The sequence below is a fragment of the Falsochrobactrum shanghaiense genome (assembly GCF_003149535.1).
In the GTDB taxonomy this organism is placed as follows: Bacteria; Pseudomonadota; Alphaproteobacteria; order Rhizobiales; family Rhizobiaceae; genus Brucella; species Brucella shanghaiense.
This window is the reverse complement of record NZ_QGDB01000003.1, coordinates 170,733-401,418: the sequence shown is the minus strand read 5'-3', so window position 1 is coordinate 401,418 and position 230,686 is coordinate 170,733. Positions and strand designations below refer to the sequence as shown.

Below are 230,686 nucleotides of genomic sequence, written 5' to 3'. Positions count from 1 at the left end.
TCTTTATCATATCTGTCCGTGATCGATAACGGGCCTGTCATGAATTTCAACTGTACTTCGCATTCCATATAGAGGGCCGGAACGCAAGTCGAAACCCTCTAATTCAATGCTTGTATTCTCTTGTGGCGTTTTTCCCGCTATTCTTTGTGAAATTGGCGGTAAAAGCCGACATTCATCAATTGGTTTTCGCGGCAGCCCGTGCGGCAGCGATTCTCTCGATAAGTCCCTCGGCACCGATCGCGCCCGGTACAAGCTCATCGCCGACAATATAGGATGGCGTTCCGGTGATGTTGAGCTCGCTCGCAAGCTGATAGGTGTCCTGAAATGCACCGCGGACTTCAGCTCTTTGCATCTTCTCGCGAAGCTGCGTTTCATCGGCACCGAGCCTGACGGCATCTGCAATCGCGGATTCTTCCGTCGCGCGATCTGGTGCACTCATAAGAAGCTCGTGATATTGCGGGTATTTTTCGGGCATCAGGGCTTTGAATGCCTGCGCAACGATATGTGCGCGCATGGAGTCCGGACCAAGGATCGGAAATTCCTTCATGACGAAGCGAACATTCGGATCGTTCCTCAAAATGGCCTGCATATCCGGCAGGGCCCGTTTGCAGTAACCGCAATTATAATCGAAAAACTCAACGATCGTCACATCGCCATCCGGGTTGCCGAAGACGGCATCATGCGAAGAATTGTAAATATCGGCCTTGTTCGATGCGATAATGTCCTTGACGTGCTGACGTGCGGCTTCGGCCTGCTTTTTCTCCAGCGAGTTCTGGACTTCGAGGATAAGTTCCGGGTTTTCCAGCAAGTAATTGCGAACCACCGCCTCGACATCCTGACGCGGCATGGAAGCGGTCGGTGCTGAGGCCGCCATCTGCGCGCTCGCTGCGGGTTGCTGCATCGTGCCTGCGTAATAACCTGCGCCAAGGGCGGCGGCGCCAATTGCCGCGCTTGTGATGGATGCCAAAACTACTCTCTTCATAATGCTCGCTTTCGTGCGTTCTCAAATCCGCCTGGAATAAAGTCGCGGTATATTATTTTCTTGGTTTGGTATTGATGATGTCCTGCGCGCGCAGCCAGTCGGGGGAGCCGGATTTTATTTGCTTCTGGGCACGGATTGCAAAAATCTGCGCCTGTTGCAATCGTCCTGAATAGAAATGCATATCGGCCGTGGCAAGGTCCGCGCGCGCCATGTCGCCCGACTGCCCATAGGCCTGTGCAAGAAAACTGTAACCGCCCGGAAATTCGGGATCGGCGGCGATGCCTGCTCTGATTTCCTTGATGGCTGCCGGCATGTTGGCTTTCACTCCCGTCAGCATGAGTGCGCGTCCGTAGCTCATCCTTAAAAGCGGTGACTTACGCGGGTCAAGAGAGACCGCTCTCTGGAAGGCTTTTGCTGCGCCTGCCGCATCATTGGCCTTGAGAAGCACTTCTCCACGCATTTCCTGAAAATAGGGATTTTTGGATTGCTCTTTTATCAGTGCATCGAATTTGGGCATGGCGGCGCGGGCGCTGCCGTTCAGATAGGTGGTGATGGCGCTGCCATAGCGGGCGGGAAGCCCTCCCGGATTGCTGCGGAACATGCGCTGCAATGCGCCCATATTATTGGAATAGGCCGCGATCTTGGCCCGCACCATATCGTGCCGCAACTGCAGGGCGGCAGAGTCCGCCTTGCCGAAATGCGGGCTTTTTTTGGCCAGTTCTTCGAGATTGGCGATACGTTCACGCGGGAGAGGGTGGCTGATCCGGTATTGATCGACCTGCGTACCGGAAAGCGATAAGGCGGAAGCAAAACGCGCGAATGTATCGAGCATTCCCTTGGAGGATTGCCCGGTCGCATTGAGATAATTGACAGCCAGCCGATCGGCGGTCATTTCCTCGGTGCGCTGATAGTTGAGCAGGCTGCGCATGGCGAGTTCTGAACTGCCCATGGCAACACCGGTGCCTGCACCCGCGGCGGCACCGCTGCCCGCCGCAGCACCGGCGACGCCCGCACCCACGCCGACGAGCGCTCCGATAATGGCCATCGTGCGGGCACGACTTAACTGCTCACGCAGGCGGTGTTGATGTCCGCCTGCAAGATGGGCCGCTTCGTGAGCGAGGACGCCGATAATTTCATTAGGGGTTTCCGCCTGCATCAATGCGCCCGTATTGATGAAGATACGGCGGCCATCGACAAAGGCGTTGAAGCTTTGGGAATTGACGAGAATAATGCTAACGCCGCGGCTACTCAGCCCGGCGGCTTTCAGGATCGGGGTGGCGTAATCCGCGACGAGAGCTTCGATTTCCGCATCGCGAACGACAGGGACGCTGCGCGATTGCGCGGAAGCGGGCAGGACGCCGGTCAATGCCACGCAAAGGGCGGCGCACACGGCTATGGACCTGCCTATCAGGCTTGCGAAAGAAAACCTCTTTGTCGGGACAGCTGCACTCATCATCCCCATAATGCTCCTCATCCTTCTTCCAACGGGCACGATTCTTATAGCCTGTGCGCCGATTCACCGATAGGGCCGCATTTTTCTTGTGAACGCTGTTGCTTTACCAATCCGGCGATTATAGGGCGGGAGGCAATGTCGCTTGGAGCGCCTTTCGATCTGATTGGATCAGATCGGCGCACCACGCTTTTGTTTAACCACGCATCTTTGCCGAAAACCGTTTCACACTTTTCGGGATGCGCTCTAATCAGCTTTGGAGGCCATCTTGAACAGTCTGTCCAATCGTAGCGCCGTCGAGCCTTTTCACGCCATGGATGTGCTGGCTGAAGCCAATCGCCGCCGCGCGCAGGGCCATCCGATCATATCCATGGCAGTGGGCCAGCCAGCCGATCCGGCACCAAAAGCTGTGCTGGAAGCTGCGGAGCGCGCCCTCAAGGACGGGCGCATCGGCTATACAGATGCATTGGGCCTGATCGAACTGCGCGAAGCCATCGCCGCGCATTACGCTGAACATTATGGCGTGACGGTTTCACCCGAGCGCATTGCCGTGACGACCGGCTCATCGGCGGCTTTCAATCTGGCGTTTCTTGTTTATTTCGATCCCGGCGACCGGGTGGCGATCACACGCCCCGGCTATCCCGCCTATCGTAATATTCTGACAGCGCTTGGTCTGGAAGTGGTTGAAATACCAACAGGCGGTGACGTATCCGCCTCTTTGACCGCACAAGCGCTGGCCGAGGCTCATGCGCAAAAGCCGCTAAAGGGCGTCTTGTTCGCAAGTCCTGCCAATCCGACCGGAGCGGTCATCGAGAGGGCCGAATTGCAGGCGATCATCGAGACGGCACGCGATCTCGGTATCCGGGTGATTTCAGACGAAATCTATCACCGGCTTTCTTATGAGGCTGAGGATGTCACCGCACTGCAAATTGCCGACGATGTCACGATCATCAATTCATTTTCCAAATATTATTGCATGACGGGCTGGCGCATAGGCTGGATGGTTCTGCCGAAAGCCGATGTGCGCGCCATAGAGCGGCTTGGCCAGAGCCTTTATATTTCCGCGCCCGAACTTTCGCAGCGCGCGGCAATCGAGGCATTCCACGCAACGCAGGAACTGGAGCGGGTGAAAGACCGCTACCGCCAGAGCCGGACGATCCTGATGGAGCATCTGCCGAAGATGGGGCTGAAACTTGCCGCCCCGATGGACGGTGCTTTCTATGCCTATTGCGATGTTTCACGCTTCACCAATGACAGTATGGAATTCGCCCGCCGTATGATCGCCGAGATCAACATCGCCGCCACGCCGGGCCGGGACTTTGATCCGTTCGACGGTCACCGGACCATGCGCTTTTCCTATGCCGGCAAGGTGGAGGAAATGACGGAAGCAATCCGCAGGCTCGAAGAATGGTTGCCGCAGCAACAGGCTTGAACTGCCTATGCGAGCTTGAATTATAAAAAGAAAACCGGCGTTTATGCCGGTTTTCTTACAGGATTATGGAAGTGTCGGCTTAGAGCATTTCCAGCAAAAGTGTGAAACGGTTTTGCGTGGGATAATGCGATAAAACAAAGGCTTGAGACGCAGTTCCGATTCCGTGTTAACCGGAACCGCTCTAGAAAAAGCCTTTCTTCTGCCACCAGCCCGCCCGCTTGGGCTTTTGCTCTTCGCTCTCGCTTGAGGTTACGACTGGTTCAGAAGGCTGCTCTGGTTCCGGTTGCGGTTCTGACTCAGGAGCAGGAACTGGCTGAGTTGCCGCTTCAGTTTCTGCCGTCACCGTTTCAGCTTGCTGCTTGGCAGGCGCTTTGCGTGTGCGGCGTTTCGGCTTGGCCGCTTCCGCATCTTCCGCCGGGGCTGGAGCCTCTGTTGCGGCTTCTTCCTCAACGACCTTCTTGCGCGTGCGTGTGCGGCGCTCGGGCTTGACTGGCTCTTCCTGGCTTTCCACGGCAATATCGGCTGCGGCTTCCGCACTGACGGCCTCATTCAGAACGGCTTCTTCGCTCTTGGCGGGTCGGCGTATGCGCGGACGACGGGCAGGCTTGACGGGCTTTTCCTCGGCCTCGACGGGCTTTTCTGTCGTTTCGGCTGCAATCACTTCTTCGTGAACAGCAGGTTCCGGCGTTACGATGGTTTCAGCGACTGCCGTTTCGGCTGGCTGCTCTTCTGCCTTTGCGGGCCAGACCGGCGTGTAGCCGACAGGCTCGGCATCAGGGATGCTGCGTGCCTGAAGCTCGTCGTCACGGCGGTTCTTGCGCCCGCCTCGACGTCCCCGGCGACGCTTCTTGCGCCGGTCATCTTCGCTTTGTGAAGAAGTATCTTTTCCATTGGCTTCGTCGGCGTCTTCTTCCTCGGAAGAACTTGCCTCGGAGTCCTGTTGTGCTGCTTGCTCGCGCGTATCGCGGTCCCGACCGCCGCGACGGCGACGACGGCGGCGGCGCCTGCGGTCGGCTTCATCGCCATTCTCGTCTTGAGAGGAACTGTCGGAGGTGATTTCTTCTTCACCCTCATCCTCTTCAACGGGAATTTCCGGATCTTCGATGTCGTCTTCATAGATCATCGGCTGAACCGGCATCGGCGCTACAGGGCGCGTCGACGGGCCACCCTTGTCGATAACGAATTGCTGCTGCCCCACGCTTTCATCGGCATCAATGCTGATGGCAGCGCCGAAACGTCCTTCGAGTTCGGCAAGAAGCTCACGCTTGTGATTGAGCACGTAAAGGGCGGATGCCGCAGGCGTACGCACGACAATATCGTAGCCTGAATGGCGCAGAAGGTAATCCTCTATGCCGCGAATAATATGCAGAGCCATCGAGGAATTGGAGCGGATATGACCGGCGCCGCCGCAATGCGGGCAGACCTGCATCGTGCTTTCAAGCACGGATGCGCGAATGCGCTGCCGCGACATTTCAAGCAGGCCAAAATGCGAAATCCGGCCCACCTGGATGCGCGCACGGTCATCCTTGAGGCATTCCTTTATTTTCTTTTCGACGGCGCGATTGTTGCGCTTTTCTTCCATGTCGATGAAGTCGACCACGATCAGGCCGGCAAGGTCGCGCAGGCGCAGCTGGCGCGCAACCTCTTCCGCTGCTTCCAGATTGGTCTGGAGCGCGGTGTCCTCAATGGAATGTTCGCGGGTTGAGCGTCCCGAATTGACGTCGATCGCCACCAGCGCTTCGGTCTGGTTGATGATCAGATAGCCGCCTGATTTCAGCGTGACCTGCGGCTGGAGCATACGGTCAAGCTGGGCTTCCACGCCATAACGCGTGAAAACAGGCACCGTCTCGCGATAAGGCTGCACGACCTTCCCATGGCTGGGCATGAGCATGCGCATGAAGTCTTTGGCTTCGCGATAGCCATTCTCGCCCGAGACGAGAATTTCGGCAATGTCCTTGTTGTAGAGATCGCGAATGGACCGCTTGATGAGGCTTCCTTCCTCATAGACGAGGGCGGGGGCGGTCGATTGCAGGGTCAGCGAGCGCACATTTTCCCACAGGCGCATCAGGTACTCATAATCGCGCTTGATTTCCGCCTTGGTGCGGTTCGCGCCTGCCGTGCGCAGGATCACGCCCATGCCCTGCGGCACTTCGAGTTCCTTGACGATCTCCTTGAGGCGCTTGCGATCCTGCGGATTGGTGATTTTGCGTGAAATACCGCCGCCGCGCGCCGTATTCGGCATCAACACGGAATAGCGACCGGCAAGCGACAGATAGGTGGTGAGTGCCGCGCCCTTGTTCCCGCGCTCTTCCTTGACCACCTGCACCAGAATGATCTGGCGACGCTTGATGACTTCCTGAATATTATATTGGCGGCGATGGGTGCGGCTCGGCGTCGGAAGTTCTTCCATCGCGTCTTCGGAACCGACCGATTCAACGACATCATCTTCGCTGTCGCCATTATCCCCATCGGAATCATCGTCATCGTCGCCATTTTCAATGGCTTCGGAAACGACATCCCCATTTTGCAGCAGGCTGATAGCCGGTGTGCCGGGCACGTAATTTTCAAATGCCGGACCGACAGGCTCGGCAGCAGGCAGGCCATTGCCTGCCGCTTCGGCCGGGCTGTCGCCATTCTGCCCGTCACGGCGGCCGCGACGGCGATGCCTGCGAGAGCGGTCGGTCTTTGCGCGCGGCTCTTCATCTTCGTCTTCGTCGCGCGCAGCTTTTGCTTCCGCTTCCAGCAACGCCAGACGGTCCGCGACCGGAATCTGGTAATAATCGGGATGGATTTCAGAAAAAGCCAGGAAACCATGGCGATTGCCGCCATATTCGACAAAGGCAGCCTGAAGAGAAGGCTCCACGCGCGTCACCCGCGCGAGATAGATATTCCCCTTGAGCTGTTTCTTGTGTTCCGACTCGAAGTCAAATTCTTCAATCTTGTTCCCGCGCGTGACTATGACGCGGGTCTCCTCCGGGTGGGAGGCGTCGATAAGCATTTTGTTGGACATCAGTGTTTTTCCTGCCGGCTGATAGACGCAATCCGCGTGTGCCGGACGAAACCCTGAAGGTTGCCGTCCTGGCCGGGGTGCATCTGCCGGGTGATTTTGGGTTTGCCGGAACAAAAGCTGCTGTCTTCGCGCGCGATGGCCTCATGGCGATCACGGTCTTCAGGCTCGCAATGGTCAGTCTTGCTTGACCCATAGCTGTTCCGAACGAAACGACCTCATATATGACCCGAAAAAGCCGGGCCGACCTCTTTGCTCATTTCGAGCACTGGCGACAGCACGTATTCATGCGCCGTCGGCCGATTGATAACGGAAGCGGCAGAGAGCCGCGTTACCGTTGAATTCTGTGTGGTTATCGGGATGGCGAACAATATTTACGCCACTGTTTTCGCTGCTTTTCCCTGCGGTTCCCTGAATGAAACCGGCAAATGATTCTGGCAGCTACTCCATAACCTATTCTAGCTTTTATGGCGTCGTTTGAGCTATGACAAGGAGAATATTGTTTGAAGCCTTTATCGCATTCCATCCGTAAGCCGCTTTCAAACCCCGAAATTGCATCATAACCGGCGGGAAGCGGGCGAGAAAGCATTCATTAACTATAGTTTTATACGGATGATTTTATGGTATGTGCGTGAGCCGGGACGAGGCAATATGCCAGACCCTGAATAATCGTTGGTGGACATTTCGTGATGTTTTGCCCTGATGAATTGATTGTGACGGTGAATGCATTATCTCGGTCATAAATTCGGAAAACGGGTGCAGCCCGCTATTGCGATGCTGTTCATGCTGACAGCATTACTGTGCACGGTTTTCACGAGCATCGGCTTTGCCGTGGCTGCGGAGCGTACGGATACGCCCCTGACGGCTTTGACTTTTCGCATGGCTGGTGACGATTTGCGCATGCGCATTGTCGTCATGTTCGACCGCAAGCCGAAATTTTCGACTTTCTTTCTCGATAATCCGCATCGCCTGGTGTTGGACCTTCCCGAAACCCGCTTTGGTTTTGATGAAAAAAGCCTTGCGGCGAGGGGGCTTGTGTCGCGTGTGCGCTATGGCCTTGTCGGTCAGAACCGTTCGCGTCTCATCCTGACATTACGCGGGCCGTTCAATGTCGAAAATATACGCGTGATGCAAAATGAAAATGCGCCCGGCTATCGTCTGGTTGCCGATTTGGTTGCTTCATCGGATCGCGAATTCGCCGAAAAAATGCGCGCCCAGCGCGATGTAACCGGTTCGACGGAACGCCGGCAGGCGCCTGTTGCAGCCGTTTTGCCGGATCAGTCCGGTGGAGCGCGGCCTTTTATGGTGATGCTCGATCCCGGTCATGGCGGCATTGACAGCGGGGCTGAAAGCCTGAGCGGCAGCAAGGAAAAAGACCTGACGCTCGCTTTCGGGCTTGAGCTGCGCGACCGGCTGGCAAGGGAGGAAAATGTCCGGGTTCTGATGACGCGTGATGACGACACGTTCCTGCGACTTTCCGAACGCGTGCGGCTGGCGCGCCAGCATGAGGCCGATCTTTTCATTTCGATTCACGCCGATACCATCAATCAGCACGATATTCGCGGCGCGACAGTTTATACGATTTCCGACAAGGCATCGGACGCAGTGGCGCGCGCCATGGCCGAACGCGAAAACAAGTCAGACAGTGTGGCCGGGCTTGTTTCCGAGGAACAGCCCGAAGTGGCCGATATATTGCTCGACCTCACGCGTCGGGAAACCCATACATTTTCTCTAAGCTTTGCTGAAAAAGTGATTGCTCATCTTGAAGGACAGATCAATCTTATCAACAATCCGCATCGTTTTGCCGGTTTTCAGGTATTGCGCGCCCCCGATGTGCCGTCCGTGCTGATCGAAATCGGCTATTTGTCCAATCCTGCCGATGAAAAGCTCATCAGGGATCCGCAATGGCGCGGTAAACTGGCCGACAGGATCAGCCTCGCGATCAAATCCTACGAGGCAATGAAGCGACCGCAAGCCTTCACAAGAGGTTAGAGCATGTCGCCCGAAAGTGGGAACCGGTTTCGGGATAACGACTGCGTAAAAATAACAATTTAAAGCGCAAGGAGCGAATCTGAAAGATCGCGACGCGCTTTAGAAGGACAATTTTACCGGCGAGCAGGCGGCGGTTCTGCTATTAAGATGCAAGCTTGCAACAGTTTACCCTATTTTTGTCCCCGCACTGCACCTCAATAGGTTAAACTGGTAAAAACTGGGAAAGAACCTTGCCTTTGACGCATTTGATGGTCACTAAGCCTTAATTGCGTTCCGGGTGGGATGATGAAACGGGCAGTCGTATTGTCGCCCTTGGAGCGCATCCGAAAAGTGTGAAACGGTTTTCGGAAAAGATGCGCGCTTAAACAAAAGCTTGGAGCGACGATCTGATCCAATCAGGTCGGAACGTACTCTGATATGTGAATAATCTGACGGCAGGATTCCGGGTTTATGGTAAGGCTAATCGGATATTTCTTCGGAATTGGAACGGTGCTGGCGCTGCTGGTTGCAGGCGCCGCGGCTGTCTATGTGGGAAGTCTCACGCACGATCTGCCAGATTACGAGGTGCTTGCAAATTACGAGCCGCCCGTCATGACGCGCGTTCATGCCTCCGATGGTAGCCTGATGGCGGAATTTGCACGCGAGCGCCGACTGTATTTGCCGATTCAGGCCATTCCAAATCGTGTGAAAGCTGCCTTCATTTCCGCCGAGGACAAGACCTTCTATGAACATGGCGGTCTCGATTTTGGCGGCCTGGCGCGCGCTGTCGTCACCAATGTCAGGAACATGGGGTCGGGCCGCAGGCCAGTCGGTGCTTCCACCATCACACAGCAGGTTGCGAAGAATTTCCTTCTGACTTCCAATCAGACCTATGATCGCAAGATCAAGGAAGCAATTCTTGCGATGCGCATCGAGCAGGCCTATTCCAAGGATCGCATTCTTGAGCTTTACCTGAACGAAATTTTCTTCGGCCTTGGATCATATGGCATTGCCAGTGCGGCTCTTTCTTATTTCGACAAGTCGGTGGGCGAACTGACGATTGCTGAAGCCGCCTATCTGGCGGCATTGCCCAAGGGGCCGAACAATTATCATCCGTTCCGCCATCCCGATCGGGCGATCGAGCGCCGCAATTGGGTTATCGATCGTATGGCAGAGAATGGCTACATCACGGCTGAGGAAGCGGAAGAGACGAAGCGGGAGCCGCTTGGCGTAAACGCGCGCACGGCGACCCATTATCTTTTTGCTTCTGAATATTTTACCGAGGAAGTGCGCCGCCAGATCATCCAGAAATATGGTGTTGACGCGCTTTATGAAGGCGGATTGTCGGTTCGCACGACATTGAATCCATCCTTGCAGGTTTCGGCGCGCAAAACGCTGCAAAGCGCGCTGCTGCGCTATGACGAGGCCCGCGGCTGGCGTGGCGCGCTCAAGCATGTCGATCTCGGCAGCGATTGGGGGACCGCATTTGGCGATATGCGCGCCTTTTCCGATGTGCCTGAATGGCAATTGGCGATCGTGCTCAATGTTTCTGCGGCGGGTGCCGATATTGGCTTGCAGCCGCCGCTGGAAGCTTCCGGCTCGCGAAGCAATGAACGCAAGCGCGCCTTTATCGCGGCTGACGATATGAAATGGGCCATGCGCGTCACTAATATCGGCGGCAAGCGCAGCAGCGCCAAATCCCCCGAAGGCGTCCTGAAGAGCGGCGACATTATCTATGTCTCCAAAGCCGAAGGTGATTCCCGTTATCGTTTGCAGCAGCCGCCAAAGCTGGAAGGTGCGCTCGTCGCAATGGATCCGCATACCGGTCGCGTTCTGGCTCTGGCCGGCGGCTTTTCCTTTGCGGAATCTGAATTCAACCGTGCGACACAGGCTTATCGCCAGCCGGGCTCGTCATTTAAGCCTTTCGTTTACGCAGCAGCGCTCGATAACGGCTATACGCCTGCATCCGTGGTGCTGGATGGACCGCTGGAAGTCGATCAGGGCGGATCGCTGGGTGTCTGGGCGCCCAAGAACTATTCCGGCAAGTTCTCCGGCCCGTCGACCTTGCGATATGGTATCGAACAGTCGCGTAACGTGATGACGGTGCGTCTGGCGCAGGATATGGGCATGAAGACGGTTGCCGAATATGCGGAGCGCTTCGGCCTCTACGACAAGATGCTGCCGGTTCTGTCCATGTCGCTGGGCGCGGGCGAAACCACGGTTCTGCGTATGGTCACAGCCTATTCCGTCATCGCCAATGGCGGCCAGAGCATCACGCCCTCGATGATCGACCGCATTCAGGACCGGTACGGCAAGACGGTATTCAAACATGACATGCGCCAATGCGAAGGCTGCAATGCTCCCCGCTGGGCCAATCAGGAAGAGCCGACGCTGATCGATGATCGCGATCAGGTGCTCGATCCGATGACCGCCTATCAGATCACCTCCATGATGGAAGGTGTGGTGCAGCGCGGCACCGCGCAGCTTCTGAAGAGCCTCGAGCGTCCGATCGCGGGCAAGACCGGAACCACAAACGATGAAAAAGATGCATGGTTTGTAGGCTTTACCCCGGATCTGGTCGTCGGCGTTTTCATGGGCTACGATACGCCCACCCCGCTTGGGCGCGGCAATACTGGCGGCGCGCTGGCGGCCCCTGTTTTCAAGGCGTTCATGGAAGACGCGCTTGCAGGGACGCCCAAGACGGATTTCCGCGTGCCTGAAGGCATGACCCTCATTGCCATCAACCGCAAAACCGGAATGCACACCAACAAGGGCGATCCGAATCTCATCATGGAAGCCTTCAAGCCCGGCACGGGTCCGTCGGATACGTATTCGGTCATCGGCATGGATCAGTTTCGCGAGGGAGCGCCTGTAAACCCGCAATCGCCGCAGGCGACAAGGGCGATTAATTCAGGTTCCGGCGGACTTTACTGATCTGCCCCTTTACACCGCGCGGCGTGCTAATTATGGTCCGCCGCGTTTGGTCGGCTCTTGATGCAGCCTGCCAGGCTGGAACAACACGGAGCCTGCATGGCGCGGGCCGGTGTTTTCTTCACATTTGACAGACTTATTTGAGGAACGATTTGCCCATGCGCGCGGAAATCGAAACGCTGGTTGACGAAATCCAGCAGGCCATAAGCCTGCTGAGGAGGCATCTTTGACTGGGATCAAGCAGTCAAACGCCTAGGTTATCTCAACCAAAGAGCCGAAGATCCATCCCTCTGGAATGATGCGCAGGAAGCTCAGAAGCTGATGCGCGAACGCCAGCAACTGGATGACAGCATCAATGGCATCAACAATCTGACGCAAACGCTCGATGACAGCGTCGAACTGATCGCCATGGGTGAGGAAGAAGGCGACAAGTCGATCATCGAGGATGCGGAAAACACCATCCGCGACCTCAAGGAAGAGATCGACCGCCGCCAGATCGACATGCTGCTTTCGGGCGAAGCGGATGCCAATGACACCTATGTAGAAGTTCATGCGGGAGCGGGCGGCACGGAAAGCCAGGATTGGGCGTCCATGCTTCTGCGCATGTATACGCGCTGGGCTGACCGCGGCGGCCGCAAGGTCGAGGTGATGGAAGTGCATGAGGGGGAAGAAGCGGGGATCAAATCCGCGACCATTCTCGTCAAGGGGCACAATTCCTACGGCATGCTCAAGACCGAATCGGGCGTGCATCGTCTGGTCCGTATCTCGCCCTATGATTCGAACGCTCGTCGTCACACATCATTTGCCAGCATCTGGGTCTATCCCGTCATCGATGACAATATCGATGTGCAGGTTACGGAAGCAGATGTGCGCATCGATACCTATCGTGCATCGGGCGCGGGCGGGCAGCACGTCAATACGACCGACTCCGCCGTTCGCATCACCCACATTGCCACCGGCATCGTGGTGCAGTGTCAGGCTGAACGCTCTCAGCACAAGAACCGTGAAAAAGCGTGGTCGATGTTGCGTGCCCGCCTTTATGAGGAAGAGCTGAAAAAGCGCGAAGAAGCGACGGACGTGGCCAATTCCAGCAAAACCGATATTGGCTGGGGCCACCAGATTCGCTCTTATGTGCTTCAGCCCTACCAGCTTGTGAAGGATTTGCGCACAGGCGTTGAAAGCACCAACCCGCAGGAGGTGCTCGATGGTGAGGTGACGCCCTTTATGGAAGCAGCCCTCGCGCACCGCATCCATGGCGGAGCCGGAACCGTCGAAGACATCGATTGATACGATAAACCCGGCACAGGCCGGGTTTATTTTTGCATAATTGCTTTGAATACAACTTTATAATTTTGACCAGCTGCGGCGAGCCTTTGGCACCGGCCCGGTTATGATCGGATCAATGCCCAACTGCCCAAGCGCTTCTGCCGGAACGAACGATTCGTGCGGAACATTCTCATAAGGCGGCGCTTCGGACGGCTTTTCGGGAAGAGGCTGTATGAGAGCGAGTTTCTGCTCGCCAGCGCTTGCCGCAGCATAACTCATGGATAGCACGAGAAAGGCTGCGCATAAGCGGAGCAGGGAATGGCTGCGATATTGATCATTCATGAAGCCGATTCTCCGCAGCCAGAACATCTTGAGATTATATCAACTATCCCACAGAATATGGCTATAATTTAGCGCCGGTTTGACAATGATTTATAAGCCGCATCTTCATGCCGGGCTTATGATTGAAGGGCCCTTGCGGATTCGAGTACGGCCTGAGCGTGTCCTGCCACCTTGACCTTGTTCCAGACCTGCGCGATGCGCCCTTCGGCGTCGATCAGGAATGTGGTGCGTTCAACGCCCATATATTTGCGGCCATACATGCTTTTTTCGACCCAAACGCCAAAGCTTTCCAGAATAGCTTTGTCTTCATCAGCGGCAAGTTCAACGAGCAATCCGTGCTTTTTGCGAAATTTGGCATGTTTTTCGACGCTGTCAGGTGATACTCCGATCACCATCGTATCGATCCCGTCAAATTCTGGCTTCAATTGTGAGAAATCTAGCGCTTCTCTGGTGCAGCCTGAAGTGTCATCTTTTGGATAGAAATAAAGGACTACAGCTTTGCCCTTCATGGATGAAAGGGAGATGGTGGCATTATTATCGGAAGGCAATGTGAAGTCAGGTGCCATATCTCCGGGCTGGGGACGAGCCATATCAAAGCCTTTCTTGATGATTGCGCATTCCGGCGATTCTGCTTGAACGGGGCTTTGAGCTATCGCATTCGAGCCGGGCTTATGCAACTATTCCGCAGCTTGGGGCGCAGGGCTGTGGCAGCAATTCGAAAATAGAATACCAACTGGTTCTCACAAATGCGTCGTGAGGGTTATTATTTACGGAATCTGGTTACTCGGCTTGAATATTGAAAGATAAACCGCGCAAAATCCGCTTCACGAAGCGGGAGCTGAAGAGCATCGAACGCCTGACGGCAGACGGCGGTAGGGAGGGGCTGCCTTCTCCCTTGCGCCCGCGGCGTTCATTCATGGCATTTTGCTCGCATGCATTTCTTTCCCTTTGCATTATTCTGGTGCTGATTGGCGGCGCGGCTTTTGTCGTTTTGCGCGGAGGGGTCAACAGCGACCTTTTGCGTGACGAGGCACAGAAGGGCCTCACGGACATTCTGGGCGCAAAAGCATCGGCTGAGATCGGTAAAGCCACCCTTTCGCTTGATGGCAACAGCCTCATCGCCATGGAAGCGACGGACGTCTCCATATCGGATCCCGAACAGGGCCTGGAAATTCAACATATCAGATCGGTGCGCCTTGGACTTGCCCCGCTGCCGCTTCTGACAGGCAAGCTGCGTGTTGCGGCGCTCGAAATCGATGGCGCGGCTTTCGATGTTCCGGAGCAGCAAGGGGCCGGTTTCTGGAAGACCCTGCCATATGACAAACGTGGTCTGATTGATTTTGATGCCGTCTCCGAAGAGATTTTTGCAGCCATGCGCCACAATCTGCAATTGTTGCGCGACCAGAATACGCAGGCGCTCGAGCTGACCAACAGCACAATCCGCTTCAAGACCGGTGAGGCAATGCAAAACCTTCACGTCGAGAAACTGCGGTTTGTCGAGAATTCCGGCAGGATTGCAATCGAGGGCAGCTTCCAATGGAACGGCGAGACGGTTAGTCTCTCCGGCAATATCGACCGCAAGGACCAGAAAAACGAGCTTGAGGCTTTCCAGCTCGGCATCAGCAACATTCCCGTCAATCTGGGCTCGTCCGATGAAGTCGCGCCGGTCATCAATGGCAATCGCGTCAATCCCGCTCATTTCGAATTGCGGGGCAATGCCAATTTAAGGCTTTCCGGGCAAACCGCGACACATGATATGGCGGAACGTCTGACGGCGGAACTGGAAGTCAATGATATTGATATGCAACTGGGGAAGGTGGCGGGGATTCGCGGCCGTTCGCTGCTAAGCCTTGAGCATATTGTCGGTAGCGATAAAATCGAAATTCTGCCGTCGCAGCTTCAGCTTGGCGGATTGCAGGCAACGCTCAACGGTGCCTTCGGACCGATGCCGGAGGCAGAAAACCAGGAGAACAGCGGAGCAGACGCGGCCTATCGGTTCGAGATATTGACCAGTTCCGCAACCAGCATGCCCGCGGAATCGAGTGATCCGCCGCTCGCCTTCGGCGTCCGGATTGCCGGCAGCTATCAGTCGGATAAGCAGCGAATTCAGTTTTCCGATCTCAATGTACAGACCGCGCAAGGCGATCTTTATGGGCAGGGCAGCATGGGATTTGGCTTTGGATCGCCTGAGATGATCTTCATGCTGCGTATTCCACATATGCCGGTCGCGGATGCCAAGCATCTCTGGCCCATCGATGTGGCTGACGGCGCGCGGGAATGGGTGCTCAAGAACCTTTTTGGCGGCACTTTGACGGATAGCCGCATCGATATTTCTCTTGCTGGCGGACGCTTCAATGGTCCCGGCCTTCCGCCGCCGCTGACCCGCGACGAGATAAAGGCGGATTTCAATATCTCAAACACGCGTTTTGATATTGTTGGCGAATTACCGCCTGTTCGCGATGTCGATGGGACTGTTTCAGTTCGCGGCGCGCATGCCACGATAAAACTGCAAGAAGGCGTTGCTTATACGTCGGGCAATCATCAGGCGCTGGTATCGGATGGGACTCTGATTATCCCCTGGGGGCCGCAGCGGCCCGTCATAGCTGATCTGGACCTGACGGTTTCGGGGCAGGCGACGGCTATCGCTGAAATAGCCGGAAAAAAACCTATTAATGTTCTTCAAAGCATTCCATTTGGGCCGGAAGAAGTGACCGGCGATGTGAAATCGCGCGTAAAAGTGGCTTTCGCGGTCTCGAAGAACGCGCCACCCGGAACGCTCAAATGGAATGCGGACATAGACTTCTCGAATCTTGCCATTTCAAAACGCGTTGGCGGCTCCCTCATTACGGATGCAAGCGGGACCGTCAGGGTTGATCAGGCGGCGGCGGTCATCACGGCAGATGCGCGGCTTGACGGCGTGCCGGCACAAATTTCCATGACGGAGCCCATAGAACGCGCAGGGCCTGTAAAACGGGACCAAAAGATCAGGCTTGAACTGGATGACAAAAGCCGCAGCAAGATCCTTCCCGGCCTCGATGGATTGTTATCGGGACCGATAATTATCGATCTGGGGATGAAGGAAGGCGACAAGCGCCGTGTTTTGGCTGATCTGGGCAAGACGAAGATCGATCTGCCGTGGCTGGGCTGGCAAAAAGGGAGCGGTGTTCCGGCAAAGCTGGCATTCGACCTGATCGAGAATGGCGAACAAGGCGGCAATATCGATATTGAGAATTTCGTTTTGACGGGCGATACATTCGGCGCCAAAGGTGATCTGCTGATTGCAGGCGGCAATTTGCAATCGGCTGATTTTAGCGAGATACGCCTCAACCGTTCAGACAGGCTTTCTGTGAAGGCCGCGAGAAACTCCGGCAGCTATCGTATCACTGTCAAGGGAACGCAGTTTGATGCCCGCGCACTTATCAAGCAGGTAACGAAGCTCGACAAGAAGAGCAGCGGTTCGAAAGGCGATACTGCGCGTCTCGTGGTCAGCGCGCAGATTGACGAGGTGACGGGCTTTCATGGTGAAACGCTGCGCAATCTGGCTGTTTCCTATGAAAAGGCAGGAAGCAAGGTTTCAGGCGTTTCGATCAATGCCACAACCGCTTCCGGTCAGGCTTTCGCGGCCACGAATAATGATCAGGGCGATGCCCGCTCCATTTCCTTGCAGTCCAATGATGCCGGAGCAATCCTCCGCTTCCTCGATTTCTACGACAAGATGCGCGGCGGCAAGATCACTGTGGGTCTTGCAGGGCAGGGCGACGGGCCTTTGAGCGGCCAGATCGATGCGCGTAATTTTGCCATTATCAACGAGCCGCGCCTTGCCAAGATCGTTTCCAGTACGCCCGAAAGCGGCGGGGCAAGTCTCAATCAGGCGGTCAAGCGCGATATTGATGTTTCGCGTGTCGACGTTGAGCGCGGCTTTTCCTTGATCGAGAAGGGCGATAGCTATCTCAAGCTCTCCAGAGGCGTCGTGCGCGGCTCTTCTATCGGCACGACCTTTCAGGGCGTGCTCTACGATGCACAGGGCAATATGGCGATAACCGGCACATTCATGCCCGCTTATGGTGTGAACCGTATTTTTGGCGAGGTGCCGATTTTCGGTGCTCTGCTCGGCAATGGCCGTGATCGCGGCTTGCTGGGCATTACCTTCAAGCTGGTGGGAAGCGCCAAGCAGCCGCAGGTCATCGTCAATCCGATTTCCATCATCGCGCCCGGTATCTTCCGCTCGATCTTCGAATTCTGACTTTTCCGCAAACGATTAAAAATAAAGCCGGGCATATTCGCCCGGCTTATCTGATCAGTAATTTGAAACCGTCAGGCTGGACGGATCAGGACATGGCGTTTCTTGCCCAGAGATACCTTGATGACGCCCTGATCGTTGAGTGCGGATGAATTGATGACCATGCGCGGGTCGCTGACCGGCTCGTCATTGATTCGTACCGCGCCGCCTTCGATATGACGGCGGGCCTCGCCGTTGGTGGTGCATAGTTCCGCCAAAACCATCAGCGCCAGAACGCCGATTCCTTCGTTCAGGGTGGCCTTGTGAACGCCGACCGTGGGCAGATTGCTTGAAAGTTCGCCTTCCTCGAAGGTCTTTCTCGCCGTCTCGGCTGCTTCCTCGGCTGCGTCGCGTCCATGCAGGATAGCGGTCGTTTCTGTTGCCAGAATCTTTTTCGCCTCATTGATTTCAGCGCCGCCCAGCGCTGCCAGCCGGGCGATCTCGTCCAGCGGCAGGGTCGTGTAGAGTTTGAGAAAGCGTTCTACGTCGGCATCTTCCGTATTGCGCCAATATTGCCAGAAATCATAGGCGCTGAGCATATCGGCATTGAGCCAGATCGCTCCGCCCAGGGACTTGCCCATCTTCTGGCCCGATGCGGTGGTCAGAAGCGGCGAGGTGAGGGCATAAAGCTGCGGCGTACCCATGCGGTGGCCAAGATCAATGCCATTGACGATATTGCCCCACTGATCCGAGCCGCCCATCTGCAGGCGTATGTCATGGCGCTTATTAAGCTCGACAAAGTCATAGGCTTGCAGGATCATGTAGTTGAATTCGAGAAATGAGAGCGATTGCTCGCGCTCAAGACGTAATTTCACCGAATCGAAAGACAGCATCCGGTTAACCGAGAAATGACGGCCCACATCGCGCAGGAATTCGAGATAGTTGATGCCGCGCAGCCAGTCGGCATTATTGACCATCAAGGCGTCGGTCGCTCCGTCGCCGAAGGTCAGGTAATTTGCAAAAACACGCTGAATACCGGCAATGTTCTCGACAATCGTCTCTTCCGTCATCAGCTTGCGCGCTTCATCCTTGAAGGATGGATCGCCAACCATGCCCGTACCGCCGCCCATAAGGGCAACCGGCTTGTGACCGGTCTGCTGGAGCCAATGCAGCATCATGATCTGGATCAGGCCGCCAGCGTGCAGGCTTGGCGCCGTAGGATCAAAGCCGATATAGGCTGTCACGGTTTCCTTGGCCAACAATTCGTCGAGGCCGGTTTCATCGGAAATTTGATGAATGAAGCCGCGCTCGGAAAGCGTGCGAAGAAAATCGGATTTAAAACCGGACATGCCCTTTTCCTGACTGATGAGGCGAGATTGTAGATGGCGGTAAGGAAGTGCCTACTGCATTAAGAGATTTTGCCTTTAACATCATTCAACTGTGAATAACAAGGAAACTCCCGCATGAGCAATCTAAAACGCGCGATAGGATTGATGAGCGGCACATCCATGGATGGCATCGACATAGCGCTTCTGACCACCGATGGCGAAAACCGGATAGAACGCGGTCCCTCCGTGTCAATGCCCTATTCGGACGGCTTTCGCGCACGTTTGAAAGCGGCCTTGCTCGATGCACGCAGCATCAGCCAGCGCATTGATCGCCCCGGCGTGCTGAGGCGGCTGGAGCGTGATCTTACTTTGCTTCACGTTGTTGCCGTTAACGACTTTCTGCACGAATACGGGCTGAAGCCCGAAGAAATCGACATGATCGGCTTTCATGGCCAGACCGTCCTGCATCGACCCCATGAGGCGCTCACAATACAACTTGGGGACGGGGCATTGCTCGCTTCGGAAACAGGCATTCCGGTGATCTACGACATGCGCGCCGAAGACATGCGGCATGGTGGTCAGGGTGCGCCCTTGATTCCCGCCTATCATGCAGCCCTGGCAGAAAATCTGCCAGCGGGCCTCGATCGTCCGGTCGTATTCGTCAATATAGGAGGTATTTCCAACCTGACCTGTGTAGGGGAAGGCGGCGCACTGATTGCCTATGATAGTGGTCCCGGCAATATGCTGATCGACCAATGGATGGAAATGCATGGGCAGGGCAGCTTCGATTCGGGTGGAGCGATTGCAATGACCGGGCATGTGAATGCGAATATCGCCAATCGCTATCTGGACCATGAGTTCTTCACCAGCCCGCATCGCCGCTCTCTTGACCGGGCCGATTTCAGCGTGCCCGCCAAGGAAGAAATGTCGCTTGCCGATGGCGCGCGAACGCTGGCTTTCGTAAGCGCTGCTGCAATATTGCGCTCGGCCTCTCACTTGCCTTCTGCGCCGCGCAGCTATGTCATCAGCGGTGGCGGGCGCAAGAATCAGGCCATCATGAGTGAATTATCGGCACTGGCCGAACGTGAAGACGCGCGTGTGGTCGATGCCGATCATGCCGGATTTGACGGCGATGCAATGGAGGCGGAGGCATGGGCCTATCTGGCCGTTCGTTCGTTGCACGGTCTGCCCCTGACCTATCCCTCGACCACCGGCTGTAACATGCCGGTATCGGGCGGAATCATCGCACGCCCATAAAAAACCGGCGGGAAATCCCGCCGGATGAAATGAATATTAGCGGAGACGCTTGGGGCGAATCTCGACCAGTTCGCCAGCAAGGCGGCGGTCGAGATATTCCGAGCATTCCTCGATGAGTTGCTCTCCGAACCCGGTAAAGAAGTGATTGGCCCCTTCAATCGTATTCTGCGTGATGGTGATGCCCTTTTGGGATTTCAGCTTGTCGACGAGCGTTTGCACATCCTTGGGCGGGGCAACCTTGTCCTGATCGCCATGAATGATGAGACCGGACGAAGGGCAGGGCGCGAGGAACGAGAAATCATATGTGTTTGGCTGCGGTGCAATCGACATGAAGCCTTCGATTTCGGGTCGGCGCATGAGCAACTGCATGCCGATCCATGCGCCGAATGAATAACCGGCGACCCAGCAGGTTTTCGAATCAGGGTGCAGCGCCTGAACCCAGTCAAGCGCGCTCGCAGCGTCCGAAAGTTCACCCGCGCCATGATCGAATTCGCCCTGGCTGCGTCCGATGCCCCGGAAGTTGAAACGCAATGTGGTAAAACCACGTTGCTGGAACATATAAAACAGATCGTAGACGATCTTGTTGTTCATTGTCCCGCCAAATTGGGGGTGCGGATGCAGGATCAGCGCAATCGGCGCATTCTTTTCCCTGGAAGGCTGGTAGCGGCCTTCGAGACGCCCGGCAGGCCCGTTAAAGATGACTTCTGGCATATTTACTCCGCTCATAACCGGAAAAACCGGCCCCGATGCAGCATGCTTGACGTGAGTTTATGCTGCTTCTAGAACCGTTTGGAAATTACTATAGACTGAACCATGTTCAGTAGCTGAAATGGCTTAATAGGCTTTTCCTGATTGAAAATTCAAGAAAATTGCGTTCGAAGCCGTCTGCTGAGGAGATAGGATCGGTGATCGCAACCGGCAAGAGGCTCTATCTGGATTATAATGCCAGCGCGCCTTTGCTCGATGAGGCGCGCAAGGCAATCATCGAGGCATTGGACGTGATGGGCAATCCCTCGTCCGTACATCGGGAAGGGCGCGCGGCGCGCGCGCTGGTGGAGGCTGCGCGGCGGGATGTGGCTGCTCTGGTAAACGCAAAAGCAGAGCATGTCTTTTTTACATCCGGAGCGACGGAAGCGGCATCGACCTTGCTGACACCCCATTACATGATGGGGCGCGCGCTTCTTCGCATGTCGCATCTTTATGTCGGTGCGAGCGAGCATCCCTGCATGCTTGCGGGCGGGCAGTTTGCGCCTGAAAACGTGACTGTCCTGCCTGCGGATGAAAATGGCGTGCTGCGGCTGGATATATTGCGCGCCGCCTTGCAGACTCACGACAAGACAGCCGGATTGCCGTTGGTTGCCGTGCAGGCTGCGAATAATGAAACCGGCGTGATGCAGCCCATTGCTGAAATTGCGGCGCTGGTGAAAGCTTCCGGCGGCATCTATATCGTTGATGCGGTGCAGGCCGTGGGACGAATTAAATTAGATGTTACAAATAATTGCGGCGACTATCTGATAATATCATCGCATAAGATTGGCGGTCCGAAAGGGATTGGCGCCATCATCGCCATATCCGATCTGGTGATGCCGCGCGCGCTCATCAGGGGCGGAGGACAGGAAAAAGGCCACCGCGCGGGCACCGAGGCGCTGCCGCTTATTGCCGGTTTTGGCGCTGCGGCCCGACAGGCGCGCATGCGGATCGATGAAGGCGGCTGGTCATCCGCCATGCGGGACCGTCTGGAAACGGGGGTTGCGGAGATCGCGCCCGGAGCAACTATTCACGGCAAATCGGCCAATCGCTTGCCGAATACGACCTTCTTCTCGCTCGATGGCCAAAAGGCCGAAACTGTACAGATAGCGTTTGATCTGGCTGGCGTGGCGCTTTCCGCCGGTTCCGCATGCTCATCGGGCAAGGTCGGCCCAAGCCATGTGCTCGCTGCCATGGGGTATGAAAATGGCCCCGGAGCCATCCGCGTTTCGCTTTCGCCGGAAACGACGGCAGGGACCATCGATCGGTTTCTTGAGATTTTACGCGGCATTGTGGAGCGGCACGAGCGCTCGAAAGCGGGGTAAAAGCCCCGACCCGCAGGACTCCACAGGTTATTCTTGATTTTTTTAGGCAAATTTTGGCGTTGGCGCTTGAAATTTACTTTAGAGAGGTTTTAAAGAAGCTCCACGCGTACTATATGTGGTGACGATAGAGAGCTATCATTACCCTGACGTTTGCAACTGTCGGGCCTTGCCCCCGACGAGGATGGAGAACGCCAATGCCTGCAGTGCAGGAGACGATTGATCAGGTCCGCAGTCTCGATGTGGACCAGTATAAATACGGTTTCGAGACGGAGATTGAAGTCGACAAGGCTCCCAAGGGCCTGAATGAAGACATCATTCGTTTTATTTCAGCCAAGAAGAACGAGCCGGAATGGATGCTGGAATGGCGTCTGAAGGCTTATGAGCGCTGGCTGACCATGGAAGAGCCGAAATGGGCGCGGGTCGATTATCCGAAGATCGATTTCCAGGAAGCCTATTATTACGCTGCCCCGAAGAACCAGACCGGCCCGGCCTCGCTTGATGAAGTCGATCCCGAACTGCTTCGGACCTATGAAAAGCTGGGTATTCCGCTACGCGAGCAGGAAATCCTTGCTGGCGTGCGCAAGCAGGGCGAGCCGAGCGAAATCGACGGCAATCCTTCAGACAATGTCTACGCATCGGGCCGCGTCGCGGTTGATGCTGTCTTCGACAGTGTATCTGTGGTGACGACTTTCAAGGAAGAACTGGCCAAGGCCGGCGTGATCTTCTGCTCGATTTCCGAAGCGATTCGCGAACATCCCGAACTGGTGCAGAAATATCTCGCATCGGTGGTGCCGGTGTCGGACAACTATTATGCGACGCTGAATTCGGCGGTCTTCACCGATGGTTCGTTCGTTTATGTTCCCAAGGGCGTTCGCTGCCCGATGGAGCTTTCGACTTATTTCCGCATCAATGAGCGCAATACAGGTCAGTTCGAACGTACCCTCATTATCGTTGAGGAAGGCGGCTACGTTTCCTATCTGGAAGGCTGCACCGCGCCGCAGCGCGATGAAAACCAGCTTCATGCGGCCGTGGTCGAACTGATCGCGCTCGATGATGCCGAGATCAAATATTCGACGGTCCAGAACTGGTATCCGGGCGACAGCCAGGGCAAGGGCGGGATTTATAATTTCGTGACCAAGCGCGGTGATTGCCGGGGCAATAATTCCAAGATTTCGTGGACGCAGGTCGAAACCGGTTCCGCAGTGACCTGGAAATATCCGTCCTGCATTCTGCGTGGAGATAATTCGCGCGGCGAGTTCTACTCGATTGCCGTCTCCAACGGTTATCAGCAGATCGACAGCGGCACCAAGATGATCCATCTTGGCAAGAACACGTCGAGCCGCATCATCTCCAAGGGTATTTCGGCAGGCAATTCCTCCAATACCTATCGCGGACAGGTTTCGGCCCACCGCAAGGCGGAAAATGCACGGAATTTCACGCAGTGTGACTCCCTTTTGATCGGCAACGATTGCGGCGCGCATACGGTGCCCTATATCGAAGCCAAGAATGCCACGGCGCAGTTTGAGCATGAAGCGACGACCTCGAAGATTTCCGAGGATCAGCTGTTCTATGTAATGCAGCGCGGCATTCCCGAAGAAGAGGCGATCGCTCTGATCGTCAACGGCTTCGTGAAGGAAGTTATTCAGGAACTGCCGATGGAATTCGCCGTAGAGGCGCAAAAGCTGATCGGCATTTCGCTTGAGGGCAGCGTCGGTTAATCCGGCGCAGCCTGCCTTCCCCGATAGATTCTCCGGCCAGTCCTGAGCTGGCATGAGCGGTTGAGGAAAAAGTGGAACTGTTTTCCGCATAACCGCACAAAGAAACAAGGTTATACCCATGCTTGAGATCAAGAACCTTCATGCAAAGATCGCCGACACCGACACGGAAATCATCCGTGGCCTGAACCTGACTGTAAACAAGGGTGAAGTCGCAGCCATCATGGGCCCGAACGGTTCGGGCAAATCCACGCTGTCCTACATCCTTGCCGGTCGTCCCGATTATGAAGTCACCGAAGGCGACATTCTCTATAATGGCGAGTCGATCCTCGAACTCGATCCGGCTGAACGTGCTGCCAAGGGCATTTTTCTGGCATTCCAGTATCCGATGGAAATTCCCGGTGTCGCAACGATGGAATTCCTCAAGGTCGCCATGAACAGCCAGCGCAAGGCGCGTGGCGAGCCGGAACTGAAGATCCCGGAATTCATCAAGCACGTCAAGGAAGCCTCAGGCGAGCTTGGCATTGACATGAACATGCTCAAGCGCCCGCTGAATGTCGGCTTTTCGGGCGGCGAGAAGAAGCGCGCTGAAATTCTCCAGATGCAGCTTCTGGAGCCAAAGCTTTGCGTTCTCGATGAAACCGATTCCGGTCTTGATATTGACGCGTTGAAGATCGTGTCCGATGGCGTAAACGCCCTGCGTTCGCCTGACCGCGCCATCATCGTCATCACGCACTATCAGCGCCTGCTCGACTATATCGTGCCTGACGCGGTGCATGTGCTCTATAAGGGGCAGGTGATCAAGTCGGGCGACAAGAGCCTTGCGCTCCATCTTGAAGAAAATGGTTATGCCGATCTGATCGGCGAAGCAGCCTGAGGGGGGATGGATCATGAATATCCAGACCACACGGTCGCGGACACCGGCTGAAACGGTACTGATTGAAGGTTTTAGCGACAGGGTTGGCGAATTGCCGGGCACCAGCGATGTGGCTGTTGCGCGCGATACGGCGCTCGAAACGCTGAAAATTCACGGCCTTCCGTCGCGCCGTATCGAAAGCTGGCACTACACTGATTTTCGTACGCTGCTGAAGGGCGTTGCCGCTTTCGACAGCACCGCTGCCACCAAGGCGTTTCCTCCTCTGCTGGCTGGATCGTCGGTCGCAGTGGTCAGCAATGGCACGGCACTTGAAAGCAAGGCTCCGAAGGGAGTTACGCTGACGCCGGTGCGGGAAGCGCTTGCCGATGGCTCCCTGCTCGGACAACTCGATATGCGCGGCATCGATGATACGATCGGCCAGATCAACGCTGCCTATGTCAGCGATGGCTGGGCGATTTCCATCGCCGATGGCACAGAGCTTGAAGCGCCGCTGGAACTTCAGAATATCCAGAAGAGCGGGCAGGGGCATACGCGTTTTCCGGTGCATATCGGATCGAACGTCAAGGCCACCATTATCGAACGCCAGAGAGGCGGTGACGGTGATGCTTTCTCGACGTCGATCAACCATGTGACGGTCGGAGACGACGCGGAAATCATCTGGGTCATCCTGCGTGAATTCGGACAGGCAACCCAGCTTGCACAATTCAATGGCAAGCTCGGCAAGAATGCGAAACTGACGCTCTATATCATCAATGCCGGCGGCAAACTGGTGCGTCAGGAAGTGCATGTGGATGTCGAAGGCGAAGAATCGGATTTTGAGATGCGCGCGCTCAATCTTCTCGCCGATGACAGTCACACCGACATTACCATGACGGTCGGCCATCTGGTCGAAAACACCCAGTCGACGGAAATCGTGCGCAATGTCGTCAAGGACCGTGCTCGCGGCGTTTTCCAGGGCATGATCCGCGTGGCGCAGATCGCCCAGAAGACCGACGCCCGCATGGCGTGCAACACGTTGCTTCTGTCGGATGATGGCGAGTTCGACGCAAAGCCGGAACTGGAAATCTTCGCCGACGATGTGGCCTGCGGCCATGGTGCGACGGTAACGGAAATTCAGGACGAGCATCTTTTCTATCTGATGTCTCGCGGCATTTCCGAAAGCGAAGCCCGCGGCCTCCTGATCAAGGCATTTATTGCCGAAATCATCGAGGAGCTGGAAGACGAGCCATTGGTGGAAGCGCTGGAAGATATTTTGTCTGACTGGCTTACCACTCATGCCTGATTGAGCAAAACGGGGTGACGTGTTTGACGCCGCTCCGTTTTCCGGCCCAAGGGGCAAAGGAACGATCATGGACCAAAAGAATCCAATGGTCGCAGCTTATGACATTGAGGCCATACGCAGCGATTTTCCTATCCTGTCGCGGGAGATTCACGGCAAGCCATTGGTTTATCTGGACAATGGAGCTTCCGCACAAAAACCGCAAAGCGTTATCGATGCGGTTGCTCAGGCTTACGCCAATGAATATGCCAATGTGCATCGCGGCCTGCATTTTTTGTCGAATGCGGCAACGGATGCCTATGAGAAATCCCGCGAAACGGTGCGCCGTTTCCTGAACGCGGGATCGGTCGATGAAATCGTTTTCACCAAAAACGCCACCGAAGCGATCAATACGGTCGCTTATGGCTATGGTATGCCCAATATCGGTGAAGGCGATGAAATCCTCCTTTCCATCATGGAGCATCATTCCAATATCGTGCCATGGCATTTTATCCGCGAGCGGCAGGGCGCAAAGCTCGTCTTCGCTCCGGTGGATGACGAAGGCATTTTTCACATCGATGAATTTGAAAAATGCCTGACCGAGCGTACGAAGCTGGTTGCCATTACGCACATGTCGAATGCTCTGGGCACGGTGACGCCGATCAAGGAAATTGTTCGGCTCGCGCATGAACGCGGCATTCCGGTTCTGGTGGATGGCAGTCAGGGCGCTGTGCATCTGCCAGTGGATGTTCAGGAACTTGGTTGCGACTGGTATGTCTTTACCGGCCACAAGGTCTATGGCCCGTCGGGCATCGGCGTTCTTTATGGGCGACCTGAAATGCTGGAAAAAATGCGCCCCTTCCAGGGCGGCGGCGAAATGATCGAGGAGGTGACGGAAGAAAACGTGACCTATAATCATCCGCCGCATCGCTTCGAAGCAGGCACGCCACCTATCGTGCAGGCGATTGGTCTGGGCGCAGCACTTGAATATATGGAAAAAATCGGTCGCCATGCGATTCTGGCGCATGAGGAAGATTTGCGCGATTATGCCCATGAACAATTGGGCAAAATCAACTCCTTGCGTATTTTCGGCAATGCACCGGATAAAGGCGCGATCATTTCATTTGCGCTTGAAGGCATCCACGCCCATGACGTTTCAATGGTGATAGATCGGGCAGGCGTGGCCGTGCGGGCTGGCACACATTGCGCGCAACCGCTCTTGAAACGCTTTGGCGTCACCTCCACATGTCGTGCATCCTTCGCCCTATATAATACGCGCGCGGAAGTGGATGCGCTTGCGGAAGCTCTGGAGAAGGCAAAAAGATTTTTCGGATGACCATTATGGAACAAAAACAAGTGCAGCCGGCTGAAACCCATACTACGGACGCGCCAGATTCCACCGGTGAAAATGCGGCCTTTTCCGCATCCACCATACCGCAGGATGAATTGCTGCGGATGACGGACGACATAATCGCCGCGCTCAAAACAGTTTACGATCCGGAAATCCCTGCCGATATTTATGAACTCGGATTGATCTACAAGATCGACATTGAAGATGACCGTGTGGTCAAAATCGAGATGACGCTGACAGCACCCGGTTGTCCCGTCGCGGGTGAAATGCCCGGCTGGGTGGAAAATGCCGTCGGCGCGGTCGAAGGCGTTTCCTTTGTCGAAGTGACCATGACTTTCGATCCGCCATGGACGCCGGACCGCATGTCGGAGGAAGCACAGGTCGCAGTCGGCTGGTATTGATCAGCTGCCTGTCGCCAGTAAAATGCTCTAACGAACCCCGCCTGTCGGGGTTTTGTTATATCCGGGTCAGAAGCCTGTCGTATTGGCATAATGCCGCGAACTTTTTCCGAAGCAGGCTTGTATCAGGCCAACTGCTCCTCCCAAAGCCATCGCCGATGAGATGAGTGCGCATCCGCCTTTGAAGGGGATTGAGCACAAGACAATGATGAACTTGAGCAGCCGGCCTAGAATCTTGGCAGGAAGTTGCCGCAATGCGCGTTTGGGGTTTTCCCGGTATCGTGCGCCGAATTCCGTGATGTTGTGATCTCGATTGCGCCGGAAATGATAGGCTAGCGAAAGGCGTGCCGGGGGGACGATCTCATAGACGATAGCATCGCAGGCCCAGCCGGTTTTGGCGCCCTGCGCCTTGGCCTGCGCCCATAAATTCCAGTCTTCGCCTCCCGTCAGCCCAAGGCGGGAATCGAAACGCAACCCGGTCTTGCGGAAAAAATCGAGCCGCCCCATCCAACTTCCCGTCGCAAGCTTGATTGAACCGCCCTGACCCTGAGCGCATCGCCGACGGCACTTTTCTTCCGATTTGTAAGCGTGGCGTTCAATGCCCGACCATACGATCCTCTGCCAGAAATTCAGATTGGCATCGAAGGGCCTGGGACGCACCGGGGAGCCTGCAATGTCGAGATCGAGGCGATCGCGTTCTCTCAGCAGGCAGACAAGCCAATCGGGCTCGACAATTTCGTCATCGTCTACATAGACGAGCAAATCGAAGTTCTTCTCAATAGCGTGCTCAAGGCTCCGGTTTCTTGCGGCAGCTATGCTGATATTACTTTCAAGTAGATATTCAATATCCTTGTCCGGCATCGATGCCCGGAAACCTTCTATCGATGTACTGAGCGTACAGACAGGATTATTCTCCACCACCAGGAAAGATATACGAACATTCTCCGGCTCTGTCAGGTGAACGAATGAAGAAAAAAGCTCGCCCAGCATTTTTGGCCTGTTGCGAGTAGCCACAGAAATACAGATATGATGATTGCTCATTTATCAAATATGTCCAATAATATTGATTTATAATATTAAGATTAATATTTAAAATTAATAAGGTAATTAAATGCTGTATTAAATCATACGCATGTATTCAAAGGGGATTGCGCAATAAAAATGGATTGCGCAGAAGAACCACCAGTGTCGGCATATTTATAAGGTTCTTGTGGTGCCCCCAGAGAGACTCGAACTCCCGACCCCCTGATTACAAATCAGGTGCTCTACCAACTGAGCTATAAGGGCACTCGCGTCCGATTAGCATATATACCGCGCGTGTAAAGCAAAAATTCACACAGGCAGGGTCATGGTAAGCCAGTTCGCCATATGATAGCCAATATAACGCTCAAAACCAAACATGCCGTGGCCCAGCGAGACGGAAAATATGAAAGACAGACCCCAGGCGCTCCATTTTCTCTCATCGGGAACCGAAGAATCGCTGGATGCGCAAAAAGAGCTGGTAAAGCGCTACGGGCATGCTGCGGCGGAAGATGCGGATGTAATCGTGGCGCTGGGCGGCGACGGCACCATGTTGCAGGCGTTGCGCGATTTCATGAACAGCGGCAAGCCGGTTTATGGTATGAACCGCGGCTCTGTCGGGTTTCTGATGAACGAATTCAGCGTGGATGATTTGCCTGAACGCATTCATGCCGCCCAGAAAGAAACGATCCGTCCGCTCGAAATGATCGCCGAAACGGAAAATGCGCCGCCTTTTGTCGCTTTGGCGATCAATGAAGTATCGCTTTTCAGGCAGTCTTATCAGGCGGCGAAAATCCGTATCACCATCGATGGCAAGGTAAGGCTTGAAGAGCTGGTATGCGATGGCGTGATGGTTGCAACCCCCGCAGGGTCTACAGCCTATAATCTTTCGGCGCAGGGGCCGATCCTGCCACTCGAAGCCCAGCTTCTGGCGCTTACTCCGGTCAGTCCCTTTCGCCCGCGCCGATGGGGCGGCGCGCTCCTGCCCAAACATGTGACGGTTCGGATGGACCTTCTGGAAACGGAAAAGCGGCCCGTCAATGCAGTTGCAGACAATAGCGAAGTGAAATCGGTGCGTTCCGTTACTGTGCGCGAGGACCCCGATAGCGAAGCTGCAATTCTGTTTGACAAAAACCATTCCTGGGATGAGCGCATTCTGACAGAACAATTCAGGCATTGATTGCCTTCAACGCGAGTAGTTTCGGGGTCTCAAATGATAAGAAGCGCGACAAAATACCTGTAAAAAGCCATTTTTATATTTTGCGACGGTATTTTAGTTGACTTTTGCCCGCTTCGGACGTAGGCGATGCTGTGTGAAGACGCTTCTGGCGTCGCAGACGCCTTTTCTGCCTTGGTTCCTGCGCCCATGACGCGGCTGCGATGACAGGATGGGTGGACCTCATTTCCAAGAACAGAGAGCTACGCCTCCATTGACGACATTTGCCGAACTCGGTCTTTCTCCGAAAGTGCTCGCTGCGGTCGAAGCGGCAGGGTACACCGCCCCCACTCCTATTCAGGCTGGAGCCATCCCTCCTGCGCTCGAACGCAAGGACGTGCTTGGCATCGCCCAGACCGGAACGGGCAAGACGGCTTCTTTCGTTCTGCCGATGCTCAATCTGCTGGAGAAGGGCCGTGCACGCGCGCGCATGCCGCGCACGCTCATTCTGGAGCCGACGCGCGAACTCGCAGCGCAGGTCGAAGAGAATTTCGTGAAATACGGCGTCAATCAGCGCCTGAACGTTGCTCTTCTGATCGGCGGCGTTTCCTTCGATGAGCAGGAGCGCAAGCTTGAGCGCGGTGCCGATGTCCTCATTGCAACGCCAGGCCGGCTTCTGGATCATTTCGAGCGTGGCAAGCTGTTGCTGACCGGCGTTGAGATTCTCGTCATCGACGAAGCAGATCGCATGCTCGATATGGGCTTTATTCCCGACATCGAACGTATCTGCAAATTGATCCCCTTCACGCGCCAGACGCTTTTCTTTTCAGCCACCATGCCGCCGGAAATTACCAAGCTTTCGGAGCAGTTCCTGCATTCTCCGGTGCGGGTCGAGGTTGCCAAGGCATCATCCACTGCCAAGACCGTCACGCAGCGTCTGGTCAAATCGGGCAAAAAGGATTGGGACAAGCGAGCAGCCCTGCGCGATCTCATCCGCGCGGAAGGCGACACACTCAAGAATGCGATCATCTTCTGCAATCGCAAGAAAGATGTATCTGAACTGTTCCGCTCGCTGACCCGGCACGAATTTGATGCTGGTGCCTTGCATGGCGACATGGATCAGCGCGCCCGCATGACGATGCTGGCAAATTTCAAGGACGGAAAATTACGGTTGCTCGTGGCGTCCGATGTGGCGGCGCGCGGCCTCGATATTCCCGATGTGAGCCATGTTTTCAATTTTGATGTTCCCATCCATGCGGAAGATTATGTGCATCGTATTGGACGCACCGGTCGTGCCGGTCGTTCCGGCAAGGCATTTACCATCGTGACGCCTTCCGACACGAAATACCTGGCGGCCATTGAGGATATGATCGGCGAAAAGATTGAATGGCTCGACGGGGATCTCTCGACCCTGCCTGCCGCCGACGAAACTGCCGATAGCGCGCCCAGAGGCAGAAATGCCCGTGGCCGGAGCAGGGACGATAAGTCCCGGTCGGAAAACAACGCCAGATCAAAAGAGCAGCCGAGGAATGTGGGTGGTGCTGCTGGCGAAGCCGCACCGGTTGCAACTGCGCATAAAGAACAGCCTCGCGATACGGTCCGCCCTTCCAATGAAGAGCGCCGTGGCAAGCCGCATCATGAAACGCATAAGCGCCGCCGCGACCGTGACGATGATGATGGTCCGGTGCCGGTCGGTTTTGGCAATGATATTCCAGCCTTCATGCTGATCCCCACCGGAATCTGAAGTCTTCAGTAAATTAAAAAGGCGGAGAAAACAGATCGTTTTCTCCGCCTTTTCTTTATGTTTAAACGGTTGGAATAGTCAGTCCGCTTTTCGAAACATGCCTTAAGCGGCACCCTGTGCCTGTTGCAGGCTTTCGGGCGAGGCCGGCTTTAGCTCGACCGATTCACCGCAGCCGCATGCCGAGGTCTGGTTCGGGTTGTTGAAAACAAATCCGGTACGCAGGGTGGTTACCTCGAAGTCCATCTGGGTGCCGAGCAGAAACAGAACGGCTTCTGGCGCGATATAGACCCTGGCTCCATCCTTTTCCACAATATCATCGCCCGGCTTCGCGTCGGTAACGAGATCGATCGTATATTCCATGCCCGCGCAACCGCCTTTTTTCACGCCGACGCGAAGCCCTAGCGCATCCTCGCGTGAGGCCATGATTTCACTGGTGCGCGCCGCAGCTGCGTCGGTAAGCGTCAAGACTGAGAAACGGCCCATTTTCATCTTCCGGTATTATGCTGGCCAAAGCCGGGAAGTGTCCGGCGTTGCGCAGCATCACAAATTCAACTAGCGTTGCCACGTTTTCATTACAGTTAGTGTTGTAACATCATTACTGCAAGGCACCAAATCGTGATTGTCGTTTGGGGATTGCGCAAAAACTTTTGAAAGAGGAGAAGTCGATGTTGGCAGAGCGGATCAAACCTTTGATATGCGCCGGAATCCTCGGTCTTTTCAGCACCATGATCGTTCAGTCGGGAGCGTTGTCGGCGGAAACCAAAGAGCAGCAATCAAACAATGTCGAAGAGACGGCGCCGTCCGAGCAAACCCAGGATGCCGCTGACGGGATCATTGTGCCTGATTATCGTGATGATCGTTCCACGCCGCAGGCATTGATCGAATCCTATTACAATGCCATCAACCGGAAGGAATACGGTCGCGCCTATAGTTACTATCAGGAAGATGCCCGCGAACCGGATTTCGATAATTTCGTGAAGGGCTATGCGGACACCAAAAGCGTAAAAGTAGCGGTGCGCAAAACCGAGCCGGATCGCGGGGCAGGGCAAATCTACTGGAGTGTGCCGGTAGCAATCGAGTCGGAAAGCAATAGCGGCGAAAAGCAGGTTTTTAGCGGTTGCTATGCGGTGCATCTTTCAAATCCGGGCATTCAGGAGGCGCAGCCATATCGGCCTATGCAGATCACGACGGGCTCCCTGACCAAATCACCGCTGACGATTGAGGAAAGCGTCCCTGAAAGCTGTGAAGCGCCCTGATTTCGATTTCCAGCATGAAATGCCGCATCGCTGATGCATCAGGCGAGCATCAATGTCATAACTTTGGTGTTTGATTGACTGTGGCGGCGATTTTTGCCACACCAGCGGCAAATCTCGTTTATGGTTTCCTTATGGCGTGGTGTTGTTTATCCGCCATGAGGATGCCGCAGGCAAAATCATCGCATGAGGCGATAAAGAAGGATGTAAGGCATGGCTATGGCAGCCGATTTTCAGGATCTTCGCACGAAGATGGTCGATAACCAGATTCGCACCAGAGATGTGACCGATCTGGCGGTTCTTGATGCATTTTTGACCGTTCCGCGTGAGGTTTTTGTCCCGGCAGCCCGCCAGGTTCTTGCTTATCTTGATGAAGATCAGCTGCTGGAAAGCGAAGGCACCGCGCCGCGTTACATCATGGAACCGTCAGTTTTCGCCAAGCTCGTACAGCTTGCGCTTGTCGGCAAGAATGATGTGGTGCTCGATGTCGGTTGCGGCACCGGCTATTCGACTGCGATCCTTTCGCAGCTTGCAGGCTCCGTAATCGGCCTTGAAAGTGATTCCGCATTGTCAGCGGCTGCAACCGCCCGACTTCAGGAACTCGGCCATGACAATGTTGTGATCGTTTCGGGAGATTTGACCGCGGGTTACGCTTCGGAAGCGCCTTATGATGTTATTCTGATTGAGGGTGCAGTGGATTTTGTTCCGCAGCCCCTGTTTGATCAGCTCAAGGAAGGCGGACGTCTGGTTGTCGTAGAAGGGCGTGGAAACGCCGGAACTGCGCGCATTTACACCAAGGAAGACGGAGTTGTCTCAGGACGCGGCGCTTTCAATGCCGCCGTACAGCCGCTTCCCGGTTTCGAGCGGGCGCAGCAGTTCCAGTTTTAATGCCAATCGATGGGGTAATTCTGCAACGTCGGTTAAATTGTTTGTGAAACTGCCCCGCCGGGCAATGGAAATGGCGGGGTTTACAGGTTATTAAGGTCGTCGGAACCGCATGGTTTTGATCGTGCAATCTGTCTTTTCTAAAATGAGGTATACGGTGTTCAAGGCGTACAAAGGACGACTAGTAGCGGCAGCAATATTGTTGTCTGGCACCGTTTTATCGGGACAGGCCGCCTTGTCCGAAACGCTGAACGGCGCTCTTGCCAAGGCCTACCAAAACAATGCCACACTGAATTCATCACGCGCTGGCGTGCGCATTGAGGATGAAAACGTAGCCATAGCCAAGTCCGGCTTCAGGCCGCAGATTACCGGCAGCTATAATGTCGGTCGCAGCAAGGCCCCCACATCCGATGCGCGCACCACGGGTACGTTTGGTATTCAGTTGAACCAGACGCTGTTTGATGGTTTTCAGACAAAGAATAATGTTGCTGCGGCTGAAACTCAGGTCCATGCCCAGCGTGAAAATCTGCGCAATGACGAACAGAACACGCTTTTGCAGGCTGTTCAGGCCTATATGGACGTCTACCAGTTGCGCCAGATTGCTGCGCTGCGTGACAAGAACCTCGCTGCCATGAACGAACAGGTTCGTGCTTCGCGCGCCCGCCTTGAAGTGGGTGAGGGAACACGAACGGATGTCGCGCAGGCGGATGCTCAGCGCTCGACAGCGCTGGCAGAACTCAATGCGGCGCGTGCGAACGTCAAATCGGCTGAAGCAACTTATTTGCAGGTCATCGGAGCACAGCCGGGCAAGCTTTCCACCGCTTCTGCGGCGCGGAATTTGCCACGCTCGCCCGATGATGCTTATAGCAGTGCGCTTGCTTCCCATCCCGGCATCGTTGCAACAAAATATGCCGTCAACGCGCAAGGGTATAATGTCAAGGCAAGGGAAGGGGCTTTGCTGCCCAATGTCGGCCTGACTGCCAGCGCAAGTCATCTTGATACCTATGCCGGAACGAATGCTGGCGACGGCAACTCGGCTTCCGTGGGTGTGGCGGTCAATATTCCGATCTACACCGGTGGACGGACGTCGGCACAAATACGGCAGGCCAAGGAACAGCTCGGTCAGGCCCGCATTCAGGTCGATATTGTTCAGGACCAGGTGCGTCAGGCAATCAGTTCGGCATGGTCGCAGCTTGAATCGGCTCGGGCTTCCGTCAGCGCGAACCGTGACGCAGTTGCCGCCGCACGGCTTGCCCTTGATGGCGTCATTGAAGAGCGCAACGTCGGTCAGCGCACGACCCTTGATGTTTTGAATGCACAGAATGATCTGATCACGGTTCAGATTGCGCTTGTTATGGCGGAACACGACGTGGTTGTCGCCAGCTACGCTCTGTTGAATGCCACTGGCCGCATGACCGCACAGCATCTTAATCTTCAGGTCGCCGAGTATAAGCCTGAAGAGCATTATAACGCTGTAAAGGACAAGTGGTTCGGTCTGCGCACGCCGGACGGGCGCTGATCGATAAGCACCTTCCTTGACCATCAACGGCGCTCAGGCGCCGTTTTTGATTTGCAAGCGGATTCGCAAATCTTAACAATTTATAAAGCTGTGGGTTCGGATTGACACCCTCCGCGAAGGGATTCTCAAATCGATCAAGGTTCGTTACCCTTAACCCATTGATTCTCTGCCTTTGCAAGCAATGGGCAATCTGGGAAAGACGGACAGCTATGGCACAGACATCCAGCGCAGCACGGGAACCGTCAATGGAAGAGATTCTGGCTTCCATTCGTCGTATTATTGAAGAAAGCGATGTTTCCCACCATCCTGTGCCTCCACTTTCACCGCGCGGTGAGGTCGCTGAATTTCCCCGCCCGGTAGTGACGGAGAGTATGCAGAAAGCCGGCAATCTGGCTCAGGAGCTGTCCTCGCAACCGGCGGTGTCCAAAAGTGACGTTTTCCCGCAAGAGCCTGTATTGCGCGGTCCGATTGCTGAACCGGCGCAGCCGATGCCTCAAGATGTGACGCAGGAGCAGCCCGATGATGAGCCGCTTCTGGACGCCCAGAATGATGATCATTACCATGATGAGTGGGTGCCGCCGGTTTCCGAACAGGCGGATTTGGAAACGACACAGAGTGATACAACCGTTCCTCTTATGGAGTCGAAAACCGAAACCATGACGAATGATCCTTCCAAAGCTGCGACATCCCATGAAGCCGCTTCCAGACCGCGTGCTGCCGGACATATTTTGTCAGAGACGACGGAACGGCAGGTTGCCGCGGCATTTCAGGATCTCAATCATGCGGTCCATTCCGAGCCGCGCCGTTCCTTCGATGACATTGCCGCCGATATATTGCGGCCGATGCTGCAGGACTGGCTTGATGAGAAACTGCCCGATCTGGTCGAACGGCTCGTTCGCGAAGAAATTGAGCGGGTGGTCCGGGGCCAGAAATAGTTTCTGCTTCGACCGCTCTGGCGACATGCTTTAAAACAACAACTTAAAGCCTGAAGAGTTATCCCTGACCCGCCATAGCAGGCGGGTTTTAACTTTTAAGATGATTTATCAGCCTTTAGTTGCTATTGAGCCCATAATCCTTTCATTGCGCATAAAGACCGGACGTTTCCATGCTTGAGAAGACCTATGACGCCGCGGCTGTCGAGCCGAAAATCGCTGAACGCTGGGATGAGGCTGGCGCATTCAAGGCGGGTGCCGGGGCAAAACCGGGTGCTGATCCTTTTGCTGTCGTCATCCCGCCGCCCAATGTCACCGGATCGCTGCATATGGGCCACGCGCTCAACAACACGATTCAGGACATTATGGTCCGTTTTGAACGCATGCGCGGCAAGAATGTTTTGTGGCAGCCGGGCATGGACCATGCAGGCATTGCCACGCAGATGGTCGTTGAACGGCAACTCGCCGAACGTCAGGAGCCCAATCGCCACGCAATGGGGCGTGAAAAATTCATTGAACGCATCTGGCAGTGGAAATCCGAATCCGGCGGCATGATCTCCAATCAGCTACGGCGTCTGGGCGCATCATGCGACTGGTCGCGTGAGCGCTTCACGATGGATGAGGGCCTGTCGCGCGCCGTTCTCGAAGTCTTCGTAACGCTTCACAAGCAGGGCCTTATCTACCGTGACAAGCGTCTGGTGAACTGGGATCCCAAGCTGCTGACGGCTATTTCCGACATCGAGGTCGAATCTCGCGAGACGAAAGGCCATCTGTGGCACTTCCGTTATCCGCTGGAGAATGTGCCGTTCGATCCTGAAAACCCGCATACCTATATCGTGGTCGCCACCACCCGCCCTGAAACCATGCTGGGCGATAGCGGCGTCGCGGTCAATCCCAAGGACGGGCGCTATCATGCGCTTGTCGGAAATGATGTGGTGCTGCCGCTCGTTGGCCGACATATTCCCATCGTTGCTGACGATTATGCCGATCCCGAAGCAGGCTCCGGGGCGGTCAAGATCACGCCTGCGCATGATTTCAACGACTTTGAAGTCGGCAAACGCAATGATCTGCGCGCCATCAATATTCTCACCCCGAATGCGGCTATCACGCTCAAGGAGAATGTTGAATTTCTCGAAGGGTTGCAACTGACGCCGGAGCTGAAGGCGCTGATCATTGAACTGGATGGTCAGGACCGCTTTGCCGCACGCAAGCGCATCGTAGAATTGATGGATGAGCGCGGTTATCTCGAAAAGATCGAGGATCACACCCATGCCGTTCCCCATGGTGATCGCGGCGGCGTGCCGATCGAACCTTACCTGACCGACCAGTGGTATGTGAATGCTGCTGAACTGGCAAAGCCTGCCATGGCGGCGGTTCGCGATGGCCGCACGCAGATCGTACCGAAAAACTGGGAAAAGACCTATTTCGACTGGATGGAAAATATCCAGCCCTGGTGCGTTTCGCGTCAGCTTTGGTGGGGGCATCAGATTCCGGCATGGTATGGGCCTGATGGCACTTGCTTTGTCGAGAAAAGCGAAGAAGAAGCCAGCGCCGCCGCGCGTGCCCATTATGGAGAGGATGTCACGCTCGAACGCGATACGGACGTGCTCGACACATGGTTTTCATCGGCGCTCTGGCCGTTTTCAACGCTTGGCTGGCCGGATAAGACCCCGGAACTCGCAGCCTATTATCCAACCAGCGTTCTGGTCACGGGCTTTGACATCCTGTTTTTCTGGGTTGCCCGCATGATGATGATGGGCCTGCATTTCATGGAGGAAATTCCGTTCCATACGGTCTATCTTCACGCCCTCGTGCGCGACAAGCATGGCGCGAAAATGTCCAAGTCCAAGGGCAATGTCATCGACCCGCTGGAGCTGATGGATGAATATGGTGCCGATGCGCTGCGCTTCACGCTGGCTATCATGGCGGCGCAGGGCCGCGACGTGAAGCTCGATCCGGCACGTATCGCAGGCTACCGCAATTTTGGCACCAAACTCTGGAACGCGACGCGTTTCGCGCAAATGAATGGCGCAAGGCTCGACCCGGAATTTGTGCCGGAGAATGCCGGTCTTGCGGTCAATCGCTGGATTTTGACGGAACTGACCAAAGCCGCTCATGCCGTGACCGCAGGTATTGTCGATTACCGCTTCAACGAAGCGGCAGGTGCTGCTTATCGCTTTGTCTGGCATCAGTTCTGTGACTGGTATCTTGAGCTTCTCAAGCCGATCTTCATGGGTGACGATGAAGCTGCCAAAGCCGAGGCGCAGGCAACGGCGGCCTATTGTCTGGACCAGATTTACAAGCTTCTGCATCCTTTCATGCCCTTCATGACCGAGGAACTCTGGTCCTTGACGGCGGGTGAAGGGAAAAGCCGCGATAGTGTCCTTGCATTGGCGCATTGGCCGGAGCTTTCCTTTGAAGATGAAGACGCTGCAGCCGATATTAACTGGCTGGTGGATCTCGTCACCGGTATTCGCTCCGTGCGCGTTGAAATGAACGTTCCGGCAGGTGCGGTCGCACCCATTGTCGTTCTTGATGCTGGTTCCGCGACGGTTGACCGTTTCAATCGTCATGACGCCGCCATTAAGCGACTGGCCCGCGTGGAAAGCATTTCCTTTGAAACCCAGGCTCCCAAGGGGGCGGCGCAGATAGTGCTTGGCGAAGCGACGATATGTATTCCGCTGGGCAGCCTGATTGATCTTAAAGCCGAAGCCGCGCGTCTGGCCAAGGAAGCAGGCAAGATCGCCGCGGAAAAAGAGCGTATCGAGAAGAAGCTCGCAAACGAGAAATTTGTCGCCAATGCCCGCGAAGAAGTGGTCGAGGCCGAACGCGCGAGACTGGTTGAACTCAACGATGCAGCCGCACGGGTGGCCACCGCAGAAGCGCGCATTCGCGAGGCCGGTTAATATAAGCATCAGAACAGGTTTCGATCTGGGTGAATCCGGATCGAAACCACACTGGCGGCTCGAATCGGTTGACCGGCAAAAAATGCCGACCATTTTTGTCTGGCTTGAAACGATATGGGAGCCTGTTTCGTTTCAGGCCATCCAGCTTTGGCCAAGTGCGTTGTTTGATAGTTTTGGACGTCTGTTGCGCTTTGGCAACAAGGCGAAAAACAGGCGAAATATTGGCTGAAAATGGCGTTTCCGGATTGAAATATCCCTTAAATCTCCGGATTTTTTATAATTACCTCTGCATTTCAGCGATTTCTTCTATAGCGGATGCTTCTGTTTAAACGATCCCCAATATATGGAACTTGCAGGGTAAATCATTCTTGATTTACGTTCACGTCAACTAGCGGTTCTTGCGTTTGGAGCACATTTATGGATTTGCGGCATGTAAAATTGGTGGGCGCTGCTACCGTCTTGTTGGGAGGTGCCGTAAATGCGCAGGCCGGAGGCTTTGAGCGCAATTTGCAGGATTTCGACATTTTGTTCGAGCAGGGCAATGTCGTTGATACGACTGCTACCTACGTCATGCCGCAACGCAAGCTCAGAAATATCCACGGTTCGGGAATAGGTGCGGCAACGGGCGGTATCAATCCGCTGACCGGCAATCCCTACAGTACTTCCGTCAAGGAAGCGCAGAACTACTGGGTTCCGAAACTGTCGGCCAAGTTTGATTTGACGGATGATCTGGCCTGTGCGGCGCAATATCGCCAACCATGGGGCGTCCATACGGATGCGGGCATGGATACGGTCCGCATGTATGTCGCGATCGAACAGAAAATCGCCTCGCACGACTACGGCCTCAATTGTTCCTATCGTTTCGCGGCTGGTGAAAAAGGTTACTTTCGTATTCTCGGCGGTGTGAGCTATCAGGAAATCAGGGGCGAGCAGACGCGCCTTCTGCCTGCTTCGAATTCTCTTCCTTTCCGTGTCGGTACGCTTGATGTTGAAGACAACAGCATTGGCTGGCGTATTGGCGCGGCCTATGAGATTCCCGAATATGCCTTGCGTGCAAGTCTGGTCTATCATTCAAAGCTGAATTACGAGCTCGAAGGGAATGTTGGAAACATCATTCCCAATACATCTGTCGGGGTGGTGGGTGACGTCACGACCCCGCAAGCGGTCGAGTTCAAGTTCCAGACCGGCATTGCGCCCGATTGGCTGGCTTTCGGTTCGGTCAAATGGACGAACTGGTCGAGTGTGGAGCGGATCAGTTTCGTAAATAGTACCGGTATGGTTTATGCCGGAATTTTCGCGCCGGGTCAGGAAATCATGGCGCTTAATCTCTTTTTCCGCGATGGCTGGACGGTTTCTGGCGGTATCGGCCACAAGTTCGATGATCAGTGGTCGGCTGCTGCGACGCTGACCTGGGATCGGGGGACCAGTACAGGTCTGAGTGTGCAAACCGACACCTGGATGCTTGGTCTGGGCACAAATTATAAACCCGCAGAACAGTTTGAAATCCGTCTGGCGGGCGCGCTTGGCTGGCTGCAATCGGGCAAATTCGATGATCGCAGCGTCAACCTGTCGGGGACAGGCTCCGCTGGCGATTTCGGCGATGATATTGTCACGGCCTTATCATTGACGGGCAAGATCAAGTTTTGATCGCATAAAAAAGCCCGGATCAATCCGGGCTTTTTGCTTTATTGCTCCAGACGGGCGAGAAGCGAGGACGTATCCCATCGTCCGCCGCCGATCTTTTGGACTTCCTTATAGAACTGATCCACCAGAGCGGTAACGGGTAAAAGAGCGCCGTTGCGGTTGGCTTCATCGAGGCAAATGCCAAGATCCTTGCGCATCCAGTCCACGGCAAAACCGAAATCATATTTGCCCTGATCCATGGTGCCGGAGCGGTTTTCCATCTGCCAGGAGCCAGCCGCTCCCTTGGAGATGACCGAAATCAGTTTCTCAATATCAAGCCCTGCTTTCTTGCCGAAGTGAATGCCTTCCGCAAGGCCCTGCACCAGACCCGCAATGCAGATCTGGTTGACCATCTTGGCAAGCTGACCGGAACCACTTGGCCCCATAAGGCCAACCGAACGGGCATAGGCTTCGATGACCGGTTTTGAGCGCTCAAAAACATCGTCCGCTCCCCCGACCATCACCGTCAGCACGCCATTTTCAGCGCCTGCCTGACCACCGGAAACCGGGGCATCGAGAAAATGAAAGCCGCGCTTTTGCGCTTCCATATTCAACTCGCGCGCAACCTCCGCGGAAGCGGTCGTATTGTCGATGAAGACCGCATTCTTCTTCATCGCGATAAAAGCACCTTCGGGACCGGTGGTGACGGAGCGCAGATCGTCATCATTGCCGACGCAACTGAAAACGAAGTCCGCATCCTCTACGGCTTCCTTCGGCGTAGCGGCGGATTTGCCACTATATTCCTGCGCCCATTTTTGCGCTTTGGCCGTAGTGCGATTGTAGACGGTAACATCATGGCCGCCCTTGACCTTCAAGTGGCCCGCCATCGGATAGCCCATTACGCCAAGGCCCAGGAAGGCTACTTTTATTGCTGTCATTCCCTTATTCCTCCTCAAATGTCCTGAATAGACCCATTATCCGACACAAACCGTTTCACGCTTTAGCGAACAAGATGCCGTGTGAGCCGTCTTTCAAGGAAATCCCAGATGTGCCGCAGGCATTCGACAATGAGAAGATATATTACCGCTGCCCACAGATAGGTCTGGAAGTCGAAAGTACGCGAATAGGCTCGCCGTGTTTCACCCATGAGATCAAGCACGGTGATGATGGCTACAATTGCGGACCCCTTGATCATGAGAATGATCTCATTGCCATAAGGACGCAGGGCCACGATCAGAGCCTGCGGGAGAATGACTTTCCAGAACGCCACCCGCTTGGAAATGCCCAGTGCGGCGGCACCCTCCCATTGGCCGGCGGGAACGCTCTGAATGGCGCCCCGCAGAATTTCTGCCTGATAGGCGGCTGTATTCAGGGAAAAGGCCAGGATGGCGCAGCTCCATGCATCGCGGAAAAATGTCCACAGGCCAATATCTTCCAGAAACGGCCGGAAAGTCCCGAAACCGTAATAGATCAGGAAGGTCTGTGCCAGAAGAGGCGTTCCGCGAAAGAAATAGACATAGCCAAAGGCGATATTGCGAAGCCAGCGCTTCCTGGACATGCGCGCCGCTGTAATGGGCAGCGACAGGATGGCCCCGATCATGATCGAAACCGCAACCAGCTTCAGCGTGGTAAGCAGGCCGGACCAATAACGCGGCCCATAGGTTTCAAAGAGATCGATACGCCAGCTATTATAAAGATAGATCGCAAGCCCGGCGAAAAGCACAGCCCAGATGGCAATGGCCACATGACCGGCAATGCGCCCGCGTGTCCAGCTTTTGATGACCGGGGGCGGGGGCAGGGCGCTTGAGTTTCCGGAAGTAATATCGCTCATGATCATGCCCCCCGCGAAGAATTGTTGCCAGCATCAGCCCAGCGGGCGATGCGTCCAATGAAATAGGAGGAAATGATTGCAAGAGCGAGATAGAGCAGGCAGGCAACACCGAAGAAGAGGAAAGGTTCTTTTGTCACACGGGCTGCAATGGATGTCTGGCGCAGAATATCCGACAGGCTGATAACGGAGACGAGCGATGTGTCTTTCAACAGGACAAGCCAGAGATTTGCAAGGCCCGGCAGGGCGATGCGAATGAGTTGCGGCAGAACGACCATGCGCATTGTCTGCCAGTGCGACAGCCCGACCGCATAGCCGCCTTCATATTGCCCGCGAGGAATAGCGCGGAATGCCGAAAGAAAAACCTCGCTCGAATAGGAAGAAAACACGAAGCCCAGTGCGATCATGCCTGCCATGAAGGCATTGATCTCGATTCTGGCTTCGATATTGAAAAAGCTGAGTAATTGTTGCAATCCCAGCGAGGCGCCAAAATAAACGAGAAAGAGCGTGAGAAGCTCCGGCAAACCCCGGAATATCGTGGTGTAGATATTGCACGCAAGCCGTATTGACGGTTCTTCCGACTGTTTGCCCAGTGCCACAAAAAAACCAAGAGCCAAGCCCACCGGCAATGTTGCAAGAGCCAGGGAAATCGTGACCAGAAGCCCCCAGGCAATACTCGTTCCCCAGCCACTGGAGCTAAAACCTAACAAGGTGGCGTAATGTTCCATGCGCCTATTCCCTTCCCAGAGGCCGTATATAAGTCATTAAAACCTGCAATGAAAACTCCACTGAAATCGCCTTGCCGATCTCCCGCCTGACAAGTGCTAGTGTGGTTTACAGACTTGAAGTCCATGAACGCAAATCCCATGCAAGGATATGAACATCAAAACCATCACATGAGATCGGTTCCTGTTTAAACAGAATCGCTGGAACCGCGCCTCAAGTCTTTGTTTTGTAGCATTATCCGACGCAAAACCGGTTTACGGCTTTTGCTGGCAATGCTCCAATGATTACGCCGGTTTACGCGTGAGTAAACCGGCGTTGCACTGTCAGATTGAATTAATTTTCAGCGCCATAGGCATCGAAATCAAAGTACTTGTCATTGATTTCCTTGTATTTGCCGTTGGTGCGGATGGCCTTGATGGCCTCGTTGAACTTGTCAACCAGATCCTGACGGCCTTTCTTGATCGCCACGCCCGCGCCGGGTCCGTGAATCTCAATGACTGGTGGATAGGTGCCGATCATCTTGCAGCATGCGCCGTCTTCCGTCTTCAGCCATTCGGCAAGCGTCACGCTGTCGTCATTGACGGCATCCAGACGCCCATTGGCGAGATCGAGGCGGTATTCTTCCGCAGTTGGATAGGCTTTGATCGTACTGTCCGTGAAGGCTTTTTCGGCGTAATTGGCGTGGGTGGTAGAGACCTGAACCCCGATTGTCTTGCCCGCGAGATCTTCCTTGGTCACGCCCTTGATGTCGCTATCCTTGGGAGCGACGATTGCGGGCGGGGTGTTGTAATATTTGTTGGAAAAATCGACCTGCTTCTTGCGCTCGTCGGTGATGGACATCGACGCGATGAAAGCATCGAACTTGCCGGCCTGCAGGGCAGGGATCGCCCCGTCCCATTCCTGCGTCACGAACTCGCATTCCGCTTTCATTTCGACGCACAGCGCTTTGGCAATATCAATGTCGAAACCGGAAAGAGTGCCGTCCGGCTGGATGAAATTGAAGGGAGGATAGGCGCCCTCAGTGCCGATCCGCAATTTCATCGTTTCTTGTGCATTGGCAGTTCCGGCATTCATGCCGCCGATCACGATAGCAAGTGCTGCAACCGACGTTGCTGCAGCGATACGCTTTATAACGCGCATTTCTTATCCTCTCGTTTGTTGTGGCTGGTTCCCTGATTCTTCTTCTGGTACAGCCGCCTGATGGGATATTCGCGACCATTTGCCATGCATGGCAGATCTGATAGCGCCCCTGACTCCTATCAATAGATGCAATAGCGGATGCCACGCAATATTTTTTCGCATTTATGCTCAAGCATCTGCGCTTGCCCCAATGTTTTCACCATTGCCGGTGGCATGGCAAGTTGCCCCGCGCAATTTAATTTTATAACCCGACCACTGAAATCACACATAAATCCGCAGTAAAAGTGGAAATGACAGCATATAACACTAAGAACAGCCCAATATTTACGGATTATCGCCGAGCCGCATAAATCGTCCAATAAAATTGGCAATATCTTCCACTGCGTCCATGTCAAACACGGCAAGTTCCTCGTCAGGCTGTGGATGATCGCTCGCTACGGCAATGATGTTGGGATAGCTTGCCGACATGGGGGGGCCGCCATGGCTGCCTTCGCGTCTTAATTCGATCTTGGGGTGGGATTCGCTCTTGTAGCCTTCGACGAGAACAAGGTCGCAAGGAGCCAGCTTGCTGGCAATTTCCTGCAGGGATGGCTCTTCTTCACCCAGATTTTCATGCATAATCGCGTAACGCGCCGATGAGACGATAGCGACCTCTGCTGCACCGGCTTCGCGGTGGCGCCATGAATCGGTGCCATGATGGTCGATGTCGAAATTATGATGGGCATGTTTGATGGTAGAGATACGATAGCCGCGTTCGGTGAATATTTGCACAAGCCGTTCGGTCAGGGTCGTTTTGCCGGAGTTCTTCCAGCCGGTAATGCCAAATAGTTTTTGCGTCATTTGAGCGCCTCATGCAGCCGCCGGGCTTCAGCGAGATCGTCGGGCCGGTTGATATTGAAGAATGGGTCCAGGGTTTCATTTTGCCCTGCAAGCGGGATGAGCGGAAATTCCACGATCTCATAACCGGTATGGGTGGCAAAGGCCCGCACGCTTGCTTTCGGCGCATCCGCCAGCCAAGCTTCGAGTGGTTCCGCAAGGCTGGTATGCCACAGGCCGAAAACAGGATGGACATGACCCTGCGATGACGCAAGCACAATAGCTGCGCCGGTCTTTTCCTGGCGCTCGCTGAGGCGCTCGACAAGGTTTTGCGGCAAGAAAGGGCAGTCGGCGGTTGCACTGAGCATGAAAGGGGAGGTTTGGGCAAAACGCAGCGCCGCCAGCAGACCGACGAGTGGTCCGCCATGGCGGTTCTTTGTGTCGGGAATGACCGGGCACCCTAATGGCTCCAGCAGCAAGGGATCGCAATTTGCATTGATGAACAGCATATCGACCTGCGGTGATAGCCGGCTGGTGACATGTTCGATGATTGCGCGGGAATCGATTTCCTGAAAGAATTTGTCGCCGGAGATTCCGCCCGCCTGCATCCGACTGGAAAGCCCGCCTGCGATGATTGCCCCCGCAATGGGTGTTCGCCCGGATGTCATGACGGTTCTATGCCCGTTGGCTGGGCGGCAAGTGTGCTTCTGTGCTTGGCGCGCTTTTTGAGCGCTTTCTCCCGATAGACCATATAGACGCCGCTGCCCACGACCAGAATTGATCCTGCGATAGTATAGGCATCCGGCGCTTCGTTGAACACAATCGTACTCAACAGGATGGCCCACAGGAGACTGGAATAACGAAATGGCGACACGAAAGAGATTTCACCCTCGCGCATAGCCAGAATGATGAAATGATACCCCACCAGCAAAAGACCGGCGGCGACCGCCGCAAGCAGGAGAGGCGTCAGGCCGACAGGTTGCCAGCCGCCCATTGGCACAACAAGTGCACCGCCTGCCACCGCTATGGCGGCGGAAGTTATCATCGAAATATAAAGCGTGGAAACGTGCGCAGGAATCCGCCGCGTGGCAAGATCACGCGTGGCCGCGAAGCATATGCTGGCAAAAAGGACCGCAATAGCGCTCAGGCTTGCAGCGCTGTCGGCACCGGGGCGAATAATAATCAATACACCCACCAGACCGATCGAGATGCAAAGCCAGCGCCGCCAGCCAACCGTTTCATTGAAAAACAGGACGGCGCCCAATGTGACCACGAGCGGAGTTGCCTGAAAAACAGCGGAAACAAATGCCTGCGAAAGATGGCCGAGCGTATAAATATAGGTAATCGTGGCGAAGACCTCGGCCATGACCCGCAATATCATCATTTTATCCAGTGACAAATGACGTAAAGCACCGCTGCGCCACGACAGAAATCCGATTGCAATGGTAGCAAAACCGCCGCGCAGCATTATATATTGACCGCTATTCATCTCCGCGAGCAAATATTTGGAGATGGAATCGCCCATGGTGAAAATGCCCATGGCCAGAAGCATGAAAATACTTGCGCGAAGGTTGGCTGATTGCGGCACGATAGAGAATCCCGTTTAGGAATACATATCGTTCCAGCATAGTTTTCGCGAGCGATATTTATATTTCAAATAAAAATGCAGGTATTATTTCTTAACCGCCTGTAAGGCTCATGTGACGGGCCACTGCCGGACGCTTGTGATCGCGATCGATAATGAAGTCATGCCCCTTGGGCTTGCGCGAAATGGCTTCATCGATTGCCCGGTTCAAGAGGGCGTCACCTTCGCTGGCGCGGACGGCCTGCCGCAAATCCGCATCATCATTTTGCCCCAGACACATATAGAGCATTCCCGTGCAGGTGAGGCGTACACGATTGCAGCTTTCGCAGAAGTTATGGGTCAGCGGTGTAATGAAACCGAGGCGTCCGCCGGTCTCTTGAACCGTCACATAACGGGCAGGGCCGCCGGTCCGGTAGGGAATATCGTTGAGCGTGAATTGCTCTTCGAGATCGGCGCGCACTTGCGAAAGCGGCAGATACTGATCGGTTCTGTCGAATTCGATCTCACCCATGGGCATGGTTTCGATCAGCGTCAGGTCCATGTCGCGGCCATGCGCCCAGCGGATCATGTCGGCAATCTCGAATTCATTGAAATTCTTCAATGCGACCGCATTGATCTTGACGCGGATACCGGCCTTTTGCGCGGCCTCTATTCCTTCCAATACGCGAGACAGATCGCCCCAGCGCGTTATCTGGCGAAACCTGTCGGGATTGAGAGTGTCCATGGACACATTGATGCGGCGCACACCGCAATCGACCAGTTCATCCGCAAAACGCACAAGCTGCGAGCCATTGGTCGTCAGCGTGATCTCATCCAGTGCGCCAGATTGAATATGGCGGGAGAGGCTGCGGACCAGATGCATGACATTTTTGCGCATGAGCGGCTCGCCACCCGTCAGCCGCAGCTTGCGAACACCCTTTTCGATGAAGGCGCTGCAAATCCTGTCCAGTTCTTCGAGTGTGAGCAGGTCCTTCTTGGGCAGGAAGGTCATGTGCTCCGACATGCAGTAAGTGCAGCGGAAATCGCAGCGATCCGTCACCGACACGCGCAAATAAGTCACCGCGCGGCCAAATGGATCAATCATCTGCCCGTTTGATGAAACAGCAGGCTGTGCCTGAGATTGCTGTGCTGGATAAGCCATTGTTCCCAAATGCCGCAGAACCGTTTAACAACGAGACATAGGTTCTTGTCGCAGCTTTGTCCAGTTTACACCAAAACGGGACTGCTGCAGCATGTGAAAATGGAGATTTATGATGAGCGACGTCTGGCCCACCGAATTGCGCGTTTCTGCCGACCGGAAACAACTGACGGTCGCTTTCGATGATGGCAACCGCTTCGAGTTGAGCGCGGAACTTCTGCGGGTACTCTCCCCATCGGCGGAAGTGCAGGGCCATTCTCCCGAGCAGCGGGTGACCGTGGGTGGCAAGCGTGATGTCGAGATCATGAAAATGGACCCGATTGGCAATTATGCCGTGCGCATCACCTTTGACGATATGCACGATACCGGTCTGTTTTCATGGACCTATCTCCACACGCTCGGCATTGAAAGAGATGCGCTTTGGCAGGCCTATCTCGATGAGCTCTCGCAAAAGAACCTTTCGCGCGATCCCAGAAGATGAAGGCGGCGTTAGCCGCCTTCTTTATTTTTAGTCGAGATTGAGTTCCTTGAAGAAATCATTGCCCTTGTTGTCGATGACGATGAAGGCGGGGAAATCTTCCACTTCAATTCGCCAGATGGCTTCCATTCCCAGTTCCGGATATTCCACGACTTCGACCTTCTTGATGCAGTCCTGTGCGAGCCGTGCAGCGGGACCGCCGATGGAGCCTAAGTAAAAGCCGCCATGCCGGGCGCAGGCTTCGCGCACCTGCCGCGAGCGATTGCCTTTGGCCAGCATGACCATCGATCCGCCGAATGACTGGAACTGGTCGACATAGGAATCCATTCTGCCGGCAGTCGTCGGCCCGAAGGAGCCGGACGCATAACCGCTCGGTGTCTTGGCCGGTCCCGCATAATAGATCGGGTGATTCTTGAAATAATCCGGCATGGCCTCGCCATTTTCGAGGCGTTCGCGAATTTTGGAGTGCGCCAGATCACGCGCGACGATAATAGAACCGGTGAGGGAAAGCCGTGTCTTTACAGGATGTTTCGCCAGTTCCTTAAGTATCTGCTCCATCGGCTGGTTGAGGTCGATCCGGACCACATGCGATGTCAGCTTCTCCTCATCGATCTCTGGCATATATTTGGCTGGATTGGTTTCAAGCTGTTCCAGAAAAATGCCGTCTTTGGTGATCTTTCCCTTTGCCTGGCGGTCGGCGGAGCATGAAACGCCCAGCCCGATCGGCAGGGAAGCACCGTGGCGCGGCAGGCGGATGACGCGTACATCATGGCAGAAATACTTGCCGCCAAATTGTGCGCCGACGCCAAGCGATTGCGTCAGCTTATGTATTTCGGCTTCCATCTCAAGGTCGCGGAATGCGTGGCCAGTCTCCGAACCCTGTGTCGGCAGGCTGTCGAGATAGCGCGTGGATGCAAGCTTGACGGTCTTGAGGTTCATTTCCGCCGAAGTGCCGCCGATCACGATAGCCAGATGATAGGGCGGGCAGGCGGCAGTGCCCAGCGTCAGGATTTTCTCCCTGAGAAACTCCACCATCCGGTCATGGGTGAGCAGCGACGGAGTGCCCTGAAACAGGAAAGTCTTGTTGGCGGAGCCTCCGCCCTTGGCGACAAACAGGAATTTGTAGGCGTCTTCGCCTTCTTCATAAATATCGATCTGGGCGGGCAGGTTGTTCTTGGTGTTCTTTTCTTCGAACATCGAGAGCGGCGCAAGCTGCGAATAACGAAGGTTTTTCTTGTTATAGGCATCCAGAACGCCTGCGCCGAGCGCATCGGCATCGCCGCCCTCGCTCCAGACCCGGCGACCCTTCTTGCCCATGATCATTGCCGTACCGGTATCCTGACACATGGGCAGGACGCCTCCGGCTGCGATATTGGCGTTCTTGAGCAGATCATAGGCGACAAAGCGGTCGTTATCGGTCGCTTCAGGGTCTTCGAGAATATTTGCAAGCTGCTGCAAATGTCCCGGACGCAGCAAATGGTTGATGTCGGCAAAAGCTGCCTCCGACAGAACACGCAATCCTTGCGGGTCGACGCACAGGATTTCCTGCCCCTTGAAATTGTCTACCGACACATAATCGGAAGTCAGTTTACGATAGGGCGTATCGTCTTCACCAAGAGGGAAAAGATCGGCGGCGCTTGCTTCTGCCATTGTGGTACCTCGCTTGCTGGCCTGCAATATCGGCTGGAACATGGTTCCCGTTGCGTGACGGCTATGTGAAAACAGGAGTTGCTGAATTTTGGAGGACTTTTAGCGCGAGGAAGAGCCGATGCCACTGCGGCACATTGTTCATTCTGCGAGCGCAGTTTATGATGAAAGCCTCATGGGAAATGTCTGGGCGGGGTCCGCTGACAGGTTATAAAATTCTTGGGGAGAGTATCAGCGTTAAAACATTCTATACGAGATTAGTTAATCCTGACTTCGGTTGGCGAAATGGATTCGCGCGGCAATGATTGCATGGAATGGCGGTGGAAATGCAGTTCTCCAGACCTTTGTATCAGGATGTAAAAAATCGTCGCACAGGCGGGCCGTTTATTCGAAATAGTCTGGCAATCGCTCTGGCCTCGGCGGCATTTTTCTCCACAATCCCGGCGCATGCCGCAAATTCCTTGCTGGAATTGTTTCAACAGCGCCGCCAACAGCAGGCTGAAATCGCCCGCCCTCCTGCGCCAACCGCTCCAGCGCAGGGCGCGATAAAGCCGACTGCCGCTCCAGCCTTACCCCGACAGATTCCGCCCGCCCAACGTGTCGTCGTTAAGGGGCCGCAAATCTATAATTATAAGCCCGATAGCCTTGTGAAAGTGGATTTTAGTGCGCTGGATATGCAGGCCACAGCGGCAGTCAATCCGCCTCCATACGATCCGCTTACCGTGGGCATGTCGCCGATTTCTTCACGCAATCGCACTGCAACAGATGGCAAAGCCGCTTTCGCAGCGGCTGCGGCCTACCTTGAATTCAGCGATGTAATGGCTGAAAAGCGCATTGCCGAAACTCTGGTAGCGTTTTATTCGCAACAGCGCACCTTCCTCTGGTCGGCCGATAACAAGGCTCTCGACAAGGCACACGACGTCGCGGCTTTCTTCGCGCTTTCCGCAGAGGACGGGTTGAACCCTGATGAATATGCCGTCTCTATACCCGGAGATCATTTCGATCCGGATCGGCTGGCCGAGCGGCAACAGAAATTGGCTGATTTTGAAATCCGCCTCTCGGCGCGCGCCCTCCGCTATGCGATCGATGCGGGCGAGGGGCGCATCATTGCGGATCGGCTGAGCGGCTTTCATGATCTGCCGCGAGGCCGGATTGATCCGCGGGTCGTGCTCGAAAAGCTTGCCTCGGAGAGCGATCCTGTTGCCTATTTGAAAAGCCTGCATCCCGACAATGCCGCTTATGCAGCATTGAAGCGCGAACTAGCGGAAATGGGAGAGCCAGAACAGGAGCCCATACGTATTTCTCTGGAGAAGGCGATTCGTCCGGGGAATAAGAATGATGAGCTGGGCAAGGTTATTCAGCTGATCACGCGCCACGCGCCCCCCGCATATCTGGAAAAGCATCGTGAGGTGCTCGAAGCGCATGTGAACACAGGGCTGTACGATCCTGAACTTGTAACGGCGATCAAGGCCTATCAAACGCTTTCAGGCAATACAGCCGATGGCATTATTGGTAAAAATACGATCGCGGCATTGCAAGGCGAGCAGGCTTCGATCAAGCGTGATCGTATTCTTTATGCTATGGAACGGCTGCGCTGGCTCCCGCATGATTTCGGTTCGCGCTATGTAATGGTCAATCAGCCTTCTTATCGCGCTGCATATTTTGAAGAGGGACAAGAAAAGCTGGCCATGAATGTGGTGGTCGGCTCGCCCACGCATCAAACCTATTTCTTCTATAACAAGATACAGACCGTAGTTTTCAATCCATCCTGGGGCGTGCCGCGTTCAATCATTATCAATGAAATGCTGCCCAAAATCATGCGTGATCCGGGCTATCTGGACCGAAACGGCTATGAAGTCTACGCGCAGGGCAGAAAGATTTCGGCGGGCGCGGTGAACTGGAGCGCCGTTGCCGCCGGCAAGGCTCATGTCGGTATCCGCCAGAAACCGAGCCTTGATAATGCTTTGGGTGAATTGAAGATTCTGTTCCCCAATGCGCATGATATTTACATGCACGACACTCCAGCCAAATCCTATTTTAGCCGCGATATGCGCGCGTTAAGTCACGGCTGCATCCGCCTTGAACGACCTCGCGATATGGCGGCAGCCGTTCTTGATAGACCGGTCGAGGAACTGGAGAAATATTTCGGAAAGAATGAGCGCGGCCTGAAAGTCGCGGATCCGGTCCCCGTTTATATTGCCTATTTTACGGCCTGGCCTGATAAAAACGGAAATATCCGTTTTTACGATGATGTCTATGATCGCGATTCGGGTCTGCAAAAGGCGTTCGATACGACATCGCGATCGCGTCTTGCTGCAATGTGAATAAATTTGCAGAATCTGCTGGCTGTGCGCTCAAGGATGCAAATGGTGGAAAGGGGAATTTGGTTGCCAGGAAGGTTACTCTTGACTTTCCATATTGGCTCCTCGTATATCCCCGCCACCTTTGAATGAAGCTTGAAGATTCAAGTGGAAACTCTGGCTTGTATGGTCGCTTAGCTCAGCGGGAGAGCGTCCCCTTCACACGGGGAAGGTCATAGGTTCAATCCCTATAGCGACCACCATTTATGTTAACAAAATCAATTCATAAGCTATTTTCCGTCTTTCCGCCTGCAACATGCGTGAAAGGCTTGGCTCCCGTTGGGATATATCGTCATGCAAAACGGCTTTGCGCCTTTATCGGGCAAGACAGATTACCGCTGGAATTTCCAAATAAGCCATTGAACGCGTGGCGCGGTTCGGATAGAACCCGTCTGGCGAAATGGTTTTTCGTTTCAGTGCTGCACCCGTAGCTCAGCTGGATAGAGTGCTGCCCTCCGAAGGCGGTAGTCAAGTCCAGCGAAGGCTGAAGGTGTTTGGAAAACGTACTTATTTAACAATGGCTTGAGCGAATATCGGGTTTGCTCTTCAAGAAGCCAAAAAACTCGCGTAAGCATGACGTAAGCACCTCGCGAACGGTATGCACCCGTAGCTCAGCTGGATAGAGCGCCGCCCTCCGAAGGCGGAGGCCAGAGGTTCGAATCCTCTCGGGTGCGCCATTTTTCCCATGAAAATCAAGACATTAGAGACCCCATCTTTTTGAGGGATGTTGCTTACGCGGCGAATCCACGTAAGCAGCGATTCTCATTTATCGTTCTATAACAATGTCTTGGAGCTGATTCTGCTCCGCCGTGATCTCAAGCGAGCGTTTCGGGAACCATCATGTCCGCGATTACGGGCTGCACGCCTTTTGTAAGCCAGGCCAGTAGCCACCAGTGGGTCTTGCTGGACCGCCGCTTTTCCTCGCGGCGAGTTTTCGGCAGGCTTTCGCATTGTCCCCTACCAGATTGGGCGCGGTCGTCTGATGTTTTCCAAACGGCGCAAAGGGTGACCACCATTTCGGGAAGATGGGCAGAAGGACCCGAACGGTCAGCGACGCCTCCAACGCATCGTGTGAGCTTCGATTGAAAGCTGGAGAAAGACGTCAGCCATAGTCCGCGTTTATGAGACTCCGCGCTAATCCAGATGCCAGATATGGGGAAAGCCTTCCCCCTGGTCGGCACTGGCGTTGCCGACGCACCCCCATCAGCGGGGAGACCCCGCAACGCCCCCTTGAGAGTGAGAGTGCGGACGGGTTTTCCGTGACGGGTTGAGGGCTGGAAGAGAGGCTTCCGGCGCCCGTCGTGGAGATCATCCCGATGGCCAGACACGCTCACAGCCCCGCTGACGGTGGCGCGCGCAGCAACCTTTATGATGACATCACCAACAAGATTATCGCTGAGCTGGAGCAAGGCCGGCTCCCCTGGGTCCAGCCCTGGGGTGCGTCGCCTGATACCGCCCCGCTGGGCCTGCCGAGAAATGCTTCAACCGGCCGGTCCTATTCCGGCATCAATATTCTCATCCTCTGGGGCGCTGTCATCCAGCATGGTTTCCCCGCTCAGGCGTGGCTGACGTTCCGCCAGGCGCTTTCGCTTGGCGGCAATGTCAGGAAGGGCGAGCGTGGCACGACTGTCGTTTATGCCGACCGTTTCACCCCCGCGGACGAGAAGCGCCGTGCCCGCGAGACGGGTGAGGATGCGCATGCCATTCCGTTTCTGAAGCGGTTCACGGTCTTTAACGCCGCGCAATGCGATGGCCTACCCGATGAGATCACGGCAGTCGCGCCGCCACCGCCGCCGGGCCTTATCGAACCTCGGGTCGAGGCGCTGATCCGGGCCACCGGCATCGACTTCCGCATTGGCGGCAATCGCGCCTTCTACATGCCGTCGCTCGACTATGTGCAGGTGCCGCCTCCGCAAGCCTATTTCGAGCCTATCAACTGGCACCGCACAGCCCTGCACGAGCTGGGTCACGCCAGCGGCCATCACAGCCGCCTCAACCGCGATCTGACCGGCTCGTTCGGTTCGAAGAAATACGCCTTCGAGGAAATGATTGCCGAACAGACCGCGGCCTTCAGTTGCGCCGCGCTCGGGATCATGCCGACCGTCCGCCATGCCGACTACATCGGGTCGTGGCTGGAGGTCATGCGCGAGGATTCCCGCGCCATTGTCCGCGCGGCCTCGCAGGCCAGCAAGGCGGCGGACTGGTTGCTGTCGCATCTGCCGGTCGACGACGCCGGGGAGCCCGATACGAGCGTAACCGACCGGAGGGCTGCGGCATGATCCTCCTGACCAGCACACAGCGCGACCGCCTGCTGGCAAATGGCCGCCAGCGCGATCAGGATCACATCCCGGTCGTGAAGTTCTTCAACCCCCTCGGTGAAGGCGTCTGGCTCGCCACCGAACTGGACGAGGACGGCGACATCATGTTCGGCCTGGCTGATCTCGGCCATCCCGAACTGGGGTCGTGGAGCCTTGGCGAGATGCAGTCAGTCCGGCTGCCCTTCGGCATGGGCATCGAGCGCGATCTGCTGTTCACCGGCGATTTCCCGATCTCGGTCTGGGCCGAGGCCGCCCGTGAGACCGGCAGCATCCGCGCCGCCGAGCGTTTGCTCTACGGCGTCGGCGCGAGCTTTTCCCGTACATCCGCCGATACAGAAAACCGGAGTGCCTGATTTCCGGGTTTCAGGTTCTGCGGCTGGCGTCGCTCTCTTCAGAGGAAGAGGGCGGCGCTTCGATCCGTGACGGGCTGATAGCCGGAGAGAGAGGCTCACCGGCGTCCGTCTTGGAGTCACTGACATGGCCACTGCCGTTCAAAAGATCACCCTGTCGTCCTCGCGCGACATTCCTTTCAACAAGCTGGTCCTCAGCCAGTTCAACGTCCGGCGCGTCAAGGCCGGGATCTCGGTTGAGGAACTGGCCGAGTCCATCGCCCGTCGCGGCCTGATCCAGTCCCTGCATGTCCGCCCGGTGGTGGATGCCGATGGCAAGGAAACCGGCATGTTCGAGGTGCCTGCCGGCGGTCGCCGTTTCCGCGCGCTCGAACTGCTGGTCAAGCAGAAGCGCCTCGCCAAGGTCGCGCCGGTTCCGTGCGTGGTGTCGGAGGCCAGCGCCGACGTGCTGATCGACGAGGTTTCGCTCGCCGAGAATATCGAGCGCGCACCGCTGCATCCGCTCGACCAGTTCCGCGCCTTCCAAGCCATGCGCGACAAGGGCATGACCGAGGAAGCGATCGCTGCTGCCTTCTTCGTGGACGCCAAGGTGGTGAAGCAGCGCCTGCGTCTGGTTTCCGTCTCCCCGACCTTGCTCGACGTCTATGCCGAGGACGGCATGACGCTGGAGCAGCTCATGGCTTTCAGCGTCAGTTCTGACCACCCCCGGCAGGAGCATGTCTGGGAAGGGATCAAGGATGGCTGGCGGAAAGAACCCTACCACATCCGCCGCCTGCTGACCGAAACCACGGTCCGCGCCGCCGACAAGCGGGCAGTGTTTGTCGGTATTGCCGCCTATGAAGAGGCTGGCGGTTGCGTCCTGCGTGATCTTTTCCAGCAGGACGATGGTGGCTGGCTGCAAGATCCGGTGCTGCTCGACCGGCTGGTGGGCGAAAAACTGAAGGCCGAGGCCGAAGCCATCGCCGCCGAGGGCTGGAAATGGATCGAGGTCGCCATCACCTTTCCCTATGGTCACGATCATGGCCTTCGCCAGATTGTCGGCACCACGGTCGATCTGAGCGAAGAGGAACGCGCCACCCGCGAGGCATTGCGCGACGAATATGAGCGGCTTGAAGCGGAATATGGCGAGGCCGACGAACTGCCGGACGAGATCGACGCCCGCCTCGGTGAGATCGAGCAGGCGCTGGAAACCTTCGAGCGCCGTCCGATGACCTTCGAGCCGGACCAGATCTGCATGGCGGGTGTCTTCATCAGCATCGACGCCGATGGCGCATTGCTGATCGAGCGCGGCTATGTTCGCGCCGAGGATGAAACGCCTGCGGAACCGGAAGCTGAAATCGTTGACCAGGAAACCGGCGAGGTGATCCAGCGGGCAGAACCGGAGGTAAGCCGCATGGGTGCAGTTATCACGTTGGGCGGCCAGGCGGTCGAAACTGAGGAGGAAGACGAGGCCGACACCATCAAGCCGCTGCCCGATCGCCTGGTCAGCGAGCTGACCGCGCATCGGACGCTGGCGCTGCGGGATGCGGTGGCAGTAAGCCCGCATGTCGCTATGACGGCACTGCTGCACAGGCTGGTCATGGATTGCTTCATGCCGCATTCCAGCCGCGGTTGCCTCGAAGCACAGGTCCGCGAGGTGCATCTGCCCGCGCAGGCCGATGATCTGCGCGACAGCGCTTCGGCCAAGGCGATCCAGGACCGGCACGAACGCTGGGGCGATCATATCCCGGCAGATGATGCCGCACTCTGGGATTGGCTGACCGATCTGGACGATGGTTCGCGCATGGATCTGCTCGCCCATTGCGTCAGCTTCGGTGTCAACGCGCTCTATGAAAAGCCCAACCCTTACAGCGGCGCGGGCGTCAGCCAGCACGGGCTGGACATCCGCCTGTCACAGGCTGACCGGCTCGCCCGTTCGACCGGCCTCGACATGGTGGCCGTGGGTTGGCGACCGACTGTTGGCAACTATCTCGGCCGCGTGACCAAGCCGCGTATCCTTGAAGCCGTGCGCGAAGGGGCCGGTGACCGGGCCGCCGATCTGATCGGACATCTCAAGAAGGGCGACATGGCCAAGGAGGCCGAACGCCTGCTTGCCGATTCCGGTTGGTTGCCTGAGCCGCTGCGCATGGTGGACGATGGTATCGAAGTCGATCCGGCATCGGGCGCTGCGGCGGAAGCCGACGATCTGCCCAATTTCCTCTCCGGCGATGGCGAGGACGACCCGGCTGACGACGAGGAAGAACAGCATATGGTCGCTGCTGAATAGCACTCATGCGGGGCGGCTTCGGTCGCCCCGTTTATCACCCTCCGTTTCCGCAACTCGCCCGGTCCTCGTGATCGGGCTCTTTCTTTGGAGAGCCGCCATGCCGATCAGCATCGACATCGATCAGATTTTTCTGGAAGACCGCGAACATCCCCCGTCGGATCGAACCTTACCGTGGACCGAAATCCGCGATGGCATCACTGTTGTCGTGGAGCCAAAGCCCCATTGGGCCGAAGACATGCGGGTGTTCCGGCTCGATGCCCGTGAGTATTTTCGCTACGCCGAGTGGACCGCTCATGGTGCTCGTGCCCGTTTCTTCGGTCATATCGATACCTCGGGCGACGACCTTATAATGAAGGCGCGCGCGATGATCGCCCGAGAAATCGCCGATGGACTTTGGAGCTGAAGACCCGATCGCAGGGTGTCGGGCCGTGAGGATGCGAGGTCTGCACCGGACGGGTCCAATCCGGCTTCACCATGCAATCCGCCATCCCCATCAGGACAAGCGGCAGCCATCTCTGGCCTGAAGGGAACATGATCCTGATGCCAGCATGGTGGCAAGGCTGGCGCAGCAGAGCATCTGCGACGGGTATCCGGCATCCTGTCAGATGCGACAGGACCACCCCCGCTTCCATTCGCAAACCTTGGTCCGATCCGTCTCTTTGACATTCAACCCCAAAGGGGTCGGCTTACGCGCGCGTGCCGCCCTCGGGGATTCGGAAAAAGTCCGAACGCCCTCGGGTGATTGCAGATCCGGTCAGACACTTCGGGCGCCTGTCGCGCGGGGGATGGTCCCCCGCCTCCCAAGACAGGAGCCGGAACCCATGTCCTATGCAGATGCCACCGCCTTCGCCGCCAGCCTCGCCGCCACGCTGATGGTTTCGATCGTTGTGTTCCAGGCCGGAGACGGCACCCACGCCGCTTGCCCCGCCGCCGAGTTCGACGGCGACGACGACATGGTGAAGCTGGAGCTAGACCCGTGGGAATAAGGCGCGAAAGCGCCTCACCCCCGACGGACCCGAGCACGGCGGCCCGCGCTTCGGACCTTCAGCCCTGCGACGGTCGCCCATCGCCGGCAGCGGAACCGGGAACAAGCCCGGTCAGAGAGGAAGAGTGCGGGCCGTTCGGCCGTGACGGGTTGATGGCTGGAGAGAGAGGCTCACCGGCGCCCGTCATGGAGTAATCCCGATGACCTTTGCTCGTTCCGAAACCTTCCGCTCCATCGGTCAGATTCTGGCTGCCGATGTTCTACCCGCGCTTTATCGGGCGCAGAAGCTGCCGCTGCGCATCTCGTGCCTCGGCGTGGCCAGTTATGACGCCAGTGACGCAGCGAACAGTTTCGACTGCGTGATCCCGCTTGGCGAATGCCCGTCACCGGAAGAGGCCATTCAGGCTGCGGCCTTGCGCTTGTCGCGCGGTGATATTTGCTCGGGGCCGGACAGCTTCCCGTATTTTCAGCCGCGCATCATGCTCATTCAGGACCAAGATCAGCGCCTCGTCCTCGCCGGCGAAATCCGCGCCGGCATTATTCTCTGGCAACAGCCGGTCGCATGCGATGCCGAGGCACGCAGGATCGTAACCGAGGCCAGCCGCCTGCGCGGCATGGCGTTTCGGACATCAGATCCCGGTGATGCGAGACGGCTGCGTTACCGCGCCGCTGCACTGGAAGCCCGGCTGGTCGATGCCTTCTGGCGCGGTGCCGCTGCTGATCTGCTCCGCCTGCCACAGGCCGCGTGACCGCTACCCATTCCCGTCATTCCGCCCGGTGCCATGCCGGGCTTTCTTGTTTCAGGAGGCTGATATGGCCGATTACCACACCCATTTTTCCTGCCTGCTCGATGTCGGTGTTGATTGCCGCTGAGAACTGACCCGGGATTTCCACCGAGAATTGACCCGCCTTTTAATTATTGTTCGGGTTGTTAATCACGGTCAAGTTTCGTGTTTTCCTTTGCTCGCTTTTTTTCTTGTGCGGAACTATTTTTGAACCGGAAGCTATCATTTCCGGTTTCAAGGATGTGGCAGTGATGAGTGAGCCTGTCGAGCAATGCAGTCGTCATTTTGGCATCACCAAACACGCTTGCCCATTCACTGAAGCTGAGATTGGTGGTGATTATGACGCTCGTGCGCTCGTAAAGTTTGCTGAGCAGATGGAATAGAAGTGCACCACCTGATGCGCTGAATGGCAGATATCCGAGTTCATCAAGAATGACGAGATCAGAATAAATGAGTCGGTTGGCGATCTGTCCCGATTTGCCCTGGGCTTTTTCCTGCTCAAGTGCATTCACAAGTTCAACCGTTGAGAAGAACCGGACACGTTTGTGGTAGTGTTCAATCGCCTGGACACCAATAGCGGTGGCGATATGAGTTTTACCCGTGCCGGGTCCACCAACCAGAACGATGTTGTTTGCATCATTGAGAAAGTCACAGCGATGCAGCTGCTGGACCAATGCCTCGTTTATCTCACTGCTTGCGAAGTCAAAGCCGTTCAGATCACGGTAGGCTGGAAAGCGTGCAGTTTTGAGCTGATAAGCAACTGATCTGACTTCACGCTCCGCCGTTTCCGCCTTAAGCAGCTGTGACAGAACTGGAATAGCTGCCTCGAAAGCTGGCGACCCTTGTTCGGTGAGTTCACCAACTGCTTGTGCCATGCCATGCATCTTCAATTGCCGTAACATGATTACGATTGCACCACTCGCTGGATTATGACGCATGACGAGCCTCCGTCTTTCTCAAGGTGTCGTAGCGTTCGACATTGGCCTTGGGTTCATTGTTAAGGGTCAGTGCCTGCGGCGCATTAATCGGGGGTGGAATGAGAGATTTGCCGTCGACCAAACGGTGAAGCAAATTGAGGATATGGGTTTTTGTCGGCACTCCAGACTTCAGCGCCATGTCGACCGCCAAGAGAACAGCCTGTTCGTCATGCTGTAAGACGAGGGAAAGGATATCGACCATTTCCCTATCGCCGCCCGGCTTCTTCAACAGATGAAGCTGGAGTGTGCGAAACGCTTCAGGAAGCTCCGTGAAAGGAGCGCCATTGCGCAATGCACCGGGCTTTCGTTGAACGACCGACAAATAGTGCCGCCAGTCATAGACGGTGTGACCTGGTGCTTCGTGAGAGCGATTGAAGATGCGTGAATGCTCGCAAATGATCTGCCCTTCGGCAGCGACCACGACACGATCAGGATAGACACGTAGGCTTACTGGACGATTGGCAAAGGATGCTGGAACACTATAACGCGTACGATCAAAGTGAACGAGGCAGGTCGGTGATACGCGCTTGGTATATTCGACAAAGCCATCAAAAGATCGGGAAACGGGCATGAGAGCCTGAGCTTCCTCCATCCAAAGATCGGCTATGCTGCCGCGCATTTTGCCATGCTGTGTCGTTGCCCAAAAAAACCTGCAACGTTCCTCCAGCCAGTCGTTCAGTTCATCCAGCGAAGCAAATCGGGGAGCTGGTTGAAAGAAGCGATGCCGGGAATCCTGAACATTCTTCTCAATCTGTCCCTTCTCCCAACCCGATGCTGGGTTGCAGAAGTCTGGTTCAAACAGATAGTGGCTGGCCATCGCTTGAAAGCGAATATTGACGTCCCGTTCTTTGCCTCGACCGACCTTATCGATGGCTGTACGCATATTGTCATAAATGCCACGCCGTGGAACGCCACCAAGCACACGGAATGCATGGTTGTGAGCGTCAAACAGCATCTCATGGGACTGTGTGAGATAAGCACGAATGATAAAAGCTCTGGAATAACTTAGCTTCGTATGGGCGACTTGAAGCTTTGTCCGTTCATTGCTGATAATTGCCCAGTCTTCTGACCAGTCGAATTGAAATGCTTCGCCAGGCTCAAAGCTCAAAGGGACGAACGTACCCCGACCCGATGTCTGGTTGTGCATGTGAAAATCGGCCTTCCACTCGCGGGCAAAGGTAGCAACGCGACTGTATGATCCCTCATAGCCCAGAGCGACAAGGTCAGCGTGCATCTGCTTCACCGTGCGCTTTTGTTTGCGAGGTTTGCGATCTTCAGACTTTAACCACGTGGTCAGTCGGTCAGAAAATGGGTCGAGTTTGCTTGGCCTATCCGGAACCTGAAATTTTGGCTCAACGCCATTGAGACGCAGATACTTGCGGATGGTGTTCCGCGATAGGCCTGTTCGTCGGGCAATCTCGCGGATCGATAGTTCGTCCCGGTAATGCCACCGTCGGATAACGCTCAATAATGCCATGTCGATCACTCCATAGCCCTCGCTGAAAAACAAACGAGGGAAGGTTCAAACATGGGTCAATTCTAAATGGAAATATCCGCCCAAACTGGGTCAGTTCTCAGCGGCAATCAACACCATCGTTGGATAGCGACTGATATTTAACCTCGATCGCCTGGTTCTCACGGATTGCCGCAAGCATATCGCGCAACGTGTCATTATTGACAGCACGAGCTGGAACGGGCGGCCCAGCAAAGGGTGGCATGCGAGAAATCCACGCTTCATTAGGCGCCAAAATGCCATCAGCGACCGATTGTAGCTGATTGAGGTACAGCCCGGCGTCGGGCCTGAGGAAGCAGGGCTGAAAATGCTTGCTTGCGATATAGCGCTTGGCGCTCTTGTCGTAGATTGCGTTCTCAGGCGCTCGCTCTTGGTAAAGAGTTAAGTCTTTGGAGGCTTGCGGTACTGACACACCGAATGCTTCGATGATGTCGGAGCGATTTACCCCTCCCTCCCAGTAAAGACGGAACTCGATGAACTCGAGTCTCTGCTCCACTCCCCATTTTAGCGCCGTAGCGGCCCGTGACATTGCCTTCTCACCTTTGCCTAAAATGAAGATAATAACTGTATGGGATCACCGACGATATCCATCTAATTAATATACCCATATCAGGTAATGGTCAATGGTTGGAGCGCGCTGACCTGCAGTTTACAAAAAGCCCTCACGGAGCGCTCACTGCTTGGTTTTCAGTTCCGCATAGGTTGAAGCCCGTCATTGTGCTCATTCCGTTTCGTTCCTTTTACCTCACGGCAGAGCGCCAAAATCGCTTCTACGATGGTTTTCTACCAGCTTGCGTAGGCCCAAGGGCGCGATAACTTCGACTGCGTCACCCCATTGATAGAGATGCCACGCCATCTCGAGCCAGCCCGCCGCGTGAAAGCGCACGATGAGACCGCCATCCTCGTGCACCTCAACGATTTGCTTTGGGTGAAAACAGAACTCGGCTGCCCTTGCTGCGGCGTGCGGTGCGAACCGCCAGATGACCTCATCATATTGCGCCGGGTCCTGATAGACGCCGAAGGATTGCGCTGCATAATCTTCAAGAGAAAAGCCGGGCATCAGGCTGAAGCTCTCATCCAGGGGCTGGGCGCTCAGGATCTGGTCCATACGAAAGTTCAGCATGTCTTCGCCGCGGGCCGGCTGGCGCGCGACCAGATAGCTGCGATGCCCCAGCAGGAGGCCGTGCGGCTCAATGATCCGTTCAGGTGCGAGCTCGTCTCGGTAGCGCAGACGCAGACGAAACGGGCCGCGCAATCCCTCGATCACAGCATCGAGCACCGCCGGCACCAGATTGACGCGTGGCCCCGGTCGCGTCACCGATCCCATCGCTAGCAGGACCGCCTCGACGTCAGTTTCGGTGCGCAGCGCATCCTTTGGCGTCAAGCGCGCTAGCAATCCGTCACGCAGGTCTTCGAGTGCCGCCGCGTGCCGGAGTCGGCCATCGCCACGCGCCGTTCGGCCAGCAATCTCCAGCGCTTCCACTGCCGTTTCCTGGCGAGTCTGAAGCCGATCAAGCATGGGGTCTGCAATACGCCAGCGCCGCCGGCGATCGTCACCATCCACCGCTTCGACATTAGTAAACACGGTCTCAAGCGCATCGGTCATGCGCTGCGCTGTGCGATGCGAAACACCGAATTCTTCGCAGATATCGTCGAGACCGATCCCTGTCCGCCGTGCAGCCGCAAGACGCGCGAGCCGAATCAGATCCTGAGCCTTTGCGAACGACATGATCCAAATCCTAGCAATGAAGTATGTCAGATATTGACACCCACGTACGTTATGGCTGATCGTGCAATCTGTCGAGATGCAAGTCTTGTTACGAATTGCGTTCGATAAGGGGATAGTAATGCGAATTATTGGGGAGGATCGAATACTCTTGTCTGCATCGGACCTGATGCGGTTTATGGGGTGCGCTCATGCAACCGCGCTCGATGTGGCTTATATGCGTGGGGCGGGGCCAGCGCCCCGCGAAGATACCGAAGATGCAGCGCTGCTCCAGAGGCAGGGCGATGCACATGAAGCTGCCCATCTGGCCAAGCTCAAAGCTTCAAATGTATCGGTGATTGAGATTGCGCGGTCGAATCTCGCGGACAATGCGCAGACAACACGGGCGGCTTTGGCAAGCGGTCCGCAGATCGTCTTCCAAGGGGCGCTATTGGGCGACAGTTGGGGCGGTTGGTCGGACTTTCTCGAGCGCGTCGAGCGCCCGTCCGATCTCGGTCCTTTCAGCTACGAAGTCACCGACACCAAACTCAAGCGGCGCCCCCATCCTAAACATGTGCTGCAACTGGTGCTTTACTCGGATTTGCTGGCGCAGATTCAGGGCGTCGCCCCTGAATTTGCCCATGTCGAACTGGGTGATGGCAGCCGGGCGCAGCTACGGCTCGCGGACTATCAGGCCTATGCGCGCATGGCGCGTCAGCGGCTCGAGGCTTTCCTGGAAAACCCGGCGCCGACCCGGCCGATCCCCTGTGCCGATTGTGGGCTTTGCCGCTGGGGCGATCACTGCGAAAGCCAGTGGCAGGCCGAAGACAGCCTGTTCAACGTTGCCAATATTACGCGGACCCAGGTCAAGAAGCTCGAGGCGGCTGGTATCACCACCATGGAGCGGCTGGCCGGGCTCGATCATCCCATTCGCGGCATGGCAGAGACCACCCGGGCGCGGCTGGTGACACAGGCGCGCCTACAGCACGCCCGCAAGACCGGGGCGCCGGCCTTCGAGTTGCGCGAGGCCGAACCGGGCAAGGGCTTTGATCTTTTGCCCGCGCCGCAGCCGGGCGATCTTTTCTACGATATCGAGGGCGATCCGCATTACGAAGGCGGGCTCGAATATCTCCACGGCGTCTGGTTCGACGGCCAGTTCAAGGCTTTCTGGGCGCATGATCACGGCGCCGAAGCACGGGCCTTGGCAGACCTTCTGGAATTTTTCCGGCAAAGGCTCGCGGCCTATCCCGAAGCGCGCATCTATCACTATGCGCCCTATGAGATCACCGCCTTGCGGCGGCTGACCGCAAAATATGGAATCGGCGAGGCCTTTCTCGATCGTCTGCTGCGCGAGCGGCGCTTTGTCGATCTTTTCGCGGTGGTGCGCGGCGCGCTGATCGGCTCGGAAGCCAATTACTCGATCAAGTCGATGGAAGCCTTCTATGGCCGGGTGCGCGAAGGTGAGGTCAAAACCGCCGGCGGTTCGGTCGTTGCCTATGAGCGCTGGCGCGAAACCGGGGAACAATCGATTCTCGACGAGATCGAAGACTATAACCGCATCGACTGTATCTCGACCGAGGAGCTGCGCGACTGGTTGGTGAGCATCCGCCCCGCCGCGCCCTGGCCGGTGCTGGCGGTGGATGCCGGCGACAAGGAAGTCGAGGAGGACGCCGATACGCAGGCATTGCGCGCGAGGCTTGCCACATCCGGTCTGCCGCAGGAGCGGCAAGACATGTTGTTCAACCTTGGCCTGTTCCACAAGCGCGAGGCCAAGCCCGCGCAATGGGCGGTTTTCGACAGCGCCGGCAAGGACGAGGACGAGCTGATCGACGATCTCGACGCACTGGCCGGTCTGGAAGCCATTGATCGGGCAGAACCCGTCAAACGCTCGGTGCTGCGCCGCTATCGCTTTCCGCTCCAGGAGACCAAGCTGCGGGCCGGCCGCAAAGCGACGGTCCCGGCCATTGACGGCGCGCCGGCCACGGTCAGCATCGAAGAGCTCGACCGCAGTGAGCGGATCATCGCGGTCAAGGCGGGGGCGGCCAAGGCGCATCTCTTGACCGATCGCCTGACCCTCCACCCGGACTGGCCGCTCAACACGGACGTCATTGCAGCGGCCCTGCGCGATGTGATCGAAGATCAGTGCGGTGCGCGCCGCCTGACCGCGCTCGATGATCTGCTTGCGCGCACGGCCCCACGTCTGGTGACGGGACCGCGCGCCGATCTGCTCGATGGCGCCGATCACTTGACCGGTACGATCGCGGCGATCGCCGCAATGGATGGCACCGTGCTGCCAATCCAGGGGCCGCCGGGAACCGGCAAGACCTATGTGACCGCACGGGCAATCCTTGCGCTGGTACGCCAGGGGCACCGTGTTGGCGTGGCCTCGAACAGCCATGAGGCGATCCGCAATGTGCTGATGGGGTGTCTTGCCGCGCAAGATGATGGCGATCCTGTCCCGGGCCTGTGCATCGGGCACAAGGTCAGCAGCGGCGAAGACGGTTATCCGGACGACTGTACCGGCATCATCCGCTCGACGGCCAATGACGATTCCCTCTGGAGCCGTGCCCATGTGGTCGGCGGCACCGCCTTCTTCTTTGCCCGGCCGGAGCACGAGCAGGCGCTCGATTGGCTCTTCGTCGATGAAGCCGGGCAAGTGGGGCTGGCCAATATGGTCGCCATGGGGCGCTGCGCGCGCAACATCGTTTTGGTCGGCGATCCGCGGCAATTGCCGCAGGTCATCCAGGGCGCTCATCCCGATCCGGCCAACCTTTCCTGTCTCGAGTGGATGCTGGGCGAGCACGCCACCATCCCGCCCGATCGCGGCATCTTTCTGCCGGTCTCACGCCGCATGCATCCCGATGTCTGCGGGTTTATTTCGCGGCAGGTCTATGAAGGCAGGCTCGTTAGCGCGCCCGATACAGCCGTCCAGGCAGTCCGCGGGACGGGCTTTCCTGAAGCTGGTGCTTTCTGGGTGCCGGTCGTCCATGAGGGCAATGCCCAGATCGCAGCCGAGGAAGTCGCTGCCATTCAGGCTGCGATCGACGATCTGCTCTCGGGAAGCTGGACCGATAAGGATGGGACAACGCGCGCCCTTGAGCCCGCCGATATTATCGTCGTTGCGCCCTATAATGCACAGGTCAATGCCCTGCAGGACGCCTTGCCCGCTGGCATTCGTGTCGGCACGGTCGACAAATTCCAGGGGCAGGAAGCACCCGTTTGCTTGGTTTCCATGACCGCCTCCTCGGTCGAGGAAACCCCGCGCGGCATGGATTTCCTGTTCTCGCTCAATCGCATCAACGTCGCTGTCTCGCGCGCCAAAGGCCTGGCGCTCGTCTTCGGGGCGCCGCGGCTGCGCGAAGCAAAATGCAACACCGTTGAACAGATGCGCCTCGTCAACACGCTATGCGCATTGCCTGAATTTGGAGAGTTGTGAATGTGGACGGATATTGAGGCAAGCCTCGATAAGAACGAACAGAGTAAACCCTCACCGCTGCGGCGAGCGATTTTCCAGCTCATCCGCAGCTCGGACCTCCGCCCGGGCCATGGCACCCAATACATGGTGTCGTTTGAGTTCGGCGAGGGCGAACGGCTGCTATGGGAAATCCGGCAGCCAGAGAACTTTTACCTCCACACCAAGTTTAAGTCCCGTGTTGAAGCGAAGGGATTTACCGGAACCCCGAAGCCCTATCAGGAAGGCGGAGGCGGCCGGATTTCGGCTTTGGATAACAGATGGGCATTCGATAGAACGGACTGCATTCTCATACAGATCGAGAGCGCCGAGACCCTGCGCCGGCTGATCGCGGTGCTGTTGCAGTCCGGCGATGCGCTGATGCTCAATCCGGCTGCGATCACGCGCTGGATCGAGCGGCTGCGTCATTTTTTTCCCGCCTTCGACCGTTTCGATCCGCCCGATCCGCATTTCGATGAGGCGGAGCGGACCTACAAATTGGCGATTGCCGCCGAGCTCAGGACGGCGATCGAACAGGCCGGTTCCGACCAGGAACTGGCCGATGCCGTCAACACCGCGCTCGCCAAAAGCAATCTGCTGCAATGGCGCGCTTATTGGCCGATGTCGCCCAAAGGCGACGCCGATCGCGAGCAGCTCTGGCCGGCCTTGCGCGCGCTTGTCGACGCCGCGCTTGGCGCAGCCAGCGGCCACGCCTCGGCGCTGGAGGCCTTTGTTGACGCGTGGATTGCGGCCGTCCCCGACGGCAAGCCCGATCCGGCGCGCCAGATCGCCGAATTCCTGTTCCTTCATCTCGCTCCGGACGAAGGCATCTATATCCGCCATTCGGTGCGCCAGGACCTCTGGCTCGAAGCGGTTGGCAGCCGCTTTCCCGATCACGCGTCGATGGCCGACACCTATCGCGACGAATGGCGCTTCATGCAGGCCGTGCGCGCTGTTTTTGCGGACCGGGGTCTGGCACCGCGCGACATGATCGACGTGCAAAGCGCGCTGTGGATCGTCCACAATTACAAGGAAGAAGATGTGGCGACCTTTTCGCGCGAAGCGATCGAGGCGGCGATGGACGCCTATGATAGCTACCGCCAGTCGGGCGAGCACGCCGCCATCTTCGAGGCCTTTGGCGAGCCGCGTGACTATTGGGTGCGCTCGACACGCGCGCGGCCGGGTCGCGTCTATCCCTCAAAGCCGATCGCCGGCTTCCTGCGCGGCAAGACGCAGCTCAATGGCGGGTGGGGACAGAAGGCCGATGCCGCGGCCCAGCTCCACAATGCGGGTTACATCATCGTCGATGCCGATGACGCCCCGGTCACCCCGCCCGAGCGCTACGAGCATCTGATCCGCAACGCAGATCGCATCCGGCTCTGTGCGCGAAACTATTATGTCGAACCGGCCCGTGAGAACGGCGCGGCAGACATTGCAATCCGCGCCGGCGATCTTGGCCGCGACATGGGGCTGCGCGACGCGTTCCCGGCGATCTGCAGCGCGCTCGGCGGCGAGAAATTTCAGAAGCTCGCCAACGTTCCCGCGCCCTCGCACACGCTACCAAATCCCAGCAGTTCCACCGTCTTCACCTACCAGCTCGCCTCAGCCGAAGGGCACCAAACCATGACCTTTGAACCCATGACCGCGATGCCGGCGACCACCAATCTCATCCTTTACGGCCCGCCCGGAACCGGCAAGACTTATGCCACGGCCTGGGAGGCCGTGCGGCTTTGCCTGGGCGATGCCGCGGCCGAACCACTGCGCGATGACCGCGATGCCCTGATGGCCGAGTATCGCCGTCTGGCCGGCGAAGGACGGATCGAATTCGTCACCTTTCACCAGTCCTTCGCCTACGAGGATTTCGTCGAGGGGCTGCGGCCGACGACAGGCGTCGAACAGGAAGGTGACGATGAGGCTGCCAGCACGTCGGGTGGCTTTAGTCTCAAACCCCATGGCGGCGTGTTCAAGATCATCAGCGAGAGAGCGCGGCTCGACACCGGTGATGCGCCGGCCAAGCGACTCGATCGCTCGCGCCCGATCTACAAGATCGCGCTCGGTCAGCGCGGCAGCCAGGAAGACCGAATCCGCGAAGGGCTTGATGGCGGGCTGATCCATCTCGGCTGGGGCGGCGATATCGACTGGTCAGACGAGCGCTTCGATGATTTCGAAGAAATCCGGAAGACATGGAACGAGGAGAAAGATCCCGACGCATCCGGCAAGGACCCCAATATCGAGATGCTTTACGCCTTTCGCTCCGGCCTGCAGGTCGGCGACTATGTCGTCATCTCCGATGGCCGTGACAGCTACCGTGCCTTTGGCCGGGTGAGCGGCGAGTATTATTTCGATGCCGACGCCGATTTCCATCCACACCGGCGCAGTGTCGAATGGATCTGGCGCGATGATAATGGCGCCGAGCGCGCGCCATTCTACGCTCGTAATTTCCGTCGCCAGTCAGCCTATCGGCTTGATCCGGACCGGATCAACTGGGATGCGCTCGAAGCGGTGGTGATCGATCCCAATGCCGAGCGGCCAGTAGCCGGCGCGCGGCCGCATGTCCTGATTATCGACGAGATCAACAGGGCCAACATCTCAAAGGTGTTCGGCGAGCTGATCACGCTGCTCGAAACCGACAAGCGGCTCGGCTGTGAAAACGAGGTCCGGGTGCGGCTTCCCTATTCGGGGACGAGTTTCGGTGTGCCGGCCAACCTGCACATCATCGGCACCATGAACACCGCGGACCGGTCGATCGCGCTGCTCGACACCGCTCTGCGCCGCCGCTTCACCTTCCGCGAGCTGATGCCGGATGTCGAGGAACTGCGGCAGGCGCTGGCGGCCAGGGGGCTCGATGCCGCAAATCTCGAGGGAATCGATCTGTGCAAGCTGCTGCACACGATCAACGAGCGGATCGAATATCTCTTCGATCGCGAACACCAGATCGGCCACGCCTATTTCACCAGCTGCCGTGGTCGTGCCGATGTCGAGGATGTCATGCGCCACAAGGTCATCCCGCTCTTGACCGAATATTTCTACGAGGATTGGTCGAAAGTCGCCGCGGTGCTGGGCGATGGCGAGGCCGCAAATGGTTCCCATTTCCTCGAAGCACGGCGGCTGACTGCGCCGGCCGGCTTTGCCGACGATGAGCTGGGCGGCGACAAGCGGCGCTGGAGCGTCAAGGCGCGCTTCGATTTTTCGGAGTTTGCCGCCTGATGCCCGCCTATACGGTTCGGGAATGGGACAAGCTTGCCTATGGCGAAGGCGCGGGGCAGATTCCCGATGGCCATGCCGAGAAGCTGGCGGCGCTGGCAGCCCGCTCGGCCTTTGCCGGACGCGGTGGCAGCGGCGTACTCGAACATGGCCGGCATGCCCTGCGCGCGCGCGGCGTGGTCGGAATTCTGGCAGCGGGCGATGCCAGCCTGGAGATCCTGCCCAAGATCGATGTGGCGCCCGGTGAAACAACCGATCACCAGAATGCAGCGATCCGCAAGCGCCTGGTGCATATGCTGGCGGTTGCGCTGGATTTGAAAATTGACCTGGGCGTCATCACCGATCTCGCCTGGCAGCGCGAAACCCTGCTCGAAATCCTGATCCGCATCTTTTGCGACAAGCTCACCGAAGCGCTGCGCAAGGGCATGCCGCGCCGCTATATCGCCTGCGAAGACGATCTGCCCACCTTGCGCGGCCAGCTCGATATCACCCGCCAGTTCACCCGCCATGCGGTCAATCCCTCGCGCCTTGCCTGCCGCTTCGATCTTCTGTCCGAAGACACGCCGCTCAATCGGATCATGAAAGCGGCAGTGCAGCGCTTGGCGCGCCTCTCGCGCCGCGCCGCCAACCAGCAACGTCTGCGCGAGTTGGCTTTCGTCTATGCCGATATTACCGACGTGCCGGTGTCGGCGTTACGCTGGGATCAGGTGGTGATCGACCGCACCAACCGGTCCTGGCAGGAGCTCTTTGCGATGGCCCGGCTCTTTCTACAGGACCGCTACCAGACGACCACCGGCGGCGCCGGCCAGGGCACCGCCATGCTGTTCGAGATGAACGCGCTGTTCGAGGAATATGTCGGTCGCTTGATCGCCCGCGCCTTGGCGGGGACGGGGCTTACCGTTTCGTTGCAAGGCGGACGGCTGTTCTGTCTGAGCGCGCAGGACAGCGGGCGCGCATTGTTCCAGACACGGCCCGATATCCTGATCCGCCAAGGTGGTAGGGTCGTCCATGTCATCGACACCAAGTGGAAGCGGATATCAGCGCGGATCGACGATCCCAAGCAGGGCGTCTCGCAGGCCGATGTCTATCAGATGATGGCCTATGCCCAGCTCTATGACGCGCCGCGCCTGACGCTGCTCTATCCCCACCATCCCGGCCTCGGCGGTCAAGACACGGTTCATGGGCGTTATGCGATTACCGGACACGCCACGATCCTGGAAACCGCGAGTATCGACGTGACCAACAGCACTGGCATGCTAGGCCGGCTTCGCGACCTTATCCTAAGTGAAGGGCCGACGGCTCTGGGGCTGGGAGGATAAGATTAGGATGGGCGTGCCAAAAACCTAACCGAACCCTTAATGTTGTACCGGAGCTTGTGGTGTCCAGGATCCTACAATGCTTGTCTGCATTCGCGTTGTTCTCCTAGTCGATCCGGCGAACGCGGATGCCGCGGCTCATGCCCTCGACATGCATGATGTTGCCGGACAGAGTTACCGAGGGGCGGTAGGCGTAGCGATATTCATAATGATACTCCTCCTGGCGCCACACCGAACCGTCAGTCAGCCGGACGATGGTGTCACCGTCCCAGCCGGTCCATTCATCCTCAACCTGCTTTTTCATCTGGATCTCTCCTGGTGCATCGGGCGTTACGCTGCGTTTGGCAAGCGCACGACGTCCGCGATTTCCGCGGCAATCTCTTCAACGGTGTGGGTGGTGGTACTGCGCGCCAGTCGATCAGCAAGCGAAGACGAGTAACCGATCACCTCGCGTTTGGAGACGTTGTGCCAAATCGGCAGTAGTATCTGCTCGCCCGACACGGCGCGGGTGACGAGCCCATCGAGCTCGTATTCAGGCCACCCTTTGCCAAAGAACGCCTGCGACAACACCACCACGCCGAAACGGCTGCTTCCCAGACCTCGGTCGATTTTGCGGCGAAGACTGTCACCGATCCTCAATTCAAACTCGTCATACCAAACCGACAATCCGGCTTCGCGCAGTGCATTCGCCAATGGTCGGACGACCTCGTCTTTATCTTCGGACGCATGGGAGATGAAAACGTCGAACACTCGACCATCGGGTGCCTCGGGCGGCGGCGCGAGATCATCATCGACGTCGCGGACGAGTGTGGGGACACTGCGCAGCGGTGCCTCGTTGATCGTGGGCAAAGGGTTGAACGCCGCAGCCGGGACCACCTGAACCCCGGACCGCACCGATCCGCGAAGACCCTGCATGTCGACTGCAACATGCCAAGTGCCGGAATTAGGCACCGGCAGACGCACGGGAGAGCGTTTCGCGAGCCCTCCGACATAACTATGGCGACGACCAGCTTTGTAGCTATTGAAGTTTGAACTGTCCATGAGGCGGACGTTGGCCGCGCTGCCACTGAGCGTCACCACGACGACACTGCCCCGTTCGACGTGCCCCAGATTGTAATGCGTGAAATTCATCAAGCTCTCCCGATCCTGCGTTCCCAACTGAAGAGCACATGGTTCTGGAGCGCCGCAGGTGCTACGAATCGTCTACCCTTCAATAAGAACAGGTTCGCAGACGTGGGTGACAAAATACGTCACCCACGTCTGCCGGAGAGTTGTTTTCACTAATCTTCCGCCTGCAGACGGTATTACTTTTTAAGGATTGGAGAAAACGGCATCAGCTTCTGACAGGGGGGCAATCTAGCCTCGCCTAAGGCCTAGGAAAACTACCCTGTGACATCCTGAAGAAACTGCTCGAGAGATGCCTTTCTCGCGCATCTGTCAAAGGCATAGGCCGTTTGCTTGAATTCCTTGCCGTCCAGCAGACCTTGAATATACCCGGAGACGGTGTCGGCTGCCATGACGAGCGTGTTGTCCAGCGTATGGACATACTTACTGGTCACCGAACTGTTAGCATGACCAAGGAGCGCCGCAATTGTGATCTCGCTGAGGCCAAGATCATTGGCAATGCTCGCAAAACTGTGCCGAAGGACATGGGCGGTGATCGTCTCAAGTGCAGTCCCGGCGAAGATCTTCTTCCACTTGTTAGGAAAGGCACCATACGCCTTGCCGCCCCGCGATCCAGGAAACACATAATCTCCCGCAGTAACTTCGCGCTGCATCTCCAGAAATTCGACCACCGCAAGGCCAATCGGGCGGATTGATGCACCTTCCTTTGAATCCGACAGTCGTAGGCAACTGTTCGAGAGGTCCACGTCGCTCCACCGCAGACCAATGATTTCGCTGCGCCGACACCCGGTCAGAGCAATCTGACGCACTATGTCGGTCATCATAGCAAGATCAGGGTCACTTGCCGCTCGCCTCAGCGCCTCGCCCATCTCCCGATATTCGGCGGTGCTTAAACGCCGGTTTCGAACCTGATCTTTGGGTTTTTTGATGCCATGGGCAACATTTCGATCCACAATCCCGGCGTCATTCGCATAGGTAAGAATCCCGCCGAGTAAGCCGACAGTACGACTTGCTGCCCCTGGTCCGCCGCGAAGAATGGATTTACCACGAAGGTTCTTGGTCTTCCTGACTGCGCGCGTTTTCCCGATCAGGATGTCGTTCATCATCTTCGTCACATCAGCCTTACTCAGATCGCGCACGCGCTTTTTGCCGAGGATTGGGATGATGTGGCCATTGATTCTGCCAATATCGGTAGTGATTGTTGCTGGCTTCTTGGGCCGACCGCGTTTGCCCTGGATAAGACCCGCATGGAGATCGCCGATATAGCGTTCACAAAGCTCCTTGATCGTCATGGCATTTCGGTCCTCCAGCTTTTCTTCCGCCGGATCGTCGCCTTGAGCCACGCGCCCGAGTTGTGCCTTCGCCTCGCGTCGTGCAGTCTCGGGCGTCCAGATGCCGTGAAGGCCGATGGTGAAACGCCGGGAAGATCCGTTGCTTCGATATTGGATCACATAGCTGCGCTTGCCCGACGCGAAGACTCTCAATCCAAATCCGGGCAGGTCATCGTCCCAGATGACGTAGTCGATGGGCTTGGTTATGGCGCTCTCAACAAGCCGTTTCGATATCTTTGGCATGGAATCGATCCTTTCCAGTCGGGCTCTCGCGTAAGCACCACGTAAGCACATGGGGGAAAACCACAGCGTAGAGCCGGTTACGTTTTTCCGTCGTGATGCGCTGGAAAGTAAAGTTATTTCAGTGCCTTATCGCACTATAGCGTAGTCCATCGCACGTTTCGGATAGACTGCTATTAATTGCTCCGAAGGCAGAGGTCACAGGTTCGAATCCTGTCGGGTGCGCCATAAAATCAATAAAATCAAAGAATTAACTACATCGCGAAGATGGCTGTCGGGATTTAGCTATTTGTTGGCACAATTTTGGCACAGTGCCGAAACCCCGGCACACTAGCGATCTGTAGCGCGCAAGATCGAATGACAATCCGAAGCACAGGCATTCGACATCGGCTTAGGACGTGGGCAGAATTGGAGCGGGTAGCGGGAATCGAACCCGCGCGTTCAGCTTGGGAAGCTGACAGGCTACCATTACATCATACCCGCTTTGAAAAATCTGCGTGGCAGCCTCTCTTCTTCGCGTGCATGCCAGCGCTTGTCAATAAGCGTCCGACCGATTTTCCTCAGGGCAGGAAACCGGACGCAAACTTCAGGATCGGGACAGCGGGCACAAAGAATTTATCGCTCCCTCTCTCGATATTTATACAAAAAAGCCCATTTGAGTTGATCGGTATCTACTCGGATAACAGGTAATTCATGGCTCCACTTTCCAAGCGTAGCGCACTGCTTATCGTCAATCCCAATGCCCGAAATGGCAAAGGGTTTAATCCTCATATGCGATCAATCCTGGAGGAGGGCGGCATTTCCCTGATCGAAAAGTCACCTCAGGGCGATGCAGCCATTTCCGATATTATTGAGACAACTGAAGGGATCGATCTGGTTATTATTGGCGGAGGCGACGGAACCTTGAACGCTGCATCCAAGGGCCTTGTTAAAACGGGGCTTCCGCTTGCCATATTGCCGCTCGGAACAGCGAATGATTTTGCGCGCACCATTGGAATACCTGCAGATCCTGCTGAAGCTGCGCGGCGGTTGCCGACCTATGCATCGCATCCGGTTGATCTGGGTGAGGTGAATGGTCATCTTTATTTCAATGTCGCGAGTATCGGCTTTAGTTCAGATCTGGCCGGCCAATTGAGTGCCGATGCAAAAAAGAAATGGGGAAAGCTTGGTTATGCCATTACGGCGGCTCGTATCCTGATGCGTTCAGAACTTTTCACCGCTTATCTGGAGCATGATGGCATGACGGAGAAGATGAAGACATTTCAGGTGTCGGTGGGGAATGGAAAATTCTACGGTGGGGGCATGGCGGTCAAAAAAGATGCCGCCATCGATGACGGGCTGCTCGATTTTTATAGCCTTGAGATCGATCACTGGTGGAAACTGCTCAAACTGCTGCCCAGCCTGCGCGAGGGGACGCAGTCCAAATGGGATGATGTGCGGACCTTTTCCACGACTGAAGTTGTAATCAAGACGAAGAAACCGCGCCCCGTGAATACGGATGGCGAACTGTCGACGTGGACGCCCGCCCATTTTCGCCTGCGCCGGAATGCCATCAATGTGTACAGGCCGCAGCCCGCTCAATAGTCGGATTCAGCATATCGTTCTGAAAAAAATGGCCCGCTTGACAAAGAAGCGGGCCAAGATCATGACGTTAGGTGACTGGCTCGGAGGTCATAAGAGCCACTCATATAACGGATCAGTCAGATGAAGGTTCCGGGATTGACACAAGAATGTTCATTTAGGAGTTTGGCCGCTCGAAGGCGCATAGCGTAATTGCGCGCAGGGTCGATCCAATGATAGGTTCTGCGAATATATTAATGATCCGTCAATGATTCAGTGAGATCAATAATTTTAAAAGTTTGGGACAAGTCGGGTTCCTCTAATTGGGTTGCGGGCGTGTTGCGTATGAGTTCAAATCGTTGGCGGAGAAGTTGGGGAGCAACCACCACGCTGAGTCTGGCTGCTTTGGCTGTGGTTTTGGCGGGCTGCGCGGGTTCTCCAGATCAAAAGACGAAGAAAAAGCAGTCGAAAGAATATTTTCCCGAATCCAAATATGGCGTGAAGGCCAGTCCTCGTGTCACGAGTGCGCAGGGTAAGCCTCTGCCCCGCGGCGGTGGGCGCGACCAGATCGGTAAACCCTATCAGGTCAAAGGCCGCTGGTACTATCCCAAGGAAAACAAGAATTACGCCGCAACAGGAAGAGCCTCCTGGTATGGCAGCGCTTTTCATGGCCGTTTGACCGCCAATGGCGAAATTTATGACATGACGCACCTGACGGCCGCGCATCCAACCATGCCGCTGCCCAGCTATGCGCGCGTTACTAATGTCGCAAATGGCAGTTCGGTCATTGTTCGCGTCAATGATCGCGGACCTTTTGAACGCGACCGCGTTATCGATCTTTCAGAAAGAGCCGCCGAACTGCTCGATTATAAGCACCATGGTACAGCCAGTGTGAAAGTGGAATATGTAGGCCGTGCGCCGCTGGATGGAAATGATGATTCCTATCTGATGGCATCCTACCAGCCGGGCAATAGCGATATGATCGGCCGGCCTGCAACGGGCGTCATGATGGCGATGAACGGCCCGACGCCCATCTCTCCCGCAATGGCGGCTATGCCGGTATCAGCACCTGTGCCGCAGAACTCGCCTTTCGAGATTAATCCGGCCTATGGCGATACGTTTGGCGAAATACCCGTTCTGCCAGCAAATGTGCCGGTGCCATCGCAACGCCCGGCTCCGGGTTTCGGTATTGCCAGCGCCAATATCGCTCATGTGGCGGGCCTGGCAGGCTACGCCGCCGAGCGCTGGGATGCTGCAACATCTACGCAGGAGAAGGCCTATGGCCACATCCTGACCGCAAGCGCCGTATCCGATGCATGGAAGCGCAGGAATGCTGAAGAGCAGCGCGAATATGTCGAGCTTGGCTTATTCGCAACGCTCAACGATGCGCTACGGATCGAAAAGGCGCTGCCCGGATTCGCCAAGGTGACGCGGACGAAAATCCCCACCCAGAACGGCGAAGTCTATGAATTGGCGGCTTATGCAGAACAGGGCGGCAATGACGATCTGCTGCGGGCAGCATGGAAAGCCGGTGCAGTGGATGCATTTATCGTCCGTGCCGATTGATTTTCATCCGATATGCTGCGCAAGCTTGCCCGGCTTGCTGGCGACGTGGTGAATTATGGGGCTTTTGTCAAAAAATATAAACCTTGCAGCAATCGCCGCGGCTCTGCTGGCGGCGAGCATTTTTCCTGTCCAGGCTGAAACCGCTCAAGGTGACGGATTTCCCACCAAGGCACCGCAGGTTCTGCTGATCGATGATGGCAGTGACACCGTCCTTTTGTCCAAAAATCCGGATAAAAAAGTGCCTCCGGCTTCACTGGCGAAGCTTATGACGGCGGAAATTGTTTTCGATGCGCTTAAAGGCGGCCAGATCACTCTGGAAACAGCCTATCCGGTCAGTGAATATGCATGGCGAACAGGCGGTGCACCGTCACGAACATCGACGATGTTCGCGCGTATCAAATCGACTCCGACCGTCGCCGATCTCCTTCAGGGTATGATTGTGCAGGCAGCGAATGATGGGGCCATCGTTCTGGCAGAAGGGCTGGCTGGCAGCGAGCAGGCTTTTGCCGGCAAAATGAATGATCGCGCGGCCGAGCTGGGGTTGCGCGATTCCCGCTTTGTAAACGCGACGGGCTTGCCCGCTCAAGGACAGGCGGTAACGCTTTCGGACCTGACGAAGCTTGCCCGCCATATTCATTCTTCCTACCCCGAATATTACCCATATTACGCGCAGCCGGCCTTTACCTGGAACAATATCTTCCAGCGCAATCGCAATCCGCTCTTGCGGCTGGAAGTCGGTGCAGATGGAATGGGCACCGGCTTTGCGGAAGAATCCGGCTATGCACTGGTTGCTTCGGCGCAACAGCATGGCCGCAGGCTCTTTCTCGCCATGAGCGGCCTTGCAAGCGCCAGGGAGCGCGAGGAAGAGGCCAGAAAGCTCATAGAATGGGGAATGAACGCCTTCGACAAGGTTCATATTTATGCGGCTAACGAACGCGTAGGCGAAGCGCAGGTCTTCGGGGGCGCGCTCAACCATGTCGCGCTGAAAGTGGACGCTGACGTCGAGCTTCTTTTGCCAAAAGAAGGACGCAACAGGCTGAAAGCGCGCATTTTATATGATGGGCCGCTGCATGCGCCTTTGGAGGCAGATAAGCAGATAGGCTCGATGCAGTTTGAACTCGACGGCAATATCGTGCGGCAAATCCCACTCTTCACGGCACAGCCGGTTGTAATGGGGAGCCTGTCGCAGCGCGCGATGGGGGCTGCATTCGAGCTTGCGACGGGCTGGCTGAGGAAATATTTCTAAACGCTCGACCTTGCGTGCAAACGCCGATAAACAGGGCAAGCCTGTTCGGCGTGAGTTCATTGATGCGGAAACCAGCGTGAGCGGATTGTTCATTACATTTGAAGGCGGGGAAGGGGCGGGGAAATCCACCCAGATTGCTTTGCTCGCGGAGCACCTGCGCGCTCTTGGTCTTGATCCGCTGATCACGCGTGAGCCGGGCGGCTCGGCAGGCGCCGAAGCCATCCGCCATGTCATATTGAGCGGCAATGCCGAGCAATATGGACCTGCCATGGAAGCGCTGCTTTTTGCTGCTGCCCGTGCCGATCATGTCGATCAACTCATCCGACCGGCTTTGGCTGAAGGGCGCATTGTGCTTTGCGACCGCTTCATTGATTCGAGCCGCGCCTATCAGGGTGTAACCGGCAATCTCGATGACACCTATATGGCTGCAATCGAGCGTATCGCCATCGATGGCATGATGCCGGACTTGACGATCATTCTGGATATTCCGGCGGAAAAAGGACTTTCCCGTGCGGGAAAACGCCGTGGAAAGGATGCGGCAGACCGCTTCGAGAAGGAAGACATTGGGGTGCATGAAGCGCGGCGTCAGGCATTTCTGGCAATTGCCGAAGCCGAGCCTCACCGCTGCAAGGTGATCGATGCGGATCGAAGCGTGAGTGAAATTTCAAACGACATCATCATGGTCGCAGATGCAACTTTGAAGAAAAGGGGACTTCTGTGATCGAAGGACTGGAAATCCCCAAAGCACATGATTCCATCGAAGGCGTCGCTGGTCCCTCCGCAAGCGATTACATTACCGGACATGACGAGATCGCGGCATTTCTTGCGCAGGCCTATCGTGAAGGCCGAATGCATCACGCATTGCTTTTCGAAGGCCCGCAGGGGATAGGCAAGGCCACGCTGGCATTTCATCTGGCGGGGCATATGCTTGCGCATCCCGATCCAGCGCGCGCGCCGGAGAAAATTATCATTCCGGATTTCAGCAAGCCGTTATGGCGTCAGATCGCGGGTGGCATGCACCCGGCCATATTGCATATCAACCGCCCCTTCGATCAAAAGACAGCTAAATTCAAGACAGGCATTCCGGTCGAGGAAATTCGGCGGGTGACGCATTTTCTTACCCGTACGGCGTCGGATAATGCGTGGCGAATCGTCATTGTCGATCCGGCAGACGATATGAACCGCAACGCGGCCAATGCTTTGCTCAAGACATTGGAAGAACCGCCTGCACGCGCGCTTTTCATTCTGGTTTCGCATTCCTCGGGACGGCTTCTGCCCACGATTCGCTCCCGTTGCCAGAGTATGCAGTTCAAGCCGCTGGATGAGATCGCGCTGAGGGATGCAGTAACCCGTATCGGTTCTTCTATCGGACTGGATGCCGATACGATTACGCCCTCGCTGCTGGAGAGATCGGAAGGCAGTGTACGCAATGCTTTGCTTTTGTCCGCCTATGGCGGGATTGAAATTTCCGATACCGTGGATGCTATATTGGGCGGCCCGGTATTCGATCTTGCAAAGGCGCAAACGCTGGCAGGCGCGGTGAGCGGCCGCGAGGCGGAAGTGCAATACGGGTTGTTTCGCGACTATCTCATGGGGCGTGTGGCAGCGCAGGCGCTCGGCCTTGCGCAATCGGGTCAATTGCGGGATGCAGAAGCATGGTCGCGCCTTTGGGGCGATCTTGTCCGCGAAACTTCCGAGGCGGAGACCTATAATCTCGACCGCAGGCAGGCGGTTTTGATCCTCCTGCAAAAAACCTATCGTGCTTTTCAATCTGGAGCGCCTTCGCTGGCGTGACATGATCGCCGACATGCGTTATGTCACCGCTGACGAATTTTCTATTTGCGCGTCTGGCGATCCTTCGGATGCGTTTTCAATCATCGAAAGACCGGGTCCACAATGAGCCGTGAAAAATTCTATATCACCACCGCGATTGCTTACCCGAACGGCAAGCCTCATATCGGACATGCTTATGAGTTGATTGCGACTGACGCTCTGGCGCGGTTCCAGCGTCTTGACGGCAAGGACGTTTATTTCCTCACCGGCTCGGATGAGCACGGTATCAAGATGCTGCAAAGCGCCCGCAAGGAAGGCATCACGCCGCGCGAACTGGCCGACCGCAATACGGCGGCGTTCCAGCGCATGGGCAGCATGCTCAACAGTTCGCACGATGAATATATACGCACATCGGAAGAACGCCATTACAAGGCAAGCCAGGCTATCTGGCAAGCAATGGCCGCCAATGGCGACATTTATAAAGGCGGCTATGCCGGCTGGTATTCGGTACGCGATGAAGCCTATTACGGCGAGGACGAAACCGAACTCCGTGAGGATGGCGTGCGCTACGGTCCGCAGGGAACGCCGGTCGAATGGGTTGAGGAAGAAAGCTATTTCTTCCGCCTGTCGGACTATCAGGACAGGCTTCTCGACCTTTACGAGAAGAATCCGGGCTTCATCATGCCCGCCGAGCGCCGCAATGAAATCGTAAGCTTCGTAAAATCGGGCCTCAAAGACCTGTCGATCTCGCGCACGACTTTCGACTGGGGTATTCCGGTGCCGGGCGATGAAAAACACGTCATGTATGTGTGGGTCGATGCGCTGACCAATTACATCACCGCACTTGGTTATCCCGATACGGATAGCGATAAATGGGCCTATTGGCCCGCGAATGCGCATGTGATCGGCAAGGATATTTCGCGTTTTCACGCCGTCTATTGGCCGGCATTCCTGATGTCGGCGGGGATCGAACTGCCAAAGCGCGTTTTCGCGCATGGCTTCCTGTTCAATCGCGGCGAGAAGATGTCGAAGTCGGTCGGCAACGTCATCGATCCCTTCGATCTAGTCGAGCGTTATGGGCTGGATCAGTTGCGCTATTTCCTGATGCGCGAAGTGCCTTTCGGTCAGGATGGCAGCTATAGCCATGAGGCGATCGTCAACCGCACCAATGCCGATCTTGCCAATGATCTGGGCAACCTCGCGCAGCGTTCGCTTTCGATGATCGCCAAGAATTGCGAAGGCAAGGTTCCACAGCCCGGCGATTTTTCTGACGCCGACAAGGCAATTCTCGATCAGGCGGGTGCCGCGCTCGAAAGCGCGCGCAGGGCGATGGGCGATCAGGCGCTGCATCTGGCGCTCGGCACGATCTTCGCTGTCGTTGCGGAAGCAAACCGCTATTTCGCCGGGCAGGAGCCATGGGCGCTGCGCAAGACCGATCCCGCGCGCATGAATACCGTGCTTTATGTGACGGCTGAAGTGATCCGCCGCGTCGGTATTATGGTGCAGCCCTTTATCCCGCAATCGGCTGAAAAGCTTCTCGGTATTCTGGCGATCCCGGCCGACAAACGGCAATTTGTGGATATTGCGGCAAGCCCGCTTGCCGGAGGAACGGAACTGCCAGCGCCGCAGCCGGTCTTCCCGCGTTTCGTGGATGCTGACGAGCAGAACTGAGTGAAACATGCTGGTCGATAGTCATTGCCATCTGGATTTTGCCGATTTCGAACCGGAGCGCGATGCTGTGATACAGCGCGCGCTCGATGCGGGCATCGGGCGTATGGTTACGATTTGCACGCGGGTCAGGAAGTTCGATACGATCCGCGCGCTCGCAGAAGCCTACGACGCCGTTTATTGCTCCGTTGGCACCCATCCCAACAATGCGCATGAAGAACTCGACGTGACCGCCGATGATCTCGTGCGCTTGGCGGAACATCCCAAAGTGGTGGCAATAGGCGAGGCGGGGCTGGATTATCATTACGATTACGCACCGCCGGAAGCACAAAAACAGGGTTTTCTGGTGCATATCGAGGCCGCGCGGCGGACCCAATTGCCCTTGGTTATTCACGCGCGCAATGCCGATGCGGATATGGCCGCTATCCTTGAAAGCGAGATGGAAAAGGGAGCTTTCCCTTTCATTCTGCACTGCTTTTCATCGGGGCGTGCGCTCGCTGAAAAAGGCGTTGAATTGGGCGGTTACGTCTCGTTTTCGGGTATTCTGACATTTAAGAATTCTGCGGAAATCCGGGAAGTGGCAACAATTGTGCCACATGACCGCCTGCTGGTGGAAACCGACGCACCCTATCTTGCGCCCATGCCCCATCGCGGCAAGCGCAACGAGCCATCCTTCGTGCAGCACACAGCGGCAGTTCTGGCTGAAACCATCGGCGTGAGCCGCGAAGAAATCGCCCGCATCACCAGCGCCAATGTCTTCCGGCTTTTCTCCAAGATGCCCGCACCGGTTGAGGGGCGGTAATCGTGGTGTCGCCCCGCAATTGTCTGCGTTTCACGCTTCTGGGTTGCGGTTCGTCGCCCGGTGTGCCGCGCATCAACGGCGATTGGGGAAGCTGTGATCCCAAAAACCCGAAAAACCGCCGCCGCCGCGCGTCTCTTCTGGTCGAACGCTTCGATGAAAGCGGAAACAGCACCGTCGTCGTCATCGATACGGGGCCGGATTTTCGCGGCCAGATGATTGATGCCGATGTGCATTCGCTCGACGCGGCTGTCTATACCCATCCGCATGCAGACCATATTCATGGCATCGATGATCTGCGAACCTATGTCGTGGAAAACGGGCGGCTGATGGATGTCTATGCCAACAGGCTGACACGCAACCGGCTGTTCGAGGCTTTCGGCTATTGCTTTGAAACGCCGCCCGGCTCGAATTACCCGCCGATCCTGTGCATGCATGGCATTGCACCCGAAACCCCGTTCTCGATTGACGGGGCAGGCGGGCCGATACGTTTCGAACCGTTTTCGCAGGTGCATGGCGATATTGAATCGCTTGGTTTCCGCATCGGCGACGTTGCCTATTGCACCGATGTGAGTGCGTTTCCCGAAGAAAGCCTCAAATATATTCGCGGCGCGGAAGTGCTGATTATCGATGCCTTGCAATATCGCCCGCATCCGAGCCATTTTTCTCTGGCCGAAGCACTCGAATGGATCGAGGAACTCGCCCCGAAGCGTGCGATCCTGACCCATATGCATGTGCCGCTCGATTACGAGACGGTCATGCGTGAAACGCCGGATCATGTCGAGCCCGGCTATGACGGATTGCGTTTCGAGACAGGATTATAAAAAAAAGCGCCGGAAATTTCCGGCGCTTTTTGATTGGGAGGATCAGGCAGCCGAACCCTTGACGGGGAAAGGCATGATATTGCTGCCTTCTTCTTCTGCATGTTCCGGCTGGCCTTCGAGCTTGAGACCGCCTGCGCGCAACAGATCGGAGAAACGCCCGCCGCGTGCTGCCAGCTCGCCAAAACTGCCGTGCTCGACCAGATGGCCCTTATCCATGAACAGGACCATATCGGCGGATTGTACCGTCGAAAGGCGGTGGGCGATGATGAAGGTCGTCCGGTTCTGGCTCAGGTCTTCCACCGCCCGTTTAACCTTTTCCTCGGTTTCCACATCAAGCGCACTGGTGGCTTCGTCGAGAATGAGAATCGGTGAATCCTTCAGGATCGCACGGGCAATTGCCAGCCTCTGCCGCTCGCCGCCCGAAAGCTGCGAGCCGCGCTCGCCCACAATCGTGTCATAGCCATGGCTTTTAGCCAGAATGAAATCATGTGCGGCAGCGGCTTTTGCAGCCGCATGTACCTGTTCATTGGCGGCATTCTCATGGCCGATGCGGATATTGTCTTCCACCGAACGGTTGAAAAGCCCCGCATCCTGAAAAACCGTCGCTATGGCGTGGCGCAGCGAATGGCGGCTGATCGTGCGTGTATCCACGCCGTCGATCAACACGCGGCCTGCTGCCGGATCGAAGACCCGCTGAAGAATATTGATCAGCGTCGTCTTGCCCGCGCCCGTCGGGCCAACGATGGCAATTGTCTGGCCGGGCTTGGCCTGGAAAGAAATATCGTAGACGCCCTGGCCCGAATTCGGAAATTCGAAGGTGACGTTATCGAAGACAATATCGCCCTTGATGTCTTCCATTTCTATCGCGCCTTCCGGTTCCTTCCGTTCGGCGGTGGCATCTTCCATCTCGAAAAACTCTTCGAGCTTGGCGCGAGCGGTGACGGTCTGGTTGATGAAGGCGCTGATCTGGTCGAGACGACCGATCATAAGCTGTGCGAAGCCGATAAAGGCGATCACATCACCGACATTCATCTGTCCGCGGCTGACGAAATATGCGCCAAGCACAAGCACCACGACCATCGAGAAAGTCGAGGCCATACGGTTGAGGCCGCTTGCGAGCGCCCACCAGTTGAGAACGGGAAACTGCACATTCTCGAGCTTGCGGGCATAATCGCGCAACGCCTGGGTTTCAGAGGCAATACGGTTATAGCTCTGAACCACGGAAACATTGCTGATCGTGTCGCTGACATGCTCGAAAAGCTGGTGATGGTGCTTTTCAACTGCTGCCTGACCGTCCTTGGTCTTACGCATGACGAGCTGGCCGACCATGATGTAAATGACACCAAGCACGATCAGCACGAGTGACATGCGCATATCCATGTTCATCGCAACTGGTATAAGTGCTGCCAGTGCGACGATGGTCGTCAGATGCTGGCGCATGAATTCCAGCCAGAGCGTGAAAAGGGAATCCGTTGCGCGGATGAGCGTATGCAGGGCATTCGACGTGCCGCGGTTTTGATGCCATGCAAGCGGCATGGTAATGATGCGCTCGTAGGATTCAACCATCACACCAAGGCGGCGGCGATGCGCCAGCCGGTCTGCGCCGCGCGCCACGAAGACAGCCGCAATGATGTTGAACACACCAAGCGCAGCCCACATGGCCAATTGCGGGAGGAAACTTCCCTTGTCGGAAATCGCCTGGATGACACGGCCAAAAAGGATTGGTTCAGCCAGCATGACGAGCGCTACCAGCACACTTGCAATGCACATGGCCATTGTCGCAGCCTTTTCGGCTGCAAGATATTCCATGGCGCGCCAGTAGATTTTAAGCAATGACACTTCGAACTCCCGCTCGTTATTGTACCGGACTACATGGTATAGCCCTGTTGTTCTATCAACATGCAATGTGGACAAGAAGTGGCAGATTGGGGCTCGAACCGACCATAAATTAAGAATGCCTGTAACCGAGCGTGAAGATTGGAAGTGGTTTAAAACACCTCAATCGTCCTCTCTCATTGCGACAATGAGGCTATGTTCTTATTTTCCGCAATTATGCTGGCAATCTGCGGCAGGCGCGTCTATTGACGGGGTAAATACAGACATCAATCAGGATTTCCATGGCAGGCGTAGAACAAAAGATTGTGGATTCGGACGAGGCGGGCATGCGCCTCGATCGCTGGTTCAAGATCCATTATCCGGGTCTTGGCTTCGGCCATCTGCAAAAACTGCTTCGCTCGGGACAGGTCCGCATCGATGGCGGCCGCGCCAAAGCCGATACGCGTTTGCAGGCCGGACAGACGGTACGAATTCCGCCTCTGGGCGTCGATGAAAAGGCGTCAGGCCCGATGACGGCAAAGACCATCCGCAATCAGCAGGATGGCGATGTGCTGGCGCAGATGCTCCTTTATGAAGACCCGAAGGTTCTGGTTTTCAACAAACCCGCAGGTCTTGCGGTGCAGGGCGGATCGGGCGTCAGCCGTCATGTCGACGGCATGCTGGAAGCCTGGCGCAGCAAGAAGGGCGAGAAGCCCCGGCTGGTGCACCGTCTTGATCGTGATACGTCCGGGGTTCTGGTGGTCGCCCGCACGCGCGGCGCTGCTCAGGCATTGGCCACCGCTTTTCGCGAACGTGAGACGAAAAAGACCTATTGGGCCTTGGTCAAGGGCGTTCCGCGCAAGCGCGAAGACAAGGTTTCGACATGGCTTGTCAAGGAGCAGACGCCTGATGGCGACAAGATGCGCGTTTGCCAGCATGGTGAGCCGGATTCCGATCATGCCATCTCCTATTACCGCATCATCGAAAAGGCAGGCAACAATCTGACCTGGCTGGAAATGGAACCCTATACGGGCCGCACGCATCAGCTACGCGTCCATGCCGCCTATATTGGCCATCCCATTATCGGCGATCCGAAATATTTTGAAGCCGATCAGAACTGGGAATTCCCCGGCGGCATTCAAAAGCGCCTGCACCTTCATGCGCGTCGCATCCGCATACCCAATCCATCGGGCGGCTGGATCGATGTCACCGCTCCCTTGCCGCCGCATATGGTGCAGTCGTGGAATCTGCTCGGCTTTGATGAAGCGAATGCAGAAGAGAGTTAAGCTGCTCTGAGCAGAACTGAACTGGATAAGAAAATGCGCGATATTCTCTCCGATCTCGAAGCCGGAAAACAGCTTTCCGACGAAAACCCGATTGTTCGGGCGCAAAAACAGATGCAGGCGCAACTGCCGAAGCGTTTTTATGAAAAGGCCGAAGCTGCGGAAGCGGATGGCGGCTTTGCCGTGCATCTCGATGGGCGTCCGGTCAGAACGCCAGCACGCAGCCTGCTGCTCTTGCCCACAGAGCAGGCAGCGGAAATTATCGCTGAGGAGTTTCGTGCCCAGCAAAAGGTCATCGATCCCGGCACGATGCCCGCAACCCGTCTGGTGAACACCGCAATTGACGGGATTGCGCAAGACCCGCAGGCCGTCTTTGAAGATATTCTGCGCTTCGCGGGAACGGATATGATCTGCTATCGCGCAGATAGCCCCAAAGAACTTGTCGCGCGGCAAACCGAGCGCTGGGATCCGCTCATCGACTGGATGGAAGGACTGGGCGCGCGCTTTTCGCTTGCGGAAGGCGTCATGCATATCGAGCAACCGCGCGAGGCGCTCACGGCATTCGGTATTCACCTGTCGGCTTTTCAGCAGCCGATCGCGCTTGCATCGCTGCATACCATGACAACGCTGACCGGCTCGGCGATCATCGCATTGGCAATTGCCAAAAGCGAGATTACAGCCGAGGAAGGCTGGCTGCGTGCTCATATAGATGAAGACTGGACCATCGAGCAGTGGGGCGAAGATACAGAGGCTGCAGCACGGCGCAAAGTTCGTGAAAACGAAATGATGGTGGCGGCGCGTTTGCTTTACGCACTTTAATTGTTAGATCAAGAGTTTAATATAATTAAGTAAATTATTGAAAACATTAAAAAACCCTGCCTTTCGGCAGGGTTTTTCCTTTTATGGACAATCGGATCAGATTATGGACAATCGGATCAGACCGAATAATACATATCGAATTCGACCGGATGCGGCGTCGTTTCAAACCGCATCACTTCAGCCATCTTGAGTTCGATGAAGCTGTCGATCTGGTCGTCTTCGAATACGCCGCCAGCCTTGAGGAATTCGCGGTCCTTGTCGAGCGACTGGAGGGCTTCCCGCAGGGAACCGCAAACGGTTGGAATCTGTTTCAGCTCCTTGGCCGGAAGATCGTAGAGATCCTTGTCCATGGCCTGACCGGGATGGATCTTGTTCTTGATGCCATCGAGACCTGCCATCAGCAGGGCTGCAAAGCACAGATACGGATTTGCTGCCGGGTCGGGGAAACGAACTTCAAGACGCTTCGATTTGGGCGACGAGCCGAATGGAATGCGGCAGGAAGCCGAACGGTTGCGCGCCGAATAGGCCAGAAGGACCGGTGCTTCATAACCCGGAACCAGACGCTTGTAGGAGTTGGTCGACGGGTTGGTGAAGGCATTGACCGCCTTTGCGTGCTTGATGACGCCGCCGATGAAATAGAGGCAGTTTTCCGACAGGCCCGCATATTCATTGCCGGCAAAAGTCGGCTTGCCGTCTTTCCAGATTGAGAAATGAACATGCATGCCCGAACCGTTATCGCCGAAAATAGGCTTGGGCATGAAAGTCGCGGTCTTGCCATAGGCGTTGGCGACCTGATGCACGACATATTTGAAGATCTGCATCTTGTCGGCATTGCGTACGAGCGTGTCGAACTTGACGCCAAGCTCGTGCTGGGCCGCTGCCACTTCGTGGTGGTGCTTCTCGACCACAACGCCCATTTCGCTCAAGACCGTGAGCATTTCCGAGCGCATGTCCTGTGCGCTGTCGATCGGCGGAACGGGGAAATAGCCGCCTTTGACGCGCGGGCGATGGCCCAGATTGCCGGTTTCATAATCGGTGTCGTCGTTTGACGGCAGTTCGGAGCTGTCGAGCTTGAACCCGGTATTGTATGGGTCTGCCCGGTATTTCACATCGTCGAATACGAAGAATTCAGCCTCCGGTCCGACATAGACGGTGTCGCCGATGCCGAGCGATTTGAGATAGGCTTCCGCCTTCTTGGCGGTCGTGCGCGGATCGCGGCTATAGGCTTCGCCGGAAACCGGATCGAGAATATCGCAAAGCACCACCAGTGTGGACTGCGCGAAGAACGGATCGATATGCGCTGTTTCCGGATCGGGCATCAGCACCATGTCGGATTCATTGATGGCCTTCCAGCCGGCAATCGACGAACCGTCGAACATCACGCCGTCGATAAACATGTCTTCATCGACGAGACCCACATCCATGGTGACATGCTGCAGCTTGCCCTTGGGGTCGGTGAAGCGAAGATCGACGAACTTGATGTCGTTGTCTTTTATCTGTTTAAGAATATCGTTAGCGGTCGTCATTTTTGTTTCCTGTATCGGACGATGGGAGGCTGGTTTTATCAGATGGCGTCCACGCCGGTTTCACCGGTGCGGATGCGGATGACTTCTTCTATGTGAGAGACGAAAATCTTGCCGTCGCCGATACGCCCCGTCTGGGCGGCTTTGCGAATGGCTTCGATGGCGCTCTCGGCTGCTTCGTCGGCTACCACGACTTCGACCTTCACCTTGGGAAGAAAGTCAACGACATATTCGGCGCCGCGGTAGAGTTCGGTATGGCCTTTCTGACGGCCGAAACCCTTGGCTTCGATCACGGTTATCCCTTGCAGGCCGATTTCCTGAAGGGCTTCCTTCACTTCATCGAGCTTGAAGGGTTTGATGATGGCTTCGATTTTTTTCATCGCAGAATGAACTCCGCTTTTGTTCGCAAATGAGCATCATGCCCGTTTCAACGGTATAGAAGCATGAACTGTGCCAAACTGAAAAAAGGCAGATCATTTTTTCCATTTTGTTCGGCTTTATAGGATTTTGCCGTCTTATGTGGTGTGGTCCGACCGCTGCGGATATTAGAATGCCATTATTCCGCTCTTATGCACAAGTCATCCTCCATCCGGATTTGAGAACGGGGTTTCCAACTTATGAGCGCTGCTTAAAAAAGCATCACAATGCGGATAAATTAAGCGGATCGGAAAAATAGACCGGGCTTGCATAAATTTTTCCGGCGCGCCATGAATTGGTTCCAGTCGAGGGAAGGCAGCCATGTTTGAGTTACTGACACCCGAAGAAATGGCGCGCGCAGATCGTTTGACGATTGAAGCGGGGGCAAAAGACGGGTTTTCGCTGATGCTCGCCGCAGGCCGGGCCGTTGCCGATGCGGCTCAGAACATGTTTTCCAGCCAGGGTCCGATTGCCGTCCTTTGCGGGCCGGGAAACAATGGCGGCGATGGCTATGTCGCAGCGCAGTTTCTGCGTGAGGCGGGCAGGGACGTTATCTGTTTTAGCGCAGGCCAGCCGCGGCCCGGAACCGATGCGATGCGGGCGGCGGTTTTTTACAAAGGTGATGTCCGCAACCTCGGCGAATTCGCGCCAGCCGGCTTTGGCGGTGTCATTGACGCTCTTTACGGCGCAGGTCTTGCGCGTCCGGTCGGTGGGGCCGAAGCGGATGCGATCAGCGCGGTCAATGCTTCCGGCCTGTCGGTCATTGCCGTCGATCTGCCTAGCGGGGTGTCGGGCGAAAGCGGCGCTGTTCAGGGCGTAGCCATCAGGGCATGGGCAAGTGTCACTTTTTTTCGCAAGAAGCCGGGGCATTTGTTGCAGCCGGGAAGGGGATATTGCGGCATAGTCCATCTCGCCGATATTGGCATAGCCGATAGCGTTCTCGATGAAATCCGCCCGGATAGTTTTGAGAATATGCCGCAACTATGGCTTGAAAAACTGCCTTCGCCGGATGTGAATGCCCATAAATATAGCCGTGGTCATGCGGCGGTTTTCTCCGGCCCGGTTCACTCGACCGGCGCTGCACGGCTTGCTGCGATGGCTGCGGCGCGCGCAGGAGCAGGAGCGGTCACATTGCTTTCTCCCTCCGATGCGCTCGCGGTCAATGCGGCGCACGTCACCAGCATCATGCTGCGCGAAACACGCACCCCGAAAGATGCGGAAAGCTTCGTGAGGGATCGCAAGGTTTCGGCGGCTCTGCTCGGCCCCGGCTATGGCAGTCCATCCTTTGCGCGCGATAATATATTGACGCTTCTGGGGGCTGAAAACGGTTTGAGCGGCCTTGTACTCGATGCCGATGGCATTACCGCTTTTGAAAACAGGCCGGAACAGCTGTTTGGTGCAAAACGCAATCCAGCCGCAGTACTTGTGCTCACGCCCCATGAAGGTGAATTCAGGCGTCTTTTTCCCGACATTGCCTCAAGCGGCGATATGTCGAAAACCGCAAAAGCATGCAAGGCAGCAAGCCGCGCCAATGCCGTTCTTATCTATAAGGGGCCGGATACGGTGATCGCAGCATCCGATGGCCGCGCCGCAATCAATGCGAATGGCACCCCGGCTTTGGCGACGGCGGGATCGGGCGATGTGTTGGCGGGTATCGTCTGCGGGCTTCTGGCACAGGGAATGCCCGCATTCGAGGCGGCATGCGCAGCCGTGTGGGTACATGCTGACGCCGCGCGCCGTTTTGGTCGCGGCCTGATTGCAGACGATCTGCCGGATCAATTACCCGCCGTCTGGACGGCGCTGGCCCGCGCAGGCTAAAGCATGTCGCCCGAAAGCGGGAACCGGTTTCGGGATAACGAGATGCTTTACCCTGTTTTATACCCGGTCGGTCGCGGCTTCCATCAGTTCCTCGACCATTTCAAGGGTGAGCTCGTTATAATGCGAAATGACGCGGCTTGGTTCATAGTGGTGGACGGGTAAATCCGTATAGCCGAAATCCACCGCCACGACAGGAATACCCGCAGCCTTTGCCGTATCGATGTCGGTGCGGCTGTCGCCCACCATCAGGGCGCGGTTTCGGTTCCCCCCTGCCTGCGTGATGGTATCGGTCAGATGGCGCGGGTCCGGCTTGCGGTAGGAAAATGTGTCAGCGCCGCAAATTGCGGCAAAACGCTCCGCTTCTCCCATGGCCTTGAGAAGACGCAGCGAAAGAGCCTCGAATTTATTCGTGCATACGGCAAGTTCATAGCCATTGGTTGCGAAACGATCGAGTGCATCGAGAACACCGGGAAAGAAGACCGATTGCCCCGGTATATTTGCTGCATAATGGGTGCGGAACTCCTCGACGAGATGATCGAGCATGACGTCATCGACATGCTTTTGCTGCACTGCAAAGGCGCGTTCGATCATGACGCGTCCGCCTTGTCCCACGAAACGACGCAGCGATACGGGATCGGCAGTTTCCAGACCCGATATTGAAAGACAATGATTGAGACTGTCGAGAAGGTCCGGTGCGGTTTCGACCAGCGTTCCATCCAGATCGAAGACAATGATAGGTTTGGCGTTGACACGGGACATTCGGGCTTCCTTGGAGATGAGGGAACGACAGGCAGGTGCATTGCTAGCCGATACTGCGTTCGGGCTCAAGTTGAACGGTCTCTTCTTGACAGGGACGAAGTCCGCGCGATTGTAAAATTTACACTAAAACCGGAATAGAAGCTTTGTTGCATTGCTGGCACATGCTAGAGGCATCTGCGGAGTCGATAAGAATCCGTGGGAGAACCCGCGGGAAGACAGGAATTCACGCATGGATGAAGCACGCAAGCTGAAGATCGCAGCCGCCGCCGAGGCACTCACTCATGTCCGGGACGGAATGCGTCTTGGGATCGGGACCGGATCGACTGCTGCGGAATTTGTGCGTCTGCTCGCGGAAAAAGTGAAGAGCGGATTCAAGATCATTGGCGTGCCCACATCGGAGCGAACGGCAAAGCTTTGCCGTGAACTGGGTGTTCCGCTCACCACTCTGGAAGAAACGCCGCATCTCGATCTGACCGTGGATGGTGCGGACGAAGTCGATACCGACCTTTCGCTCATCAAGGGCGGCGGCGGGGCATTGCTGCGGGAAAAGATCGTGGCCGCCGCGTCCGATTCGATGATCGTGATCGCCGATAAATCGAAAGTCGTCGAAAAGCTGGGCCGTTTTCCCCTGCCCATCGAGGTCAATCGTTTCGGGCTGGGTGCCACAATGCGCGCCATCGAGCTGAACGCATCGCAATGCGGCCTTGCAGGCGAATTGACCCTGCGATTAAATGATGGAGAGCCTTTCACTACGGATGGTGGACATTATATCGTGGATGCATCTTTTGGCCGCATTCCCGATCCAAAGAATCTATCAAGCGCTCTCTTCGCCATTCCCGGCGTCGTGGAGCATGGACTTTTTATCGGACTGGCACGGGCAGCGATCATTGCTGGCGCTGACGGTATCCGAACTATGAACCGGCCTTGACCGCCACTATGAATTATTTGAACGGAGTACTGACCATATGATCCCGGCAACTGGCTTCCGCCGTCTGATTGCGCCGTTTTCCGCTCTCGTCCTGCTGGCGGGTATTCAGGCTGCTTCCGCACAGGAAATTTCCGCATCCCATCTGGACGCTGCCCGCGCGGCAATCTCTGCGATCAAGGCGACGGATCAATTCGACGAAATTCTGCCCAGCGCAGCCCACGCGCTTAAAGCTGAACTCATCCAGAAGGATCCCAACCTCGAAGCGCTCATTACCAAGACGGTTGACGACAAGGCTCTCGCGCTTGCTTCCCGCCGTGCGGACCTTGAGACCGAATCCGCCCGCGCCTATGCCAATGCTTTCAGCGAAGACGAGTTGAAGGCTATTGCCGCATTTTACACCTCGGATGCAGGCAAGAAGTTGCTGACTGAAGGCCCGATCGTTACGCGCGAAGTGCTTAAAGCTGCCAATATCTGGCAGAACGGCATTGCCCGTGATCTCGCACAGAGCGTTGGCGAAGTCCTGGCCGCGCAAGCTGGTGCTACAGCTGCCCCCGAACAGCCAGCCCAGCAGTGACTTTCGGCCGGTAACGCTGATTTTAGAAAGCCCGGCGCTTGGCCGGGCTTTTTCTTTTGTCTACATATAAGGCCTGTTTCTTTGAATGGAGATTTCCATGGCCGATTTTGACTATGATCTTTTTGTTATCGGCGGCGGGTCCGGCGGCGTGCGTGCGGGTCGGCTCGCCGGGGCCATGGGCAAGAAAGTCGGGCTGGCGGAAGAGTACCGCATGGGTGGCACCTGCGTCATTCGTGGCTGCGTTCCCAAGAAGCTCTTCGTTTATGCATCGCAGTTTCCCGAACATTTCGAGGATGCCGCCGGTTATGGCTGGACTGTCGGCCAACATAGTTTCGACTGGAAGAAACTGATCGAAGCCAAGGACAAGGAAATTTCCCGCCTCGAAGGTCTTTATCGCAAAGGTCTGGAAAACTCGAATGTCGAGATTTTTGCAAGCCGTGCCACGCTTGTCGACCAGCACACCATTGAGCTGAAGGCCGATGGGAAGCGGGTGACAGCCGAAAAAATCCTGATTGCAACCGGCGGACGCCCGGCAATGGGCGACAGCCTGCCCGGTATCGAACATTGCATCAGTTCCAATGACGCTTTCCATCTGGAAGAATTGCCCAAATCGATCGTGATTGCCGGCGGCGGCTATATCGCGGTGGAATTTGCCAATATTTTTCATGGCATGGGTGTCGATACGACCATCGTTTACCGCGGCAAGGAAATCCTTTCGCGCTTCGATCCCGATGTGAGGCACCTTCTCCATGAGACGATGGAGGCAAAAGGAATCCGCGTCATTTGTGGCGCCATGTTCAAGGAAGTCGAACTGAAACCTGACCGCAAGCGCGCGATTACGCTTTCCAATGGTGATGTGCTTGAAGCAGATCAGGCCATGCTCGCTATCGGGCGTCAGCCCAATACTGCCGATCTGGGGCTGGAAAAAGCCGGTGTCGAAACCGACGAGGCCCTTGGCGCCATCAAGGTGGATGAATATTCGCGCACCACAGCGTCGAATATCTGGGCGGTAGGCGACGTGACCAATCGTGTGCAGCTTACGCCGGTCGCCATCCATGAGGCGATGTGTTTTCTGGAAACGGCGTTCAAGGACAACCCGACCCGACCGGATCATGAACTTATCGCGACCGCCGTCTTCTCGCAGCCCGAAATCGGCACGGTTGGAATGCCGGAAGATGAGGCTGCGAAAAAATACTCCGAACTGGAAATATATCGCGCCCTGTTCCGGCCAATGAAGAATACATTGTCCGGTCGCAACGAAAAAATGCTCATGAAACTCGTAGTGGATGGTAAGAGCCGCAGGGTGGTTGGCGCCCATATTATGGGGCCGGATGCGGGCGAAATGGCGCAGATCATTGGCATTGCACTAAAAGCAGGGGCCACGAAGGATGATTTTGATCGCACCATGGCGGTGCATCCGACCGCAGCCGAAGAACTCGTCACCATGTATCAGCCCACTTATCGCATAAGAGATGGCGAAAAGGTCGCGGGCTGAGCCTGACGCGAGTTTCGGCTCAAGCTTTTGACATGCGGCGATGGCGCTTCATCCGCCCGATATGGTATATTGAAACCATTGCAATACTGTCATGGAATATAGCTGGAATAAAGTTCGCGTGTGCATTATATGAACGCGGTCACGCATGCCGGTTTGCCGGGCAGGGATATGATTATCTTCCTGCGTTGGAAGCCGGCTTTCGTGTAAGGAGGAAATAAATCCGACAGAAATTGCGCGGATAAGTGAACAGGTGTGAAATGACGCAGAACTGGACCCCGAATTCCTGGAGAAGCAAGCCGATCAAGCAGGTGCCATTCTATCCGGATGCGCAGGCTTTGAGCGATGTCGAGGCCCGTCTTCGCACCTATCCGCCGCTCGTTTTTGCAGGCGAGGCACGCAAGCTGAAAGAACAACTGGCGGCTGTGGCGGAAGGCAAGGCGTTTCTGCTTCAGGGTGGCGATTGCGCGGAAAGTTTTGCGGAACATGGCGCGGATAATATTCGCGACTTTTTCCGTGTCTTCCTGCAAATGGCAGTTGTCCTTACCTTCGGTGCATCCAAGCCTGTCGTGAAAGTCGGCCGTATCGCCGGACAGTTCGCCAAGCCGCGTTCATCCGATATTGAAACGCAGAACGGTGTTGAACTGCCATCCTATCGCGGTGACATCATCAACGGCATTGAATTTGACAATGCATCGCGTATTCCCGATCCGCATCGTCAGGACATGGCCTATCGCCAGTCGGCGGCAACGCTCAATCTGCTGCGCGCATTTGCGCAGGGCGGCTATGCCAATCTCGAAAACGTGCATCAGTGGATGCTCAGTTTCGTCGGCAAAAGCCCGCAGGCGGAGCGTTACGCTGCTCTGGCCCAGCGCATTTCTGAATCGATGAACTTCATGCGCGCCATCGGCATCACCGCCGACAGCAATCATGCCCTGCGGGAAACGGATTTCTACACCAGCCATGAAGCCCTGCTGCTTGGCTATGAAGAAGCCTTGACCCGCGTCGATTCGACTTCTGGCGACTGGTATGGCACGTCGGGCCATATGATCTGGATCGGCGACCGTACGCGGCAGGCGGATCATGCGCATATTGAATATTGCCGTGGCATCAAGAACCCGCTTGGCCTCAAATGCGGCCCGTCGCTCCAGCCGGATGATCTCATCCGTCTGATCGATCTTCTCAACCCGGAAAACGAAGCTGGGCGTCTGACGCTCATCGCCCGTTTTGGGTATGACAAGGTTGGCGATCACCTGCCGCAATTGATCCGTGCCGTGGAGCGCGAAGGCCGCAAGGTCGTCTGGTCCTGTGATCCTATGCACGGCAATACGATCACGGCTGGCGGCTATAAGACGCGTCCATTCGACTATATCCTCAAGGAAGTGGAATCCTTCTTTGCGATTCATCGCGCTGAAGGTACGCATCCGGGCGGTATCCATGTCGAAATGACCGGCAAGAACGTCACGGAATGCACAGGCGGCGCCCGCGCTATTTCCGCAGAGGATCTGCATGATCGCTATCATACCCATTGCGATCCGCGTCTGAATGCCGATCAGGCGCTTGAACTTGCGTTTCTTCTGGCGGAACTGCTCAAGAAAGAGCGTGATGCCGATAATGGAAAACAGGCTGCATCCGCATAAACGGCAAGAAAACAGCTGAATGAACTTCTTTCAGGGCGGGGACTGTCTCCGCCCTGTTGCTTTTCGCAGGAAGTCTTTTATTCATCGTCAGCACAACTCTTGGCTGAGGGGATCATGCGGCGAATTTTTTTGGCATTTATCAATTCCATGCGCGCGCTCCGACATCTCGCGCAGCACGAAAAAGCGGTTCAGCAGGAACTGGTGCTGTTTTTGCTTTCATTGCCGGTGGCTTTTTTTCTGGCTCCCGATTGGCTCACTTTCCTGCTGATGACAGGATCAATCCTGTTTCTCATATTGATCGAAGTGCTCAATACGGGCATCGAAGCTGCATGTGATGCGGTTTCACGTGACTTTCAGAAGGAAATACAAATTGCCAAGGATTGCGGATCGCTCGCAGTGCTGATTTCTATTGTGATTGTAGCGGCCACCTGGGGCTATATTCTGCTTTCAGCTTATTGGGTCTAGGTCGTGGTGCCACATAATTAGGAATGGCGTAATTGCATCGGTGCCTGCGCCGCGTTAAAGCTTGCGCATGACCAGCACCCGCGAGAATCTCGACATGCTTCGTATTGCCGTTGCGCAGCTTAATCCCGTTATGGGCGATATTGCCGGAAACCTTGCCAAAGCCCGCGCTGCCCGCGCGCAAGCGGCAGAGTTGAAGGCCGACCTCGTTATTTTTTCAGAGCTTTTCATAGCGGGCTACCCGCCCGAAGATCTGGTCCTGAAAACGGCCTTTATCGCGGCTTGCGAAAAAGCGATAGGCCAACTGGCTGTTGATACCGCCGATGGCGGACCCGGCGTCATTATCGGAACACCCATGCGGCGCGAGGGCGCGGCCTATAATGCCATTGCCGTTCTGGATGGCGGCAAGATCATTGCCGAACGCTTCAAGGTGGACCTCCCCAATTATGGAGAGTTTGACGAGAAGCGCGTTTTTCAACCCGGACCGATGCCGGGACCAGTTAATTTCCGCGATATACGCATTGGCATTCCGATATGCGAAGACATATGGGGCGATCTGGACGTTGCGGAAACGCTTGCCGAGAGCGGCGCGGAAATATTGCTTGTTCCAAACGGTTCACCATATCATCGCGCCAAGGTCGAGCGCCGCTATCAGGTCGTTCTTAAACAGGTCATCCAGACCGGCTTGCCGATCCTTTATGTCAATCAGGTCGGCGGGCAGGACGAACTGGTCTTTGACGGCGGATCATTTGCCTTCAACGCGGACAAGTCCCTCTGTTTGCAAATGCCGCAATTTACCGAGCAGCTCACGCTTACGGAATGGACGCGCGACAGCGATGGCTGGCGCTGCGGGGAGGGTGAGAAAGCAACCCTGCCGGAAGAACTGGAAGCGGATTATACTGCCTGCATGCTTGGCCTGCGCGATTACGTAAATAAAAATGGCTTTAATGATGTGGTGCTTGGCCTGTCGGGCGGCATAGATTCGGCCATTTGCGCGGCTCTGAGCGTTGATGCACTGGGCAAGGATCGCGTTCGCTGCGTCATGCTGCCATACCGCTATACGTCCGAGGAATCGCTCAAGGATGCCGCCGATTGCGCAAAGGCCCTTGGGGTGCGTTATGATATTGTGCCGATTGCAACGCCCGTCGAAGGGTTTTTATCGGCGCTTGAACCGATGTTTGCGGGCACCAATAGCGGCGTTACCGAAGAGAATTTGCAGAGCCGGACGCGCGGTACAATTCTCATGGCAATCTCCAACAAGTTCGGCTCGATGGTGGTGACGACCGGCAACAAGTCGGAAATGTCCGTGGGATATGCGACGCTCTACGGCGATATGAACGGGGGCTTCAACCCGATCAAGGACGTTTACAAGATGCATGTTTACGCCCTGTCGGAATGGAGAAACAGCCATGTTCCGCAAGGTGCGCTTGGTCCGGCAGGCGAAGTAATTCCCCATAACATCATCTCGAAAGTACCGTCCGCCGAACTGCGCGAGAACCAGACCGATCAGGATTCCTTGCCACCCTATCCGGTGCTCGATGATATTCTCGAATGTCTGGTTGAAAACGAGATGAGCAATGCGGAAATCATCGCGCGCGGCCATTCGCCGGAAACCGTCCAACGTATCGAGCATCTGCTCAATCTTGCCGAATATAAGCGCCGTCAATCCGCGCCCGGCGTCAAGATTACCAAGAAGAATTTCGGACGTGATCGTCGTTATCCGATAACGAACCGCTTCCGCGACCGCTGAAAGATTTTATAATGACCGTAACTGTCCGTTTTGCCCCGTCGCCTACCGGCTATATCCATATCGGCAATACGCGCACCGCGCTTTCCAACTGGCTCTATGCCAAAAAGAATGGCGGCAATTTCATTCTGCGCTATGACGATACCGACGTGGAGCGTTCGAAAGAGGAATATGCCCGTGCCATCGCAGTCGATCTTGATTGGCTCGGGATCAGGCCGGACCGCGTCGAATATCAGTCAAAGCGTTTCGACACCTATGCCAGAGCCGTCGAAAAGCTCCGGCAGGCAGGCCTTCTTTATCCCTGCTATGAAACAGCCGAAGAGCTGGAACGTCGCCGCAAGCTGCGTCTGGCGCGGCGGCTGCCGCCGATCTACGGTCGTGAAGCGCTCAAGCTGACGGATGCGGAAAAAGCGGCATTCGAAGCAGAAGGACGCAAGCCTCACTGGCGTTTTCTCCTGCCGAACTTCGAAAACGATCCCTTCGTTACCAGCCGGACGGAAGTTCATTGGGATGACTTGATCCGCGGCCCGCAAACCGTCGACCTAGCCTCTATGTCCGATCCTGTGCTGGTGCGTGAGGATGGCACCTATCTTTATACGCTGCCATCCGTGACTGACGATATTGATATGGGCGTAACCCATATTATCCGTGGCGATGATCATGTCACCAATACCGGCGCGCAGATTGCGCTCTTCAAGGCCTTGGGGGCGGAGCCTCCGGTCTTCGGACATCATAATCTTTTGACGACCATATCGGGCGAGGGGCTTTCCAAACGCTCCGGCGCCTTGTCCATAGGCTCCCTGCGCGAGGCTGGTTACGAGCCTATGGCCGTTGCTTCGCTTGCGGTTCTGATCGGCTCTTCCGAGGCTGTCACCGCCGTTCCCGATATGGCGCATCTGGCCGGACATTTTGATCTCACTGCGATTTCGAAATCCGCTGCGAAGTTCGACCCTGCCGAACTCGATACGCTCAATCGTGCTTTGCTTCATGAAATGCCGTTTGAAGAAGCCAGACCCCGACTGGAAAACCTGAATATAGCGGGTTTGCGCGCCGAAGCTTTCTGGTTGACCGTGCGCGGGAATCTCGATCGCTTTAACGATGCGGCCCATTGGTGGCAGATCGTCGATGGCGCTTTGCCTTGGGGGTTGAACCAAGCACCGTACCTTTCTGACGATGACCGGGCCTTCGTTCGTGACGCGCTCAGGCTGATTCCCGATGCGCCATGGGATCGTAATACATGGAAAGAGTGGACGGACCGGCTCAAAGCGGAAACCGGACGCAAGGGCAAGAACCTGTTCATGCCCTTGCGCATTGCTCTTACGGGACAGATTCACGGACCGGAACTGGCCGATCTCCTTGTCCTGATTGGTCCGGAAAGAACGAAGAGCCGATTATCCTGATTTGAGGACTTGCGGAGTAGTTGCGTTCCATCGCAGCTTTGCCCGCAACAGGATCGTGACTGTGCGTCGCAGGTGAAGCTATCGCGTTCTCCGGTCTGGCAGGAGCAACATGATAGGCCGGACGGGTCATTTCAGGGGCTTTCGGTGCGGCCATGGCCGCAGCCGGGATGACTTCATGCCTGATGGCCGCATTTTGCTCCGCATTCGCTTTCGGTTTGACGGACTGAGGCAACTTCACCGGCCTTGCCGCTTTTGCTGAAGGCCGTTTAGGCTTTGCTTTCCGTACTCTTTTCGTTGCCGAATGCAGCCAGCCCGCCGAACAGGCTTTGACATGTTCCGCCGCATGCGGCCTGCCTGCCATGGCTGCATGCATTTCTGACAGCCGGGCTTCCGACAGCCTGATTTGCTTTTGCAACCCGTCAATGCGCATAGTTAATTGCTCGCATTGGCGGGATCTGACGCCAGGTGAAAAAAGACTTCCTTTGCAGCCCTGTCTGGCTGACATCATCCGGGCCTGCGACAGATTCCGTCTTTCCTCGATGAGTTTTTTCTCAAAAGGAACGATGTTTTTGCTCAACCGCATTGCTTGTTGCGGAGTGCATTGGGGGGTCGGCTTCACAGTGCTGCATCCGGCGATGAATGTCACAATGATCAGCGTCACCGGCAAAGCATTGATCTGAGGAATATCGAAGCGTTTTATGGAAAATAAATGCTGAAATATTTTTTGAATAACCATCATAGAACAGCCTGTCTTGTTGTTCGTATGAAGTGATGGTTATTTTTTATAGTTAAAAAAACATTAACGCCAAGCATAGATGAAATATACTTGGCGTTAATGAAGTACTTTAAATATATCTAAATTATAACAATACTGTCTATGCTTTTCTTTTTGCCTCTCCGGCTCGCTGCAATGCCTCGACCACGGCCAGGGCAGTCATGTTTACAATGCCGCGCGACGTAACCGATGGAGTCAGAATATGCGCGGGGCGCGCCGCACCCAGCAGGATAGGGCCGACATGAAGTGCATCGGTAACGCTTTTCACGACATTGAGAGTGATGTTTGCTGCATCGAGATTGGGGAAGACGAGCAGGTTGGCTTCACCCTTGAGGCGTGAATTGGGAAAGACCCGATCGCGCAAAACCTGTGACAAGGCGGAGTCGCCATGCATTTCGCCATCAGATTCCAGTTCGGGCGCCTTCTGGGCAAGGAGGGCTGCTGCGCGGCGCATTTTTTCCGCGCTTGCCGATTCCTTTGATCCGAAATTGGAATGCGAGACGAGGGCTGCCTTGGGCTCGATGCCGAACCGGCCGATTTCGCGCGCCGCCAATATCGCCATTTCAGCGATTTCCTCAGCTTCCGGCTCAACGCTGACATAGGTGTCTGTAAGAAATAGAGCGCCCCGCTGCGAGATCAGCAGGCTCAGGGCCGAATAATCACGAATTCCGGGCACTTTGCCGATGATCTGGCGTACAACGCGCAGGTGGCGCTCGAAACGGCCTTCGAGGCCGCAGATCATGGCGTCGGCTTCGTCGCGCATCACCGCAAGGGCGGCGATTGCGGTTGAATTGGTGCGCACGATAGTGCGAGCCGCTTCGGGAGTGACACCCTGCCGGCCCGTATAAGAAAGATAGAGATCCACATAGTCGCGGTAGCGCGGATCATCTTCAGGATTGATCAGTTCAAAATCGACACCCTGCCGGATTTTAAGCCCATAGCGTTTCAGGCGTGTTTCAACCACCTGCGGACGACCGACGAGGATCGGAGTGGCAACGCGGTCTTCGATGACCACCTGGGCTGCGCGCAATACCCGTTCGTCCTCGCCGTCGGCATAGATGACGCGCATGGGCTTGGCTTGCGCGCGGGCGGCAGCGAATACCGGTTTCATGATAAGACCGGAACGGAAGACGAAACGGTTGAGCCGGTCAAGATAGGCTTCCATGTCTTCGATTGGACGGGTAGCCACGCCGCTTTCCATCGCGGCTTTGGCAACGGCAGGCGCGATGCGCAGGATCAGCCGCTGATCGAAAGGGGATGGAATGAGGTAATCAGGGCCGAATGTCGGCGTCTCCCCCGAATAGGCGCGTGCAGCTACGTCGGAAGGCTCTTCACGGGCAAGGCCCGCAATGGCGCGAACCGCCGCCAGTTTCATTTCTTCGTTGATTGCCGTCGCGCCCACATCCAGCGCGCCGCGGAAGATATAGGGGAAGCAGAGAACATTGTTGACCTGATTTGGATAATCCGAACGACCGGTGCAGATCATTGCATCGGGACGTGCGGCGCGAGCAGTTTCCGGCATGATTTCCGGATTGGGATTTGCCAAAGCCAGAATAAGCGGCTTTTCGGCCATCTGCTGGACCATTTCGGTTTTGAGAACCCCGGCTGCGGACAGGCCAAGAAATACATCCGCGCCACCGATAATATCGGCCAGAACGCGCGCATCCGTTTTCTGGGCGTAAACATCTTTCCAGCGGTCCATCAGCGCTTCACGGCCTTCATAGACCACGCCCTCGATGTCGCAGACCCAGATATTCTCGCGCTTCGCACCCAGATTGACGAGGAGATTGAGGCAGGCTAGCGCCGCTGCGCCTGCGCCTGATACGACGATCTTGGCCTCGCTGATCTCCTTTTCGGCCAGTTCAAGCCCGTTGAACACCGCTGCGGCAACAATGATCGCCGTTCCATGCTGATCGTCATGGAAGACCGGAATGTTCATTTTCTCGCGCAACTGCTCTTCGACTTCAAAACATTCGGGCGCCTTGATGTCTTCGAGATTGATGCCGCCGAAAGTCGGTTCGAGAGCGGCGACAACGCCGACGATATGATCGATCTCATGGGCTTCGATTTCAATATCGAACACATCGATATCGGCGAATTTCTTGAAAAGAACCGCTTTGCCCTCCATGACCGGTTTGGAAGCGAGCGCACCGATATTTCCAAGACCGAGAACCGCCGTTCCGTTTGAAATGACGGCAACGAGATTGCCGCGCGCCGTGTATTCGGCGGCGGTGTCCGGGTCCTCCTGGATCGCAAGGCAGGGCGCCGCCACGCCGGGCGAATAGGCCAGCGCCAGATCGCGTTGATTGCCAAGCGGCTTTGTCGCCTGGATTTCAAGCTTGCCGGGCTTTGGATAGCGATGGAAAAACAGCGCCGCTTCGTCAAAGTCGGAACGGGTGGACGCGGAGGAGGGCTTCTTGGTCATAATCGCATTGCTTTCCAGTTGTTTCCGGCGGCATGGCAGCAGGGCGTGGGAGAATTTTATTGGTCAACACATGCCATCAAGCTCGACCCCGGATCAACCCGATTCTGGCTATCGTGCTGATATGTCCACCTGTTTGACCGACAGGCGGGTTGGCTGGCCGTCATATGGCTGTGACATGAATCGGGTTTTGTGCTTTTGAACCGCCTTGCCATTGAAAAGGATGGCCCTATGAGCACCGATCCGATCGAGCCCAAGAAATTCCGCACCCTGTTTATTTCGGATGTGCATCTGGGATCAAAAGCAGCCCAGGCCGATCTGCTGCTGGACTTCCTGCGCTATCACGAAGCAGAGACGATCTATCTGGTGGGCGACATCGTTGATGGCTGGCGGTTGCGGCGCAACTGGCATTGGCCGCAGGAGCATAATGATGTGGTGCAGAAGCTGCTGCGCCAGAGCCGCAAGGGTACGACCATTATCTACATCGCCGGAAATCATGATGAGTTTCTGCGTAATTTTCAGGGCACGCATTTCGGCGGCATCGAAGTGATGAACCGCGCCATCCATGAAACAGCGGATGGCCGCAAGTTTCTGGTGCTTCATGGCGATCAGTTTGATGTGATCGTGCGCAATGCCCGTTTTATCGCCTATTTGGGCGACTGGGCCTATGACGCGGCGATCTGGGTCAATACGGCGATGAACCGCGTTCGTTCATTGCTCGGCCTGCGCTACTGGTCTTTTTCGGCCTGGGCGAAATTCCGTGTCAAAAAAGCAGTCAATTTTATCGGTGAATTTGAGACCGTTGTTTCCGAAGAGGCAAAACGGATCGGCGTGGATGGCGTGATATGCGGTCATATTCACCACGCAACCATCGAAACGATGCATGGTGTCGAATATATCAATACCGGGGACTGGGTGGAAAGCTGCACGGCAGTCGTCGAGCATGATGATGGCCGCATGGAGCTTTTAAGCTGGACCAGGCGCCTTGATCGAAAACAGCCTGCTTTGCCCGATGAACAAAAGAGCGGTCGGATCATCCGTCTGCCATATGCATCACGCAAAGCGGCGAATGGCAGCCGATGAAGAAACTTGTCATCGTCACCGATGCCTGGCATCCGCAAGTTAATGGCGTTGTACGTACATTGACGAAATGCTGCGAGCTCATGACGGAGCGCGGCTATGAGGTGGTGGTTATCTCACCGCAGGACTATCGCTCCATGCCTTGCCCGACCTATCCGGAAATCAGGCTTGCACTGGCGACCCCTGCGGCGATACGCAAACGGCTGAAAGAGCTGAAACCCGACTATATCCACATTGCGACGGAAGGCCCGCTCGGCTTTATGGCGCAAAGCGCATGCCGGAAGATGGGGTGGAGCTTCACGACCAGTTTCCACACCCGCTTTCCCGAATATTTGCGCGACCGCTTTCCTGTGCCGCTATCGTGGACCTATGGTTTTATGCGCCGTTTCCATAATGCTGCATCTCATACGCTGGTGCCAACCCAGTCGATTCTCGAGGATTTGCAGGCGCGCGGTTTCACAGGGCTCGAACTGTGGACGCGCGGCGTGGACCGCGACCTTTTTCATCCACGCCCGGAAGTGGTGAAAACCCTGCCGGGGCCGGTTTTCATCTGCGTGGGACGGGTTGCGCTCGAAAAAAACCTGCCTGCTTTCCTCGAACTCGATCTGCCCGGCACGAAGCTGATCGTTGGCGATGGCCCGGCTTTGAACGACCTGAAAGCACGTTTCCCCGATGCGGTTTTTGTAGGAAAAAAAGAAGGGCAGGCGCTGGCAGAGCTTTATGCCAGCGCGGATGTATTCGTATTTCCCAGCAGGACGGATACGTTCGGGCTGGTTCTGCTTGAGGCAATTTCCTCCGGGATTCCCGTCGCGGCCTTTCCGGTTCCCGGCGCAACCGATGTGGTGGGAGCGACGGGCGCAGGCGTCTTGTCAGAAGATTTGCACGCTGCCTGCATGGCGGCACTCGCAATGCCTGCCTTCGACCCGGCCAAAGTGCTGGAGCCGTTCACATGGAAGGCATGCGCCGATATTTTCGAAAATGCATTGGCGTCCACGAACGGCAACAGCATTCTCTCGTCCAGAATGGGTAATCAGCCCCAGACAGCGGCCTCAGGCGGATAAACCAGCGCTGCATCATAGCGCAGGCCCGGCTCCCGATCCCGCGCGAGAAGAAGCGGTCCGTCGAGATCGACGAAATTCGCATCCTGTGCAAGCAAGACCGCAGGCGCCATGCCCAGCGACGTCCCCACCATACAGCCGACCATGACCTGCAATCCAAGCTCGATGGCTCTGTCGCGCATGGCCAGCCCTTCAGTCAGCCCGCCTGTCTTGTCGAGCTTTATATTGACCGCATCATAACGCTTTGCGAGTTCTTCCAGCCCTTGCGATGTATGCGCGCTCTCATCCGCGCAAATCGTAACAGGCCGCTCGATCCGGCTTAGAATATCATCCTGCCCGGCAGGAAGCGGCTGCTCGATAAGCACCACGCCTGCATCGGCTGCTGCGCGCATGTTTTCTTCGATATTGTCCGCCGTCCACCCCTCATTGGCGTCGATGATGATGCGGCTGTCGGGTGCTGCGGCTGCGACCGCGCGAATGCGTTCTATGTCATTATCCCCGCCAAGCTTTACCTTGATGAGCGGATAATGCGCGAGCCTGGCAGTCGATTGCGCCATTTCTTCTGTTGTTCCAAGCGAGACGGTAATCGCGGTTTCCAGTGGCCGGGCCTGTATCTTGAGAATGTCGGCAACACGTGTGCCGGTGAGCTTTGCTTCCAGATCCCACAAGGCGCAATCAACGGCATTGCGCGCCGCGCCTGCGGGCATCAATTTATGTATATCGAGGCGCGTTGCTCCGCTTTCTATCGCCTCGCGAGCCGTTTCAATCTGCTTTGTGACGCTTTCGATGGTTTCGCCATAGCGTGCGTAAGGAACACATTCGCCCCGCCCGGTAGCAACGCCCCGCCCGATCATGCATGTAATGACTTCAGCCTCGGTCTTGGAACCGCGCGAGATTGTGAATTTCCCGGCAATAGGATAGCGTTCATGTATGATTTTCAAGCTATTGTGCATAGATATGCCTTTTAATACATCGTATTTCTGCCGAGCGACGACTCGTATATGGGATAGTTATGTTGACCGACGCTGCCGACAAAGCAAGTGCTGCCGCCAATCCCATGCCAAAGATTGAATTGGGGGAACAGGATGGCACACGCCTGATCAATTTGAGCGGGCGCTGGGTCTCGCAGAGCGTCAATCTGGTTGACGGCAAAATACGCGAACTGGAAAAGCTCACCGGTGAACAGCCGGTTATTATCGACGCTTCACAGGTTTCCGGCCTCGATACGGCGGGCGCATGGCTGATCGAGCGGCTGCGGCAGCGTCTGGTGATGCGCCATGTCGATACGCATCTCGACGGTATCCGCGATGCCTGGCTTCCTTTGATGGACGAAGTTCGCAAATCCGTTGAACATATGCTCGATGTTCCCAGAGCGAAGAAACCTTTCTTCCTCATCGCCATGCTGGAAGCGATAGGCCGCGGCGTCGTATCCATTTATGACGATTTCAGAATGGCCATGCATATTCTGGGCGCCACCATTCGCGGTGCTCAGTTGAAAGCCGGGCGCGGCAGCGGCATCCCGATCCCTGCGATCATCAATCAGATGGATCGGATGGGCGTAGGCGCTATTCCCATCATCGTGCTCATGTCGACCATTGTGGGAGCCATCATCGCCCAGCAAGGCGCATTTCAGTTGCGTTATTTCGGTGCTGAAATCTTTGTCGTTGATCTGGTCGGCATTCTGGTGCTGCGCGAACTTGGCGTTCTGCTGACTGCGATCATGATCGCGGGCCGCTCCGGCAGCGCCATCACCGCCGAAATCGGTTCCATGAAAATGCGCGAGGAAACCGACGCCCTGACTGTGATCGGTCTTAACCCGATTGGAGTGCTGGTCTTTCCCCGGCTTGTCGCACTGGTCATCGTCCTGCCGCTATTGACGATCATCGCCGATCTTGCAGCCCTTGTCGGGGCAGGCGGCGTTGCGTGGTTTTATTCGAATATTTCACCGGAAGCCTTCATCAGCCGCCTGCATGATGCGGTTGCGCTCAATACCTATTTTGCCGGACTTATCAAGGCGCCTTTCATGGCCATGATCATCGGCATTCTTGCCTCTGTGGAGGGAATGAAGGTTGGCGGCAGTGCGGAATCACTGGGTCGGCGAGTGACTGCATCAGTGGTAAAAGCGATTTTCGTCGTAATTGTCGTGGACGGTATGTTTGCGATGTTCTATGCGGCAATTGATTTTTAGATAATGCTGCAATTAGCTAATTTTAATGGGGTTTTTGGGACACACTCACGCACAAAAGGGACAGAAGGCTCCGCCGGAACGGTTCTTTCACCAGGCAAGCTCGGATAAAGAATGAATATGGAGAACGGCATCGACAATCAGTCGCGATCACAACATGACGACGCTCATCCGGCGCCTGTATCGGTGATTTCTGTGCGCGATGTCACGGTGTCGTTCGGCGGTCGTCCGCCCGTGCTCGACCAGCTGTCTCTGGATATTTATAAAGGCGAGGTGCTTGGCTTCATCGGACCGTCCGGTTCGGGCAAATCGGTGCTCATGCGCACCATTCTCGGGTTGAACAAAAAGCAGTCCGGCAATATCGAAATCCTTGGCCGCAATATCGATACCATCACTGAAGTGGAAAAAATGGCTATCGACATGCGCATGGGCGTGCTGTTCCAGCAAGGGGCGCTTTTTTCAGCACTGAGCGTTCTGGAAAATATTCAGGTTCCCATGCGTGAATATCTGGATCTGTCGCCCCGCTTGATGGACGAACTGGCGCGGCTGAAAATCGATCTGGTCGGGCTGAAGCCGGATGCGGCGGAAAAGTTTCCGTCAGAACTTTCCGGCGGCATGATCAAGCGCGCGGCACTGGCGCGTGCGCTGGCTCTCGATCCGGAAATCGTCTTTCTGGACGAGCCGACTTCCGGTCTGGACCCGATTGGCGCTGCGGATTTTGACGAGCTGATCGCCAATCTGCGCGACACCATGGGCCTGACCGTCTATATGGTGACGCATGATCTCGACAGCCTGTTTGCGATTTGCGACCGTATTGCTGTATTGGGAAACAAAAAGGTTCTGGTCAGCGGCACCATCGAGGATATGCTGGCGGTGGACGACCCTTGGGTCAAATCCTATTTTCGAGGCAAGCGGGCGCGCCAGATCGATACTTCGGCGCCAAGCAGGCGGCGGCCGGGCAGCCGCTTGCAAACGGGATAAGATATGGAAACAAAAGCCAATTACGTTCTGGTGGGAGTCTTTACACTGATTGTCAGCTTGCTGGCTTTCGGTTTCGTATACTGGATCGCCCGGTACGGCGAGGCTCGCGATTCCATGCCGCTTGACGTGCGCATACCCGGTTCGGTCACAGGATTGAGCATTGGCAGTCAGGTGCTGTTCAATGGCATCAAGGTGGGCGATGTGCGTCGTTTGCATCTTGATGAAACCAATCCTGAAATGGTGATCGTGCAGACCCGGGTGAACGCAACCACGCCCATTACCCGCTCCACCGCTGCTACCCTCGGTTTTCAGGGATTGACGGGCCAGGCCTATATCGAACTCAAGGGTGGCCGGCTGGACGAGCCAAATCTTCTCACCGAAGCTGCAAAAGAAGATACTGTTGCCCGCATCGACGCCGATCCTTCCGCTGTTAACAATCTTCTTGCGACGGCTCAGGATATTTTCGCCCGCGCCAATAGCGTGCTGGGCGAGCTTGAGGGCTTTGCCAAGGATGCCCGCGGGCCTTTGATGGATACGATCAGCAATACCAAGGTCTTTACCGACGCTCTGGCCAAAAATGCCAATGTCATCGAAGAACTCGGTTCCAATACCGGCAACATCAACAAGATCATAACGGATGCGAAAGACATGATGGCGCGCCTCAACGCCGCATCCGTCCGGGTGGAAGGCATCATGGAAAAGGCTGACAGGCTTCTTTCCAGCGACGATAAGGACGGTATGGTCGCGCAGGCGAAAGCGACGCTCGAATCCATCCGTCAGGTTGCGGATAATCTTGACAAGCGCCTTGCACCGATTGCCGGCAATATCGAGCGTTTTTCTGGCCAGGGGCTGCGCGACGTTCAGGCATTGGTCGTGGATAGCCGTCGCGCGGTTATGCGGATAGAGGAAGCGGTGAGCGAACTCGAACGCAATCCGCAGCGTTTGATCTTCGGCGGGCAGGGTAATGTACCGCGTTATGATGGAAGGACGCGTCATTGATTTTCAAAGCCGGTGTAACTGACATGAAAATATCGCGTTCGCGCATTACGACAATTGCAGCTTCCGCTGTCATGGCCGCGCTTCTTGCCGGGTGCGGTACGACGACTCCGCTTGATACTTTCAATCTGTCGGCTCCGCAGCCGGGGGTGAGCACGCCAAACCGCAAGAACATTCAGTTGCTGGTGCCCACGCCTACGGCGCTCAAGGCGCTTGATAGCCAGAATATCGTGGTCAGTTCGTCGCCCAGTTCTATCGAATATCTCAAGGGTGCCCAATGGGGCGACCGGCTGACCAATATTGTCCAGTCGCGTCTTGTGCAGGCCTATGAGAATACGGGCGCATTTGGAGGCGTCGGGCGTCCCGGAGACGGGCTGGCGATTAACTATCAGATACTTACCGATCTGCGCGTATTCGGCATTCAGGCTTATCATTCGCCGCAAACCGCACTGGTTGAAATGACTGTAAGACTGCTCAATGACAAGAATGGCGAAGTCCGCGCCACGCGCATATTCCGCACCGCAATTCCTGTTTCGGGCACCGGAAACAGCGCTTATGTGAAAGCTCTGGATGCAGCCTTTGATCGCACAGTCACCGAAATCGTGAACTGGACCGTCTCGACGCTTTAAAGCATTAGCCTACGCAAAACCGTTTCACACTTTTGCTGGAAATGCTCTAATAAAAAATGCGGCTCTCAATGAGCCGCATTTTTGTTTACAAGATTGCTTCAGACATTTTCTGCACAAGTGCTGTGCAGCCTTGCTGGCAATGCCCTACCGAAGACGGCCGCTTGCATGGGCGAGCATGGTGTAGACCTTACCCGTATCGGAAGTCAGATAGGTCTGCGTCACCATATTGTCGCGGTCATTCCGGGCAACGTCTTCAAGCAGGCGCTGGAAGTCGTCCATATAGCGGTCGACCGCGCGACGGAATTCACCGTCTGTCTGGTATTTGCGCTTGATGTCGTCGAAGGTCTGCTGTCCTTTGAGCGTGTAAAGACGGCGCGTGAATACGTTACGTTCACCGCGGCGATAGCGGTCCCACAGTTCCACCGATGCTTCATGATCGATTGCGCGCGCAATATCGACCGAAAGCGAATTAAGCGATTCCACGACATGTCGTGGCGAGCGGGCAGCGGTATTCGGCTGCGCTGGCGCTTGCATGGTTTCATCGTCTTCGCGTGAAGCGCGGGCCAGCAGGTCGGACACCCATCCACGCGGCTTTTCACCGGCCGATGGCCCTTGCTGCTGCGCCGTTTCGGCAGGGCGCGAACGCACTGCCGTGTTGCCCTGCGGCAATGGCGGCGCGACGGGAGCCTGAACCGGGGCAGGTGCGCGACGCGGTGACTGCACGGGCCGGGAAACGACGCGTTCCGCACGGCTCTCGCCGACATCGACCAGACGCCCGGATTTATTGACGATTTCCGCCAGTTCCTTGAGCGCGTTTATCTGCTCGCTCACAGCCTTACGCATCGCGCTCGTCGTTTCCTTGGCTTCGGCTGGCATATCCAGCACGCCACGCTTGAGTTCGCCGCGAGTGCTGTCAAGCTCGTTGCGAATTTCGCTTGCCGTGCGGCGGATGTCGTCGGTTGCAGCCGAGAACTTCTGCGAAGCCTGTTCGACGATCTCGGATACGCTTTCGCGCATTTTCTCTGCCGAAGTACGCGTCTGGCCTTCCGCGCGTTCGAAAGCGGACGTAACGACCGCCTCGAAGGAGCGCATGAGCCGTTCGACACTTTCGGACTTTTCGACAAGACCAGATGCCAGCTTGTCGAGCGCCTGATGCCGGTCTTCCAATGTGCCTGCAAGGCCGTTCTGGGCCGATCCGATCATATCGGATGCGGTTGAAAGCACCTTGCCATGCTCTTCGAAGCGTTGCGCAATATCGCCGATCTGGGCGAGCGTGCTGTCGGAAAGCTGGCGCAAGGTTCCGATATTGCCATCGATGAGGCCCGTTGATGCCTGGAACATCTGCGCGGCGCGGTTGGCATTTTCCACGAAACTTGAAGTCGTCTCGACCAGCCGTCCGTCAATATCCGTAAGATTGCGTGCCGCCGCGTCGATCAGCTTGCCCAACTCGCTATTCGAGCCGGCGAGGCGATCGATCAATTCGCTGACATTTTCAGACAATCCAGACTTGGCCTGCTGTACGGCTGCGATCGTTTCGGCAGTCCGGCTTGCCAGAGCATTGACCAGCGCCGCGTTCTCGGAGCGCAGGCGATCGGTTGCCGCATGGGTGGCTTCCTCAAGCTGCTGCGCCAGCCCGCGTCCACTGTCGGCAAGGCGCTGCACCAGCGGTTCTGCGGTATCGGCCAGTATCTGGGTGATTTCCTGCGAGCGCGCAGCCAGAACCGCATTGAGTTCCCGCGTGCGTTCTTCAAGCGTAACAGCGGTCGTGTCGGTGACTTGCGCAATACGTGCTTCGACAGAACCCAGTTCCATGGTGATGCGCGAACCAATATCGCCAAGGCGCGTTGCAATCGCATCGGCGCGCTCGGTGAGGCGGACTTCGGTGCCCGTGAGGTTTTCGCTGACGCTTGCCGAGAAGGCTTCGCTATGTCCGGCCAGTGTCTGGCTGGTCTTGGAAGCGGTTTCGGCAATGCGCGCCTCGATTGCGCTGAGCTCGCCCGTCAGGCGGGTTTCGATGGTCTCAAGACCACCGGCAATGGCGTTCGCGCGTTCGTTCAGGCGGCTTTCCGTACCGGCAAGCTTTTCGGCGACGCTTGCGGCAAAGGCTTCGCTCTGCTCCGCAAGGCTATTGCTTGTCCGGGAAGCGGTGTCTGCGATGCTGGTTTCAATCGTAACCAGACGATCGGCAATGGCATTTGCATGCTGGCCCAGACGTTCTTCGGTAACGGACAGGCTGTTGATGAGATTGGAACTGAAGGTTTCTCCAAAGCCATCAAGTGCGTCACCGGCTTTCGCAGCCTCGGCGGAAAGTGTGCCCGCCGCTTCCACGATTTTTTCACGCAACGATCCGGCGACTGCGCCCGCGCTCTGTTCGAGGGTGCGGCGAACATTGTCGATACCGAGCGTGAGCGCCTTTTCCATCGTCTGCGTGCGCTCTTCGATAATGCCGGTCTGGCTTTCGAAGGCCTGGCTGATGGTCGAGCTGCTGCTTTCGATCGCGTTATGCAGGTTGGCGGTGCGCTGCGAGAGAATATCGCCGTGATCCTGCAAGGTCTGGCTCAGCGAAGTGGTTGTTTCAGCCAGCGTGGAACGAATGACTTCCGCGCGGCTTTCAATCGCCTGCTCGTGCCCGTCAAGAATATTGGCGAGCGCGCTGTTGTGATCGTTCAGGACGGAACGCAGCCCACTCGTGCGCTCTTCCACCCGGCGCACATGTTCGCTGAACGTGGCTTCGAATGCATCGCGGCTCGCGCCGATGGTTTCATTGAGCGCTTGTGCGCGCTCGTCCATCGTGCGCGCCAGTGCTTGCTGATTATCCGCGATGGTCAATTGAAGCGATGCGACTCGTTCATCGAATGTCCGTGCCAGCGTTTCACGACTTTCATCGAAATTATCGCGCAATGCGGCAGTCCGCTCATCCATGATCCGGGAAAGCAGTGACTGATTTCCGGCGATGACATCTTGCAGGGAGGCCGCGCGCTCTTCCAGCGAGCGCACATGATCCGCAAAAGAAGTATCGAGGCGTGCAGCATTATTCGCCATTTCCTGCTGAAGCGCGGCTGTGCGTTCGGCAAGGATATTGGCGTGCTGCTCTGCCACCGAGCCAAGTGCCGATGCACTGCTGTCAACGACGCTCTTGATGTCGTCGGTCCGTGCGGCCAGCGTATCCGCATGGTCGCGAATGATTGCGGAAACACGCTCCGTTTCGCCTTCAAGGGAAGAGGCGAGAACATCACGACTATCCGCAAGCTTGCCGGCGAATGCCGATGCTTTTTCCGTCAGAATATCGCCGACGCTTTCGCTGATCGAAGTCAGGTCGCTACCGATCCGGGTCTTGGTTTCATCGATCATCGTGCTCAATGTCGTGCGGCCGCTGGAGAAGGTTTCGGCGATTTCGCGGGTGCGGGCAATGAGATTTTCGTTGATCTGGCGCGAACGGGCTTCAAGCGCTGCGTTGAGCTTTTCAGTGCTGCTGTCGAGCGCATGGGCGCGCGTCTCGAACTCGGAGAGGAGCGAGCGTCCGCGCTCATCGAGCGTCGTTTCAAGATTGGCAAGCCGCGTATCGAATTCACTGACCATTGTCTGTGTGGCACCGCCAAGCAGGCTGGTTATGCCCGTAACACGCTCGTCAAGCGCGGAACTGACGCGCTCGGAAATATCGCGCGAGTGCTGATCCAGCGTTGCAATGCGCGTATCCAGCTCGCTGGTGAAAGCCTGACCGGAAGTGGTGATGCGCGATGCAATATCGCCGGTGCGTTTTTCGATGGCGTCCGCAATGGCGCCGCCGCTCTCGTTGATGCTGCTGATCAGGCGCTCGCCCGAATCCCCCAGAAGCCCGCTAAGCTGTTCAGACGCGGATGCAACATTATCGCGTATGATATTGGCAGCACTGGCTAATTCTTCCCGGAGATGTTCATGCGCACCGGAAATCGAAGAGCGAACACGTTCCGCGTGGCTGACCACGGATTCACGCTCATTGCCCAGTTCGCTCACCAGCGAACGGATGCGCACCTCGTTGTCGCTATAGGCGCGCTCAAGCTGGTTGACTTCGGATTGAACGAGCGTTTCCAACTCTACGGCGCGCGCCAGAGTGCGTTCAATGCCCTCATTCATTGCCGCGACTTCGCGACGGACAGCCTGACTAAGCGTCGAAACGCGATCACCGGCAACCGCCTCGGGCTGTAGAAGCTTCAATGCAGCTTCGGACATGCTGTGAGCCGCCTGCTGCATTTCCTGCGCGCGACGGACCAGATGCGCGAAGCCCCAGAACATGACGACCGGCAATGCAACGCCTGCGGCGACACCGATACCGGCGGGCGATGCGAAGAATTCTCTGGTTGCCTGCAAGGTCGAGAATACCTGCGGGCTGATCGCCTTGCTGATGGCGACGCCGCCAGCGGCCCAGAGAACGCTGATTGCCGTTGTCGTCCAGTAAAGTTTTGACGATTGCGCGGTAGCGCGGCGCGGAGCAGCGGCGATGGCTCTGCTGTTGCGGGAATCGTCGTTAGCCGGAGTGCGGACCGGATTGGCGGAGGCGGCGAGCGAAGGCGCAGCAATCGCCGGCTTCGCAATATTTTCCTGCGAGGCGGCTTTTGGCTTGCTGGCGGGCTGGGCCGGAGCCTGTTCGACGGCCTGTGTAGCGGATACGGCAGCGGCAGCGTGGACCACGGGCGGCATCGGCGGTGCCGCCGGGCTTGCAATCACGGAAACGGACTTGATAGCCTCGGAATTCGGCTTGCGGCCCTCAGGCGCTGCTGCGGAAGCGGTCTGTTCCGGCTTGGCCACACCTGTTCCCTGTTCGGCGACAAGCTCTTCGGCTGCCCGCGATATTTGCTGCTCCAGATCGTCAACCGAAAAACTGTCGTCAAATGTACTCAGATCCATATCGATGTCGAAATCATCGCCGAAATCGATATTGAGCGCTTTTTCCAACGCCTCTTCGACTTCATGATCGAGCTTTTGCGCCTTGGATTTGGAAGCCATCGCTTTGCCTACCTCGTACTCAAATTACTGTGACGGCCCGACCCAAGGGCCGTAACAAAACTTAATCCGCCATTTTGCATCGTATCGGCTCAACCTTGTTAAGGAAATAGGCGAGTATGCCCAATGCCTAAAAGTTTAAATACAAGGTTAACGGAAATGGGGCGGTGCTATTAAAAATGCCCGATTTGCAGCCTTTCTGCGTTTACGATCATTCTGTGGAAATCGATTATACGCGATTATTCCACATAATGCGCGTTCTCAAATCCGTTAACAGAACCCACGCCCCGCATCGACCATTCCTGCCTCTTATCCCCATAAGTAATTGGCGTGATGGGCGGATATAATGGGCGGCGGGACTGTCTGCCGACAAAAACCCGCATTTTAATTGTGGTTACGTAAAATGGAACGGCATTTTGGCGCAGTTTTGCGCTTCCATGCCGGCGGGTGTTGAACTTGCAGGCGTAAGGCCGTATCTGCCGGTGCAGATTGCTTGCAAACTCTTGCTATGTTCTCAAATGTGAGCCAGACAATTTCAATCGCGCCGCGCTGGTGCGTCCAGGGACCGAACTGCAAATGACAAAAATTATCTTCGTTTCCGCTGACGGTGCTTCACGAACGGAAGTCGAAGCCGAAAACGGGTCGAGCGTGATGGAAGCCGCCATCCGCAACGGGATTCCCGGCATTGATGCCGAATGCGGAGGAGCCTGTGCCTGCGCGACTTGCCATGTCTATGTCGATGAAGACTGGACGGATACCGTTGGCGGCCCGGACGCAATGGAAGAGGATATGCTCGATTTCGCTTATGAAGTGCAGCCGAATTCCCGTCTTTCCTGCCAGATTCGTGTGACGGACGACATTGACGGCCTCGTGGTCAAGGTGCCCGAACGCCAGAACTGACAGCTTGCCTCGTCACTTTCAACGCTTGTTCTGCTGCATTCGCTCCATTCTGTAGGTCAGCAGCCGTTCAAAACGGTTTTCGAAATTGATGGTTTCGACCCGGTCGAACTGTTCCTGCGCCTTGTCGTGCGCTTTCATCAGCTTTGCGGTGATGCGATCAATATCAGCGCGAAGGTCGGCGCAGTCGGTACGGGTCCGCAAGGCGCGAATCTGCCGCTCCATCTCGCTGGCATGGCTGCGGGCGATGACGATATGGCTTTCCTCGTGTCGACGAATATCCTGCAACAGCGTATCCCATACCAATGCCAGTTCCGCATCGGCTTTGCGCCGTTGTTTCCAGCGCGGCAGCATAACTTTGGCATGAATGTTCACGTAAACATTCTGCACCTTGCAGGCCCGGCTGCCCGCCGCGCGCCCATATTGCACCTTGGCATCGAAACGGATTTCAGCGGCGCCCGGATGGTGATGGCCGGTCTTTTTGAGAAACGGGCCACTGCTTGATAATGCCTTGTCGAGATCGGCGGCTGTATTTCCATTGATGTTGTAATATTTAACATTACGAAAAATCGACGCGGCCTCCGCCTGAGGCGCGACAAAAAACAAAGCGAGGCCAAGAGCCAGAACCCGTTTTTTAAAAGACATGTTCCGGCACCTCTTCATAAAACCAGAAAGAACGCATAAATCATCCTTGTGCAACATGGCACGCAATCGTCAAGAGAACTATAACAGTTTATGCGTCGAGATTTTGCCCAACGGACATATTCGCTCGATGAGAAACGAATCGGAATTTCCAGTAATGCGAAAACAATGGCAACTCGCTCATGGCCGCAGCCTTCAACTGGGCGCGAAATCGGTGATCATGGGCATCCTGAACATAACGCCGGATTCTTTTTCCGATGGCGGACGTTATACCGATCTCGACAAGGCGCTGGCTGTTGCCGAAAAAATGCTGGAAGAGGGGGCCATAATAATCGATGTCGGCGGCGAATCGACCCGCCCCGGCGGTGCCTCTGTCGACGCCGAAATGGAAACCGCGCGCGTCGTTCCGGTAATTGCGGCTTTAAGCAAGCGCTTCGATTGCCTTATATCGGTGGATACATATCGGGCCTCGACCGCCCGGCACGCCGTGGAGGCAGGCGCGCATATCGTCAATGACGTATGGGGCCTGCAAAAAGAGCCGGAAATAGCAAAACTTGCCAGGGATAGCGGAGCAGGGCTGGTCATCATGCATACCAGCCGCGACAGGACGACCAATCCCGATGTCATTGCCGATCAGTTTGATTTTCTTGAGGCATCTTTGGAAATCGCCCGCAAAGCAGGCGTCGAAACATCGCGTATCGTGCTTGATCCGGGCTTTGGCTTCGGCAAGGACAGCCGCGAAGATGTAGCACTGATGCGCCGGCTGGAAGAACTTGAAAGCTTCGGCTATCCATTGCTTGTCGGAACATCGCGCAAGCGTTTCATTGGTGCTATAACCGGGCAGACCGAGCCCCTGATGCGCGACGTGGGAACCGCTGCGACCTCCGTTGCAATGCGGCTCGCCGGCGCCGACATTTTCCGGGTTCACAATGTCGCTTTTAATAGGGACGCGCTTGCGGTTGCGGATGCTATTCTGCAAAGCAGGGCCGACTGAGAACAGGAAACAAAGCCGTGTACACAATCCGCATCATGAACTGCGCCTTCTTCGCGCATCACGGCGTCTTCGATGAAGAGCATAAACTCGGCCAGCGTTTCTATGTCGATGCCATACTCGACGTTGATCCGGGCAATGCACTGGAAAATGACGACATCGAAGGTACGGTGCATTACGGCATAGCCTTTACCGTAATTCAGGACATCATCACCGGTCGCCAACGCTATCTGATTGAAACATTGGCGCTTGATGTCGGGCGAGCACTGGTCAAGCGCTTTCCTCAGATAAAGCGCGCCGAGATCACCATTCGCAAGCCCAATGCGCCGGTTCCGGGCGTGCTTGATCATGTCGAAGTCACCGTGGTGTATCCGCGCTGATGGTCCGTGAATTGCCTTTTGTCGCCTGGCTTGGCCTTGGCGGCAATCTCGATGACCCTGTAGAATCCATGGCTCATGCATTGAGAACGCTCGATGCGCGCGAGGATACGCGGGTAATTTCCGTTTCTCCGGTTTACCGCACGCCACCCTGGGGCAAGACGGATCAGGCATGGTTTCATAATGCATGCGCGCAGATTGAAACATTGCTGGAGCCTTTGGCGCTGATCGCGACTTGCCTGGAGATAGAGCGAACGCTCAAACGCGTGAGGCTCGAACGCTGGGGGCCGCGTATCATCGATATTGATATTCTTGCCATGCAGGACAATGCAGGCAGGGCGATTCATCTCAATGAAGCCTCACTTATCCTGCCCCATCCGCGTATTCACGAGCGCGCTTTTGTACTCGTGCCGCTCAACGATATTGCGCCAGATCTGCATATTTGCGGAAAAACCGTTTCCGAATGGGAAGCGGATTGCGAACATGCCGGAATAGAAAAAGCCCACATGGATGCAGGCTGGTGGCGAAAGTGAATTCTGTTTAAACAGAAACCGTTTTAATTTTTGGCGATGCTGCCGACGGCGATATTGTCCACGCGCTTCAGGCTCATGCCGATCACCGGAATTAGTTCTTCTTCCACGCGAACCGATACGGTCACATTCATCGTGTTTCTATCGGCAACCCGCGCCAGCATGGCGCCATTGAGTTCCTTGCGGTTGAGGCCGAGAACCACTTTATTGCCGCTGACCGAGCCCGAGGTGACATTCAGGCCCTTGCCTTCTGCGCCATCATTGAACTTGCCGGAATATTTTGAACCGACGCGCGTGACGGTCGCCTTCATCTCCTGCGAGAAAACTCCCACACGGCACGATCCATCGAGCGTCATGCCCACCGCTTCATCGGGCGTGCTGCCCGCAAGATTACAGACGAATTTCGTGCCCTTATATTTTCCGGCGACGACCTCGCCGGGGCCTGACCATTGACCTTCAATCGACTGGAAGAACTTCTTATCCTTATCAGCCGCCATGGCGGGTGCGGCCAGAAGCGATACGGGCAGCAATGTAAGGCAGGCGGTGATATATTTTTTCATGTTCAGCTCTGTCCGGAATCCCGCCCCGAAGGACGAATTTCTAAAGAATCGCATTCAGTCATTTTCAGCAAAAGATCCTGAAAGGCGGATCTGATGATGGTTTTTATAATGGTGCGGAATGGTTAACACTTGGTTTGTGCGGAGCAGTTTCGATGCTGACCTTTAAACACAAATTGCTTTAATTTCCAGCTTTTGCCTTCGGGTTTTTCTCCCCTGCTATTCGGGCCAGATCACCGATGAAATCGCTCACACCGGGACGCTTTTCCGCGTTGAAGGGAAAAGGGCGAACCACATCCATGGCGGCAATGCCGATACGTGCGGTCATCAGGCCGTTGACCACGCCTTCGCCAAGCTTGGCAGAAAGACGCGAGGCAAGCCCATGGCCGACAAGCTGCTGGATAACACTGTCGCCCATGGCCAAAGTCCCTGTGACCGCGAGATGTGCCACGACCCGTCTTATGAGCTTCATGAACCCGAGCGTTCCAGGCCGTCCGCCATAAAGTTGCGAGAGCCTGCGGATGAGCCGTGCCGATTCAAAAACCACATAGGCGACATCAACGAGGGCGCGGGGGCTGATGGCTGTTACGATCGATACGCGCCGCGATGCATTCATGATCAGCAGGCGCGCCTCCCGGTCGAGTGGGCGCAACAATTCCGTTTCGGCAAGACGGATGAGATCGCGCCCGTCTATGATGTCATCGGTCAGGCCATCGAGCATCTTCCTGCCGCGTGCGGTCTCCGGCAGGCCGCTGGCAATTGCGCGCAGGGCATCCACGGCCCTTCTGGCAGCCGCCATATCGTCATGCATGGCTGCATCGGCTGCGTCTTTACGCAAATGCTGTACTGACGCCAGGCGGCGCAAGGCAACCAGTTCGCGAATAATGATCGCGATAAACGCCAAAAGAGCGACCATCGCGACACCGAAAGCCGTCCAGCCCAGCCAGTCCGCCCGCGTAAACAGGGCCCGGATGAGGTCTTCGACCCATATGGCGACGGCAAAGGAAACCAATATGCCAAGCGCGCCAAACAATATCCGGCTCAGCGACCAGCCTCTGCGAGGAACCGGCTCATATGCTGGATCGAGTGCTTCAAGTTCGGCTTCTTCCTCTGCACTAAGCGCAAAGACATCCTTTTCCAGAATAAGCTGTTCCAGATCGGTTACGGCGCGTGGATGACGCAGCCGATCTGTGCCGCTTTCCTCCGTCAACTGCTCGGGTCGCGGCTGGTTAACGCTAAAAGATGCAGGTTTGCGCGGCGGCTTTTCACTCATGCCAGACGATCCCCGATGAGAAATTGCAGAGCGCGATCGAGCCTTATATGGGGGAGCGACAATGTGAGCCCTTCAGCAGTTCGCTCCAGTCGAGGCGGACGGAAACGCACGAAACGAATAGTTGGTTCATTCGATAAATCTTCGAATATTACATTAGGGTCTTTTGGTAAATCACCGGGAAATATAGCTGTTTCGGTTTTCCCATCAAAAACCTCGCCATTGATCCGTTCACCTTCAAGTGGCGTGCCGACGATGACCGGCAGAATATCCTTGCCTTCTTTGACGGTCGCCTCACGGGTTGCACGAACAGCCGCCATCGCCAAAACTTCTATATCCGCACCGGAAAAATCGGCCCGTTCGATGGCGCGCTCCACGAGCCTTCTGACAATGGCCTGCAAGCGGTCATGGCTTTCGTGATGAAGATGATCGGCCTTGGTGGCGGCCACCAGAATACGCCCGATCCGGCGCTGGATCAGCCCGGTCAGAAGATTGGAGCGGCCGGGACGGAAGCAGGACAGAATATCGGTCAGCGCGCGTTCAAGATCGGCGACCACGGCACCACCCGCATTCATGGCCTGCATCGCGTCTATAAGAATGATCTGTCGGTCCAGCCGGGCTATATGCTCGCGAAAAAATGGTTTGATGACATGGGTTTTATAGGCTTCGTAACGGCGTTCCATCATTGCCGCCAGACTGCCGTTCCTGAAGTCTTCGGTTGTCAGATCGGGAAGGGGCGCGAAGGTAAGCGCAGGGGAACCGTCGAGATCGCCGGGCATGAGAAAGCGTCCCGGCGGCAAGGTCGAAAGCGCACGCTCATCGGCTTTTCCGGCGCGCAAATAGGCGGTAAAGCTTCTTGCAAGCCGTTGCGCCGTCAGTTCATCAGCGCCTTCCGACGCCTTGATCGCCTGCGCCTCCATCAGCCATTCTTGCGCCAGATCCTTATGGGTGGGTTCCTGCGCGAGCAAAAAGGAATCCCGGCTGAATTCCCGATAGTTTTTGCCCAGAAGGGGAAGGTCGAGCAACCATTCGCCCGGATAATCGACAATATCGACCGAAAGCCGCCCCGGCGAAAGCCAGCGCCCCCATCCGGAAGCCGATTCATATTCAATGGTCAGGCGTAATTGTGAAATCGCTCTGGTGGAATCAGGCCAGATGCGCTCGTCCAGCAAGGCGGAAAGGTGTTCTTCATACTGAAAACGCGGAACTGCATCGTCAGGCTGCGGCTCCAGCAAGGAGCGCGAAATCCGGCCCGATTTATAGGCCTCGAACATCGGCAGCCGCCCGCCATGCACCATATTATGCACCAGCGCAGTGATGAAAACTGTTTTTCCTGCTCGTGAAAGGCCGGTAACTCCCAAACGGAGCGATGGAGACAGCAGACCGCTTGCGCGCTCTGTCAGCGTATCGAACGCGATTTTCGCCTCATCGCTGAAACTGGTCAGTTTTGCCAATTGCTTCCTCTCGCAGTCTATCGTCCGGCTCTATAGATAGGAACCTGTCCGTAAATTTGACAGGAATGAAAGCGCCTGTAGTTACGAAATAATCTGCGGTATCGGAAAGCTTTCCAGAAAACCTTGCTTGCGCGCGATTTCCGGCAAAGGCTTTTCAAAGGAAATGGTTGCAAGGGCCGCAGTGGGAAAGCCGCTGATCAATCTTGCGATACTATCCGTATTGCCATGACCGCATAGCGATAGCGCCAATTCTTCGATCGTGGGGTTATGTGCGACCAGCATCAGGCGTTCCACATCGCCATGCTGCATGATCGCCTTCATATAATCGCCGGGTCCGCCGTGATAGATTCCGTCATCGATTATCGTTTCGATCTCGACGCCCAGACGCTCTATCAGGCCGAATGCCGTCTCACGGGTTCGACACGATCCCGAAAGCACCACGCGCTGCGGGAAGAGGTTGGATTTCTTCATGGCCTCGGCCAGCAAATCCAGGGCTGCAAGGCCCTCATTGGCAAGTGGCCTTTCAAAATCGCTCATGGCGGGCTTGGCTTTGACAGCCTTGGCATGCCGGAGCAGAAGAAGCTGGCTCATCGATATGATCTCCGTGATGTTTATGCGCGACGCTCCTTCTTTGTGCCACAATTTTCACAGGATTTCTCTGGTTGAATGGCTTTGGATGCAAGATCAGGATATGATTGGCAAATATTCACAGGTAATTTTGCTGTATTATTAGGCATAAGAATATAAGCCACCTATATTCTCCCTGCTGGCTTTTTTGAAATGAGGAAAGTGCTTAATCAGTTGATGTCTTTGGTTAAATCAGAATAAAGACAGAAATCGCAAAATTGTGCCTCAGTCGAATTCTGAAAAAATGCTCATTTTTTACGCATAAAAAATAATGGTGCTTGATTGTTTAGTGTTGTGTCCTTGTCACGATGGACTTATATAACTGCCCGCGTCTCCTAGATGTGGGGTGATTCAGAATGAGTGAATTAATCGACCTTGACTATAGACCCACTGAAGACGAACCGTTCATGAATGAACGGCAGAAGTCTTACTTCCGAACCAAGCTGGTCGCTTGGAGAAACGACATCCTGCGCGAAGCGCGCGAAACACTGGAAGCGCTCCAGCAGGAAAATGCCAATCATCCGGACTTGGCGGACAGGGCATCGTCTGAAACGGACCGGGCAATTGAACTGCGCGCGCGTGACAGACAGCGCAAGTTGATCTCTAAAATCGATGCAGCTCTTAGTCGTATCGACGAGGGAACTTACGGTTTCTGCGAAGAAACTGGTGACCCGATCAGCTTGAAGCGTCTTGACGCAAGACCTATTGCGACACTATCGATCGAAGCGCAAGAACGCCATGAGCGGCGCGAAAAGGTTTATCGCGACGATTAGCCCTGCGCCCCGAGTAAGGGAAACGGTTTTCAGATTGCGATCAAGCCTATGCTGATAGGCGCTTTTGGAGCCGTTTATCCGCATTCGTAAATGCGGAACGCGATCTATCTTCTCTTGGCACCCATCTCGAAATTCAAAAGGCTGCAACCCTCGTTGCAGCCTTTTTGTTTGGAACTTCGCACCGTTCCGGTTTGGAGCGCATCCCGAAAAATGTGAAACGGTTTTCGGTAAAAATGCGCGTTTAAACAAAAGCTTAGAGCGCCGATCTGACCCGGTCACTAAACGAGATCATTAAACCAGCCTACCGATGGCGGGTCTCATCTCGCGTCAGTTCGCCCAGAAGCTTTTCCATTTCGTCTTCAATATTGTGCTCCGGCTTATTGCCATCGGGGGAAATATCCAGCGAGCCGAGCAATTCGCTTTCAAAGTCTTCAACCTCAAATTTGTCGAATTCTTTCTGGCCTTCCGGGATAGTCTCATCGGCGGACAGATCCGACATGATTGCGTCGTTCAGGGCACCGCTCAGTCCTTCGAGATTATTGTCGACAAACTCCGGCCCGGAGCTGGCACGAGGTTCTTCCGCTTTTGGTGTTATGTTGTGCAGCGTGGCGGCTTCCGCAACGACGGGCTTTTGCGGGGCTGTCTCACGATCGGGAACGGTGTCGCCAGCATCCTTTGGAACGATCTTCTCCTGTTCCCTGACACTTGCGGCCCCCGATGTGGAGGTCAGGACTCCGCGTGAAACGCGACTAAGCGGATAGACCGGATGCAGGCGCGGCGACGGCGATTGCTGTTCCGCCGGACGTGGCGGCACGACGGTCCGTGGCTGCGGTGGGTAATGTGTGGTGGAGCGCGGCTGTGGCGGTGTTTGCGGCATTTGTGGAGCTGCCGGCGTCACAGGCGGCTGCGGTGCAACAGGCTTTTGCGCGGCTTCCCGTTCAGGCTGAAAAGCAGGTGCCTCTTCCCTTACGGGGAATGGTTCGGCAAAAACCGGCGTTTCTATCGGAGAATTCAACTGGATCGTGTTTTCTTTGTCCGACGTGATGGTTGCCTCATGCTGGCGGAACCGCTCGATATGCCCTGGCTCTATGCGTGATGGTTCGGTGCGTGAGGCTATCCGTGGCTCCGAAGTGATATTCTGCTCGACCACGACATCCGTTGGGCCGCCGATAAGAAGCAGATGCTCAACATCGTCCCGGCGTATCAGGACAAGCTTGCGGCGATTATCGACCGCAGCGGCGTCCATAACCGAAAGCCGGGGCTGGCGTCCGCCACGTCCGCCAGCCGAAAAACTACCGCCGCTAAAACGCCTGAGGATGGAAAGAACGACGAAAATTCCGCCTAGAATGATCGCAAAAACAAGGACGAAACCGACAATATTTGCCGCATTTTCTCCCACAAGACCGCTGAGCCATTCCTTCATGCGGTGAAACCTCTCATACTAAAACAAGCAATATCCGCGAGACGGACATTGCACTATCCCCGCGTTTCCAATCACCATGACAAAAACCGCCGGGCAAAACACTAGTTCAATTTGCCCGGCTTGGGAATGTTGCATCTATTTGTGGGGATCATATGATCCCCAGCCAAAATGACGTAAGCCGTGACCTGACGCCTATATGCACATGCTCAAGCGTAAATTACGACCTGAAGCGCATCCCGGAAAACGTGAAACGTTTTTGAAAAAAGATGCGCGTTTAAACAAAAGCTTAGAGCGCCGATCTGGTTCATTCAGATCGAAACCTACTCTAACGCGTTCTGCGAATCGGATATAGCCTGCAATATGTGGAAAATCTTCATATATGGCACCAGACGCGGACTTATGGCAGGGAATGTGATTGGTTTTGCTTTATGAATAAGATAGCGCTTGCTCCTGATCCAATGAATACGGACGGATCATCATCCGTGCAGCGCAGCAAAAAGCATAGCAGACGAACAGCATGAAAGGGCAGAGCGCCTGATGTCGCGACAGACCGACAACACCTATCCAAAACCGCTTGTGATGCCCCGGCGCGATTCCCACTCCGCCTTGCGGCTTCTGGCGGTGGGAATTGTGCTGATTGGCGCGGCCTTCGTCTATTTCGTGTTCCGCGACAGACTTGGTGACGGGTTTGCGCTCGTCCTTATGGGCCTTTTGTCCATGGTGGGGGTCTTTTACCTGTTTGGCGCAGCTACCGGACTGATACGATTCAGCCAGCGCAAGGAAGACCGGAATCTGGCGCATTCCTTTCTCGATTCCCTGCCTGAAGGCACCGTGATTTCCGATTCGCGCGGCCAGATCGTTTATGCCAACGATGCCTATGCCCGCATGACGGGTGCCGCCGCCGATAGCGTGCGCTCGCTTGATACTATTCTTTCCGAAGAACCTGCTGCTTCCGATGCAATTTACCGGCTGACCAATGCCGTGCGCGATGGATTGTCGACGCAGGAAGAAGTCCGGCTATCGGCTGATCTTGCCCAGGCTGGCCATGGTACGCTCACTCCGGTCTGGTATCGCATCAAGGCGCGCCCCTTCGACGGGGGCAAGGATTTCAAGGGCCAGCTTGTCGCCTGGCAAATTGCAAATATTTCCGAGGAGAGGGCTGAGCAGGAGCGCTTCTTTCAGGAACTTCAGGAAGCAATCAACCATCTGGACCATGCACCGGCGGGCTTCTTTTCCGCTGATCCCGCAGGCCGCATAATTTATCTCAATGCGACGCTTGCCGAATGGCTGGGTGTTGATCTGACGCAGTTTACGCCCGGCTCGCTGACGCTTAACGACATTATTGCGGGAAGCGGCATGGCGTTGATAAGGGCCGTAAAAGCTGAGCCCGGCACCAGCCGCAACACGGTGATTGATCTTGATCTCATCAAGCGGAACGGCCAAAGCCTCGCGGTACGCTTTTATCACCGCGTTCAGGCAGCGCGCGATGGAACGCCGGGTACGAGCCGCACCATCGTTCTCGACCGTGCGGAGGGCGATGATTCATCCATTGCATTGCGGTCTTCCGAAGTGCGGTTCACGCGCTTTTTCAATTCCGCGCCAATGGCCATTGCGGCGGTTGATGTGGAAGGCCATACATTGCGCACCAATGCGCGCTTCCTCGATATTTTCTCTTCCGTCGTTGATCGCGACGCCGTCGACCGGCGCATGAAACTGGAAAATGTCGTTCACGAACGCGACCGCGAAGCCTTTAACACGGCACTCGCCGCCGCCTTTGCCGGACAGGCGAGCATCTCACCGGTGGACACGGTGCTTCCGGGCAACGAGGAGCGCCATATCCGCTTTTATCTAAGCGCGGTAACTGATCTTGGCGGCGAGGCAACCGAAGAGGCAGCTATTATTTCTGCGGTTGAAACCACGGAGCAAAAGGCGCTTGAGAACCAGATGGCGCAGAGCCAGAAGATGCAGGCCGTGGGACAGCTTGCCGGTGGTATCGCGCATGACTTCAACAATGTGCTGACCGCCATCATCATGTCGTCGGACCTGCTGCTGAGCAATCATCGCGCGGCCGATCCCTCGTTCCCCGATATTATGAATATCAAGCAGAATGCAAATCGCGCCGCCTCGCTCGTGCGCCAGTTGCTGGCATTCTCGCGTCGCCAGACGCTGCGCCCCGAAGTTCTGGATCTGACCGACGTTCTGGCGGATTTGCGTATGCTTCTCGCTCGCCTCGTCGGCAAGGATATAGGTCTCAAGATCGAGCACGGGCGCGATCTCTGGCCGGTGAAAGCCGATCTGGGACAATTTGAACAGGTCGCTGTCAATCTGGCGGTGAATGCGCGCGACGCCATGCCGGATGGCGGTGACATCGTGCTGCGCACGCGCAATGTGCCGATCACGGAAGTGCCTGCATTGCATTATCGCGATCTGCCGGAAGCCGACTATGTCCTTTTCGAAGTGGAAGACACGGGCACCGGTATTCCCGCCGATGTTGTAGAGAAGATATTCGAACCTTTCTTTACGACCAAGGAAGTAGGCAAGGGAACGGGTCTCGGCCTCTCGATGGTCTATGGGATCATCAAGCAGACCGGCGGTTTCATTTATTGCGATTCCGAACTGGGCAAAGGAACCAGCTTCAAGATCTTCCTGCCTCGCCATATCGTAGAAAAGGGTGCGAACGATGCGCCCGTGCAGGCAAAGGAAAAGAAGGTCGAAAAAGCCACCGACCTGTCCGGGTCCGCCACCGTGCTTCTGGTGGAAGATGAAGACGCCGTGCGCATGGGTGGCGTTCGCGCCCTCCAGTCACGCGGCTACACCGTGCATGAAGCCGCATCGGGTGTGGAAGCGCTGGAAGTGCTGGAAGAATTGAACGGGCAGGTGGATATTGTCGTCTCGGATGTGGTCATGCCGGAAATGGATGGCCCGACGCTTCTGCGAGAGTTGCGCAAGACCTATCCCGACATTAAATTCATCTTCGTCTCCGGCTATGCCGAGGATGCATTCGCCCGTAACCTTCCTGCTGAGGCTAAGTTTGGCTTTCTGCCAAAACCCTTCTCACTCAAACAGTTAGCTACCGCAGTTAAGGAAATGCTGGAGAAGGAAGATTGATCTTATTATGCAATCCGGGCATCCATGCCTGACAAAACTGTCGCCATATTCGGCGGTGGCCCTTCCGGGCTGATCGCCGCCGAGCGCTTGTCGGCGCTGGGATTTGCAGTGACGCTTTATGAGCAGATGCCGACCGTTGGCCGCAAGTTCCTGCTTGCGGGCAAGTCGGGCCTCAATCTGACGCATTCGGAAGAATTTGCCCGCTTCGCAATGCGTTATGGTGCAAGTGCCGAGCGGATAAGGCCCGTCTTGCAGGCATTCGGCGCGGATGAATTGCGGGCATGGGCGGATGCGCTGGGGGCGCAAACCTTCGTCGGCTCATCGGGCCGTGTATTCCCCAAAGCCATGAAAGCCTCACCTTTGCTGCGTGCCTGGCTGCAACGCCTCGAAGCGCAGGGGGTTCGCATCCTCACGCGTCATAAATGGATTGGCTTTGATGGAAACAGGCTGACGGTTGAGAAGCCGCATGGCGTAGAGTTCGTCGACTGTGACGCTGCTCTTTTTGCGTTCGGCGGTGCAAGCTTGCCGAAGCTTGGTTCCAACGGCGCCTGGGTTGAATATTTTCGGGATAGGAATATTCGCATAGCACCTTTGAAACCCGCCAATTGCGGTTTTGACGTTGATTGGAGCCCCTATCTGACTGAACATTTCGCTGGTAGCCCGGTTAAATCCGTCACCATCAAAAGCGGAGCAGGAACCACGCAGGGCGAGTTCGTAATAACCCGCAACGGTGTGGAGGGCAGCCTGATTTATGCTCATTCCGCATGGCTTCGCGATGAGCTGGAAGCGCAGGGCAGGGCCGATCTCGTTCTCGATCTTGCGCCGGGGAAAACAGTCGAGCGGCTTGCTCATGATCTTGCGCGGCAGAATTCAAAGCTTAGTTCAAGCAATCTGTTGCGCAAAGGAGCGGGGCTGACCGGCGTCAAGGCAGCACTGGTTCTTGAATTTATTCGCGAAAAAGAACCAAACAGGCTTGCGCAGAATATCAAATCGCTTGCCGTTCCGCTCCGCCGTTCGCGTCCGATAGAGGAAGCAATCTCGACGGCAGGCGGGATTGGCTGGGACGAAATCAATGCGCAATATATGCTCAAGAAAATGCCCGGCCTGTTTGTCAGCGGCGAGATGATCGATTGGGAAGCGCCGACGGGCGGCTATCTTCTGACCGCCTGTTTTGCGATGGGGATTGCAGCCGCCAACGGCATTGCTGACTGGCTGCGAAACTGACGCATCATAGGGCTACTCTTTCAGATCGCCCGATACCAATGCGCGAAAATCCCTTCCGCCTGGATTCTGGAATGGAGCGAGGCCGAATTCCGGGATGATTGCATAAAGGTGATCGAAAATATCTGACTGGATATTCTCATAATTGGCCCAGACGACCGTATTGGTGAAGCAATAAATCTCCAGCGGCAAGCCATTTGGCGTGGGATCGAGCTGCCGTACAAGCAGCGTCATGCCCTTATGCACATGCGGATGATTACGCAGATAGGTTTCGACATAGGCGCGGAATGTCCCGATATTGGTGAAGCGGCGGGTATTCGCCGGATTATTGGCGCGCTCCCCGAGCCTGGCATTCCAGTCGGCGATTTCCTTCTCTTTTTTGGGCAGGTAATCCTTGAGCTGGTCCATGGACGCAAGCCGCTGTCGCTCTTCCTCAGTAAGAAAACGTATCGTCGCCTGATCGATAAAAATAGAACGCTTTATGCGTCTGCCGCCCGATTGCTGCATTCCGCGATAATTTTTCATCGGCTCTGTAATGAGCTTGCGGATGGGAATCGTGGTGATCGTCTTGTCGAAATTCTGGACCTTGACCGTATAGAGCGCGATCTCGACCACATCGCCATTGGCATCGAGATGGCTCATTTCGATCCAGTCGCCCACGCGCACCATGTTGGACGAGGCGATCTGCATGCTGGCAACCAGCGACAGCAAGGTATCCTGAAAAACCAGTATCAGCACCGCTGCCATGGCACCGACACCCGACAGCAGGATCAGGGGCGAGCGATCCAGCAGCGTGGCGATGATAAGCACCACCGCGATAAGATAGGTCACAAGCTTGCCGACCTGGATATAGCCCTTCATCGGTCGGTCTTTTGCCTCTTCACGCCGACTATAAAGTGTGTCGATGAGGCTCAGAAACGCGCTGACTGCCATCGCCAGCGTCAAAATGATGAACGCAATGGCCACATTGCTGATAATGGTTACGGCTGTCTCCGGCAGTCCCGGCACGGCTGCGATACCCGATGCAATGATCAAAGCGGGAACGACATTAGCCAGACGACCGATGACGCCGTGCCGCCTCACTTCTTCATCCTGACCGAAAGATGTCTTCTCCACGATCTTGTGCAGGATTTTCAGCAGGATCGCCTTGATCAGATAATTTGCGATAAAGGCCGAAAGAAACAGGCCGGTCAGCGCAGCAACTGTCTGTGTCCATGGATGGCTGGTAAAGATTTGGAGCAATAGACTTTCCTGAATATTCCTGTGTGAAATCAGTCGGACCTGTGCTTTATCCGGTGGTAAGGGGACCGCCTCGTGAAATCAAGCCTATGAATTGCTTATACGTAAAAACCCCGACCGCGCAGGTCGGGGTTTTCGGGCTTATGACAAAGTTTCAGAATATTACTGAGTTGTATTGGGTGCCGGTGTCGCAGGTTCCGGGGGAGGAGTTGCAGCATCCGGTTCGGGCATGGTTGCATCCGGTGCGGGAGCTGCCGCCGGGTCAGCAGGAGCCGCATCAGGTGTGGTTGCATTCGACTTCGCAGCCGCTGCCGGATCTGCTACACCTTCGGAAAACAGAGCGCTGCGGTCAAAGCCTGGCGCATCGTTAAGCTGTTCCTTTGTAGCCTTTATCACCAGCCATTTCTTGCCGTCGCTGCGGGTTGCAAGCTGTAGCTGATCGGGACTGACGGCTACATCTTTTTCACCAACGCCGAGAAAGCCGCCCACGCCGATTACCGCAGCTTCAATCGTGCCTTCGGGGCTTACGATCAGATCGTTGAGCTTGCCGACCGATTGGGCATCGGCAGCATCACTTTCATAAACGCTTTGCCCGATGAAGGATGAAACCATAATCTGCCCCTCTTTGGCTTCGACAAAGCCCACCTTGTCGGCATTTTCAGCGGGAGGATTGCCGAACATGTTCTGCGATGAAACAGGCAGGTCACTTGCAGCCGCCGGCTGTTCCATTGGCGCAGGCGTGGTCGTCTGAGCAATCGCACCGCCGCTGATCAATAATGCGCAGGTCGTCGTCAGAAGTGCAGTCTTAAACATAACTATCTCCTTATACGTTCGTCGCATTGATTGAACGTGGAGATGCTTATTGTGTTCCAGCTTTTCTTGAAAATGGCGCCCAATGGCGTCAGACGATCGGTAAATAAATAAAACATAATGAAACAGGCCGGGAAAAATCCGGCCTGTTTCCTGGAAGATAATCGGTTCCGGATCAGCTACAGCCGCTCGTCGCACCGCAAGTGTCGCATTTGAGGCAGGTGCCGTTGCGGACCATGGTGAAGTTCTGGCATTCCGTGCAGCTATCGCCCGTATAGCCCTGCATCATCGATTTGATGCGACGGTCGGCTTCCAGCTTCTTGGCCGTATTGGTGCTTTCCAGACGGGCAGAAGCCGCATCGGCAGCCGCCTTATCGGAGAAGAGTTCCGTAGCCGAAGCATTTTCGGGCTGCGGGGCAGGGGTCGATGGCTGGGCTTCGAACTCCTGCTTGAAGGCCGTTGCGCCATCTGTCACCAGCCCCATCGTCGCCGGACGGGACGCCGATGATTTCAGCGTCGTCACATTTGAAGCCTGCGGTGTTGAAGGGGTTGCGTTTCTGGTCTCGCCCGCAGGCTGGCTATTGCTGACGAGCGTGGGCTTGTAACCGCGGGTCCAGCCCGTGGAAACCAGATTGGTCTTGCCTTCCTGAATGCCCTTGCCGAGCGCTGTGTTGGAGAAATCGCTCGTATCGACATGGGCAAGGTCATTGCGGCCAAGATAAGAGACGGCCAACTCACGGAAGACGTAGTCAATGATCGACGTCGCCGTTTTGATGGCGTCATTGCCCTGAACGATACCCGCCGGTTCAAACTTCACGAATGTGAAAGCTTCGACATATTCTTCCAGCGGCACGCCATATTGCAGGCCCAGCGACACAGCAATGGCGAAATTATTCATCATCGCGCGGAAGGCCGCACCTTCCTTATGCATATCGATGAAGATTTCACCCAAACGTCCGTCACCGAACTCACCGGTACGCAGATAGACCTTGTGACCGCCCACAACTGCCTTCTGCGTATAGCCCTGACGGCGATTTGGCAGCTTCTCGCGCTCATGCACGATCTTCTCGACCACTTTCTCAACAATGCGTTCCGTCACCTGAACGGCACGGGCCGCAGCGGGGGCTTCGATGAATGCCTCAATGGCATCATCTTCATCCTCGTCATCGGCGATAAGCGAGGCGTTGAGCGGCTGTGAAAGCTTGGAGCCGTCGCGATAAAGCGCGTTGGCCTTCAGCGCCAGCTTCCATGAAAGCATATAGGCGTTCTTGCAATCTTCGACAGTTGCCTCATTGGGCATGTTGATTGTCTTGGAGATCGCACCGGAAATAAAGGGCTGCGCCGCCGCCATCATATGGATGTGGCTTTCGACCGACAGGTAGCGCTTGCCGATCTTGCCGCATGGATTGGCGCAATCGAAGACCGGATAATGCTCTTCTTTCAGGAAGGGCGCGCCTTCCAGTGTCATGGCGCCGCAAACATGGATATTGGCCGCTTCGATGTCCCGCCGTGCAAAACCAAGCGCAGGCAGCATTTCAAACGAGAAATCGTTGAGCTGCTCATCGGAAAGTTTCAGCACTTCCTTGCAGAAATCTTCGCCCAGCGTCCATTTGTTGAAAGCGAACTTGATGTCGAAGGCGCTTTTGAGGGCTGCATTGAGTGCTTCGATTTTTTCATCCGTGAAGCCTTTGGCCTTCAGCGACGAAGGATTGACGCCCGGTGCCTGATTGAGATTGCCGTGGCCGACCGCATAGGCTTCGATTTCAGCAATCTGGCTTTCCGAATAGCCAAGTGTGCGCAGGGCTTCCGGCACCGCACGATTGATGATCTTGAAATAGCCGCCGCCGGCAAGCTTCTTGAACTTGACCAGTGCAAAGTCAGGCTCGATGCCGGTCGTGTCGCAATCCATGACGAGGCCGATTGTGCCGGTCGGCGCGATGACGGTGGCCTGCGCATTGCGATAGCCATGCTTTTCGCCAAGCGCCAGCGCCTTGTCCCACGCCGCGCGTGCATGGCTGATCAATTCCTGATCGGGGCAATCTTCGGCAATGAGCGCGACCGGATTAACGGCCAGACCTTCATAGCCTTGCGTTTCGCCATATGCGGCGCGACGATGATTACGGATAACCCGCAGCATATTGTCCGCATTGGGCGCATAGCTGGGGAAAGTGCCCAGTTCGCCAGCCATTTCCGCTGAAGTCGCATAGGCGACGCCGGTCATGATTGCGGTCAGCGCTCCACAGATCGCACGGCCTTCATCGGAGTCATAAGGAATGCCCGAAGTCATCAGCAGGCCGCCAATATTGGCATAGCCCAAGCCCAGCGTGCGGTATTCATAAGACAGGCGTGCGATTTCCTTCGACGGGAACTGCGCCATCATCACCGAAACTTCAAGCACGATGGTCCACAGGCGGGCCGTATGCTCATAGGCGCTAATATCGAACGAGCCGTCCTTGTTGCGGTAGGTCAGCAGGTTGATCGAGGCCAGATTGCAGGCCGTATCATCGAGGAACATATATTCCGAGCACGGATTGGATGCACGGATAGGACCAGCGGCAGGGCAGGTGTGCCAGTCATTCATCGTGGTGTTGAAATGCAGGCCCGGATCAGCCGAAGCCCATGCGGCATAGCCGATCTTTTCCCACAGGTCGCGCGCCTTGAGGGTCTTCATCACCCGACCATCGCGACGGGCCGTCAGGTTCCAGTCGCCGTCATTTTCGACGGCGCGCAGAAACTCGTCCTTGAGCGAAACGGAATTGTTGGAGTTCTGGCCTGAAACCGTCAGATAGGCTTCCGAATCCCAGTCCGTATCATAGGTCTTGAACTGAATGTCGGTATAGCTCTGCCGCGCAAACTGAATAACGCGCTTGATGTAGTTTTCTGGAACCTGATTCTTCTTGGCCGCCCTGATTTCGCGCTTGAGCGCCGGGTTCTTCGCCGGATCGAAGCAATCATCGTCCTGACCTTCGCAATTGACGCAGGCCTTCATGATGGCGGTCAGATGCTGTTTGACGATCTTGGAGCCGGTAACAAGAGAAGCAACCTTCTGCTCCTCTTTCACCTTCCAGTCGATATATTCTTCCACGTCCGGGTGATCTATATCGACGACCACCATCTTGGCGGCGCGGCGCGTCGTGCCGCCCGACTTGATCGCTCCCGCCGCACGGTCGCCGATCTTGAGGAAGCTCATAAGGCCGGAAGATTTGCCGCCGCCGGAAAGTTTTTCACCTTCGCCGCGCAGATGCGAGAAATTCGACCCCGTACCGGACCCATATTTGAACAGGCGCGCTTCGCGCACCCACAAGTCCATGATGCCGCCTTCATTGACGAGATCGTCGCCGACGGACTGGATGAAGCAGGCATGGGGCTGCGGATGTTCATAGGCGGATTTCGACCGCGTCAGCTTGCCGGTCTGCCAATCGACATAAAAATGTCCCTGTCCGGGGCCATCGATACCATAAGCCCAGTGCAGGCCGGTATTGAACCATTGTGGACTATTGGGCGCCACGCGCTGGGTGGCAAGCATATAAGCCAGTTCGTCCCGGAAAGCGGCCGCGTCTTCTTCCGCATCGAAATAGCCGCCCTTCCAGCCCCAATAGGTCCATGTTCCGGCCAGGCGATCAAAGACCTGGCAGGCATCCATTTCCGATCCATAGCGATCTTCTTCGGGCAGTTTCGCCAGAGCCTCTTCATCGGGGACCGAACGCCAAAGCCAGGACGGAACGTCATTTTCCTCGACTTTTTTCAGCCGGGCAGGGACGCCTGCCTTACGAAAATACTTCTGGGCGAGGATGTCGGCTGCGACCTGGCTGAACTGCGCCGGAACATTGATGTCCTCAAGACGGAACACGATCGAGCCATCGGGGTTTTTGATCTCACTGATCGTCTTGCGGAATTCGATTTCCGCGTAAGCCGACTGGTTCTCTTTGGTAAAACGGCGTTCGATCTTCATCTGTCCCATCCAAACATTCTATATATGGTAGCCCTGTCAAAAGGCTTCTGACTTCCGGTCCTGCTGCGTCTGCCGCTCCTCTTTCGAGGCCCCGCCTTTCGGAAAGGCCGCTCTGTGGGGAAGCGCCAAAATCTTGCTAAAGCTCACAGCCCGTTGCCTCTCGTCGCGAGTCGATCACAACACTTTATCAGCGCTGGCCAGCTTCCTTGCAATCAGAAGAGAGGATGTGAGCATTCCTTATTTAGTACTATATCACGTTCACAGGCACTACATCTAGTCTCTTTGCGCGATTCGCGTCAACAAATCCTCTTTTTCCTGCCAGACGGTGCGGCTTGATTTCAGACGCAAAAATCCTCGCACGATAAACGCCTGTCTGACGTAACGCACGCTCTGAAGTTCGACTGACTTGAAAAAATGACCGATGGATTTGATACGCTCGGCCACGCCACTCACGCAACGACGAACCCATAAAAAACGACTCGGACCGGACCGTCAAGCACTGGTTTGGTATTCGTCGCCAGACCCCATATATTGTGGAAAGCGGCAAATGGGCATGTGGATAACGGGGAGAACAGAGGAGGCGAAACTTCGCATCGCAAAACATTGGCCTATAAGCAGGAAGCAATGTTTCATGCTTCCCACCGCAATCGCTGTCATCACGTGTCAGAACGGATAATTATTCAGCGGCCATCGTCAGGCGAAGGTCCGCGAAGCCGCGCAGAATATCTTTCAGACCCGTTTCCTCGACACGATCGGCGGCTTCATAAGGGCAAACCCATTCGCCAATTCGCTGCTCGCGTTCAGGCCAGTCTTCTGCCTGTTCCGAATAATGCAGAGCATAAACAGCAACCGTAAACTGGTTGAGGCATTCGGGGGGGAGGTCATTCTTGCTATAATCGAAGCTGCCGATCGGATAGCGGGAGACGTCTCCGCGGACACCGGCTTCTTCATACGCTTCGCAGGCTGCTGTTTCAGCAAATGTAGAGCCGATCTGAGGCCATCCCTTGGGGATGATCCAGCGCCCGGTCCCTCTGCTCGTGATGACCAGAACCTTCAATGCACTTGGCTCGAAGCGATAAACGAGCGCCGCAACCTGTTGCAAACGACCGGAAGGCGTAAGAATACGCTTCTCTTTTGCAACAAGTTTTTTAGCCTGCGTTTTCACTGCGAAAGTCCGGTTGTTTTTTGCAGGATGAATTGATTCGTCAAAACGACAAGAGCTGAATCAAGAAATCCCGGCAGATTAAACAGAAAAGTCTCAAATTTTTAAAGGCGTTATGGCGATAGGCTGCCAAATCATTTCATCCCGAAAGCAATCGGCTTGCTCAGGATGCATTCACATATCTGTTTTCATATAGGATAATTGTGGTGGAATTTCCACCACAATCAGTTTCGTTTGGTTTCGTTTATCCGCGTTTTCCCTGCGAGATCGGCTCCTGATAGGTGAAACCCATATCCCACGGGAAATAAATCCACGTATCCTGCGAGACTTCTGTGATGAAAGTATCGATCAGTGGTCGTCCCTGAGGCTTTGCGTAAACCGTTGCAAAATGCGCCCTTGGCATCATCTCGCGCACCATTGCCGCCGTTTTTCCGGTATCGGTGAGATCATCGACGACGATAACGCCATCACCGCCATTTTCGAGCAATGCATCGCCAATTCCCTTGAGAACCTGCATATCGCCCTGCGATGTATAATCGTGGTAGGAGGCAATGCAGACTGTTTCAATCAGGCGAATTCCGAGCTCACGGCAAATGATGGCGGCAGGAACCAGCCCGCCGCGCGTAATGGCAACGATTGCCCGCCATTCGCGATTCATGTCCGCAATGCGCCATGCCAGCGCGCGGGCATCGCGGTGAAACTGATCCCAGGAAACGGGAAAGGCTTTATCAGGCAACGACATCAAAACGCTCCGTGGAAAGACCCGGCAATTCTTTCCGGGGCTGGAAGATCGATATGCGCGACGACCCAATGTCCTCGCGCTCAATTATATGGATCTGTGCTTTCCCCTGCGCGCCCGGCATAATGCATATAGCACTGCAGCGAAAGCCTCTCCTCCCGACACGATCAGCGCCGGGAAATGCTGATAACCCCAAAAAACACTGCCTTGCAAGAGCGCCCTGGAGCATTTTCAGCAAAACTGCGTGTGAATGCGCAGTGAAGTCAATCCGCAGGAGCGCCAATGACTGCAAAGCGATCAAGGCCCGATCAACGTGAGAACAGTGTCAGAATGGGCAATTCATTGAGAAGGGCACGCGTGACGCCGCCAAATACGAGTTCGCGCAGGCGCGAATGGCTATATGCCCCCATGACCAGAAGATCGGCCCGCTGCGTAATGAGATATTCGCGCAAGACATCCTGTGCATAGCGGTTATTCGAGGGAATGGATGCCAGGGTGATGGGGAGGCCGTGGCGCGACAGCGCTTCCGCGATACCTGAACCGGCAGGCGCTTCCCCTTCGTCTTCACGCACCGGGGCGTCGATCCAGATAACTTCTGTTTTGCTCGCCCCCTTCATCAGCGGCAATGCATCAAAAGCTGCGCGTGCGGCCTCGCGCTTGCCATTATATGCCACAACCACATGATCGAGCGCTTCCAAGGGCAAAACCGGCGCATAGGGCACCAGCAATACGGGGCAGCTTGCATGGAACACCAGCGTATCGGCAATTTCGTCCTGGGTTGCCGGATCATTGGGATCGGGCTGACCGGCAACCAGCAATTCCGCACCAAGGCATGAAGTCAGAACGCCATCGGCAGCGGTCCCCGTTTCCGAGCGCGTAATCTGAAATTCATGGGCGATACCCTGTAGGCGCATCTCCTCCTCGAAAACCTGTCTCAGCCGGTCGGAGATTTCCTTATGCTGCTTATCGTGCAACTCGAAGACACCGGGGTCGATAAAGCCGTTAGGGTCGGCATAGACGATCGGAGAGGGAATTGAATACAGGCCGATAACATGAATACCGTGCAACTTCTGCGTCAGAAGCCTTATGGCGGAGAGTACACGTTTCAGTTCGTTTTCGCTGCGCGAGTAAGCCACCACCGTCTTGTAGGACATATTCGATCTCCTTCCGGCTGTTTCTATTTTAACATAAGATGCAAGCAGTTATACAAGTATAATTTTGAGATCGCTCAGGCGGCGCCTTGTTTTTGCAGGGTTTCAATCATGGATTCTATCGCGCTGATGGCCGCATCGATCTGGGCGGGATTGCTGCCGCGAACCACCAGTTCGGTGCTGAAGCGCCCTTCTTCGAATTTGGGATAGGAACCGATGATCGTATCGGGATTATCTTTCTGAATGGCGGTGAGGGGCGCGCCGATCACACCTTCACCAAAAGGACAGCGCACCGATTTCGATAATAGTTTCCGGCCCGTGCGAAGATGCGGCAGCAGATTATCGAGCATTGCCTGAAACACCGACGGCACACCCGCCATGGCAAAGACATTGCCGATCTGGAAACCGGGCGCCGTCGAAACCGGATTGTCTATATGGCTGGCCCCTTGCGGCATTCTCGCCATGCGCTGACGCGACGGGGTGAATTCCAAACCGCGCCGGGCATAGTTTTCGGCCATGATCTTCATGGCCTTGTCATCATATATGCAAGGCACACCAAACGCCCGCGAGATTGCATCGGCGGTAATATCATCATGCGTCGGGCCGATGCCGCCGGATGTGAAGACATAATCAAAACATGTGCGCAGTGCATTGAGCGCGGTGACGATCGCATCTTCATCGTCCGGGACGATGCGAACTTCTTTCAGATCAATACCTGCCACCGTCAGCATATCGGCCAAATGGCTGATATTTTTATCTTTTGTACGACCGGAGAGAAGTTCGTCGCCAATAGCGAGCATCCCGGCCGTAACAGCCTGCTGCGGGTTTGTGGTCATGCACGCACTCCATTCATGTTTGTGCAGTTAATCTCCTCCGGCGCGCCGCTGCAACCCAATTTACGGATAACGGCCATGTTCCGTGAAAAAATTTCACTGTTATTAAAGCCAGTTATGTCCCGTGCTCAAAGTGGCTTGAATTTGCGCTGCAAATCATGACATAGAACGGCTGCTGCGGTCGTGGCGAAACTGGTAAACGCAACGGACTTAAAATCCGTCGTCTATAAGACTTGCGGGTTCAAGTCCCGCCGACCGCACCACAGCTTTCCGGCTAAAAAGACGAAAATGTCGAGTGTTGCAGGGTTGTTTGCGCTGTTAAAGCCATGTAGCCATTCACTCGACATATCTCGAAAAGACAGAAAGCCGAACGATGACCGCCTTCGTCAAAGCCGTAAAACGCGCCGAAAAGGCAATGCGTGCGCTCTTTCCAGAGACGCCCTTGCAGCTCAATGATTATCTGTCGCGCAAATATGGTGCGGAAATCTGGCTCAAGCGCGAAGATCTAACGCCGGTTCGTTCCTATAAGATACGCGGCGCATTCAATTTTATTTCGCGCGCGGTTGAAACCGCGGATGAAAATGCGGTCTTCGTCTGCGCTTCCGCCGGCAATCACGCGCAAGGCTTCGCCTTTGCCTGTCGTCATTTCGGGCGCAAGGGCGTGGTCTTCATGCCTGTGACGACGCCGCAGCAAAAGATCGATAAAACCCGTGCTTTCGGGGCGGAATTCATCGAAATTCGGTTGGTTGGCGATATTTTCGATGTCTGCTACGCCGCGTCTCAGGAATTTGCCGCCAGCAATAATGGGGTCATGGTTCCGCCCTTTGATCATCCGGGCATTATCGAAGGGCAGGCGACGGTCGCACTGGAAATCGAACAGCAGCTCCCTGAAGGCAAGAAGCCCGATTTCGTTTTTCTTCCGGTGGGCGGCGGCGGCCTTTCGGGCGGCGTCACGCAATATCTGATCGGCCTTGGCTGGAAGACTGCCTTTCGCTTCATCGAACCGGAGGGCGCGGCAAGCCTCAAGCGCAGCCTTGAAGCTGGCAAGCGGATCAAGCTTTCACAGGTCGATAATTTTGTCGACGGCGCCGCTGTTGCGGAAATCGGCAAGGAAAACTTCAAGCTGCTCAAAGGCTTTGATGCCAGCGCCGTCATAACGATTCCTGAAAACCGCCTGTGTTCGACGATGACCGAAATGCTCAATGTCGAGGGCGTGGTACTGGAGCCAGCCGGGGCATTGGGCATCGACGCATTGAAGGATTTCAAGAAAAGCGAATTGAAAGGCAAACGTATCGTCATTGTCGTATCGGGCGGCAATTTCGATTTTGAACGCTTGCCGGACGTCAAGGAACGGGCATTGCGTTTCGAGGGATTGAAGAAGTATTTTATCTTCCGTTTCCCGCAACGGCCCGGCGCATTGCGATCTTTCCTCGATTTGCTCGGCCCCGATGATGATGTGGCGCGTTTTGAATATCTCAAGAAATCGGCGCGCAATTTCGGCTCCGTTCTTATCGGCATCGAAACCAGGGATGCCGCAAGCTTCAAGCTGCTTGAAAAGAAATTTGCCGAAGCGGGATGGGCCTATCAGGACATTACCGACAATCAGGTTCTGGCCGATTTCATCATTTAGGTCGTAGTGACAAAAATATTTGCTTTTTTGTTCAAAACAGCCCATATGGCCATTCAGGCGCATGGGCTGAACGATTCAGCTTTCCCGGCTTTGGACTTGTTGCGTCTCACCTCCTGCTTGCGAAATGGTTCGAAGCAGGAGAGACCCGGACCACGTTCGGGCACGGCTGCGCAAGTCGCCAGGAGATTTCCGGCGTCCCGTCGTTTCATTGTAAAAATTTATTGGGCAAGTTGCGCTTGTTCCAAATATTTAAGCGGGCTGTCTTTTGACAGCGCCGTCGAAAGAGATTGAATTGACTAAAGAAAACACTGGCGGCTTCGCCGCGCTTGGCGTTACCGGCGTTCTGCTCAAAGGAGTAGAGGCTGCAGGAATGACCGAGCCGAAGCCCATTCAGACGCAAGCCATTCCGCATCAGCTTGAAGGCCGCGACATTCTTGGCATTGCCCAGACCGGCTCCGGCAAGACAGCCGCTTTCAGCCTGCCGATCCTTCAAAAGATCATTGCGCTCGGTGACAAGCGCAAGGGCAAGACCGCGCGCGCGCTTATTCTTGCGCCAACCCGTGAACTGGCCGTGCAGATCGAGGAAACGATCCGCACCGTTTCCAGAAGCGCCCATATATCCACAGCACTCGTGCTTGGCGGTGTCTCACGCTTGAGCCAGATCAAGCGCATGCAGCCCGGCGTCGATGTGCTCATTGCCACACCGGGCCGGTTGACGGATCTGGTGCGTGAAAACTGCATCGATTTGTCGGAAACGCGCTGGCTGGTACTCGATGAAGCCGATCGTATGCTCGACATGGGCTTCATCAATGATGTGAAACGCATCGCCAAGGGTACGCATAAAGACCGGCAAACCGCTCTTTTTTCGGCAACCATGCCCAAGGAAATCGCAGCGCTCGCACAGAGCCTGCTGCGTGATCCCGTTCGCGTGGAAGTAGCGCCACAGGGGACGACGGCTGCTGAAATCACACAGGTCGTTCACCCGGTTCCGACAAAGGACAAACGCCGTCTGCTTTCCGCCATGCTGACCGATCCGGATATGAAGTCGGTCATCGTCTTCACCCGCACCAAGCACGGAGCGGATGCGGTGGTGCGCCATCTGGAGCGCGACAATTATGATGTAGCAGCCATTCACGGCAACAAATCGCAGAACGCGCGCCAGCGCGCGCTGACAGGGTTTCGCTCGGGCACGCTGCGCATCCTCGTCGCCACCGATATTGCTGCGCGCGGCATCGACGTTCCGGGGATCAGCCATGTGGTGAATTACGACCTGCCTGATGAGCCGGAAACCTATGTGCACCGCATTGGACGCACGGGGCGTAACGGGGCAAGCGGCGCTTCCATCACACTTTACGATCCGGCCACCGAAGAAGCAAAGCTCAAAGCCGTGGAACGGGTGACGCGTAGCAAGTTGGCGGTCAAGGAAGCTCCGGTAAAACCCGCGCCTGCACCGGCTGCAAGAACTCCGGGCGAAACCAGGGCAAAGCAAAACCGCAGGCCGGGTTCGCAAAATACACCGCAGAAACATCGCCGCCCGGCACCAAAAGCCGGCGAACATCGTCCAAATGCTGCGCCCAAAGCAGCTAACGGGGATGCTGCCGCGCAGCCAAAACGTCCATTCCGGCGCAAGCGCCGCAATGCCGGTGGCGGGCAGAGAGCTGCCTGACACATAAGTTCATGCAACATATTGGATGAACCCGTTTTTCATAAGACCGCCCTGCAAGGGGCGGTTTTTTCATTATCTAAGGATATATGAGCCTGGAGTTGCAAAACCCCATGGAAAATTACCCACGCCTTGCTTGAAGAACAGTTTGCTTCCCCATAGCTTCCTTTCAACAAGAAAGGATGTGAATCATGCTCAGCTCGGCGCTCGACGCAATCGGCAATACGCCATTGATCCGCTTAAAGAAGGCTTCGGAAATTACCGGATGCGAAATCTTCGGCAAGGCAGAGTTTCTTAATCCCGGCCAATCGGTCAAGGACCGCGCCGCACTCTATATTATCCGTGATGCTGAAAAGCGCGGGCTTCTCAGGCCCGGCGGCGTCATCGTGGAGGGAACAGCCGGAAATACCGGAATCGGCCTGACCATGGTGGCCAAGGCGCTTGGCTATCGCACGGTTATCGTAATCCCGGAAACCCAGAGCCAGGAAAAGAAAGACGCCCTGCGCCTGCTGGGCGCGGAATTGATCGAGGTTCCTGCCGCTCCTTACCGGAACCCGAATAATTATGTCCGCCTTTCCGGAAGGCTTGCCGATCAACTGGCGAAAACCGAAGCCAATGGCGCAATCTGGGCGAACCAGTTCGACAATGTCGTCAACCGTGTGGCGCATATCGAAACCACTGCGCCGGAAATCTGGCGCGATACCGATGGCAAGGTAGACGGGTTCGTTTCGGCGGTTGGTTCAGGCGGCACGCTGGCCGGTACTGCTTTTGGTCTCAAGGAGAAGAATACAGACATTAAAATAGCTCTTGCCGATCCGCATGGAGCAGCGCTTCATTCGTTCTACACGACAGGTGAACTGAAATCGGAAGGCGATTCGATCACCGAAGGAATCGGGCAGGGGCGTATCACAGCCAATCTCGAAGGATTTACGCCGGACTTTTCCTATCGGGTAGGGGATGCGGAAGCGCTCGAAATCCTGTTCGGTCTGGTTCAGGAGGAGGGGCTTTGCCTTGGCGGTTCATCCGGCATCAATATTGCCGGTGCGATCCGCCTCGCAAAAGACCTCGGGCCGGGCCATACGATCGTGACGGTTCTTTGCGACTATGGTAATCGTTACCAGTCCAAGCTGTTCAACCCTGCCTTTCTGCGCGGCAAGGACTTGCCCGTGCCGCATTGGCTGGAAACAAGAACCGAGATCGATATACCATTTGAGGAATGACCATGGCATATGAGACTGAAGCGCTGTTTCGTGAAGATGCTTATCTTGCAACGACAGATGGTACAGTCCTTGCTATTACCGAAACCGGGGGGATTATCCTCGATCAGACGGTTTTTTATGCAACCTCCGGCGGACAGCCGGGGGATACGGGGTATTTTCAGCGCGCAGACGGTTCCCGCATCGACATTGCCGCCACAATTACCGGTGAGAACAAGAACGAAATCGTTCATGTTCCCGCCGATGGGCAACCCTTGCCGGAAATTGGTGAAAAACTGTCTCTGCACATTGATTGGACACGCCGCAACAAGCTGATGCGCATGCATACCGCCTGTCATCTGCTTTCCGTTGTCTGTCCATTTTCGATCACTGGCGCAGCCGTCGGCGAAGATGAAAGCCGCGTCGATTTTGATCTGCCCGATCCGAGCTATACGAAAGAATTCGTTACCGAAAAAATGATGGAGTTGGTGCGGGCCAATGAGCCGATAAGCCTTCGCTGGATCAGCGATGACGAACTGCTTGCCAATCCCGACATTATCAAATCGAAAAATGTTCGCCCGCCGATCGGACATGGACGAATAAGACTGGTCGTCATTGGTGAAAATGGTTCAATCGACTCGCAACCTTGCGGCGGAACGCACGTTTCCCGGACACAGGAAGTTGGTGAAATCCATATCGGAAAAATAGAGAAGAAGGGCAGGGAGAACCGCCGTTTTCGCATTCGCTTCGGCGCCCTTCCGCAAGCCTGATATTCCCGGGAGCAATCATGTCAGAGAAAAGTGCGTTCATCATTTCTCGTGAAGAGCTGAAGGAAAGACTGGGCGAGCCGGGGCTGGCCATAGTCGATGCATCCTGGTATCTGCCCGCCGCCGGTCGCAATGGCCGCGAAGAATATGATGCTGCCCATATTCCGGGTGCGGTTTTTTTCGATCAGGACGAAATAGCCGACAAGGATTCGGGCCTTCCCCACACATTGCCGTCACCGGAGCTTTTTGCCCGTCACGCCGGTTCCATGGGCATCACTGCGGATGAAACAGTGATCGTCTATGACGGCCCGGGCATGTTCTCCGCGCCGCGCGTCTGGTGGATCTTCCGCGTCATGGGCATACGAAACGCTCTGGTGCTCGATGGCGGCTTCGATGGATGGAAGAAGGCCGGTTTACCTGTCACCAGTAAAGCGACAAAAATCGCTCCGTCTTTGTTTACGCCCGCCTTCGATGCTGCAAAAGTCGTCAGCTTTAATGAAATGCGCGAAATAGTCGATCGCGGCAGCGCACAAATTGCCGATGCACGGGCCTCTAGCCGATTTACCGGTCGTGATGCCGAACCGCGTGCGGGAATGCGCTCGGGTCATATGCCCGGCGCGCGTAACGTGCCTGTGACCAGCCTTTCCGCCAATGGTGAACTCAAGGATTTGGACAGCCTGCGCCAGATTTTTGCCGATGCAGGTGTCGATCTCGACAAGCCAGTCGTGACAAGCTGCGGCTCGGGCGTGACTGCGGCGGTGATAACGCTTGCTTTGACTTCGCTTGGTCATCAGGAAAACCGGCTTTATGACGGATCCTGGAGCGAATGGGGCGGCAGGCCGGATACACCTGTGGTTACTGGCGACGCGGAATAGTCATGACCGAGAAGCTGATAGCCAGAATAACGCATCTGGAAATGACGACCCGCCCGACGCTCTCGGTGCCGGTTCCTTCCGGATTGCGGCTGGCGATCATGCGCGCAACCCATATGCCAGTGCATTTTTATCGTTATATGTATGAGCAGGTGGGGCGTCCGCATCATTGGATGGCGCGGCGCCTGCAAAGCGACGCCGAGGTGGCTGCGGCTATTCATTCCGATGCAATAGAAGTTCATATTCTCTATGCTGACGGCTGCCCGGCAGGGTTTGTCGAGCTTGATATGTCAGCGCTACCGGAGAAAGCCGAAGTGGTTTATTTCGGCCTGATTGGCGATTATCAGGGAAGGGGATTGGGAAAATTCTTTCTCGCAGAGGCGATTTCCATTGCCTGGGGTCGCGGACCGCAAAAGGTGTCCATATGCACCAATTCACTCGATAGCCCACGAGCATTGCAACTCTATCAGAAAATGGGGTTCGTGCCGGTTGGCTGGTCCGAAGAAGAAGTCACCCCCTGGGAAGGCAACTGATCTCTTTCCCTGCTCCGAAATCCGCTATCCTCGTGCAGCAGAACTGCGCCCATTGGTGATTGAGACGATGGACGGGCTGGATGAAATACTATTCTCATCGTCATAGACCACACAATTACGCCCGCGCTGTTTCGCGATGTAAAGACTGCGGTCTGCGCGGCTTAGAACCTGCGAATTTGTTTCGCTCTTGGGGGCTGTAGCCACGCCAATGCTGATCGTCAGCGGATATGTCTCATATTCTGTTGCGTGAAACGGCGTATTTTCTACTTCTGCGCGTATGCGCTGCGCGACGCGCAGCCCGGTTTCACCGCTTGCTCCGGGGAGAAAGACGCAGAATTCCTCACCGCCGATCCTTCCGACCAGATCGCCCTTGCGCGTCACATTCTGCATTGCGATGGCAATCAGCTTTAAAGCGCGATCGCCGGTGCTGTGGCCGAACGTATCATTGATGACTTTGAAATGATCGGCATCGATGACGAGCACTGCGCCCATTTCCAGACGCGAACGGCTGATTTTCATCGCATCGAACAGCGCCTCCCGGTTGAGCAGCCCGGTCATATGGTCCATGCGTGAGCGCGCCTGCAACTCTATATGGGCTTTCTCCAACTGGGCATAAGTGTCGCGAAGTTTGCCGTGCTGGAGAAAAATATAGGTGAGGGAAGGGAAGGCTGTAACGACAGGAATAACTATACTCAGACTTGTGGCTGTAAAACCTGGCAGGGAACCAGAAGCTACACCGACGGCCCACACCGTGCCCACAGAACAGAGAACAACAGACAGCGTTATCAACGCAGCCTTCAGCAGAGCCGTTTTCATATCCAGTTTACCCCCACCCAGATAAAGAAATTTCGAGCGCCGCCCCCGATCCTCACATCGGTTAAGTTATCTAGACAATAAACAGGAATTGGTGCAGCTGCCACTTTTAAGTGCGCGTATAGTGCACATACAATCTAGGGTAGTCAACACATAAAACTCTACGCAGAAAAATGAATTAATGCAAGTTAACAGCAAACAAATCATTCGCTGAAGCAGGACGCCAAATCACATGGACCGTCAAACGTGGCAGCGCATCAGTCGAGCAATCTCTCCAAGAGGGGCTTTGTGCGGTTTCAGCTTTCCTCCATGACTAACCTCATGAACTCATTGGCATATTGCACTTCAAGCTTGAGCTTGCCGCAATGCCATATGCCAATCACATAAGATAGATTATGGAACTAACTGATAGTGCCAAAGAAGTTTTTCACTTCCTGCGCGCAATATATAAATGTCCCGGCACCGGAGCGCCTTGCTCACTTCGAACCGTTATGTTTGCGCAGCCGATACATTCCATATCGTGCTTGGCCAGCAAGGCTTCCACATAGGATTGCGCATGGGCGAAGCGCTGATAGTCACCCACCATAAATTCGCGTCCTGCAAACCGATCATCCGGCTGTGTTTCGCTGGAAAATCCGAAATACCCCGCACTTTGCAGATGCGTCGAAATACCGGCAAAGAAGCGGTCGAGATCGCCCATATAAGGCAGCACATCGGTCGCCACGATCAGATCCCAGCGATCTTCGCCGGTGCTTTCCAGAAAGCGGACTGCTTCACCGACAAAAAGAGCGTCATAATCGTCCTTCTCATAGGCTATTTCGATCATATTCTCCGATATGTCGACGCCAGTCTTATGGATGGCCATATCGTCCAGCGCATCCGCTGCAAGCCCCGTTCCACAGCCAAGGTCGAGCATGCGAGCCGCATGAAATTCGCCGTCTATTTCAAGCAGCATTTCCCGCAATTGCAGGGGCACGTCATAACCAAGCTGATCAACAAGAATGGTGTCGAACATTTCTGCATGCTGATCGAAAAGCGTCGCCACATAGGCATCAGGCGCTTTTGGTGGCACCACACCGCGCCCCATGCTCGCCAGACGCACCGCAGCACCGCCATGATCATCGGGATCGATCTCCAGAACCAGCTGGTAAGCCTTTGCAGCGCCATCCAGATCGCCTGCTTTTTCAAGGGCAAGGGCCTGGTTATAAGCTTCGGCGAGCGCTTCCTGATCCAGCGTGCCGGCTTTGTGCGATTTATCACTATGATGATGAGACATATCCGCCCTACTCCGCCGCAGCGGAAATTTTTGTCGCAACCGTTTCGTGTTGAGCAAGCTTACGTGCGATCATAGCACAGGCTATCAACTGAATCTGATGAAACAGCATCAGAGGAAGAACGATGCTGCCTACATTCGCGCCTGCGAAAATCGCACTTGCCATGGGCGCGCCGCTGGCAAGGCTCTTCTTTGATCCGCAAAACAGGATGGTAATGCGGTCAGCATGATCGAAACCCAACCACCTGCTGCCATACCATGTTACGCACAATACCACGATCAACAGCGCGATACTCATTGCGATCATCATGGCAAGATCATGCCAGGAAACCATATGCCAGAGGCCGGAAACAACCGACTCGCTAAAAGCAAGATAAACGACCATCAGGATGGATCCCCGGTCGACCAGCCCCGTCAGCTTGTTGTGACGACGCAGTATCCCTCCAATCCACGGCTGGACAATCTGACCCAGCACAAAGGGAGCAAGCAATTGCAGCAGAATGGATTGCAGCGCGTCGAGTGAAATGCCACCGCCGCTGCCTTTCACTGCGAACAGCAGCCCGACGAGCAATGGCGTCAGAAACATGCCGAAAATATTGGAGGCGGAAGCAGACACCACGGCTGCGGAGACATTGCCGCCTGCAATCGACGTAAAGGCAATGGAAGACTGCACCGTGGAAGGCAATACGCAGAGGTAGAGAATACCTGTATAAAATGTCGACTGAGCCAGTCCGGGAACAGTCCAGCCAGCCAGCAATCCGAGCAATGGAAACAGCACGAAAGTGGCGCACAGCACGCTAAGATGCAGTTTCCAATGAATGAAGCCGGCAAAAACCGCTTGTCGTGAAAGCCGCGCGCCATGCAGGAAGAACAAAAGGCCGACTGCAATTTTGGTTGCCAGCGCAAACCAGTCCGCAAACGCGCCCTGCACCGGCAGGAGGGATGCCAGCAACATGGAGGCGACGAGCATGGTCGTGAATTTATCGGGCAGAAAACGCATTATGCTTCCAGTTTATTTCATGTCCTGCTGCGGAATCGCCAATATGCGCACAGGCCCATTCTCGCATTATCAGCGTCCATAGAGACGGCGCCATCTAAATGTTGATCCTCAAGCCGCGATGTGCGATCCCCGGCTGACTATGCAAAAACGATAAGTGTCCGCAAGCCACACCGAGGCGTTTTCTGCAAATAATCCCGCATGTGCAGTGAATTATGATGGAGCCAGAATGGAACCTTCCCGTAATATCGACCGGCTGCTGGAAATCATGGCTGCCCTGCGCGATCCCGAAACGGGCTGCCCGTGGGATGTCGAACAGGATTTCCGCACCATAGCCCCCTATACGCTTGAAGAAACCTACGAAGTGCTCGACGCCATCGAACGCAATGACATGGACGACCTGCGTGAAGAACTGGGCGATATGCTTTTGCAAGTGGTGTTTCATGCGCGCATGGCCGAGGAAAAAGGTGATTTTGCCTTCGGCGATGTCGTGGAAGCCATTACACGCAAGATGATACGCCGGCATCCGCATGTCTTTGGCGATAGCGAAGCCAGAAGTGCCGGCATGGCAAAGGGTGCATGGAACCGCATAAAGGCTGCGGAAAAGGCCGAACGCGCGGAACGCCGAAAGCAACTGGGACTGGAGACGAAGGATAAGGAGGGCTATCTCGACGATATTCCACGCGCCTTCCCTGCCCTGTTGCGGGCATTGAAACTCCAGCAGAAGGCCGCAAGAATTGGCTTTGACTGGTCCGAAGCCGCACCGATTCTTGATAAAATCGCAGAAGAGATTGCGGAACTCAAGGAGGCCATGCATGGCGGCGAGCAGGCGGAGATTGAAGAAGAATATGGTGATCTTCTCTTCGCCATGGTCAATCTCGGTCGCCATCTTGAAATCGATGCTGAAACGGCGCTGATGGCGGCCAATGACAAGTTCAGCCGCCGATTTCATTTCATTGAAAAATTCCTCGAAGAATCGGGCAACACCCTCGAAGAAGCAAGCCTTGATGAAATGGAAGCAATCTGGAGAAAGGCCAAGCAGAACGGTCTGTAAGCTGCATTCTCCCTTTCGAGCAGATCAAGCCGCTTCGATCATGCTTTCCAGGGACCATCATAGTCGGAAACAATCTGCTCCATATCGGCTCGCGGTCGCTCAGGCATCTTGTTTGCAGCGGTTCCAATATGGACAAAACCGGCCACCCGCTCGTGCGAGGCAAGCCCAAGAAACGCCCTCGCCTGCGCGTCATCCGAATACCAGTTGGTAATCCAGTTCGTCGCATAACCGAGCGCATTTGCTCCGATGCAGAGGTTCATGGCCACGGCCCCCGCAGACAGAAACTGCTCCCATTGCGGGATGCGTTCATGGGCGACGGGCGAGGAAATGACGCCAATAACCAGCGGCGCCCGCGCAAAACGCGCCCTCTCCTGCTCTTTGCGGCTTTCGGGCAGCGGGCCTTCACGCTCCTCCGCTCGCTTGGCAAGATATTCGCCGACCTCGTGACGTTTGGCACCCCGATAGAGTATGAAACGCCACGGGGTCAGGCGACCATGATCCGGAACCCGCGCAGCAACCTTCAAAAGCCCTGCCAACTCATCCCCTTCCGGAGCCGGTTCGGAAATAGCCGAAATCGGCGTCGAGCTACGCTCCGCGAGAAATTCAAAAACCGGATGCTTCACAGAACAAACCTCATCGCTGAAATAACAAACGCTGCCTCTTCTCGCCCGTCTTCATTGAGCTGTAAAGCCTGTCAAGGAAAATTGAGGCTCATACTGATGCTGCAACGAAAGCTGCGTGCGGTGACGATTTGGTCTTGAATTTGCCGCAGGCTTGGGCTCAAAAGCATTATGTCTTACACACCGGATCCGCCTCGAGCAAAAAGGAAAGCGACATTGCGTGGCATAGCGCTTGCCTCTGCTCTTGCTCTGGTCTCGATAACATCCCTTGCCGCAGCGCAAGGCATTGATCCGACGACTGGCGAGCAAACCGGCCTCACCCTTCCTGAACCCGCACTCAACCTGCCGCAATTAAGCCCCTATGCGGCACCGGACAGCCCGGAAAACAATCCTTTGATGATGACCCGCAAGCTGGCTTTGAAAGCCCGGCTCAATCAGGATGGTTCCGATATATCGACTGGAATCGTGTGGCGTATTTTCGCGCCCGAGGCTGGTCCTGACGCGAAATTGCCGCTTATTGCTTCCTCGAAAGGCGGCAATGCCATTTTTGAGTTACCGGAAGGCAGCTATCTGGTGCATGTGGCCTATGGGCGCGCAGGCGCGACCAAGCGCATTACGCTGACAAGCGCCAACCGCGATGAAACGATGATACTCGACGCAGGCGGCATGAAACTGAGCGCGGTTTTGCCTGATGAGGGTAAGATAAACAGCGATCTGGTCCGTTTTTCCATTTATGCCGATGACGACAATAGCGACCGATCTTTGATAGCGCCGGGCATCAAGCCGGACACGGTCATCAGGCTTAACAGCGGCACCTACCATGTCGTATCCAACTACGGCTCCGCCAATGCGATCATTCGCGCGGATATTCGGGTGGAAGCGGGCAAACTCACCGAAGCAACAGTGCAGCACCGGGCGGCTGAAGTGACTTTGAAACTGGTGCGCGAAAAAGGTGGTGAGGCTCTGGCCGATACGTCCTGGTCGATTCTCAACGTTTCCGGCGATGTGGTGCGCGAAAGCGTGGGCGCCTATTCCTCGATGGTTTTGATGGAAGGCGAGTATGTTGCGGTCGCCAAAAACAAGGACCGCATCTATCAGCGCGATTTCAAGGTTGAATCGGGCAATAATGAAGAGATCGAAGTGGTGGCCAGCAGCGATTACGAAGTCCCGGATGACGCCGCCGATTGAACCACTCTGAAGATCGAAAGGCCCGCCCGATATGATCGGGCGGGCCTTTTATTCTGAAAACGCTTCAGTTTTTGTTCTGAGCCCGCCGCAGAAGGTCCGGCGGGGTTGCTTCGACGCGCAGGCGCGCGATTGCCTCATCCAACGACATGGATTCCTGGTCACGAGAACCCAACCGGCGCATATTGACGGATTTCTCTTCCGCCTCGCGCTTGCCGCAAACAAGAATCACGGGAACCTTCTGTAGTGAATGTTCGCGCACCTTGTAGTTGATCTTCTCATTGCGCAGGTCCGTCTCCACTTGCAGGCCCGCTTCCTTGAGTTTGGCTGCCGCTTCAAGTGCATATTCATCGGCTTCCGAGGTAATGGTCGCAACCACCACCTGAACCGGTGCAAACCACAGCGGCATGTGACCGGCGAAGTTCTCGATCAGAATACCGAGGAAACGCTCCATCGAACCGCAGATCGCGCGATGGATCATGACCGGCTGGCGCTTTTCGGAATCCTTGTCGATATAAAAGGCCCCGAAACGTTCCGGCAAATTGAAGTCAACCTGCGTGGTTCCGCACTGCCATTCGCGGCCGATCGCATCTTTCAGCGTATATTCGAACTTCGGCCCATAGAATGCGCCCTCACCCGGCAGGATGCCGGTTTTGATACCATTCGACTGCTGCTGAATTTGCTCCAGAACATTCATCATTACGGTTTCGGCGCGATCCCAAAGCTCGTCCGATCCTACCCGTTTTTCAGGCCGCGTGGAAAGCTTGATCGTGATCTCTTCAAAGCCGAAATCCTTGTAGACCGACAAGATGAGATCATTGATGCGCAGGCATTCCGCAGCCATCTGATCTTCGGTGCAGAAAATATGCGCGTCATCCTGCGTGAAGCCGCGCACGCGCATCAGACCATGCAGCGCGCCGGACGGCTCATAGCGATGCACGTTGCCAAATTCCGCCAGCTTGATCGGCAGGTCGCGATAGGATTTGAGGCCGTGCTTGAAAATCATCACATGGCCGGGACAATTCATCGGCTTCAACGCAAAGACGCGGTCATCATCGGTTTCGTCCGAAGCGACCGTCACCTTGAACATATTGTCGCGATACCAGCCCCAGTGCCCGGAGGTTTCCCACAGCGATTTGTCGAGCACCTGCGGCGCATTGACTTCCTGATAGCCATGATTGTCGAGACGACGGCGCATATAGCTCACCAGCGTCTGGAACATTTTCCAGCCTTTGGCGTGCCAGAAGACAACGCCCGGACCTTCTTCCTGAAAATGGAACAGGTCCATCTCGCGGCCAAGGCGGCGATGGTCGCGCTTTTCGGCTTCTTCAAGCATATGCAGATAGGCTTGAAGATCATTGTCATTGGCAAAGGCCGTGCCATAGATGCGCGTCAGCATCGGATTATTGGCGTCCCCGCGCCAGTAGGCGCCCGCGACCTTCATCAGCTTGAAGGAATTTCCAATCTGGCCGGTGGAAGCCATATGCGGCCCGCGGCAAAGATCGAACCACTCGCCCTGATTGTAAATCTTGAGGTCCTGACCTTCCGGGATCGCATCCACCAGTTCGACCTTGTAGCTTTCGCCCTTGTCGGCAAATACCTGTTTTGCCTTTTCGCGTGACCAGACCTGTTTGGTGAACGGCTTGTTGCGCGCAATGATTTCGCGCATCTTCTTTTCGATCACCGGCAGATCATCGAGCGTGAACGGTTCGTTGCGGGCAAAATCATAATAGAACCCGTTTTCGATGACCGGTCCGATCGTCACCTGCGTTCCGGGAAAAAGCTCCTGCACGGCCTCGGCCAGCACATGGGCTGTATCGTGGCGGATGAGTTCCAGTGCACGCGGGTCTTCGCGGGTCAGGATTTCCACCTTGCCGGAATTGCCCAGCGGGTCGGAAAGATCGCGCACGGTGCCATCGACTGCATAGGCGACTGCCTTTTTCGCCAGCGATTTCGAGATTGATTCCGCAAGCTCGGCACCGGTCATTGCGGCGTCATATTCGCGCTGTGAGCCGTCAGGAAATTGCAGGGAAACATTATTCGACATTTATGTTCTTCCTTATCCAGTCCCGCCAACGATTGCGGGTGGTTTTTCGAATTGTTATGTAAATAAGCGTTTAGTTACATAACAGGATGTGCTTTCGCCCATAAGGGGCGAGAATTCAACTCTTTTCGCGCCGCCAGAACCGCCACGGCATATACCAGTGCTGGCGTGCGGAAAGCATTTGCGGCACCGGATCGAAACCATGCGTTCCGAAAGGGCCGCAGCGTACGACGCGGAAGAGTCCGAGCCAGCCGCCGTTCCAAAAGCCATGACGCGCAATCGCTTCATAGGCATATTCCGAACAGGTCGGCATATGGCGGCAGGAATTGCCGATAAAAGACGAAAGCGTCAACTGATAAATGCGTATCAGCACGGTTCCAAACAGTCTTCCCGGCGTTTTGCGCCATGGATCGGTGAAATTGCGCGTCTCCCGCCTGACGTGGTTTGGTGCAGTTTCCGTATGGTTTCGACCACAAGAGCACATATCACGCAGCCTTCGCCTTTTCCTCGATCTGGCGAATGCAATCGGCGACGGCATCGAATGTCAGCAGCGTGGAGGCATGGCGGGCCTTATATTCACGCACTGGTTCAAAATATTTCAGATCCTCAAAACGGCCCTGCGGAGCGGGGCCATTTTCCTTGAGCATTCGATACATCGTATCGCGGACGGCCTTGAGTTCTTCAGCCGAAGTGCCAATGACATTACGCGCCATGACCGAAGAAGACGCCTGCCCCAGCGCACAGGCTTTCACTTCGTGAGCAAAATCGGTGACGATACCATCCGTCATTCCAAGATAGACGGTGACGGTCGAACCACACAGTTTTGAATGAACCGTTGCCACCGCATCCGCATTCTCAAGCCGTCCGAGCCGCTCGATATTACCGGCGAACTCAAGGATACGTTTATTGTAAACATCGTCGATCATTTAGACGAACCTTCCGCCCGGCGGGGCAAAAACAAAAAAATGTCAGCCAGCCATGGTTTGAAGTTGCATTTTCATGTCTATATAATAGGCAAGTCGCGACTGCGCCATGGACAGATTATCACATGGTGACGGGCAGCCGCACGAATATCCATCCGGCAGCCTGATGGTGCCGGATCAATACATCGCCCGCTCGCAAAAGCGTATCGTTGTATTGTCCGTTTAACTCGTCTCCTCTGCGAAGGAGACTACTGGAGAATACTGATGGACGCTCGTATCCTCAAAAAAGATGACGAATCCAACGTGCTCGTAAAAATGCACAAGCCCACGCAAGCCGAAGCCGAAGCTGCCGTGCGCACTCTTCTTCTGTGGGCAGGTGAAGATCCCACGCGCGAAGGGCTTTTGGAAACCCCCAAACGGGTCGTGAAATCCTATAGCGAATTGTTCGGCGGTTATGATCAAAGCCCCGAAGATGTGCTCGGCACGACCTTCGAGGAAGTATCCGGCTATGACGATACTGTTCTGGTGAAGGACATTTCCTTCTTTTCCCATTGCGAACACCATATGGTCCCGATTATCGGAAAAGCCCATGTCGCCTATCTTCCCGACGGCAAGGTTCTTGGCCTGTCCAAGATTGCGCGCGTGGTCGATATATTTGCCCGCCGCCTGCAAACGCAGGAAAGCATCACCGCGCAGATCGCAGGCAGCATTCAGCGCATTCTCAAGCCGCGCGGCGTTGCTGTCATGATAGATGCCGAACATATGTGCATGGCCATGCGCGGTATTCGCAAACAGGGTTCCAGCACGATTACGACCACCTTCACCGGCGCTTTCAAGGAAGAAGTCGATCAGCAGGTGCGTTTCATGAACCTTATTCGTCAATAGGGCGACCATGTCTATTTTCCCCTCCCCGCTTTCCGATAAGAAAGCGACCGAAGAAGGCGCGGTCTTTATGCCGCGCTTCGATGCTTCCGGCCTGATAACCGCCGTGGTGACCGATGCGCGCGATGGCGAATTGCTGATGGTCGCCCATATGAACGAGGAAGCCTTGCGTCTGACGCTGGAAACCGGCATCGCTCATTACTGGTCGCGCTCGCGCAACACGCTCTGGAAAAAGGGCGAAACGTCCGGCAATCTGCAAAGCGTGGTCGAATTGCGCATCGATTGCGATCAGGACGCTCTGTGGCTCAAGGTGCGCGTCGCAGGCGATGGCCCCACCTGCCATACTGGCCGGCGTTCGTGCTTTTATCGGCAGGTCGTGACCGATGAGGGAGCTGCCAATATACGACTTGAACCCTCTTGCGATCATATGCCCTGATTTTACCCCTGTCTGGGAACGTAATCAGGTACACGCCATCAATTTGCAGCATTTATTGTTTGGATACCATGCTTTGTTAAATTAAAAAGACAAAGAGGTGGTCATTAGCGATGCTTGCATGGGGAGCGCGGCGAAAGGCTGTAGCGACAACAGCCGATACGCCTGAAGAAGAAAATATCGAACTGCCACAGGCTGAGCAGGCACCGCAAAAAATCGCGCTCGCGCTTGGTGGTGGCGCTGCACGCGGCTGGGCGCATATTGGTGTGCTTCGTGCGCTTGATGAAGCAGGCATCGAGATTGCCATGATCGCAGGCACATCCATCGGCGCGCTGGTAGGCGGTTGCTATCTCGCCGGCAAACTCGACGAACTGGAAGAATTTGCCCGCAGCCTGACGCGGCGGCGCATGTTCAATCTGCTCGATATAACCTTTCGTGGCAGCGGCCTTTTTGGCGGCATGAAGCTCGACAGCCGCATGCGCGAACATCTCGATGGGGTCTCCATAGAGGACCTTTCCAGACCCTTTGTAGCGGTATGCACGGAATTGCACACCGGACATGAAATATGGCTCTCCACCGGCCCTTTGGTGGAATCCATGCGTGCGTCTTACGCTCTGCCCGGCGTATTCGCACCCGTGCGCTGGCAGGGGCGTATTCTGGTGGATGGAGCGCTGGTCAATCCGGTTCCCGTCTCCGTCTGCCGCGCCTATGAGCAGCGCCTCGTTCTTGCGGTCAATCTTCATTATGATCAATTCGGGCGCGCGGCGGTCATCAAGCACGCACAGTCGCAGCAGGACTCTTTTCCCGGCAGTCTTCGCAGTGAAAAGGAAAGCCGGTTGGGCATCACCAGTGTGATGATGGAAGCTTTCAACATCATTCAGGACCGTATTTCACGGGCGCGCATGGCCGGAGATCCGCCTGACGTATCGCTCATGCCAAATGTCGGCCACATCGGGCTTGCGGATTTTCATCGCGCATCGGAAGCAATCGATATGGGTTATAGCGAAACGGTTAAACGGCTCGAAGATATAAAGCGCCTTCAGGGAATCGTTCGCTGATAGCGGCCTCATATGGAAATGATTCTGGCCGGGACCGGCACGGAAGGGCGTTTATGCAGAATTTCTGCTTGCCTGTAAAAGATTTTATATATTTTCTGTTTCGAACGAACTCTTTGAAAAACCCCGCAAATCCGGGCTTCTTTCGACGGCTTTCATGATCCGGGAATATCTTTTTCCTATTCCCATGCAAAAAGATCGACTGAAGATGCAGAAGGGGCTTGTGCACCCCTAATCGATTTGCTACATGCCCCTCGCCGACGGTGTTCGGCTCCTACCACGGGCGGTCGTGGCGGAATTGGTAGACGCGCAGCGTTGAGGTCGCTGTGGGGCAACCCGTGGAAGTTCGAGTCTTCTCGACCGCACCATTTACCACTCTCAGAGAGTGTTTCCCTGATAAAACAAGCATATATACATATTTTAAATGCCACCCTCGGCTTGCAATTACGGGCGCATAAAACTCTGCCTGTGACGGGCAAAGCTTTCGCAACAATCTACCGCATATAAGATGTTTAAACGCGCCCCTACCCATAAGAGCGCGTTTGGCTATCCCTTATTTATGCTTCAGTTCTGCAAGGATAGCTTCTTCGTCCTCGCCCAGTTTTGGCGAGCGCTTTTCAAGCTTGAGTTCCGCATCCGAGAATCGGATTGGCGTGCGCAGCCCCGGAATACCCTGCGGATCGATCTTCATACCGCGGGCGATAAATTGCGGATCGGCAAAAACATCGGCTACAGTGTTGATCGGACCGGCCGGGACGCCAATTCTTGCCAGTTCAGCCAACAGGTCATCCCGTCGCCACTGGCGCGTTTTCTCCTCCAGCAATGCTGATAAGGCCGAACGATTGGCGACACGCGCCGCATTGGTCACGAAACGCTCATCCTGAGCCAATGCGTCAACGCCCAGCAATGTTGCCAGTTTTGCAAACTGGCCGTCATTGCCGCATGCAATGATGAAATAACCGTCAGCGACCGGCAATGTCTGGTAGGGCGCTATGTTGGGATGGGCATTGCCCATGCGCTTGGGCGTAACGCCTGAGGCAAGATAGTTCATCGCCTGATTGGCAAGAACCGCCGACATGCAATCAAACAGCGCCATATCGATATGCTGCCCCTTGCCGGTTCGCTCGCGCATGATCAGGGCCGATTGAATGCCGATTACGCTATAAAGACCGGTGAATATATCAGCAAAGGCCACGCCGATCTTCTGCGGTTCGCGATCCGGTTCTCCGGTCAGATCCATGATGCCGCCCATGCCCTGGATCATGAAATCATAGCCTGCGCGCTCGGCATAAGGGCCGCTATGGCCGAACCCGGTAATGGAACAGTAAATCAGTCGTGGATTGACAGCCTTCAGGCTTTCATAGTCGAGCCGGTATTTATCAAGGCCACCATATTTGAAATTCTCGATAACGACGTCGGCATCTGCAATGAGTTGCCGCACCAGTGCCCGCCCCTCATCCGTGCGAAAATCGGCCCTCACCGAGCGCTTGCCCCGGTTGCATGCATGAAAATAGGCAGCGGACTTCTCGCCTTCGACGTCAAGGAATGGCGGTCCCCATTGACGGGTGTCGTCCCCTTCCGGGCTTTCCACCTTAATGACGTCTGCCCCAAGATCGGACAAGGTTTGCCCGACCCACGGGCCCGCCAGGATTCGGGCCAGTTCTATGACTTTAAGGCCCGCGAGCGGTGTATCCTGCATGGTAAAACTTTCTATGAAAAAGCCCGCCCGCAAAAGCGAACGGGCCACAATGACGGCGTGAGAATATACTTAGAAGAAAGCCTGAATGCCGGTCTGCGCGCGACCGAGAATCAGCGCATGGACATCGTGTGTTCCTTCATAAGTGTTCACCGTTTCAAGATTCTGCGCATGACGCATGACGTGATATTCGATCTGAATGCCGTTTCCGCCATGCATGTCGCGTGCCTGCCGCGCAATATCGAGCGCCTTGCCGCAATTGTTGCGCTTGACGATTGAAATCATCTCCGGCGCCATTTTTCCTTCGTCGAACAGCCGTCCAACACGCAGGCTTGCCTGAAGGCCGAGCGCGATTTCCGTCTGCATGTCGGCAAGCTTCTTCTGATAAAGCTGGGTTCCGGCAAGCGGCTTGTTGAACTGCTTTCGATCCAGCCCATATTGACGCGCGCGCGCCCAGCAATCTTCAGCCGCTCCCAGCACGCCCCAGGAAATACCATAGCGGGCGCGGTTGAGACAGCCGAATGGTCCCTTGAGACCGGAAACATTGGGCAGAAGCGCATCTTCTGAAACTTCGACACCATCCATGACGACTTCGCCGGTAATGGATGCGCGCAGTGATAGCTTGCCGCCAATTTTTGGCGCGGACAGTCCCTTCATGCCTTTCTCAAGGATGAAACCGCGAATAGCATTGTCATGCGCTGCGGATTTTGCCCAAACGACAAAAACATCCGCGATGGGCGAATTGGAAATCCACATTTTGGAGCCGGACAAGCGATACCCGCCATCGATCTTTTCGGCGCGGGTTTTCATGCCGGCGGGATCGGAACCGGCATCCGGCTCCGTGAGTCCGAAACAGCCGATCAATTCGCCCGACACCAGACCCGGCAAATATTTCTTGCGCTGCTCATCCGAGCCATAGGCATAGATGGGATACATGACGAGCGACGATTGCACGCTCATCATCGAGCGATAGCCCGAATCGACCCGCTCGACTTCGCGCGCCACAAGGCCATAAGAAACATAACCAGCATTGGCCGCGCCATATTCCTCCGGCAGCGTGACACCCAGCAGACCCGCCTGCCCCATCAGCCGGAACAGTTCCGGGTCGGTTGTCTCGTCCAGATAGGCTTTCTCGACGCGTGGAGCCAGAACATCGCTTGCAAAGGCACGCGCAGAATCACGGATCATGCGTTCATCTTCGGTCAATTGCTCATCAAGCAGAAATGGATCTTCCCAGTTAAAAGCCGCTCGTGACATTCCCAGTCTCCTCAAATTCGGTTGACCGAATATGGCGCGGCGCGAAAAAGCATGCAATCGACGTTTACTCATTCATCTATTCCGTTTAGTAATAGAATAATGAACTCATTATCCAGACGATTGCTTCCTTCGACCAATGCACTGGCGGCATTTGACGCCGTGGCGCGGCATGAGAGTTTTTCTGCTGCTGCCGATGAATTATCTCTGACGCAAGGGGCGGTGAGCCGACAGATCGCTGCGCTGGAAGAACAGCTTGGCGCCCTTCTTTTTGATCGCAGCAGCCGGCATGTGGTTCTGTCGCAGGCAGGCCGAACCTATCTCGATATTGTTGGACCGGCGCTGGCGTCCATTCGTGCAGCGTCACTTCAGGTCATGTCGCAGATGCATCGCACGACGCTCAATCTGGCCTTTCTGCCGACCTTCGGCACACGGTGGCTCATTCCGCGTATTCCGCGTTTTGTGGCGCAATATCCCGATATTATCCTGAACTTCGCAACCCGCATCGGGCAGTTTGATTTTGAGCGCGAAGGGCTTGATGCGGCAATTTATATCGGCCAGCCCGACTGGCCCAATGCGGATTGTACATTTCTACTGGAAGAAATCGTTGCACCGGTATGCAGCCCGAAATTCCTGCAAGAACATCCCATCGGTGAGGCAGGGGATTTATTGCGCCTGCCGCTTTTCAACATGGCATCGCGCCCCGATGCGTGGAATCATTGGTTCAAAAGCCTCGGCATTACCGCACCTGTTCCCGGCGGCATGCGTTTCGAGCAGTTTTCCAATGTTTCCCAGGCCTGCATTGCGGGGCTTGGCGTTGCGCTCATGCCGCTATTTTTGATCGGTGCGGAAATAGAGAGCCGCCAGCTCGTCATCGCCTGCCCGCATAAGATAAAAAGCCGGGACAGTTATTATTTTGCAGCGCCGAAAGTGCGCGCGAATGCGCCTGCAATTACAGCTTTTCGCGACTGGCTTCTGGGCGAAGTCAGCCGCGAATTCGATCCTCATGCAATCGAGTTGCTGACAATTTCATAAGAACGCAAACGCTTTTGATGGTCATGGATCATGCCGGTGATCATCAGTTCATCAGCGCCGGTCCGCTCCGCAAATTCGCTGATGCCTTTTGCGACGGTTTCGGGACCGCCGACCACACGGCAGGAGAGCATCTGGCGAATGAGCGCCTGTGCCGAAGCATCGAGCTGCTCTCCATAACCTTCGACGGGCGGGGGAAGCTTGCCCGGCCGGCCCGTGCGCAGATTGACGAAAGACTGCATCTGCGACGTAAACAGATAATTGGCCTCTTCATCCGTCTCGGCAGCAATCACATTCAGTCCAAGCATGACATGGGGCTTATCGAGGAACTGCGATGGCTCGAAGCGCTCGCGATAAAGCGCGACCGCGCGCTCCATTTCCGCCGGTGCAAAATGAGATGCAAAAGCGTAGGGCCTTCCCAGAATAGCGGCAAGCTGCGCGCCAAACAGGCTTGATCCCAATATCCAGATTGGCACATTCAGCCCTGCTCCCGGCACGGCCTGCACCCGCTGCCCCGGCTCAACAGGGGCAAAGTAATTGGTCAGTTCCACCACATCCTGCGGAAATGCATTCGGATCGCTGTCGAGCGTGCGCCGCAGCGCATGCGCAGTAACCGGATCGGTCCCCGGCGCGCGTCCAAGCCCCAGATCGATGCGGCCCGGAAAGAGCGATTCAAGCGTGCCGAACTGTTCCGCCACCACAAGAGGCGCATGGTTGGGCAACATGATGCCCCCGGCCCCGACACGAATAGTCGATGTGCCCGCTGCAACATGGCCAATCACCACCGCCGTGGCAGCGCTGGCAATGCCCGGCATATTGTGATGCTCGGCCAGCCAGTAGCGATTGAAGCCGAGGCGTTCTGCCTGCTGCGCAAGTTCCAGCGTATTGCGTAATGATTGACCAGCATCGCTGCCTTCAGCAACGGGCGAAAGATCGAGAACGGATAAAGGTATCATGCCTGCTCATATGGGTTGAAAACTTGAGGTTGCAACATCAGCCAGAAAAAGGCGACCTATTTCTAGATCGCCTTCTATTGCCAACTCAATGCAAGTTTCAGTGATGCGGTGCAGGCTCCGGCTCGATCCCGCCTTCCTGCGCAGGTAGAAATTCGCCCTCGACGTCCTTCTTTGCAATGAAAGTGTAGAACATCGGCACCACAAACAGGGTGAAGACGGTGCCGATCGTGATGCCGGTGAAGATTACAAGACCCATCGAATAACGTGCAGCAGCACCCGCGCCGCTTGCGGTAATCAGCGGAACAACACCGAGCGCCATAGCCGCCGTGGTCATCAGAATCGGGCGAAGGCGGGTTTCAGCGGCAATGATGATCGCTTCGCGGCGGCTGTGCCCGTGCAGGCGGCGTTGCTGATTGGCGAATTCCACCATCAGAATGCCGTGCTTGGTAATCAAGCCCACAAGGGTGATCAGGCCGACCTGCGTATAGATGTTGAGCGTGCCAAGGCCCAGATTGAGCGGAACAATAGCCCCGAACATCGAAAGCGGCACCGACATCATGATGATAAACGGATCACGGAAGCTTTCAAACTGGGCCGCCAGCACCAGATAGATCACGATGACCGCAAGGCCGAAGGCGATCATGATGGTGTTACCCTGTTCGACCTCAAGGCGCGACTGGCCGGAATAATCGAGGAAAAAGCCTTCCGGCATTTTCTGCCTTGCCAGATCAACCAGCGTCTGAAGCCCCTGGCCGGTGGTCACGCTGGGCATTGGCAGCGCTGAAATCGTTGCGGAATTCAGCTGATTGAACTGCTCGATAGCGGCGGGCGATGCATTTTGGTTGATTTTGATGACTGCGGACAAAGGCACCATCGCGCCGGAGACGCTGCGAACATAAAAATCGCCAAGGTTTTCCGGATTGGCCCGATAGTTATCCGGCACCTGCGTGATGATGTCGTAACTGTTGGAGTCGCGATCAAATTTTGCAATCGATGCACCGCCGGTCAGTAGGCCGAGAGTTGTGCCGATTTCACTTATCTGAATGCCAAGCGCGGCGGCGCGATCACGATCGATGGTGATTGTCGTTTGCGGTGCATTGAAGGAAAGCGAGTTCTGCACGACGATAAACTGACCGGTCGCCTGCGCTTCGTTCTTGACTTCCTCCGCAAGCTCAAAGACCTGATCCGCCGACCCGGTAGACTGAAGGGCAATGGAGATCGGCAAGCCTCCGCCCGTACCGGGCAAAGAAGGTGGCGCGAAAATGAAGGCCTCGACACCGGCCAGCTTGTCCAGGCGAGCCGTCAGGTCTTCCTGAATCTGCTTTTGTGAGCGCGTGCGATCCCCCCAGTCGGCGAGCACCCAAAGCGCGATGCCGGAATTGGTGCCGCCATCCATGCCGACGATCTGGAAGCGGGTTTTCAGTTCGGGCAGATCCTTGGTCGCTTCGTCGATTTGCTCGGCATAAAGATTGGTATAGGCCGATGTTGCGTATTGGGGCGCGTTAAAGAGCGAAAACAGCGCTCCGACATCCTCTTCCGGAGCAAGCTCGGTGGATGTATTGACGAACAGGAAGCCCGTCAGCGCCACCAGTGCTGCGACGATCATTAAGGTGATCGGCCGGTAATTCAGAGAATTCGAAACGCGACGATGATACCATTTTTCGACCTTTGTGAATGTGTTGTCGACAAAAGTCTGAAACCGTGACGTATCCCCCTGCTTGAGCATGCGCGCGCACATCATGGGCGAGACGGTCAGCGCCGCAACGCCGGAAATGATGACCGCACCCGCCAGCGTGAAGGCAAATTCACGAAACAGCGCTCCCGTCAGCCCGCCGGTAAAGCCCAGAGGAGCGAACACGGCTGCAAGGGTGATCGTCATGGCGACAATCGAGCCGGTGATTTCCTTCATTCCCTTGAAGGCGGCATCCATCGGACGCAGCCCTTCCTCAATATGGCGGTGGACATTCTCCAGCACCACGATGGCGTCATCGACCACCAGGCCGATCGACAGAACCATCGCGAGAAGCGAAAGGAGATTGATTGAAAAACCAAGCACATAAAGGAAGAAGCAAACGCCGATCAGCGAAATCGGAATCGTAACGATCGGGATCAGAACGGCCCGGAACGACCCAAGAAAGATGATGATGACCAGAATGACGATGGCCACGGCTTCGGCAATGGTCGAAAACACTTCCCTGATTGAGGAGCTGATCTGTTCGGTCGCATCATAGACCAATACAATGCTCATGCCTTCCGGCAACGAAGCCTGGATCGATGGCAATTCTTTGCGCACAGCCGTCGCCATATCGATCGGATTAGCCGCCGGTGTCGGGAAGACGCCGAGGAATGTGCCAGCCGTACCATTGAATGAAACGATGGTATCCGTGCTTTCCGCAGCCAGTTCCACCCTTGCCACATCGCGCAGGCGCACGATCTCGTCACCCGCCGACTTGATCGGCATGGCGCCAAAGGCTTCCGGCGTCTGCAAGGTTGATTCCAGCGTAATCGACGACGCGACATATTCGTTCTTCGTCTTGCCGGGGGCAGAGAGAAAGTTCGATGCCTTGATCGCGGCAAGAACTTCCCCCGCCGTAATTTCGCGCGCGGCAAGTTGAATAGGATCAAGCCAGACACGCATGGAATAGACCTGCCCACCCAGAATTTCCGCTTTGGCGACCCCCTGAATGGTCGACATGCGCGGCTGAATGACCCGCGTGAGATATTCGGTGATCTGTTCGCTCGTCATATTCGGGTTCTGGGCGGCCAGATACATTGTGGCAAAACTCTGCCCCGTACCCTTGACGATTACCGGATCCTCCGATTCCGTTGGCAGCTTGCCGCGAACCTGATTGACCTTGGCAATCACTTCCGTAAGCGCCGCATCCGGGTTGGCGCCCAGCTTCATCTGCACCGTCACCACGCTCATGGATGGGCGGCTCGATGACGTCACGTAGTCGATATTTTCGGTCGTCGCGACAGATTCTGCTATCGGCGCGGTAATAAAACCCTGAATAAGATCAGCGCTGGCACCCGCATAAGTCGTGGAAATCGTAATGACCGTTTCATCGACCTTGGGATATTCACGCACCGAAAGCTGCGCAATGCCCTGTAGGCCGAGCAGGATGATCATGAGCGCGACCACGGTGGCAAGCACTGGTCGTCGGATGAAAATATCGGAAAAACTCATCGCATACGCCTATTGCTTGGCAACCGTTGGGGTCGGGTTGATCGTATTGTCGATTTTGACTTCTACCCCTGAAGCCAGCCGGTTCTGGCCGGCGGTAATGACGATGTCGCCTTCTTTAAGACCTTCGGTGATCTCCGCAACGTCGCCAAGCCGTCGGCCTATCTTGACAAACACCTGTTGCGCGACCTGCTTTTTCTCTTGATCCGCTGCGGCCTGCTCCCCTTCTTTTGGCTGCTGGGGCCGTACGGCATAGACGTAATCACCATAAAGGCTCGTCACGATCGCGGTTTGCGGCAGGGTCAGTACATTATCTTCTTTGGGCAACTCGACGCGCACTTGCACGAACTGGCCGGGAGTCAGGTGGGCTTTGGAATTTTCCACTTCCGCACGAACCGAAACCATGCGTGTCGACGGGTCGATTTTTGGATCAATGCCGACGATCTCACCTCTGTTATCAAGGGACGTCGAGCTTGGACCTGCAAGCACGGGCTGGCCAAGCTTCAGATCGGAAAGCGACTGTTCAGGCACTGTAAAATCGATGCGCATGGTGTCGGTTTCCTGAAGCGTCGCAATCACGGTTCCGGGTGTGAGATACTGGCCTAAATCGACTTTTGCGATACCGATAGTGCCCGAAAACGGGGCAGTTACAGTCTTTTGTTCCAGCACTGCCTTAAGCTTGGCGACCATCGCCTTTTTGGCGCTCGCAGCCGCGGCGGTCGTATCGACATCCGACACGGCCCCCACTCCGCGGGCTCGCAATGTATCGGCGCGCTTGAGATTTTGGTCCGCAAGAACGGCTTCCGCCTCCGCAGCGACGAGATCGGCCTTTTCTATACTGTCATCAAGCTTGAGAAGAACATCGCCCTGCTCGACTTTCTGATTCGCTTTGAACCCAATATTCTCCACGATGCCGCTGACCTGCACCGTAAGGTCAACACCATTGCGCGCATTTGCCGTTCCGATGGCTTCAATACCCGGCGTCCAGACACCCGGCTCCAGTGTTACCGTGGAAACAGTCTTTGCAGGCTGCTGCATATTGGCGAAAAAGTCCTTGATCGCCTGCGTGCGATAAAGATTGAACCCGACCAGACCGCCAACGACGATCACCAGGAAAACTATTGCCAGAATAAGGCGTTTTATCATTGCGGGTCCATTTCAGAGGCGGCGCTGGGGCATGTCTTCCAGCTTCGGTCGCCGCGCTCGCACGTAATTTACTTGAACGAGGGAGGCAAAAAACTGTACCGTCCGGACGGTAATGTCAACTATCGAACTGTCAGGATTGATCGAAATTGCTAACCCGAACCAAGCTATCGTCACGCGATCGCATCGTACGAGCAGCAGTGGAACTGGCCCATGAGGTCGGCCCCGCCCATTTATCGCTTGATGCGGTAGCCGCTCGCGCCGGCCTGTCAAAAGGAGGACTGCTTTATTCGTTCCCCACCAAGGCCCGGCTTCTCGAAGCCGTGGTCGAGGAATATATGAAAGATCATGAAAAGGCGGTGGACCAGCAGCAGAAGCTTCAGCAAGGCGACAAAAACCGCGCCGCGCGGGCATTTGTCGATGTCTATCGTCTTCAGGCTGACGATGCGCCACCCGGCTGCGGCGTGCTTGCCGCTCTCATGGAAAATCCGGATTTCATGATCCCCGTGCGTCACTATCGGCGCGCGCTGCTTGACCGCATGCTTGACGATGCAACCGACACCGACGTTGTTCTTTTTACCTATCTTGCCCTCACCGGGCTTGAATGCAGCAAGCTTCTCGACTGCGAAGTGCTCTCCGAAGAAGAATGTCGCTCTGTGATCTGCCGGTTGGAGAAGATACTGGAAGCGGGTTAACGCATGTCGCCCGCAAGTGGGAACCGGTTTCGGGATAACGGCATGCGTAAAAACAAAACCTTGTCAAAGGGCTGGCATATCTCCGCGCGCCCAACGCGCCGAGGTTTCTGCGGAAAAACCGGCAAAATCACCCTGTGCAATTGCCGCTCGAATGCCTTTCATCAGGTATTGGTAATAGGCTAGATTATTCCAGGTGAGCAGCATTGAAGCGAGCGTTTCCCCCGATTTCACCAGATGATGCAGATAGGCGCGGCTGTAATCGCGCGCTGCGGGGCAATCGGATTCCGGATCGAGCGGGCGCGGATCTTCCGCATGGCGCGCATTGCGCAGATTGACCTTGCCAAAACGGGTAAAGGCGAGACCGTGCCGTCCGGCGCGGGTGGGCATAACGCAGTCAAACATATCAATGCCGCGCGCCACCGATTTGAGAATATCGTCGGGCGTGCCGACCCCCATCAGATAGCGCGGCTTTTCGGCTGGCAGGATCGGGCATACCACTTCAAGCATATCCAGCATGACCTGCTGCGGCTCGCCTACGGCAAGTCCACCCACTGAATAGCCTTTAAGATCCATCGCTTTCAGCGCCTGTGCCGAACGTTCGCGCAGCCGGGCATTGTCGCCCCCCTGCACGATGCCGAACATGGCTTTGCCCGGCTGGTCACCAAAAGCAATCTTGCAGCGCTCCGCCCAGCGTAAGGAAAGCTCCATCGCCCGTTCGGTATTGGCTTCCGGCGATGGCAGCGCCACGCACTCATCAAGCTGCATCTGAATATCCGAGTCGAGCAATCCCTGAATTTCAATCGAGCGCTCGGGCGTCATTTCATAGGGCTTGCCGTCAATATGCGACTGGAACGTCACGCCATTTTCATTCAGCTTGCGCAATTGCGCCAGCGACATGACCTGAAATCCGCCGGAATCGGTCAAAATCGGGCCTTTCCAGCCGCCAAATTCATGCAAACCGCCAAGACGCGCCACACGTTCCGCGCCGGGGCGCAGCATGAGATGATAGGTATTGCCCAGGATAATATCCGCTCCCAGTTCCTTCACCTGATCCATATACATGGCTTTTACGGTTCCGGCGGTTCCGACAGGCATAAAGGCAGGCGTACGCACCACGCCGCGCGGCATGGAAATTTCACCCTGGCGCGCGGCACCGTCGCGCGCCAATACCTGAAACTCGAATTTCTCGCTGCTCATGCTGTTCTCTCTGGAAATCTGCTGGGATGAAACCGCTTCATGCACGTTCAAGCAGGCTCGCATCACCATAGGAATAGAAACGATAATTGCTGCTGATCGCGTGCTTATAGGCTTCGCGCATCGTATCAAGCCCGCTAAAGGCCGAAACGAGCATGAATAGCGTCGAACGCGGCAGATGGAAATTGGTCATCAGAAGATCGACCGCACGAAAGCGATAGCCGGGGGTAATGAAAATATCGGTCGCGCCCGACCATGGACGGACAATGCCATCTTCGCCGGTTGCACTTTCGATCAACCGTAACGACGTCGTGCCGACGCAGACAATGCGCCCGCCGCGTTCATGCACGGCATTGAGCGCATCGGCGGTTCTTTGCGAAACATGGCCGATTTCCGAATGCATCTTATGGTCACCCGTATCGTCGGCTTTCACCGGCAGAAATGTGCCTGCACCCACATGCAGGGTCACGAAATGCTCTTCAATTCCGCGCTTTTTGATCTTTTCAAGGAGTTCGGATGTGAAATGCAGCCCCGCCGTTGGCGCTGCAACTGCGCCCTCTTCGCGGGCAAAAACCGTCTGGTAATCCTTACGGTCGCGTTCATCTTCGGCGCGCTTTGAGGCGATATAGGGCGGCAGCGGAATATGGCCGACCGCAGCAATGGCTTCATCAAGGATCGCGCCGGACAGGTCGAACACCAGAAGCGCCTCGCCCGCCTCGCCTTTCTCTTCGACCGTCGCGTCGAGTGTTCCCAGAAAACAGCTTGAACCGGAATGGCCGAAGCGGATGCGATCCCCTTCCTTGACCCGCTTGCCGGGTCGCAAAAAAGCTTTCCACCGGTTAGGGCCCATGCGCATATGCAGGGTCGCACCTATCTGCGCTATCGCCCCTTCACGTTCGCGCAGGCCTTCAAGCTGTGCCGGTATCACCTTGGTATCATTGAAAACAAGCGCATCACCCGGCTGCAACAGATCGGGAAGCTCATATACCTGTCGATCTTCAAACGGCTGACCGGAACGAATGCGAAGCAATCTTGCATGATCGCGCGGCTCCACCGGACGCAGAGCTATACGCTCTTCCGGCAGGTCGAAATCGAACAGGTCGACACGCATGTTTCACCTTTGCATGATTGCGGCCCCGGCAAGACCGGAGCCGCAATTTCTCGTTGGAATAGGGATTAAATATCGGCAGCGATCCGCGCGCTCACGATCACATCGGGATCGGCAACCGGCTCGCCGCGCTTGATCTTGTCCACATTGTCCATGCCTTCGATCACCTGTCCCCAGACCGTGTACTGGCGGTCGAGCCATGGCGCATCGGCAAAGCAGATGAAAAACTGCGAATTGGCCGAGTTCGGATTTTGCGAACGCGCCATCGAAGCGGTGCCGCGCTTGTGCTGGGTATTGGTGAATTCCGCCTTGAGGTCGGGCTTGTCCGAGCCGCCCATACCAGCACGCGAGCCGTTGAAATGCGCACCGCCCGTCTTGCCGAACTTCACATCGCCGGTCTGCGCCATGAAGCCATCGATCACGCGATGGAAAACAACGCCGTCATAGGCGCCTTCACGCGCCAGTTCCTTGATGCGCTCGACATGGCCGGGCGCCAGATCGGGATAGAGTTCAAGAATGACATTCCCTTTCGTGGTTTCGAGAACGAGCGTGTTTTCAGGGTCTTTGTAAGCCATGTGGGCCTCTCCTTTTCAAACTTATTTCCTGTCGGCCCCGATCGTGGCCTTGATGATCTTGTCCGGATTCTCAACCGAGCCATTATCGGCTTCGTTGCCCTTCTTGATCTTGTCGACCGCTTCCATGCCACTGGCAACCTTGCCAACCACCGTATACTTGCCGTTCAGGAAGGAACCATTGTCGAACATGATGAAGAATTGTGAATTCGCCGAGTCGCGGCTCTGACCGCGCGCCATGCCCACCGTACCGCGAACAAACGGTTCTCTGGAGAATTCGGCCGGAAGATTGCCATAATCCGAACCGCCGGTGCCAACGCTGGATGCATCATAGCCCTTGTCGATATTGCCGAACTTCACGTCACCGGTCTGCGCCATGAATCCCGGAATAACGCGGTGGAAAGCAACGCCGTCATAAGCGCCATCGCGAACCAGTTTCTTGATCTGCTCCACATGTTTGGGTGCAAGGTCGGGCCGAAGCTCGATGGCGACATCGCCATCTTTAAGAGAGAGAATAACCGTATTTTCAGGTTCGGCGGCCGAAGCGATAGACGCAGTTCCAAGGGTAAATGCGGCAATGGCGGCAGCGGCAAACGCTGAACGGATGAATGACATTATCGAAAACTCCCTGCAATCAGGATTTGAATTTGGCTTTGAGCGCCGCAGCAACGGCTGCGGGAACGAAAGGACGAATATCTCCGCCCATGGACGCAATCTGGCGAACCAATGTGGCGGTAATCGTGCGCACAGCCGGATCAGCAGGCAGAAATACCGTCTGCAATTCCGGCGCCATTATTCCGTTCATGCCTGCCATCTGCATTTCATAATCAAGATCGGTGCCGTCACGCAAACCGCGCACCATCAATTGCGCACCCGACTTGCGCGCAACGTCGATCACCAGATTGTCGAATGAAACGACAGAAACGCGCCTGGCATCCTCACCCAGAATATCCCTGGAACACACGTCAATCAGTTCCACACGTTCCTCGAAGCTGAAGAGCGGTTTCTTCCCCGGATGCACGCCTATTGCAACGATGACCTGATCCGCCAGGCGCAGCGCACCTTTCAAGACATCCACATGGCCGTTGGTTACCGGGTCGAAGGAGCCCGCATAGATCGCGATCGTCATTTCTTCCAGCTATCCTTTTCCGATCAGATTTTCAACAACAACCACGATGAATAAGAAAACAGAAACCATGAAAGCAGATGTTTGCTCTATGAACAATGATTGCAGGGAAAGTTCACGTCCGGTTTACCAGAATAGGGGCAAGCTCAATGCAACCTTTTTGCATCTCATGCGTATATATGTCGAAAGGATACCGCGATGATGATATTTCTTCTGGCATTATCCATGATGGTGGCAATGGCTGCTTCGGCAATCATACTGCTTCTGGAAGAGAACGAAGCAAAGAAACAGCGGGTGCGGCCGGTAGCTTTCAACCTCAATTCGATGCGCAATCTGGGCTCGCATTGAAAGTTTCTTCAGATTTGCCAACTCCTCCAGTCTTGGCACACTAAAAAGGCCGATGATTTTATCATCGGCCTTTTTTCTCGCTTTCAGAAGAATAACCGGATCAATTTCCGCCCTCGACAGGTGGCTCGCCCGGCTGCGCTGCATTGTCAGCCCCGGTTTCGTCGCCATTTTCTTCATCATTTTCCGTTTCGGAAATACGCTCGACCGAGACGACCTTCTCGCCATCAGCCGTGTTGAAGATCGTGACGCCCTTGGTCGAGCGTCCAGCGATGCGGATACCACCCACCGGAACGCGGATAAGCTGCCCACCATCGGAAACAAGCAGAATCTGGTCGCTTGCTTCTACCGGGAACAAGGCCACAAGCTTGCCGATTTCATCGGTCTTTGACGTATCCGTGGCACGAATACCCTTGCCTCCGCGACCGGAAACGCGGAATTCATAAGATGAGGAACGCTTGCCATAGCCAAACTCGCTGACGGTCAGGACCGTTTGTTCGCGAGCCTTGAGCTCCTGATACCGATCTTCGGACAGTTCCGCATCGGCACCGACTTCCTCGCCCACCACGACAATATCATCCGCATCGTCCGCACCCTGCGCGCGGCGTTCCGCGATAGAGCGCTTGAGATAAGCCGAACGCTCTGCTGCGTCGGCTTCGACATGCTGGAGAATGGCCATCGAAATGACTGTGTCGCCATCCGCCAGATTGATGCCGCGCACCCCGATCGAATTGCGGCCTGCAAAGACGCGCACATCAGTGACAGGGAAACGGATGCACTGGCCGCCGGCACAGGTCAGCAGGACGTCATCGAATTCCGTACAGGTTTCAACGGAGAGGATTTCGTCACTCTCGTCTTCCAGCTTCATCGCGATCTTGCCGTTGCGATTGACCTGAACGAAGTCGGAAAGCTTGTTGCGGCGCACCGTCCCGCGCGTCGTGGCAAACATCACATCGAGATTTGCCCAGGAATCCTCATCCTCCGGCAAGGGCATGATCGTGGTGATACGTTCGCCCTGCTGCAAAGGCAGCATATTGATGAGCGCCTTGCCGCGCGACTGCGGGTTGCCCACCGGCAGACGCCAGACCTTTTCCTTATAGACGATACCGCGCGAGGAGAAGAACAGAACCGGCGTATGCGTGCTGGCAACGAACAGGCGGGTGACGAAATCCTCGTCCTTTGTCGACATGCCCGACCGCCCCTTACCGCCGCGCCGCTGGGCACGATAGGTCGCAAGCGGCACGCGCTTGATATAACCGGCATGACTGACAGTGACGACCATGTCTTCGCGAGCGATAAGGTCTTCGTCGTCCATTTCCGCGCCGCCAAGGCCGAATTCCGTACGGCGCGGCGTGGCGAATTCGTCGCGAACGGCAATCATCTCGTCCTTGACGATGCTCATGACGCGCAGGCGCGACCCGAGAATATCCAGATAGTCGCGGATTTCCTCGCCGATCTTGTTCAGCTCATCCGCCACTTCGTCGCGGCCAAGCGCGGTAAGGCGCTGAAGACGCAGTTCCAGAATGGCACGGGCCTGTTCTTCGGAAAGATTGTAGGTATTGTCCGCATTGATCGTATGGCGCGGATCATCGATCAGCCGGATGAGCGGTGCTACATCCGCGGCAGGCCAGCGGCGTTCCATCAATTGCTCGCGTGCGGTAGCCGGATCGGGTGCCCGTCGGATAAGCGCGATCACCTCATCGATATTCGCAACGGCAATGGCAAGGCCAACCAACACATGCGCGCGATCACGCGCCTTGTTGAGCAGGAACTTGGTGCGGCGCGTCACCACTTCTTCGCGGAAGTGAACAAAGGCGCGCAGCATGTCGAGCAGCACCATCTGCTCGGGCTTGCCACCATTCAGCGCAACCATATTGCAGCCGAACGAAGTCTGAAGCGGCGTATAGCGATAAAGCTGGTTGAGCACCACGTCCGCAACCGCGTCACGCTTGAGTTCGACCACGACGCGATAGCCATCACGGTCGGATTCGTCACGCAGGTCGGAAATGCCCTCAATACGCTTGTCGCGCACCAGTTCGGCCATTTTCTCGATCATCGTCGCCTTGTTCACCTGATAGGGAACCTCGGTGATGATGATCGCCTCGCGATCACCGCGCATTGGCTCAATTGTCGCACGCCCGCGCATGATGACCGAGCCGCGGCCCGTGCTGTAAGCCGAATTGATGCCGCTGCGGCCCAGAATGATGCCGCCGGTTGGAAAATCCGGACCGGGAATGATCTCCATCATCTCTTCCAGCTCGATGGCCGGATTATCGATCAGCGCAACGCAGCCATTGATGATCTCACCCAGATTGTGCGGCGGAATGTTGGTCGCCATACCGACCGCGATGCCGCCGGATCCATTGACCAGCAGATTTGGAAAGCGCGCCGGAAGAACCGATGGCTCGCGTTCACGGCCATCGTAATTGTCCTGAAAATCGACGGTATCCTTGTCGAGATCGGACAGAAGGGATTCGGTGAGTTTTTCCAGACGGCATTCCGTATAGCGCATCGCCGCCGGAGGATCGCCATCAATGGAGCCGAAATTGCCCTGCCCGTCCACCAGCGGGTCGCGCATGGAGAAATCCTGCGCCAGACGCACCAACGCATCATAGATCGATGCGTCGCCATGCGGATGGTATTTACCCATCACCTCACCAACCACACCCGCCGATTTACGGTAGGGGCGATTATAGGCGAGATTCATCTCGTTCATGGCGTGGAGAATGCGCCGGTGCACGGGCTTGAGGCCGTCCCGCACATCGGGCAATGCACGGCTCACGATCACGCTCATTGCGTAATCGAGATAGGAGCGCTGCATCTCCTCGATAATGGAAATGGGTTCGATGCCGCTCGGACCGCTAGGGTCGCCGTTCATATCATCGGAACCGGGTGGAGGTGTATGATCTGACACTATTCAGTATCTTTCTCAACAGAATCGATAAAGTAACTTTATAGAGGAAAATGTCACAAAATGCCAATTTCAAGGCCATTTCAGGCGGTTGATTTACATTGATATTTCAATAGCTTAAAAGATATTCACATAAAGATCGCGCAATCTTGTTGCCCATATCCATCCTTTAAGTCGACCATAGGCCAGGCATCGGCTATGATCTGCGCGCTTGATCGCTCAGCGATAACAATAACGGGGCAAGCATCATATGGGGTTCTTCGATACGATTTTCAGCGCTTTCGTGACCCTGCTCGTCACCATCGATCCGCCTGGGCTCGCTCCGCTTTTTCTGGCCCTTACGCCGGGTATGGATCGCCAGTCACGCAGCCAGGTCGCATTGCGGGCATCGATAATCGGATTTATCGTCATGACGCTGTTTGCCGTTGCAGGCGTGCAGATTCTGGGCATGTTCGGCATAACGGTCGGTGCATTTCGCGTTGCGGGCGGGCTGCTCCTTTTCTGGATCGCTTTCGAAATGATTTTCGAAAAGCGCACGGAGCGCAAGGAAAAGAGCGCCGAAGTCGCCATCACAAAAGATCACATCCGCAATATCGCCGCCTTCCCTCTTGCAATTCCCCTTATTGCCGGCCCCGGTGCGATTTCAGCCATCGTGCTGACTTCGGATGCCTTTCATGGCATCGCTGCAAGACTGGCGCTGGTCGGCGTCATTTTTCTCTGCCTGCTATTGACCTATTTCGTGCTGCTTCTGGCCGAACGTGTCGACCGGTTTCTGGGAGAAACCGGTCGTTCAATTCTCACACGGCTGCTTGGCGTCATTCTGGCAGCATTGGCGGTCCAGTTCGTTGCCGATGGCATAAAAGCGCTTATGGGCAGCTGAAGACTTACTCCTGTTGCACGCCCAGCTTCATTAGCTGCTCGATAAAGGCAGAGATCGATAATTCCGCCGCCCCTGAGTTGTCGATGGTCACGACATCGCCGTGAGAATCGTTAAAATGGACTTCCCGTTCGAGCCTGCGGACGATTTCTTCGCGCGTTTCGCGACCACGCGCCGCCAGACGTTCAGCCAGAACCTCCGGTCGCGCCGTAATCACCAGGATCAGGCGCGAAGGATAAAGCCTTCGCACATCCTCCAGAACACGACGCGAAATATTGGCTATCACGACCCTGCCCCGCGCGATTTCCGCGTCAAGCGATATGGGCAAGCCATAGCTTAAACCATGGGCCTGCCAATGGAGCGTGAATGCCCCGTCACGAACCGCCTGCTCAAACGCCTCCGTATCGAGACTGTCATGGTCTTCATTCCCCGGCATTTGCGGACGGGTGATCACACGGCGCACGAAATGAAACCGCGCATCATTTTTCAGCGCCGCCCGCGCGCCATTCATGATCGTATCTTTGCCGGCCCCGCTGGGACCGACGACAGCGACGAAACAGCCTGCGGATTTATGCAAACCATCCATCACAATACGCGCGCGCCTTCGCGCCAGACCGTACGAACCACCGGGACAGTACGCTTTTCGTGAACCCGCACGAGGTCGGCACGTTTGCCTATGGCAATTTCGCCCCGATCATCCATACCCATGGCATCGGCGGGATTCTTCGTCACCAGACGGATGGCTTTCGGCAATTCTATTGCCTGCTCGCCCGATGCAAGGCCAAATACCGACTGAATGAGGCTGAAGGGAATATAATCCGACGACAGAATGTCGAGGCTGTCATTTTCGATCAGGTCGCGCGCTGCAATATTGCCTGAATGCGATCCGCCGCGAACAATGTTTGGCGCCCCCATGAGAATGGACAGTCCTGCATCTTTCGACGCGACCGCCGCTTCCATCGTCGTGGGAAATTCGGCAATCCGCACGCCATGATCCAGCGATTCGTCCACATGCGCGCTTGTAGCGTCATCATGGCTCGCCAGAACGATCCCGCGAGCGGCGGCAATATCGGCAATCGCCCGGCGATTGCGGGCCGAATATTTTGCCGAATCCTCCATGCGCTTTTCGCAATGCACGCGGAACTCCTCATCAGTGAGCTTCATCTTGCGCATGTAATAGGTGCGATAGGTGCCAAGATCAACGAATTGCCGCTGGCCCGGCGCATGATCCATGAGGGAAATCAGTTTTACCTTGTCGTCATTGGCAAACAGTTCAAGTGTTTCAAGACAATCCGCCGATGAAACCTCGCAGCGAAGATGCAGAAAATGGTCCGCGCGCAGGCGATTTTCCTCAACACCGCTTTCGATGGCATCAGCCAGCAGCCGCATGTCCTTCCCTATGAAGTCGCGGTCATAATCGGTGCCGACACGCATGGCATCGAGCACGGTAGTAATGCCGGAAGCAGCGACCTGTGCATCATGCGCCTGCACTGCCGCATCGACATTCCAGCGCACTTTCGGGCGCGGCGCATAATGGCTTTCAAGCTGGTCCGTATGCAGCTCAATAAGGCCGGGAATGATGAATTCGCCATCCATATCCTCGCCGCCATTGGCATATCCCTGATCAATCGCCGCGATCCTGCCGTCACGGATCAGAAGCGAACCCGAAACGATTTCATCCGCAAGCACGATACGGGCATTTTTCAGAACGGTTTCACTCGCCATGGGAAAGCTCTTTCATGATCGCAGCCGTATTGGCGGCCGTTTCATATTTGCTGAGGAATGCTTCAATATCGAGCGACCGGAAGTCGTCGAGCGCCTGACGCAGCCGCTCATGCGACCAGTCCCACCAGGCGAGCCGGTCGAGGCGATTGCCCGTTGCGGCATCGAAGCGCTCGCGGATAAGGCGGGCAGGCACGCCGCCCACAATCGTATAGGGCGCCACATCCTTGCTCACGACCGCCCCTGCGCCGATCACGGCACCATTGCCCACGGTAACGCCGGGCAGGATGGTTGATCCATGACCGAGCCATGTGTCATGGCCGATCTTCACGCGATTGCCCCGTCGCCAGTCGAAAAACTCGCTCTCATGCTCTGCATCCGGCCAGTAATCGCCGGCCCGATAGGTGAAGTGATGCAATGTGGCGCGCCATGTCGGATGATTGGTCGCATTGATGCGCACATGGCTCGCAATATTGGAGAATTTGCCAATTTCCGCACACCAGATCTCGCAGTCGATGCCCATATAGGAATAATCATCCAGAACCGCTTCGGATACGCGGCTACGCGCACCGATCTCAGTATAGCGGCCAAGCCGGGAATCGCTGATCTGTGCCGTTTCATGGACAAGAGGTTCGGTCGATAGCTTGGTCATGCTGCCACCTTCGGCGAAAAAGCGGTCACGTCGATAATCCGGTCGGCGACTTCAGCGCGCACGTCTTCATCATGGAAGATGCCGAGCATGGCCACGCCTTCTGCTTTCTTGGCCTTTATGAGATCAACGACCACCGCACGGTTCCTTGCGTCAAGCGAAGCGGTTGGCTCATCGAGAAGCAGCACCGGGTGATCGGTGATGAAGCCGCGCGCGATGTTGACGCGCTGCTGTTCGCCGCCAGAAAAGGTGGCGGGCGGAAGCGTCCATAGCCGCTCCGGCAGATTGAGCTGCGCAAGCAGTTCGCTCGCCCGCGCTTGGGCAGCTTCACGTTCGGTTCCGCGTGCGATTAACGGCTCAGCCACCACATCGATTGCAGACACGCGCGGCAATGTCCGCAGGAACTGGCTGACATAACCGATCGTATCGCGCCGTACGGCCAGAACCTCGCGCGGATCGGCAATGGCAAGGTCCACCAGCCCGCCCGCATGGCGAACCGCTATGGAGCCGGCATTCACTGCATAATTGCCATAGACCATCTTGAGGATAGAGCTTTTGCCCGCACCCGAAGGCCCGCCGAGTACGGCGCACTCACCCGCCTTGAGTTCAAAATTCACGTCCCGCACGACCGGCAGTTCGATGCCGCCCTGCAAGTGCATGGTGAAGGTCTTTGCCACGCCGGACACGGCCAGCGGAAAGGATGTTTCCAATAAAGTCATTTTCATCTTGCGCATGAAGTTTCGCTAATTTACGAAAAACATGCCACAACCTTCTGTTTTTACTGAATTATACCTGCAAGATCGACGATACGAGAAGCTGCGTATAAGGCGCTTGCGGATCGTCCAGTACACGGTCCGTCAGACCCTGTTCGACGATGTGGCCATCCTTCATCACCATGATGCGATGCGAGAGCAGGCGCGCTACCGCAAGATCATGCGTCACGATGACGACCGAAAGGCCAAGCTCGCTCACAAGGCTGCGCAGCAGATCAAGAAGTCGGGCCTGCACGGAAACGTCGAGACCGCCGGTCGGCTCATCCATGAACACAAGACGCGGTGCCGTTACGAGATTGCGCGCAATCTGCAAACGCTGACGCATACCACCCGAAAAAGCGCGCGGCTGATCGTCGATGCGATCGGCGGCAATTTCCACACGTCCGAGCCATTGAGTAGCATTCTCGCGGATATTGCCGTAATGGCGCTGCCCCACAGCCATGAGCCGCTCGCCGACATTGGCGCCTGCCGAAACGGTCATGCGCAATCCATCCGCCGGGTTCTGGTGTACGAAGCCCCAATCGGTACGCATGAGAAAGCGGCGCTCCGCTTCGCCGATCTTATAAAGATCGCGAAACATACCATCCCGCATACGATATTCTACCGTGCCCGATGTCGGCTCCAGCCGCGTGGCAAGGCAATTGAGCAGCGTGGTCTTGCCGGAACCGGATTCACCCACGATAGCCAGCACCTCGCCGGGCCAAAGGGAGAAGGAAATATCCTCACAGCCGCGGCGCATGCCATAGAACTTCGACAGGCCGTCAACTCTCAGCAGGGGTTCGCCGCTCATTCCGCAGCCTCCTTGTTTGCCGCCAGATGGCCGAAATGGCCGGCAGCCTGACGCTCTTCGCAATTATCGGTATCGGAACAGACGAACATCGAGCCGCCACGATCATCCAGCACGACTTCATCGAGATAGACGCCGCGCGCACCGCAAAGTGCACAAGGCTCCTTGAATTTCTGCACCTCGAAAGGATGATCCTCGAAATCGAGACTGACCACTTGCGTATAGGGCGGAACGGCATAGATGCGCTTTTCGCGTCCTGCACCGAAGAGTTGCAAGGCGGGCGACATATGCATTTTGGGATTATCGAATTTCGGCGTCGGCGACGGGGCCATGACGTAACGCCCCTCGATCATCACCGGATAATCATAGGTCTTGGCGATATGGCCGTGGCGCGCAATATCTTCGTAGAGCTTCACATGCATCAGCCCATATTCAGCCAGAGCATGCATCTTGCGCGTTTCTGTTTCACGCGGCTCCAGAAAGCGTAAAGGTTCCGGAATCGGCACCTGATAGACAAGCACCTGCCCTTCGCTCAGCGGATATTCAGGGATACGATGGCGCGTCTGAATAATACTCGCATCGCGCGTATGCGTGGTGATCGCCACATTTGCGGTTTTCTGGAAGAAAGCGCGGATCGAGACGGCGTTAGTGGTGTCATCCGCGCCCTGATCGATCACCTTGAGCACATCATCGGGACCAAGTATGGAAGCAGTCACCTGCACGCCGCCCGTGCCCCAGCCATAGGGCATCGGCATTTCACGGCTTGCAAATGGCACCTGATAACCGGGAATAGCGATCGCCTTGAGGATCGCACGGCGGATCATCCGCTTGGTCTGCTCGTCCAGATAGGCGAAATTATAGGTTGCGAGATCGCTCATTCTGCGGCCTCCTTCGAAGGGTTCTGCGTCTCTTCATGTTCGGCGCGCATACGGCGGATAAGTTCAAGTTCAGCCTGAAAATCCACATAATGGGGAAGCTTCAGATGTTCTACGAAACCGGTGGCCTGCACATTGTCGGAATGGGAGATAACGAATTCCTCATCCTGCGCCGGTGCGGTTACATCCGCATCGAATTCACGCGTGCGAAGAGCGCGGTCGCAAAGCGACATCGACATGGCCTTGCGCTCGCTCTGGCCGAATACCAGCCCATAGCCGCGTGTGAATTGCGGCGGCTGCTTGGCCGATCCCTTGAACTGGTTGACCATCTGGCATTCGGTCAACTGGACGCGACCGAGTGAAACGGCAAAGCCAAGCTCCGGAACATCGAATTCGACCTCGACTTCCCCGATGCGGATTTCACCCACGAATGGATGCGCATTGCCATAGCCGCGCTGGGTGGAATAACCAAGCGCGAGAAGAAACCCTTCATCGCCGCGAGCCAGCGCCTGCAAACGCAGATCGCGCGGCATGGGAAACGTCCAGGGTTCACGCGTAAGATCACCCGGCTCATGGCCTTCCGGCAACGCACCGTCCTCCTCGATCATGCCATTGGCGCCAAGAATATCGGTCACGCGTGGCGTGGCTTCCTTCTCGCTTTCGCGCAATTCCGGTTCAGCCACGGCAACGTCATGCGCCAGATCGGGATCAAGCAGGCGATGCGTGTAGTCGAAGGTCGGCCCGAGCAATTGCCCGCCCGGCAAATCCTTATAGGTCGCTGAAATACGGCGCTCAATCAGCATGTTTGCCGTTTCCATCGGGCGTGAATAGCCCAGCCGCGGCAAGGTTGTGCGATATGCACGCACCAGAAAAATCGCTTCGATGAGATCCCCGCGCGACTGGCGTATCGCCAGTGCCGCCAGTTCCCGATCATAAAGCGAGCCTTCCGCCATGACGCGATCGACGGCCAGCGCAAGTTGTTCGGCAATCTGGTCGAGGCGTAGCGCCGGAACCGAGCGATCTCCGCGCCGGCGATCATCGAGCAACCGGTGCGCATTGCGGATGGCCGTTTCGCCACCCTTGACGGCAACATACATATTCAGCCCTCCAGAAGTGTAATGCGGGTTGTGCGGGGAAGCGCAGCGACCGCGCCATCGCAGACGAGTACGAGATCGACACCCAACGGATATTGCGCGCCATTCTCCCGCCATTGATCGGCAAAGTCCTGCGGCAAACCATCGACATGGAGCACGCGCTCACCATCGATACCGGGCCCCTTCAAAACAAAGCCCTGCCCGTCTTGGAGCGATGCGACCGCAAGAACCACGGTTGTGGAACGGTCGGGAAATTCCGGCTCACCCTGTGAGAAATCTGCAAGCTTCGGCAGTTCTGCAACATTGCTGACAAGGGCAAACTGCGCACATGCAGTCTCGTCAGTGCGCGGAGCGCCGGTATGGAAGGAAAGCCAGCTACAGGCATCCGCATTGGCAGCGATTTCAGCATCGCACCAGAGGAGCGTGTCGTGATCGAGCAAGGTTGTAGCAATCATCCCAAGCTCGACAGACAGAGGCTCGGGCGGCATGACTGCGCGCAACAGCGGCTGAATGCGGCCCGGATTGGCCATTGCATGCATAAGAGCATGAAAACCCGATTGTGCTTCCGTGACGGGATCAGCCAATCCGCCGTCGAATGCAGGAGAGGAATGAAGCATCAGTTATCTCCCCGAACCATGGTGAAGAAATCGACTTTCGTTGCTGCGGCCTCGTCGCGCATTTTCGCGTCAGCCTTCTCCAGCCGGCTGCGAACCGCATCAAGAACCGTGCGTTCCACAGCTTCGCGCCTGCCCTCATCAAGCCACAGCGCATCGAACAAGGCGGCAAGCCTCGCCTTCTCCTTATCGCGCCCTAGAGCATAGGAATGCCCGACAGAACCATCGGCAAGACGAACCGTCGCGCGCGTCACCGTGGCTTCGCCCACATTAAACGGCGCGCCGCCGCCGCCAATGCGCCCGCGCAACATGACCAGTCCCGTCTCGGGACCGCGCAGAACCTCGAATTCAGGTCGTTGCGGCCATTGCTGCCAGAATGTTTCCAGTTCCTGCGTTTGCGCTTGCGCCAGAACCGCCATGCTGGCTTGCCGCGCTATCTGCGTCGCATCCAGCGCCGCTTCCTTTCCTGCGGTATTCGTCCCGCCGTCATCCGTTCTGTGCATGAATTCCTGCCCTGTTCGGCCCTGTTGACTTTGCATCTCTTGTTGTCTAGTGATATAGACAACTATACAATATAGTAATTCTTACACCGTGCCAATGACAGGACGATGACAATTCATGGCAACGACGCGACCGATTGAAAGAAAAAGCGGAGTGGCGATCTGGAGACAGATCACCGATGAAATACGCAGCGACATCATGGCTGGCAATTTTCAGCCGGGCGCGCGCATGCCTGCAGAAATGGAACTGGCCGAACGTTTCGGCGTAAACCGGCACACGGTACGCAGCGCCATTGCCGCGCTGACGCAGGAAGGCGTGCTGCGCGCCGAACAAGGACGCGGCACATTCGTCGCCAATGCCAGGCGGCTTACCTATAAGATCGGGCGGCGCACCCGCATCTCACAGGGGCTGGAGAAGCAGGTCAATGAAACCAGAGGAATTCTTCTGGCCTCGTCCCGTGAAATGGCGAATGCCGATATAGCGCTTGGCCTGAACATGCCCGAAGGAGCAGCGGTAATACGGTTGGAAACCATGCACAGCGCCGATGGTCGCCCTATTTCGATTGCGACTCACTGGATTGATGCCGAGCGTTTTCCTGCAATCGCCGAAGATTATGCGGTAAGTACATCCATGACGCTCGCCTTCAAGGCAGCAGGCCTGACCGATTATTTCAGAAAATCGACCACCATATCGGCTCATCACGCCACGCCCGAAGACCTCAAATATCTGAAACTATCGCCGGGAGCCATCGTACTGGCGGCGCGGGCAATCAATGTCGATACACAGGGGAAACCTGTTCAGTATTCGCTGACCCGCTTTTCCGCCGACCGTATGGAGCTTTCCATAGAAAACGAAACTTTATAACTTAATTAAAACAAAGATTTATAACAGAATATGAAACTTATAATTTAAAATAAAAAACAAGGGGCAGCACCAGCGCCCCTTGTTATGCCTGTTCGATTACGTCAAGAGCAATCCGGCCCGATCAGAATGGAATCTCATCATCCAGATCGCGAGAGAAGCCACCGCCGCCGCTCGATGAAGACGGGCCGGACGATCCAAAATCACCGCCGCCGGAATAATCCGACATCTGGTTGCGATTGCCGCCGCCACCGAATGAACGGCCCTGCTCGCCACCCTCGCCCCGGCTATCGAGCATCTGCAATTCACCGCGGAATTTCTGCAACACGATTTCGGTCGTGTAGCGGTCATTGCCGTTCTGGTCCTGCCACTTGCGCGTCTGAAGAGCGCCTTCGATGTAGACCTTCGAGCCCTTCTTCAAATATTGCTCGGCAACTTTCGCCAGATTTTCATTGAAGATGACGACGCTGTGCCACTCTGTGCGTTCCTTGCGCTCCCCAGTCTGGCGATCCCGCCAGCTTTCCGAGGTGGCTATCCGCAGATTGGCGATCTGATCACCCGAATTAAGGCGCCGGATTTCCGGATCAGCTCCAAGATTGCCAACGAGAATGACCTTATTGACGCTACCAGCCATAAATAAACTCCGGCTCTTTCCCCTGCACACACCCGGCGAACTGTCTCGCTCATCCCGGCGGTGCCTGTCTAAAGATAGAGAAGGCGCTACCTCGCACCCTCATCAAAATTCAATTGCCACCTTATAGCAGCCATCCCGTTCGCGCTCATTCTGGAGCAGGGAATTTTATAATGTCCACAGGAAGTTATGTTCTTGATTTGTTCAAAAAGCAAGACCCGCATCGACTATTTGATATTTTTCAACATCAAATGGCATGAGCATTGTTGTTTGCGAAAAGGAAAAGCCCTGCCGCTCACTGTTTCTCTGGCGCGCAGGGCTTGGGTTTGAGCGAAGCTCTTAGATCGGCAATTCTTCGCCGATAATCTATTTCGGAAATCAATGGCACGCGGCCATATGATTACCGCGCATGTTTGAAGTTTTCGGCAACCGCTTGCTCCGATCAACTATGCATCATTCCTTGCAGAAGATGCCTTGTGATGGGTGGCGATTGTGCTTTCATTTTCGTGAAAGCTACGCAACGTAGTCAGGCGGACTCATGCTCCTTCTCCCTTCTTGCGTCTGCTCGCTCAGCTTGGACCTCTTGGCGACATCGTTTCATCCCTTGACGACATCTCTCCATGACTGGCGAGTAAGGATAGTCTGCACCTGTCAGCAGAGACAGTCAACGCTCTTGCGTTCACATTTCGTATCGCCTATCAGAAAGCAGCTTGTTCGATATTTGTTCCAGTGCTAAAGCATGTCGCCCGGAAGTGGGAACCGGTTTCGGGATAACGACATGCGTTAAAACAAAAACTTAAAACGTGAGGAGCGAATCTGAAAGATCGCGACACGCTTTAAGGGCATCAGGTGAATGATCGGACCGACCCCTTCTCCCCGGAAGGTTAGACCCCATATTATGGAGCGGAGCGGCGCATGAACTTCCGGCGCTGCCAAATCCATGACGTGATAGAAAAGCAGGACGCGGAATGAGCGATCAGAAATTCATTTCCATACGCGGCGCGCGTGAACACAATCTGAAAAATGTTGATCTGGATCTGCCGCGTGACAAGCTGATTGTAATGACGGGCCTTTCAGGCTCCGGAAAATCGTCGCTCGCCTTCGACACGATCTATGCCGAGGGCCAGCGGCGTTATGTCGAAAGCCTTTCGGCCTATGCGCGGCAATTTCTGGAAATGATGCAGAAGCCCGATGTCGATCAGATCGACGGTCTTTCCCCTGCCATTTCCATCGAGCAGAAGACCACGAGCCGCAATCCGCGCTCGACGGTCGGAACCGTCACTGAAATATATGACTATATGCGCCTTTTATTCGCGCGCGTCGGCATTCCCTATTCGCCCGCCACCGGCCTGCCCATCGAAAGCCAGACCGTCAGCCAGATGGTTGATCGTGTCATGGAACTGGAGGAAGGCACCCGGCTTTACATTCTCGCGCCTATCGTGCGCGGCAGAAAGGGTGAATATAAAAAAGAACTGGCCGAGCTTCAGAAAAAAGGCTTTCAGCGCGTCAAGGTCGATGGCGCTTTCTACGAGATCGCCGATGCACCGGCGCTCGACAAGAAATACAAGCACGATATTGATGTGGTCGTGGATCGTATCGTCGTTCGCCCTGATCTATCAACACGTCTGGCAGACAGTCTTGAAACCTGTCTCAAGCTGGCGGACGGCCTGGCAATTGCCGAATTCGCCGACAAGCCATTGCCGCCGGAAGAAACCGCAGAAGGCGGAGCCGCCAATAAATCAGCGAATGAAACGCATGAACGGCTGCTATTCTCTGAAAAATTCGCCTGTCCCGTTTCCGGCTTTACGATTTCTGAAATAGAACCCCGGCTTTTTTCCTTCAACAATCCGTTTGGAGCCTGCCCCACCTGCGATGGTTTGGGCACCCAGCAGGCGATCGATGCCAAACTGATCCTGCCTGACGAAAATGCCGTATTGAAAGACGGGGCCATTGCGCCATGGTCGCGCTCGTCATCGCCCTATTATAATCAAACGCTGGAAGCTCTGGGCAAGGCCTATGGCTTCAAGATCAGTGCGCGCTGGAGCGACCTTTCCCCTGAAGCGCAGCAAGCTGTTCTTTATGGCACCAAGGGCCGCGAGATTATATTCAAATATGATGACGGCCTTCGTTCCTACCAGATGACCAAGGCTTTCGAAGGGGTTATTCCCAATCTTGAACGGCGCTGGAAAGAGACGGATTCGGCCTGGTCGCGTGAGGAAATCGAGCGTTTCATGTCCTCGACGCCCTGCCCGGCCTGTCATGGCTACCGCCTGAAACCGGAAGCGCTGGCCGTGAAAGTCGGCATGAAGCATATCGGCGAAATCACGGAAATGTCGATCCGCAATGCCGACGCGTGGTTTCGCGATATTGACGCCAAACTCAACGAGAAACAGCGCGAGATCGCAGCCCGAATTCTCAAGGAAATCCGCGAGCGGTTGCAATTTCTCAATGATGTCGGTCTCGATTACCTGACCCTTGCGCGCAACTCCGGCACGCTTTCAGGCGGGGAAAGCCAGCGTATCCGTCTGGCATCGCAGATTGGCTCCGGTCTGACCGGTGTGCTTTATGTCCTCGATGAACCAAGCATCGGCCTGCATCAGCGTGACAATGCCCGACTGCTCGATACGCTCCGCCATCTGCGCGATCTGGGCAATACGGTCATTGTCGTAGAGCATGATGAAGACGCCATCCTGACTGCCGATCATGTGGTCGATATTGGCCCGGCGGCAGGTGTGCATGGCGGTCGCGTCATAGCGGAAGGCACACCCAACGCCATCATGTCCAATCCGGATTCGCTGACCGGGCAGTATCTGTCGGGCGCTCTCGAAGTCGCCGTGCCTGCGCAACGGCGCAAGATTTCCAGGGAAAAACGCATTCGCGTCGTGGGCGCACGCGGCAATAATCTCAAGAATGTCTCCGCCGATATTCCACTGGGCACCTTCACAGCCGTCACCGGCGTCTCGGGCGGTGGCAAGTCCACCTTCCTTATCGAGACCCTTTTCAAAGCCGCATCGCGCCGCATCATGGGATCGCGCGCCCATGCAGCAGAGCATGATCGCATCGAAGGGCTGGAGTTTCTCGATAAGGTAATCGACATTGACCAGTCGCCCATCGGCCGCACGCCACGCTCGAATCCAGCCACCTATACCGGTGCCTTCACCCCTATCCGTGACTGGTTTGCCGGCTTGCCGGAGGCCAAAGCGCGCGGCTATCAGCCCGGCCGCTTTTCCTTCAACGTCAAGGGCGGTCGCTGCGAAGCATGTCAGGGCGATGGCGTCATCAAGATCGAGATGCACTTCCTGCCGGATGTTTACGTCACCTGCGACGTCTGCCATGGCAAGCGCTATAACCGCGAAACGCTGGAAGTTCTCTTCAAGGGCAAATCCATCGCCGATGTCCTCGACATGACGGTCGAGGAAGGCGCTGAATTTTTCTCAGCGGTCCCTGCGGTGCGTGACAAGCTGGAAACGCTCGCCAAGGTCGGGCTTGGCTATATCAAGGTCGGCCAGCAGGCCACCACGCTTTCCGGCGGCGAAGCGCAACGCGTAAAACTTGCCAAGGAACTTTCGCGCCGCGCCACCGGACGCACGCTCTATATTCTCGACGAGCCGACGACCGGGTTGCATTTTCATGACGTGGCAAAGCTTCTGGAAGTGCTGCAGGAACTGGTCGAACAGGGCAATACGGTCGTCGTGATCGAACATAATCTCGAAGTCATCAAAACTGCCGACTGGGTCATCGATCTTGGCCCCGAAGGTGGCGACGGCGGCGGCGAGATCGTGGCGGCGGGACGCCCGGAAGATATTGTCAAGGAACCACGTTCCTATACCGGGCAATTCCTCAAAGACTTGCTGGAGCGCCGCCCCGGCGGCGGCAAGGCCGAAGCAGCGGAATAGAGCATTTCCAGCAAAAAAGCCCGGATAAACCGGGCTTTTTTCATTCAAACTATCGTTTTGATCTAAAGCGTGTCGCGATCTTTCAGTTTCGCTCCTTACGCTTTAAGTTTTTGTTTTAACGCATGCCGTTATCCCGAAACCGGTTCCCACTTTCGGGCGACATGCTTTAAAAGATCAACCGTTGACGGCTTCTTTCAGGCCCTTGCCAGCCGAGAACTTCGGCACGTTGCGCGCCGGAATGGCAACTTCCTTGCCCGTCGACGGATTGCGGCCGGTGGAGGCTGCGCGATGCGAAACCGAGAAAACACCAAAGCCAGGCAGACGGACTTCTTCGCCTGCTTTCAGTGCGCCCGTAACTGCGGCGAGTACGGCATCGACAGCCGTTCCAGCATCAGCCTTGGTCAGACCGCCCTTTTCCGCAACAGCGGCCACCAATTCGTTCTTGTTCATAGGCTTTTCCTTTCTTGATTAACCGGAACGGATAACGTGACCGGATCGGGAGGAGTTTATTCAAAACGAAAGACAAACCAAGCCTAATAGCTGCAAAAAAGCCCGGAAAACCGGGGTTAAACACAGAAATGCCGGGCATTTAGCCCGGCATTATTACAATATATGACGACATCGATAATCAATGAGCGGTCGTCACGCCTGCGTCGTCCTCTACGGCAGGCGCCGTAACCGGAGTTGCCGGCTCGGTCCATTCAATCGGCTCAGGCTGGCGAACGAGCGCGTGTTTGAGCACCTCGCCCACCCGCGATACCGGCACGATCTCAAGATTGTTCTTCACATTGTCCGGAATTTCCGCCAGATCCTTGGCATTTTCTTCCGGGATCAGAACCTTCTTGATACCGCCACGCAGCGCCGCAAGGAGCTTTTCCTTGAGACCGCCAATTGGCAGCACACGACCGCGCAATGTGACTTCGCCTGTCATGGCAATATCCTTGCGCACCGGAATGCCCGTCAGCACGGAGACGATTGCCGTGACCATCGCGATGCCTGCCGACGGACCATCCTTGGGAGTTGCCCCTTCCGGAACGTGAACATGAATGTCACGCTTGTCGAAGAGCGGCGGTTCGATGCCGAAATCAACTGCACGCGAGCGGACATAAGAGGCCGCAGCGGAAATCGATTCCTTCATCACATCCCGAAGATTACCCGTCACCGTCATCCGGCCCTTTCCGGGCATCATGACACCTTCGATGGTGAGCAACTCACCGCCGACTTCCGTCCAGGCAAGTCCGGTGACGACACCGACCTGATCCTCGCCATCGATCTGACCGAAGCGATACTTCTCCACACCCAGATAGTCGGAGAGATTATTTTCGGTGATTTTCACCGATTTCTTCTTCGACTTGAGGATTTCGGTCACGGCTTTACGGGCCAGGGTCATCAGTTCGCGTTCAAGGTTACGCACACCTGCTTCCCGCGTATAATGGCGGACAACATTGCGCAGAGCCTCTTCGGTTACCGAAAACTCCTTGGGCTGCAAGGCATGATCCTTGATTGCCTTTGGCAGCAAGTGCCGTTTGGCGATCTCCAGCTTTTCATCTTCGGTGTAACCGGCAATACGGATGATTTCCATACGGTCCAGAAGCGGTCCGGGGATATTCATCGTATTGGCAGTCGTCACGAACATGACGTTCGACAGATCGTATTCAACTTCAAGATAGTGATCCATGAAGGTTGAATTCTGTTCAGGATCAAGTACCTCCAGCATTGCCGATGACGGATCGCCGCGGAAGTCCTGCCCCATCTTGTCGATTTCATCGAGCAGGAAGAGCGGATTGGACTTCTTCGCCTTCTTCATCGACTGGATGACCTTACCGGGCATCGAGCCGATATAGGTACGGCGGTGGCCGCGAATTTCAGCTTCGTCACGTACGCCGCCCAATGACATGCGGACATATTCGCGTCCCGTCGCCTTGGCGATCGAACGGGCCAGCGAGGTCTTGCCTACGCCGGGAGGGCCGACGAGGCAGAGAATCGGACCCTTGATCTTGGTCGAACGCGCCTGCACGGCAAGATATTCGACAATGCGTTCCTTGACCTTGTCCAGACCGAAATGCTCGGTATCGAGGATTTCCTGCGCAAAGTTCAGGTCTTGCTTCACCTTCGACTTTTTGCCCCATGGAATGGAGAGCAGCCAGTCAAGATAGTTGCGAACGACCGTCGCTTCAGCTGACATCGGACTCATGCTGCGCAGCTTTTTCAGCTCCGCCTGCGCCTTGTCACGCGCTTCCTTGCTCAGCCGGGTCTTGGAGATGCGTTCTTCAAGTTCGGCCACTTCATCGCGACCGTCCTCGCCATCACCAAGCTCTTTCTGGATCGCCTTCATCTGCTCATTGAGATAATATTCGCGCTGCGTCTTCTCCATTTGACGCTTGACGCGGCTGCGAATACGTTTCTCGACCTGTAGAACCGAGATTTCGGCTTCCATGAAGGAAAGGGCCTTTTCCAGACGCTCGCGCACCGAAAGGATCGACAGCATTTCCTGCTTTTCCGGCAGCTTGATCGCCAGATGCGACGCTACCGTATCGGCAAGCTTGGAATAATCGTCGATCTGCCCGGCAGCACCAACCACTTCGGGCGAAATCTTCTTGTTCAGCTTGACGTAATTTTCAAAATCCGAAACCACCGAGCGGGCCAGCGCCTCGATCTCGACAGCATCTTCTTCCGGTTCGTCCAGAGCGACGGCATAAGCCTCGTGATAATCCTCACGATCCGTAAATTTTGAAACCTGCGCACGCGCAATGCCTTCGACCAGTACCTTTACAGTACCGTCCGGCAATTTGAGAAGCTGCAAGACATTTGCAATCGTGCCGATTTCATAGATTGCGTCCGGCGCCGGATCATCGTCGGCGGCGTTTTTCTGCGTCGCAAGCAGAATTTGCTTGTCCACGCCCATCACTTCTTCAAGCGCGCGAATAGACTTCTCGCGCCCCACAAAAAGCGGGACGATCATATGAGGGAAGACTACAATATCGCGCAACGGCAGGACGGCATACAGCCCGTCGTCACCGCCCACTGGCGTCTTCTGTTCAATACTCGTCATTATACAAGTCCTTTCTCAGGCCGTTCGACCCGATTGCCACACCAGTGTCCCCTTTCGTCACGAGGCAGATCACAAAGCGTGCTTCGGTCCATACTTGGAGAGCCGAACCCCTTAATTCAAGCGGCTTTCATAGAATCGTCAACTATCCTGCGCCGTCCCGACATTTTGTACAATATCAGCCTTGCACTATGCCCCCATTGCAAACACCAATTGCTGTTTTCATGCATTGGACCGGCATAATGGAACCACAAAACGGCTGCTCTGATAGATGTAATCCACGGTTGCGGCAAGACGCCGACAAGGAAAAGGCCGCTTTCGCGGCCTTCCCACATAAACTATCGTAAACGATGGTCAGGCAGAGGCATTGCCTTTTTCTTCCTGACGTTCGGCATAAATGTAAAGCGGACGTGCACTGCCATCGACAACGTCGCCGGAAATGACGACTTCCTGCACGCCTTCCAGCGTCGGAAGTTCGAACATGGTATCGAGAAGAATCTTTTCCATGATCGAACGCAGGCCGCGTGCGCCCGTCTTGCGTTCGACGGCCTTGTTGGCAATCGCCCGCAACGCATCATCGTGGAAGCTCAGCTCGACATTCTCCATATCGAACAGACGCTGATATTGCTTCACGAGCGCGTTCTTCGGCTCGGTCAGGATTTTCACCAGCGCGTCCACATCAAGATCTTCCAGTGTCGCAATCACCGGCAAGCGGCCCACGAATTCCGGGATAAGGCCGAATTTCAGAAGGTCTTCCGGCTCCAGATCCTTGAAAATATCGCCAATCCGGCGCTCATCGATGGATTTGACATTAGCGCCAAAACCGATCGAGGTCTTTTCACCGCGAGCCGAGATGATCTTGTCGAGGCCCGCAAACGCACCGCCGCAGATGAACAGGATATTCGTCGTATCCACTTGCAGGAATTCCTGCTGCGGATGCTTGCGTCCACCCTGCGGCGGAACCGATGCCACAGTGCCTTCCATGATCTTGAGCAGCGCCTGCTGCACACCCTCGCCCGAAACGTCGCGCGTGATCGATGGATTGTCCGACTTGCGGCTGATCTTGTCGACCTCGTCGATATAGACGATACCGCGCTGCGCACGTTCGACGTTGTAATCGGCGGACTGAAGCAGCTTGAGGATGATGTTCTCGACATCTTCACCGACATAGCCGGCTTCCGTCAGCGTCGTCGCATCGGCCATGGTGAACGGCACATCGATGATGCGTGCCAGGGTCTGGGCGAGGTAGGTCTTGCCGCAGCCTGTCGGCCCGACCAGCAGAATATTCGATTTCGCCAGTTCGATGTCGTTGCTTTTCGACTGATGCGCAAGGCGCTTGTAGTGATTGTGCACGGCGACCGAAAGAACACGTTTCGCATCCTTCTGGCCGATGACATAATCATCAAGAACGTCCATGATTTCCTGCGGCGTCGGCACACCCTCGCGCGACTTCACCATCGAGGTCTTGTTTTCCTCGCGGATGATGTCCATGCAAAGTTCGACACATTCGTCGCAGATAAATACGGTCGGGCCTGCAATCAGCTTACGCACCTCATGCTGGCTTTTGCCACAGAACGAGCAATAAAGCGTATTCTTGGAATCGCCGCCGCCGTTGCTGACTTTGCTCATTGCAGTTTCCTTTCAATAAACCGAAACGAAAGCCGGCTTCACCGGATGTTCATTTCGATCGTTTCTTCCGGTTCGGTTCCCTTGCCATCACCGCAGGCTTCCCGACCGAAGAAGTCCTTGCGGTGACTTTTGCAGAACCTGCAGCGGGGAACAATTGAAAAAGTCCGCTCCCCCTGAAGATTCGGCATAATCCGAACGATTCTAGCGCGCCGAACCCCAACATATGCTTAACGCCGCGCGTTAACCTTTACGTACGGCCAAAAAATAAGCCGCTTTTGTGGCAGGATACTCTAAAAATCGGGGAATCCGACAATCCGGCTTCCTTTACTTAGCCTCTTCGACGCCTGCGTCTCGCGATTCGATGACCTTGTCGATCAACCCGAATTCAAGTGCCTCCTGCGCAGTCATGAAATGGTCACGATCAAGCGTCCGTTCAATGGTCTCGTAATCGCGACCGGTATGTTTGACATAGACTTCATTCAGGCGGCGCTTCATCTTGATGATGTCCTGCGCATGGCGTTCAATATCCGATGCCTGACCCTGAAAGCCGCCGGAAGGCTGATGCACCATGATACGTGCATTTGGCAGCGCATAACGCTGACCAGTGGCGCCCGCGGTCAGAAGCAGCGAGCCCATCGAAGCGGCCTGCCCCATGCAAAGTGTGGAAACGGGCGGACGAATGAACTGCATCGTATCATAAATCGCCATGCCCGAGGTTACAACGCCGCCGGGCGAATTGATGTACATATTGATCTCTTTCTTGGGATTTTCCGATTCCAGAAAGAGCAGCTGCGCGCAGATCAGCATCGACATTCCGTCTTCGACGGGGCCATTGACGAAGATGATGCGTTCCTTGAGCAAACGCGAGAAAATATCATAGGCCCGCTCGCCACGGTTGGTCTGCTCGACCACCATCGGCACGAGGTTCATGACGGTTTCAATAGGATCTCTCATTATGGGCCTCTGAAATTATGGCGGTAGGATGAATTTGAATCGGCGTTACACCATACATAGGGCTATGCGGCCCTCTTTCGCAAGATGCTGCTCAATCCAGCTCTGGATCCCGATCAACAGGCTTAATGCCGCGTTTCTCGTTCAATATTCTTTGCGCATTTTCCGTCAGCCGCGCGCGAAGGCGAACCGAACCATCCTCCAGATCTTCACGCTCGACATCGCTGCCATGCTGGTAAATCCAGTCAAGAATTTGCAATTCAAACGGGGACAGCAAGACCTCAACCGTACTCAATGTACCGGCTATGCGGGTTTCGATCTGTGAGAGCAGCCTGTCAACACCTTCCCCCGTCAAGGCTGACAGGGGGATGGGGCGTCCCTCTTCATTGCCTGCCGCAGCCAGCCGAAGCGCCGCTTCACGTCCCGCTTCGTCCAGATTATCGATCTTGTTCCAGACTTCAATGACGCGATGACGGTCCTGCGCCTCAATGCCAAGGCTTGTCAGAATGCTTTCGACATCTTCAGACTGTGCTGCATTATCGGGGTCGGAAATATCCCGCACATGCAAGATGAGATCGGCCTCGACCACCTCTTCGAGCGTGGCGCGGAAAGCCGCGACCAGATGGTGCGGCAGATTGGAAATAAAGCCCACCGTATCCGAAAGGATGACGGTCTCGCCGTGCGGAAGACGGATTCGCCGCAAGGTCGGGTCGAGCGTTGCAAACAGCATGTCTTCCGCAAGCACTTCCGCGCCGGTCATACGGTTAAAGAGCGTGGACTTCCCGGCATTGGTATAACCGACCAGCGCCACGATCGGATACGGCACCTTGCGCCGTTTCTGCCGATGAAGATTGCGTGTGCGCACAACCGTTTCAAGCTCTCGCTTGATGCGCAGGATTTTCTCCTGAAGCATGCGCCGGTCGGCCTCGATCTGGGTTTCACCCGGGCCGCCGAGAAAACCGCTGCCACCGCGTTGCCGCTCAAGGTGGGTCCAGCTTCTGACGAGACGTCCTTTTTGATAATTGAGATGCGCAAGCTCGACCTGAAGCGTGCCTTCCTTGGTGCGCGCCCTTTCGCCGAAAATCTCCAATATCAGGCCCGTCCGGTCGATGACCTTGACGTTCCATTCCTTTTCGAGATTGCGCTGCTGCACGGGCGTCAGGGAGTGATCGACGATCACCAGCTCGATTGCTTTTTCTTCAACCAGTTCGGCAATCGCTTCAACCTTGCCCGTGCCAAGCAATGTTGCCGGGCGCGGCGCATTGACGATCACGCTTTCCGCATGGACGATATTGAGATTGATGGCGCGCGCCAGCCCCACCGCCTCCTCCAGCCGCGCCTCATTGGAGCGCTGAAGCTGGGGTTTGACCGCTTCTTCACTGGTGGTGCCCGAACTATAGCGTTCCGGCAATATGGGGACGATCACCGCAGCCTTTGTCGGCTCGGCATCGGTCGGATCGACATCCTTGTTCTGGATGGCAGGTGATGTGTTTTTATTTTCGTGTTTGACCAAACAGGATTACTCCGGGGCTGCGGATAACTTATCCGTGCAGATAGGTTATCAACCAAGCACTTTCAAACAATCAATGCCCCGGCGAATCGCTTCATGACCCTGAAACCGTATCCGGCCAGGATCATGATCGAATAAATTTTGAAGGCTTCAAGCTTCCTCGCCTTCGAACATCTGCACGGGCTGACTGGGCATGATGGTCGAAATAGCGTGCTTATAGACCAGCTGTGAATGACCATCACGACGCAAAAGCACACAGAAGTTGTCGAATGATGTCACGATACCGGTAAGTTTCACGCCATTGATCAGAAAGATCGTCAGTGAGATCTTCTGCTTGCGGACAGAGTTGAGAAACAGATCCTGAAGGTTTTGCGATCGCTCAGCCATTGTTTTTATTCCTTTATTCGACCAGCAGTTAACTCGTCTGAGCGCAGACGACCATGCGCGCATATATAAATCAAGTTAGCGGAACGCACAAAGCCCCCACCTGATTGCAATTGTTGTGGAAAGACAACTGCGTCGCATCCAGACTCCGGTTAACAGGATGAAAATATTTAGGCAACCTGCAATTTGATTGCACCGGCTTCAAAAACCAAAGGATCGCAACAATCTTTCGTTATTTTCAATCGACTGCAAGCAATCCAGCCTCTTTCAAGCATCCAGCACCGGCCTCCCTGTGCTTCTGCGCCTGCCGTAAATAATCAGAAAAACTCGAAACTGACGCGGAACATCTGTTCCACATGCTTGATGGCGTCGGAGACTGCGAAGATCACCACCCGGTCCTTGGGTTTTATCCGGACATCGCCATTGGGCTGAATGACCTTGCCTTCACGGTAAATCGCGCCGATCCGCAATCCTTCCGGCAAGTCGAGATCGCGCAGCGGCACCCCCACCAGAGTCGATGTTTCCATCGCCTCGGCTTCAATGATTTCCGCCATGTCGCGATAGACGCTGTAAACGGCGCGAATACGCCCGCGCCGAACATGCTGGAGAATCTTGGAAACAGTGACCGCCTTTGGATTTATATAGGCGTCGATACCCACCATATGGGTAAAATCCTGATAGGCGACCGTATTGATCAGTGCCATATTCGACTTGCAGCCCAGTCTTTTTGCCATGATGCTTGCCAGAATATTGACCTGATCCTGATTGGTGAGCGCCACCATCAGGTCCGCATCGTCAATATCTGCCTCTTGCAGCAGGGTCTGATCAAGCGCACTGCCATGCAGCACCATGGTTCGGCTGAGCTGATCGGCAATAGCAAAAGCCCGCTCATGATCGCTTTCGATCATTTTGACCTTTGTATGCCATTTACGCTCTTCGATGGCCCGGGCGACATACAGCCCGATATGTCCTCCGCCTGCAATGACGATCCGGTGAGCTTCGGGCTTTTCATGACCAAACAATGAAAGCGTCCGGCGCACCTGCTCCCGCGTGGTGACGACATAAGCGAGATCACCGGCATGAAGCTGGTCAGACGAGCGCGGAATGAAAAGACTGTCGTTGCGAACCACCCCCACCACGGTCGCGGTAAGATCGGGAAACAAATCGGATAATTGCTTGAGCGGCGTGTTGATGACCGGGCATTCTTCAAGACACTCGATGGCAAGGCCGATGATCTTGTCATCCGCAAAACGCAGGACATCCGTAGCGCCCTGAAGGGCGATACGCCGCAGCACGACTTCCGCCACTTCCAGTTCAGGCGAAATAATCACGTCAATCGGCAGGTTTTCACGCAGGAACAAGTCCTGATACTCGGCCTGAAGATAGGACTGGGCACGAATACGCGCGATCTTTGTCGGCACGTTGAACACCGAATGCGCCACCTGACAGGCCACCATATTGACCTCATCGGACAGAGTAACCGCGATGATCATGTCAGCTTCATTGGCTCCGGCCGCAGCAAGCACATCCGGTTGCGATCCATGTCCAACAAAACCGCGCACATCGAGCGTGTCACGCACGATCTCGATATGTCGCGCCGACGTATCGATTACCGAAACATCATTTTCTTCCGCCGCAAGACGTTCGGCGATGCCATAACCGACCTGCCCTGCTCCGCATACGATTACCCGCATGATCCCGGTCCGCTGCTATACGCCAAGAGACTTCAGCTTGCGATGCAAGGCTGAACGTTCCATGCCCACAAATTCGGCCGTTCGTGAAATATTGCCGCCGAAACGATTGATCTGCGCGATCAGATATTCCTTTTCGAAGCGTTCGCGTGCTTCACGCAAAGGCAGGGCCATGATGTGCTGATCCGACTCCGTCGGCGCACGCGGCAGCGTATCGCCAATTTCGGCAGGCAGAAGATCGGCGGTTACTGGCGCTTCCGGATCGTCACCGCGAGCCAGAATCATCACGCGCTCGACATTATTGCGCAACTGGCGAACATTACCCGGCCAGCTATGGGCCTGCAGGACGGCCATGGCATCGGGGCCGATCTTGCGCGGTTTGATCCCCGCCTGTTCGGCAATCTGCGCCATGAAATATTCAACCAGCGCCGGAACATCCTCGCGCCGCGCCGCCAGCGCCGGTACATGCACCGGCACCACCGAAAGCCGGTGAAACAGATCTTCGCGGAAGGTACCCTCGGCAATCATGCCTTCGAGATTCTGCGCCGTCGATGAAATGATGCGCACGTCGACTTTCACGCGCTTGGTCCCGCCCACACGTTCAAACTGCTGGTCGACGAGAACCCGCAAAATCTTGTTCTGCGTTTCGCGCGGCATATCGGCGATCTCGTCAAGATAGAGAATACCGCCATGTGCTTCTTCAAGCGCTCCGACCTTGCGTTCACCCCCGTCCATTTCAGTGCCGAAAAGCTCTATCTCCATGCGCTCCGGCGTGATGGTGGCAGCATTCACGGTTATGAACGGCCCATTGGAGCGACTCGACTGCGCATGGATGGCACGCGCGGCAAGCTCCTTGCCGGCGCCCGATGGCCCGGTAATCATGATGCGGCTGTTGGTCGGCGCGACGCGCTCGATCGTCTGCCGCAACTGATTGATGGCCAGCGATGTTCCGATCAGATCGAGACTGTGTCCGCCGCGCTTACGCAGGCTGGACACTTCGCGCTTGAGCTTGGAGGTTTCCAGCGCCCTCTCCGCCACAAGAATGAGACGGTCTGCCTTGAAGGGTTTTTCAATGAAATCATAAGCTCCGCGGCGGATTGCGGAAACCGCCGTTTCAATATTGCCATGACCGGAAATCATCACCACCGGCAAATCAGGATGCTGTTTCTTGATCTCATCGAGAAGCGCAAGGCCGTCGAGCCTGCTTCCCTGAAGCCAGATGTCGAGGAAAACCAGCCGGGGCACGCGATCGTCAATAGCCGCAAGCGCACTGTCCGCATCGAAAGCGGTGCGGGTTTCGTAGCCTTCATCGCTCAGAATGCCCGCGACAAGATCCCGAATATCCGCTTCGTCATCAACCACAAGAATATCGGCTGCCATATCAATTCACCTGTCCAATTATCCTGTTTGCCTGATTTTCCTTATCCCCGTCCGCTGCATCAGGGGACGCTTCGGGAAAGATCATGCGTATCATTGCGCCGCGTCCTCCATGGAAATCCGCAGGCGCATCATGCAATTCCAGATGACCGCCATGTTCTTCAACGATCTTGCGAACGATGGCCAGTCCCAGCCCGGTGCCTTTTTCGCGGGTGGTCATGTAAGGCTCAAGCAATTTCTGCCGATCGTCACCCGGCAATCCCTTGCCATTGTCGATGACATCGACCACCAGATGCCCTTCCGATCTATATGCGCGAACGAGAATATATCCCCCGTCCCGCTCTTCCTTGCCAACCGCATCGATGGCTTCGCTGGCGTTTTTGATCACATTGCCGAACGCCTGTCCGAGCATGCGGCTGTCGAAGGAGCCCATCAGCGGATCGGCGCCAAATTCGTGATCGAAGCGAATATCCTGACGGCTGACTTCGATCAGGAACGAAGCCTCGCGCAGTGCATCCCGCAGGTCCATGACGCACATTTCCGGCTTGGGCATCCGGGCAAAAGCCGAGAATTCATCGACCATGCGGCCAATATCGCCCACCTGCCGGATGATTGTTTCCGTACACTGATCGAAAACTTCGCGGTCCTCGGTGATGACTTTCCCGTAGCGGCGGCGGATGCGTTCGGCGGAAAGCTGGATCGGGGTCAGCGGGTTCTTGATTTCATGCGCAATGCGCCGGGCAACATCAGCCCAGGCGGAAGAGCGCTGCGCCTGAACCAGATCGGTAATGTCATCGACTGTCACCACATAGGAATGATCGTCGGAATCCGCGTCTTCGACCGTCACCTGTACGTTGAAACTGCGCGCAACATTCGCGCGCGTCATACTGACCTGCTCACGATGCACCGTGCGCCCGGACCCGCGCGCCACTTCAAAGGCCTGTCCGATTTCCGGTGCGATGCTGCTGAGGCTTTTTCCGACGGCATCTTCCGAGTTCACACCGAACATATGCTCTGCCGAACGGTTCAGAATCGATATGGACCCATCCGTCTCGATGCCGATCACCCCGGCTGTAACACCTGAAAGAACGGCCTCCGAGAAACGGCGGCGCTCATCGATCTGCACGTTTGCAGAAATCAGTTCATTACGCTGGCTTTTGACGTCCTCGACCATTTTGTTGAACGTATCGGACAAGGCTCCGACATCGCCATCGGAAGAGCGCACAGGCACAAAAATCTCAAGATTGCCCGCCGCCACTTCATCCGCAGCCCCGATCAACAACCGGATAGGCCGCACGAGGCGATCAGCCACGGCAATCCCGGTCCAGATGGCCGAAAGCAACACGATCAGCGTCAACCCGAAATAGAGAAGCGCAAAGGCGATCTGGGTCGGAACGCGATTGGCATCCATCTCCTGATAGCGTTGCGTGTTGGTTTCCATCAACCGCATGGCTTCAAGAACCTGCTGATCGACCATGCGCACCGTATAGAGATAGACGTCGGGAATCTCCCGCATCTTGATGACGGCGCCAACAAAATTGCTATTGCCGGGCGGGATGATGACCGGCTTGCCATCGACAGCGGTTTTCAGCGCGTCATCGGTGGGCGGCGGCAGGCGGCTTTCGACCCCCGTTTCGCTTTTGACGACGACATCGCCATTCTCACGAACCAGAAACGCACCAAGCAAACCGCGTCCGCCGGTTTGCAGCGTCACGAAACGAATGAACCCGCCGCGGTCGAGACTGTAAAGCGTCCGCTGTGCATCCAGCTCCTGCAACATGGAATAGGACGTGCTTTGCAGGTTGAGCGCCGTTTCCCGGATATAAGCCGTCGACAGGCTTTGAGACGAACTCACAATATCGCGCGTATTGGTATCAAACCAGCGATCAAGCCCAAGATTGAGCGTGACCGACGCGACAATTGCGACAACGATGGCCGGGACGGCAGCGATGAGCGAAAACAGGGCGACGATGCGCACATGAAGCCGCGAAGCGGCTTTTCCCAGCCGTCTGGCCGTAATGATACGATAAACTTCACGACAGATGAGCAGGATCAGAAAGGAAATCAGCGCGACATTAACAATCACCAGCGCCAGCGTAACGTTACGATCCGGTGTTATCGGCGTCATCCCGATAAGGATGACAAAGGATAGCGAAGCCGTAATCAGCGCCAGGACGACCGTGATAATCCCCGGCAAGGCGAGAAGCCTTCGCCCCTCGCCGCCCGACGATTGGTCCGCCTTGTCCATATTCGTCATCGGATTCGCTGCTTCCATATCCGCTACATTACCCAATATCGTTGCATCTATGCAACGCATTGTGGCGAAAGTGCAACGGTTCTTTCAGCTTAATTTCCTGATCTGGGTCCGCGATAAATATTGACGCCGAGTTCCCTGATTTTCTTGCGCAAAGTATTGCGATTGAGACCCAGAATTTCTGCCGCCTTGATCTGGTTGCCGCGCGTTGCGGTGAGACAGGCGAGAATAAGCGGATACTCCAGTTCTGCCAGAACGCGGTGATAGAGGCCCGGCGGCGGCAGATCAGGAGTGAACGACCCGAAATAGCGCTGCATCTCCTGCTCAACCACTTGCGAGATCGTAATTCTCGCATCAACTGCCGGTCCAGACACCTGAATATCAACTCCTGAAAATTCCGATTTCAATTCGGCCGCGATGATTTCGCGCGAAATTTCCTCTTGCGGATAAAGCGCGGAAAGCCTGCGCACCAGATTTTCGAGTTCCCGCACATTCCCCGGCCACGCATAATGGCGCATCATATCAAGACCGGCGGCAGCAATACGTTTTTCCGGCAATCCTTCTTCCGCAGCCCGCTTGAAGAAATGCCGCGTCAGGTCGGCTACATCCTCGCTGCGTTCGCGCAACGGCGGAAGGCGCAACGGCACGACATTCAGGCGATAATACAAGTCCTCCCGAAACAGCCCCTGCGCGATAAGCTGGCGCAAATCCTTGTTGGTGGCTGCTACAATGCGCACATCCGTCTTGATCGGCGTTCGCCCGCCGACCGTCATATATTCCCCTTGCTGCAAGACGCGCAGCAATCGGGTCTGCGCCTCCATCGGCATATCGCCGATTTCATCGAGAAACAGCGTGCCGCCATTGGCCTGTTCGAAACGCCCGCTCGACCGATTCTGCGCGCCGGTGAAAGCGCCCTTCTCATGGCCGAACAGTTCGGATTCAATCAGGTCACGCGGAATGGCCGCCATATTGATCGCCACGAATGGACCTTTTCGGCGGCGGCCATATTCATGAAGCGCACGGGCGACGAGTTCCTTGCCGGTGCCCGATTCACCTGTCACCAGAACCGTCAGATCGGTCTGCATCATACGCGCGAGAACCCGATAGATTTCCTGCATCGCAGGAGAGCGGCCGACCAGCGGCATGTTTTCGGCAGGCTCGTCGGCGGAAGGCGTCTCCCTTATCCCGGCTTTGGGTTCTGCCAGCGCACGGCCGACGATATTGGTAAGTTCCGTGAGATCAAAAGGCTTGGGCAGATATTCATATGCCCCCGCTTCCGAAGCCTTTATGGCTGTCATGAAGGTGTTCTGCGCGCTCATGACCACAACCGGCAGGTCGGGACGCATTTTCTTGATGCGAGGCAACAGATCGAAGGCGTTTTCGTCGGGCATCATCACATCGGTGACGACGAGATCGCCGTCTCCTGCCGACACCCAGCGCCAGAGCGACGCGGCATTCGATGTCACCCGCACATCGTAGCCTGCGCGTGACAGCGCCTGATTGAGCACTGTTCGAATGGCCGAGTCGTCATCGGCCACCAATATCGTGGCGTTAGGCCGTCCAGCGCTCATGCCTCGCTCCCTGTCATTGCGGCCATGCTGTTGGTTCCGGATACGTCGCCCGAATCTTTCCACGCAGGCATTAAAATGCGAAAGATCGTTCGCGATGAATGGCAGTCACACTCGATAATGCCGCCATGATCGCCGATGATCTTGGCAACCAGTGCCAGCCCCAGCCCGGAACCGTTGGCCTTGGTCGTGACAAACGGATCGAACAGATGCGGCAGCATATCCTGTGGAATGCCGGGACCATTATCCTGCACGCAAAACTCCAGCGGCAGTGCAACACGGTCCCGCACGCCTGGCACCTGTAGCCGGATACCGGGACGATAGGCCGAAGAAAAAATGATCTCTCCCCCTTCACGCGCGCCGATGGCTTCCGCCGCGTTCTTTACCAGATTGAGAAAAACCTGAACGAGCTGATCCCGATTGGCGAATACGGGCGGCAATGAAGGGTCATAATCTTCAATGATGCGGATATGCCGCGCAAAGCCGTTGCGGGCTATCGCTTTTACATGATCGAGCACCACATGAATATTGACGGCACTGCGCTCGATGGGGCGCTCGTCGGAAAACACTTCCATGCGGTCGACCAGCTTGACGATGCGATCGGTTTCATCGGTGATGAGCCGCGCAAGCGCACGATCTTCATCGCTCACCACCTGTTCAAGCAATTGAGCGGCGCCACGTATGCCTGAAAGCGGGTTCTTGATCTCATGCGCCAGCATGGATGCAAGCCCCGTTACCGAGCGCGCCGCGCCGCGATGCGTCATCTGGCGGTCGATTTTCTCGGCCATGGACTTTTCCTTGAACAGGATAACCACAGCCCCCGGCATTTCGATCACGGGCGCCACATAGAGATCGACAATCCGCTCTGCCCCAAGCTTGGGCGATGAAATATCGACCCGATATTCATTCATCGGCATCTGGCTGCTGCGAACCTGATCGACCAGAGCCAGCAAAGGACTCCCGAACGGCAGAAAAGCCTCGACCGAATTGCGTGCCAGAATGGGCGATCCAGCGCGAAAAAAACGCTCCGCATCCAGATTGGCATAGGCAATATGATTATCGGCTCCGACCATGATCACGGGCTGGCTGATCGCATCCAGCACGATGGATGGAAGCTGCCCCATATTGCCAAAGCCATTCATCAGGCAACTTTCCGCAATGGAGCTGACTTATCCGCCTCAATCGTGAAAATATGTGCAAGGCTCCTGATTACTTCCATCGGATCGGTCAGTGTCATGATTGCAGCCTTGGCCTGTGGCGTTGATGCGGCCCCTGCATGACGACCGAGATACCAGCCCAGATGTTTTCGTGCGTGGCGGACACCTGTTTTGCTTCCATAGTGGTTTAACATATCTTCATAATGTCTTATAATATAATCGAGAATGTCTTTTCTGGATTGCGGCGCAACAGTGCTGCCCGCAATTTCGCCCGCAAGCCAGGGCTGCCCGTAGGATGCCCGGCCGACCATCACCGCATCAGCACCCGCGCAGCGCAATATTTCTTCCGCATCCATTCGCGACGAAACATCGCCATTGGCGACGAGCGGAATGTTGACAGCCTCCCGCACAGCGCGGATAGCATTCCAATCCGCCTTGCCCTCATAGAACTGGCAGCGGGTGCGCCCATGCACCGTCACCATTGCGATACCCGCATTCTCGGCACGCTTCGCAAGTTCCGGCGCATTGATGCTGCTTTCATCCCAGCCAAGCCGCATCTTCAGCGTTACCGGAACCCTGACCGCTGCCACCGTCGCCTCCACCAGTGTCATGGCATGATCGAGATCGCGCATCAGCGCCGAGCCGGAATAGCCGCCTGTAACCTTCTTGGCCGGACATCCCATATTAATATCAATAATATCCGCGCCTTCGCCTTCGGCTATTTTGGCAGCCTCGCCCATCCAGTGCGCTTCACGACCCGCAAGCTGCACGACATGCGTGCCCAGCCCGTCCCCTGAAAGCCGCAACATGCTTTCCTTATGCCGATTGCATAATTCAGCACTTGCCACCATTTCCGACACGACCATGCCTGCGCCCGCTTCCGCCGCCCTTTTGCGGAACGGAAGATCGGATACGCCGGACATGGGAGCCAGAAAAACGCGGTTTTTGAGCGTGACACCGCCTATATCCAAGGGCCGATCAAGATGGTCCATCCAAAATGCCTATTTTATATGCAACATGAAATTAGCACAGACTTTAATCATTTCTTGTTTTGGACGCAAGAAAAAGCGCATCCCACAGCGATAAAACAATTGTCGGCTGGCAATTATCTGCGCGAAGCATTATCCCGCTTGAAACACAATCTTTCACAGAGGCTAAGACAATTTCAAAGGCAGCAGCAGTGATTGTAGCCGCCGGTCGCGGCGAGCGGGCAGGACAGACGATTGAAGGGCCGAAGCAATACCGGCGCATTGGCGGCCAGGCCGTGCTGGCGCGCACGCTGCGCGCTTTTGTCGATTGCCCCCTGATTGATGCGATTGTCGTCGTCATCCATCCCGACGATACGGCGCTTTATCAGGATGCCATTCATATTCCCTATGCCAATCTGCATATTGTGACCGGTGGCCCGACACGGCAGGAATCAACGCGTCTTGGCTTGTTGGCCCTTGCGAAAAACCCACCCGAATATGTTTTGATCCATGATGGCGTGCGTCCGTTCATCCAGCAGGATTTGCTCTGCCGCATCATCGATAATCTCACGCCCGATCAGGGTACGCTTCCCGCGCTGGCTATATCGGACACTTTAAAGCAGGCAAATGGCGACGGCGCCATTCTCTCCACGGTCCCGCGTAACGGCCTGTTTTCGGCCCAAACGCCGCAGGCCTTTCCTTTTGCAGCTATCCTCGAAGCGCATGAGAAGGCTTTTGCCGATAACCGTGCGGATTTCACCGACGATGCCGCAATCGCCGAATGGCATGGCCTCACGGTGCGCATCATCGACGGTTCTGCGGATAATACGAAACTGACCTGGGCCAAGGACATCGAAATGGCCGACAAACGTTTGAGGCATGACATGACTTCATTTCCTGATATTCGCACCGGCAATGGCTATGACGTTCACAGTTTCGAGCCCGGCGATCATGTCACCTTGTGCGGGGTCGATATTCCGCATGACAGAAAACTCAGCGGCCACTCCGATGCCGATGTCGCGCTGCATGCCCTGACCGATGCGCTGCTTGCCACGCGCGGCGCGGGCGACATCGGCACGCATTTCCCGCCTTCCGATCCGCAATGGAAGGGCGCCGCCTCTCATATCTTCGTCGAACATGCGGTAAGGATCGTGCGTGAAGCAGGCGGACGTATCGCCAACGCCGATGTGACGCTTATCGCCGAAGAACCCAAAATCGGTCCGCACCGCCCCGCAATGACAGACGCTCTGGCCAATATGCTCGGCATCAGCGCTGATCGCATTTCCGTGAAGGCAACAACCAACGAAAAACTTGGCTTTATTGGCCGTGGCGAGGGAATTGCTGCTATCGTAACGGCGACGGTGATTTATCCCGGCGAGGTTCCTGCATGATCGCGGAAGAAAAATCCATTCAGGTTCTTGAAGCCTGCCGCAGTCGCGGCCTGATGATCGCAACCGCTGAATCGTGTACCGGCGGGCTTATTGCAGCCGCTTTGACAGACATTGCCGGATCATCCGATGTCGTCGACCGCGGCTTCGTCACCTATTCCAACGAAGCCAAAAACCAGATGATCGGCGTATCAGCCGAACTGATCGCTGAAAAAGGCGCAGTTTCGAAAGAAGTAGCTATTGCCATGGCTGAAGGCGCTCTCGCGCATTCTCGCGCGGGCGTCAGTATCGCGGTAACCGGGATTGCCGGTCCGGGCGGCGGTTCAGCGCAGAAACCCGTTGGTCTCGTCCATATCGCCAGCGCTCGCACAGATCATCCAACGTTGCACCGGGAATACCGTTTCGGCGAAAAGACCCGTTCTGAAATACGCCACGCAACCGTGCTTGCGGCGCTGGATCTTACACTTGAAATTTTAAGTGCCTGAAATCAGGCCACGCCGTAAATCTGATCGGCGCGCTTTTCAAAGGCTTCAGAAAATTTCTTGAACGCCAGATCGAACATGGTTCCCATCACCAGTCCGAGCGTCCGGCTTTTGAATTCATAATCGATAAAAAACTCGACGTCGCATTCCGAACCGTTGCCGACGGAAATGAATGTCCATCGATTGTCGAGATAACGAAATGGCCCATCGAGATATTTCACGTCGATGACATTATGCGACGGGCTCAGCAGCACCTGACTGGTGAAGGTTTCGCGGATGAGCTTATAACCAACCGTCATATCGGCAATCAGCAGTGCCTTTTCGCCCCGCTCCTTGCGCGTGCGGATGGTCAGCGCCTCGCACATGGGCAGGAAAAGCGGATATTTTTCGACATCCGCCACAAGGGCGAACATTTGTTCGGCCCGGTGCTGCACCCGCCTGACGGTCGTAAATTGCGGCATATGTTACGAAGCCCGGATTGCGATCTGCGCTTCGCGCGCGGCCTTGAGCTTGGCGAAATCGTCACCGGCATGGTGCGAAGAGCGCGTCAGCGGACTGGAAGCTACCAGAAGGAAGCCCTTGGTCCGGCCAATGGTCTCGAACGACTTGAACTCGTCCGGCGTCACGAAGCGGATAACCGGGTGATGCTTGCGTGTCGGCTGGAGATATTGGCCGATGGTCATGAAATCCACATCCGCCGAACGCAGATCGTCCATAAGCTGGAGAATTTCGTTCCGCTCCTCGCCCAGGCCCACCATGATGCCGGATTTGGTGAAGATCGTCGGGTCCAATTCCTTCACCCGCTGCAAAAGCCGGATCGAATGGAAATAGCGCGCTCCGGGGCGCACTTTAAGATATTTGGACGGCACTGTTTCCAGATTGTGGTTGAACACATCGGGACGCGCTTTGACCACGATTTCGAGCGCGCCTTCCTTGCGCAGGAAATCCGGCGTAAGAATTTCAATGGTGGTTTTGGGCGTGGCGGCGCGGATCGCATGGATGACATCCGCAAAATGCTGCGCACCGCCATCCGCCAGATCATCGCGGTCGACGGAAGTGATAACCACATGGGTCAGGCCCATCTGCTTGACCGCCTTGGCGACATTTTCCGGCTCATTGGGATCGAGCGCTGTAGGAATGCCGGTTGAGACATTGCAAAATGCGCAGGCGCGCGTGCAAATCTCGCCCATAATCATGAAAGTAGCGTGCTTCTTTTCCCAGCACTCGCCAATATTCGGACAGCCAGCTTCCTCGCAGACAGTGACCAGCTTGTTGGAGCGGACAATGTCGCGTGTCTCTGCATAGCCACGCGAAACAGGAGCCTTGACGCGAATCCAGTCCGGCTTCTTCAACACCACATTATCGGGGCGATGCGCCTTTTCCGGGTGCCTTAGACGCGCGCTCTGGTTGACCGTATCAAGAACTGTAACCATGCTGTTTCCTGCCTATCCGGGAGCATCCTCATTGATGGACCTGAATTGCTCCTAATTTGGTCTGGTCCTAATCCCTAGCCCCGACCCTGTCAACTTGAGCGATTGTCGCTCATCGCCGCGCGGCCTGTCCCAGCGCCTTGAATACCAAAGCCCAAATGAGACCAAACGCCAGTCCGGCGATTCCCAGCGCCAGCGTCACCATCCAGACGCCTTGCCAGCCCGAAAGCGCCAATCCGTTGACCGATATGGTGTTTCCGCCAAGAAGGCTCAAGGTGCCGGTAAAAAAACCGAGCACCAGCCCGCCAACTGTACACCATTTGATCATGGGCCAGGCGGCGCGCCGCCACGGTCCTCCATTCTCGATCAGCGGAATATGGCCTCTCCTTTATGTATCAGGCATTGATGACCCGGCCATAGGCATCCAGAACGCTTTCCTTCATCATTTCGGAAAGGGTCGGATGCGGGAAGACCGAATGCATCAGTTCTTCTTCCGTCGTCTCAAGGTTCATCGCCACGACGAAGCCCTGAATGAGTTCGGTGACTTCGGCGCCAACCATATGCGCGCCAAGCAGCTGTCCGGTCTTCTTGTCGAAGATCGTCTTGACCAGCCCCTGATCTTCGCCCAGCGCAATCGCCTTGCCATTCGCCGAGAAGGAGTAACGGCCAACACGAATATCCAGCCCCTGTTCCTTGGCCCTGGCTTCGGTCAAGCCAACCGATGCTACCTGCGGGTTGCAATAAGTGCAGCCCGGAATCATGCTCTTGTCAAGCGGATGGACATTCGGCAATCCGGCAATTTTTTCCACGCAGATCGTGCCTTCATGCTCCGCCTTGTGAGCGAGCATCGGAGGTCCGGCAACGTCACCAATCGCATAAATGCCTTCGACATTGGTCTTGCCATAGCCGTCAATGACAACGCAACCGCGATCAGTCTTGACGCCAAGTGCCTCAAGGCCGAGATTTTCAATATTGCCCTGTACGCCGACAGCCGAAATCATGCGGTCGACGGTGAGTTTTTCCACCTTGCCGCCCTTGGTTTCGATATGGGCGGTAACGGAATCCTTGCCCTTCTCGACCTTCGTGACCTTGGCTTCGGTGATGATCTTGAGGCCGAGCTTTTCAAGGCGCTTTCGCGCGAAAGCGGAAATCTCCGCATCTTCCACCGGCATGATCTGCGGCATCAGTTCGACAACCGTTACATCGACGCCCATGGCATTATAGAAGGAAGCGAATTCGATACCGATTGCGCCCGACCCCATGACCAGCATGGATTTCGGCAGCGCAGGCGGCACCATGGCTTCAAAATAGGTCCAGATCAGCTTGCCATCAGGCTCGATACCCGGCAGCGAACGCGGGCGCGCGCCTGTGGCAACGATGATGTGCCTGGCCTTATAGCTGCCCTCGCCCAGAACGCCCTTGGGCACCGGGTTCTGTGGCTGCATTGGCTCCTTGGATGATTTCGAGACGGCGATTTCCGCCGGATTGGAGCCGGAAGCACCCTTGACGAGCTTGGCTTCGCCCCAGATCACGTCGATTTTGTTCTTCTTCATCAGGAAGGCGACGCCGCCATTCAGGCGCGCCGACACGCCGCGCGAACGCTGCACGACAGCTTTCACATCGGCCTTGATCGAGCCTTCCAGCATCAGGCCGTAATCCTTGGCATTTTCGCCCAGATGCAGCACTTCCGCCGAACGCAACAGTGCCTTGGTCGGAATACAGCCCCAATTGAGGCAAATGCCGCCTAAATGCTCACGTTCGACAATCGCCGTCTTGAGGCCAAGCTGCGCTGCGCGAATGGCGGTCACATAACCGCCCGGTCCCGAACCAATAACAATAACGTCGTAGATGTCGGCCATATTATCCTGCCTTGTTCCTGAAAGATGGAAACGCCGCGCTATGCAGCGCGGCTTTTCCCATCAGACCAGCATGCCCATCGGGTTTTCGATGTGGCGCTTGAATGCCTGAGCAAGCTCGGCGGCCAGTGCGCCATCGACCGCACGATGGTCGGTGGAAAGCGTGACCGACATGACCGTCGCCACCTTGATCTCGCCATTCTTGACCACGGCGCGCTGTTCGCCCGCACCGATTGCGAAAATCGTCGCATGTGGCGGATTGATGATCGCGGCGAAGTCCTTGACACCGAACATGCCAAGATTGGACACGGCTGTCGATCCACCCTGATATTCTTCAGGCTTGAGCTTGCGATCACGCGCGCGCTTGGCGAGGTCTTTCATCTCGTTCGAGATGGCTGACAGTGTTTTGGTGTCCGCATGGCGAACGATCGGCGTAATCAGACCGTTCGGAATGGAAACGGCAACGCCGACATCCGAATGCTTGTGCCGGATCATGCCGCCTTCGGTCCACGAGACATTGGCATCGGGTATATCGCGCAATGCCAGCGCCGTCGCCTTGATGACCAGATCGTTGACGGAAAGCTTGTAGGCCGGGCTTTCGCCCTTTTCCGTCTTGACCATTGGTGCGGCGGCATTGATCTGCGAACGCAGGGCCAGAAGTGCATCCAATTCGCAATCGATCGTCAGATAGAAATGCGGAACGCTCTGCTTCGATTCCACCAGACGGCGCGCGATGGTCTTGCGCATACCGTCATGCGGCACGATCTCGTAGGAGCCTTCCTCAAACAGCTTGAGAACGGCATCGTCGGACATCGGCTTGGGTGCAGGCGCTGCAGAAGCCGTTTGCGGGGCAGCAGCCTTTGCGCCACCCGATGCAATAGCTGCCTCGACATCGCGTTGCACGACACGCCCACGCGGACCGGAGCCTTTGACGGCTGCAATATCGATGCCCGCGTCCTTGGCGATGCGGCGTGCAAGCGGCGACGAGAAAACGCGTTCGCCCTTGCCTGCCGCCGGTGCTGCGACGGGCTCTTCGCTTTTGGTGGAGGCTGGAGCCGGTGCCGCAGCAGGTACAGCTTCCTTCTTGGGCTCTTCCTTGGGAGCTTCGGCTTTTGCTTCCGCTTTTGGCGCAGCCGCAGCAGCCTTCTCAGCACCTTGGGCCGCTTCCGCCACATCCTCGCCTTCTTCGGCGAGAATGGCGATCAGCGCATTCACCTTGACGCCTTCCGTACCAGCCGGAACGACGATTTTGGCGACAGTGCCTTCATCGACGGCTTCGACTTCCATCGTTGCCTTGTCGGTTTCAATCTCGGCGATTACATCGCCCGATGAAACCTTGTCGCCTTCCTTGACCAGCCATTTGGCCAGATTGCCTTCTTCCATCGTCGGAGAAAGCGCAGGCATGGTGATATTTATCGGCATGTCCCGTTCCTCCTCAGGCGGTGTAGGTCACGGCTTTCACCGCTTCCACCACTTCTGCAACTGTCGGCAAAGCAAGCTTTTCGAGATTTGCCGCATAAGGCATCGGCACGTCCTTGCCAGCAATGGTCAGGATCGGCGCATCGAGATAATCGAACGCCTGCTGCATGACGCGCGTGGCGATTTCAGTGCCGACAGACGACTGCGGGAAGCCTTCTTCCACCGTCACCAGACGACCGGTCTTCTTGACCGATTCGACAACCGTTGGAATATCCATCGGGCGAATGGTGCGCAGGTCGATGATTTCCACATCGATGCCCTGCCCCGCCAGTTCTTCCGCAGCCTTTACGGCATAAGTCATGCCGATGCCGAATGAAACGATGGTCGCATCCTTGCCCTGCTTGTGAATACGCGCCTTGCCGATCGGCAGCACGAAATCATCGAGCTTGGGTACATCGAAATGATGACCATAGAGAATTTCGTTTTCAAGGAAAATAACCGGATTCGGATCGCGGATCGCCGCCTTAAGAAGCCCCTTGGCGTCAGCAGCCGTGTAAGGCATGACCACTTTCAGCCCCGGAATATGGCTGTACCATGCGGCATAGCACTGCGAATGCTGTGCAGCCACGCGCGCAGCCGCACCCGACGGCCCACGGAACACCATCGGCGCGCCCATCTGGCCACCCGACATATAGAGCGTCTTGGCCGCCGAATTGACGATCTGGTCAATCGCCTGCATGGCGAAGTTGAAAGTCATGAACTCAACGATTGGCTTAAGACCCGCCATTGCCGCACCGACACCCACACCGGCAAAGCCGTGTTCAGTGATCGGCGTATCCACGACGCGGCGCGGACCGAATTCGTCCAGCAAGCCTTGGGTGATCTTGTAAGCACCCTGATATTCGGCGACCTCCTCGCCCATGACGAAGACGTCTTCATCACGGCGCATTTCTTCGGCCATGGCATCGCGCAGCGCTTCCCGCACCGTCGTCGAAACCATTTCCGTGCCAGCCGGAATATCGGGATCGGAAGCAACTTCCACCTTGGGAGCAGCGGGAACGCTGTCGGCCTTCTTTTCTTCGGCCTTGGGCTCTTCCTTCACTTCTTCCTTGGGCGCTTCGGCTTTAGCAGCGGGCGCAGACGAAATATCGTCCGCACTTTCGCCATCGCCAAGCAGCACGGCAATCGGCGTATTGACCTTCACGCCTTCCGTGCCTTCCTCGACAAGGATCTTGCCGATCGTGCCTTCATCGACAGCTTCGACTTCCATCGTCGCCTTGTCGGTTTCGATCTCGGCGATCACATCTCCGGAGACAACCTTGTCGCCTTCCTGTTTAAGCCATTTGGACAGTTTGCCCTCTTCCATCGTCGGAGAAAGGGCGGGCATGAGAATTTCTACGGGCATGACAACACCTTTCCCGAATTAGAGCAGAATATCCGTATAGAGTTCGGAAACATCCGGCTCCGGATCGTTTTGAGCGAAATCGGCTGCATCGGCGACAATGTCGCGCACCTGCTTGTCGATCTCTTTCAGCTCTTCTTCGGTGGCCCAGCCCTTTTCGACCAGACGTTGCTTGACCTGCTCGATCGGGTCATGCTCCGAGCGCATCTTCTGCACTTCTTCCTTGGTGCGATACTTCGCCGGGTCGGACATGGAGTGGCCGCGATAGCGATAGGTGAGCATTTCGAGAATCAGCGGTCCCTTGCCGGAGCGCGCCCAGTCGACTGCGAACTCGCCAGCGGCATTGACGGCGCGCACATCCATGCCGTCAACTTGAATCCCCGGAATATTGAAGGACACCCCGCGCTTGGAAAAGTCAGTCTCAGCAGACGAACGCGAAACCGATGTACCCATGGCATAGCGGTTATTTTCGATGATGAAGATCACCGGAAGCTTCCACAGCGATGCCATGTTGAAGCTTTCGTAAACCTGGCCCTGATTGGCTGCGCCATCGCCGAAATAGGTCAATGAAACATTGTCATTGCCGCGATATTTGTTGGCGAAGGCAAGACCTGCTCCAAGCGGAACCTGCGCACCCACGATGCCATGCCCGCCATAGAAACCCTTTTCCTTGGAGAACATGTGCATGGAGCCGCCCTTGCCCTTGGAGTAACCTCCACGGCGGCCGGTCAATTCGGCCATGACGCCGCGCGCTTCCATGCCGGTTGCCAGCATGTGACCGTGATCGCGATAGGACGTGATGACCTGATCACCTTCCTTCAGCGCCATCTGCATCCCAACCACAACGGCTTCCTGGCCGATATAGAGGTGACAGAAGCCGCCGATGAAACCCATGCCATAAAGCTGACCGGCCTTTTCTTCAAATCGCCGGATCAACAACATTTCACGATAAGCGTCCAGTTCCTGCTGCTTGTCAAAATTCGCAGGCGCAGGTGCCTTGGGTGCATTAACGGAAGACGTCTGCGTTTTGCCAGCAGGCGCCCTTTTTGCCCTCGGTGCCATATCTCGCTCCCTAGATTGTCGTTCTATTGTGACGTTATACAGCCATGTGACAAGATACAATATGCACGGAGAGCATAGCTGCTATGCCATCAAGTCCTTAAAAACACACCATAAAAAGACAATTAACTGGATTTCAGTTAATTTGATCTGTCTTCCCGTGAAATGATTATCGTCATTTCATCAGGATGGGAGAGATTAAGCCCTCTGCGGGCCTGCTCGTCAAGCATGTCTTTCTCGATGGAGCCATCGCGCAAAAGTGCGACTCGCTTTTCCATCGCCGCACGCTCGGCGGTAATTTTCTCAAGCTGCTGCGTCAGAAGGCTTTTTTGTTCTTCGAGCTGGATGCGTGAATATAGTCCGAATTCACCATGATAGGCGTGAAAGCCAAAATAGCTCAGAAACGCAATCGTCAGGACAGGCAGGACAAAGCGCCCGCGAATGGATTTACGTTTCTGTCTGGTCCACATTTCGGTTTCCTTTGAGGACATTTCATACAGCCCCGATTCCCGCAAAAGCCGTCAATCCAGCTCCCCACATCAAGCATTACTTTACTTAACAGAGGCTTACCGCGACTGGACTGAAAGGAAAAAATCCTTCCGCCCGCATAGCCGACCTTCCTGAAAAAGCAGCAGAAACGGCTACTTATTACGACCCACGGCAAGCTGCCCTGCGGTAATATAATAATATGCTTATATGATAAAATTATTCAAAGTAAAAAATAAAACAGATATAATGATTATTAATTAATGCAGTCCAATATCTATTCATTACTTAAAATAATTGAGGTGAAACAATGAACGATATTATCGTAAAACGCCTGGCATGTATCATAATGGCACTATTTCCGGCATTATGGGGATTATTCAGTTTTCTCAACAATACTGCGGATTTCTCTGGCACAGCGCAGAATGCCGTCGCCCCGCTGCTTTCCATGCATGACACTTATGGTAATCCGGCGCTCACATGGCGCGCCATAACAGCAGGCTGGGCACCATATCTGGGACTGGGAATCATTACAGCCACCGAAACACTGGCCGGAATTCTGGCCTCCATCGGTATTCTCAAGATGCTCCTGAGCTTCGGCAGCAGCTATCGGGAATTTGCTCGCGGCAAGGCCTGGGCCATGCTGGGCGCGCTTTGCGCAATTCTGGTATGGGGCATCGGCTTTATGGTTGTCGCAGGCGATTGGTTCATGGCCTGGCAGGCAAAGGAAAATCCCCTCAGCACGCAACTGGGTGCATTGCTTTATTCCCTGCCCTGCATGATGGCTCTGGTGATCCTGATGCTGCATCACGAGCCTGCCGAATAAAATCCGTGGCTGAAAACAAAAATGGCGGCTTATAAAGCCGCCATTTTCGAAAAGGCTAAAGCATGTCGCCCGAAAGTGGGAACCGGTTTCGGGATAACGACATGCGTTAAAACAAAAACTTAAAGCGTAAGGAGCGAATCTGAAAGATCGCGACACGCTTTATCTGATGGGATCAGAGGAATTTCAGCGCGCTGCGGCCTGCGTAACGCGCCTGCTTGCCCAGTTCTTCTTCGATGCGGATCAGCTGGTTATATTTCGCCGTTCGGTCGGAACGCGCCAGCGAGCCGGTCTTGATCTGACCGCAATTGGTGGCAACGGCAAGATCGGCGATAGTCGCATCTTCCGTTTCACCCGAACGATGCGACATGACTGCCGTATAGCCCGCCTTATGGGCGGTTTCGACGGCATCCAGCGTCTCGCTGAGTGAACCGATCTGGTTGACCTTGACGAGAATCGAATTGGCAACCCCCATGCGAATGCCATCGCGCAGACGGGCTGAGTTGGTGACGAACAGATCGTCACCGACAAGCTGGCACTTGTTGCCGATCAGATCGGTCAGATATTTCCAGCCTTCCCAATCGTCTTCGGCCATGCCGTCTTCGATCGAAACGATCGGATAATCACCCACCAGCTTGGCCAGATATTTGGCCTGCGTCTTTGGATCGCGCGACTTGCGCTCGCCTTCATAGACATAATTGCCATCCTTGAAGAACTCCGTCGAAGCGCAGTCAAGACCGATCGCAATATCATCACCCGGCTTGAAGCCGGCGCTTTCAATCGATTCCATGACAAAATCGAGCGCCGCCTGCGCATTCTTCAGGTTGGGCGCAAAGCCGCCTTCATCACCGACATTCGTGTTGTGGCCCGCATCCTTGAGCCGCTTTTTGAGCGTATGGAACACTTCCGCGCCATAACGAACGGCCTCATGGAAAGACGATGCCCCAACCGGCAGAATCATGAATTCCTGAAAATCAATCGGATTGTCGGCATGTGCGCCGCCATTGATGATATTCATCATCGGAACCGGCAGGATATGCGCATTGACGCCGCCGACATAACGATAAAGCGGCAGGCCGGTTGCCTGTGCCGCAGCCTTGGCCACGGCCAGCGAAACACCGAGGATGGCATTGGCGCCCAGATTGCCCTTGTTTGGCGAGCCGTCCAGATCGATCAGTGTCTGGTCGATCAGCGACTGGCTTTCTGCGTCAAGTCCGGCAATGGCATCGAAAATCTTGCCATTGACCGCTTCCACGGCCTTTTCGACGCCTTTACCGAGATAACGGCTGCCGCCATCGCGCAGTTCAACGGCTTCATGTGCACCGGTCGATGCGCCGGATGGTACCGCCGCGCGACCAAACGAGCCATCTTCGAGCACCACGTCCACCTCCACGGTCGGGTTGCCTCGGCTGTCGAGAATTTCACGGCCAACGATGTCGATGATTGCAGTCATAGGAGCGAGTCCTTCCCTGTAGATTGCCCCGCTTCCGGCGCGGAGGCCATTGAAGAAATCCGATGTGAGACCTTCATTATAGAAACGAAAGGCGAAGGAAAATCCCTCGCCTTGTGAATTATCGTCCCATTTTCAAAGTTCTTTGGCGATACGGTCGAAAGCCATCAGTTTTTCGAGCAACCCGGCCATTTTATCGATGGGAACCATGTTGGGACCATCGGACGGAGCATTATCCGGGTCTTCATGCGTTTCGATGAAAACACCCGCAACACCCACCGCGACCGCGGCACGCGCCAGCGTCTCGACAAATTCGCGCTGCCCGCCGGAAGAACTACCCCGCCCGCCCGGCTGCTGCACGGAATGGGTTGCATCAAAAATCACCGGCGCGCCAAATCCCGCCATGATGGGCAGGGAACGCATATCGGAAACAAGCGTATTATATCCAAACGACACACCGCGTTCCGTGGCCAGCACGTTGGGATTGCCGTTTTCGGTGATCTTGGCGAGAACGTTTTTCATATCCCAGGGAGCCAGAAACTGCCCCTTCTTGATGTTGATTACGCGCCCGGTTTTAGCCGCAGCAATCAGAAGATCGGTTTGACGGCATAAAAAAGCGGGGATTTGCAGCACGTCCACCACTTGCCCCACAAGGGCGCATTGCTCTTCGGTATGAATATCGGTGAGAACCGGGAAGCCGAAATCCTGCTTGAGATCGGCAAAAACTTCCAGCGCCTTTTCCAACCCGATCCCGCGCTGCGCTTTCAGCGAGGTGCGGTTCGCCTTGTCAAAGCTCGACTTATAGATGAGGCCGATGCCAAGCCGGTCGGTAATTTCCTTGAGGCGTCCGGCCATGTCGAAAGCATGCTCGCGGCTTTCCATCTGGCACGGCCCCGCAATCAAGGCCAGAGGCGCGCTGTTGGAGAGAGTGACATTGCCGATTTTCACGGTGGGATTAGCAGTCGTCATGGCCGGAAACCTTCAAATGCGAACAATATCCCCGGATCGAGGCGGGAACAGCGATATGGAACCCCTTATATAGAAGGGATTCCATATCATGTAAGTAGTGCTGACCTCTATCAGACCAGACGGCCCTGCTCAATGGCGGCAGCAATGAAGGAAGCAAACAGCGGATGCGGCTCGAATGGTCGCGATTTCAGTTCCGGATGGTATTGTACGCCGATGAACCATGGATGGTCGGCATATTCCACCGTCTCCGGCAAAACGCCATCGGGCGACATGCCCGAAAATACAAGTCCACACGCTTCCAGCCGATCCTTGTAATCGACATTGACCTCATAGCGGTGGCGGTGACGTTCCGAAATCTCGGTGGAGCCGTAAATTTCGGCAATACGCGTTCCCGCCTTGAGAGTGGAATCGTATGCGCCAAGCCGCATCGTGCCGCCCAGATCGCCTGCCTGGGTGCGCTTTTCGAGCATATTGCCCTTGAGCCACTCGGTCATGAGACCGACAACCGGCTCCCTGGTCGGGCCGAATTCGGTTGATGAAGCATTCTCGATACCGGCCAGATTACGCGCCGCCTCAAGACAAGCCATCTGCATGCCAAAGCAGATGCCGAAATAAGGCACCTTGTGCTCACGCGCGAATTTCGCTGCAAGAATCTTGCCTTCCGCACCACGCTCGCCAAAGCCGCCCGGCACCAGAATACCATGCACTTTTTCAAGATAGGGCGCCGGATCTTCGCTCTCAAAGACTTCCGCTTCGATCCAGTCGAGATTGACCTTCACCTTATTGGCCATGCCGCCATGCTGAAGCGCCTCGATCAGCGACTTATAGGCATCTTTCAGCTCGGTATATTTGCCGACGACGGCAATCGTCACTTCGCCTTCCGGATTATGGACCAGCCGGGAAACCTCTTCCCAGCGCTCCATGCGCGGCTTGGGAGCGGGGTCGATTCCAAATGCGGCCAGCACCTCCGAATCAAGCCCTTCCTTATGATAGGCAATCGGCACGTCATAGATCGATGAAACGTCGAGCGCCTGAATGACCGCGCTTTCGCGCACATTACAGAACAGCGACAGCTTGCGGCGTTCCGATTGCGGAATCTCGCGATCCGCGCGCACCAGAAGCACATCCGGCGCAATGCCGATGGAACGCAGTTCCTTGACGGAATGCTGGGTCGGCTTGGTCTTGAGCTCACCCGCCGCCGGAATATAGGGCATCAATGTCAGATGGATATAAACCGCATTGCCGCGCGGCAATTCATTGCCCAGCTGCCGGATCGCTTCAAGAAACGGCATCGCTTCAATATCGCCGACAGTGCCGCCGATTTCACACAATACGAAATCGAAATCGTCATTGCCTTCAAGGATGAAATTCTTGATTTCATCCGTTACATGCGGAATGACCTGAACCGTAGCGCCGAGATAATCGCCGCGGCGTTCCTTTTCGATGATGTTGCGGTAGATGCGACCGGTAGTGATATTGTCCTGCTGGTTTGCAGGACGACCGGTAAACCGCTCATAATGCCCCAGATCAAGGTCGGTTTCCGCACCATCGTCAGTGACGAACACCTCACCATGCTGGTAAGGCGACATCGTGCCGGGATCGACATTCAGATAGGGGTCGAGTTTACGGATACGCACACGATAACCGCGTGCCTGGAGGAGTGCAGCCAGAGCTGCTGCGGCAATGCCTTTTCCTAAGGAAGAAACCACGCCGCCTGTGATGAAAACATATCGCGCCATGGGCTTATGTCGTTAGACCCTTCTGATTGATTCCGCCACAAAAAAATTATGTCAGGCGTTTTTTTCCCGCACTTAATGCGGTCGGCACATATGTCCGCTATGAATGCAACAGAAAAGCCGGGACAAAGCCCGGCTTTTCCGGCAGTTGATTTTTGATTATCAGAGGACGACGACTTCCGCGCCCATGCCGACACGATCATAAAGATCCATGACATCTTCATTCGTCATGCGGAAACATCCGTTTGAGGCAGGACTGCCGATCGTCCACGGCTGAGTCGTGCCATGAATACGGATATAGGTGTCCTTGTTACCCTGAAACAGATACATGGCGCGCGAGCCGAGCGGATTGCCCGGACCGCCATCCATGCCGTTTTTATAGCGCGCATATTGCGCTGGATTGCGTTCGATCATGTCCTTGGTCGGAATCCAGCGCGGCCACTCGCGCTTGGCGTCGACGGTCGCCTTTCCCTTGAATTCCATGCCCACTCTGCCGACCGCAATGCCATAACGGCGCGCAGTCGTCGGCGTTTCTACAAAGTAGAGAAAATACTTCGCAGGATCGATCACGATCGTTCCCGGCTTGTAGCCGCTGAACGAAACCGTCTGCGCATGATAACGCGGATCGATATTGTAGCGGTTCAGGGAAACCTGTTTGGGGCCCTCTGATTTCTTCGCACTTTGTCTGTTTTTTGCCTTGGGGCCGGACTTCGCATCATTGGCCAATGCGACCTTCTTCACATTTTCCGACACGCCGCTGATTTTGCCTTCTCCGCCCGCAGGCGCAGCAAAAACAGGAGCGGTAAGACCAATGCAAATACTTGCAATGCCAGCCATCAATATAAAGCGTGAAGACATGTTCAGTTCCTGAATTCCGGCCATAAACGGGAAAAACACCTGTCGCTTCGTAACGTTCAGGCTTTCGTTTCTCATACGGGAAATGGTTGCCTTACTCAATTCATCGCAGGCCAATCCCCAACGATTCCCAAGCCCCTATTGCCTGCATGCAACACTTTGGGAAAAGATGGTTAACAAAAAGAAAACCGGCCTGCTGGCCGGTTTTCAAATTCATTTTGGAAGCGGCTTATTGCGAGTCCGGAACCGGACTGCTCGATCCTGCCGGAGCCGTTTCCGGCGCGGGAACATCATTGCCCGTACGCGATGACTCGCCCCCCAGCTGATCCAGAATGCCGCCGCCTGTACCGGTTCCCCCGGCAGGCTGGGTCTGGCTGCCGGTTGCTGCCGGAATGCGGTCAAGAATATCGGTTGGACTGTCGCCAAAGCGCGCCATGATGCCAAGAAGAAGCGAGGTCGCAAAAAATGCTGCGGCCAGAATAGCGGTTGTACGGGTCAGCGCATTGCTGGCTCCGCGCGCCGTCATAAAGCCCGAACCGCCGCCGATACCCAGGCCACCGCCTTCGGAGCGCTGGATAAGCACCACGCCAACCAGCGCCAGGACGATCAACAAATGAATGACAATGACTACAGTCTGCATAGGTTACGGTCTTTATATCTCTGAATTAATGCCGTAGCGGCAAATTTGCACCCGGCCTGATGATGATACAACCAGACAAAGCGGCTCTTTACACCCAATTACATCATAATCCAAGCCCCGTGCCGGGATAGATTATCAGGCTCGAACGACACTTACAGATTGCGATAGGCTTCGCATATGGCAAGGAAGTCGCTGGCTTTCAAGCTTGCGCCGCCGACCAGCGCACCATCGACATCGGCCACACCCAGCAATTCAGCAGCATTGGAGGGCTTGACCGAACCGCCATAAAGCAAACGCAGATGCGTGCCGCTGGCGCCAAAACGTTCGGCGAGCTTTTCTCTCATGAAAGCATGGGCAGCACGCACATCCTGAACAGTCGGCGTCAGCCCCGTCCCGATCGCCCAGACAGGTTCATAGGCAACAATCGTATTTTCTGCATTCACGCCTTCCGGCAGCGAAGCGGCAAGCTGCGCGCCGATGACTTCAAGCGTGCGTTCTGCTTTTCTCTCATCGGCAGTTTCGCCGACGCAAACAATGGCGACCAGACCGGCAGCCCAGGCGGCTTCGGTTTTACTGCAGATCAGCGCATTGGTCTCAAAATGATCGGTACGGCGTTCCGAATGCCCCAGAATAACGTGGCTTGCGCCTGCCTCTTTCAGCATGGGCGCGGAAATTTCGCCCGTATGCGCGCCTGAACTCTTTTGGTGGCAGTCCTGCCCGCCCAATGCGACAGCCTCGCTCTCCAGCGTTTCCGCCGCACGCGACAATAATGTTGCCGGAACACAGATGACGGCATCCAGCTTGCGCCCCAGATCGGAACTCAACCCTGCTGCTATCGCGCGCAGTTCCGTCAGGGATTCTCCCGTGCCATTCATTTTCCAGTTGCCTGCCACCAACGGACGGATTCCCGGAGTCATCGCATTCTCCTCGCCTTGAGCAACGCTCCCTCGATCGATAACAATACGGAGCGCATGATTTCGCCCTGACTAAGCGTATTTGTCCTTCAATGCAATCTTCTCGGAGCCTGATATTCAATGAGACCTTGCATCAGGGCCTAGCTTGGGGTTATCCCCTCTTTTGGCTTCTATACTAAAAGCCGCGCTTTATTCTGTTCTTGAAGGGTTTCCGATGCTCGACAGCTTGCGTAATGCCGCCCGATCCTGGGTCGCCAAATTCCTGCTTGGCCTGCTTGTGTTAAGCTTTGCCGTCTGGGGCATATCCGACGCTTTTCAGGGCAATACGGGTGGCAATGCTGCATTGAGCGCCGGAAAGTCGGAAGTCAGCGCAACCGATTACCGTTTTGCCTATGAACAACAGCTCATTCGCCTGTCGCAGCAATTTCGTCAGCGGCTGACCCGCGAACAGGCGCAATCACTGGGTATAGAAAATCAGGTTCTCGCGCAGCTTGCGGCAGGTGTCGTCCTTGATGAAGAAGCCCGCAAGATGCAACTGGGCCTTTCCAAAGATGGAATCGCCCGCCTGACAGCGCAGGATCCTTCATTTCAGGATGGCAGCGGTAATTTCAGCCGCGCCCAGTTTGACGCCGTTTTGCGTCAGGCGGGCATTCGCGCCGAAGACTATCTGGAGAATCGCGCCAATGTGGCCCGCCGCCAGCAGGTAGTGGAAGCGGCAACCGATGGCATTAAAATGCCCGACGCCATGCTCAAGGCTCTGGCGCTTTATCAGGGGGAAAGCCGCAACGTCGATTATATCACGCTGTCCGTCGAGACCGCCGATAATATCCCTGCGCCTTCCGACGATGTCCTCAAGACCTATTTCGAAAGCCATAAAGACGAATATCAGGCACCAGAATATCGCAAGATCACCTATGTGAAGCTGGAGCCGTCAGATATTGCCGATCCCTCCGCCGTAACCCAGGAGGAGATTGACGATTATTATACAAAAAATCGTGGCAGCTTCAGCAAGCAGGAAACCCGCACGATAGAGCAGTTGAGCTTTGTCGACGAAGCATCGGCACAGACCGCCCATCAGAAAATCCTCGCAGGGACGAGCTTTGAAGCCATCGCCGGCGAGCAAGGCAAGTCGGAATCCGATCTGCTGCTGGGAACCTTTGAACAATCGGCCCTGCCCGATCCGGTCATCGCCGAATCCGCTTTCGCACTCGGAGAAGGCCAGGTCAGTGAAGTGGTGAACGGTCTGTTCGGGCCGGTTCTTCTCCGTGTTACCAAAATCGACCCGGCGCATACCAAGCCATTGAGCGAGGTTGAAAACGAAATCCGTAACACGGTGGCCAGCAATATCGCCTTGAGCAGCCTCACCGGCATTCATGACAGCTATGAAATGGCGCGTTCGGAAGGCACCTCCATGGCCGAAGCCGCAAGCGGGCTCAACCTCAAGGCCGTCACCCCTAACCCAATCGATGCGCAAGGCGTCGATATGGACGGAAACGTGGTCGATCTGCCCAATGCCGAAAACCTGCTCGCGGCCTCTTTCGAGGCAGATCAGGGCTTCGACAATGACGCGCTGACATTGGGCAATGCAGGCTATCTCTGGTATCAGGTGGACGAAGTCACGCCGGCGCGCGAACGGACCCTCGATGAAGTCAAGGACAAGGTTGTTGCTGCATGGAAGGAAGAAGAGGCCCTCAAGCGGCTTGACCAGCGCATGCAAGAGCTGAAAAAGCGTCTTGATGGCGGCGAGACACTTGAGGCGATCGCTGCCGAAGCTGGCACCGAAGTGCAGACGAAGCATGGCGTTACCCGCAACACCAATGATGCGGAATTCGGCTCGGCGGTGACCGCTCAGGTCTTCCGCGGCGCCAATGCGCATACAGGCACCGCGATCATGCCTTCGGGCGACGCGCAGACACTCTTCAAGGTGGTCGAAGTGACGGAGCCAACCGCCTCGGGGCCAGAGGCTATTTCCCAGGAACAGCAGGACTATCTGTCCGCGCGGCTTGGAGATGACATTCTCGAACAATTGGTCGGCGAATTGCAAAAACAATATCCGGTCAGGGTCAATCAAAGCGTCATAAACAACGCCCTCGCCTTCTGATCACGAACAGGTAAGAGAAAATGGCCGATCTAAAACCCTATATCGCAAAGGCCGCCTCCGGCGCGCCTCTGTCATTCGAGGATTCGAAAGCCGCCTTCGACATCATGATGTCCGGTCAGGCGACGCCTTCACAGATTGGCGGTTTCCTCATGGCCTTGCGTGTGCGCGGCGAGACCGTGCCGGAAATCGCAGGCGCGGTTGCTTCCATGCGCGCGCGCATGCTTCCGGTCTCAGCCCCGATCGATGCAGTTGATATTGTCGGCACCGGCGGCGACCAGTCGGGTTCCTATAATGTATCGAGCTGTTCTGCCTTTGTCGTTGCAGGCGCAGGCGTGCCCGTTGCCAAGCATGGCAATCGCGCGCTTTCCTCGCGTTCGGGCGCAGCCGATGCGCTGGCAGCACTTGGCGTCAATATCGAAGCGGATGCCGGCACGATCGGGCGCTGCATCAATGAAGCAGGTCTTGGCTTCATGTTTGCCCCTACCCATCACTCGGCCATGCGCCATGTCGGCCCCTCGCGCGTCGAACTGGGCACACGTACGATCTTCAACCTGCTTGGCCCCCTGTCCAACCCCGCAGGCGTGAAGCGACAGCTTCTCGGAGTATATTCCGCCGATTGGGTCGAGCCGCTGGCGCAGGTGTTGAAGGAGCTTGGCTCCGAAACCGTATGGGTCGTCTATGGCGACGGTCTGGATGAAATGACCACCGCCGGCACCACGAAGATCGCCGCCCTTGAAAACGGCAATATCCGCACCTTCGAGATCGAGCCTGAAGATGTCGGACTTCGCCGGGTCGATTTTTCCGAATTGAAGGGCGGGGAAGCCGCGGAAAATGCAAAGGCGCTGCTGGGTGTCCTTGAAGGGCAGAAAAATGCCTATCGCGACATAGTGCTGCTCAACTCCGCAGCCGCACTGGTCATTGCCGGCAAGGTGGAAGACATCAGGGAGGGCATTGCCCTCGCTGCCCGGTCTATCGACAGCGGTGCGGCGCTGACAGTTCTGCAAAAGGTGATCGCCGTCACCAATGACCACCCCCTCTGACGGAAGGATTGCATCATGTCCACCGATATTCTGCGTAAGATCGAAGCCTATAAGCGTGATGAGATTGCAGCCGCCAAAGCTCGTCTTCCGCTCGAAGAACTCAAGGCGCAGACAAAGGATCAACCGGCAACGCGCGGTTTTCTCAAGGCGCTTGAGTCCCGGCGTGCAGCGGACAAATTCGCGCTCATTGCAGAAATCAAGAAGGCCAGCCCGTCCAAGGGTCTGATTCGGCCCGATTTCGATCCGCCAGCACTGGCCAAAGCCTATGAAGATGGCGGCGCTGCCTGCCTGTCTGTGCTGACCGATACCCCCTCGTTTCAGGGCGCGCCGGAGTTTCTGATGGCTGCACGCAATGCCTGCTCGCTGCCAGCATTGCGCAAAGATTTTCTTTTCGACACCTATCAGGTTTATGAAGCGCGCAACTGGGGCGCGGATTGCATTCTCATCATCCTCGCCAGTGTTGATGACGATCTCGCAAAAGCACTGGAGGAAACCGCGTTCGAACTGGGTATGGACGCTCTCATCGAAGTGCATGACGAAGCGGAGATGGAGCGTGCGCTCAAGCTTTCCTCCCGTCTGGTCGGTATTAACAACCGCAATCTGCGTACGTTTGAAGTCGATCTGGCCGTTTGCGAACGATTGGCAGGCATGGCCCCTTCCGACCGGTTGCTGGTGGGCGAGAGCGGCATTTTCACTCATGATGATTGCCTGCGGCTTGAAAAATCCGGCATCGGCACATTCCTGATTGGTGAAAGCCTCATGCGCCAAAGCGACGTTGCCGCAGCGACCCGCCAATTGCTGACAGGTGCGGCTTGAGCCATGGCGTCAAGGCTCACACATCTTGATCAGACCGGCTCCGCCAATATGGTGGATGTCAGCGGCAAGGATGAAACCGAGCGCCTGGCTGCGGCAGAAGGTGCAATTCGGATGAAGCCCGAAACGCTGGCCCTCATCCTTGAGGGCAATGCCGCAAAGGGCGATGTCATCGGCACGGCGCGGCTTGCCGGAATCATGGCAGCAAAGAAAACGACTGATCTGATCCCCTTATGCCATCCCCTGATGCTGACAAAGGTTTCGCTGGAAATCGAAGCGGATAAAAGCTTGCCCGGCTTGCGCGTGCGCGCAACGGCAAAACTCAAAGGACGCACCGGCGTCGAAATGGAAGCCTTGACGGCTGTTTCCGTCGCTTGCCTGACCATATACGACATGGCCAAGGCCGTTGACCGCCACATGGAAATCACCACAATCCGCGTGATCGAAAAAAGCGGTGGCAAATCAGGCAACTGGAAAGCCTGACATTTTCGGTAGAGGATTAAACGCGATGACTCTTCTTCCTGTGGATGAGGCGCTGCGCCGCATATTGGAAGGGGCTAAGCCTCAAGAAACCGAACAGCTTGCGCTCGCTTCGGCAGGCGGGCGCATTGTCGCTGAACCGGTAACCGCCCGCCTTATGCAGCCGCCATTCGACTGCTCAGCCATGGATGGCTATGCGCTGATCGCGCCGGAACAAATTACATATCCCCTGGAGCTTGAGATCATCGGCGAATCGTCGGCTGGCCAGCGTTTTGCCGGGGAGCTTTCTTCCGGGCAGGCCGTGCGCATATTTACAGGCGCTCCCTTGCCGGAAAAAGCCGATACTGTCGTCATTCAGGAGCACACGCAGCGCGCTGGCAATAAGCTGGCCATTCTCGAAGGCATCGATAAAACGCGCCATATCCGTCGCGCTGGCCTCGATTTTGCACCGGATGATTCCTTATTGCCGGTTGGGCGGGAACTCGACGGGCCTTCCCTGTCACTGGCAGCAGCAAGCGGCAACAACACGATCTCGGTATTCGCAAAACCGCGCATTGCCATTCTCGCTACCGGAGACGAACTCGTATCTCCCGGCACGGCGCCCGGTCCTGATCAGATCGTGGCATCAAACAGTGTCGGCATAGCCGAAATTGTGCGGCGATCTGGAGGCATTGCGGAGGATCTCGGCATTATTCGCGACGATCCCGCGCTGATCGAAGCCGCAATCAGCGCTGCCCTCGATGGCAACAGCGATATTCTCGTGACCATCGGCGGCGCGTCCGTGGGAGAACGTGATTTCATCCATGGCGCACTACGCAATTGCGGAGTTGATCTCGATTTCTGGAAAATAGCCATGCGCCCCGGAAAGCCTCTCATGTATGGCCGCAAGACTGTTTTGGGCAAGGCTGTTCATGTCATCGGCCTGCCCGGAAATCCCGTTTCAAGTCTTGTATGTTCGCTGGTTTTCCTGCGCCCCCTGATCGCAAGATTATCGGGCACCGATTTAACCGCCGATATAAGAGCGGCACAGCTCGGCGCAGCCTTTCCCCCCAACAAGGAGCGTCGCGATTATATCCGCGCAACACTGAAGCGCTCCGATGACGGAGCATTGGTCGCAACCCCGTTTCCGACGCAGGATTCATCCATGCTTTCGGCTTTGGCAAAGGCCGACGCTCTTCTTATTCGTGAACCCGGCGCACCTGCTGCATCAATAGGCGATCCGTGCCATGTCCTGATGCTCTAAGAGAGCGATTATTTCAAAAGCCCTATCAGCCGCTCCTGGTTCTTATTTCAGCACCTATTAATAATTTTAAAACCATTGCAGAACAAGACTGGAACATATAGTGTTTGTTCTGCGTTTGTTTTTACTTGATTCTGGGCCGGGAGGGATTACGCATGTTAACCCGCAAGCAGCACGAACTTCTGCTATTCATTCACGAGCGTCTTAAAGAGACCGGGATCCCGCCCTCTTTCGATGAGATGAAGGAAGCGCTTAATCTTGCTTCCAAGTCGGGCATTCACCGGCTGATCACTGCGCTTGAAGAGCGTGGCTTCATCCGCAGGCTTCCCAATCGTGCAAGAGCCTTGGAAGTGCTCAGATTGCCTGATTCCATTGCGCCCGGCCTTAATGCGCAGAAGAAGTTTGCGCCAAGCGTCATAGAAGGCAGTCTCGGTAAAACCGCCCGCCCCCCTGCCCCTCATGCCGCAAGCGCCATTGAGACGGCTTCTGCTACCGTTTCCATTCCGGTCATGGGACGGATTGCAGCCGGTGTTCCCATTTCCGCCATCCAGAATCAGACCCATTCGCTCAGCCTGCCGCCTGAAATGATCGGCCCCGGCGAACATTATGCCCTCGAAGTCAAGGGCGACTCGATGATCGAAGCGGGTATTTTTGATGGCGATACCGTCATTATCAAACGTGGCGATACGGCCAATCCGGGTGAAATCATCGTGGCGCTCGTTGACGATGAGGAAGCGACGTTGAAACGTTTTCGCCGCAAAGGCGCGTCGATTGCACTCGAAGCAGCCAATCCCGCCTATGAAACGCGTATTTTCGGACCCGACCGGGTTCAGGTACAGGGCAAACTCATCGGGCTTATACGACGCTATGCTTAGAGGGCTCCCGGAAAAAGCGCTCATGATGCGGCCGGAATAGTAGGTAAAAACAACAAGTTAAAGCGTAAAGAGCGCACCTGAAAGATCGCGACACGCTTTAATTGCCGGATTTTCCCGGATATTTTCGTTCCGGCAATCCCCGCGCAGGCCGCGAATAGAGCCGATGCAGGTGCCATGGCCGGACCGGTGCACCGACCGCAAAGCTCAGCCGGTCGTCATATGCGGGTTGAGCAGCGGCGCTTGATGTCTCAAGCGGCAGGAATGAGGCAGGAAAATTGCCCTCTTCGAGCAATTGTTCTTCATCATGGCTTGGCGCCCTTACAGCTTTTTTAGATATGTCCAGCGGTTTTTGGCCCAGTCCTATTTCCAATGTGCCTTTGAGCGCCAGTTCCTGCTTGTTGATGACAAGAACTCCGGGACGATCACAACCGCTCTGTTTGCCAGCCATCGCCAGGATGACGAGATCTCCAATATTACATGCAGTTTCACGCATTCCGGCATCCGCGCTATAGGCCAGCATCCGCCCATCTCGAAGCGGAATGGTGCAGACCCCTTCCTCGCACATAAAAGCATTTTCATTAAAACCTGCCTGATGTTTTTCGGCTTGCTGCGGCGCGATGAACTGATCGATCAAATAGGCCGTTTTCCAGTTTTGCGCCGTAAATTGCGGCGGCCTTTTAAGATTGACAGCATAATCGCCATCCGGCAGCCGAACCGCAACGAGCCTGGCATCTTCGCTGATCAGAATATCGGGAGGCGGCGTTTTCAGGAAGACGATCAGACCGGTAATCACGAAAGGAAGCGCCAGCCAGCGCAATCGCGTGGTGCAGATCACCGTAATCACAACCGCCATTGTCCAAAGCAAAAGCGAGCTAACGGGCATGAAACCCGGATTGCCGTCAGGAGACAGGCTGGCAACAAGGTTCGCAATATTGCGAACGAGCGAGACGCCGAAGCCCATGACTTGCAAAGGCAGCCAGTCAAGCTGCAATGGCATGAGCAACAGAGCGAGAACAGCAAATGGCATCACCAGAAGGGAGATGACCGGCAGTGCAAGCACATTGCCGATCAGTCCCAGCGGCGCGGTATTGTTGAAGTGATATGCCGCAAATATTCCGCTCGCCAGACCCGCGACCAAAGACGTCCCGGCCGTCGCCATCGCTGGCCGGAAAATTCTTGTCACAAGCCCCTTCGTTCCCGCTTGGCCTTTTTCCTCTCCCGAATACCTTCTGGCCCGTCGCTCACTCCACCACGCATAAGCTGCGATAAGGGCTGCGGTCGCGGAAAAAGACATCTGAAAGCTCGGCCCCAGAATTTCATGAGGTGAAATTGCGATCATAGTCAGCGCAGCGATAGCTAGATTGCGCATGCTCAGCGCAGCCCTGTCGAACAGCAGCGCGCAAAGCATGACCGCAATCATCACATAGCTGCGCTGGGCGGCAACATCCGCGCCCGACATTGCCAGATAAAAGGTGCAGCTCAGCAGCGAAAGAAAAGCGGCGTATTTCTTGACCGGATGGCGCGCGCTGAATGCCGGAAACAGCGCGAATAATGTGCGAAGCGACAACATCACAACGCCAGCCGCCAAAGCCATGTGCAATCCGGAAATCGACAGGATATGCGCCAGTCCGGATTTGCGCAGATCTTCATTGGTTTCTTCGCTGATGCCCGCGCGCTCCCCGGCGATCAGCGCGGCTGCAACGCTGCCGTCTTCTCCTGAAAGCACTTGGGATATGCGTTCTGAAATCGTTACGCGCAGCATGGCGATTGCTTCAGAAATCCGCGCCGCAAAACCGGTCGTTTCGGCTATGTCGGCAAGCCCCGGCGTTCCCATGAAAAAACCATTAGCGCCGATACCGGCAAAATAGGCATGAAAGGCGAAATCATAATTTCCGGGCCTTACCGGACCGGATGCCACGCGCAAACGGGCATACCCGTTCAATCCACTGCCAATCACGGTATTGGCCGGAATATCACGGGCAACTATTCTTATGCGCTGCGGCGCATAACGAAGCTTTGGCTTTTCTGTTGCCAGCAGGTCAAGGGTGACGCGCCAGGTCTCATTATCGCGATATTCGAGCGCCACGACCCGGCCCGTAATGCGAGTCGTCACATCGGAACCCAGCATTTGTGTGGCTTTGCGTTCGGTCTCGAACTTTCCGGCAATCATACCCAGGAGCAAAGCAAGACTGAGCGTCAATATCTGCGCCGGCAGATAATAGCGGCGCGCCAGCAGGCGCGCGCCGAGCAATCCTGCAAGAATTGACAGAAGCGAAACCCAGGCCGATTCAAAAGGCAGGACAAAATAGATGATCGCACCGCAGCCTGCCAGCACGGGCACCAGCAGAAAAAATATGCCCCTGCCCGCTTCATGGCTTAATGCCGTGCTGAACGCCGCATATAGCCTGACAGCAATTCCAATCAGCCAATCATGAAAACGGACTGGCGTGACTTGCGGACAAGGCGGGAGCTCATCGGCATCGACCGTAACCTGCCATGGTTCGGGCAATAGTGAACGCACAAGGCCGTCGGATGCGCTTTTTACAAGCGCCCGCTCGTCCACTTCCAGCGTTTGATTTCTGCCCGCCATGCCCCCGCCTGACTGCAAAACTCTTTTCGTGCCCGTTCCGGCTATATTAAAGCATTCCCAACAAAGATATGCAGCGGTTTTGCACTTCCATAATGCAAAAAAGCAAATATCGGGGCTGGGTCCGCTGCGTCCATTTGCATGAGATCGACTTCAAAGAAACGCAAAACCCTTGCGTGCCGTGCTGCCTATGGTACATGAACGCGAGTTTAAATCGAGTGGGTTCGCGTACCGCACCCCCGGATAGCGTGCTGGCCACTGGCCGGCAGGCAATACCTATTTAGAATTGCGCCTCGCCATTGGCATCAGCCATAGCTTTGCGAGGCAATATAGTGGAGCCATCATGTCGAAACCGGTTGTCACCCGTTTTGCCCCTTCACCCACGGGCTTTCTTCATATTGGCGGAGCACGCACTGCGCTGTTCAACTGGCTTTATGCCAGACATTGCGGCGGAAAAATGCTTCTGCGTATCGAAGACACCGACCGCGAACGCTCCACAGATGCGGCAACTGCC

Annotated in this window: 192 protein-coding genes, 6 tRNA genes and 2 pseudogenes (2 of these 200 only partly in view); 94 read left to right on the top strand and 106 right to left on the bottom strand. The window is 55.8% G+C overall.

All coding sequences use genetic code 11. The annotated features are described in order from the left end of the window. The 3 genes from aroQ to DKP76_RS09615 all read right to left on the bottom strand — a co-directional run. Window positions 1-10 carry the 5' portion of a type II 3-dehydroquinate dehydratase gene (aroQ, locus tag DKP76_RS09625; RefSeq protein WP_109706224.1) on the bottom strand. The gene continues 464 nt to the left of window position 1, outside the view, so the window shows 10 of its 474 coding nt (coding positions 1-10); its start codon is at window positions 8-10; its stop codon lies off the left edge, out of view. Between the two features lie 165 nt (window positions 11-175). Then, window positions 176-982 carry a DsbA family protein gene (locus DKP76_RS09620; RefSeq protein ID WP_109706223.1) on the bottom strand — a complete coding sequence of 269 codons (807 nt, stop codon included), beginning with the start codon at window positions 980-982 and terminating at the stop codon, window positions 176-178. 52 nt (window positions 983-1,034) lie between these two features. Further along, window positions 1,035-2,444, bottom strand: coding sequence for a M48 family metalloprotease (locus tag DKP76_RS09615; protein ID WP_109706222.1), 1,410 nt, complete (start codon window positions 2,442-2,444; stop codon window positions 1,035-1,037). A gap of 256 nt (window positions 2,445-2,700) precedes the next feature. Between DKP76_RS09615 and DKP76_RS09610 the strand changes: the two genes are divergently transcribed. Next, a complete protein-coding gene (locus tag DKP76_RS09610; protein WP_109706221.1) occupies window positions 2,701-3,864 on the top strand; it encodes a pyridoxal phosphate-dependent aminotransferase in 1,164 nt (387 codons plus the stop codon). Between the two features lie 181 nt (window positions 3,865-4,045). Here DKP76_RS09610 and DKP76_RS09605 read toward each other — a convergent pair whose 3' ends face one another. Beyond that, a complete protein-coding gene (locus DKP76_RS09605) occupies window positions 4,046-6,874 on the bottom strand; it encodes an Rne/Rng family ribonuclease (protein WP_109706220.1) in 2,829 nt (942 codons plus the stop codon). A 2-nt stretch (window positions 6,875-6,876) separates the two neighbouring features. Between DKP76_RS09605 and DKP76_RS09600 the strand changes: the two genes are divergently transcribed. The 4 genes from DKP76_RS09600 to prfB all read left to right on the top strand — a co-directional run bounded on the left by DKP76_RS09600 (window position 6,877) and on the right by prfB (window position 13,060). Further along, window positions 6,877-7,062, top strand: a complete 186-nt coding sequence (locus tag DKP76_RS09600; RefSeq protein WP_109706219.1) for a hypothetical protein — start codon at window positions 6,877-6,879, stop codon at window positions 7,060-7,062. Window positions 7,063-7,645: 583 nt separating this feature from the next. Next, window positions 7,646-8,863 carry an N-acetylmuramoyl-L-alanine amidase gene (locus DKP76_RS09595; RefSeq protein WP_245410206.1) on the top strand — a complete coding sequence of 406 codons (1,218 nt, stop codon included), beginning with the start codon at window positions 7,646-7,648 and terminating at the stop codon, window positions 8,861-8,863. A 450-nt stretch (window positions 8,864-9,313) separates the two neighbouring features. Further along, window positions 9,314-11,776 (top strand): penicillin-binding protein 1A, encoded by a 2,463-nt coding sequence (locus DKP76_RS09585; RefSeq protein WP_109706217.1) that lies wholly within the window; start codon window positions 9,314-9,316, stop codon window positions 11,774-11,776. 155 nt (window positions 11,777-11,931) lie between these two features. Next, window positions 11,932-13,060 (top strand): peptide chain release factor 2 gene (gene prfB / locus DKP76_RS09580; RefSeq protein WP_109706216.1). Its coding sequence is split into 2 segments (ribosomal slippage): window positions 11,932-12,000 and window positions 12,002-13,060, totalling 1,128 coding nucleotides; the frame shifts between segments, so codons are not numbered across the junction. 57 nt (window positions 13,061-13,117) lie between these two features. Here prfB and DKP76_RS09575 read toward each other — a convergent pair. Together DKP76_RS09575 and bcp are read right to left on the bottom strand one after the other, a co-directional pair. After that, window positions 13,118-13,381, bottom strand: a complete 264-nt coding sequence (locus DKP76_RS09575; protein ID WP_146198915.1) for a hypothetical protein — start codon at window positions 13,379-13,381, stop codon at window positions 13,118-13,120. 116 nt (window positions 13,382-13,497) lie between these two features. Next, complete coding sequence (gene bcp / locus DKP76_RS09570; RefSeq protein WP_109706545.1) at window positions 13,498-13,971, bottom strand: thioredoxin-dependent thiol peroxidase; 474 nt, start codon at window positions 13,969-13,971, stop codon at window positions 13,498-13,500. A gap of 248 nt (window positions 13,972-14,219) precedes the next feature. On the opposite strand from bcp, the gene DKP76_RS09565 reads away from it, so the two are divergent. Continuing rightward, entirely contained in the window at window positions 14,220-17,624 is a 3,405-nt protein-coding gene (locus DKP76_RS09565; protein ID WP_109706543.1) for a YhdP family protein, read from the top strand. A 71-nt stretch (window positions 17,625-17,695) separates the two neighbouring features. Here the strand turns inward: DKP76_RS09565 and tyrS are convergent, their stop codons facing one another. After that, on the bottom strand, window positions 17,696-18,949 hold the full coding sequence (gene tyrS / locus DKP76_RS09560) for a tyrosine--tRNA ligase (RefSeq protein ID WP_109706214.1): 1,254 nt from the start codon (window positions 18,947-18,949) through the stop codon (window positions 17,696-17,698). 114 nt (window positions 18,950-19,063) lie between these two features. Here tyrS and DKP76_RS09555 point away from each other — a divergent pair, with 114 nt between their 5' ends. Continuing rightward, a complete protein-coding gene (locus DKP76_RS09555) occupies window positions 19,064-20,185 on the top strand; it encodes an anhydro-N-acetylmuramic acid kinase (RefSeq protein ID WP_109706213.1) in 1,122 nt (373 codons plus the stop codon). A gap of 36 nt (window positions 20,186-20,221) precedes the next feature. On the opposite strand, the gene DKP76_RS09550 is transcribed toward DKP76_RS09555, so the two are convergent. Further along, window positions 20,222-20,896 carry an alpha/beta hydrolase gene (locus DKP76_RS09550; RefSeq protein WP_109706212.1) on the bottom strand — a complete coding sequence of 225 codons (675 nt, stop codon included), beginning with the start codon at window positions 20,894-20,896 and terminating at the stop codon, window positions 20,222-20,224. Window positions 20,897-21,090: 194 nt separating this feature from the next. On the opposite strand from DKP76_RS09550, the gene DKP76_RS09545 reads away from it, so the two are divergent. From DKP76_RS09545 to DKP76_RS09520, 6 genes are all read left to right on the top strand, one after another. Further along, the gene (locus tag DKP76_RS09545) at window positions 21,091-22,257 is read left to right on the top strand and encodes a cysteine desulfurase family protein (RefSeq protein ID WP_109706211.1); all 1,167 of its coding nucleotides are present in this window, start codon (window positions 21,091-21,093) and stop codon (window positions 22,255-22,257) included. 194 nt (window positions 22,258-22,451) lie between these two features. Next, window positions 22,452-23,975: a Fe-S cluster assembly protein SufB gene (gene sufB, locus DKP76_RS09540; RefSeq protein ID WP_109706210.1), complete on the top strand. Its 1,524-nt coding sequence runs from the start codon at window positions 22,452-22,454 to the stop codon at window positions 23,973-23,975. A 118-nt stretch (window positions 23,976-24,093) separates the two neighbouring features. Next, window positions 24,094-24,849, top strand: a complete 756-nt coding sequence (gene sufC / locus DKP76_RS09535) for a Fe-S cluster assembly ATPase SufC (protein ID WP_109706209.1) — start codon at window positions 24,094-24,096, stop codon at window positions 24,847-24,849. Window positions 24,850-24,862: 13 nt separating this feature from the next. After that, window positions 24,863-26,131, top strand: a complete 1,269-nt coding sequence (gene sufD, locus DKP76_RS09530; protein WP_109706208.1) for a Fe-S cluster assembly protein SufD — start codon at window positions 24,863-24,865, stop codon at window positions 26,129-26,131. Window positions 26,132-26,198: 67 nt separating this feature from the next. Continuing rightward, complete coding sequence (locus tag DKP76_RS09525; protein ID WP_109706207.1) at window positions 26,199-27,443, top strand: cysteine desulfurase; 1,245 nt, start codon at window positions 26,199-26,201, stop codon at window positions 27,441-27,443. Continuing rightward, window positions 27,440-27,859, top strand: coding sequence for an SUF system Fe-S cluster assembly protein (locus tag DKP76_RS09520; protein WP_245410194.1), 420 nt, complete (start codon window positions 27,440-27,442; stop codon window positions 27,857-27,859). Before DKP76_RS09525 ends, DKP76_RS09520 begins: the two co-directional genes overlap by 4 nt. Before the next feature lie 66 nt (window positions 27,860-27,925). On the opposite strand, the gene DKP76_RS09515 is transcribed toward DKP76_RS09520, so the two are convergent. Further along, the gene (locus tag DKP76_RS09515) at window positions 27,926-28,897 is read right to left on the bottom strand and encodes a glycosyltransferase family 2 protein (RefSeq protein WP_109706206.1); all 972 of its coding nucleotides are present in this window, start codon (window positions 28,895-28,897) and stop codon (window positions 27,926-27,928) included. A 170-nt stretch (window positions 28,898-29,067) separates the two neighbouring features. Then, window positions 29,068-29,143 (bottom strand) — tRNA-Thr (locus tag DKP76_RS09510). 139 nt (window positions 29,144-29,282) lie between these two features. On the opposite strand from DKP76_RS09510, the gene DKP76_RS09505 reads away from it, so the two are divergent. Both DKP76_RS09505 and DKP76_RS09500 read left to right on the top strand, forming a co-directional pair. Continuing rightward, window positions 29,283-30,056 (top strand): NAD kinase, encoded by a 774-nt coding sequence (locus DKP76_RS09505; protein ID WP_109706539.1) that lies wholly within the window; start codon window positions 29,283-29,285, stop codon window positions 30,054-30,056. 250 nt (window positions 30,057-30,306) lie between these two features. Then, the gene (locus tag DKP76_RS09500) at window positions 30,307-31,776 is read left to right on the top strand and encodes a DEAD/DEAH box helicase (RefSeq protein WP_109706205.1); all 1,470 of its coding nucleotides are present in this window, start codon (window positions 30,307-30,309) and stop codon (window positions 31,774-31,776) included. A gap of 102 nt (window positions 31,777-31,878) precedes the next feature. Here the strand turns inward: DKP76_RS09500 and sufA are convergent, their stop codons facing one another. Continuing rightward, a complete protein-coding gene (gene sufA / locus DKP76_RS09495; protein WP_109706204.1) occupies window positions 31,879-32,259 on the bottom strand; it encodes a Fe-S cluster assembly scaffold SufA in 381 nt (126 codons plus the stop codon). Window positions 32,260-32,501: 242 nt separating this feature from the next. On the opposite strand from sufA, the gene DKP76_RS09490 reads away from it, so the two are divergent. The 6 genes from DKP76_RS09490 (at window position 32,502) to DKP76_RS09465 (ending at window position 40,918) form a co-directional block, all read left to right on the top strand. After that, window positions 32,502-33,032: a hypothetical protein gene (locus DKP76_RS09490; RefSeq protein WP_245410205.1), complete on the top strand. Its 531-nt coding sequence runs from the start codon at window positions 32,502-32,504 to the stop codon at window positions 33,030-33,032. Between the two features lie 216 nt (window positions 33,033-33,248). Beyond that, entirely contained in the window at window positions 33,249-33,917 is a 669-nt protein-coding gene (locus DKP76_RS09485; RefSeq protein ID WP_109706202.1) for a protein-L-isoaspartate O-methyltransferase family protein, read from the top strand. Window positions 33,918-34,059: 142 nt separating this feature from the next. Further along, window positions 34,060-35,433, top strand: a complete 1,374-nt coding sequence (locus tag DKP76_RS09480) for a TolC family outer membrane protein (protein ID WP_109706537.1) — start codon at window positions 34,060-34,062, stop codon at window positions 35,431-35,433. 209 nt (window positions 35,434-35,642) lie between these two features. Then, entirely contained in the window at window positions 35,643-36,368 is a 726-nt protein-coding gene (locus tag DKP76_RS19775) for a PopZ family protein (RefSeq protein WP_109706201.1), read from the top strand. Between the two features lie 170 nt (window positions 36,369-36,538). After that, on the top strand, window positions 36,539-39,271 hold the full coding sequence (locus tag DKP76_RS09470) for a valine--tRNA ligase (RefSeq protein WP_109706200.1): 2,733 nt from the start codon (window positions 36,539-36,541) through the stop codon (window positions 39,269-39,271). A 417-nt stretch (window positions 39,272-39,688) separates the two neighbouring features. Then, window positions 39,689-40,918 carry an OmpP1/FadL family transporter gene (locus tag DKP76_RS09465; RefSeq protein WP_109706199.1) on the top strand — a complete coding sequence of 410 codons (1,230 nt, stop codon included), beginning with the start codon at window positions 39,689-39,691 and terminating at the stop codon, window positions 40,916-40,918. 38 nt (window positions 40,919-40,956) lie between these two features. Here DKP76_RS09465 and DKP76_RS09460 read toward each other — a convergent pair whose 3' ends face one another. From DKP76_RS09460 to moaA, 8 genes are all read right to left on the bottom strand, one after another. After that, window positions 40,957-41,832: an NAD(P)-dependent oxidoreductase gene (locus tag DKP76_RS09460; RefSeq protein WP_109706198.1), complete on the bottom strand. Its 876-nt coding sequence runs from the start codon at window positions 41,830-41,832 to the stop codon at window positions 40,957-40,959. 62 nt (window positions 41,833-41,894) lie between these two features. After that, window positions 41,895-42,725, bottom strand: a complete 831-nt coding sequence (locus tag DKP76_RS09455; RefSeq protein ID WP_109706535.1) for an ABC transporter permease — start codon at window positions 42,723-42,725, stop codon at window positions 41,895-41,897. 2 nt (window positions 42,726-42,727) lie between these two features. Continuing rightward, entirely contained in the window at window positions 42,728-43,450 is a 723-nt protein-coding gene (locus tag DKP76_RS09450; RefSeq protein ID WP_109706197.1) for an ABC transporter permease, read from the bottom strand. A 331-nt stretch (window positions 43,451-43,781) separates the two neighbouring features. After that, complete coding sequence (locus DKP76_RS09445) at window positions 43,782-44,588, bottom strand: ABC transporter substrate-binding protein (protein WP_109706196.1); 807 nt, start codon at window positions 44,586-44,588, stop codon at window positions 43,782-43,784. Between the two features lie 324 nt (window positions 44,589-44,912). Beyond that, entirely contained in the window at window positions 44,913-45,428 is a 516-nt protein-coding gene (mobB, locus tag DKP76_RS09440; RefSeq protein ID WP_109706195.1) for a molybdopterin-guanine dinucleotide biosynthesis protein B, read from the bottom strand. Beyond that, entirely contained in the window at window positions 45,425-46,072 is a 648-nt protein-coding gene (mobA, locus tag DKP76_RS09435; RefSeq protein WP_109706194.1) for a molybdenum cofactor guanylyltransferase MobA, read from the bottom strand. The genes mobB and mobA overlap by 4 nt, the downstream gene beginning before the upstream one ends. Continuing rightward, the gene (locus DKP76_RS09430) at window positions 46,069-46,992 is read right to left on the bottom strand and encodes a DMT family transporter (protein WP_425349382.1); all 924 of its coding nucleotides are present in this window, start codon (window positions 46,990-46,992) and stop codon (window positions 46,069-46,071) included. The genes mobA and DKP76_RS09430 overlap by 4 nt, the downstream gene beginning before the upstream one ends. A 91-nt stretch (window positions 46,993-47,083) precedes the next feature. Beyond that, window positions 47,084-48,130 carry a GTP 3',8-cyclase MoaA gene (gene moaA, locus DKP76_RS09425; protein WP_109706193.1) on the bottom strand — a complete coding sequence of 349 codons (1,047 nt, stop codon included), beginning with the start codon at window positions 48,128-48,130 and terminating at the stop codon, window positions 47,084-47,086. 112 nt (window positions 48,131-48,242) lie between these two features. Here moaA and DKP76_RS09420 point away from each other — a divergent pair, with 112 nt between their 5' ends. Then, the gene (locus DKP76_RS09420) at window positions 48,243-48,608 is read left to right on the top strand and encodes a gamma-butyrobetaine hydroxylase family protein (RefSeq protein ID WP_109706192.1); all 366 of its coding nucleotides are present in this window, start codon (window positions 48,243-48,245) and stop codon (window positions 48,606-48,608) included. 27 nt (window positions 48,609-48,635) lie between these two features. On the opposite strand, the gene DKP76_RS09415 is transcribed toward DKP76_RS09420, so the two are convergent. Beyond that, window positions 48,636-50,255 (bottom strand): fumarate hydratase, encoded by a 1,620-nt coding sequence (locus tag DKP76_RS09415; protein ID WP_109706531.1) that lies wholly within the window; start codon window positions 50,253-50,255, stop codon window positions 48,636-48,638. Between the two features lie 323 nt (window positions 50,256-50,578). Between DKP76_RS09415 and DKP76_RS09410 the strand changes: the two genes are divergently transcribed. The 9 genes from DKP76_RS09410 to DKP76_RS09370 all read left to right on the top strand — a co-directional run bounded on the left by DKP76_RS09410 (window position 50,579) and on the right by DKP76_RS09370 (window position 59,280). Further along, complete coding sequence (locus DKP76_RS09410) at window positions 50,579-52,576, top strand: L,D-transpeptidase family protein (protein WP_109706529.1); 1,998 nt, start codon at window positions 50,579-50,581, stop codon at window positions 52,574-52,576. A 164-nt stretch (window positions 52,577-52,740) separates the two neighbouring features. Next, window positions 52,741-52,815 (top strand) — tRNA-Val (locus DKP76_RS09405). Window positions 52,816-53,212: 397 nt separating this feature from the next. Next, window positions 53,213-53,289, top strand: a tRNA-Arg gene (locus tag DKP76_RS09400). A gap of 639 nt (window positions 53,290-53,928) precedes the next feature. Further along, window positions 53,929-54,891 carry an ArdC family protein gene (locus DKP76_RS09395; protein ID WP_109706191.1) on the top strand — a complete coding sequence of 321 codons (963 nt, stop codon included), beginning with the start codon at window positions 53,929-53,931 and terminating at the stop codon, window positions 54,889-54,891. Next, window positions 54,888-55,283 (top strand): DUF2958 domain-containing protein, encoded by a 396-nt coding sequence (locus DKP76_RS09390; protein WP_109706190.1) that lies wholly within the window; start codon window positions 54,888-54,890, stop codon window positions 55,281-55,283. Before DKP76_RS09395 ends, DKP76_RS09390 begins: the two co-directional genes overlap by 4 nt. A gap of 124 nt (window positions 55,284-55,407) precedes the next feature. Then, on the top strand, window positions 55,408-57,546 hold the full coding sequence (locus DKP76_RS09385) for a Spo0J and enkurin domain-containing protein (protein ID WP_109706189.1): 2,139 nt from the start codon (window positions 55,408-55,410) through the stop codon (window positions 57,544-57,546). A gap of 97 nt (window positions 57,547-57,643) precedes the next feature. After that, window positions 57,644-57,949 (top strand): hypothetical protein, encoded by a 306-nt coding sequence (locus DKP76_RS09380; RefSeq protein ID WP_109706188.1) that lies wholly within the window; start codon window positions 57,644-57,646, stop codon window positions 57,947-57,949. A 418-nt stretch (window positions 57,950-58,367) separates the two neighbouring features. Further along, window positions 58,368-58,532 (top strand): hypothetical protein, encoded by a 165-nt coding sequence (locus DKP76_RS09375; RefSeq protein WP_009450567.1) that lies wholly within the window; start codon window positions 58,368-58,370, stop codon window positions 58,530-58,532. A gap of 199 nt (window positions 58,533-58,731) precedes the next feature. Next, a complete protein-coding gene (locus DKP76_RS09370; protein ID WP_109706187.1) occupies window positions 58,732-59,280 on the top strand; it encodes a hypothetical protein in 549 nt (182 codons plus the stop codon). 182 nt (window positions 59,281-59,462) lie between these two features. Here DKP76_RS09370 and istB read toward each other — a convergent pair whose 3' ends face one another. The 4 genes from istB to DKP76_RS09350 all read right to left on the bottom strand — a co-directional run bounded on the left by istB (window position 59,463) and on the right by DKP76_RS09350 (window position 63,535). Beyond that, window positions 59,463-60,254, bottom strand: coding sequence for an IS21-like element helper ATPase IstB (gene istB / locus DKP76_RS09365; protein WP_109706186.1), 792 nt, complete (start codon window positions 60,252-60,254; stop codon window positions 59,463-59,465). Then, window positions 60,244-61,770, bottom strand: a complete 1,527-nt coding sequence (gene istA, locus DKP76_RS09360; protein ID WP_109706525.1) for an IS21 family transposase — start codon at window positions 61,768-61,770, stop codon at window positions 60,244-60,246. The genes istB and istA overlap by 11 nt, the downstream gene beginning before the upstream one ends. 97 nt (window positions 61,771-61,867) lie before the next feature. After that, window positions 61,868-62,335 (bottom strand): BrxR family helix-turn-helix transcriptional regulator, encoded by a 468-nt coding sequence (locus DKP76_RS09355; protein ID WP_199224787.1) that lies wholly within the window; start codon window positions 62,333-62,335, stop codon window positions 61,868-61,870. Window positions 62,336-62,551: 216 nt separating this feature from the next. After that, window positions 62,552-63,535 carry a helix-turn-helix transcriptional regulator gene (locus DKP76_RS09350; protein ID WP_109706185.1) on the bottom strand — a complete coding sequence of 328 codons (984 nt, stop codon included), beginning with the start codon at window positions 63,533-63,535 and terminating at the stop codon, window positions 62,552-62,554. Window positions 63,536-63,683: 148 nt separating this feature from the next. On the opposite strand from DKP76_RS09350, the gene DKP76_RS09345 reads away from it, so the two are divergent. The 3 genes from DKP76_RS09345 to DKP76_RS09335 are packed head-to-tail and all read left to right on the top strand — an operon-like array spanning window position 63,684 to window position 71,485. Further along, window positions 63,684-66,947: a TM0106 family RecB-like putative nuclease gene (locus DKP76_RS09345; protein WP_245410193.1), complete on the top strand. Its 3,264-nt coding sequence runs from the start codon at window positions 63,684-63,686 to the stop codon at window positions 66,945-66,947. After that, window positions 66,948-70,169, top strand: a complete 3,222-nt coding sequence (locus DKP76_RS09340; RefSeq protein ID WP_245410192.1) for an AAA family ATPase — start codon at window positions 66,948-66,950, stop codon at window positions 70,167-70,169. It begins immediately after the preceding gene. Continuing rightward, entirely contained in the window at window positions 70,169-71,485 is a 1,317-nt protein-coding gene (locus DKP76_RS09335) for an McrC family protein (protein WP_109706183.1), read from the top strand. Before DKP76_RS09340 ends, DKP76_RS09335 begins: the two co-directional genes overlap by 1 nt. Window positions 71,486-71,588: 103 nt before the next feature. Here the strand turns inward: DKP76_RS09335 and DKP76_RS09330 are convergent, their stop codons facing one another. From DKP76_RS09330 to DKP76_RS09315, 4 genes are all read right to left on the bottom strand, one after another. Beyond that, complete coding sequence (locus DKP76_RS09330; protein WP_109706182.1) at window positions 71,589-71,786, bottom strand: hypothetical protein; 198 nt, start codon at window positions 71,784-71,786, stop codon at window positions 71,589-71,591. 26 nt (window positions 71,787-71,812) lie between these two features. After that, entirely contained in the window at window positions 71,813-72,613 is an 801-nt protein-coding gene (locus tag DKP76_RS09325; protein WP_109706181.1) for a DUF1883 domain-containing protein, read from the bottom strand. A 251-nt stretch (window positions 72,614-72,864) separates the two neighbouring features. Beyond that, a complete protein-coding gene (locus tag DKP76_RS09320) occupies window positions 72,865-74,181 on the bottom strand; it encodes a tyrosine-type recombinase/integrase (protein ID WP_109706180.1) in 1,317 nt (438 codons plus the stop codon). Between the two features lie 406 nt (window positions 74,182-74,587). Continuing rightward, window positions 74,588-74,661, bottom strand: a tRNA-Gly gene (locus DKP76_RS09315). A gap of 210 nt (window positions 74,662-74,871) precedes the next feature. Between DKP76_RS09315 and DKP76_RS09310 the strand changes: the two genes are divergently transcribed. The 8 genes from DKP76_RS09310 (at window position 74,872) to DKP76_RS09275 (ending at window position 83,614) form a co-directional block, all read left to right on the top strand. Further along, window positions 74,872-75,762 carry a lipid kinase gene (locus tag DKP76_RS09310; RefSeq protein WP_109706179.1) on the top strand — a complete coding sequence of 297 codons (891 nt, stop codon included), beginning with the start codon at window positions 74,872-74,874 and terminating at the stop codon, window positions 75,760-75,762. Between the two features lie 321 nt (window positions 75,763-76,083). Next, window positions 76,084-77,304, top strand: coding sequence for a septal ring lytic transglycosylase RlpA family protein (locus DKP76_RS09305; RefSeq protein WP_109706178.1), 1,221 nt, complete (start codon window positions 76,084-76,086; stop codon window positions 77,302-77,304). Between the two features lie 55 nt (window positions 77,305-77,359). Beyond that, entirely contained in the window at window positions 77,360-78,550 is a 1,191-nt protein-coding gene (locus tag DKP76_RS09300) for a D-alanyl-D-alanine carboxypeptidase family protein (protein WP_109706177.1), read from the top strand. Between the two features lie 76 nt (window positions 78,551-78,626). Next, on the top strand, window positions 78,627-79,271 hold the full coding sequence (gene tmk / locus DKP76_RS09295; protein WP_109706521.1) for a dTMP kinase: 645 nt from the start codon (window positions 78,627-78,629) through the stop codon (window positions 79,269-79,271). Continuing rightward, the gene (locus DKP76_RS09290; protein WP_109706176.1) at window positions 79,268-80,344 is read left to right on the top strand and encodes a DNA polymerase III subunit delta'; all 1,077 of its coding nucleotides are present in this window, start codon (window positions 79,268-79,270) and stop codon (window positions 80,342-80,344) included. Before tmk ends, DKP76_RS09290 begins: the two co-directional genes overlap by 4 nt. A 102-nt stretch (window positions 80,345-80,446) precedes the next feature. Next, entirely contained in the window at window positions 80,447-81,994 is a 1,548-nt protein-coding gene (gene metG, locus DKP76_RS09285; RefSeq protein ID WP_245410191.1) for a methionine--tRNA ligase, read from the top strand. A 7-nt stretch (window positions 81,995-82,001) separates the two neighbouring features. Beyond that, a complete protein-coding gene (locus tag DKP76_RS09280; protein WP_109706174.1) occupies window positions 82,002-82,793 on the top strand; it encodes a TatD family hydrolase in 792 nt (263 codons plus the stop codon). A 2-nt stretch (window positions 82,794-82,795) separates the two neighbouring features. Beyond that, a complete protein-coding gene (locus DKP76_RS09275) occupies window positions 82,796-83,614 on the top strand; it encodes an MBL fold metallo-hydrolase (protein WP_109706173.1) in 819 nt (272 codons plus the stop codon). Window positions 83,615-83,656: 42 nt separating this feature from the next. Here the strand turns inward: DKP76_RS09275 and DKP76_RS09270 are convergent, their stop codons facing one another. Then, complete coding sequence (locus DKP76_RS09270) at window positions 83,657-85,453, bottom strand: glucan ABC transporter ATP-binding protein/ permease (RefSeq protein ID WP_109706172.1); 1,797 nt, start codon at window positions 85,451-85,453, stop codon at window positions 83,657-83,659. Between the two features lie 278 nt (window positions 85,454-85,731). Between DKP76_RS09270 and DKP76_RS09265 the strand changes: the two genes are divergently transcribed. Next, entirely contained in the window at window positions 85,732-86,715 is a 984-nt protein-coding gene (locus tag DKP76_RS09265; RefSeq protein WP_109706171.1) for an RluA family pseudouridine synthase, read from the top strand. A 33-nt stretch (window positions 86,716-86,748) separates the two neighbouring features. Continuing rightward, the gene (locus DKP76_RS09260) at window positions 86,749-87,531 is read left to right on the top strand and encodes an ATP12 family chaperone protein (RefSeq protein ID WP_109706170.1); all 783 of its coding nucleotides are present in this window, start codon (window positions 86,749-86,751) and stop codon (window positions 87,529-87,531) included. Window positions 87,532-87,647: 116 nt separating this feature from the next. Here DKP76_RS09260 and glnA read toward each other — a convergent pair whose 3' ends face one another. Then, window positions 87,648-89,057, bottom strand: a complete 1,410-nt coding sequence (gene glnA / locus DKP76_RS09255) for a type I glutamate--ammonia ligase (RefSeq protein WP_109706169.1) — start codon at window positions 89,055-89,057, stop codon at window positions 87,648-87,650. 38 nt (window positions 89,058-89,095) lie between these two features. Continuing rightward, on the bottom strand, window positions 89,096-89,434 hold the full coding sequence (locus DKP76_RS09250; protein ID WP_109706168.1) for a P-II family nitrogen regulator: 339 nt from the start codon (window positions 89,432-89,434) through the stop codon (window positions 89,096-89,098). 358 nt (window positions 89,435-89,792) lie between these two features. Between DKP76_RS09250 and DKP76_RS09245 the strand changes: the two genes are divergently transcribed. Beyond that, on the top strand, window positions 89,793-91,289 hold the full coding sequence (locus tag DKP76_RS09245) for an NAD(P)H-hydrate dehydratase (protein ID WP_109706167.1): 1,497 nt from the start codon (window positions 89,793-89,795) through the stop codon (window positions 91,287-91,289). A gap of 57 nt (window positions 91,290-91,346) precedes the next feature. Here DKP76_RS09245 and DKP76_RS09240 read toward each other — a convergent pair whose 3' ends face one another. Beyond that, window positions 91,347-92,048, bottom strand: coding sequence for an HAD family hydrolase (locus DKP76_RS09240; RefSeq protein ID WP_109706166.1), 702 nt, complete (start codon window positions 92,046-92,048; stop codon window positions 91,347-91,349). 229 nt (window positions 92,049-92,277) lie between these two features. On the opposite strand from DKP76_RS09240, the gene rpiA reads away from it, so the two are divergent. The 7 genes from rpiA to gltX (DKP76_RS09205) all read left to right on the top strand — a co-directional run bounded on the left by rpiA (window position 92,278) and on the right by gltX (DKP76_RS09205) (window position 100,291). Then, window positions 92,278-92,976 carry a ribose-5-phosphate isomerase RpiA gene (rpiA, locus tag DKP76_RS09235; protein ID WP_109706165.1) on the top strand — a complete coding sequence of 233 codons (699 nt, stop codon included), beginning with the start codon at window positions 92,278-92,280 and terminating at the stop codon, window positions 92,974-92,976. Between the two features lie 37 nt (window positions 92,977-93,013). Next, window positions 93,014-93,550 carry a DUF2059 domain-containing protein gene (locus tag DKP76_RS09230; protein WP_109706164.1) on the top strand — a complete coding sequence of 179 codons (537 nt, stop codon included), beginning with the start codon at window positions 93,014-93,016 and terminating at the stop codon, window positions 93,548-93,550. Between the two features lie 97 nt (window positions 93,551-93,647). Next, on the top strand, window positions 93,648-95,045 hold the full coding sequence (gene gor / locus DKP76_RS09225; RefSeq protein ID WP_109706163.1) for a glutathione-disulfide reductase: 1,398 nt from the start codon (window positions 93,648-93,650) through the stop codon (window positions 95,043-95,045). A 257-nt stretch (window positions 95,046-95,302) separates the two neighbouring features. After that, window positions 95,303-96,682 (top strand): class II 3-deoxy-7-phosphoheptulonate synthase, encoded by a 1,380-nt coding sequence (locus DKP76_RS09220; RefSeq protein WP_109706162.1) that lies wholly within the window; start codon window positions 95,303-95,305, stop codon window positions 96,680-96,682. 114 nt (window positions 96,683-96,796) lie between these two features. After that, window positions 96,797-97,147, top strand: a complete 351-nt coding sequence (locus DKP76_RS09215; protein ID WP_109706161.1) for a diacylglycerol kinase — start codon at window positions 96,797-96,799, stop codon at window positions 97,145-97,147. 67 nt (window positions 97,148-97,214) lie between these two features. Continuing rightward, window positions 97,215-98,894, top strand: coding sequence for an NAD+ synthase (locus DKP76_RS09210; protein ID WP_109706160.1), 1,680 nt, complete (start codon window positions 97,215-97,217; stop codon window positions 98,892-98,894). Between the two features lie 11 nt (window positions 98,895-98,905). Next, window positions 98,906-100,291: a glutamate--tRNA ligase gene (gene gltX / locus DKP76_RS09205; RefSeq protein WP_109706159.1), complete on the top strand. Its 1,386-nt coding sequence runs from the start codon at window positions 98,906-98,908 to the stop codon at window positions 100,289-100,291. On the opposite strand, the gene DKP76_RS19010 is transcribed toward gltX (DKP76_RS09205), so the two are convergent. Together DKP76_RS19010 and DKP76_RS09200 are read right to left on the bottom strand one after the other, a co-directional pair. Continuing rightward, window positions 100,209-101,030, bottom strand: coding sequence for a hypothetical protein (locus DKP76_RS19010; RefSeq protein WP_146198914.1), 822 nt, complete (start codon window positions 101,028-101,030; stop codon window positions 100,209-100,211). The genes gltX (DKP76_RS09205) and DKP76_RS19010 overlap by 83 nt on opposite strands. A gap of 136 nt (window positions 101,031-101,166) precedes the next feature. Further along, window positions 101,167-103,491, bottom strand: coding sequence for an NADP-dependent malic enzyme (locus DKP76_RS09200; RefSeq protein WP_109706158.1), 2,325 nt, complete (start codon window positions 103,489-103,491; stop codon window positions 101,167-101,169). A 228-nt stretch (window positions 103,492-103,719) separates the two neighbouring features. Between DKP76_RS09200 and DKP76_RS09195 the strand changes: the two genes are divergently transcribed. Both DKP76_RS09195 and DKP76_RS09190 read left to right on the top strand, forming a co-directional pair. Next, window positions 103,720-104,571, top strand: coding sequence for a UDP-2,3-diacylglucosamine diphosphatase (locus tag DKP76_RS09195; RefSeq protein ID WP_109706519.1), 852 nt, complete (start codon window positions 103,720-103,722; stop codon window positions 104,569-104,571). Beyond that, the gene (locus DKP76_RS09190) at window positions 104,568-105,629 is read left to right on the top strand and encodes a glycosyltransferase family 4 protein (protein WP_109706157.1); all 1,062 of its coding nucleotides are present in this window, start codon (window positions 104,568-104,570) and stop codon (window positions 105,627-105,629) included. Before DKP76_RS09195 ends, DKP76_RS09190 begins: the two co-directional genes overlap by 4 nt. On the opposite strand, the gene dgcA is transcribed toward DKP76_RS09190, so the two are convergent. Next, window positions 105,599-106,579 carry an N-acetyl-D-Glu racemase DgcA gene (gene dgcA / locus DKP76_RS09185; protein ID WP_109706156.1) on the bottom strand — a complete coding sequence of 327 codons (981 nt, stop codon included), beginning with the start codon at window positions 106,577-106,579 and terminating at the stop codon, window positions 105,599-105,601. The two genes, DKP76_RS09190 and dgcA, sit on opposite strands and share 31 nt — an antisense overlap. Window positions 106,580-106,638: 59 nt before the next feature. Here dgcA and DKP76_RS09180 point away from each other — a divergent pair, with 59 nt between their 5' ends. From DKP76_RS09180 to DKP76_RS09165, 4 genes are all read left to right on the top strand, one after another. Further along, window positions 106,639-107,814 carry an ABC transporter permease gene (locus DKP76_RS09180; RefSeq protein ID WP_109706155.1) on the top strand — a complete coding sequence of 392 codons (1,176 nt, stop codon included), beginning with the start codon at window positions 106,639-106,641 and terminating at the stop codon, window positions 107,812-107,814. Between the two features lie 111 nt (window positions 107,815-107,925). Beyond that, window positions 107,926-108,792: an ABC transporter ATP-binding protein gene (locus DKP76_RS09175; RefSeq protein WP_109706154.1), complete on the top strand. Its 867-nt coding sequence runs from the start codon at window positions 107,926-107,928 to the stop codon at window positions 108,790-108,792. 3 nt (window positions 108,793-108,795) lie between these two features. Next, window positions 108,796-109,791, top strand: coding sequence for an MlaD family protein (locus DKP76_RS09170; RefSeq protein ID WP_109706153.1), 996 nt, complete (start codon window positions 108,796-108,798; stop codon window positions 109,789-109,791). A 23-nt stretch (window positions 109,792-109,814) separates the two neighbouring features. Beyond that, window positions 109,815-110,417, top strand: coding sequence for an ABC-type transport auxiliary lipoprotein family protein (locus DKP76_RS09165; protein ID WP_109706517.1), 603 nt, complete (start codon window positions 109,815-109,817; stop codon window positions 110,415-110,417). A 144-nt stretch (window positions 110,418-110,561) separates the two neighbouring features. Here DKP76_RS09165 and DKP76_RS09160 read toward each other — a convergent pair. Both DKP76_RS09160 and DKP76_RS19830 read right to left on the bottom strand, forming a co-directional pair. Beyond that, window positions 110,562-114,998: pseudogene (locus DKP76_RS09160) on the bottom strand (apolipoprotein A-IV repeat region-like domain-containing protein); the annotation flags it as partial. A gap of 71 nt (window positions 114,999-115,069) precedes the next feature. Continuing rightward, window positions 115,070-115,400, bottom strand: a pseudogene (locus DKP76_RS19830) (hypothetical protein); the annotation flags it as partial. A 573-nt stretch (window positions 115,401-115,973) separates the two neighbouring features. Here DKP76_RS19830 and DKP76_RS09155 point away from each other — a divergent pair. Beyond that, a complete protein-coding gene (locus tag DKP76_RS09155; RefSeq protein WP_109706515.1) occupies window positions 115,974-116,297 on the top strand; it encodes a 2Fe-2S iron-sulfur cluster-binding protein in 324 nt (107 codons plus the stop codon). Between the two features lie 18 nt (window positions 116,298-116,315). Here the strand turns inward: DKP76_RS09155 and DKP76_RS09150 are convergent, their stop codons facing one another. Beyond that, the gene (locus DKP76_RS09150) at window positions 116,316-116,939 is read right to left on the bottom strand and encodes a DUF922 domain-containing Zn-dependent protease (protein WP_109706151.1); all 624 of its coding nucleotides are present in this window, start codon (window positions 116,937-116,939) and stop codon (window positions 116,316-116,318) included. Window positions 116,940-117,093: 154 nt separating this feature from the next. Here DKP76_RS09150 and folP point away from each other — a divergent pair, with 154 nt between their 5' ends. From folP to folK, 3 genes are read left to right on the top strand one after another with little or no spacing between them, the layout of a single operon-like run. Further along, on the top strand, window positions 117,094-117,930 hold the full coding sequence (gene folP / locus DKP76_RS09145; RefSeq protein ID WP_109706150.1) for a dihydropteroate synthase: 837 nt from the start codon (window positions 117,094-117,096) through the stop codon (window positions 117,928-117,930). A 17-nt stretch (window positions 117,931-117,947) separates the two neighbouring features. After that, the gene (gene folB, locus DKP76_RS09140) at window positions 117,948-118,307 is read left to right on the top strand and encodes a dihydroneopterin aldolase (RefSeq protein ID WP_109706149.1); all 360 of its coding nucleotides are present in this window, start codon (window positions 117,948-117,950) and stop codon (window positions 118,305-118,307) included. After that, a complete protein-coding gene (gene folK / locus DKP76_RS09135; RefSeq protein WP_109706148.1) occupies window positions 118,307-118,837 on the top strand; it encodes a 2-amino-4-hydroxy-6-hydroxymethyldihydropteridine diphosphokinase in 531 nt (176 codons plus the stop codon). Before folB ends, folK begins: the two co-directional genes overlap by 1 nt. 23 nt (window positions 118,838-118,860) lie before the next feature. Here folK and DKP76_RS09130 read toward each other — a convergent pair whose 3' ends face one another. From DKP76_RS09130 to DKP76_RS09115, 4 genes are all read right to left on the bottom strand, one after another. Next, window positions 118,861-119,394 (bottom strand): hypothetical protein, encoded by a 534-nt coding sequence (locus tag DKP76_RS09130; protein WP_109706147.1) that lies wholly within the window; start codon window positions 119,392-119,394, stop codon window positions 118,861-118,863. Window positions 119,395-119,572: 178 nt separating this feature from the next. Further along, window positions 119,573-120,664 carry a YcjF family protein gene (locus DKP76_RS09125; RefSeq protein WP_109706146.1) on the bottom strand — a complete coding sequence of 364 codons (1,092 nt, stop codon included), beginning with the start codon at window positions 120,662-120,664 and terminating at the stop codon, window positions 119,573-119,575. After that, window positions 120,661-122,115 (bottom strand): YcjX family GTP-binding protein, encoded by a 1,455-nt coding sequence (locus DKP76_RS09120; RefSeq protein ID WP_109706145.1) that lies wholly within the window; start codon window positions 122,113-122,115, stop codon window positions 120,661-120,663. Before DKP76_RS09120 ends, DKP76_RS09125 begins: the two co-directional genes overlap by 4 nt. Before the next feature lie 81 nt (window positions 122,116-122,196). Next, a complete protein-coding gene (locus tag DKP76_RS09115) occupies window positions 122,197-122,706 on the bottom strand; it encodes a SixA phosphatase family protein (RefSeq protein WP_109706144.1) in 510 nt (169 codons plus the stop codon). A gap of 392 nt (window positions 122,707-123,098) precedes the next feature. Here DKP76_RS09115 and dksA point away from each other — a divergent pair, with 392 nt between their 5' ends. Beyond that, the gene (dksA, locus tag DKP76_RS09110) at window positions 123,099-123,515 is read left to right on the top strand and encodes an RNA polymerase-binding protein DksA (protein WP_109706143.1); all 417 of its coding nucleotides are present in this window, start codon (window positions 123,099-123,101) and stop codon (window positions 123,513-123,515) included. A 301-nt stretch (window positions 123,516-123,816) separates the two neighbouring features. On the opposite strand, the gene DKP76_RS09105 is transcribed toward dksA, so the two are convergent. Beyond that, on the bottom strand, window positions 123,817-124,938 hold the full coding sequence (locus DKP76_RS09105; protein ID WP_109706142.1) for a flagellar biosynthetic protein FliO: 1,122 nt from the start codon (window positions 124,936-124,938) through the stop codon (window positions 123,817-123,819). Window positions 124,939-125,475: 537 nt separating this feature from the next. Here DKP76_RS09105 and cckA point away from each other — a divergent pair. Continuing rightward, window positions 125,476-128,046 carry a cell cycle histidine kinase CckA gene (gene cckA, locus DKP76_RS09100; protein WP_109706141.1) on the top strand — a complete coding sequence of 857 codons (2,571 nt, stop codon included), beginning with the start codon at window positions 125,476-125,478 and terminating at the stop codon, window positions 128,044-128,046. A gap of 24 nt (window positions 128,047-128,070) precedes the next feature. After that, on the top strand, window positions 128,071-129,270 hold the full coding sequence (locus DKP76_RS09095; protein WP_109706140.1) for a TIGR03862 family flavoprotein: 1,200 nt from the start codon (window positions 128,071-128,073) through the stop codon (window positions 129,268-129,270). A 12-nt stretch (window positions 129,271-129,282) separates the two neighbouring features. Here the strand turns inward: DKP76_RS09095 and DKP76_RS09090 are convergent, their stop codons facing one another. The 8 genes from DKP76_RS09090 to DKP76_RS09060 form a co-directional block, all read right to left on the bottom strand. After that, complete coding sequence (locus DKP76_RS09090) at window positions 129,283-130,509, bottom strand: mechanosensitive ion channel family protein (protein WP_109706139.1); 1,227 nt, start codon at window positions 130,507-130,509, stop codon at window positions 129,283-129,285. A 159-nt stretch (window positions 130,510-130,668) separates the two neighbouring features. Beyond that, window positions 130,669-131,319, bottom strand: a complete 651-nt coding sequence (locus DKP76_RS09085) for a PRC-barrel domain-containing protein (protein ID WP_109706138.1) — start codon at window positions 131,317-131,319, stop codon at window positions 130,669-130,671. A 172-nt stretch (window positions 131,320-131,491) separates the two neighbouring features. Continuing rightward, a complete protein-coding gene (locus DKP76_RS09080) occupies window positions 131,492-135,268 on the bottom strand; it encodes a vitamin B12-dependent ribonucleotide reductase (RefSeq protein ID WP_109706137.1) in 3,777 nt (1,258 codons plus the stop codon). Between the two features lie 273 nt (window positions 135,269-135,541). Then, window positions 135,542-135,712, bottom strand: a complete 171-nt coding sequence (locus DKP76_RS19175) for a hypothetical protein (protein WP_158279429.1) — start codon at window positions 135,710-135,712, stop codon at window positions 135,542-135,544. A gap of 232 nt (window positions 135,713-135,944) precedes the next feature. Continuing rightward, complete coding sequence (locus DKP76_RS09075) at window positions 135,945-136,433, bottom strand: NUDIX hydrolase (protein ID WP_109706136.1); 489 nt, start codon at window positions 136,431-136,433, stop codon at window positions 135,945-135,947. 241 nt (window positions 136,434-136,674) lie between these two features. Continuing rightward, entirely contained in the window at window positions 136,675-137,172 is a 498-nt protein-coding gene (gene gpt, locus DKP76_RS09070; RefSeq protein ID WP_109706135.1) for a xanthine phosphoribosyltransferase, read from the bottom strand. A gap of 305 nt (window positions 137,173-137,477) precedes the next feature. Next, entirely contained in the window at window positions 137,478-138,323 is an 846-nt protein-coding gene (locus tag DKP76_RS09065; protein ID WP_109706134.1) for a universal stress protein, read from the bottom strand. 74 nt (window positions 138,324-138,397) lie between these two features. Then, a complete protein-coding gene (locus tag DKP76_RS09060; RefSeq protein WP_109706133.1) occupies window positions 138,398-139,156 on the bottom strand; it encodes a competence/damage-inducible protein A in 759 nt (252 codons plus the stop codon). 174 nt (window positions 139,157-139,330) lie between these two features. Between DKP76_RS09060 and DKP76_RS09055 the strand changes: the two genes are divergently transcribed. The 7 genes from DKP76_RS09055 to DKP76_RS09025 all read left to right on the top strand — a co-directional run bounded on the left by DKP76_RS09055 (window position 139,331) and on the right by DKP76_RS09025 (window position 145,814). Further along, window positions 139,331-139,416: transfer RNA gene (locus tag DKP76_RS09055), tRNA-Leu, on the top strand. A 110-nt stretch (window positions 139,417-139,526) separates the two neighbouring features. Further along, window positions 139,527-140,783 (top strand): threonine ammonia-lyase IlvA, encoded by a 1,257-nt coding sequence (gene ilvA / locus DKP76_RS09050; RefSeq protein ID WP_109706132.1) that lies wholly within the window; start codon window positions 139,527-139,529, stop codon window positions 140,781-140,783. A 265-nt stretch (window positions 140,784-141,048) separates the two neighbouring features. Continuing rightward, window positions 141,049-142,449, top strand: a complete 1,401-nt coding sequence (locus DKP76_RS09045; RefSeq protein WP_425349381.1) for a DEAD/DEAH box helicase — start codon at window positions 141,049-141,051, stop codon at window positions 142,447-142,449. A 188-nt stretch (window positions 142,450-142,637) separates the two neighbouring features. After that, a complete protein-coding gene (locus DKP76_RS09040) occupies window positions 142,638-143,666 on the top strand; it encodes a cysteine synthase A (RefSeq protein WP_109706130.1) in 1,029 nt (342 codons plus the stop codon). Window positions 143,667-143,668: 2 nt separating this feature from the next. Next, window positions 143,669-144,412, top strand: coding sequence for an alanyl-tRNA editing protein (locus tag DKP76_RS09035; protein WP_109706513.1), 744 nt, complete (start codon window positions 143,669-143,671; stop codon window positions 144,410-144,412). Between the two features lie 17 nt (window positions 144,413-144,429). After that, the gene (gene sseA, locus DKP76_RS09030) at window positions 144,430-145,284 is read left to right on the top strand and encodes a 3-mercaptopyruvate sulfurtransferase (protein WP_109706129.1); all 855 of its coding nucleotides are present in this window, start codon (window positions 144,430-144,432) and stop codon (window positions 145,282-145,284) included. Between the two features lie 2 nt (window positions 145,285-145,286). Next, a complete protein-coding gene (locus DKP76_RS09025) occupies window positions 145,287-145,814 on the top strand; it encodes a GNAT family N-acetyltransferase (protein ID WP_109706128.1) in 528 nt (175 codons plus the stop codon). A 24-nt stretch (window positions 145,815-145,838) separates the two neighbouring features. Here the strand turns inward: DKP76_RS09025 and DKP76_RS09020 are convergent, their stop codons facing one another. The 3 genes from DKP76_RS09020 to DKP76_RS09010 all read right to left on the bottom strand — a co-directional run bounded on the left by DKP76_RS09020 (window position 145,839) and on the right by DKP76_RS09010 (window position 148,900). Next, complete coding sequence (locus DKP76_RS09020) at window positions 145,839-146,630, bottom strand: GGDEF domain-containing protein (protein ID WP_109706127.1); 792 nt, start codon at window positions 146,628-146,630, stop codon at window positions 145,839-145,841. Window positions 146,631-147,054: 424 nt separating this feature from the next. After that, complete coding sequence (locus DKP76_RS09015) at window positions 147,055-147,903, bottom strand: class I SAM-dependent methyltransferase (RefSeq protein WP_109706126.1); 849 nt, start codon at window positions 147,901-147,903, stop codon at window positions 147,055-147,057. Window positions 147,904-147,910: 7 nt separating this feature from the next. Beyond that, window positions 147,911-148,900, bottom strand: a complete 990-nt coding sequence (locus DKP76_RS09010; protein WP_109706125.1) for a bile acid:sodium symporter family protein — start codon at window positions 148,898-148,900, stop codon at window positions 147,911-147,913. A 226-nt stretch (window positions 148,901-149,126) separates the two neighbouring features. Between DKP76_RS09010 and mazG the strand changes: the two genes are divergently transcribed. After that, complete coding sequence (gene mazG, locus DKP76_RS09005; protein ID WP_109706124.1) at window positions 149,127-149,951, top strand: nucleoside triphosphate pyrophosphohydrolase; 825 nt, start codon at window positions 149,127-149,129, stop codon at window positions 149,949-149,951. Between the two features lie 38 nt (window positions 149,952-149,989). Here mazG and DKP76_RS09000 read toward each other — a convergent pair whose 3' ends face one another. Further along, entirely contained in the window at window positions 149,990-150,574 is a 585-nt protein-coding gene (locus DKP76_RS09000; protein WP_109706123.1) for a nitroreductase family protein, read from the bottom strand. 168 nt (window positions 150,575-150,742) lie between these two features. Between DKP76_RS09000 and DKP76_RS08995 the strand changes: the two genes are divergently transcribed. Next, a complete protein-coding gene (locus DKP76_RS08995; protein WP_109706122.1) occupies window positions 150,743-151,759 on the top strand; it encodes a hypothetical protein in 1,017 nt (338 codons plus the stop codon). A 64-nt stretch (window positions 151,760-151,823) separates the two neighbouring features. On the opposite strand, the gene thrS is transcribed toward DKP76_RS08995, so the two are convergent. The 3 genes from thrS to DKP76_RS08980 all read right to left on the bottom strand — a co-directional run bounded on the left by thrS (window position 151,824) and on the right by DKP76_RS08980 (window position 154,726). Continuing rightward, complete coding sequence (gene thrS, locus DKP76_RS08990) at window positions 151,824-153,803, bottom strand: threonine--tRNA ligase (protein WP_109706121.1); 1,980 nt, start codon at window positions 153,801-153,803, stop codon at window positions 151,824-151,826. Between the two features lie 115 nt (window positions 153,804-153,918). Further along, window positions 153,919-154,284, bottom strand: a complete 366-nt coding sequence (yidD, locus tag DKP76_RS08985; protein ID WP_109706120.1) for a membrane protein insertion efficiency factor YidD — start codon at window positions 154,282-154,284, stop codon at window positions 153,919-153,921. A gap of 1 nt (window position 154,285) precedes the next feature. Continuing rightward, complete coding sequence (locus tag DKP76_RS08980) at window positions 154,286-154,726, bottom strand: iron-sulfur cluster assembly scaffold protein (RefSeq protein WP_109706119.1); 441 nt, start codon at window positions 154,724-154,726, stop codon at window positions 154,286-154,288. 261 nt (window positions 154,727-154,987) lie between these two features. On the opposite strand from DKP76_RS08980, the gene folE reads away from it, so the two are divergent. From folE to DKP76_RS08960, 4 genes are all read left to right on the top strand, one after another. Beyond that, window positions 154,988-155,608 carry a GTP cyclohydrolase I FolE gene (gene folE, locus DKP76_RS08975; RefSeq protein ID WP_109706118.1) on the top strand — a complete coding sequence of 207 codons (621 nt, stop codon included), beginning with the start codon at window positions 154,988-154,990 and terminating at the stop codon, window positions 155,606-155,608. Between the two features lie 7 nt (window positions 155,609-155,615). Beyond that, a complete protein-coding gene (gene hisI, locus DKP76_RS08970) occupies window positions 155,616-156,041 on the top strand; it encodes a phosphoribosyl-AMP cyclohydrolase (RefSeq protein ID WP_109706117.1) in 426 nt (141 codons plus the stop codon). 110 nt (window positions 156,042-156,151) lie between these two features. After that, window positions 156,152-157,096 (top strand): patatin family protein, encoded by a 945-nt coding sequence (locus tag DKP76_RS08965; protein ID WP_109706116.1) that lies wholly within the window; start codon window positions 156,152-156,154, stop codon window positions 157,094-157,096. 280 nt (window positions 157,097-157,376) lie between these two features. Next, window positions 157,377-157,461 (top strand) — tRNA-Leu (locus tag DKP76_RS08960). A 185-nt stretch (window positions 157,462-157,646) separates the two neighbouring features. Here the strand turns inward: DKP76_RS08960 and DKP76_RS08955 are convergent. Further along, window positions 157,647-158,792: a CaiB/BaiF CoA transferase family protein gene (locus DKP76_RS08955; RefSeq protein WP_109706115.1), complete on the bottom strand. Its 1,146-nt coding sequence runs from the start codon at window positions 158,790-158,792 to the stop codon at window positions 157,647-157,649. 69 nt (window positions 158,793-158,861) lie between these two features. Continuing rightward, on the bottom strand, window positions 158,862-160,046 hold the full coding sequence (locus DKP76_RS08950) for an acyl-CoA dehydrogenase (protein ID WP_109706114.1): 1,185 nt from the start codon (window positions 160,044-160,046) through the stop codon (window positions 158,862-158,864). Window positions 160,047-160,145: 99 nt separating this feature from the next. Here DKP76_RS08950 and DKP76_RS08945 point away from each other — a divergent pair, with 99 nt between their 5' ends. Further along, window positions 160,146-161,078, top strand: coding sequence for a LysR substrate-binding domain-containing protein (locus DKP76_RS08945; RefSeq protein WP_109706113.1), 933 nt, complete (start codon window positions 160,146-160,148; stop codon window positions 161,076-161,078). Here DKP76_RS08945 and DKP76_RS08940 read toward each other — a convergent pair. The 3 genes from DKP76_RS08940 to DKP76_RS08930 form a co-directional block, all read right to left on the bottom strand. After that, entirely contained in the window at window positions 161,048-162,031 is a 984-nt protein-coding gene (locus tag DKP76_RS08940) for an LLM class flavin-dependent oxidoreductase (RefSeq protein ID WP_109706112.1), read from the bottom strand. The two genes, DKP76_RS08945 and DKP76_RS08940, sit on opposite strands and share 31 nt — an antisense overlap. 97 nt (window positions 162,032-162,128) lie before the next feature. Then, window positions 162,129-165,218, bottom strand: coding sequence for an efflux RND transporter permease subunit (locus DKP76_RS08935; RefSeq protein WP_109706111.1), 3,090 nt, complete (start codon window positions 165,216-165,218; stop codon window positions 162,129-162,131). Between the two features lie 9 nt (window positions 165,219-165,227). Continuing rightward, entirely contained in the window at window positions 165,228-166,361 is a 1,134-nt protein-coding gene (locus tag DKP76_RS08930) for an efflux RND transporter periplasmic adaptor subunit (RefSeq protein ID WP_109706110.1), read from the bottom strand. A gap of 146 nt (window positions 166,362-166,507) precedes the next feature. Here DKP76_RS08930 and DKP76_RS08925 point away from each other — a divergent pair, with 146 nt between their 5' ends. Further along, complete coding sequence (locus DKP76_RS08925) at window positions 166,508-167,053, top strand: TetR/AcrR family transcriptional regulator (protein WP_109706109.1); 546 nt, start codon at window positions 166,508-166,510, stop codon at window positions 167,051-167,053. A 63-nt stretch (window positions 167,054-167,116) separates the two neighbouring features. Here DKP76_RS08925 and tgt read toward each other — a convergent pair whose 3' ends face one another. The 5 genes from tgt to coaD form a co-directional block, all read right to left on the bottom strand. Continuing rightward, the gene (tgt, locus tag DKP76_RS08920; RefSeq protein ID WP_109706511.1) at window positions 167,117-168,250 is read right to left on the bottom strand and encodes a tRNA guanosine(34) transglycosylase Tgt; all 1,134 of its coding nucleotides are present in this window, start codon (window positions 168,248-168,250) and stop codon (window positions 167,117-167,119) included. A 37-nt stretch (window positions 168,251-168,287) separates the two neighbouring features. After that, on the bottom strand, window positions 168,288-169,358 hold the full coding sequence (gene queA, locus DKP76_RS08915) for a tRNA preQ1(34) S-adenosylmethionine ribosyltransferase-isomerase QueA (protein ID WP_109706108.1): 1,071 nt from the start codon (window positions 169,356-169,358) through the stop codon (window positions 168,288-168,290). Window positions 169,359-169,423: 65 nt separating this feature from the next. Continuing rightward, entirely contained in the window at window positions 169,424-169,930 is a 507-nt protein-coding gene (locus DKP76_RS08910; protein ID WP_109706107.1) for a peptidylprolyl isomerase, read from the bottom strand. A gap of 21 nt (window positions 169,931-169,951) precedes the next feature. Next, window positions 169,952-170,542: a peptidylprolyl isomerase gene (locus DKP76_RS08905; RefSeq protein ID WP_109706106.1), complete on the bottom strand. Its 591-nt coding sequence runs from the start codon at window positions 170,540-170,542 to the stop codon at window positions 169,952-169,954. Between the two features lie 19 nt (window positions 170,543-170,561). Further along, complete coding sequence (gene coaD, locus DKP76_RS08900) at window positions 170,562-171,056, bottom strand: pantetheine-phosphate adenylyltransferase (protein WP_109706105.1); 495 nt, start codon at window positions 171,054-171,056, stop codon at window positions 170,562-170,564. Window positions 171,057-171,251: 195 nt separating this feature from the next. Between coaD and DKP76_RS19360 the strand changes: the two genes are divergently transcribed. Further along, window positions 171,252-171,401 (top strand): hypothetical protein, encoded by a 150-nt coding sequence (locus tag DKP76_RS19360; RefSeq protein ID WP_199224785.1) that lies wholly within the window; start codon window positions 171,252-171,254, stop codon window positions 171,399-171,401. A gap of 100 nt (window positions 171,402-171,501) precedes the next feature. Here DKP76_RS19360 and gyrA read toward each other — a convergent pair whose 3' ends face one another. Then, complete coding sequence (gene gyrA / locus DKP76_RS08895; protein ID WP_109706104.1) at window positions 171,502-174,276, bottom strand: DNA gyrase subunit A; 2,775 nt, start codon at window positions 174,274-174,276, stop codon at window positions 171,502-171,504. A gap of 283 nt (window positions 174,277-174,559) precedes the next feature. Here gyrA and DKP76_RS08890 point away from each other — a divergent pair, with 283 nt between their 5' ends. After that, entirely contained in the window at window positions 174,560-175,189 is a 630-nt protein-coding gene (locus DKP76_RS08890) for a MarC family protein (protein ID WP_109706103.1), read from the top strand. A 4-nt stretch (window positions 175,190-175,193) separates the two neighbouring features. Here the strand turns inward: DKP76_RS08890 and phnN are convergent, their stop codons facing one another. From phnN to phnG, 9 genes are all read right to left on the bottom strand, one after another. Next, on the bottom strand, window positions 175,194-175,772 hold the full coding sequence (phnN, locus tag DKP76_RS08885) for a phosphonate metabolism protein/1,5-bisphosphokinase (PRPP-forming) PhnN (RefSeq protein ID WP_109706102.1): 579 nt from the start codon (window positions 175,770-175,772) through the stop codon (window positions 175,194-175,196). Continuing rightward, a complete protein-coding gene (locus DKP76_RS08880) occupies window positions 175,772-176,911 on the bottom strand; it encodes an alpha-D-ribose 1-methylphosphonate 5-triphosphate diphosphatase (protein WP_109706101.1) in 1,140 nt (379 codons plus the stop codon). Before DKP76_RS08880 ends, phnN begins: the two co-directional genes overlap by 1 nt. After that, window positions 176,901-177,560 carry a DapH/DapD/GlmU-related protein gene (locus DKP76_RS08875; RefSeq protein ID WP_109706100.1) on the bottom strand — a complete coding sequence of 220 codons (660 nt, stop codon included), beginning with the start codon at window positions 177,558-177,560 and terminating at the stop codon, window positions 176,901-176,903. The genes DKP76_RS08880 and DKP76_RS08875 overlap by 11 nt, the downstream gene beginning before the upstream one ends. Continuing rightward, entirely contained in the window at window positions 177,557-178,276 is a 720-nt protein-coding gene (gene phnL / locus DKP76_RS08870) for a phosphonate C-P lyase system protein PhnL (RefSeq protein WP_109706509.1), read from the bottom strand. Before phnL ends, DKP76_RS08875 begins: the two co-directional genes overlap by 4 nt. 67 nt (window positions 178,277-178,343) lie before the next feature. Next, complete coding sequence (gene phnK, locus DKP76_RS08865; protein WP_109706099.1) at window positions 178,344-179,120, bottom strand: phosphonate C-P lyase system protein PhnK; 777 nt, start codon at window positions 179,118-179,120, stop codon at window positions 178,344-178,346. Next, window positions 179,117-179,995, bottom strand: a complete 879-nt coding sequence (locus DKP76_RS08860) for an alpha-D-ribose 1-methylphosphonate 5-phosphate C-P-lyase PhnJ (RefSeq protein ID WP_109706098.1) — start codon at window positions 179,993-179,995, stop codon at window positions 179,117-179,119. The genes phnK and DKP76_RS08860 overlap by 4 nt, the downstream gene beginning before the upstream one ends. Further along, window positions 179,992-181,089, bottom strand: a complete 1,098-nt coding sequence (locus tag DKP76_RS08855; protein ID WP_109706097.1) for a carbon-phosphorus lyase complex subunit — start codon at window positions 181,087-181,089, stop codon at window positions 179,992-179,994. The genes DKP76_RS08860 and DKP76_RS08855 overlap by 4 nt, the downstream gene beginning before the upstream one ends. A 2-nt stretch (window positions 181,090-181,091) precedes the next feature. Beyond that, window positions 181,092-181,703, bottom strand: a complete 612-nt coding sequence (gene phnH / locus DKP76_RS08850; protein ID WP_109706096.1) for a phosphonate C-P lyase system protein PhnH — start codon at window positions 181,701-181,703, stop codon at window positions 181,092-181,094. Next, a complete protein-coding gene (gene phnG, locus DKP76_RS08845; protein ID WP_109706095.1) occupies window positions 181,703-182,203 on the bottom strand; it encodes a phosphonate C-P lyase system protein PhnG in 501 nt (166 codons plus the stop codon). The genes phnH and phnG overlap by 1 nt, the downstream gene beginning before the upstream one ends. 115 nt (window positions 182,204-182,318) lie before the next feature. Here phnG and phnF point away from each other — a divergent pair, with 115 nt between their 5' ends. Continuing rightward, window positions 182,319-183,065 carry a phosphonate metabolism transcriptional regulator PhnF gene (gene phnF / locus DKP76_RS08840; RefSeq protein WP_109706094.1) on the top strand — a complete coding sequence of 249 codons (747 nt, stop codon included), beginning with the start codon at window positions 182,319-182,321 and terminating at the stop codon, window positions 183,063-183,065. Between the two features lie 121 nt (window positions 183,066-183,186). On the opposite strand, the gene ssb is transcribed toward phnF, so the two are convergent. After that, window positions 183,187-183,696, bottom strand: a complete 510-nt coding sequence (ssb, locus tag DKP76_RS08835; RefSeq protein WP_109706093.1) for a single-stranded DNA-binding protein — start codon at window positions 183,694-183,696, stop codon at window positions 183,187-183,189. A 965-nt stretch (window positions 183,697-184,661) separates the two neighbouring features. Here ssb and uvrA point away from each other — a divergent pair. After that, window positions 184,662-187,589 carry an excinuclease ABC subunit UvrA gene (gene uvrA / locus DKP76_RS08830; protein ID WP_109706092.1) on the top strand — a complete coding sequence of 976 codons (2,928 nt, stop codon included), beginning with the start codon at window positions 184,662-184,664 and terminating at the stop codon, window positions 187,587-187,589. Between the two features lie 174 nt (window positions 187,590-187,763). Here uvrA and DKP76_RS08825 read toward each other — a convergent pair whose 3' ends face one another. From DKP76_RS08825 to dusB, 12 genes are all read right to left on the bottom strand, one after another. After that, window positions 187,764-188,039, bottom strand: coding sequence for an HU family DNA-binding protein (locus DKP76_RS08825; RefSeq protein ID WP_109706091.1), 276 nt, complete (start codon window positions 188,037-188,039; stop codon window positions 187,764-187,766). 178 nt (window positions 188,040-188,217) lie between these two features. Further along, a complete protein-coding gene (gene lon, locus DKP76_RS08820; protein ID WP_109706090.1) occupies window positions 188,218-190,641 on the bottom strand; it encodes an endopeptidase La in 2,424 nt (807 codons plus the stop codon). A gap of 351 nt (window positions 190,642-190,992) precedes the next feature. Further along, entirely contained in the window at window positions 190,993-192,267 is a 1,275-nt protein-coding gene (gene clpX, locus DKP76_RS08815; protein WP_109706089.1) for an ATP-dependent Clp protease ATP-binding subunit ClpX, read from the bottom strand. Window positions 192,268-192,591: 324 nt separating this feature from the next. After that, window positions 192,592-193,221, bottom strand: a complete 630-nt coding sequence (gene clpP / locus DKP76_RS08810; RefSeq protein ID WP_109706088.1) for an ATP-dependent Clp endopeptidase proteolytic subunit ClpP — start codon at window positions 193,219-193,221, stop codon at window positions 192,592-192,594. Between the two features lie 91 nt (window positions 193,222-193,312). Next, a complete protein-coding gene (gene hflX / locus DKP76_RS08805) occupies window positions 193,313-194,695 on the bottom strand; it encodes a GTPase HflX (protein ID WP_425349390.1) in 1,383 nt (460 codons plus the stop codon). Window positions 194,696-194,878: 183 nt separating this feature from the next. Beyond that, window positions 194,879-195,115, bottom strand: a complete 237-nt coding sequence (gene hfq, locus DKP76_RS08800; protein WP_002964239.1) for an RNA chaperone Hfq — start codon at window positions 195,113-195,115, stop codon at window positions 194,879-194,881. Window positions 195,116-195,429: 314 nt separating this feature from the next. Beyond that, window positions 195,430-196,806 (bottom strand): Trk system potassium transporter TrkA, encoded by a 1,377-nt coding sequence (trkA, locus tag DKP76_RS08795; protein WP_109706086.1) that lies wholly within the window; start codon window positions 196,804-196,806, stop codon window positions 195,430-195,432. 15 nt (window positions 196,807-196,821) lie between these two features. Next, a complete protein-coding gene (ntrX, locus tag DKP76_RS08790; RefSeq protein ID WP_109706085.1) occupies window positions 196,822-198,183 on the bottom strand; it encodes a nitrogen assimilation response regulator NtrX in 1,362 nt (453 codons plus the stop codon). 1 nt (window position 198,184) lies between these two features. Further along, entirely contained in the window at window positions 198,185-200,497 is a 2,313-nt protein-coding gene (locus DKP76_RS08785; protein ID WP_109706084.1) for a sensor histidine kinase NtrY-like, read from the bottom strand. 29 nt (window positions 200,498-200,526) lie between these two features. Continuing rightward, the gene (ntrC, locus tag DKP76_RS08780; RefSeq protein ID WP_109706083.1) at window positions 200,527-202,005 is read right to left on the bottom strand and encodes a nitrogen regulation protein NR(I); all 1,479 of its coding nucleotides are present in this window, start codon (window positions 202,003-202,005) and stop codon (window positions 200,527-200,529) included. Beyond that, entirely contained in the window at window positions 202,002-203,144 is a 1,143-nt protein-coding gene (locus tag DKP76_RS08775) for a two-component system sensor histidine kinase NtrB (RefSeq protein ID WP_109706082.1), read from the bottom strand. Before DKP76_RS08775 ends, ntrC begins: the two co-directional genes overlap by 4 nt. After that, on the bottom strand, window positions 203,144-204,151 hold the full coding sequence (gene dusB, locus DKP76_RS08770) for a tRNA dihydrouridine synthase DusB (protein ID WP_109706081.1): 1,008 nt from the start codon (window positions 204,149-204,151) through the stop codon (window positions 203,144-203,146). The genes DKP76_RS08775 and dusB overlap by 1 nt, the downstream gene beginning before the upstream one ends. Before the next feature lie 131 nt (window positions 204,152-204,282). Between dusB and DKP76_RS08765 the strand changes: the two genes are divergently transcribed. Both DKP76_RS08765 and DKP76_RS08760 read left to right on the top strand, forming a co-directional pair. Then, on the top strand, window positions 204,283-205,518 hold the full coding sequence (locus DKP76_RS08765; RefSeq protein ID WP_109706507.1) for a bifunctional 2-C-methyl-D-erythritol 4-phosphate cytidylyltransferase/2-C-methyl-D-erythritol 2,4-cyclodiphosphate synthase: 1,236 nt from the start codon (window positions 204,283-204,285) through the stop codon (window positions 205,516-205,518). Next, window positions 205,515-206,000: a CinA family protein gene (locus tag DKP76_RS08760; RefSeq protein WP_109706080.1), complete on the top strand. Its 486-nt coding sequence runs from the start codon at window positions 205,515-205,517 to the stop codon at window positions 205,998-206,000. The genes DKP76_RS08765 and DKP76_RS08760 overlap by 4 nt, the downstream gene beginning before the upstream one ends. A 2-nt stretch (window positions 206,001-206,002) precedes the next feature. On the opposite strand, the gene DKP76_RS08755 is transcribed toward DKP76_RS08760, so the two are convergent. From DKP76_RS08755 to DKP76_RS08720, 8 genes are all read right to left on the bottom strand, one after another. Next, the gene (locus DKP76_RS08755; protein WP_109706079.1) at window positions 206,003-206,458 is read right to left on the bottom strand and encodes a type II toxin-antitoxin system RatA family toxin; all 456 of its coding nucleotides are present in this window, start codon (window positions 206,456-206,458) and stop codon (window positions 206,003-206,005) included. 3 nt (window positions 206,459-206,461) lie between these two features. Further along, window positions 206,462-207,430 carry a lipoyl synthase gene (gene lipA, locus DKP76_RS08750; protein ID WP_109706078.1) on the bottom strand — a complete coding sequence of 323 codons (969 nt, stop codon included), beginning with the start codon at window positions 207,428-207,430 and terminating at the stop codon, window positions 206,462-206,464. A gap of 109 nt (window positions 207,431-207,539) precedes the next feature. Then, window positions 207,540-207,755, bottom strand: a complete 216-nt coding sequence (locus DKP76_RS08745; protein WP_109706077.1) for a hypothetical protein — start codon at window positions 207,753-207,755, stop codon at window positions 207,540-207,542. Between the two features lie 67 nt (window positions 207,756-207,822). Next, window positions 207,823-209,286, bottom strand: a complete 1,464-nt coding sequence (gene lpdA / locus DKP76_RS08740; RefSeq protein ID WP_109706076.1) for a dihydrolipoyl dehydrogenase — start codon at window positions 209,284-209,286, stop codon at window positions 207,823-207,825. A 60-nt stretch (window positions 209,287-209,346) separates the two neighbouring features. Next, window positions 209,347-210,705, bottom strand: a complete 1,359-nt coding sequence (locus DKP76_RS08735; protein WP_109706075.1) for a pyruvate dehydrogenase complex dihydrolipoamide acetyltransferase — start codon at window positions 210,703-210,705, stop codon at window positions 209,347-209,349. Between the two features lie 13 nt (window positions 210,706-210,718). Further along, on the bottom strand, window positions 210,719-212,107 hold the full coding sequence (locus DKP76_RS08730; protein WP_109706074.1) for a pyruvate dehydrogenase complex E1 component subunit beta: 1,389 nt from the start codon (window positions 212,105-212,107) through the stop codon (window positions 210,719-210,721). An 18-nt stretch (window positions 212,108-212,125) separates the two neighbouring features. Next, a complete protein-coding gene (gene pdhA / locus DKP76_RS08725; protein ID WP_109706073.1) occupies window positions 212,126-213,166 on the bottom strand; it encodes a pyruvate dehydrogenase (acetyl-transferring) E1 component subunit alpha in 1,041 nt (346 codons plus the stop codon). Between the two features lie 137 nt (window positions 213,167-213,303). Continuing rightward, complete coding sequence (locus DKP76_RS08720; RefSeq protein WP_109706072.1) at window positions 213,304-213,633, bottom strand: FtsB family cell division protein; 330 nt, start codon at window positions 213,631-213,633, stop codon at window positions 213,304-213,306. 326 nt (window positions 213,634-213,959) lie between these two features. Here DKP76_RS08720 and DKP76_RS08715 point away from each other — a divergent pair, with 326 nt between their 5' ends. Continuing rightward, on the top strand, window positions 213,960-214,475 hold the full coding sequence (locus DKP76_RS08715; protein ID WP_109706071.1) for a DUF2165 family protein: 516 nt from the start codon (window positions 213,960-213,962) through the stop codon (window positions 214,473-214,475). A 172-nt stretch (window positions 214,476-214,647) separates the two neighbouring features. Here DKP76_RS08715 and eno read toward each other — a convergent pair whose 3' ends face one another. The 6 genes from eno to tpiA all read right to left on the bottom strand — a co-directional run bounded on the left by eno (window position 214,648) and on the right by tpiA (window position 221,039). Beyond that, complete coding sequence (gene eno, locus DKP76_RS08710; protein ID WP_109706070.1) at window positions 214,648-215,925, bottom strand: phosphopyruvate hydratase; 1,278 nt, start codon at window positions 215,923-215,925, stop codon at window positions 214,648-214,650. A 132-nt stretch (window positions 215,926-216,057) separates the two neighbouring features. Then, a complete protein-coding gene (gene kdsA, locus DKP76_RS08705; RefSeq protein ID WP_109706069.1) occupies window positions 216,058-216,891 on the bottom strand; it encodes a 3-deoxy-8-phosphooctulonate synthase in 834 nt (277 codons plus the stop codon). 110 nt (window positions 216,892-217,001) lie between these two features. Further along, window positions 217,002-218,630: a CTP synthase gene (locus DKP76_RS08700; protein ID WP_109706068.1), complete on the bottom strand. Its 1,629-nt coding sequence runs from the start codon at window positions 218,628-218,630 to the stop codon at window positions 217,002-217,004. A 159-nt stretch (window positions 218,631-218,789) separates the two neighbouring features. Then, window positions 218,790-219,485 carry a L,D-transpeptidase gene (locus DKP76_RS08695; protein WP_109706506.1) on the bottom strand — a complete coding sequence of 232 codons (696 nt, stop codon included), beginning with the start codon at window positions 219,483-219,485 and terminating at the stop codon, window positions 218,790-218,792. A 226-nt stretch (window positions 219,486-219,711) separates the two neighbouring features. Next, the gene (secG, locus tag DKP76_RS08690; protein WP_109706067.1) at window positions 219,712-220,122 is read right to left on the bottom strand and encodes a preprotein translocase subunit SecG; all 411 of its coding nucleotides are present in this window, start codon (window positions 220,120-220,122) and stop codon (window positions 219,712-219,714) included. A 152-nt stretch (window positions 220,123-220,274) separates the two neighbouring features. After that, window positions 220,275-221,039: a triose-phosphate isomerase gene (gene tpiA / locus DKP76_RS08685; RefSeq protein ID WP_109706066.1), complete on the bottom strand. Its 765-nt coding sequence runs from the start codon at window positions 221,037-221,039 to the stop codon at window positions 220,275-220,277. Window positions 221,040-221,250: 211 nt separating this feature from the next. On the opposite strand from tpiA, the gene DKP76_RS08680 reads away from it, so the two are divergent. The 6 genes from DKP76_RS08680 (at window position 221,251) to lexA (ending at window position 227,585) form a co-directional block, all read left to right on the top strand. Further along, window positions 221,251-223,137, top strand: coding sequence for a SurA N-terminal domain-containing protein (locus DKP76_RS08680; RefSeq protein ID WP_109706065.1), 1,887 nt, complete (start codon window positions 221,251-221,253; stop codon window positions 223,135-223,137). Between the two features lie 20 nt (window positions 223,138-223,157). After that, on the top strand, window positions 223,158-224,177 hold the full coding sequence (trpD, locus tag DKP76_RS08675; protein ID WP_109706064.1) for an anthranilate phosphoribosyltransferase: 1,020 nt from the start codon (window positions 223,158-223,160) through the stop codon (window positions 224,175-224,177). 15 nt (window positions 224,178-224,192) lie between these two features. Next, the gene (trpC, locus tag DKP76_RS08670) at window positions 224,193-224,993 is read left to right on the top strand and encodes an indole-3-glycerol phosphate synthase TrpC (protein WP_109706063.1); all 801 of its coding nucleotides are present in this window, start codon (window positions 224,193-224,195) and stop codon (window positions 224,991-224,993) included. A 3-nt stretch (window positions 224,994-224,996) separates the two neighbouring features. Further along, window positions 224,997-225,473 carry a cyclic pyranopterin monophosphate synthase MoaC gene (moaC, locus tag DKP76_RS08665; protein ID WP_109706062.1) on the top strand — a complete coding sequence of 159 codons (477 nt, stop codon included), beginning with the start codon at window positions 224,997-224,999 and terminating at the stop codon, window positions 225,471-225,473. 25 nt (window positions 225,474-225,498) lie between these two features. Next, window positions 225,499-226,713, top strand: a complete 1,215-nt coding sequence (locus DKP76_RS08660) for a molybdopterin molybdotransferase MoeA (RefSeq protein WP_109706061.1) — start codon at window positions 225,499-225,501, stop codon at window positions 226,711-226,713. Window positions 226,714-226,865: 152 nt separating this feature from the next. Beyond that, window positions 226,866-227,585 (top strand): transcriptional repressor LexA, encoded by a 720-nt coding sequence (lexA, locus tag DKP76_RS08655; RefSeq protein ID WP_109706060.1) that lies wholly within the window; start codon window positions 226,866-226,868, stop codon window positions 227,583-227,585. A gap of 97 nt (window positions 227,586-227,682) precedes the next feature. On the opposite strand, the gene DKP76_RS08650 is transcribed toward lexA, so the two are convergent. After that, window positions 227,683-230,175 (bottom strand): ComEC/Rec2 family competence protein, encoded by a 2,493-nt coding sequence (locus DKP76_RS08650; RefSeq protein WP_109706059.1) that lies wholly within the window; start codon window positions 230,173-230,175, stop codon window positions 227,683-227,685. Window positions 230,176-230,515: 340 nt separating this feature from the next. Between DKP76_RS08650 and gltX (DKP76_RS08645) the strand changes: the two genes are divergently transcribed. Continuing rightward, window positions 230,516-230,686, top strand: partial view of a glutamate--tRNA ligase gene (gltX, locus tag DKP76_RS08645; protein ID WP_109706058.1) — the beginning only. 1,254 nt of this gene lie beyond the right edge of the window; only the first 171 of its 1,425 coding nucleotides appear in the window; its start codon is at window positions 230,516-230,518; its stop codon lies beyond the right edge, outside the window.

Coding starts and splice junctions, on each gene's coding strand:
- DKP76_RS19360 (WP_199224785.1), top strand. CDS start 171,252: ATGATGATATTTCTTCTGGCATTATCCATGATGGTGGCAATGGCTGCT.
- DKP76_RS09260 (WP_109706170.1), top strand. CDS start 86,749: ATGCGCGATATTCTCTCCGATCTCGAAGCCGGAAAACAGCTTTCCGAC.
- DKP76_RS09190 (WP_109706157.1), top strand. CDS start 104,568: ATGAAGAAACTTGTCATCGTCACCGATGCCTGGCATCCGCAAGTTAAT.
- lon (WP_109706090.1), bottom strand. CDS start 190,641: ATGACGAGTATTGAACAGAAGACGCCAGTGGGCGGTGACGACGGGCTG.
- DKP76_RS08730 (WP_109706074.1), bottom strand. CDS start 212,107: ATGCCCGTAGAAATTCTCATGCCCGCCCTTTCTCCGACGATGGAAGAG.
- DKP76_RS09615 (WP_109706222.1), bottom strand. CDS start 2,444: ATGGGGATGATGAGTGCAGCTGTCCCGACAAAGAGGTTTTCTTTCGCA.
- pdhA (WP_109706073.1), bottom strand. CDS start 213,166: ATGGCACCGAGGGCAAAAAGGGCGCCTGCTGGCAAAACGCAGACGTCT.
- dusB (WP_109706081.1), bottom strand. CDS start 204,151: ATGGACCATCTTGATCGGCCCTTGGATATAGGCGGTGTCACGCTCAAA.
- istA (WP_109706525.1), bottom strand. CDS start 61,770: ATGGCATTATTGAGCGTTATCCGACGGTGGCATTACCGGGACGAACTA.
- DKP76_RS08860 (WP_109706098.1), bottom strand. CDS start 179,995: ATGAGCGATCTCGCAACCTATAATTTCGCCTATCTGGACGAGCAGACC.
- DKP76_RS09250 (WP_109706168.1), bottom strand. CDS start 89,434: ATGAAAAAAATCGAAGCCATCATCAAACCCTTCAAGCTCGATGAAGTG.
- DKP76_RS19775 (WP_109706201.1), top strand. CDS start 35,643: ATGGCACAGACATCCAGCGCAGCACGGGAACCGTCAATGGAAGAGATT.
- DKP76_RS09485 (WP_109706202.1), top strand. CDS start 33,249: ATGGCAGCCGATTTTCAGGATCTTCGCACGAAGATGGTCGATAACCAG.
- DKP76_RS09265 (WP_109706171.1), top strand. CDS start 85,732: ATGGCAGGCGTAGAACAAAAGATTGTGGATTCGGACGAGGCGGGCATG.
- DKP76_RS08855 (WP_109706097.1), bottom strand. CDS start 181,089: ATGTATGTTGCCGTCAAGGGTGGCGAAACGGCCATCCGCAATGCGCAC.
- DKP76_RS09585 (WP_109706217.1), top strand. CDS start 9,314: ATGGTAAGGCTAATCGGATATTTCTTCGGAATTGGAACGGTGCTGGCG.
- DKP76_RS09175 (WP_109706154.1), top strand. CDS start 107,926: ATGAATATGGAGAACGGCATCGACAATCAGTCGCGATCACAACATGAC.
- DKP76_RS09370 (WP_109706187.1), top strand. CDS start 58,732: ATGACCTTTGCTCGTTCCGAAACCTTCCGCTCCATCGGTCAGATTCTG.
- DKP76_RS09460 (WP_109706198.1), bottom strand. CDS start 41,832: ATGACAGCAATAAAAGTAGCCTTCCTGGGCCTTGGCGTAATGGGCTAT.
- DKP76_RS09085 (WP_109706138.1), bottom strand. CDS start 131,319: ATGTTTAAGACTGCACTTCTGACGACGACCTGCGCATTATTGATCAGC.
- DKP76_RS09380 (WP_109706188.1), top strand. CDS start 57,644: ATGCCGATCAGCATCGACATCGATCAGATTTTTCTGGAAGACCGCGAA.
- dksA (WP_109706143.1), top strand. CDS start 123,099: ATGAGTGAATTAATCGACCTTGACTATAGACCCACTGAAGACGAACCG.
- DKP76_RS08760 (WP_109706080.1), top strand. CDS start 205,515: ATGATCGCGGAAGAAAAATCCATTCAGGTTCTTGAAGCCTGCCGCAGT.
- sufC (WP_109706209.1), top strand. CDS start 24,094: ATGCTTGAGATCAAGAACCTTCATGCAAAGATCGCCGACACCGACACG.
- DKP76_RS08745 (WP_109706077.1), bottom strand. CDS start 207,755: ATGATCAAATGGTGTACAGTTGGCGGGCTGGTGCTCGGTTTTTTTACC.
- trpC (WP_109706063.1), top strand. CDS start 224,193: ATGTCCACCGATATTCTGCGTAAGATCGAAGCCTATAAGCGTGATGAG.
- sufD (WP_109706208.1), top strand. CDS start 24,863: ATGAATATCCAGACCACACGGTCGCGGACACCGGCTGAAACGGTACTG.
- DKP76_RS08715 (WP_109706071.1), top strand. CDS start 213,960: ATGAACGATATTATCGTAAAACGCCTGGCATGTATCATAATGGCACTA.
- DKP76_RS09575 (WP_146198915.1), bottom strand. CDS start 13,381: ATGAATGATCAATATCGCAGCCATTCCCTGCTCCGCTTATGCGCAGCC.
- DKP76_RS09605 (WP_109706220.1), bottom strand. CDS start 6,874: ATGTCCAACAAAATGCTTATCGACGCCTCCCACCCGGAGGAGACCCGC.
- cckA (WP_109706141.1), top strand. CDS start 125,476: ATGTCGCGACAGACCGACAACACCTATCCAAAACCGCTTGTGATGCCC.
- DKP76_RS08825 (WP_109706091.1), bottom strand. CDS start 188,039: ATGAACAAGAACGAATTGGTGGCCGCTGTTGCGGAAAAGGGCGGTCTG.
- DKP76_RS09490 (WP_245410205.1), top strand. CDS start 32,502: ATGATCGTTCAGTCGGGAGCGTTGTCGGCGGAAACCAAAGAGCAGCAA.
- DKP76_RS09200 (WP_109706158.1), bottom strand. CDS start 103,491: ATGACCAAGAAGCCCTCCTCCGCGTCCACCCGTTCCGACTTTGACGAA.
- queA (WP_109706108.1), bottom strand. CDS start 169,358: ATGCGTGTCGACCTGTTCGATTTCGACCTGCCGGAAGAGCGTATAGCT.
- phnG (WP_109706095.1), bottom strand. CDS start 182,203: ATGCACAGAACGGATGACGGCGGGACGAATACCGCAGGAAAGGAAGCG.
- DKP76_RS09505 (WP_109706539.1), top strand. CDS start 29,283: ATGAAAGACAGACCCCAGGCGCTCCATTTTCTCTCATCGGGAACCGAA.
- metG (WP_245410191.1), top strand. CDS start 80,447: ATGAGCCGTGAAAAATTCTATATCACCACCGCGATTGCTTACCCGAAC.
- DKP76_RS08650 (WP_109706059.1), bottom strand. CDS start 230,175: ATGGCGGGCAGAAATCAAACGCTGGAAGTGGACGAGCGGGCGCTTGTA.
- mobB (WP_109706195.1), bottom strand. CDS start 45,428: ATGACGCAAAAACTATTTGGCATTACCGGCTGGAAGAACTCCGGCAAA.
- DKP76_RS08930 (WP_109706110.1), bottom strand. CDS start 166,361: ATGATAAAACGCCTTATTCTGGCAATAGTTTTCCTGGTGATCGTCGTT.
- DKP76_RS08720 (WP_109706072.1), bottom strand. CDS start 213,633: ATGTGGACCAGACAGAAACGTAAATCCATTCGCGGGCGCTTTGTCCTG.
- DKP76_RS09520 (WP_245410194.1), top strand. CDS start 27,440: ATGACCATTATGGAACAAAAACAAGTGCAGCCGGCTGAAACCCATACT.
- DKP76_RS08695 (WP_109706506.1), bottom strand. CDS start 219,485: ATGTCTTCACGCTTTATATTGATGGCTGGCATTGCAAGTATTTGCATT.
- DKP76_RS09155 (WP_109706515.1), top strand. CDS start 115,974: ATGACAAAAATTATCTTCGTTTCCGCTGACGGTGCTTCACGAACGGAA.
- DKP76_RS09095 (WP_109706140.1), top strand. CDS start 128,071: ATGCCTGACAAAACTGTCGCCATATTCGGCGGTGGCCCTTCCGGGCTG.
- lpdA (WP_109706076.1), bottom strand. CDS start 209,286: ATGGCCGACATCTACGACGTTATTGTTATTGGTTCGGGACCGGGCGGT.
- DKP76_RS09320 (WP_109706180.1), bottom strand. CDS start 74,181: ATGCCAAAGATATCGAAACGGCTTGTTGAGAGCGCCATAACCAAGCCC.
- DKP76_RS09350 (WP_109706185.1), bottom strand. CDS start 63,535: ATGTCGTTCGCAAAGGCTCAGGATCTGATTCGGCTCGCGCGTCTTGCG.
- gpt (WP_109706135.1), bottom strand. CDS start 137,172: ATGTCGTTGCCTGATAAAGCCTTTCCCGTTTCCTGGGATCAGTTTCAC.
- phnL (WP_109706509.1), bottom strand. CDS start 178,276: ATGACTTTATTGGAAACATCCTTTCCGCTGGCCGTGTCCGGCGTGGCA.
- kdsA (WP_109706069.1), bottom strand. CDS start 216,891: ATGACGACTGCTAATCCCACCGTGAAAATCGGCAATGTCACTCTCTCC.
- dgcA (WP_109706156.1), bottom strand. CDS start 106,579: ATGCACAATAGCTTGAAAATCATACATGAACGCTATCCTATTGCCGGG.
- ssb (WP_109706093.1), bottom strand. CDS start 183,696: ATGGCTGGTAGCGTCAATAAGGTCATTCTCGTTGGCAATCTTGGAGCT.
- coaD (WP_109706105.1), bottom strand. CDS start 171,056: ATGACGATCGCGATCTATGCGGGCTCCTTCGACCCGGTAACCAACGGC.
- DKP76_RS09385 (WP_109706189.1), top strand. CDS start 55,408: ATGGCCACTGCCGTTCAAAAGATCACCCTGTCGTCCTCGCGCGACATT.
- sufA (WP_109706204.1), bottom strand. CDS start 32,259: ATGGGCCGTTTCTCAGTCTTGACGCTTACCGACGCAGCTGCGGCGCGC.
- lipA (WP_109706078.1), bottom strand. CDS start 207,430: ATGGTTACAGTTCTTGATACGGTCAACCAGAGCGCGCGTCTAAGGCAC.
- tpiA (WP_109706066.1), bottom strand. CDS start 221,039: ATGACTCCGGGAATCCGTCCGTTGGTGGCAGGCAACTGGAAAATGAAT.
- DKP76_RS08940 (WP_109706112.1), bottom strand. CDS start 162,031: ATGATACCTTTATCCGTTCTCGATCTTTCGCCCGTTGCTGAAGGCAGC.
- phnK (WP_109706099.1), bottom strand. CDS start 179,120: ATGAGCGGCGAACCCCTGCTGAGAGTTGACGGCCTGTCGAAGTTCTAT.
- DKP76_RS09455 (WP_109706535.1), bottom strand. CDS start 42,725: ATGAGCGATATTACTTCCGGAAACTCAAGCGCCCTGCCCCCGCCCCCG.
- DKP76_RS09310 (WP_109706179.1), top strand. CDS start 74,872: ATGGCTCCACTTTCCAAGCGTAGCGCACTGCTTATCGTCAATCCCAAT.
- moaA (WP_109706193.1), bottom strand. CDS start 48,130: ATGGCTTATCCAGCACAGCAATCTCAGGCACAGCCTGCTGTTTCATCA.
- clpX (WP_109706089.1), bottom strand. CDS start 192,267: ATGAGCAAAGTCAGCAACGGCGGCGGCGATTCCAAGAATACGCTTTAT.
- DKP76_RS08945 (WP_109706113.1), top strand. CDS start 160,146: ATGAACTCATTATCCAGACGATTGCTTCCTTCGACCAATGCACTGGCG.
- phnH (WP_109706096.1), bottom strand. CDS start 181,703: ATGCTTCATTCCTCTCCTGCATTCGACGGCGGATTGGCTGATCCCGTC.
- DKP76_RS09375 (WP_009450567.1), top strand. CDS start 58,368: ATGTCCTATGCAGATGCCACCGCCTTCGCCGCCAGCCTCGCCGCCACG.
- DKP76_RS08755 (WP_109706079.1), bottom strand. CDS start 206,458: ATGCCGCAATTTACGACCGTCAGGCGGGTGCAGCACCGGGCCGAACAA.
- moaC (WP_109706062.1), top strand. CDS start 224,997: ATGGCGTCAAGGCTCACACATCTTGATCAGACCGGCTCCGCCAATATG.
- DKP76_RS09125 (WP_109706146.1), bottom strand. CDS start 120,664: ATGAGTGAAAAGCCGCCGCGCAAACCTGCATCTTTTAGCGTTAACCAG.
- gltX (WP_109706159.1), top strand. CDS start 98,906: ATGACCGTAACTGTCCGTTTTGCCCCGTCGCCTACCGGCTATATCCAT.
- ntrX (WP_109706085.1), bottom strand. CDS start 198,183: ATGGCAGCCGATATTCTTGTGGTTGATGACGAAGCGGATATTCGGGAT.
- DKP76_RS09480 (WP_109706537.1), top strand. CDS start 34,060: ATGAGGTATACGGTGTTCAAGGCGTACAAAGGACGACTAGTAGCGGCA.
- DKP76_RS09525 (WP_109706207.1), top strand. CDS start 26,199: ATGGACCAAAAGAATCCAATGGTCGCAGCTTATGACATTGAGGCCATA.
- DKP76_RS08950 (WP_109706114.1), bottom strand. CDS start 160,046: ATGTCACGAGCGGCTTTTAACTGGGAAGATCCATTTCTGCTTGATGAG.
- hfq (WP_002964239.1), bottom strand. CDS start 195,115: ATGGCTGAGCGATCGCAAAACCTTCAGGATCTGTTTCTCAACTCTGTC.
- DKP76_RS09180 (WP_109706155.1), top strand. CDS start 106,639: ATGTTGACCGACGCTGCCGACAAAGCAAGTGCTGCCGCCAATCCCATG.
- DKP76_RS09215 (WP_109706161.1), top strand. CDS start 96,797: ATGCGGCGAATTTTTTTGGCATTTATCAATTCCATGCGCGCGCTCCGA.
- DKP76_RS08880 (WP_109706101.1), bottom strand. CDS start 176,911: ATGGCGAGTGAAACCGTTCTGAAAAATGCCCGTATCGTGCTTGCGGAT.
- DKP76_RS08660 (WP_109706061.1), top strand. CDS start 225,499: ATGACTCTTCTTCCTGTGGATGAGGCGCTGCGCCGCATATTGGAAGGG.
- DKP76_RS08980 (WP_109706119.1), bottom strand. CDS start 154,726: ATGATCGACGATGTTTACAATAAACGTATCCTTGAGTTCGCCGGTAAT.
- DKP76_RS09305 (WP_109706178.1), top strand. CDS start 76,084: ATGAGTTCAAATCGTTGGCGGAGAAGTTGGGGAGCAACCACCACGCTG.
- eno (WP_109706070.1), bottom strand. CDS start 215,925: ATGACTGCAATCATCGACATCGTTGGCCGTGAAATTCTCGACAGCCGA.
- DKP76_RS09245 (WP_109706167.1), top strand. CDS start 89,793: ATGTTTGAGTTACTGACACCCGAAGAAATGGCGCGCGCAGATCGTTTG.
- trkA (WP_109706086.1), bottom strand. CDS start 196,806: ATGCGGGTAATCGTATGCGGAGCAGGGCAGGTCGGTTATGGCATCGCC.
- DKP76_RS09280 (WP_109706174.1), top strand. CDS start 82,002: ATGCTGGTCGATAGTCATTGCCATCTGGATTTTGCCGATTTCGAACCG.
- DKP76_RS09010 (WP_109706125.1), bottom strand. CDS start 148,900: ATGCGTTTTCTGCCCGATAAATTCACGACCATGCTCGTCGCCTCCATG.
- DKP76_RS09330 (WP_109706182.1), bottom strand. CDS start 71,786: ATGAAAAAGCAGGTTGAGGATGAATGGACCGGCTGGGACGGTGACACC.
- DKP76_RS09015 (WP_109706126.1), bottom strand. CDS start 147,903: ATGTCTCATCATCATAGTGATAAATCGCACAAAGCCGGCACGCTGGAT.
- DKP76_RS09390 (WP_109706190.1), top strand. CDS start 54,888: ATGATCCTCCTGACCAGCACACAGCGCGACCGCCTGCTGGCAAATGGC.
- DKP76_RS08965 (WP_109706116.1), top strand. CDS start 156,152: ATGCTTGCATGGGGAGCGCGGCGAAAGGCTGTAGCGACAACAGCCGAT.
- lexA (WP_109706060.1), top strand. CDS start 226,866: ATGTTAACCCGCAAGCAGCACGAACTTCTGCTATTCATTCACGAGCGT.
- mobA (WP_109706194.1), bottom strand. CDS start 46,072: ATGACATCCGGGCGAACACCCATTGCGGGGGCAATCATCGCAGGCGGG.
- ilvA (WP_109706132.1), top strand. CDS start 139,527: ATGACCGCCTTCGTCAAAGCCGTAAAACGCGCCGAAAAGGCAATGCGT.
- DKP76_RS09065 (WP_109706134.1), bottom strand. CDS start 138,323: ATGTCCTACAAGACGGTGGTGGCTTACTCGCGCAGCGAAAACGAACTG.
- DKP76_RS09210 (WP_109706160.1), top strand. CDS start 97,215: ATGACCAGCACCCGCGAGAATCTCGACATGCTTCGTATTGCCGTTGCG.
- bcp (WP_109706545.1), bottom strand. CDS start 13,971: ATGGCTCGTCCCCAGCCCGGAGATATGGCACCTGACTTCACATTGCCT.
- DKP76_RS08875 (WP_109706100.1), bottom strand. CDS start 177,560: ATGACCAAGCTATCGACCGAACCTCTTGTCCATGAAACGGCACAGATC.
- rpiA (WP_109706165.1), top strand. CDS start 92,278: ATGGATGAAGCACGCAAGCTGAAGATCGCAGCCGCCGCCGAGGCACTC.
- istB (WP_109706186.1), bottom strand. CDS start 60,254: ATGCGTCATAATCCAGCGAGTGGTGCAATCGTAATCATGTTACGGCAA.
- phnN (WP_109706102.1), bottom strand. CDS start 175,772: ATGGATGGTTTGCATAAATCCGCAGGCTGTTTCGTCGCTGTCGTCGGT.
- DKP76_RS09130 (WP_109706147.1), bottom strand. CDS start 119,394: ATGAAAAAATATATCACCGCCTGCCTTACATTGCTGCCCGTATCGCTT.
- DKP76_RS08905 (WP_109706106.1), bottom strand. CDS start 170,542: ATGTCATTCATCCGTTCAGCGTTTGCCGCTGCCGCCATTGCCGCATTT.
- gyrA (WP_109706104.1), bottom strand. CDS start 174,276: ATGAACGGCGACCCTAGCGGTCCGAGCGGCATCGAACCCATTTCCATT.
- DKP76_RS08995 (WP_109706122.1), top strand. CDS start 150,743: ATGTCTTACACACCGGATCCGCCTCGAGCAAAAAGGAAAGCGACATTG.
- DKP76_RS09620 (WP_109706223.1), bottom strand. CDS start 982: ATGAAGAGAGTAGTTTTGGCATCCATCACAAGCGCGGCAATTGGCGCC.
- DKP76_RS09150 (WP_109706151.1), bottom strand. CDS start 116,939: ATGTCTTTTAAAAAACGGGTTCTGGCTCTTGGCCTCGCTTTGTTTTTT.
- hisI (WP_109706117.1), top strand. CDS start 155,616: ATGTCTATTTTCCCCTCCCCGCTTTCCGATAAGAAAGCGACCGAAGAA.
- folP (WP_109706150.1), top strand. CDS start 117,094: ATGCGAAAACAATGGCAACTCGCTCATGGCCGCAGCCTTCAACTGGGC.
- tyrS (WP_109706214.1), bottom strand. CDS start 18,949: ATGTCCGGTTTTAAATCCGATTTTCTTCGCACGCTTTCCGAGCGCGGC.
- DKP76_RS08955 (WP_109706115.1), bottom strand. CDS start 158,792: ATGCAGGATACACCGCTCGCGGGCCTTAAAGTCATAGAACTGGCCCGA.
- DKP76_RS09230 (WP_109706164.1), top strand. CDS start 93,014: ATGATCCCGGCAACTGGCTTCCGCCGTCTGATTGCGCCGTTTTCCGCT.
- mazG (WP_109706124.1), top strand. CDS start 149,127: ATGGAACCTTCCCGTAATATCGACCGGCTGCTGGAAATCATGGCTGCC.
- DKP76_RS09080 (WP_109706137.1), bottom strand. CDS start 135,268: ATGAAGATCGAACGCCGTTTTACCAAAGAGAACCAGTCGGCTTACGCG.
- clpP (WP_109706088.1), bottom strand. CDS start 193,221: ATGAGAGATCCTATTGAAACCGTCATGAACCTCGTGCCGATGGTGGTC.
- secG (WP_109706067.1), bottom strand. CDS start 220,122: ATGCAGACTGTAGTCATTGTCATTCATTTGTTGATCGTCCTGGCGCTG.
- DKP76_RS09470 (WP_109706200.1), top strand. CDS start 36,539: ATGCTTGAGAAGACCTATGACGCCGCGGCTGTCGAGCCGAAAATCGCT.
- DKP76_RS09410 (WP_109706529.1), top strand. CDS start 50,579: ATGCAGTTCTCCAGACCTTTGTATCAGGATGTAAAAAATCGTCGCACA.
- DKP76_RS09555 (WP_109706213.1), top strand. CDS start 19,064: ATGAGCAATCTAAAACGCGCGATAGGATTGATGAGCGGCACATCCATG.
- DKP76_RS09550 (WP_109706212.1), bottom strand. CDS start 20,896: ATGCCAGAAGTCATCTTTAACGGGCCTGCCGGGCGTCTCGAAGGCCGC.
- DKP76_RS08680 (WP_109706065.1), top strand. CDS start 221,251: ATGCTCGACAGCTTGCGTAATGCCGCCCGATCCTGGGTCGCCAAATTC.
- DKP76_RS09450 (WP_109706197.1), bottom strand. CDS start 43,450: ATGGAACATTACGCCACCTTGTTAGGTTTTAGCTCCAGTGGCTGGGGA.
- folK (WP_109706148.1), top strand. CDS start 118,307: ATGGTCCGTGAATTGCCTTTTGTCGCCTGGCTTGGCCTTGGCGGCAAT.
- DKP76_RS09515 (WP_109706206.1), bottom strand. CDS start 28,897: ATGAGCAATCATCATATCTGTATTTCTGTGGCTACTCGCAACAGGCCA.
- DKP76_RS09105 (WP_109706142.1), bottom strand. CDS start 124,938: ATGAAGGAATGGCTCAGCGGTCTTGTGGGAGAAAATGCGGCAAATATT.
- DKP76_RS09220 (WP_109706162.1), top strand. CDS start 95,303: ATGACGCAGAACTGGACCCCGAATTCCTGGAGAAGCAAGCCGATCAAG.
- DKP76_RS09595 (WP_245410206.1), top strand. CDS start 7,646: ATGCTGTTCATGCTGACAGCATTACTGTGCACGGTTTTCACGAGCATC.
- DKP76_RS09040 (WP_109706130.1), top strand. CDS start 142,638: ATGCTCAGCTCGGCGCTCGACGCAATCGGCAATACGCCATTGATCCGC.
- DKP76_RS09240 (WP_109706166.1), bottom strand. CDS start 92,048: ATGTCCCGTGTCAACGCCAAACCTATCATTGTCTTCGATCTGGATGGA.
- glnA (WP_109706169.1), bottom strand. CDS start 89,057: ATGACGACCGCTAACGATATTCTTAAACAGATAAAAGACAACGACATC.
- sufB (WP_109706210.1), top strand. CDS start 22,452: ATGCCTGCAGTGCAGGAGACGATTGATCAGGTCCGCAGTCTCGATGTG.
- sseA (WP_109706129.1), top strand. CDS start 144,430: ATGTCAGAGAAAAGTGCGTTCATCATTTCTCGTGAAGAGCTGAAGGAA.
- DKP76_RS09445 (WP_109706196.1), bottom strand. CDS start 44,588: ATGCGCGTTATAAAGCGTATCGCTGCAGCAACGTCGGTTGCAGCACTT.
- DKP76_RS09020 (WP_109706127.1), bottom strand. CDS start 146,630: ATGAAAACGGCTCTGCTGAAGGCTGCGTTGATAACGCTGTCTGTTGTT.
- DKP76_RS09415 (WP_109706531.1), bottom strand. CDS start 50,255: ATGGCAGAAGCAAGCGCCGCCGATCTTTTCCCTCTTGGTGAAGACGAT.
- phnF (WP_109706094.1), top strand. CDS start 182,319: ATGGCAACGACGCGACCGATTGAAAGAAAAAGCGGAGTGGCGATCTGG.
- DKP76_RS09300 (WP_109706177.1), top strand. CDS start 77,360: ATGGGGCTTTTGTCAAAAAATATAAACCTTGCAGCAATCGCCGCGGCT.
- DKP76_RS09355 (WP_199224787.1), bottom strand. CDS start 62,335: ATGTCACGGGCCGCTACGGCGCTAAAATGGGGAGTGGAGCAGAGACTC.
- DKP76_RS08910 (WP_109706107.1), bottom strand. CDS start 169,930: ATGGCTTACAAAGACCCTGAAAACACGCTCGTTCTCGAAACCACGAAA.
- DKP76_RS08735 (WP_109706075.1), bottom strand. CDS start 210,705: ATGCCGATAAATATCACCATGCCTGCGCTTTCTCCGACGATGGAAGAA.
- DKP76_RS08785 (WP_109706084.1), bottom strand. CDS start 200,497: ATGCGTTGCATAGATGCAACGATATTGGGTAATGTAGCGGATATGGAA.
- DKP76_RS08890 (WP_109706103.1), top strand. CDS start 174,560: ATGGGGTTCTTCGATACGATTTTCAGCGCTTTCGTGACCCTGCTCGTC.
- DKP76_RS08935 (WP_109706111.1), bottom strand. CDS start 165,218: ATGAGTTTTTCCGATATTTTCATCCGACGACCAGTGCTTGCCACCGTG.
- DKP76_RS09170 (WP_109706153.1), top strand. CDS start 108,796: ATGGAAACAAAAGCCAATTACGTTCTGGTGGGAGTCTTTACACTGATT.
- DKP76_RS09335 (WP_109706183.1), top strand. CDS start 70,169: ATGCCCGCCTATACGGTTCGGGAATGGGACAAGCTTGCCTATGGCGAA.
- thrS (WP_109706121.1), bottom strand. CDS start 153,803: ATGTCGAATAATGTTTCCCTGCAATTTCCTGACGGCTCACAGCGCGAA.
- DKP76_RS09025 (WP_109706128.1), top strand. CDS start 145,287: ATGACCGAGAAGCTGATAGCCAGAATAACGCATCTGGAAATGACGACC.
- DKP76_RS08700 (WP_109706068.1), bottom strand. CDS start 218,630: ATGGCGCGATATGTTTTCATCACAGGCGGCGTGGTTTCTTCCTTAGGA.
- DKP76_RS19010 (WP_146198914.1), bottom strand. CDS start 101,030: ATGATGGTTATTCAAAAAATATTTCAGCATTTATTTTCCATAAAACGC.
- DKP76_RS09165 (WP_109706517.1), top strand. CDS start 109,815: ATGAAAATATCGCGTTCGCGCATTACGACAATTGCAGCTTCCGCTGTC.
- DKP76_RS09340 (WP_245410192.1), top strand. CDS start 66,948: ATGTGGACGGATATTGAGGCAAGCCTCGATAAGAACGAACAGAGTAAA.
- ntrC (WP_109706083.1), bottom strand. CDS start 202,005: ATGAGCGCTGGACGGCCTAACGCCACGATATTGGTGGCCGATGACGAC.
- uvrA (WP_109706092.1), top strand. CDS start 184,662: ATGAGCGATCAGAAATTCATTTCCATACGCGGCGCGCGTGAACACAAT.
- DKP76_RS09060 (WP_109706133.1), bottom strand. CDS start 139,156: ATGACCACAAACCCGCAGCAGGCTGTTACGGCCGGGATGCTCGCTATT.
- folE (WP_109706118.1), top strand. CDS start 154,988: ATGGACGCTCGTATCCTCAAAAAAGATGACGAATCCAACGTGCTCGTA.
- DKP76_RS09395 (WP_109706191.1), top strand. CDS start 53,929: ATGGCCAGACACGCTCACAGCCCCGCTGACGGTGGCGCGCGCAGCAAC.
- gor (WP_109706163.1), top strand. CDS start 93,648: ATGGCCGATTTTGACTATGATCTTTTTGTTATCGGCGGCGGGTCCGGC.
- DKP76_RS09420 (WP_109706192.1), top strand. CDS start 48,243: ATGAGCGACGTCTGGCCCACCGAATTGCGCGTTTCTGCCGACCGGAAA.
- yidD (WP_109706120.1), bottom strand. CDS start 154,284: ATGTGCTCTTGTGGTCGAAACCATACGGAAACTGCACCAAACCACGTC.
- DKP76_RS09465 (WP_109706199.1), top strand. CDS start 39,689: ATGGATTTGCGGCATGTAAAATTGGTGGGCGCTGCTACCGTCTTGTTG.
- DKP76_RS08775 (WP_109706082.1), bottom strand. CDS start 203,144: ATGAATGGCTTTGGCAATATGGGGCAGCTTCCATCCATCGTGCTGGAT.
- tgt (WP_109706511.1), bottom strand. CDS start 168,250: ATGAGCAGCGAGAAATTCGAGTTTCAGGTATTGGCGCGCGACGGTGCC.
- DKP76_RS09115 (WP_109706144.1), bottom strand. CDS start 122,706: ATGAGCCAGCTTCTTCTGCTCCGGCATGCCAAGGCTGTCAAAGCCAAG.
- DKP76_RS09035 (WP_109706513.1), top strand. CDS start 143,669: ATGGCATATGAGACTGAAGCGCTGTTTCGTGAAGATGCTTATCTTGCA.
- trpD (WP_109706064.1), top strand. CDS start 223,158: ATGGCCGATCTAAAACCCTATATCGCAAAGGCCGCCTCCGGCGCGCCT.
- DKP76_RS09325 (WP_109706181.1), bottom strand. CDS start 72,613: ATGAATTTCACGCATTACAATCTGGGGCACGTCGAACGGGGCAGTGTC.
- DKP76_RS09195 (WP_109706519.1), top strand. CDS start 103,720: ATGAGCACCGATCCGATCGAGCCCAAGAAATTCCGCACCCTGTTTATT.